Genomic DNA, 225,703 nt, shown 5'->3' with positions numbered 1-225,703 from the left:
ATGAAGCTTGCCCGGAAAGCTGCGAGAAAGCAGCGCGGGGACAGGCGGAAAGGGACGGACACATGGCAAGGATTTCACGCAAGGCGCTGGCTTTCGGCGCGGCTACGCTGGCGCTGGGCGGATGCATGACCGCGAGCGATGCGAAGATCCCCAGCAGCGCAACGCCGATCACGCCTGCCGAGGCCAAGCAGGGCGCCGAATATCACCCGCAGCTGCTCGCCGAGTTCGGCGGGGCGATGACGGGCACCCACGCGGCGTATGTCGAACAGGTCGGCAAGAACATCGCGGTGCAATCGGGCCTCGGCAATGCGCGCGAGAGCTTCACGGTCAGCCTCCTGAACTCGCCGGTCAACAACGCCTTCGCGATTCCCGGCGGCTATATCTACACCACCCGCCAGCTGGTCACGCTGATGAACAGCGAGGCGGAGCTGGCCGCGGTGCTCGGGCACGAGGTCGGCCATGTCGCCGCGCGCCATTCGCAGCGGCGCCAGGCGGCGGCACAGAAGAACACGCTGCTGGGGCTGGGGGGCGCGATCCTCTCGGGCCTGCTGCTGGGCGATTCGGGGATCGGGCAGACGCTGTCGCGCACCTTCCTGCAAGGCTCGCAGCTCTTGACGCTGAGGTTCAGCCGCAAGCAGGAGCTCGAGGCGGACGCGCTCGGCATCGAATATCTCGGGCGCGCGGGCTATGACCGGCGGGCGATGGGGACGGTGCTGGCGAGCCTTGCCGCGCAGAACGCGCTCGACGCGCGGCTTTCGGGGCAGAACGCCAGCGTTCCCGAATGGGCCTCGACCCACCCCGATCCGGCGAGCCGCGTCCAGAATGCACTGACCAAGGCGGGCGCTGCGGGGACGAACTCCGTCAGCAACCGCGACACCTTCCTCGCCCGGATCGACGGGTTGCGCTATGGCGATGACCCGGCGCAGGGCGTGATCGAGGGCAGCACCTTCACCCACCCCGACCTGCGCCTCGCCTTCACCGCGCCCCAAGGCTACTACATGGTCAACGGCACGCGCGCGGTCAGCATCCAGGGGCAGAGCGGCAAGGCGCAGATGACGACCGCCGCCTATAACGGCAATCTCGAGGCCTATGTGCGCAGCGCCTTTGCCGCGGCGGGCGGGCAGAACAGCACGCTGGCACCGCAGACGATCGAGCGCACGACGGTGAACGGGCTTCCCGCGGTCTACGGCATGGCGAGGGTCAACAATGGCAATTCGCAGGTCGATCTGGTGGTCTTCGCCTATGAATTCGCGCGCGATCAGGCCTTCCACTTCGTCGCGATCGCGCCCGCGGGGCGGGCCGGCGGTTTCAACGGGATGTTCCAGTCGATGCGGCGAATCACCGCGGCCGAGGCGGGCGCGGTGGTGCCGAGGAAGCTTCAGGTGGTGACCGTGGCGCGCGGCGACACGGTGGCGAGCCTTGCGCGGCGCATGGCCTATGACAGCGCGCAGGAAGAGCGCTTCCGGGTGCTCAACGCGCTCTCCGGCACGGCGACGGTGACGCCGGGCCAGAAGGTCAAGCTGGTGGTGCGCGGAAGGTAAGGGGAGGGAGGTCTGCATCGCGCGTCAGCGCGACCCCCAAACAAAAACGGCGGGGATCGCTCCCCGCCGTTCGTGTTTTCGCCAAGCGGCTCGCGCTTACGCGGTGCCCTTCGACATCTTGGTGTTGACGTTGCTGAAGGTGCCCGAGAGGGTCGAGCCGACGTTGGTCATCGCGGTGATCGCGGCGACGGCGATCAGGGCGGCGATCAGGCCGTATTCGATGGCGGTGGCACCTTGCTCGTCACGGACGAGGCTCTTGAAGAAGGTCATGTTCGGTCTCCTGGCTGGGCATTAAAACGTTCGAACCCGCCTGGTCAGTGGCGGACATCCGTAAAATTATCCGACATCAATTGATAAATACCTAAGAGTTCGGAAATTTTCGGGTAACCAAAGACGCTTGGCGGGAATTAACCCTGTCTCGCCCGATTTGCGCCCCTATTGGCGGGCGGCGCGCAAAGAAAAAACGGCGGGGATCGCTCCCCGCCGCAGTCGTTTTCCAGGAAACTTGTGCCGCGCAGGCGGCGCAGGCGTCAGGCGGTCGCGCCCGGCGCCATGCTGGTGTTGACGTTGCCGAAGGTGCCCGAGAGGGTCGAGCCGAGGTTCGTCATCGCGGTGATCGCGGCGACGGCGATCAGAGCTGCGATCAGGCCATATTCGATGGCGGTCGCGCCCTGTTCGTCGCGGACGAGGGTCTTGAAGAAGGACATTTTCCGGTCTCCTGCATCAGCGCCAGATTCCGCGAGGCCGGAAAATCCGGGAGCGGCTGGCTGTATGTCTGCGTAAACCGGCAGTGGTTTCGGGCGGCTACCGTCGCCCCCGGGGCAAATACGTAGGGTCGGACGGGCCGCGCACAAAGAAAAACGGCGGGGATTGCTCCCCGCCGTCGTTCTTTTTGCCTGAGGCCGTCGCTTACGCGGTGGTGCCCTTGGTCATGTTGGTGTTCACGTTGGTGAACGTGCCCGACAGGGTCGAGCCGAGGTTGGTCATGGCGGTGATCGCGGCGACGGCGATCAGAGCGGCGATCAGGCCGTATTCGATGGCGGTGGCGCCCTGTTCGTCGCGGACGAGGTTCTTGAAGAAGGTCATGTCTAGTCTCCTGGTTTGGTCTTCGGTACCCGTGCCCCCCTGTGTCGCGGCGGGCTGATGTCGTGTTAAACTGCCAGTTCTTGAGAAATTCCTAACTCGGCGGTTCATGTGGAATTTATTTCGACATGGCAGAGACACTCTTGCTCTCGACATTGCCCCACATGTTGATGGTCGTTGTGGCGACGCCCTGAAGTGCGGCGATCATGGCAATGACGATAAGCGAGAGGATCAGACCGTATTCGATCGCGGTTGCCCCGGACTGGTCGTCGACAAGCCTTTTCAAGAATGTCGACAGCATCGGGAAAACCTCTACTTCCTGCGTTCTGACGGGGCTGAAAATCGGGTCAATTCGTTAAGAAAGAGTTGATCGGGGGCGCCGCCTTGGAAAGAAAACCGACATGACGAAAACGTGGATCGCGGTGGTTGCCGGCGCCCTCGAGCGCGGGGACGACCGCTGGCTGATGCACCTCAGACCTCAAGGAAAGCACCACGGCGGACTATGGGAATTCCCCGGTGGCAAGGTGGAGGCGCAAGAGATGCCCGCCGCCGCGCTGGTGCGCGAACTGGCCGAGGAGCTGGGGATCGACTGCAAGGCCGATGACCTCGTCCCCTGCGGCTTTGCCGAGACCGGCGGGGAGGCGGGCGGCAGCGCGCTGGTGCTGCTGCTCTACCGCCTTGCTCGCTGGCAGGGCGAACCACAGGCGCTCGAGGGGGCGGGGGTGGGCTGGTTCACGCCTCAGGAGATCGCCGCGCTGCCCAAACCGCCGCTCGACGCGCAGCTGGCCGCGCAGCTCTTCCAATTTCGCTGATTTCCCTTCGAACCCACTTGCCAAGCCGGAATGACCCCCCTAAAGGGCCCCCCTCAGCGCGCACCCGTAGCTCAGCTGGATAGAGCATCAGACTACGAATCTGAGGGTCGGACGTTCGAATCGTTCCGGGTGCGCCAACAAGGCCCGTTGCCTCGCAAGAGGCGGCGGGCCTTGTTGGTTTTGAACGGCGGTTTCAATCCCCCACCGAATCCTCGAGTGCGTGCATGTCGTCGTCCGACAGGCCGAAATGGTGCCCCGCCTCGTGGATCACCACGTGCCGCACCAGCTCGGCAAAGCCGACGCCGGTCTCCTCCATCTCGGCCAGCAGGGGCTGGCGGAACAGGGTGATGACCGGCGGGAGCCCCTCGCTGTCCCACTGGCTTCTTTCGGTGAGCGCCACGCCTTCATAAAGCCCGGTCAGATCCCACGGGTCCTCGATCCCGAGCGAATCGAGCTGCTCGTCGGTGGCGAACTCCTCGATCCGCAGCACCACGCCCTCGAGCTCGCGCGCGAAGACCTCGGGGAGGCGCGCCAGGACGGCACGGGCAAGCGTCTCGAATTCGGCAGCACTGGGTTCGCGCACGCGATTTGCTCCTTTCCCTCCGGCAAGGGGATGCATTGTGCAAAACCCCTATTACATTTGCATAGGTGGGGATGGCATCCATCGGCCGCAATCGGCGTATCTTCGCGGAACGCCTCGGTTGCTCGATGGTTGACGTCACTCGGGATCGACAGGCGAGGGGGCTCGATGAAGAGCCGATGAGTGAAGAAAGACCAGTCAGCATGAACCATATCTCCGCCCACGATCACGACGATGTGTTCGATCCGGAAAATCCGCTCGGCAAGCCCGAGGTGCCCGAGAACGTGCAGGACGCGATTCGCACCCTGATCGCATGGGCGGGCGACGATCCGAATCGCGAAGGGCTGCTCGACACGCCCAAGCGGGTCGGGCGCGCGTGGCTGGAATATTGCGAGGGCTACCGCGAGGATCCGGCGATCCACCTCACCCGCCAGTTCACCGAAGTGGGCGGCTATGACGAGATCGTGCTCTTGAAGGACATCCCCTTCCAGTCGCACTGCGAACACCACATGGCGCCGATCACCGGCAAGGCGGCGATCGCCTATCTGCCGCGCAACAAGGTGGTGGGCATCTCCAAGCTCGCGCGCGTGCTGCATGGCTATGCCAACCGCCTCCAGATCCAGGAGCGCCTGACCGCCGAGGTCGCGCAGTGCATCTGGGACCATCTCGATCCGCACGGTGTGGCCGTGGTGATCGAGGCCGAGCATGGCTGCATGACCGGCCGTGGGGTCAAGACCCACGGCGTGGGCATGGTCACCAGCCGCATCCTCGGCTGCTTCCTCGAAGACCATCGCAGCCGCCGGGAAGTGATGAGCCTGATGGGCTACTGACCTTCAAGCTTGCAACGATCGGCAGATTGACGCCGCTCACGGTCAATTGAGAAAATTGCAACCAAGGTTGGTTGGAGCGCTCCTGTTGCGATGATATGACACATCATCGACGGCCATAAAGGCCGCGACAAGCAGGAGAGACCATCATGAAGAAGTTTGTGATGAGCGTTCTGGTGCTGGCTGCCAGCCTTGCCGCACCCGCCTATGCGCTCGAGCACGAGGTGGTGATCGATCACGCCGAAGGCCCGATCGCCGCCGACTACAAGGGCACGGTGAAGATCGAGACGCGCCAGGTCGGCGCGGCCGGTGTCGCCGGCCGGCCGAGCACGCTCAGCTGCCAGTGGACCGCGAGGCTCGACGTCGAGCGTGTCGCCAAGGTCGGCAGCACGATGAGCTCGCGGCGCACGCTGACCAGCGACGACGTCGCCAGCGGCGCGCGTCCGGGCTGGTGCCCGAGCAACCCCGAAGCCATCGCCAAGCTGGTCGATGCCCGGGGTGAGCGCGTGCGCAGCGCGCTGCTCGCGCTGGTCGAACAGGACCGCGCCGCGCTGGTGGCCGAGGCCGACACCGCCACGACGCTCGGTTAAACCGCGCGAAGGTTGCCATCGAAGCGGGGCGCTCTCCTGTGCGGGGGCGCCCCGTTTTCGCATTTGCGGTCAGCGGCAAAGCAGCATAGCTTCCTCGCCGGGATCAGATTGACGATCATCCGAGGAGACTGTCCGATGCTGCCTTTCACCGCCCGCCGTCTGGTCGCGCTTGCCGCTCCGCTTGCCCTGCTGGCCGCCTGCTCGGGCGGCGATGCCGGCGAACCGGCCGCCGAGGGCACGGACGCTGCTACCACGGCAGCGGGCGAAGCGCCGCCGATCATCAAGGAGCGCGAGGAGAATTTCGAGGCGATCGGCAAGGCCTTCAAGGCGATTCGCGGCCAGCTCGATGCCGATGCGCCCGATTTCGCCCTGATCGCGGCGAGCGCGACCGACATCAACACCCGCGCGCAGGCGATCCCGAACCACTTCCCCGCCGGCACCAGCACCGCCGACGGCTTCAAGACCGAGGCGCTCCCGGCGATCTGGGAGAAGCCCGAGGAGTTCAAGGCCGCCGCGCAGAAGCTGGTCGACGAAAGCGGCAAGCTTGCGAGCCTCGCGCCCGGCGGCGACAAGGCGGCGGTGGCCGCGCAGGCGATGGCGATGGGCGGCGCGTGCAAGGGCTGCCACGACAAGTTCCGGCAAGACGACGAGAAGAAATAGGTGAGTGACACTCCCCCGCCGCGCGCGGGCCTGCCACCTGACGTCAGCGTGTGGGACCCGCTGCTGCGGCTGACCCACTGGAGCTTTCCGCTGCTGATCCCCGCCATGTGGTGGACGGCGGAGAACGACAAGTGGGCGCTGCACAAGCGGTTGGGGCTCGCGCTGCTGGGCCTGCTGATGTTCCGCATCCTGTGGGGCTTCCTCGGCCCCGAGACCGCGCGCTTTACGCAATTCGTGAAGGGGCCGAAGGCCGTGCTCGCCTATCTGCGCGGGGACCGGAGTGCCGGGCCTGCCATCGGCCACTCGCCGCTGGGCGGGTGGAGCACGATGGTGCTGCTCGGCGCGATGCTTTTGCAGGTCAGCCTTGGGCTGTTTGCAGGCGATCCCTTCGACGGGACGACCGGGCCGCTCAACCAGCTGGTGGGCGTGGCGCTCGCCGACACGATTACCGAGCTGCACGAGACGCTGTTCTGGGGGATCGCCGGACTGATCGGCCTGCACCTCGCCGCGATCTGCTTTTATGCGGTCAAGGGCGATGATCTCTTGAGCCCGATGGTGGGCGGCACCCGCCCGCCGATGGAGGGCGTGGCGGGTATTGGTCCGGTGCCCTGGGTGAGGGGGCTGCTCGCCTGCGGCCTCGCAGCCGGGTTAGCGCTGTGGGTGGCTTACGGCGCACCGCCGCTGACCTGACGCAAAAGGGGCGCACCCCGCTGCCGGGACGCGCCCCCTTACCTGAGACGTTCCGAAGGGCTCAGAGCTGGCCGAGCATGTGCTCCGCGCTCGAGACCTTGAAGTCGCCCGGTTCCTCGACATTGAGCTGCTCGACCACGCCGTCGTTGATCACCATGGAAAAACGCTGGCCGCGCTTGCCGAGGCCGAAGCCCGAGCCGTCCATGGTGAGGCCGATCGCCTCGACGAATTCGGCATTGCCGTCGGCGAGCATGGTGATGTCGTCACTGCCGGCGGACTTGTTCCAGGCGCCCATCACGAAGGCATCATTGACCGCGGTGCCGACGATCTCGTCGACGCCCTTGGCCTTGAGGTCGGCGGCTTTCTCGACAAAGCCGGGCAGGTGCTTGGCCGAGCAGGTCGGGGTGAATGCGCCCGGCACGCTGAACAGCGCGACCTTCTTGCCCGCGAAATATTCGGAGGACTTGACTGCCTGCGGGCCTTCGGCGGTGGCCTTGATCAGGGTGACTTCGGGAAGCTTGTCGCCAACGGAGATGGTCATTGCGGGAGTATCCTCTCTTGCGGGGTGTATGCGCCGCGCTCTCTATCGTGGTGCGCGGCGAGGGGCAACAAATAGACATATAAAGATAAGTTTATATTTGCCTCGGAGCCCATGTGCCGCTAGGGGGCTGGACGCATCAACGGACAGTCCGCCCTCGCGTGTGCCTGTCTGTGCATAGGAGATAGAAAAGATGGCCACCCTCGCTGCCGCCCCCGCCACCGAATATGTGATCAAGGACATCGCGCTCGCCCAGTTCGGCCGCGACGAGATCATGATCGCCGAAACCGAGATGCCGGGCCTGATGGCCCTGCGCGCCGAGTATGGTGCCTCGCAGCCGCTCAAGGGCGCGCGCATCACCGGCTCGCTCCACATGACGATCCAGACTGCGGTGCTGATCGAGACCCTCGTCGCGCTGGGCGCGGAAGTGCGCTGGGCGACCTGCAACATCTTCTCGACCCAGGACCACGCCGCCGCCGCGATCGCCGCGCGGGGCATTCCGGTCTTCGCCATCAAGGGCGAGACGCTGGCGGACTACTGGGACTATGTGGGCCGCATCTTCGACTGGTCGAGCGAGGCTGATCCTGACCTGACCGCCAACATGATCCTCGACGATGGCGGCGACGCCACCATGTTCGCCTTGTGGGGCGCGCGCCTCGAAGCGGGCGAGGAAATGGGCGAGCCGACCAACGCCGAAGAGATCGAGTTCCAGCGCGCGCTCAAGGCCTTCGTCGCCGCCAAGCCCGGCTACCTCACCAAGACGGTGAAGGCGATCAAGGGCGTCTCGGAAGAGACCACCACGGGCGTGATGCGTCTCTACCAGATCGCCAAGCAGGGCAAGCTCCCGTTCCCGGCGATCAACGTGAACGATTCGGTCACCAAGTCGAAGTTCGACAACCTCTACGGCTGCAAGGAATCGCTGGTCGACGCGATCCGCCGCGCGACCGACGTGATGTTGGCCGGCAAGGTAGCCTGCGTTGCCGGTTACGGCGATGTCGGCAAGGGTTCGGCCGCAAGCTTGCGTGACGGCGGCGCCCGCGTGATGGTCACCGAGATCGACCCGATCTGCGCCCTCCAGGCCGCGATGGACGGCTTCGAGGTCGTCACCATGGAAGACGCCGTGAAGCGCGCCGACATCTTCGTCACCGCCACCGGCAACGAAGACGTCATCACCGCCGAACACATGCAGGCGATGAAGCCGATGGCGATCGTGTGCAACATCGGCCACTTCGACAGCGAGATCCAGATCGCAGCGCTCAGCAACTACGAGTGGAAGGAAATCAAGGAAGGCACCGACCTCGTCACCTTCCCCGATGGCAAGTCGATCATCGTGCTCGCCAAGGGCCGCCTCGTGAACCTCGGCTGCGCCACCGGCCACCCGAGCTTCGTGATGAGCGCGAGCTTCACCAACCAGACCCTCGCCCAGATCGAGCTGTTCACCAAGGCGGACGAATACGAGAACGACGTCTACGTCCTGCCCAAGCACCTCGACGAGAAGGTCGCCGCGCTCCACCTCGAAAAACTGGGCGTCAAGCTGACCCAGCTTTCGGACAAGCAGGCGAGCTACATCGGCGTGCCGCAGGCTGGCCCGTTCAAGCCGGACCACTACCGCTACTAAGATGCCGATAATCCGCCCGCTCCCACCCGTTTTTGCACGGGGTCGGGGGCGGGTGGGTTGTCTCCCGTTGCACTCGTGCGCCCACGCGCATAGCGGTTGAGCAATGGACCTCTCGCCCCTTTCGCTGGTGCTGATCGCGCTCGTTCTTGCCGCCTGGGCGGTGGGGGCGGGCGTTGTCGTGTTGCGGGCGAACCGCAGTTCGCGGCGGGCCAAGGCGCTGCGCACCAGCGTCAAGCGGATGCAGACCCTGCTCGACGTTGCCCCGGCGCTGCCGCTGCTGGTGCGGGTCGACGGGCGGATCGAAGCGCCCGAGCGGCTCGCGCGGATGCTGGGCCTTGGCGTTATGCCCAAATACCTCTCCGAACTGGCCGCGCCTGCCGGCAATGCCAAGGCGGGAGGGCTTTCGCAGGCGCAGATCGACCAGCTGTGGGGCAAGATCCAGACCACCCAGAAGTCCGCCGCGCCCTTCCGCATGGCGATCAATCTGCCCGGCTCGCAGCGCTCCCTCGCGCTCTATGGCACGCTCGCCGATCCGCAGGTCTCGCCGGGCGGGGCGGCGCTGGTGTGGGTATTCGACTTCACCGAGAGCCATGCCGAGATGGCCCGCCTGCGCGCCGCCGCCGCGCGCGCGACCGGCGACTTTGCCGCGCTCGTCGGGCTGATCGAGGCCGCGCCCATGCCGATGTGGTTCCGCGATGCCGAGTTGAAGCTCCAGCTCGTCAATCAGGCGTATGTCGATGCCGTCGGTGCCATGACGGCAGCCGAGGTGGTGCAGGGCCAGATCGAGCTGCTCGAGCCCGAGGATGGCCGCTCGCCCGCCGATATCGCCAAGGCGAGCCTGCAAAGCCAGAATGCCTCGGAACGCATCGTCGCCGCGACCATTCTCGGCGCGCGGCGCACCCTGCGCGTCTCGGACCTGCCGCTCGGGCAGGAGGGCGTCGCGGGCTATGCGATCGACATCGAGGAGCAGCAGCAGGTCGCGCGCGAGTTCCGCGCCTTCCGCGATGCCCAGCGCGCGCTGCTCGACCAGCTTTCGGTCGGCGTCGCGCTGTTCGACGCCGACGAGCGCCTGACCTTCGCCAACCGCCCGTTCCGCCGCCTGTTCAGCCTCACCGACGACGCGATCGAGGCGCACACCCCGTTCGAACGCTTCCTCGCCGAAGCGCGCGAGCGTGGCCGCACGCCGGAAGTGCGCGACTTTCCCGAATGGCGGCGCGAGCGCACCCAATGGTTCGGGATGCAGGATACGCTCGAGGAGGCCTGGCCGCTGCCCGGTGGCACACATCTGCGCGTCGTCGCCCAGCCGATGCCCGACGGCGGGCTGGTGCTGATCACCGAGGACCGCACCGAAAGCCTCGCGCTCTCTGCCGTGCGCGACACGCTGCTGCGCACCCGCACGGCGACGCTCGACAGCCTGTTCGAGGCGCTCGCGATCTTCGCGCCCGATGGCTCGGTCCAGCTCTGGAACCGCAGCTTTGCGGGCACCTGGGGCCTCACGACCGAGCTGCTCGACAAGCACCCGAGCGCCGATGAATTGCTGAGCGCGATCGGGCGCAACCTCGTCAACCCCGAGGAGGCGGCGATGATCGGCGCGGCGGTGCGCGCGGCAACGCTCGACCGGCGCGAGAAGGGCGGGCAGGTGGAGCTGGCTGACGGGCGCACGCTGCGCTTTGCCGGGATCCCGCTCCCCGACGGCAACGGGCTGCTGACCGTGCTCGACATCACCGCCTCGCAGAAGGCCGAGCAGGCCCTGCGCGAACGCGCCGAGGCTTTGGAAGAGGCCGATGCGGTCAAGGCCAAGTTCCTCGCCAACATGAGCTACGAATTCCGCACGCCGCTGACCACCATCGGCGGCTATGCTGAACTGCTGAAAAGCGGCGCGGCGGCGGACCCTGCTGCGGCGGGCGAATATGTCGACGCGATCCTCGCCGCGGTCGAGCGGCTGACCGAGCAGGTCGAGAACGTGCTCGATCTCTCGCAGTCCGAGGCCGGGCTGCTGCCGATCCGCAAGGAGCGCTTGGACGTGCTCGATTTCCTCACCACGCTGGTGCGCGAGCGCGAGCAGGCGATCATCGCGGCAGGGCTCAGCCTCGACCTCAAGGGCCGCCGGGGCCGCGTGATCGAGGCCGATCCGCGCCAGCTGGGGCGGGCGGTGGGCAATCTGCTCGACAATGCCATCGCCGGAACCCCCGACGGCGGCCGGATCGTGATCGAGATCCGCCGCGCGCCCGATCCCTCCGCCGGATGGGGGATCGAGATCAGCATCGCCGACAATGGCCGCGGGATGAGCGCGCAGGAACTCGCGCTCGCCCAGGGCGGGGTGAAGCCCGGCGGCGAGAGTGCGTCCGAACGCCGCACCGGGCTCGGCATCCCGCTCGCGCGGCAGCTGATCGCGGGCCATGACGGGACGCTCGAGATCGTCAGCCGCAAGGGCGCGGGGACGACGGCGACGATCCGCCTGCCGTGACCGAGGCGCGCGAGGCTCTCCCCGATCTGGCGGCGATGGCGGCCTATGGTGCGCGCATCGCGGCGCGGGTTCGGGCGGGGGATGTGGTGGCGCTGGAAGGCGGGCTTGGGGCGGGCAAGACGACGCTCGCCCGCGCGATTCTCGCGGCGCTGGGGCATGAAGGCGAGGTGCCTTCGCCGACCTTCACGATCATCGAGACCTACGCCGCGCCGCCCTTGCGCCTCGCGGTTGTCCATGCCGATTTCTATCGGCTCGACGACCCTTCCGAACTCGTCGAAATCGGCCTCGATGATTACCGCGAGGGCGCGGTGATGCTCGCCGAATGGCCCGATCACGCGGGCGGATTCGCGCATGAGCGAGGGTGCCTTGCGATCGCGCTCGAGCCGGTCGGAGAAAGCGGGGAAGGCGGTCGGATTGCGATTGCCCGCGGCGGGGCTGATTGGGTAGGGCGGATGCCATGAGCCAGCTGCCCGAAGGTCTTGCCGCATTTGTCGAAAACGCCGGTTGGGGCGGGGCCGAGGTGGCCCCGCTGCCCGGCGATGCCTCATTCCGGCGCTATTTCCGCCTGACGCGTGCCGGGGGCGAGAGCGCGATGCTGATGCACGCCCCCCCGCCGCACGAGGACCCCGCGCCTTTCCTCCATGTCGCGCACTGGCTGGGCGACCACGGGATGCGCGCGCCCGCGATCCTCGCCGAAGATGCGGGCGCAGGCTGGGTGCTGACCGAGGATTTCGGCAACGACCGGATGCGCGACTGGCTCGACGAAAACCCGGGCGAGGAGCGCGCGGCTTATGAGGCTGCTGTCGATGCGCTCGCCGCGCTCCACCGCCTGCCGCCGGGCCCCTTCGCGCCCTATGACATGGCGGTCTATGCCCGCGAGGCGGCGCTGCTCACCGAGTGGTGGTGCCCCGCACAGGGCCTCGAAGTCGACGTCGCAGGCTATGCCAAGGCGTGGGAAGCGGTGATGGCTCCCGTGCTCGCGCGGCAGACCCCCGGCGTCACGGTGCTGCGCGACTATCATGCCGAGAACATCATGTTGCTCGGCGGCAAGGCGAGCGCGCCGCAAGGGCTGATCGACTTTCAGGACGCGCTGGTCGGCCACCCGGCCTACGACCTCGTCTCGCTCCTCCAGGACGCGCGGCGCGATGTGCCGGTCGATCTCGAAACGGCGATGCTGGTCCATTATGTCGGCGCCGTGGGCGGCATCGACGACGATTTTCTCGCCGACTACGCGACCCTCGGCGCGCAGCGGAACGCCAAGATCGTGGGCATCTTCACCCGCCTAAATATCCGCGACGGCAAGCCGCGCTACCTCGCGATGATTCCGCGCGTCTGGGCGGCGCTGGAACGCGATCTGGCGCATCCCGCGCTGGAGCCTGTCGCCGCGTGGTTCGACGCCAATATCCCGGCCGAATTGCGCAGCCGGAACGGAGCCTTCGTCGCGTGAGCCAGCTCGCCTCCGACACCGCGATGATCCTTGCTGCAGGCTTCGGCAAGCGGATGCGGCCGCTCACCGCGAGCCAGCCCAAGCCGATGGTGCGCGTGGCGGGCAAGCCGCTGATCGACCACGCGCTTGATCGCTTGGCCGAAGCTGGTGTGGCTCAGGCGGTGGTCAATGTCCACTATCTGGCCGATGCGCTCGAGGCCCATTTGCTGGCGCGGCAGGCCCCGAAGGTGACGGTCTCGGACGAGCGCGCCCTGCTGCTCGAAACGGGGGGCGGGATGGTCAAGGCCCTGCCGCAGCTGCCCGATCCCTTCTTTGCCCTCAACGCCGACAATATCTGGCTCGACGGGCCCAAGAGCGCCTTCCACGATCTCTCGCGCCGCTGGAACCCTGACGAGATGGACGCGCTGCTGCTGGTCGTCCCCCACGCGCGGGCGATGAATTTCAGCGGGCCGGGCGACTTCCACATGGATCCGATGGGCCGCCTCTCGCGCCGCCGCGCAGGCCGGATCGCGCCCTTCATCTACACCGGCATCCAGCTCGTCAGCCACCGGTTGATGCGGGATGCGCCGGAGGGGCCCTTCTCGACCAACATCCTCTGGAACCGGGCGATGGAGGAGGGGCGGCTCTACGGCATCAGCTTCACCGGCCTGTGGTTCGAAGTCGGCACGCCGCAGATGATCCGCCCGACCGAGGAGGCGCTGACGGGTGGCTGAGCCGCGCGCGCCCGGCCCGCTCGTCTATTCGATCGCCGCGCATCGCGGGTTTGCCGATGCGCTGGTGGCGGGGCTGGTGCCGCGTTACCGCGAGGAGGGATTTGGCCTCGCGCGCCTCACCCTACTGGTGCCGAGCAGCCGCGCCGCGCGCACACTGTCGGAAGCCTTCATTCGCCACGCGGGCGAGAGCGGGGAGGGCGGCCTGTTGATGCCGCGAATGATCGCGGTGGGCGACCTCGATCTCGACGAGAAGCTGGGCGCCGCGCTCGATCCGCTGGGCGCGGCCGACATTCCCCCGGCCTGCGATCCGGTGCGCCGCTGGCTGACATTGGACCGCCTGATCGCCGAGGAACGCGCGGGCGAGGGCATGACCCCGCTCCCCGGCCGCGCCCGCCTCAACCTCGCGCGCGAGATGGCGCGGACGATGGACCGGCTGCTGGTCGAGGAGAAGGAAGTCACCGACCTGCTGGCCGACGCGGTGATCGACCAGATGGGCAATCTCGCCGAGCACTGGAAGCGCGCGATCCGGCTGTTTGCGCGGGTCGATGTGCGCTGGCAGGCCGAACTGGCGGAACGCGGTGAGGTCGATGCCGCGACGCGCCGCAACCTGCTGTTCGATCATGCCGCCAGGCGCTGGCGCGAGACGCCGCCGCCGCATCCGGTTATCGCGGCGGGCGTCACCAGCGCCTCGCCCGCATTGGCGCGGCTGCTGCGGGTCGTTGCGGAGCTGCCGCAAGGCGCGGTGGTGCTGCCTGATCTTGACCTCGCGATGGAGGCCGCCGCGTGGGACGAGCTCGGGCTGGCAGGCGCTTCCGAAGAGCCGGGCGGCCCGGTCTTCGGCGCGGAGGACGCCGTCACCCACCCGCAATACCACCTGAAGCTGCTCCTCAACCGCATGGGTGTGAACCGCGCCGAGGTGCAGCCCTGGCATCGCCGCGGGATTGCCGCCGCTGACCCCGCACGCAGCCGTGCGATCTCGGCGCTGTTTCTGCCTCCGCATGCGAGCCGGTCTTGGAGCACTCTGGAAGCCAAGGACCGGCGGCTTGACGGGGTGCGCCTCATCGCCAGCGCCACCATCGAGGAAGAAGCGCAGGCCATCGCGCTGATGGTGCGCGAGGCGCTCGAAGTGCCCGCAAAGCGCATCGCTGTCGTCACCGCCGACCGGGGGCTGGCGCGGCGCGTGGCGCAGCATCTGGAACGCTGGCACATCACCGCCGACGACTCCGCCGGCCGCCCGCTGGCGCTGACTCCGGCGGGGCGGCTGTTCGGGCTGCTCGCCGAGATCGCCGCCAACGGCCCCGATCCCGCCAATTTGGTCGCCGCTTTCGGCCACCCGCTGGTGCGCAGTTGGGACGGACTCGCGCGCGCCGACTGGCTGAAGGGCTTGCGCGCCTTCGACCGCGAGTTGCGAGGACCTTCGCCCGCCCCCGGCATGGAGCCGCTGCGCGCCGCTTCCGCCAAGGCCAAGATCGCCGAATGGTGGGAGGAGGCCGAGGCGCTCACCGCCCCGCTCGCCGATTGGCCGGAGACAATCGCGCTCGCCGAAGCGCTGACCCGCCTCTCCGCCGCCGCCGAAAGCTTCGCGCAAACCGCCATCTGGGAGCGCGAGGATGGCCGCGCACTTGGCCAGCTGGTCGAGGACCTGCGCGGGCAGGCCGAGGCTCTCGGCACGGTGATCGAGGTCGCCGACCTAGCGGGCGTCTTGCGCGATGCGATGGAGGCCGTGGCGGTGCGCCCCGGCTATGGCGGGCACCCGCGCGTGGCGATCTACGGCTTGCTCGAAGCCCGCATGGCGCGCGCCGATCTTGTCATCTGCGGCGGGCTCAACGAGGGGAGCTGGCCGCAGCCCCCCGGCGCCGATGCGCTGCTCGCGCCTGCGGTGCTGCGCGCGCTCGGCGTGCCGGGCCCCGAGTTCCGCATCGGGCTTGCCGCGCATGACCTCGCGGGCGCGATGGGCGCGCCGCAGGTGGTGCTCTCGCGGAGCCTGCGCGATGCCGAGGGGCCGGCGCTGCCCTCGCGCTTCCTGCTCAGGGTCGAGGCGCTGCTGGGCGATGATCTCGACAAGGAGCACCGCGAACGCACGATCCCGGCGATCCTCCCGCATCTCGACCGCGAGCGCCCGGCGGCGCCCGAATATCCCCGCCCGGCGCCCGATCCTGCCCCGCGTCTGCGCGATGTGGCGATCAAGGTCACCGCCTTGGACCGGCTGCTGGGCGATCCGTACCAGTTCTACGCGCAGGCTATCCTTGACCTCAGGCGGCTCGATCCGCTGGCCGCCGATCCCTTCAGCGATCCGGCGCTGCGCGGCACGCTGGTCCACGCGATCCTCGATGGCTGGCACAAGGCCAAGGCGGAGCAGCCCGGCCTCGCGCTCGCGCCCTATGCGGCGGCCCATTTCCGCGAGCAGCGCGTCCACCCGCTGTTCCGCGCCCTGTGGCAGCCGCGCCTGATCGCCGCGCTCGAGCGGTTCGAAGGCTGGATCGAAGCCGATGCCGCCGAAAGGGGCCGCACCGTGCTCGCCACCGAGATCTCCGGCGAGATGGAGGTCGACGGTGTCAAGGTGCAGGGCCGCGCCGACCGGATCGACCGGCTCGCTGACGGGACGCTGGGGATTGTCGATTACAAGACCGGGCGCGTGCCGACCAAAGAAGAGGTCAAGGCGGGGTTCGCGCTGCAACTCGGCCTGCTGGGCCTTGTCGCCGAGCATGGCCGCTTTGCCGACAAGGACAGTGGCAAGGTGGTGCAGGGCGCGGCCAGTGACTTCGAATATTGGTCGTTCAAGAAGGATGACGGCAGCTTCGGCAAGCGTGAAACGCCGATGAAAGTGGGGCAGGCCAAGAAGGGCCTCACGCCTGATGAATTCCTCCCGCATCACCTTGGCAAGCTGCGCTTCGCCATCAGCGAATACATCAAGGGCCGCACGCCATTCCGGGCGCGCGAGAATCCCGACTACAAGGGCTACACCGATTACGACCAACTGATGCGCCTCGAGGAATGGCTGGTGCGCCTGACCGAGACGGAGACCAGGTCGTGAGCGGCGGGAACGGTCTCGTCTTCCCCTTGAAGGACAACCAGCTCCTTGCGGCTGATCCTGAGGACAATGTCTGGCTCTCCGCCTCGGCGGGGACGGGCAAGACGCAGGTGCTTTCCGCGCGCGTGCTGCGGCTGCTGCTGCGCGAGGATGTGAGCCCGTCGCAGATCCTGTGCCTCACCTTCACCAAGGCGGGCGCGGCCGAGATGGCGAACCGCATCAACGCGGTGCTGGCGCGTTGGGTGCGGCTGCCTGATACCAAGCTGTTCGAAGAGCTTGGCCACCTCGGCGCGCCGAACACGCCAGAGGTGCGCGACCGTGCCCGCACCCTGTTCGCCAGCGTACTCGATTGCCCCGGCGGGGGCCTCCGGATCGACACCATCCACGCCTTCGCGCAGTTCCTGATCGGCAACTTCCCCGAGGAAGCGAACCTCGCCCCCGGCACCCGCGTGATGGACGACCGCAGCCGCGAACTGCTCGCGCGCGAAGTGCTAACCGACCTGTTCGAGGAGGCCGAGCGGACGCATGACGTGCGCATTCTGGACGGGCTCGAGACCTTCACCACCCGCAAGGACCCTGCCGCGCTCCACAAGTGGCTGATGCGCGCGGCCGACGCGCACGAGATGTGGGAGGGGCCCGGCAGCTGGCAATCGCCGATGGGCGCGCGGGTGCGCCAGACGCTGGGGATACCGGCCGATGCGGGGGAGGACTGGGCAGGTCAGCCGCTCGATCCCGACCTATTCCCTGATGGCACCCTGAAGTTCATTCTCGATGCGCTGCATCAATGGGGCAAGCCTGCCGGTGCTCCCGCCATCGCTGGGATAGAACGTTGGCTGAGGCTTGATCTTGCTGCACGAACGGGGGCGACCGACTGTTTGATCGGCACAGTCCTCAACGCCAAGTTGCTGCCAAATGGCAATCTGCGTCATGCCGCCAAATTTGACCCCGACTTCGTCCGACATCAGGAGGATGTCGCCGAAGCGCTGGCCGAGTACGAAACCCGCCGCTCGCTGCTCGCCTGCGCCGAGATCGTCACATCCGCGCTCGAGATCGGCCGCGCCTTCGCGGTGCGCTGGGAGGAGCGCAAAGGCCGCGAAGGCCTGCTCGACTTCGGCGACCTGATCCGCAAGGCCGCCGACCTCCTTGGCCAGTCCGACGCCGCCGACTGGATCCGCTACAAGCTCGACCGCCATTTCGACCATATCCTGATCGACGAGGCGCAGGACACCAACCGCAGCCAGTGGGACATCGTCGAGGCGCTGATCGACGACTTCTTCGCCGGCGAGGGCGCGCGCGGGGACAAGCTGCGGACCATCTTCACCGTGGGCGACTACAAGCAGGCGATCTTCGGCTTCCAGGGCACCAGCCCGGAGAACTTCGCCAAAGCCAAGACCCGCATCTTGGCCCGCATTGATGCGGCACGCACCGGCATCCGCCAGAGCCGCACCAACCGCCGCGAGCCGGGCTGGCAGGATTTGGACCTCGGCACCTCCTACCGCACCGCGCAGATCGTGCTCGGCTTCGTCAACCGGGTGATCGCGATGCTCGGGTTCGACGCCTTCGGCCTCGACAAGCCGCCCGCCGAGCACAAGGGCACCGAGCGTCCTGGCCTCGTCACCCTGTGGCCCCCGGTCGCGCCCGACAAGGCCGACACCGTCGAGGAGGAAGACGACAGCGAAGGCGGCGGCCAGGACTGGCTGCCCAAGCATGACACCTTGCTCGCCCAAAACATCGCCGACCAGGTGGCGCGCTGGGTTCGTGGCACCGAACCCTTCGTCCTCGCCAAGGGCACCCGCCGCCATGCCACGGCGGGCGACGTGATGGTGCTGGTCCGCCAGCGCAAGGAGCTGGCCGCGCAGATCGTCGCCAAGCTCCACGCGCGGGGTGTGCCGGTGGCGGGGGTTGACCGCCTGCGGCTCGGCGCGCCGCTGGCGGTGAAGGACGTGCTCGCCGCGCTGCGCTTTGCCGCGCAGCCGCAGGACGACCTCAGCCTTGCCAACCTGCTCGCCTCCCCGTTGATCGGTTGGACGCAAGACGACCTCCTTGCTTACGTGCCGCGCCTGCCGAAGCAGCGCTTGTGGAACCACCTCAACCGCGACGATCCGCCGCCCTTCGTTGCCGCCACCGTCGAGCGCCTCAAGGACCTGCTGCGCCGCGCCGACTACCAGACACCGCAGGCCCTGATCGCCTGGCTGCTCACCGGCCCCTGGGCTGGCCGCGCCCGGCTGGTGGAGCGGCTTGGCGCGGAGGCCAACGATCCGCTCGACGAGCTCCTCAACGCCGCCTTCGCCTACGAGGCCGAGCACTGGCCCAGCCTCGCGGGCTTCATCGCGTGGTTCGACGCCGGCACCGGCGACCTCAAGCGCGACTCCGACAGCGCGAGCGGGCAGGTCAGGGTGATGACCGTCCACGGCTCCAAGGGCTTGCAGGCCCCGATCGTCATCCTCGCCGACGCCACCGGCGCGCCGGGCGAGGCGGGGGACCTCGAACTCGAGGACGACCCGCTTGAAGCCAAGCCCGACCGCAAGCGCCTCGTCCCGCTCCCCCCGCTCGGCAAGGACGAGCGCAAGGGGCCCATCGCCGAGGCCGAAGCCGCCAAGGCAGCCGCAGCGATGCAGGAGCACTGGCGGCTGCTCTACGTCGCCATGACCCGCGCCGAGGAGGCGCTGTTCATCGGCGGCTCGCTCGGCAAGCGCGAGGCCAAGGCCGGCATGCCGCACGAGGACAGCTGGTACGCCCGCCTCAAGCCCTTGTTCGAGGCCGCGCCCGTCGACGACCCCGTCTGGGGCACCCGCCAGGAGTGGGGCGAGCGCGCCGAGCCGCTGGTGCCCGAGGACGCGGCCTCCTCCCTGAGCGCCGACATCGCCCTCCCGCGCTGGGCCACCACCCCGGTGGGCGAGGAGCCGCGTCCGCCGCGCCCGCTCGCCCCGTCAGCCGCGGGCGAGGAGGGTGGCGCCGCCCCGCCGCTCGATCCCGCCGCGACCCGCGATGCAGCAAGGCGCGGGAGCCTGATCCACGCCCTGCTCGAACGCCTGCCCGACGTGCCGCCCGTGGCCCGCGCCGCCGCCGCGCAGGGCTGGCTGGCGCGGCAGGCGGCTGACCTTCCGCAAGCCATGCACGCCGAGATGCTCGCCGCCGCGCTGGCGGTGCTCGATCACCCCGACTTCGCCCCGATCTTCTCCCCCCAGGCGCTCGCCGAGGTGCCGCTGGCCGCGACCGTTGACGGTGTCGTCGTCGCCGGCACCGCCGACCGCCTGCTGATCGAGCCCGCCCGCATCACCGTGGTCGACTTCAAGACCACCCGCCGCCCGCCCGCCAGCGCCGCCGACATCCCGCTCGCCACCCTCAGGCAGATGGCGGCCTATGCCGCCGCGCTCGAGGCCATCTACCCGGGCCGCGAGGTGCGTGCAGGCGTGCTCTACACCCACGCGCCCGTCCTGTTCGACCTGCCGCCCGCCACCCTCGCGTTACACAAGAACGCCTTGCAGGCCCCGCAGCAATCCTTGCCGCTTCCCCATATTGAGTGAAGAACCCGGCGCACTAGATTGCATTCGTGTGACCGGCGCCCCTATGCTCCGGCCAAAGGAGATACAGGATATGGCGACCGTCAATGTGACCGATGCGAGCTTCAAGGCCGATGTGCTGGACAGCGATACCCCCGTGCTGGTGGACTTCTGGGCCGACTGGTGCGGCCCCTGCAAGATGATCGCCCCGGCGCTCGAGGAGATCAGCGAGGAGCTCGCCGGCAAGGTCGTGATCGCCAAGATGGACATCATGGAGAACACCGACACCCCTTCCGCGATCGGCGTCCAGTCGATCCCGCTGATGGTGCTCTACAAGAACGGCCAGCCGGTCGCGCAGAAGCTCGGCGCGGCGCCCAAGGGTGCGCTGAAGGCGTGGCTCGAAGGCGAGCTGTGATCCCGTAAGTCCCTCCCCGTCCCGAACGGGATGGGGAGGTGGCAGCCCGCAGGGCTGACGGAGGGGGTCGGGCGTCACCCCCGACCTCTGCACTCGCCGCCGCGCGGGCGGGGGGACGCTCCGGCGCTCCGAGTTGGAGACACATGAGACACTGTCCTGAAGCGAAAAACCTGCCTTGTCCCGCAGCAGCGTGACATGGCCGGAAATGGCTTCGGGAAGGGCGGTGTCAAACCTCATGCGCGCATGGCTGGCACAGCGCGGGCGAGTAGGAAAATCCTTTCTATCCAACCACCCGGGCGACGAAGCTGTCCCAGATTTCGGGGCTTGAGGCTCCGACCAATCCGGGCGCATCGTGCTGATCGACCCGGTAGGCGCTGCCATCGAGCCTTGCGGCTTTCCCGCCCGCCTCGTTCAGCCAAAGCACCCCCGCCGCATGGTCCCACGCCAGCGTGCGCTTGAAGCTCGAGATGTCGTTTTCGCCGAGGGCAAGGCGCGGATATTGCTCGGCGGCGCAGCGCGGGATGTCGACCAGCGTGTAGTGCGGCGCCAGCTTGGCATCGACCATCGCCGATTGTTCGGGGGTGAGGAAGATGCGGCTCACCGCCGTCACGGGCGGCTGCTGGCCGGTGGTTCGGGCGGTGATCTTCTCGCCATTGACGAAGGCCCCTTCGCCGCGCCGCGCGTGGCAGAAGCGGTCCTTGTTGGGGTCGTAGATCCACCCCGCCACCGCCTCGCCCGCATCGGCCAGCGCGACGATGATTCCGAAAGGCTCCTTGCCTTCCGCGAAGTTGGCCGTGCCATCGAGCGGGTCGATGATCCAGCACTGGCCCTTGAGGTGTTCGAGCACCCCCTTGTCGGCATGGACGGCCTCCTCGCCCACCACCGCGACGCCGGGGGCGAGCTTTGTCAAAGCCTCGGTCAGGAACGCCTCGACCTCGCGGTCGACGATGGTGACGGGATCGTCCGCGCCCTTCATCTCGACTTCGTGCGCTGCCAGCTGGCGGAAGCGCGGCAGCATCGAGCGCTGCGCTGCGAAGCGCATCAGGTCGCGGATTTCCCCATCCAAAGCAGACAAGCCCAGCGCGCTCACGAACGATAATCCGCGTTGATCGCGATGTAGCCGTGGGTCAGGTCGCAGGTCCACACGGTCGCGCGGCCATCCGCGAGGCCGAGATCGACCGCGATGTCGATCTCCTCGCCCTTCAAGTGCGCGGCGACGGGGGCCTCGTCATAATCCTCGACCGGCACGCCGTTCCTCGCCGCCCACACCCCGCCGAAAGCGATCGAGAGCCTGTCGCGGTCGGCCGGTTCGCCCGCCTTGCCCACGGCCATGACCACGCGGCCCCAATTGGCGTCCTCGCCCGCGATGGCTGTCTTGACCAGCGGGGAGTTGGCGATGGCGAGGCCGATGCGGCGTGCGCTGTCGTCGCTCGCCGCGCCGCTCACGCGGATGGTGACGAACTTGCGCGCCCCTTCGCCATCGCGCACGACCAGTTGCGCCAGCTGGCGGCAGACATCGGCGAGGGCTGCGGCCAAGGCATCCGCGCCCGCGCTCTCCCAGCTCTCGATCCGCATATTGCCCGCCTTGCCGGTCGCAAAGACCATCACCGTGTCGCTCGTCGAGGTGTCGCCGTCGACCGTGATGCAGGAGAAGGTCGCGGCGTTGGCGCGTTCCAATGCCTCTTGCAGGAAGGCGGGGGCGATGTCGGCGTCCGTAAAAATGTAGCCGAGCATGGTCGCCATATCGGGGGCGATCATGCCCGAACCCTTGATGAACCCGGCGAGTTCGACGCGCACCCCGCCCAGCATGGCCGAAGCGCCTGCGCCCTTCGTAAAGGTGTCGGTGGTGCCGATGGCCTTGGCGGCATCCTCCCACCCGCAGGGCTCGGCGGTCAGCGCGGCGGCGATCCCGGCTTGCGCCTTGTCGACGGGCAGCGGCACGCCGATCACGCCGGTCGAGGAGACGAACACCTCGTCGAGCGAGCAGGCCAGCGCTTCGGACACCTGCGCCCGGATCGCCTCGACCGCCGCGCGCCCGCGCCAGCCGGTGAAGGCGTTGGAGTTCCCCGCATTGACGATCAGCGCCCGCGCGCGCCCGAGCTTCACCGCCTCCCGCCCGAGTTCCACCTCGGAAGAGGCGCAGGCGCTCCTGGTGAAGACGCCCGCGACGCTGGTGCCCTCGGCCAGCTCGGCGAAGGTCAGGTCGCAGCGGTCCCACGTCTTGTAGCGCGCCCGCGCCACACGCAGCGTGACGCCTGCGATCGGCGGCAATTCGGGGAAGGGGCGGGCGAGGGGCGAAGGGTCGATCTGCATGGGATGCGCCCGTAATGGGCAAAGCGCGGGGCTGCAATCGCGCGGTTAGCGCGGGCTGATTAAGCTCTCGCACAGCTTATCGCGCTATGGCGGTGGACGAATTGGCGCTTAGGCTCTATCTGAAGGCATCATGACCCGGCGTTTTCTTGCCCTGCTGGCCCTGCTTACAGGCCTTGTCGCTCTTGGCGGCACGGCGCAGGCGTCGCTGGCCGAGGCGCTGGCGTGCTCGGCGAGCGTCGCTGCGGCGAGCGGGGATGAGCGTGTCGCGAGCGAGAGCGTCGCGGCGCAACCCGCGCCCGCCACGATCAGCGCCACCCGCGCCGCGGAGTGCGAATGCCCGCCGCCGACGGTACCCGAAACGCTGCGCTTGCCGGTCCTGATGGGGATCGAGCGCGCCTTCGAATAGGCGCGCGCGCTCGCTCCACACCCGAATTCCGCGCGCCGCGCCCGAGGGCCGCGCGCCATCCTCGCACAGATCAGCACAGCGCCCGCGACATTCCGGGTGTCTGCACCCGAATCAAAGGCTTAGACCCATGTTCAATTCCGTCATCAAATCCGTCTTCGGCTCGGCCAACGAGCGTTACATCAAGGCCGCGCGCAAGATCGTCGCGCAGATCAATGCGCTGGAGCCGCAAATTCAGGCGCTCAGCGATGAAGAGCTGCAGGGCCAGACGAACAAGTTGCGCGGCCTTATCGACGGCGGCGCGAAGCTCGACGACATCCTCCCCGAAGCCTTCGCCACGGTGCGCGAGGCATCGGTGCGCGTGTTTGGGATGCGCCACTTCGATGTCCAGCTGATCGGCGGCCTCGTGCTCCACCGCGGCGAGATCGCCGAAATGCGCACGGGCGAGGGCAAGACCCTGATGGCGACGCTGGCGGTCTATCTCAACGCGCTCGAGGGCAAGGGCGTCCATGTCGTCACCGTCAACGACTACCTTGCCCGGCGCGACGCGGCGGAGATGGGGCGCCTGTACAACTGGCTCGGCCTGACGGTCGGCGTGATCGTCCCCGGCATGCCCGAGGAATACAAGCGCGACGCCTACAACGCCGACATCACCTACGGCACCAACAACGAATTCGGCTTCGATTACCTGCGCGACAACATGAAGCACTCGCGCGGGGAGATGGCGCAGCGGCCGTTCAACTTCGCGATCGTCGACGAGGTGGACTCGATCCTGATCGACGAGGCGCGCACCCCGCTGATCATCTCCGGGCCCACCGAAGACAAGTCCGAGCTCTACGTCCAGCTCGACCAGGTCGCGCGCGACATCCCGGTCGAATGGCTCGACATCGACGAGAAGGTGAAGCGCGTCCAGCTCACCGAAGAGGGCCTCGAGGAAGTCGAGAAGCTGCTGCTCGAAAAGGGCCTGCTCGCCTCGGAGAACCTCTATGACGCGCAGAACACCCAGGTCGTCCACCACCTCGATCAGGCGCTGGTCGCTAATTTCGCCCGCAAGCGCGACACCGACTACATCGTCAAGGACGGCAAGGTCATCATCATCGACGAGTTCACCGGTCGCATGATGGATGGCCGCCGCTGGTCGAACGGGTTGCACCAGGCGGTCGAGGCCAAGGAGGGCGTGCGGATCGAGCCGGAGAACCAGACGCTCGCCTCGATTACCTTCCAGAACTATTTCCGCATGTATCCCAAGCTGTCCGGCATGACCGGCACCGCGGCGACCGAAGCGGCGGAATTCTGGGACATCTACAAGGTCGGCGTGGTCGAGATCCCGACCAACCTGCCCGTCGCGCGCATCGATGAAGAAGACGAGTTCTACAAGAACACCGCCGACAAGTTCGGCGCCATCGCCAAGGCGATCAAGGAGAAGCAGCAGATCGGCCAGCCGGTGCTGGTCGGCACGGTCTCGATTGAAAAATCCGAACTGCTCAGCGAATATCTCGACAAGGAGGGCGTGAAGCACTCGGTGCTCAACGCCCGTTTCCATGAACAGGAAGCCCATATCGTGGCGCAGGCGGGCCGCTATGGCGCGGTCACCATCGCCACCAACATGGCCGGCCGCGGGACCGACATCCAGCTGGGCGGCAATATCGAATACCGCATCCGCGACGAGCTTGGCGAAATGCCCGAGGGGCCTGAGCGCGACGAAGCCGTCGCCCGCATCCGCGCCGAAGTCGCCGAGGAGAAGGAGCGCGTGAAGGCGGCGGGCGGGTTGTTCGTGCTCGGCACCGAGCGCCACGAAAGCCGACGCATCGACAACCAGCTGCGCGGGCGTTCGGGCCGTCAGGGCGACCCGGGCCTGTCGCGCTTCTACCTGTGCCTCGAGGACGATCTGCTGCGCATCTTCGGCCCCGACACGCTGTTCTCCAAGATGATGAAGTCGAACCTCGCCGATGGCGAGGCGATCGGCTCCAAGTGGCTTTCCAAGGCGATCGAGACCGCGCAGAAGAAGGTCGAGGCGCGCAACTACGACATGCGCAAGCAGGTCGTGCAGTACGACGACGTCATGAACGACCAGCGCAAGGTGGTCTACGAACAGCGCGCCGAGATCATGGATAGCGAGGCGGTCGACGACGTGGTCATCGACATGCGCCACGACACGATCAACGCCCTGATCGGCACCGCCTGCCCGCCGGGTTCCTACCCCGAACAGTGGGACGTCGAAGGCCTCAAGGCGCGCACCGAGGAAGTGTTCGGCTTCCAGCCGCCTTATGACGAATGGCTCGCCGAGGAAGAGGTCGAGCCCGAGCTGCTCGAGGAAAAGCTGCGCGAGCTCACCGACGAGATGATGAACGCCAAGATGGGCGAGAATGACGCCGGGATCTGGCGGATGGTCGAAAAGGACGTGCTGCTGCGCCAGCTCGACCACCACTGGAAGGAGCACCTTTCGACCCTCGACGCGTTGCGCCAGGTGATCTGGATGCGCGGCATGGCGCAGAAGCAGCCGATCAACGAATACAAGCAGGAAGCCTTCGTGCTGTTCGAGACGATGCTCGACACGCTGCGCGAGGAAGTCACCAAGATCCTGTTCCGCGCCGAATTGCGCTTCGAGCAGCCCCCGGTGCAGGCGCTGCCCGAGCTGCCCGATTTCCTTACGGGACACATCGACCCGCTGACGGGCCTCGACGATTCGGCGGATTTCGACGGCTCGGAAAGCCGCCCGCAGCTGTTCGGCTCGCTGGCGGGCTCGCCGGGGGCGGAGTTCGGACCGGGCGGGGCGGCGGCGGGGACCGACCCCTATGCCAATCTCGGCCTCAGCCGCAACGCGCCGTGCCCCTGCGGCAGCGGGCAGAAGTACAAGCACTGCCACGGCGCCCTGCCGTCGCGCGCGCTGGTCTAAGACTGACCCTAGGGGCTGAGCGATGATCGGCGCGGTGCCCGTGCTGCTCGCGCTCGCCTTTGCGGTGACGGCGCTGCTCTACGCCAGCGTCGGCTTTGGCGGCGGGTCTACCTATTCGGCGCTGCTGGCGATCTCGGGGCTGGACTACCGGCTGCTGCCGCTGGTGAGCCTCGCCTGCAACATCGTGGTGGTGACGGGCGGGAGCATCCGCTTTGCTCGTGCAGGCATCACGCCGTGGAAGAAGGCCGGGGTGATCGTGGCGCTCGGCGCGCCGATGAGCTTCCTCGGCGGGCTGACCCCGATCAAGGAGGCGACCTTCCTGACGCTGCTTGGCGCCAGCCTGGTGCTGACCGCGCTGATGATGTTTGTCCCGGTCAAGGAGGGGGCGGAGGGCGAGCCTACCAAAGCCGCCCGCTTCATGCCGCTCGCTGCCGCGCCGCTGGGCTATTTCGCGGGGCTGGTGGGGATCGGGGGAGGCATCTTCCTCGCGCCGCTGCTGCATCTTGCACGCTGGCACGAGGCGCGGGGGATCGCGGCGACCGCGAGCCTGTTTATCCTTGTCAACTCGCTGTTCGGGCTCGCCGGGCAGATGGTGAAGAACGGCCCCGACCTGCTTGGCGCGGCGCTCGGAGCCTCGCTGCCGCTGCTGATCGCGGTGGTGGTCGGCGGGCAGATCGGCAGCCTCTTCGCCGCGCGCCTGCTGTCGCCCAAGTGGATCCGCTGGCTGACCGCGCTGCTGGTCGGTGTGGTGGGGGTGCGGTTGCTGGCGGGGGTCTAGGCCCCCGGCGGCACGGCCTGCCGCCGGATCAGCAAGGCCAGCGCGAGGGTCGCGGCAAAGCTCGCATAGCCCGCCAAGAGGTTGGGGAGCAGCAGCGGCACGCCGGTGAACAGCATCGCGTCATTGCCCCCCGGCACCAGCGTCGCGCCCGCGCCCATCAGCAGGCCCCCCGCGACCGCGCGCAGCCATTGCTTCCCGCTCCCCGCGCGCCATGCGAAGGTGCGTCCGATGATCGTCGCCCCGGTCATCCCCGCGAGCAGCGCCGCGAGGCCGAGCAGCGCGCCGGGCGCCCAGCTTATACCATAGGCGATCTCGGCGATGCGGCTGGTGTAGACCCATTGCCGGTCAGCTGCGAAGAGCAGGCCCGAGGCGGTGCCGATCACCCCCATCGCGATCAGCGGCGACCAGCCGCCCTTCGGGCGCTTCCAGCCCAGACGCCGGTAGATGTAGGTCGCGGCCAGCGCGCCCACCGTGCCGCCGAGCGTCAGCGCCAGCCCGACATGGCCGGTGAGCGGCGAGGGCACGGGCGCGCGGGCCGACAGCATCAGCGCCGCGCTCGACATCTCGGGGCCGAGCAGCAGCGCGGCGACGAACATCGCCGCGATCGACCCGGCACGCCACAGCTCGCCCTGCGTCAGCCCCGACAGCAGCCCCATCGCGCAATTGCCGGCAAGCACCGAGCCGAGCCCGAACAGCACGCCGCCCGCTACGCTGAGCCCGTCGGGCGCGCTGCCCTGAAGAGTCATGAACGGCGCGGCCCCCAGCCACTCGGCCAGCCCCATCACCACCATCGCCGCCGCGGCCGCAAGCGCGAATCCCGCCAGCCGGTGCACGCGGCGCTTCTCGATCACCTCGCGCATCGCCCGCACCATGCACACGCCCGCGCGCTGGCTGGCATAGCCGATCAGGAACATCAGCGCGGTGGTGAGGACAAGGATCACGCGGCGCAGATGTAGCGGTTGCTGCAATCGGTGCAATCGGGTCGATAAATTATCATACATTAGTGTCTCGTGACGCGGACTGTGCCAGCGGCCCCGCTGGGGAGCGCTTGGGGGAGTGTCCGGATGGAGCGTCAGGAGCAGCCCGGCGGGGAACAGGCGGGCCCGGAGGGCGACGACGCTGCGGCCCGGGCGGATCGTCGCTGGGCCCTGCGCCGCGGCATCGAGCTGACCGCCGACGTCACCGATTCCACCGGCTTCGCCTTCGCGGCAAGGGTCATCGAGATCTCGGAGGAAGGGTGCAGGCTGCGCACCTCTGCCGTGCCCGAGCTGAACCGCGATCTGGTCCACCAGATCAAGGTCACCGGGCTCGAGCCGGTCGATGCCTATGTGGTCTGGACGAACGGGGACGATGTGGGCCTGACGTTCGGCGCGCCGCTCGATCCGGTGACGGTGCGCAGCCTGGTGACCAAGTCGCTCTACGCCCGCCTCAGCCGCCGCATGGCGCGCAGCGCGCAGGGCCTCGACGAACTGCCCCCGCTCCCGCCCTTTCCCTTCAGCGATTAGGCTCCCGGAGGCTCCGCCGCCTGCGGCTGATGTTCCTGCGATACCCCGATCCGGATCGTGCATTCGACGCCATCGGGGCCGAGCCGGTATTCGGTGCGCGCGCCGAGCTGGTGGGGCAGGGCCTTCTCGATGAGCTCGCGGCCCTGACCGCATCGCGCCGCATCCCCGGCTTTGATCGGGACGCCGCGTTCGATCCAGTCGATGCGCAGCCACGGTTCGCCCTCGCTGTGCTCGATCCGCCAGCTGATCGCGAGCCGCGCGCCCGCGTGCCGCAGCGCGCCGTATTTGAGCGCATTGGTCGCCAGCTCGTGCAGCGCCATCGCCAGCGTCTGCACCGCCGAGGAGCGTAAGCGGATCCCGGGCGGCCCCGACACGGCCACCCTGCCGCCGGGCTCGCCGCCGTCGATCGCGGCGAGCTCGGTCTGGACGAGCACGTCGAAGGTCACGCGGTCATGGGTCTCGAGCCGCGACAGCAGGCCCTGCGCGCGGGTCATGGCGGCGAGCCGGTCGTGGAATTTCTCGCTGAACTCCGCGAAATCGCGCGTGCTGCGTGCGGTCCTGTCGCACATCGCACCGATCACGCCGATGAGGTTGCGGGTGCGGTGCTGCAACTCGCCGACCAGCACGCGGTGGCGCTGCTGGAGCTCGAGCAGTTCGTGGATGTCGGTGCAGGTCCCGAGCCATTCGCCGATCGCGCCGCGCGCATCGAGCACCGGCAGGGCGCGGGTCTGGAACCAGCGGTATTCGCCGCTCGCCGCGTCCTGCAGCCGGCATTCGAATTGCAGCGGCGCTGCGGCCCCGGAGGCGGCCCATGCCGCGCGGGCGGCGGCGCGATCCTCGGGGTGCAGCGCTCCCAGCCAGCCGTCGCCGCAGCTCTCCTGCGAGGAGAGCCCCGTCATCGCCTCCCATTGCGGGCTCGCCCAGGTCCAGCCGCCACCCGGAGCCGCGCGCCAGACCAGCTGCGGGATGCCCTCCATCAGGGTTTGCAGCCGGCTTTCGCTCTCGCGCAGGGCGAGTTCGATCGCCTTGCTCTCGGAGATGTCGGTGACCGAGGTGACGAAGCCGGTGAGGCGGCCGCCGGGACCCCGCGTCGGGACATTGGCGATCCGGTACCAGCGCGCCGCGCCCGTATCGTCGGTGTAGACCATGTCCTGCCCCGGCACCACGAGCTCGCCGCGCAAAGCCCGCGCGCCGGGGAAAGCCTCGGGCGCCAGCGGATCGCCGTTCGCGTCATGCCCGCTCCAACGCGTCACCTGCGCCGCATCGCGCGAGGGGATCGTCTGCGAGGGAAACAGGTCGTGGAAGCGCGCGTTCGCGACCACCACCCGGCCATCGATGTCGATCGCGGCGATCGCGGAGGGCACGCCCTCGAACATGGCGGCAAGGCGCGCCTCGCTCGCCACGAGATTGCGCAGCGTCGTGCGCAGGAACAGCGAGACGGCGAAGATCGAGGCGCAGGTCGCGGTGAAGATCACGAGATTGACGATGTTCTGGGGCGAGAGCCCGAGCAGGATCCCCGGCTCCACCCAGAAGAGCCTGACCGCGACCAGTGCCATGACCAGCGCCAGCAATCCGGGGCCCAGCCCGCCGAGCAGCGTGCAGACGAGCACGATCGGGAAGAACAGCGCGAAGGGGACGACCGCCTCGCCCAGCAGCCCCAGCCACCACCGCAAGCCGACCGCCGCCAGAGTGAGCGCAGCGGCGAGGGCATAGGAGCGCCACGTGGCGATGCCGCCGACCAGCGCGGCAACCTTCGAACCTCCAGGCTGTGATCGGATCGCCGGCAACCGGGCCTCATTTGCGCTCGTGCAACGGCTTGACGGTAAACGCTCTGAAAAGCAGTTATCTATCACAGATTACCAAATGCCGGCTGCCAGCACGGTAGCAGGGGCCGGCGGCGGACACGGGATCGCGCGATGATTGCGAAAGTGGTGCTGGCCGGACTTGCCCTGTCAGGCGTCTTGCAGGGGAGCGGACCGATGGTGGGCAGGGGCAGCGTCGAGGAGCCGCCCCTGTCCGAGGTCCGGCCGCGGGGCGTCGTTCCCATGAAGCAGAGCGAATGGGCGCAGGCCATCCTCGCCAGCCTCGAACCGGTCTCGTGCAGCGGCGTGTTCGGCCAAGTGGGGGTGACGGTCACCGTAAGCCGCGCAGGCCGCGCCGAGGATTGCGTGGTCACGGCCTCGAGCGGTTATCCCGTCCTCGACGACGCCGTGTGCCGCGCCGTGCTGCGCCACGCCAGATTCATGCCCGCTCTCGACGAGAACGGCACTCCGGTCGCCGGGACATGGCGAACCAAGGTGACGACTTCGCCGGATTGAAGCTGGAAGAAAATGGCTCCCCGAGTAGAATCATAGGGCGCTTCCGCTTGCGTTCGGTCACTGTCTTCAAGATTGTAGAATCATTGAAAGTTTTTCATTGCCGTTACCATCAACGGCCATTGTCATTCACTCACAGCCGCCCTAAAGTGTGGGGAAGAAAGTGGGGAAAGATATGGGCAAGCTGACAGTCGCAAAGGTGAGAAATGCGAAACCGGGTATCGGCAAGGATGGCCAGCCGATCAAAGCGACGTTTCAGGACGGGGAGGGCCTTTTCCTGAATTGTGCCCCTACCGGCGCGAAATCGTGGATTTTGCGGGTGCAGGCCGATGGCAAGCGCCGCGATATTGGCTTGGGCTCTGCCGATGTGGACGGGGCAGGGCGCGAGGCGTTCGGGGCAGGGGATGATCGGCTGGGGGAAGCCTCGCTGATGCTCAAGCGCTCGCTCACGCTGGCAGAGGCCCGCGAAAAGGCAGCCGCCCTGCGCAAGCTGGCCAAGGCTGGGGCAAATCCCGTGCTGGAGCGTGACCGCAAGCGCAAGCGGGTGCCGACCTTTGCCGAGGCCATGAAAGCCGCCCATGAGGCCCTACAGGCGGGCTGGAGCGAAAAGACCGCCAAGGCGTTTGAAACCTCGCTCACAGACCATGCCTTGCCCAAGCTGGGGGCGCTTAAGGTGGATGCGATCGGCAGCGCCGAGGTTATCGGCGCGCTCGCCCCGATCTGGACCGACAAGCCGATGATGGCCCGCAAGGTGCGCAGCCGCATCGGGCAAGTGCTGGCCTATGCCAAGGCGCAAGGCTGGCGCGCCGAGGCGCTGCCCGATGTGCGGGAACTGCGCTCGGGCCTGTCCAAGCAAAAGGCGGGCAAGCACTTCGAAGCCGTGCCCTTTGCCGAGGTGCCCGCGTTCTTTGCGAGCGAGTATGCCAAGGGCAACGCGGCTGGCCGATCTGCGCTGCTGTTCGCTGTCCTGACAGCGGCCCGATCTGGTGAGGCGCGGCAAGCGACATGGGAACAGATTGATCTGGAGGCCCGCACATGGACCCTGCCAGCCGAACTGATGAAAATGAAACGCCCCCACGTCGTCACCCTGTCCGATGCGGCGATTGCGCTGCTGGAGGCCTACACCCCCGAGGACATGCGCGAGGGCCTGATATTCCGAGGCGCGCGGGGCAAGCCGCTAACCGACATGGCGCTTTCCACGACGATGCGCAGCGCGGGCCGGACCGAAACCGTCCACGGCTTCCGTTCATCCTTTCGCGATTGGGCAGCCGAGAAAATGCCGACAATCCCCGGGATGGTGGCGGAAATGGCGCTGGCGCACAAAGTCGGCACGGCAACCGAGCAGGCCTATCTGCGCAGCGATCTGCGCGACATGCGCCGCGCCCTGATGGAAGCATGGGGTCGCCACGTTGCCCCCCAGCTGTCCGGCGTGGCAGACAATATCACTGCGCTGAATTCGCTGTCAGTGAGGTAGCGTCTGAGCTGATGATCTGGGCAGGGCGGCCAAATTTAGCGAAAACCAACATTCAGAATCTAAGTGGGGGCATGGTAACCATTGAGCGTTCTATCGAAGCATCTATTTCGAAAATCTTCGATGTCTCCAGAAAAATTTGAACGAGCAAGTGCATATTCCCATACGAATTTGTCTAGATACGTCATTCGCTCAAACATTGCGGGGTCTATTCGTTGCACTTGGTCTCGGACGTCCAAATTTCTATCCGCGCTTCGAATGGTCGTCGCGTTGTCCCGTTCGAACTTCAAAGGCTGACCAATGAACGTCTCTAGCTTTTGTGAGAGATTCTGATCCTCCGTGAAACCGACAAAATGGATCGAGTCGAGGGCTTCCTTAAGCGAAACTTTGATCTTCCCAAACTCAGATTCATCAATCAATTGGCCTTCACGTATCGCTGGATGGGGTTGTAGTAGCAACCGTGCTGCAACATTGTCTGTCTGGCAAAACGCGCGGCGATCAGACACAAATTCATCGAAGTCTTGCCGCGAGCTTTTGATCCATTCGCCCCATGTTCCCCACGGAGCTAGAGCTTCGTCAGAGTTTGATCTCCAGTAAAGCCAATGTGACACAAGCCGAGAGCGGGGTTCGCGCATCAGCAACAAAAATCTGTGCGCAGGATATGCCTTTCTTGTGAATTGAAACTGTAGATGTCCGTAAACGAATTCAGGGCCTGAAGGAAGATCATCGGCATTCCATACAATAGTATTGCGACAAGCATCCGATATGGTGTCGAATTCTTCGAAACATCCAAAAGTTGAAATTGAAAGGCCAATATATTCAGACTTAGGACTCATCGCTCGACGGATTGCATTCGTCGTTGCTGTGCCTGCGCACTTAGGCAAGTGTACAAAAACTATGCCGTTCTGATCTGGTCGATAGGCTTGCATGATTGCTGCCACTTTCGAGACTGCTCTGTACCAGACCTAGGCTGTCGCGAGCTTGCTCTTGGAATCGCGAACACAGCGGGTCGGTCAGATTCGACGACGATTGGCACGGCCAATACCCGCCAGTGAATGTCCAGCCAAGGTCAATCAGTCACTTGGCGGCTGGCAGCGACGGGGTTATGCCTCTGGCCAGAGGGGCACTGCACCGGACATGACCGTATCGGAATTTATTGCCAAGTGGGGCGGCGTGACCGGCGGGGCCGAGCGCGCGAACCTGCCGCAATTCATCAATGACATGTGCCTTGCGCTCGAGCTCCCCGTTCCCGGCGTTGCCGTGGGCGGGGTACTGTCCGATTATCAATTTGAGGGGCCGGTGCAGGGCGGGGGCGCTGGCGGCAATACAGGCGCGATCGACCTTTATAAAAAGGGCTGTTTCGTTCTGGAGGGCAAGCAATCCCGCCTTAGCGAGGCCGACAAGGCGCAAGCGCAGCTGTTTGACACCCCCGATAGCGCCCCCGCCGCGCCCTCGGGGGCCCGCTATGACAAGCTGATGCGTGACGCGCTGGCGCAGGCCAAGCGCTATGCCGTCAACTTGCCAGCCGATCATCCTTGGCCCCCGTTCCTGATTGTCTGCGATGTGGGCCGCGCCTTCGAACTCTATTTCGATTGGTCCGGCAACGGGCGGGGCTATGGCTATTTCCCCGATCAAACGTCCTACCGGCTGGAACTGCATCGCTTTGCCGAGCCCGAGGTGCAAGCGACAATCCGCGCGATCTGGACCAACCCTGCCAGCATCGATCCCCGCGCCAAGTCTGCCGAGGTTTCGCGCGACATTGCGCGGCGGCTCGCTGCCGTGTCGCAATGGCTGGAAAAGGTGCAGCGCATCAAAACGGACGGGGCGACGGACAGCGCGCGCAGCCTTGCGATCGAGGAAACCGCCCTTTTCCTGATGCGGATAATTTTCTGCATGTTTGCCGAGGATGTGGGGCTGCTGCCCAAGGACAGCTTCACGAGGTTTCTGGAAAAGGCGGTGGAGAACGAAGCCGCGTTCGAGCCCGAATTGCGACAGCTGTGGACCGTCATGGGCAGGCCCGATGGCGAGCGCTACACCTCGGCGATTGGGGGCGAGGTTCGCTATTTCAATGGCGGGCTGTTCGCCTCGGCACAGACCTACAGCCTCTCCAATTCCGATCGGGGCGAATTGCTGGAGGCAGCGCGCAAGGATTGGCGCAAGGTTGAACCCGCCATTTTCGGAACCCTGCTGGAACAGGCCCTAACCCCCAGCGAGCGCGCCAAGCTGGGGGCGCACTACACCCCGCGCCCCTATGTGGAGCGGCTGGTGCAGGCGACCATCATGGACGTTCTGGAGGCCGAATGGGACGCGGTGCAGCACCCCGCCGAGGGCGCGCCCGATCTGGCAGCGGTGCAGGCCTTCCATGAACGGCTGTGCGCCCTGCGAATTCTGGACCCCGCATGCGGCACCGGCAATTTCCTTTATGTCGCGATGGAAAACCTGATGCGGCTGGAAAGCGACGTGCTGGAAACCATCAGCCAGTTGGGGGGCAGCGCCGAGCCCTGTGTGGGGCCGCAGCAATTCCTGGGGCTGGAATTGAACCCCCGCGCTGCCGTGATTGCCGAGCTGGTCCTGTGGATCGGCTGGCTGCGCTGGCGAATGAACAACAATCCCGATGCCGCGCCAAATCCGGTGCTCAAGCAATTCGGAAATATAAATTTCGGCGGGCATGCGGGCTATGACGCGGTGTTGCGCCGCACCCCTACGGGCGAGCCGGATACCGAAAACCCGATGATCCCCGATTGGCCCGAGGCTGATTTTATCATCGGGAACCCGCCATTTATCGGGGGCAAGGATATTCGCTCAAGCCTTGGCGGTGACTATGCCGAGGCACTTTGGAAAGCGAACCCGCGCGTTCCCAAATCGGCCGATTTCGTCATGCAATGGTGGGACCGCGCCGCGCATATTCTGGCGGCGAAAGGTAGTCCGCTCATCCGGTTCGGCTTTGTCACCACGAACAGCATTACCCAGACTTTCAGCCGCCGCGTGATCGAGAACTATCTGGAGACGGGCGACGTTTCGCTATTGCTGGCGATCCCCGATCATCCTTGGACCAAGGCCAGCCGCGATGCGGCAGCGGTGCGCATCGCTATGACTGTCGCGGCGCGAGGCCAAGCCGAGGGGCGGCTGGTGGAGATTGTGCGCGAATCCGCGTTGGATTCTGACAAGCCCCTGCTGGTGGAGGCGGGCACCAGCGGGAAAATCAATCCCACCCTGTCGCTCGGGGCCGATACGTCCAGCGTCCAGCCGCTTAGGGCGAATGAAGGTCTAGCTTCTCCCGGCGTGAAGCTTCACGGCTCTGGCTTCATTGTCACGCCCTCAGAGGCCGAACATTTGGGGCTCGGGAAGCGGGAAGGGCTGGAGGCCCATATTCGCCCCTACCGGCATGGACGCGACCTCTTGCAGCACCCTCGCGGGGTGATGGTGATTGACCTGTTTGGCTTGAGTGAGAAGGAGGCCCGCACCCGCTTCCCAGAGACCTACGAGCACCTGTTGCAAACGGTGAAGCCCGAGCGCGACCAGAACCGCCGTGAGACATACAAGCGGAATTGGTGGATTCATGGAGAACCGCGAAAGGATCTGAGGCCCGCGTTAGAAGGCCTTTCCCGATACATCGCGACGGTTGAGACGGCAAAGCACCGGATTTTTCAATTTGTCGAAGGCTCCATTCTGCCTGACAATAAAATCCTCGCGCTGTGTTTCGAAGATGGTTTCACCTTGGGCGTGCTGTGCTCGGATATTCACCAGCGCTGGGCATTTGCCACTTGCGGGCTCATCGGCATGGCGAATTTCGATGCGGGCCACGTTTACGTGAAGTCGCAGAGTTTCGATCCCTTCCCATTCCCAGATGCCACCCCAGCACAGCGCTCGGCAATTGGCGACCTTGCGGACGAACTGGACGAAACCCGCAAGCTGGCGCTCGCCGAGGTGCCGCGCCTCACCATGACCGAGATTTACAACCTTCGCGATCGGCAGCGCAGCGGGCAGCTTGCGGACCTCTTGGAAGTGGACCGCGCCAAGGCCGCGCGTGTCGGCATTATCGACCGGCTCCACCAGCAAATCGATGCCGAGGTGGCAGCCGCCTACGGCTGGCCAGCCGATCTGCCCCCCGCCGAAATTGTCGCGCGGCTGGTGGCATTGAACGCCGAGCGCGCGGCAGAGGAAAAAGCAGGCAAGGTCCGCTGGCTGCGCCCCGAGTATCAGGTGCCCCGCTTTGGCGCGAAGGGTGCTTGAAGGTATGACGAACGAGCCCGTCTTCTCGAGTGCGGATTGGATAACGTTCGAAGCCGCGGGCCGTTTGATCGATGGCCCAAATGGCTGGTATTTTGACCTCGGGAGCAGGTCGCGGCCAAGGGCCGAGGCCTTAGTTAGCTTCGCTTGCGAAGGCCTTGTGCAAACCCGAGCCGCAAAATGGACAATTCAGGTAGAAGACCAACCGGAGCAAGACGCACAAGAGCAATTTCGAACCGCCTTTCTCGTATTGTTGTCGCATAGGGTTAAGGCTCGAAAAGACAATTTCGATTTAAACTTTCCTAATCATCAGAGAATACGCGGGGCATTTTCCTTTGCTGATGATGTAAATGGGCATTATCAAGTCACAACTCTTGAAGTGAATTCACAAGGTGGGGTTCGTCGTCCTCATTCGCATCGAGTAACCGCCTTACGATTTAGTCTGGCAGACATCCAATCCCTGTTTCAATTGGCTGAAGCGGATGAAGTCAGGCCCAATGTCCCGAAGGCCTCCAAAGGTGGACGGCCTACCGCTACCGACTGGGAAGCCGCAGCGCTTGAAATGGCGCGCCGATACTATTTGGGCGATCTGAAACCCGAGACACCCGGGGACGTTCAAAAGCAGCTTACGGCATGGCTCGCGGCGCAGGATGTTCATCCGAGCCCCAGCACATTGCACGACCATGCGAAGCGCTACTTTAACGCGTTTGCCGCATGGGAAGCGGGATAACGGAAACCCCTTTTTCGCGGGTTTCCGAGGGTAATCGGACGACGGCGCGGCCGCAGCCGGTGCAAAACCTCTCTGTTCAATCCCGAACGGAGTTAATCACATGCACCCCGACCAATCCCCCGAACCCTTGGCCTACAGCGTGGCGGATGCCTGCCGCGTTTCCAGCATAGGCCGCACCCGCCTTTATCAGCTGATCGGCGAGGGCCGCTTGCAGGCCCGCAAAGTCGGCAAGCGCACGTTGATCCCCGCAGCCAGCCTGCGCGCCCTGATCGATGGGGAGGGCTAGGCCATGTCCAATTTCCGGACCCCGAAAAAGGAAACCCCGCTGGCTGGCACCGGCGGGGCTTCACGCGATAGCTTTGCAGGCCTGTCGCCCGAACTCTCTAGCCTTGCTCACCAGCGGGCGCAATTCCTGATGCTCGCCCATGCAATCCGGCCTGACATGGCGGTGATGCTCGGGGCGCTGATTTTCGACGGGAGCGCGCAATGAACGGCGCTCGCGAATTGACGCTGGCGCTCGGCGGGTGCTGGCATGGCCGCTACGGGGCCGCGCCCTGTCCTGTGTGCCAGCCGGACAAGCGGCGGGACCAAAACGCCCTCACGCTGTCCGATGGCCGAGCGGGGCTCTTGCTCCATTGCAAACGGGCTGGCTGCGACTTTCGCGACATTCTGGCGGCGGCTGGGGTGATGGCAGGCGACTATCGCGCGCCCGATCCGGCAGACTATGCCAAGCGGGATGCCGAGGCGAAGGCGAAAGCGGCGCGGCGGGCAGAGTCGGCGCATCAGCTGTGGTGCGAGGCTCTGCCGATCGATGGCACCCCAGCCGAGGCCTATTTGCGGGGGCGGGGCATTTCCTGCCCCTTGCCCGATCGGCTGCGCTTCCACCCGCAATGCTGGCATGGCCCCAGCGCTGCCCGCTTCCCCGCAATGGTGGCGCTGGTGGAGGGCGGCGAGGGCTTCGCGGTGCACCGCACGTTCTTGCTCCCCGATGGCAGAGGCAAGGCTGGCCTAGCGGGCGGTGACAAGCTGATGCTCGGCGCGACCGCTGGGGGCGCTGTAAGACTCTCTGGCGGCGCTGCGCGGCTGGCTATCACTGAGGGCATAGAAAGCGGCTTGTCGCTGCTGTGCGGGCTGCTGGCGGGGCCTGCAAGCGTGTGGGCCGCGCTCTCCACCAGCGGCATGCGCGCGCTGCGCTTGCCCGAGCGATCGGGGCAGCTGGTGATTGCAGGCGATGGCGACCAGCCGGGGCGCGAGGCTGCGCATGTGCTGGCCAATCGGGCGCATGCGCTCGGCTGGAGCGTGTCGCTGATCGATCCCGGCGAGGGGGCAGATTGCAATGACATTCTGACGGGAAAGGCGGTGGCAGCATGACTGTGCAACCGATCCCCGAAACCCCTTTCGAAGCCGAGGGGCCGCAACCGCTGGTGCGGGTAACACCCCCGAGCGCACCCTATCCCGTTGCCGCGCTGGGGCCGCTTCGCGATGCCGTGGAGGCGGTGCACGGCAAGACTCAGGCCCCCGCCGCAATCGCGGCGCAATCCGCCCTGGCGGTGGCCTCGCTGGCGGTGCAGGGCTTTGCCGATGTGGAAACGCTAGACGGTGCGCGCCCTGTAGGGATTTATTTCCTGACAGTGGCAAGGTCCGGCGAGCGCAAATCCGCCTGCGATCGGCCTTTTTTGACAGCAATGCGCGCGCGCGCGCGCGAGGACGAAATTGCCTATCGGGCCGACCGTGACGATTGGAAGCGGCGGCATGCGATCTGGAAAGCCCAAAGCGACGGCATAGTCGCAGCAAGCAAAAAGGGCGATTGGCTGGCTGGCGAGGCCAAGTTGCGCGAATTGGGGCCCGAGCCTCAGCCCCCTAGGCTGGTTGATCGCACTGTGACCGAGCCGACCTTCGAAGGCCTGACAAAGCTGTTTGCTGAGGGCCAGCCGAGCCTAGGCCTGTTTTCGGATGAAGGCGGGCAATTCCTCGGCGGGCATGCCATGAACAGCGACAACCGGCAAAAGACGCTCGCTGCCCTCAATGCCCTGTGGGATGGACACCCGATCAAACGGACCCGCGCGGGCGACGGGCATACATCGCTGCACAACCGGCGGCTCGCAATCCACCTGATGGTGCAGCCGACTGTCGCGCGCGCGTTCATGGCCGATCCGCTGGCTGCTGATACGGGTTTCCTGCCCCGTTTCCTGATCTGCGAGCCGCCGAGCACAATTGGAACCCGATTGCATGCCAATGCCAAGGAAAACCCTTCGGCGCTGGCCAGCTTTGAAAGGCGGCTGGGGGATATTCTCGCAACCCCCATGCCGATCGATTCCGAGACAGGCGGGCTCCAGCTGCGCTGCCTTCCCCTTAGTGCCGAGGCGCGGGGCTTGCTGGTGGCATATCATGACAAGGTGGAGCGCTCGCAATCCAGCGGGGGCGAAATGGCCAACCTGACGGGCACCGCGTCCAAGTCTGCTGAGCAGGCGGCGCGCCTAGCTGGGGTGCTGACACTCTGGCGCGATCTGGAGGCGGTAGAGGTGCAGGCCGCCGACATGGCCAACGCGATCGATCTGGCCCGCTTCTATCTGCTGGAGGCCGCGCGGCTCGCCGAGGTTGCCAGCGTCTCGGCTGAGATTGATCGCGCCGAACAGTTGCGGCGCTGGCTGCTGGAAAGCTGGCCCGAGCCCGAGGTTACGGTGCGCGATGTGGTGAACAGGGGGCCGAACGCCTTGCGGGATAGCCGCACGGCACGCGACGCCCTGTCGCAGCTGGAGGCGCACGGCTGGATTGTCCGGTTGGAAAAGGGGACCGTGGTGCGCGGCTCCCGCCGGAACGAGGCGTGGCGCGTGGTCCGATCGGGCGGCGCTGGCTGATGGAACCTCACCCCCTGCGACATTTGCGACTTTCGCGACACCGGCCAGCCGAGCCGATCGATTGTCGCAGTTGTCGCGATTGTCGCAGGGGGCTTGCTTGGAAGGTGATGAAATGACGGCAAAGGCGAACAAATCGAAGGCGGCGGCGAAGCCAGCCAAGGATAAGCTGACTGTAGAAGCCGACCCCACCAAGTGCGACGACCGCAACCGCGCTGACATTGCACTAGACCCAGCCGCGCACGGCATGGCTGCTACTCGCCTCTTTGGTAGCGGCAACTTCGGCAGTCTGGACATTTCATCCCTGTATCAGTCGCACAAGGACAAGGCGGACAAGGCCGCTGCTGGCGATCTGTCGCACCAGAGAAAAATGCTGGCTGCCCAAGCCGATGCGCTAAATTCGATATTCACGGAAATGGCACGGCGCGCCGCTGCCAATATGGGCGAATATCTCGGGGCGACCGAGACTTACTTGCGGCTCGGGCTCAAAGCGCAGGCGCAATGCAGGGCGACAATCGAAGCGCTGGACAGCCTCACCAGCGGGCGGGTGCAGACCGTGAAGCACGTTCATGTGAATGAGGGCGGACAAGCGATTGTCGCCGACCAATTCCACCAGCACCGCCACGTGCTCGAAAATGATGGGATGGAGGCGCTCGGTAAACCCGGAGTGGCAAGCCATTCGGAACAACCTCAGCGCCTCCGGGACCCTACTTAGGCCAGCATCCCTAACGCACGGTTAACCAAAGAGGGGGCAGAGAAAATGGCAAATCAAACGAACAACCCCATGCAACCGGAACGGCTGGCAAAAGCCCCGCGCTGTCTGGCCCGGACCCGCTCGGGCAACCCCTGCCAATCCCCGGCGGTGAAGGGCAAAGCCCGATGCCGCATGCACGGAGGCAAAGGCAGTGGCGCGCCGAGGGGCAACCGTAACGCCTACAAGCATGGTTCGCGATCGGCAGAGGCGCGGCGGCTTCAAGATCTGATCCGCATGATGCGCGGCAATTTGGAATTTTGATTATTTCGCGCGGTGCGGTTGCCCTTGTGCATCGAATGGATGTCATGTCACCAACGAGCGCAAGTTATTGCAGGGGGCGCGACATGATTCTGTCGATCATAGGATCTGCATTTTTGGTGTTGATCGGGCTGTTTGCCACTTTTCTCGGCTGGCTCGCTATCATGCGATTCAGGGTGGAACCCGAGACGACCACCCGTGAAGCTGCGAGGGGCGGGTGGGTCTGGCTTGTTGGCGGCATGGCCATTGTAATTTGGGGAATAGCGCGCTTGTTCTAAGGCCGAGCCTCGCCTCGCGAATGAAAGCGCCGTTAGGGCTGACCATCGGCGCAAAGTGGGGAAGATTGTGGGGAAGGGGCGGAAGCCAACCGCCCAAGCCTCGGAAATAAATACAAATTTTCTAGGAAAATGGCTCCCCGAGTAGGATTCGAACCTACGGCCAAGTGATTAACAGTCACCTACTCTACCGCTGAGCTATCGGGGAGCAACTCTTCCAAGCGGTCTAAGGAAGAGCGGAAGCGCGCCTATATGGGGCAGGGCGGGGGATTGCAAGGGGGTTTTGAATGGCCCGCGCATCATCCCAACACCGGTCGATGATGACCGCAAGGCGCGATAGCGAAAGCACCGGGATCGGTCGCATGGCGGCCGCAAGGCTGACCAGCCGCCCGCAGCGGGCGCAGCTTGCTGCGCGTCTAGCGAGAACCGCGCGCCGGAGGGCGCGCGGCACACATCACGCCGTTACGAACTGCTCGGCGACGATCCGCTCCTCGAGGCTCTGGCCGGGGTCGAACAGCAGCGTCAGGTCGCAGTCGCGCGCGATCTCGAGGCGCACCTCGGCGATGTCGCGCAGTTCCTTCTGGTCGGCGACCGCGGCGACCGGGCGCTTCACCGGCTCTAGCACCTTGAGGATGATCTTCATCCGATCGGGCAAAATCGCCCCGCGCCAGCGCCGCGGGCGGAAGGGGCTGATCGGGGTGAGCGCGAGCATCTTGCTGTCGAGCGGCAGGATCGGGCCCTGGGCAGACAGGTTATAGGCGGTCGAGCCCGCGGGCGTCGAGACCAGCACCCCGTCGCACACCAGCTCGCGGATTCGCACGCGGTCGCCCACGGTGACCTCGATCTTGGCGGTCTGGCGGGTCTCGCGCAGCAACGAGATCTCGTTGATCGCGGAGAGCACATGGGTCTCGCCGTCCTGCGTCAGCGCCTCGACCCGCAAGGGGGAGATCGTCCAGTGGCGCGCCTTGTTGACCTTGGCGAGGATCACCGCGCGCTTGTCATAGCGGTTCATAAGGAAGCCGACCGTGCCGAGGTTCATCCCGTAGGCCGGGATCACGCGGCCCGCGTCCATCATCGCGTGGAGCACCTGGAGCATGTAGCCATCGCCGCCCAGCACCACCGCGGCATCGGCCTCGGCCAGCGGCACCCAGTCGCATTGCGGCAGCAGCGCCTCGCGCGCTTCCTGCGCACGCTCGGTCTCCGAGGCCAGCAGCGCGAGCCGCTGATAGGTCATGCCATTGCTCGCCATTCTTCCCCCTCAGGCCCGGCAAAGCGCCACATATCCGCTTATCCCCGACGCTGTGCTAGGCGGTTGCCCTGATGTGCCATATCGGCTCGGATTGCAATTGATGCGAGGCAGCTTCGCGATCAATGGTTAAGGAGGGGCGGGGCAACGAGGAAGCTATGGAACAGGGTCCGACATCGCTGCGCAAGCCGAGCGTGCGCGGGCATTTGCCCGGCGTGCGTCCCGGCGTGCTCGAGGCGGACCTGCTGCGCGCGCTCGACCGGCGCGAGATCGAGGTGCTGTTCCAGCCGCAGTTCTCCTGTCTCACCGGCGCGCTGACCGGGGCGGAGGCGCTGGCGCGCTGGCGGCACCCCACGCTGGGCGCGATCGGCGCGCGCGACCTGTTCGCGGTGGCCGAGCGCGCGGCGCTGGTCGCGCCGCTTTCGCGCCACGTGGTCGCCCGTGCGCTGGAGGATGCGGCGACCTGGCCCGAGGGGCTGACTTTGTCGCTCAACATCACGCCGGAGGAACTGGGCGACCCGCGCTTCGCCGCCGATTTCGCGGCGCTGATCGGCCAGTCCGACATCGCCCCGCAGCGGCTGATGCTCGAGATCACCGAGGACCTGCTGCTCCGCAACCTCGCGCAGGCGGCGAGCGCGCTGAAGGCGCTGCGGGGCCTCGGCTTCCGCACCGCCTTGGACGATTTCGGCGCGGGGTTCTGCAATTTCCGCTATTTGCGCGAGTTGCCGCTGGACGCGTTGAAGCTCGACAAGGCGATGGTCGAGGGCGTTCCCGGCGATACCACCGCGCTCGCGGTGCTGCGCGCGATCGTCGCGCTGGCCAAGGCGCTGGGCCTTGCGGTCTATGCCGAAGGGATCGAGGACGAGATCCAGCGCGCCGCGATCACCGCGGAAGGCTGCGACTACTGGCAGGGCTTCCTGCGCGCCCAGCCGATGCCCAGCGCGCAGGTCGTCGCCCTGTCCCGCACCGCGCGGGGCATGGGGCACGGCTAGGCGCGGGCTGTCAGTCCCACCACAAGGTGAAGCGGCCGGTCGCGGCGAGTTCTGCGGCGAGTTGCGCCGGTTCGCCGACTTCCGGGCACAGCGCCGCCAGTCGCTGCGCCAGTCTCAGGGGATCGGCGGGCGCATCGCGCAGCGCGGCCCGGACGAAATCGAACCCGCAGCCATAGATGTCGAAAGGCGTATCGGCGGCAATCGCGGCCAGTCCCTCGAACACGTAGTCCGTGCCGCCGCGCGCATTGGCGTTTGTGCCGCAGGCGATGACCGGCGCGAGGCTGTCGGCGATCGGGAGCAGCACCAGCGGGAAGCGGCCCGAGGCAGCGGGGTCGCAATGGAACAGCACCGCGCCTTCGGCCCGCGCCCCGGCAGCGAGCCGGGCGAGAGCTGCGTCGTGGCGGCGCGCGTCATCGCCATGGGGCACCGCCTCGCCGAGGTGCGCGTGAATCCGCTCGGCCGCGACATCGTGGAAATAGAGCCCGCCCTTGCGCCGCTTCCATGCGGAAGGCTGGCGGCCCAAGGCGGCGCCGAGGCTTTGCGCATAGGCGGCGAAACCCGGTTCCTGCGCGCTTGGCGGGAGCTCCCTGAGGGCCGCGCGCAAGCCATCGGCCGGACGCGGCGGCAGGCCCATGTGCTCGGCGATCACCGCCCGCGCGCGGGAGTTGGACCTGGCGTAATGGTCGACGCCCCTGCCGGCATTGTCGCGCGCTTCGCAATCGGCCCCCGCGGCGAGCAGCGCGGCGATGATGGGGGCCTTGCCGGTCTGGCAGATGTCGAGGAACGCTGTTGCTCCGGTGTCCGGATGACGCAGGTCGGGATCGGCTCCGGCGGCGACTAGCACCTCGACCACCGCCACTTCCTCGGCAGCGAGGAGCGGGCACATCCCGGTCGGGGCCTGCGCGTTGACATCCGCGCCCGCCGCGACGAGCGCCCGCGCCACCTCGGCCGCGCGCTTGCCCGGGCCCAGCACCATCAGCGGGGTGAGGCCGTGGAGGCTCGGCACGTCGGCGGGTACGCCCGCGCCAAGCAGAAACTCCACCCCCTCGCGCCATGCAAGGTCGGCGGCGATGTGCAGCGGGGTCTGGCCTGTGAGCATTATCTGATTCGGGCCATCCTCGGGTTGATCGAGCGGCGTTCCCTGTGCGGCATGGGTGCGCAGGGCATCGAGCGAGCGGGCGCGCACCGCTTCGTGGACGGTCATGTCGGCCGCGCTCGCTCGGGCTGCCGCCGCCTTGGCGAGGAAGTCGGCGATCCGCTTACCGCCCGAGGCTTGTGCATAGGCGAGCGCGCTCGAGCCGCGGTCGTCGGTCCCCCCCGGGTCGGCCCCGGCTTCGACCAGCATGGCAATCAGCGGAAGCTTGCGGCTGTGGAGGGCGGCCATCAACACCGTCTGGCCGCTTTCGGCATTGTTCGGATTGCTGACCATCTTCGCATTGACGTCTGCGCCGCCCGCAATCAGCGCGCGCGGGGCGGTCTCGTGCCCTGCGCGGGAGGCAAGGTGGAGCGGGCGTTCGCCGAAGCGGTTGGGCACTTCGGGAGAGGCGCCCGCCGCGAGCAGCGCGCGGACCACCTCCTCGGCGCCGGTCGCCGACGCGGCGCAAAGCGGCGTCTCGCCCGCGGCGGCGTCACGCTCGTCGAGCCATGCGCCCGGGGCGATCATGCCGAGTGCGCGCTGGCTGTCGCCGGCCCGGATGGCTCTGGTGAGATCGTTGGTCGACGGCACGCGGCGCTCCCTGTTCAGCCGCATGCTGCCATGGCACAGCGGCCGTTACGGGAGCTTTAAGGCCGCCGCGAGAGGCGGGAAGGGCAGGCGGGCGACTTCCGCCGCCCGCCGCCACGCTGCATCAGAACGTCTGGCGCGCCGTCACGCCGAAGGTGCGCGGCTGGCCGATGTTGAACCCGAGCCGCGCCCGGCCACCGCGTTCGCGGTCGAAGGACAGCAGCGGGTTCTCGTCGAACAGGTTGGTGACATAGGCCGTCAGCGATAGGCCGCTCTCAAGCTCCACGCCCGCGCTGAGGTTGACCAGCTGGTAATCGGGCAGCTCCAGATCGACCGTGGTCGAAGCACTCGCCGGCGCCCCGCCGAAGGGCAGGTTGTGGACAAAGGTGCGCGGGTTGTTCTCCTGGTCGGCGGGCTGGGTGAAGCGCGAGCCGACGTGCTGGAACGAGCCGGTGACGAAGGCCGTGGTGCTGTCGTTCAGATCCCACTCGTAGCTGCCGGTGGCCGAGAGCTGGAATTCGGGCACCGAGGGCAGGCGGTTGCCGTCGCGGATCCCGGTGGCGCTGGCGAGCGCACCCGGGAGCGTGCTGTTGAACTCCGACTTGATGTAGCTGCCCGACAGGTCGAAATTCAGCCCCGGCGCGGGCTGGAATCCGAGCTCCGCCTCGATCCCCGCAGCGAAGGCCTCGGGCACGTTGAACACGATGCGCGAGGAGCAGCTTCCGGCATCGAGCGTCACCTGAAGGTTGCTGATGTCGTTGTAGAAGGCAGCCGCGTTGAAGGTGAAGCCGTCGCCTTGGGTCTTCACGCCCAGTTCGTAGTTCCACAGCTTTTCATCGCCATAGTCCTGGAAGCCGCCAAACAGCGCGAGGTCCTGCGCGTTGCACAGCGGGGTGTTGAGCGGATCGTTGACCCCGCCGAGGCGGAAGCCCTGCGCGGCCTGGGCGTTGATCGTCACGCTGTCGCTCGCCTTGTAGCTGACGAGGAAGCGCGGGGTGAAGCCGTCCGAGGCGGTGGTGTCGACCACCCCGCGGTCGCCATTGGCGAACAGGCCGCCGGTGGTGATGGTGCGGGTTTCCTCGAAGTCGTAGTAGCGCCCGCCCGCGGTGACGGTGAGCTTGTCGGTGAGCTCGTAGGTCGCCTCGCCGAACACCGCGAACTGCTTGATATCGAAGGGCAGGTCGGAGTTGAAGGGCGAGTTGGCCGGGAAGCCGTTGGCGGCGCCCGCCGAAGTGCCCGCGCCCAGCGTGGCATCGGTGAAGGCGTCATAGCCCGGGGTGGGCAGACGCTGGCGGTAGTCGCGGTTCACGTCGGAGTAGAAGGCGCCCAGCAGCCACTGGAACGGGCCGTCATAGTCCGAGGCAAGCCGCACTTCCTGCGTGAAGGTCGAAAGGTCGGTGGTGTCGCGCAGGTTCGAGGGCAAGAGCACGCCTGCTGCCGGGAAGCCGAGATCGACCGAGACCGAGCCGGTCAGCGCGCTGGCGTCGCGGCTGACGAGGATGTCGCGGTTGATGTAGGAGGTGACCGAGGTCAGATCCATCGAGCCCAGACCGATCTTGACGGTGAGGTCGGCGATGAAGGTCTCGTCCTCGAAACGCTCGGGCAGCAGCAGGAACTGCTCGCGCTCGCCCAGCTGCACCGCGGGGCGGGTGGTGGTGAAGCGGTTGGCGAAGAGGTTGTAGATCTCCTGCCGGTTGAAACCGTTGGCCTTGATCTTCTGGTAGATCACGCGCGGGGTGATCGAGAGCGTGTCGGTGGGCTCGAAGGTCAGCGCGATGCGGCCGCCGTAGCGCTCGCCGTCATTGACGTTCTCGCCGCCGCCCGGGCCCTGCGCATCGACGAAGCCGGCATAGCGGGTGTAGTAGCCGACCGCGCGGACGGCCGCGTTGTCGCCCAGCGGGACGTTGACCGCGCCCTTGATGTGTCCGCCGAAATTGCCGCCGTCGATGACATTGACGTTGGCCTCGGCCGAGCCTTCGGTCACGCCGAGGCGGGGCTGGTTGGTGATGTAGCGGATCGTCCCACCGACCGAACCCGAGCCGAACAGCGTGCCCTGCGGCCCGCGCAGGGTCTCGACGCGGTTCAGGTCGAACAGGTCGATATCGGGGGTGAAAAGCGACAGCGAGATCACCGATTCGTCGAGATAGACGCCGACCTGCTCCTTCACGCCGGGCTGGTCGCGCACGACCTGGCCGGCCGAGATGCCGCGCACCGAGACCTGGCTCTGGCCGGGCCCCAGGTTCTGGATGGTGAGGCCCGCGACATTGCGCGACAGGTCCTCGAGCGTCACCGCGCCCGAGCGCTGGATGTCTTCCTGGGTCTGCGCGTTGATCGAGAAGGGCACGTCCTGGATCGTGGTGTCGCGCTTGGTGGCGGACACGATGATGACGTTGCCGTCGTAATCGTCGCCTTCGGGCGGCGCGGCGGCGGTGTCCTGAGCGAGGGCCGGGTTGCTCCACAGCACGGCAGCGGCGCTGGCGAGCAGGATCGAGCGGCGCAGATTGCGCGCGGTGACGGTGTGCGTCATGGTTTTCCTCCTGTTCAGAGTTTAGTCTCTGATATTTCTAGGGTCGCAAGGGTGTCACAATGGCCGCGGGCCAGCAAGCGAGGCGGCGCGGCCGCGGCAATTGTGTCCGCCGCTTGTGGCCTTTGCGCATCACGCCGGGTGAGGCCGGAGCGCCGTTTTGCTCGGGATTGCTCCGGTGCGGCGCATTCCGGCGAGAAACCATGCGCGCACAAGTGCATTCCGCTCTAGAGCGCGATGACAAAAAGTGGGAACCGGTTTTTGTCGGAAATCGCGCGACAACAAGAACCTAGAGCATGATGACGTTTCAGCGAAACGTCATCATGCTCTAGGGGAGCTCATGCCCGAATCCTCTCGCCCCGCCGGAACCCAGCGCCCGTGAAGCTCCAGATCGACGTCCAGCTGGATTACTGGTTCGCCCGGCCCTGCGAGGTGCTGCTCCAGATCGAGGCGGCGGCGCTGGCGGGTCAGCGGGTCGAGGCCTCCACGCTCGGCAGCGACGCGGCGCTGACGCGGATTGCCGCGCAGGACGGCGTCGGCACGCGCGCATGGCTTGCGGCCGAAGGGCGGATGCTGGTCGATTACTCCGCGCGCGTCATCATCGACCGCCCCGGGCGCGATCTGGCGAGCTTGCCTGCTACCCCGCTCCGCCTGCTGCCTCCCGAGGCGGTGCAATATCTGCTGCCCTCGCGCTATTGCCCGTCCGAGCGCTTCTTCGATCTGGTCGAGGCGCGCTTTGTCGGGCTCGAAGGCGGCGCGCTGGTGGCGGCGATGGCCGGGTGGATCGCCGAACACATCACCTATGCGCGCGGGAGCAGCACCGCCGACACCACCGCGCTCGACACCTTCCACGACCGCAGAGGCGTGTGCCGCGACTACGCCCACCTGATGATCGCGCTCGCCCGCGCCGCCGACATCCCCGCACGCTATGCCAGCGTCTATGCCCTACGCGCCGACCCGCCCGATTTCCACGCGGTGGCCGAGGTGTTCCTCGGCGGGGCGTGGCACATCGTCGACCCCACCGGCATGGCGAGTGCGCAGGATGCCGCGGTGATCGGCGTCGGCCGCGATGCGGGCGACGTCGCCTTCCTCACCGCCTTCGGCCCGCTGGTGATGAACGGTCAGAGTGTGGCGGTGCGGGAGGTCTAGGCCGCCTTCTTCGCCTTGGCCGCCTTCTTGACGATCCCGCTCAGGCCCTTGGTCAGCTGGAACAGGCCGTTGAGCCGGCTCAGCGGATCGCCCCAGGCGCGGTTGATGACCAGCTTCATATCGGGGCGCAGCTTGGCGGTGTCCTTGCCGCCTTCGTTGAGGCGCGCGACATAGGCGATGAGGCCCGCCGGATCGGGGAAGTCGTCCTGGTGGAAGCCCACCAGCGTGCCCCGCGCTCCGACGTCGATCTTGGCGATGTTGGCGGCGATCGCCTGATGCTTGATCTCGATCAGGCGGATCAGGTTCTTGGTCGGCTGCGGCAGATCGCCGAAGCGGTCGATCATCTCGGCGGCGAGGCTTTCGATCTCGTGCTGACCCTCGGCCTGGTTCAAGCGGCGGTAGAGGGCCATCCTGACGGCGAGATCAGGGACGTAGTCCTCGGGGATCATGATCGGCGCGTCGACCGTGATTTGCGGGGTGAGCTTGTCGCGCGGACGCTCGAGGCCCATGTCGCCCGCCTTGGCGGCGAGGATCGCCTCCTCAAGCATCGCCTGATAGAGCTCGAAGCCGACCTCGCGGATGTGGCCGGACTGCTCGTCGCCCAAGAGGTTCCCCGCCCCGCGGATGTCGAGATCATGGCTTGCCAGCTGGAAGCCTGCGCCGAGCGTGTCGAGATCGCCGAGCACCGTCAGGCGCTTCTGCGCAATCTCGGACAAGGCGACACCCGCCTCGTGGGTCAGGTAGGCATAGGCGCGCAGCTTGGCGCGGCCCACGCGCCCGCGCAACTGGTAGAGCTGGGCCAGGCCGAAGCGGTCGGCGCGGTGGATGACGATCGTGTTGGCGCTCGGGATGTCCAAACCGCTCTCGACGATGGTGGTCGATAGCAGGACGTCATATTTGCGGTCGTAGAAGGCGCCCATGCGCTCCTCGACCTCGCCGGGGCTCATCTGGCCGTGGGCGGAGACGGGTTTGATCTCGGGCACGTTCTCGCGCAGCCATTCCTCGACATCGGCCATGTCCGAAATGCGCGGTACGACGATGAAGGACTGCCCGCCGCGGTGATGCTCGCGCAGCAGCGCCTCGCGGATCACCATGTCGTCCCACTCCATGACATAGGTGCGCACCGCGAGGCGGTCGACCGGGGGCGTCTGGATGGTGGAAAGCTCGCGCAACCCGCTCATCGCCATCTGGAGCGTGCGCGGGATCGGTGTGGCGGTGAGGGTGAGGACGTGGACGTCGGCGCGCAGCTGCTTCAGCTTCTCCTTGTGGGTCACCCCGAAGCGCTGCTCTTCGTCGACGATGACGAGGCCGAGGTTCTTGAACTTGGTCGATTTGGAGAGGATCGCGTGGGTGCCGACCACGAGGTCCATATCGCCGCTCTCCAGCCCCTCGCGGGTCTCGGCGGCTTCCTTGGCGGTGACGAGGCGCGAGAGGCGACCGACCTTCAGCGGGAAGCCCGCGAAACGCTCGGCGAAGTTCTGGTAGTGCTGGCGGGCGAGCAGGGTGGTGGGCGCGACAATCGCCACCTGCTGGCCGTGCATCGCCGCGACGAAGGCCGCGCGCAGGGCGACCTCGGTCTTGCCGAAGCCGACATCGCCGCACACCAGCCGGTCCATCGGACGGCCGCTTTCGAGATCCGACAGCACATCGGCGATGGCGCGTTCCTGATCCTCGGTTTCGCTCCACGGGAAGCGGTCGGTGAACTGGCCGAGCGTCGCGGGATCGGCGGGGAGGGCGGGGGCCTGCCTGAGCGCGCGCGCGGCGGCGACCTGCATCAGCTCGCCCGCGATGGCGGTGATCCGCTCCTTGAGCTTCGCCCGCCGCCGCTGCCACGCCTCGCCGCCCAGCTTGTCCAGAGCAACCGCCTGATCGGACGAGCCATAGCGGGTGAGGACGTCGATATTCTCGACCGGGATGAACAGCTTGTCCCCGCCCGCATATTCCAATGCGACGCAATCGTGCTGGCTCTTGCCGACCGGGATCGCCTCGAGCCCCAGATAGCGGCCGATCCCGTGCTCGATATGCACGACCAGATCGCCCTGCGAGAGCGCCTGAAGCTCGGCGAGGAAGGCGTCGGAATCCTTGCGCTTCTTCTTGCGCCGCACCAGCCGGTCGCCGAGAATGTCGGCCTCGGTCAGGATTTCGAGCGTGTCGGAGGCAAAGCCGGTTTCGAGCGGCAGGACGACCACCGCGGTGGTCTTCTTCGCCGCCAGCCCCAGCGCCTGCTGCCAGCTGTCGGCGAGCGCGGTAGGAGCTCCGGCCTCGTCGATGATCGCGGCAATGCGGCGCGCGCTGCCGGTGGAATAGGCGGCGACCAGCGACTTCCTCGCGGATTTGCCGACGCTCTTGAGATGCGCGGCGGCGGCCTCGTAGACATTCTCCCCGCGCCCTCGCTCCGGCGCGAAATCGCGGGCGGAGCGGAAGCCGAAATCGACCATGCCGGCGCTTTCCTCTGAGGCAAAGCCGGTTGCGCGGTGGACCGGCATGGCGGCGAGCGCGGCGTCGAATTCCTCGCGCGACAGATAGAGCGCGTCAGGCTTGAGTGGACGGTAGCTGCCCTTCTTCTCGCCCGCGATCCGGCCACGCTGTTCGTGGTAATCGGCGATGTCGGAGAGTCGCTCCTCGGCTGCTCCCAGCGCGCTCTGGTCGACCAGCACCACATCGTCCTTGCCAAGGTGCTCGAACAGGCTCGCCAACTTGGTTTCGAACAGCGGCAGCCAGTGCTCCATCCCTGCAAGCCGGCGCCCTTCCGAGACGGCCTCGTAGAGCGGGTCCTGCGTCGCATTGGCCCCGAACAGCTCGCGATAACGGGTACGGAAACGCTTGATGCTGTCGTCATCGAGCAGCGCCTCGGAGGCGGGGAGCAGCAGGTGGCTGTCGATCCGCTCCACCGTGCGCTGGGTGGCGGGATCGAACAGGCGCAGACTTTCCAGCTCGTCGCCGAAGAAATCGAGCCTGAGGCCGCTTTCCAGCGAGGAGGGGAAGATGTCGACGATCGAGCCGCGCACCGCGAATTCGCCGTGGTCGATCACTGTGTCGGTGCGGCCGTAGCCCTGGCGGCTGAGCAGCGCGGTGAGGCTCTCCTGCCCGATCTGCGTGCCGACGCGGAACTCGCGCACGGATTCGCGCACGCGGAAGGGGGTGAGCACGCGCTGGAGCGCGGCGTTGACGGTGGTGACCAGCAATTGCTGCGCGGCACCGGGCGCTTGCAGCCTGTGAAGCGCGGCAAGCCGCTCGGCGCTGATCGAGAGGGCGGGGCTGGCGCGGTCGTAGGGGAGGCAGTCCCACGCGGGGAAGGTCACCACCTCGATCTCGGGCGCGAAGAAGCGCGCCGCCTCGGCCGCGGCGCGCATGGCGGCATCGTCGGGCGCGATGAACACCGCGCGGCGTTTCGCGGCCCGCGCCAGATCGGCGAGCACCAGCGGCAGGCTCCCGCGCGGGAGCGAGGCGAGGGTCAGCGGTTCGCGGGCCGCAAGGATGCGGTTCAAATCGGGCATGGGTTCACTTCATTTGCGCCCAAGGGGCAACGCAGGAAGACCCCCAACTCGAATCGAGGTGGGGGTTACGAGAGGATCTCGAGCACCCCAGCCAAACCGCAGGGGTGGGTGATTTGTTCCGGGCCTTAGCCGCGCCCGCGCCGCTTGTCGAACGGGGCGCCGCTTAGCGCGGGATATCGACGTAATCGAGCTTCTGCATGGTCGCGAGCAGATCGCCCGCGATGTGCTCGGGCGGGCTTTGCGTGCCCAGCGCCCAGGCCATCACATCGACATCGTCCTCGTCGAGCAGGGCCTCGAACCACGCCAGCTCCGCTTGGCCCCAGCCGGCGTGGTAACGGTCGTAGAAGCCGCCGATCATGTAATCGGCCTCGCGCGTGCCGCGGTGCCAAGCACGGAACTTGGCGCGCGCAAGGCGGGTTGCGAAGGATGGGGCATCGGTCATGCGGATCACCTAGCCACAGCTTCGCAGAGCTTCAACTCGCAAAGACGCAAGGGCGGTGGTAGCCCTTGCAACCATGCGCCCCGAGGCTCTCAATCCGCTGTTCGCAGAGGTCGAAACGCTCGAAGGCGTCGGCCCCAAGCTGATGAAGCCGCTGGAGAAGCTCGGCCTGACGCGGGTCAAGGACCTCGCCTACCACCTGCCCGAACGCTTCGTCAGCCGCCGGGCGGTGGCCGATCTCGATTCGGCCTCCGAGGGCGAGCAGGTGATCATCGCATTGACCGCCATCGAACACCGTGCCCCGCGTGCGGGCAGCCGCGGGCCCTACCGCGTGCTGGCGCAGGACGTGAAGGGCAACGTCTGCTCCCTGAACTGGTTTGGAAAGGCCGCCTACACTGCGAAGAAGCTGGTGCCGGTGGGCGAGACGCGCTGGGTGGCCGGGCGGCTCGACCGCTATGGCGACATGCTCCAGATCGTCCACCCCGACCATATCGAGGAGGCGAGCGCGGCGCATATGGGGCGCATGTCCGAGCCGGTCTATCGCCTCTCGGAAGGCCTCACCCAGCCGCGCATCGCCGATTTCGCCGAACAGGCGCTGAAGCGGCTCCCGGACCTCCCCGAATGGATCGAGCCCGGCCAGATCGAGCGCTCCGGCTGGCCCTCGTGGGCCGCGGCGCTCCGGCTCGCGCACGAGAGCACCGATGCCAAGGCGCGCGACCGGCTGGCCTATGACGAACTGCTCGCGAACAGCCTCGCGCTGCTGCTGGTCAAGGCGGATGGCCGCAAACGCCGCGGTCAGGCGCTGGTAGGCGACGGCGCGCTGCGGGCCAAGCTGCAACTCCCCTTCGGCCTGACGGGTGCGCAGACGCGCTCGATCGCGGAGATTGCAGGCGACATGGCGCAGGAGGCGCCGATGCTGCGCCTGCTGCAGGGCGATGTCGGCGCGGGGAAGACCGTGGTGGCGCTGAACGCGATGCTGATCGCGGTCGAGGCGGGAAAGCAGGCCGCGCTGCTCGCGCCGACCGAAATCCTCGCCCGCCAGCATTTCGAGACTCTGCGCAAGATGCTCGGCCCCACCGGGGTGGAGATCGCGCTGCTGACCGGCCGCGCCAAGGGGCGCGAGCGCGAGAGCATCCTGATGGGGCTGCTCGACGGCTCGATCCAGCTCTTGGTGGGCACCCACGCGATCTTTCAGGACACGGTCAATTACCGCGACTTGGGGCTGGTGGTGATCGACGAGCAGCACCGCTTCGGCGTCGCCCAGCGGCTGGCGCTAGCGGGGAAGGGCCGCCGCGCGCCGCACACCCTCGCCATGACCGCGACCCCGATCCCGCGCTCGCTGACGCTGGCGCAATATGGCGAGATGGACGTGAGCCGCCTCGACGAACTCCCCCCCGGGCGGCAGGCGATCGAGACGCTGGTCTTCCCGCAGGCGCGCATGGAGGAGATGGTGGCGGGCGTCGAACGGCACCTCGCCAGCGGGCAACAGGCCTATTGGGTCTGCCCGATGGTGCGCGAGGTCGACGGCGTGCCCGACCTTGCCGATATTGCTGCCGCCGAGGCGCGCTATGCCGCCCTGCGCGAGCGGTTCGGCGATGCGGTCGTCATGGTCCACGGCCAGCTGCGCCCCGAGGTCAAGGACGCGGCGATGGAGCGCTTCGTCACCGGCGACGCCCGCCTGCTGATCGCGACCACGGTGATTGAAGTCGGGGTCGACGTGCCGACCGCCACCCTGATGGTGATCGAGCAGGCCGAACGTTTCGGCCTCGCGCAATTGCACCAGCTGCGCGGACGGGTGGGGCGGGGGTCGCAGAAGAGCCGCTGCGTGCTGCTGCGCGGCGACGAGCTCTCCGAGACCGGCAAGCGTCGCCTTGCCCTGATGCGCGAGACGCAGGACGGGTTCCGCATCGCCGAGGAAGACCTCGAGCTGCGCGGCGGGGGCGAACTTCTCGGCACGCGGCAATCGGGCGAGGCGGGGTTCCGGATCGCCGATCTCGAACAGACCCAGCGCCTGCTCCCCATCGCCCACGGCGACGCGCGCCTACTGATGGAGCGCGACGGCGGACTGACCTCCCCGCGGGGCGAGGCGGCGCGCATCCTGCTCTACCTGTTCGAGCGTGACTGGGGCGTCCAGCTGCTGCGCGGGGGGTAGCGGACCGTTGGAATTTTTCTGCGTTAAACAGATGTTTGGAACTTGCGGTCAGGCTGCCCGGCACGCCGATCGAAAGGGAATTCCAGCGTGACCGACGTCTGTTTTTCGCGGGTGAAGCTGGGCTTCGCGCTGATTGCCTGTCTCGGCATGTTTCCGCTCGGCGTAGCGCTGGTCCTCGGCGGAGGCCTCAAGACCACATTGGTCGGCGCGGCGATGGCCATAGCCGCTCCGTTCCTGTCCCTCTACGTAGCCCGCTACCTGCTCGATAACAGGATCCTGTCGATCGGGGCGACCGGGATCGAATATCACGGCATTGTCTCGACCCGTCGGCTGCGGATGGATCAGATCGGGTCTATCCGGATCGAGACCCAAACGAACAAGGGCGTCTCGATATCATCGCTGGTGATCGAACCGCGCGACGGGCATGGCAGGCGGATCAAGTTATCGGAGAGCCTGCTCGAAAAGCGCTTCGGCGGGTGCGAGGGCGTCGCCGATCTGATCACCAGAGGCGCGCCCGATCCCGAGCCTTTCCCCCTCCCGCGCCGCGCGCCGACGCCTCCTGCGGCGGCGCCTGCCGGTTGGCACGAGCGCGGGACTCAGCCGCCCGCCGCTCCGGCTCGGCAAGGCGGCTTCGGACGCAAGGGGCTGTAACGCCCCCGGCCAATGTCAGACGGATTGCTGGGTGGTTTCGCTGAGCAGCTTGTCGGCCCAGGCCTCGACCCCGCGGCTGATCACCTGCCAGGCCGCCTCGAAGGCGGCGGCATCGCCGTAATAGGGATCGGCCACCGGCTCGCCGCGCCGTCCCTCGACCGCATCGAGCAGCATCGCCAGCCGCGCCGTCGCATCGCGCGGGGCCTTGGTGCGCAGCCCTTCGAGATTGGCGCGGTCCATCGCGATGATGTGGGTGAAGCGGTAGAAATCGTCCCGCTCTATCTGGCGCGCGGCCTGATCGGCGATGTCGATGCCATGCTTGCGGGCGACCGTGATCGCGCGTGCGTCGGGCTCCTGCCCGAGGTGGTAGGAGGCGGTTCCGGCGGAATCGACCAGCACCGAAAGCCCGCGCGCCTCGGCCGCGACGCGGAACGCGCCCTCGGCCATCGGTGACCGGCAGATATTGCCGAGACACACGAACAGCACGCTCGCTTTGTGATCAATCCCCCCATGCATGGCTGGGGCGTTATTACATATGACGGGCGCTGTCTACCGCCTATCTCGTTGGTTTCATGTGAAACATCACGCGAGAGATGTGATGGCGATCACAGACAGGCCCCATGCGTGCCCCGGTCAGGCGGCGGCCTCGCCCAGCGGTGCGGTGCTCGCCAGCACCTCCTCGGTGATGCGGCGGATGTTGACCTTGGCCTTCAGCCGCGCGCCCAATAGCGCCGTGCCGCTCACCTTGCGCTGGACGAACAGCGTCTCGATCGGCGGGAAGGCCCAGGTGTCTTTGTCCTGCGCGATCGCCCAGCCTTCCTCGCGCAGCAGCGGGATAAAGGCGCGGTCGCCGAAATCGAAGGGCGCATCGGCGCGCATCTCGTTGATAACGATGTCGATCATGCGGTTCACGCGCTCGGGGTGCTTTTCGGCGACGATCGGCATCATGAACCCGGCCTCGATGGTGGCCTTGAGCACGTCCTGCGCATTCCCCTGCAATCCGGCGAGCAGCATCTTGCGATAGCCGTTCGCCACACCCGGATCGACTGGACGGCAGGCGCCGAAATCGAGCAGCACGATCTCGCCCGTCTCGCGCCGGTAACGGAAATTGGCGAAGTTGGGATCGGTCTGCATCACGCCGAGATCGAACAACTCGCGCGCGACGAGGCGGATGAGGCGGGCGAAGACTTCATCGCGGCGTTCGGGCGGCTCGTTGCCGAGTTCCTCGATGCTGACGCCCTCCTCGAAGCTCATCGCGAGGATCGAGCCGCGGGTCAGGCCTTCGTGCAGGCGCGGGACGACGAAGCCCGGCGTATCGGCCAGCATTTCGCGATACATCGCCATCTGCGCGCCCTCGCGCTGGTAGTCGGCCTCCTCGTGAAGTTGCTGCTTGGCGGCGGCCATCAGCTTGTCCATCTCGAGCTCCGGCGGGGCGAAGCCGGCGACCTTCAGCAGGGTCATGACGTTGTCGACATCGCTGTCGATCGACTTGGCGACGCCCGGGTATTGCACCTTGATCGCTAGCTCCTCGCCGTCGCGGGTCAGGGCCTTGTGGACTTGCCCGATGCTGGCGGCGGCTATTGGGCGTGGGTTGAACCAGCGGAACTGCTTGCGCCAGTCGGGCCCCCACTCGGCGCGCAGCACCTGATCCAGTTGCTTGGTGGGCATGAAATTGGCCTGATCGCGCAAGGTCGCGAGGATCTTCGAGAGCTCCTCGGGGAGGAAATCGCCCGCGTCGAGGCTGATCATCTGCCCCATCTTCATCGCCGCCCCGCGCAGGTGGCTGAGGCGGTCGGTCATGCGCTGGACATTGCCGGGGGTGAGGATCAGGTCACGCGGGTTGATGCCTTCGCCGCTCGCCAGCCTGCGCGCGCCCTCGGCCACCATGCCGCCCGCAACGCCGCCCACCAGCCGCCCGAAGGTCCCCAGCCGCGCGATGCGTCCGGCCGGGACCGCGCGCTGGCGGGCGCGGTCTTCCTTGCGGTCGGCGAATTCGGGGGTCTGTTCGTCGTCGGACACGGGGGAGGGTGGCTTTCCGAAGGGGGAGGGAGTTGATTGCTAACGGTCAGACAGGTTCGTCGTTCCCCCCTCAGGAGATGCACAGCCCCCCGTCGACCGGCAGACATTGCCCGGTGATGTAATCGCTGTGCGAGGAGGCGAAGAACACCGCCAGCCCCTCGAGCCCCGCGTGATCCCCCGGACGGCGCAGCGGGATGCGGCGGCTCATCCACTCGGCGAATTTCGGGTCGGCCTTGGCGGTGATGTCGGTCTCGTAAAAGCCGAAAAGCAGCGCATTGGCGGTGATCTTGTAGCGCGCAAGCTCGAAGGCGGCGGCGCGGGTGAGGCCGTTCAGGGCCGCCTTGGACGCGGCATAGTCGGACGAGCGGTTGACCCCCATGATCGACTGGCCCGAAGAGGTCGCGACCAGCTTGCCCCCGGGCTCGCCCTCCTTGGCGCGGTCGATCATGTGGCGGGTGACATGCTTGTAGACCAGCGCCGCGCCGCGGGCGTTGACCGCCATCGTGTGATCCCACCCCTCGGCAGTGATGTCGGGGATCGCCGTGCCTGCGCCCGAGATGCCGGCATTGGCGAAGCAGCTGTCGACCCGGCCGAAGGCGGCGAGGGTGGCATCCATCGCCGCGGCGATCTGCGGCTCGTCGGCGACATCGCAGGCGAGCGCCAGCACCTCGCCAATCCCAATTCCGCGCAACTCCTCGCGCGCGGCCGCGTTCTTGTCCGCATTGCGCGCCCAGATCGCGACATTGGCGCCCGCCTTGGCAAGCCCGCGCGCCATTGCGAGCCCGAGCCCGCCATTGCCGCCGGTGATGATGGCCGTGTGGCCGGTGAGATCGAACAGGTCCATGGCCGCTCAGGTGGCGCAAAGCCGCCGCGCCTGCAAGCTTTGGCGGGAACCGGCGAGGGGGCAGCGCGGTTACCCGCCGCATGGACGGACAAACTTCGCTTTCTCCCGCGGCCCGCGTGCTCGGCTATGCCGGGCTGCTGCCGCAGATCATCTGCATCGCCATGATCCTGACGGGCCACGAATGGCGCTATGCGGGGCTCGCGGGCGGCTTTGCCTATGCCGCGGCGATCTTCAGCTTTCTCGGCGGGGTGTGGTGGGGGCAGGCGCTTGCCAGCCAGCGCGCGACCACGGGCGCCTATGTCCTCGCCGTCCTGCCGAGCCTCATCGCGGTGGCGCTGTTCCTGCCGTGGACCTTCGGCTGGGAGTGGCCGGGCCCGGCGCTGCTCTATCTGGGCGCGCTGATCCTCGCCTCGCCGCTGGTGGACCGCGCGCTGGGCTTTGCCGCGCCCGATTTCCTGCGCCTGCGTTGGCACCTCTCGATCGGGCTCGGCCTGCTCACCATCGTGCTCGGCCTGCTCGCGCCGCAGGTCATCTAGCCTCGCCGCCCGCGGGTGGGCGGGAGTGCGTCGTTTGCAATGAATTAACCAACGCGGCCTAGAGTGAAGCCCGGGTTTCCCCACGGGATGGCGCGTTTGATGATCGCATCGCTGAAGTCTCTGGCCGACTGGACGCGGCGCATCTTCGGTTCGTCCGGGGGCGATGCGACCGTGCTCAAGGCCAGGCTGGACCGCCGCTCGGGCGCCGACCTGTTGCGCCGCAAGCGCATGAAGGTGGCGGTGATGGCGATCCTGTTCGGGGTCGTCTCGGGGGTGGTCGATCTGCCGCTGCCGGCCGAGGACGCCCTGCGCCTCGCCCGCGCCCAGCTGCGCACGCGCCCGGCGTCGCCGGACATCGTGATGATCGCGATTGACGATACGACACTCAATGAACTTGGTCAGCCGATGCCGAACAGGCATCAGGACAGCGAGGTCATCGAGCAGATCGTGCGGGCGGGAGCCAAGACTATCGTCTTTGACCGTGCTCACGCAGATCCGGAATTCTCGGAGAGCGACGCTGACTTCGCGCGTACGCTGGCTAAGCACCGCGGCAAGGTGTGGCTGGGCATGTCACCCGGAAATCAGATCGGATTTCAGAAAAGTGAGGCCATCTTCCCCGTTGAAGCCTTTCGATTGGCGGCACCGCAAGCTTCGATGGTGGGTTTTTTCAGCCCTTTCAGCCTCTCTTTGCAAATCCCCACCGAGGTTGAACACAAGGGTGTCACGTACCCCGCGATTTCGGCGGTCCTCGCAGGGTACGGTGGAACAGCGGTCCGATATCGCCCTGATTTGGCATTCAATCTGCATACGATCCGGACTTACCGGTACCTGGACGTGCTGCAAGGAAGGGTTAGCGCCAAGGAACTTGCCGGCAAATCCGTGATAATCGGCAACACCTTCATTGATTCACCCGATATGCACCGGCATCCAATTTACGGAAAGGTTTCGGGCACATACTACCAGATCATAGGTGCTAACACGCTTCAGCGCGGTCAGCCGCTCGATCTCATGTGGTTCCCGGCGATCCTGATCGCTGCTGCGGTTATCGTGGCACAGGCCCGCAGCCGCCGTCGATCAATGGGCCTGCTGTGGCTCCCGGTGGCCGTGTTGCCGATGGCTGCCCTCGTGCTCGACGAATTCACCATCAACATCGACATGATCTCGGCCTTCCTCGCGCTGCTGTTCGCGGGAATCGGTTTCAGCCGGATCAACAACAAATATTTCAGCGCCGACGTCGACGCGATGACGACCAGCGCGATCAGCTCCGAGAATGCCAATGCCGACTGGGACGTGTTCGCGCTCAAGATCGCCAATCTCTCCGAACTGTCCGAGGAGTGGAGCTCGCGCGACATCGGCGATTTCGTCAACACGCTCATCGGCTACGTGAAAGGCCCCGGCGAGATCGGCGACATCGCCTTCGAGCGCGATGTGCTGATCTGGCTCGCGCCGCGGATGGAGAATGTCGAGCTCGAACGCCACACCGATGGCCTCGCGCTGATGCTCAAGACCGCGATCAGCCACGACTGGCAATCCTCCAACGGCGCGCCCGCGATCGGGGTCGACACCAACCACGACCTGCCGGTGGCGGTGCGTATCAAGAAGGCGATGCAGGCGGCCGACGAGGCGGCCACCCGCGGGGTGCGCTTCATCATCAACGATGCCGCGCATCTCGAGGCGCGCAACCAGCGGCTCGAGCTGATCCGCGTGCTCGAGAAGGGCCTGCGCGATCGCGACATCGGAGTGGCCTACCAGCCCAAGATCGACCTTGCCTCGGGCCGGATCGTGGGCGCCGAATCGCTGATCCGCTGGCGGCCGGGCGGGGGCGAGCTCATCAACCCGCAGGATCTCGTGCTCGCCGCCGAAGCCGGCGACCGGATCAACGAACTGACCCTGGTGGTGATGGAAACCGCGCTGGTCGACGGCAAGCAGGCGATCGCGCTCGACCCGCGCTTCAAGCTGGCGGTCAACATGTCGGCCAAGAGCCTGTCGGACACCCACCTCATGTTCGACATCATGACCCTGCTCGGACGCTACAATTTCCCGCCGGAGAACCTGACGCTCGAACTGACCGAGACCGCCAAGCTCGAGGACCACCGCATCGCGCCGCAGATCGCTGCCTTGAAAGCGCGCGGGATCTGCCTGTCGATCGATGATTTCGGCACCGGCGAATCGAACCTCGAATATATCGAGAAACTTCCCAGCTCCGAGCTCAAGATCGACAGGAAGTTCGTCCAGCACATGGCGAAGTCGGAAGAGAGCCGCGCCGTGGTGCGCGCGACGATCGAGATCGCGCATTCGCTCGGCAAGGTGGTGGTCGCTGAAGGGGTGGAGGATCCCGAAGTAGCCGCAACACTGCGGGCGATGGGCTGCGATCAGGCGCAGGGCTTCCTGTTCTCGCAGGCGATCGGGATGCCCGAGCTGCTGGCGATGATGGGAGGCGGAAGGGCTGCGGTTAACGCTTGATTAGGGTTAATAATCTGTTAAAGCTCCCAGCATCGGGTTTAACCAATGCTATGGAGGCCTTTATGTGGGCTTGGTTTTTCGAGTTGATCGGCACCCGCTGATAGGCTGCCGCATGAAGTCAAGTAAAGCCCCGGGAAACCGGGGCTTTTTTCGTTTCCGGCGACCAAGCGGGAGCGATCCGAGGCCCAGCATTCAGCCCCCTAGCCAATCGCCAAAGTCTTGCGAATCAGGGTTAACGCTTATCGTGCTGGCCGGGCGCAGGGCTGAGGCCCGCGCCGCGCATTATCTGCAACAATGCACGAGGAAATTGGTCGGGGAGAGAGGATTCGAACCTCCGGCCCCTGCCTCCCGAAGACAGTGCTCTACCAGGCTGAGCTACTCCCCGACCGTGTCGTTCCCGCGCGGCCGGAAGGCCCTGCGGGTCGAGGCAAGGCGCGCCCTATAGGTGGGGATGGGCATGGTGGCAAGCGGGCAATTGCACGCTATGGTCGCCGACATGGCCAGCCTCGCGAATCCCCTTTCCATCCCGGCGAATCCGCATCCCGAGCAGCAATATCTCGATCTGATGCGCCAGATCTGGGAGACTGGCAGCGAGCGGATCGACCGCACCGGCATCGGCACGCGCTCGGTGTGCGGAAGCATGCTGCGATTCGACCTCGGCGGGGGCGCGATGCCGCTGCTCACCACCAAGCGCGTCTACTGGAAGACCGCGACGCGCGAGCTGCTGTGGTTCCTCACCGGGGAGACCAATATCCGCCCTCTGGTGCTGCAAGGGGTGAAGATTTGGAACGAATGGCCCCACGCGCGCTACGTCCGCGAGACGGGCGATGCGATCAGCCTCGAGGATTTCGTCCAACGAATCGCCGATGACGAGGCATTCGCCCACCGTTGGGGCGATCTCGGTCCGGTCTATGGCAAGCAGTGGGTCGACTGGCCGACCTATCGTTACCGCCCCGACGGCCTTTACGAGAAGGGCGAGGGGATCAACCAGGTCGCGCAGGTGATCGAATCGCTGCGCACCAGCCCCGGCAGCCGCCGCCACATCATCGAAGGCTGGAACGTTGCCGAGCTCGATCGCATGGCGCTGCCGCCGTGTCACAAGACCTACCAGTTCCATGTCGCGGGGGAGGGGAGTGCGGCGCGGCTCAACTGCCTCCTCTACCAGCGAAGCTGCGACGTTGCACTGGGGCTGCCGTTCAACCTGTGGTCGGCGGCGCTGCTCACCCGGATCATCGCGCAGCAGGTGGGGATGGAGCCGGGCGAGCTGGTGTGGATGGGCGGTGACGTCCACCTCTACCTCAACCACGCGCACCTGATCGAGGAGCAACTCTCGCGTCAGCCTCGGGGCCATCCGCGCCTCGAGATTACCCGCCAGCCCGAAACAATTTTCGGTTATGCCATCGAGGATTTCGTGGTGCATGATTACGCGCCGCTGCCGCCGATCAGCGCCCCTGTTGCGGTCTAGCAGCCGCGCGCGCGTCGCGCTTGACCGCACCCCGCGCTTGAAATAAAAATACGTATTCAAGCAAAGATCGAACCCGCTCGCCACGTGGTCGATCACCACGGGGAGAGCGCGAGAGATGGCCGATCCAAGGGCACCGTCAGAAAGCAACCGCCCGGCGCTGGCGCTGCATGTGCCCGAGCCGAAATACCGGCCCGGCGACAAGGCCGACTTCTCGCATATCGACATCGGCCAGCCCGGCGACCAGCCGCGCCCGGACGAGGGCATCCACCCCTCGCAGATGGCGGGGCTCGCCTATGGCCTCGTGCGCGTGCTGGGCGATGACAACCACGCCCACGGCCCGTGGAACCCGCGCCTCGATCCTGAAACCCTGCGCACCATGCTCGGCCATATGGCGCTGGTGCGCGCCTTCGATGAGCGGATGTTCCGAGGGCAAAGGCAGGGCAAGACCAGCTTCTACATGAAGTGCACCGGCGAGGAGGCGACCTCGATCGCGCCCGCGATGGCGCTCGCCAGCGACGACATGGTGTTCCCCTCCTACCGCCAGCAGGGCATCCTGCTGGTGCGCGGCTATCCGCTGATCGAGATGATCAACCAGATCTATTCGAACAAGGCCGACAAGCTGAAGGGCCGCCAGCTGCCGATCATGTATTCGAGCCGCGAGCACAGCTTCTTCTCGATCTCGGGCAATCTTGCGACGCAATGCCCGCAGGCCGTGGGCTGGGCGATGGCTTCGGCGATCAAGGGTGACAGCCGGATCGCGGCAAGCTGGGTGGGCGAGGGTTCGACTGCCGAGGGCGATTTCCACTCGGCCTGCACCTTCGCTGCGGTCTACAACGCGCCGGTGATCCTCAACGTGGTCAACAACCAGTGGGCGATCAGCAGCTTCAGCGGGTTCGCCGGGGCCGAGCGAACGACCTTTGCCGCGCGCGGCCTCGGCTATGGCATCGCGGCGCTGCGGGTCGACGGCAATGACGCGCTCGCCTGTTACGCGGCGACCGAATGGGCCGCCAACCGCGCGCGCGGCAACGACGGGCCGACGCTGATCGAATACTTCACCTACCGCGCGGAGGGCCATTCCACCTCGGACGACCCCTCGGGCTACCGCTCGGCGCAGGAGCGCGAGGAGTGGCCTCTGGGCGATCCCGTCACGCGCCTCAAGAACCATCTCATCGCAATTGGCGAATGGGACGAGCAGCGCCACGCGGCGATGGACCTCGAGTGCGCCGAGCGGGTGAAAGCCACCACCAAGGAGGCCGAGAAGAACGGCATCCTCGGCCACGGCCTCCACCACCCGTTCCACACCATGTTCGAGGACGTTTACGAAGATCTGCCCTGGCACCTCGAGGAGCAGGCCGAACAGGCCATCCGCGAACGCATCGCCAAGTTCGGCACGGAAAGGCCCTTCGGATGAGCGACCAACCTGCCACTCTGGGCGAGAACGTGCTTACCGACGCGCCGGAGCGCCGCCTCAACATGATCGAGGCGATCAACGAAGCGCTCGACATCATGCTCGCGCGCGATCCCGACGTGATCATCATGGGCGAGGATGTCGGCTATTTCGGCGGGGTGTTCCGCGCCACGGCCGGACTTCAGGCCAAGCACGGCAAGAACCGCGTGTTCGATACGCCGATCAGCGAATGCGGGATCATCGGCGTGGCGGTGGGGATGGGGGCCTACGGCCTCAGGCCCGTCCCCGAAATCCAGTTCGCCGACTATATCTATCCCGGTCTCGACCAGCTGATCTCGGAAGCCGCACGCCTGCGGTATCGTTCGGCGGGCGACTATATCGCGCCGATGACGGTGCGCTCGCCCTTCGGGGGCGGGATTTTCGGCGGGCAGACCCACAGCCAGTCGCCCGAGGCATTGTTCACCCATGTCGCGGGCCTCAAGACCGTGATCCCGGCGACCCCGCACGATGCCAAGGGGCTGCTGATTTCCGCCATCGAAGACAATGATCCGGTGATCTTCTTCGAGCCCAAGCGCATCTATAACGGGCCGTTCTCGGGCTATTATGACAAGCCCGTCGAGCCGTGGAAGAAGCACCCCGATTCGGTCGTGCCCGAGGGCTACTACAAGGTGCCGCTCGGTAAGGCGCGGGTGGTGCAGGAAGGCGAGGCGCTGACCGTGCTCGCCTATGGCACGATGGTCCACGTGGCCGAGGCGGTGTGCCGCGAGAAGGGCGTCGATGCCGAAATCCTCGACCTGCGCACGCTGGTGCCGCTCGACATCAAGGCCATCGAGGCCTCGGTGGAAAAGACCGGCCGCTGCCTGATCGTCCATGAGGCGACCCGCACCTCGGGTTTCGGCGCTGAGCTTTCCGCGCTCGTCACCGAACGCTGCTTCTACCACCTCGAAGCGCCCGTGGAACGGGTCACCGGCTTCGACACGCCCTATCCCCACAGCCTCGAATGGGCCTATTTCCCCGGCCCGGTCCGCATCGGCGAGGCAATCGACAAGCTTCTCAAGGACTGACCCGACAATGGCCAAGTTCATTTTCAAGATGCCCGACGTGGGCGAAGGCGTAGCCGAGGCGGAAGTCGTCGAATGGCACGTGAAGGTCGGCGACCGGGTCGAGGAAGACCAGCACATCGTCGACGTGATGACCGACAAGGCGACGATCGACATCGAAAGCCCGGTTGCGGGCGTGGTGACGACCCTCGCGGGCGAGGTCGGCGATGTGGTCGCGATCGGCGCGATGCTGCTGGTGATCGAGACCGAGGGCGAGGTCACCGAAGAGGAAGCCGAGGCCGCAGCCGAGCAGATCGAGGAAGACATGTCCGATGCGCCGACCTCCGAGGAGGTGGCCGAGCGGATCGAGGTCGAGACTCCGGATGCCTCGGACGCCGACGACGCGATGGCGGCAGCGCCCGCTCCTGCGCCTGAACACCGGGCCGAGGCCAAGGTCCTCGCCAGCCCCGCCGTGCGCCAGCGCGCCAAGGATCTCGGGATCGACCTCGCGCAGGTGAAGCCCGCCGCCGACGGCCGCGTGCGCCATGCCGATCTCGACGCCTTCCTCGCCTATAACGGCGGCTTCGGCGCGGCCGGCAAGGCCCGCGCGGACGAGACGATCAAGGTCATCGGCCTCAGGAAGCGCATCGCCCAGAACATGGCCGCGGCCAAGCGCCACATTCCGCACTTCACCTATGTCGAGGAGTGCGATGTCACCGATCTCGAGGACCTGCGCGCCCAGCTCAACGCCGCGCGCGGGGAGCGGCCCAAGCTCACCATGCTGCCGCTGCTGATCACCGCGATCTGCAAGGTGATCCCGCAATTCCCGATGATCAACGCCCGTTATGATGACGAGGCCAATGTCGTCACTCGCTACGGCGCGGTGCATCTCGGCATGGCGGCGCAGACCGATAGCGGCCTGATGGTCCCGGTGATTCGTGACGCGCAGGCCAAGAACCTGTGGCAGCTCGCCCGCGAGATCGGCCGCCTCGCCGAGGCCGCGCGCACGGGCAAGGCGACGTCGGAGGAACTCTCCGGCTCGACCCTCACTGTCACCTCCCTCGGCCCGCTTGGCGGCGTCGCCACCACCCCGGTCATCAACCGGCCCGAGGTGGCGATCATCGGCCCCAACCGCATCGTCGAGCGCCCGATGTTCGTCCCCGACGGGATGGGCGGGGAGCGCATCGCCAAGCGCAAGCTGATGAACATCTCCATCTCCTGCGACCACCGCGTGGTCGACGGGCACGATGCGGCGAGCTTCATCCAAGGCGTGAAGAAGCTGATCGAGACGCCCGCGCTGTTGCTCATCGACTGAATGGGGTAATGTCGGGGCCGGGAGGGCTCCGACATGACCCGTGATCCGCGCGTCGACGACTATATCGCCAAGGCCGCGCCCTTCGCGCAGCCGATCCTCAGCCATGTCCGCGCGCTGCTGCACGCGGCGCTTCCCGAGGCCGAGGAGACCATCAATTGGGGGATGCCGCACTTCATGGTCGGGGGTAAGAACGTTGTCGGCCTGGCCGCGTTCAAGGCGCATGCCTCGATCGTCATTCACCACGAGGGGCGCAGCGGCGCGGAGGATGGCAAGGGCGGGATGGGAACGCTCGGCAAACTCACCAGCCTTGCCGATCTCCCCGATGACGCCGGGCTGATTGCGCGTTTTCAAGCGGGGCACGCGAATCTCGCCAAGCCCAAGCCCAGGCGCGCGGCCAAGCCCGAACTGCCCGTCCCTGCCGCGTTTGCTGCCGCGCTCGATGCGGCGCCCGCCGCGCGCGCGACCTTCGACGCCTTTGCCCCCTCGCACCGCCGCGAATATGTCGAGTGGATCGCGGAGGCCAAGCGCGAGGAGACCCAAGCCAAGCGCGTAGCGCAGGCGGTGGAATGGCTCGCCGAGGGCCGAAAACGCAACTGGAAGTACGAGAACTGCTGAGCGGCTCGCACACCCTTCAAAATTTGCCGCAATGGCCGTTGACAGCCCCAAGCCGCAAGCCTAATGGCGCTGCTCCACGAGCGGGACGGCATCGCCTGAATGCTCGAATGGACAAGATGCGCGGGTGTAGCTCAGTCGGTTAGAGCGCCGGCCTGTCACGCCGGAGGTCGCGGGTTCGAGCCCCGTCACTCGCGCCACTTGTTCCTCGGGACGGCCCTTGAGGCCATGCGAAAGGCGGGCGTTCAGTCCGCCTTTTTTTTTTGCTCCGGCGGGCTCCAGCGACCCGTCTCCATCCAGATCAGGAAGCGCCGCAAGGGCAGCAGCCAGACGAGGCCGAGGATCACGTAGACCACGGTCTGCGCCGCGCCCGGCCAGCTGCCGATGATGTCGGGCGCATAGCGCGCGATAACGATGCCGTAGACCATCAGCGCGACAAACAGCGCGAAGATGCCGAGGGGGATTCGCCAGGTCGGGGTCTCGCGCATCAGGTCAGTCCATAAATGCGGGTGGGGGTGACGACCGCATCGAGCGGTTTGTCGTGGGGTTCGGTCGGCAGGGTCTCGCAGGCTTGCGCGTCCCAAGCGAGGCCAACGGCGAGCGCGGGGGTATGTTCCGCGAGCCAGCGGTCGAAATGCCCACCGCCCTGGCCGAGCCGCTCGAGATCGGGGGTGAAGCCGACCAGCGGCACGAACAGCACGTCCGGCACCAGCGGCTCGGCCTCGGCGGCAGGCTGGAGCATGCCGAAGGGACCGACCTCGAGGTCGCTCTCGGAATGGGGGTCGGTGTGGCGCGCAAAGGTCATCGCGGCGCCGCGCGCGGCGAAGCGGGGGAGGGCGATGGTGTGCCCTGCTTCGTGGAAGAAGCGGGCATAGCCGCTCGCGGGGGCTTCGTAGGGGGCGGCATGGTAGAGGCCGATCACCGCCTCGTCCCCGATCCGCGCGAGCAGCGGGGCAGGGGGGCGATGGAACAAGAGGCCGCGGATGGAATCAGGCAGCGCCGCGACATGGGCACGACGCGCGGCGCGAAGCTGTTGGCGGAGTTCGGATTTGGTGGGGTGGGTCATTGCTTCAGGCGGTAGCCCCCGCGCCGTTTACCGGCAAGGGCGCGTGAGGCTCGCTCCTCCACCACCTCCGGTGGTCCCCCTCCCCGAGCGAGCTCGGGGAGGATCAGCCGGGCCAAAGGCCCGCAAGCGCGAACGCGCGCCTGGAAGGGTGGCCCGCAGGGCCGGGCCCCTGGAGGAAAGCCAAGCGCGCGGACGCGCGCGCCGGCGCCTGAGGCGCAACAAAAAGAGTGACGGAACCACCATGGGTCGTTTGCGCTAGAAATCCTCTGACGCGTGGTACGTCAGGTGGGCGCCGTATGCCCGAGAGTTCCGGACGAACCGGCACGCAAGGGCAGGGACAACTCCCATTTGGATTACTTATAGCCTCAGGGATATTCAATCGGCTCGTGCCGGGCAGTCCCGCCGTCTTCTATCTAGGCGTTCGCGGCGGCGGCTTCAAGCGCGGCGGCACTGGCCTCGGCGGCAGCGGCAAGGGCTTCGAGGCGCGCGGCGAGGTCCGCGTCGCCGGCGGAGGCAGCAGGCGTACCGCCGAACAGGTCGAATTGCGGGACCGGAGCGGGGACAGGGGCCTCCGCAGCAGGCGTAGGGCTGGCCGCGGCCTCGCGCGCTTCGGCAAGCTCAGCCTCGAGCCGGGCGATGGTCTCGCGCGCGGCATCGAGTTCGGCGGTATCGGGTTCGGGCGCGGGTTCGGTGACCTCGGCGACGCGCTTCTTCGCCTGATCGAGCTCGTCGGCCATGAACAGCGCAGCAAACAGCAGATTCTGCGCCTCGAGCGGCGCGCGCGCGCTGCCCAGCTGCGCATATTTTTCGGCGATCATCGCACCGAGCGCGCGGATGTGGGCTTCCTGCCCGTCGGCGCAGGCGACGGTGTAGGTCTTGGGGCCGATGCTGAGAGTGACGGTGCTCATGGGGCTGGCCTATTCCTCGAGCGTTGCCAGAAGTGCGTCAAGTTCGCGAAGACTTTCCGCGACTTGCTCGCGCAGCTTCTCGTGGACATTGACCAGCTCGACCACCCGCGCGGAGCTGCCGGAGCCCCGCGCCTCGCTATCGCCGAGGCTCTCGCGCGCGGCATCGATGCGCGCCATCGCGGCCTCGATGCGGGTTACGGCGGATGCGATGCGGTCGGCGCTCATGGGCGTTACCGATACCAACAGAAGGTTGCCCGTGCAAAGGTTTGGGGCGGGCTGTTGATAAATGCCCTGCCCGCGCCAGACGGGGATTGGCAGCGGCAGAGGTTGACCTCCCCCGTGGGCTCGGCAATGGCAGCGCCGACCTTAACCGGGGCTCGAATCGCGCGCGGTTTGCGCGCCGGGCTCCCGCAGGAGAACAGCGTGCCGATGAGCCTCGATGCCGCCCGCCTTCAGCCCATGGCCAACGCCATCCGCGCCCTGTCGATGGACGCGGTCGAGGCGGCCAATTCCGGGCACCCGGGGATGCCGATGGGCATGGCCGACGCAGCGACGGTGCTGTTCACGCGCCATCTGAAGTTCGATCCGGCCGCGCCGCACTGGGCCGACCGTGACCGCTTCGTGCTGAGCGCGGGCCACGGCTCGATGCTGATCTACAGCCTGCTCTACCTCACCGGCTATGCCGCGCCGACGATCGACGACATCCGCAATTTCCGGAAGCTGAACTCGCCCTGCGCGGGCCACCCCGAGAACTTCCTGCTCGACGGCGTCGAGTGCACCACCGGCCCTCTGGGACAGGGCCTCGCGATGGCGGTCGGCATGGCGATGGCCGAGCGGCACCTCAATGCGGTCTATGGCGACGATCTGGTCGATCACCGCACCTGGGTGATCGCGGGTGACGGCTGCCTGATGGAGGGCATCAATCACGAGGCGATCGGGCTTGCGGGGCACCTCGGGCTGGGGCGCCTCAATGTGCTGTGGGACGACAACCGCATCACCATCGACGGGGCGACCGAGCTGTCGACCTCGGAGGACATCAAGGCGCGGTTCGCGGCCACGGGGTGGCATGTCACCACCTGCGACGGCCATGACTTCGCCGACATCGATCGCGCGCTGGCCGAAGCCAAGGCCGATCCGCGCCCCTCGCTGATCGCCTGCCACACGCTGATCGGCAAGGGCGCGCCCAACAAGCAGGGCACCAGCGGCGTCCACGGCGCTGCGCTGGGCGGGGCCGAGGTTGCCGCCGCGCGCACGGAATTGGGCTGGCCGCATGAGCCATTCGTGGTGCCGACCGACATCCTCGCCGACTGGCGCAGCGCGGGCGAGCCCGGTCGCAGCGCGCATGGCGCCTGGGCGGGGCGGCTCGAAGCGAGCCCCCACAAGGCCGAGTTCGAGCGCCGCATGGCGGGCGATCTGCCGCACGGCGATGCGGCAGGCGACTACATCGCCTCGCTGATCGCCAATCCGGTCAAGGTCGCCACCCGCAAGGCGAGCGAGATGGCGCTCGCCCAGATCAATCCGCGCCTGCCCGACACCATCGGCGGCAGCGCCGACCTCACCGGCTCGAACAACACGCTCGCGGGCGGGATCGGGACCTTCTCGAAGGACGACTATTCGGGCCGCTACGTCTATTGGGGCATCCGCGAATTCGGCATGGCCGCCGCGATGAACGGGATGGCGCTGCACGGGGGCGTGATCCCCTATGGCGGCACCTTCCTCGTCTTCACCGACTATGCGCGCGGCGCGATCCGTCTCTCGGCGCTCCAGCATGCCCGCGTCATCTACGTGATGACCCATGATTCGATCGGCCTCGGCGAGGACGGGCCCACGCACCAGCCGATCGAGCACCTCGCCAGCCTGCGCGCCATGCCCAACCTCCTCGTCATGCGCCCGGCCGATGTGGTCGAGACCGCCGAGTGCTGGCAGATCGCGCTGGCGCAGAAGGACCGGCCGAGCGTGCTGGCGCTGACCCGCCAGAACCTCCCCCAGCTGCGCCTGACGGCTGAGGCAGAGAACCTGAGCGCCAAGGGCGGCTACCGGATCAAATCCGCCGAAGCGGCCCGCAAGGTGGTGATCCTCGCGACCGGCTCGGAAGTCGAGCTGGCCGCCCGCTGCGCCGCGCAGCTCGAAGGGCAGGGCATCGGCACCGACGTCGTCTCGATGGTCTCGACCGAGCTGTTCGACGAGCAGCCCGCCGAATACCGCGCCGACCTCCTCCCCGCCGATGCGCTGATCGTCTCGGTCGAGGCGGCGAGCACCTTCGGGTGGCAGCGCTACACCGGCCTTGCGGGCCTCAACATCGGGATCGACAGCTTCGGCGCTTCGGCCCCGGCGGAAGACCTGTTTGCCCATTTCGGTCTCACGCCCGAGGCCATCGTTCCGCAAATCCTGAACAAACTGAACGCTTAAGCAGGAGTACCTCTCATGGCTACCAAAGTCGCCATCAACGGCTTCGGCCGCATCGGCCGTCTTGTCGCCCGCGCCATTCTCGAGCGCACGGACCACGATCTCGAACTGGTCGCGATCAACGACCTCGCCGATGCCAAGGCCAATGCGCTGCTGTTCGCCTTCGATTCGATCCACGGCCGGTTCAAGGGTGAAGTCACCGCCGATGGCGACGCGATCATCGTCAACGGCAAGCGCATCGCGGTGACCAAGGAGCGCGATCCGGCCAACCTTCCGCACGCCGCGATGGGTGTCGACATCGTGCTCGAATGCACCGGCTTCTTCCAGTCGGACGAAGCGAGCCGCCCGCATCTCGCCGCCGGGGCCAAGCGCGTCGTCATCTCGGCGCCTGCGACCGGCGTGTCGAAGACCATCGTCTACGGCGTCAACCACGAAACGCTGACCGCCGATGACGTGATCATCTCCAACGCCAGCTGCACCACCAACTGCCTCGCGCCGGTGGCCAAGGTGCTCAATGATGTCATCGGGATCGAGCGCGGGTTCATGACCACGATCCACTCCTACACCAATGACCAGCGGATGCTCGACCAGATCCACTCGGACCTGCGCCGTGCGCGCGCCGGTGCGCAGAACATGATCCCCACCACCACGGGCGCCGCGCGTGCGGTCGGCCTGGTGCTGCCGGAGCTGAAGGGCAAGCTCGACGGCTCGTCGGTGCGCGTCCCGACCCCCAACGTCTCGATGGTCGACCTCGTCTTCGTGCCGAGCCGCGACACCACCGCCGAGGAAATCAACGCCGCGCTGAAGGCCGCGGCCGAGGGCCCGATGAAGGGCGTGCTCGACTATACCGACCAGCCGCTGGTCTCGAGCGATTTCAACCACTACCCGGCGTCTTCTACCGTCGATTCGCTGGAAACCAGCGTGATGGAAGGCAAGCTCGCCCGCGTCGTCAGCTGGTACGACAACGAGTGGGGCTTCTCCAACCGCATGATCGACACCGCCGGGGTGGTGGCTAAGTTCTTGTAATCGAACGCCCCTCCCGCCTGCGGGAGGGGAGCGAGACTTGCCCCGGACTTGATCCGGGGCTTAGTCGCAGCGGGGTGGGCCTGCGCCACGCTCGTGCCCACCCCCGGCCCCTCCCGCGAGCGGGAGGGGAGAAGGAGTGAGCCAATGCCCAAGTTCAAGACCCTCGATGACCTCCCCGCCGACCTCACCGGCGAGGTCGCGCTCGTCCGCGTCGACCTCAACCTTCCCATGAAGGACGGCTCGGCAACCGACGTGACGCGGGTCGAGGCGGTCAAGCCGACCATCCTCGAGCTCGCGGGCCGCGGGGCCAAGGTGCTGCTGCTGGCGCATTTCGGCCGCCCGGGAGGGCAGCGCTCCTCGATGCTTTCGACCAGCATGGTGATCGGCGATGTCGAAGCGGTGCTGGGCAAGGAAGTCATGTTCATCCCCGAGATCGCCGGGCCTGTGGTCGATCAGGCGGTGAGCAGCATCCTGCGCAGCGGAGACATCGGCCTCCTCGACAACACCCGCTTCTGGCCGGGGGAGGAGAAGAACGACCCCAACCTTGCACAGGCGATCGCCGCGCACGGGACGCTCTACGTCAACGACGCCTTCAGCGCTGCCCACCGCGCACACGCGACCACAGAGGGCCTCGCGCACTGGCTTCCCGCCTATGCGGGCCGGTCGATGGAAGCCGAGCTCAAGGCCCTCGACGCAGCCCTCGGCACGCCCGAGCAGCCGGTCGCGGCGGTGGTCGGCGGGGCCAAGGTCTCGACCAAGCTTGCCGTGCTCGAGAACCTCGTCGGCAAGGTCCAGCACCTGATCATCGGCGGCGGCATGGCCAACACCTTTCTCGCCGCCCGCGGGGTGAATGTCGGCAAGAGCCTGTGCGAGCACGACCTTGCCCCCACGGTCGCCAAGATCATGGACGAGGCCGATGCGCGGGGCTGCACCGTGCACCTTCCCTATGACGTGGTCGTCGCCAAGGAATTCGCCGCCAACCCGGCCTCCTTGCGGGTCTGCAACGTCCACGAGGTCGCCGAGGACGAGATGATCCTCGACGTCGGCCCGACGGCGGTCGAGGCGCTGGCGGATGTGCTCAAGACCTGCCGCACGCTGGTGTGGAACGGGCCGATGGGTGCCTTCGAGACCGAGCCCTTCGACGCGGCGACGGTGGCGCTCGCGCGCACGGCGGCGGCGCTGACGCTCGAAGGCTCGCTCATCAGCGTGGCCGGGGGCGGGGACACGGTCGCCGCGCTCGCCCATGCCGGGGCCTCCGAGGATTTCACCTATATTTCAACTGCTGGCGGCGCATTTCTCGAATGGATGGAAGGCAACGTCCTGCCCGGCGTCGCCGCGCTCGAGGTCTGATCCGTGGCGGTCAGTGAAGCCGAGATCGAGGCGCTGGCGCTCGGCGCGATGCGCGCCTGGGTGGCGGGCGATGCCAAGGCGATGAAGAAGCTGACGGGCAAGGACTTCCTCATGCTCGTCGGCAGCACTCCGCCGCAACTGCTTGATCGCCCAAGTTTCCTTGCTGCGATGGAGCGCGGCTTTACCTGCAACCGCTTCGCCTTCCGCGAGGTGATCGCGCGCAAGCACCGCGATGCGGCGTGGTTCGTGGCGGGGGCCGATCTCGACCTTTCCCTCGGCGGGCGGGCGTGGACGGGGGCCTTCCTCGTCTCGGCGCTGTTCCGCAAGAGCGCTTGGTCGAGCAAGCTGCTGCTCGCCGACCTGAGCCTCGCGCGGCAGGACCCGGACCAAGGCCTCGCCTCGGCCGTCGCCAAGCTGCAATTGTGGAAGTGATCCGATGAGCGACGCCAACGAACAGAGCTTCGGCCAGTTGACCACCATGGAAGAGGGCGAATTCGCCGGGTGGCAATATTGGCTGGGCGACCCTTACGAGACCCGCTCGGGCCCGTTCTACCACCGGCGCGAGGCGGACGGCTCCTATGTGAGCGCCTTCCGCGCCGAGGCGCGCCACATGAACGGCGGCGGCTTCATGCATGGCGGCTGCATGATGACCTTCGCCGACTTCGCGCTGTTCGCGATCGCCACCGACGAGCTCCGGGGCGATCATGCGGTGACGCTCAACCTGTCGGGCGATTTCCTCGGCTCGATCAACGAAGGTGCGCTGGTCGAGGCGCGCGGGGAAGTGACCCGCGGCGGCGGCAAGACGATCTTCGTGCGCGGGCTCGTGACCGGCGACGGCAAGCCGGCGCTGAGCTTCACGGGGATCATCCGGCGGCTGTCGAAGCGCTGAATTCTTCGCGGTTGCAGCATCCCGAAGGCCTCGCTAATGGCCCGTAGAGCAGTTTGTGCATACCTATGCATTGACCTCAGGGGCCGCACGACACCACCTCTCGCGACTTGGAGACACGCTTGCCATGAACACCCTCGAAATGACGACCCGCATCGCCACCGGACAGGGGTTCATCGCCGCGCTCGACCAGTCGGGCGGCTCGACCCCCAAGGCGCTGCGGGGCTACGGGGTGGATGACAGCGAGTGGTCGGGCGACGAGGAGATGTTCGCCCAGATCCACGCGATGCGCGCCCGCGTCATCACCAGCCCCTGCTTTTCCAGCGGCAAGGTGATCGGCGCGATCCTGTTCGAGAAGACCATGGACGGCGAAGTGGATGGCAAGCCCACAGCCGAGGCGCTGAAGGCGCGCGGGATCGTCCCCTTCATCAAGGTCGACGAGGGCCTTGCCGACGAGGCGGGCGGGGTGCAGCTGATGAAGCCGATGGTGAAGCTCGACGCGCTGCTGGCGAAGTCGGTGGCGCAGGGGATGTTCGGCACCAAGATGCGTTCGGTCATCAAATCCGCGAACCCGGCAGGGATCGCTGCCGTCGTCGCCCAGCAGTTCGACATCGGCGCGAAGATCATCGCCGCGGGCCTGATGCCGATCATCGAGCCCGAATACGACATCACCGCCGAAGACCGCGAAGCGGGCGAGGCGCTGCTGCTGGCCGAGATCCTCAAGCACCTCGATGCGCTTCCGGAAGGCCAGCAGGTGATGCTCAAGCTCTCGATCCCCGCGACGCCCGGCCTTTACGATCCGCTGATCCAGCACCCCAAGGTGCTGCGCGTCGTCGCGCTCTCGGGCGGGTTCTCGACCGACGATGCCTGCGCGCGCCTCTCGCACAACCCCGGCATGATCGCGAGCTTCAGCCGCGGGCTCCTGCAGGACCTGCGCAAGGGCCAGTCGGACGAGGAGTTCAACACGGTGCTCGGCAAGGCGATCGACCAGATCGCCAGCGCGAGCGTGTGACGCTGCTCCGGGCGTGAGCGAGCCGGCGGAATTTGCCTATCACCGGGGGATGGCCCCGATCCTGTGGGTGTTCTTCGCGCTGGCACTGATCGAGCTGTTTGCGGTCCATCTGCTGGTGGCGACCCGCTGGCCCGCGGTGGGCTGGCCGCTGTCGATCCTGTCGGGTTGCGCGGTCTTGTGGACCCTACTCCTGATCCGCTCGCTCCCCCGCCGCCCGCACCGGATCGAGGGCAGGAAGCTGGTGCTCAACTTCGGCAGCCTGCACGACGTTACGCTTGAGCTGGCCAATATCGCTGCGGTCCAATCCGCATGGGAGGCGGGAGGCGACAAGGCTGCGGACGCGCTGAAGCTCTCCGGCATTGCCTATCCCAACCGCTGCCTGGTGCTCGCCAAGCCGCTGCCGCGCGGCAAGGCGCGGGTGTTCATCCGGCTCGATGACCCTGCCGCTTTCGATGCAGCGCTGGCCGCGCGCGGCGTGCCGGTGAGCCCTCAGCGCGCCTCGTAGGTGAAGCGGTAGGCCTCTTTCGGCGTCTCCTGCCCTTCGCCCGCCATCCGGCCCGGTTCGCCCGAGGTCAGCGCGAGGACGACATCGTGGGTGCTCCACGGCTCGCCCAGGGTGAGATCGGCGGTGTCGCGCCAGCCGGGGCCGTCGATGCGGGTCTTCACCACCAGCCGCCCGGCCCACACGCAGCGCGCGTTGATCGGGCAGCGGCTGTCCTCGACCACCTCCATCGGTGTGGCGACGACGGTGCCGACCGTCACCGCTTGCCCGAGCGCGACGGGGGTGCCCTGCGGCAGGGCGACGCTCTCCGGGCTCGGCGTGTCGGGAATCACCGCGCAGGCCGACAGGGCGGCGAGCAGCAGGGTAGGGCTTAGGTGGCGGAATAGCGTGTTCATGCCGTGCAAAAGCCCTGCAGTGCCTGAGTGCCGCCTGAACGAGGGCGAAGTGTTCGAATTTCCGCGACGGCGCGAAGGGTTCCGGGCTGCCGGACGTTGTGAACTTGTGCACACCCCTCAGCCTCGCCGGAGCCCCCCATGATCGCGCGCAGTCTTTCGAGAACGTCGGCTCTGGCGGCCTTTCTGGCGCTGACGGCGTGCGGCGGCGGCGGGAGCGCTCCCGCGCCTGCCCCGACGCCTACCCCGAGCCCCACTCCCACCCCGACACCATCGCCCACCTCGACCGAGCGCAATATCCTGCCCGCCGACACCAGCGCGGCGATCACGACCAATCTCCAGGCGCACTTCGTCATCAACCCCGATCCGCAGGTTCCTGCCAAGGGGCGCCTGTTCGTGATGCTGCCCGGCACCGGCGGCATCCCGGCGGTCTACCGCGACATCGTGCGCACCGGGGCGGCGCGCGGCTATCATGCGCTCGGGCTCACCTATCCCAATGACGAGGCGGTCGAGCGGTTGTGCGGCAGCTCGGTCGATCCCGATTGCACGGGCAAGGTCCGGCGCGAGATCATCACCGGCGAGGATACCAGCCCGCTGGTGGCGGTGAACGCCGCCAATGCGATCATCACCCGGTTGACCGTGCTGCTCCAGTTCCTCGAGCGGACTTACCCGGCGGAAGGCTGGGGGCAGTTCCTCAGCGGCGGGCGGCCCGATTGGAGCCGGATCACCATCGCGGGCCATTCGCAGGGTGGGGGCCATGCGGGCTATTTTGCCAAGCTGGTGGCGCTTGACAGGGCGGTGATGTTTGCCGCGCCCGCCGATTCTGGATTGGCTCCGGCCAGCACCGCCCCGTGGCTGTCGCTTCCCAATGTCACCCCGGCCGATCGGCAATATGGCTTCATCCATGTCGATGACCCGCTGGTCCCACTGGCGACGGCCAACCGGGCGTGGGAGGCGATCGGGATGGGCGCCTTCGGGCCGCTCACCAGCGTCGACGGCAGCGCGGCGCCTTTCGGCAATTCCCGGCGGTTGACGACCGCCGCCGCGCCCAATCCCAACCCCACCGGCCCCAGCGCCTCGCCCGCCCACGGCGCGCCGGTGCTCGACAGCGTGACCCCGCGCGACGCGCAGGGCCGGCCGGTGTTTGCGCCGGTGTGGAACTACCTCGCCTTTCCGTGACATCGCGGACGCAGGCTGACATTGCCGCGAAATCGGCTAATGCGCCTCGGATGACCCAGACACAGCTCTATCTCATTTCCCCCCTCGACGTCGGCGGCGAGTTTCCCGCGCGGCTCGAGCGGGCGCTGGCTGCCGGCGCGCGGCGGCATGGCGATCTTGTTACCGCCTTCCAGTTCCGGGTGAAGGGGGTGGACCAGCACGAGGCCGCGCGCCTCGCCGCGCCCCTGCAAGCCATCTGCGCCGCGCATGACGTGGCCTTCATCGTAAATGATTCGGTCGCGCTAGCCAAGCGGTTGAAGGCCGACGGGGTGCATCTCGGGCAGGACGACGGCTCGCCCAAGGAGGCGCGCGCCGAACTGGGCCGCGAGGCGCAGATCGGCGTCACCTGCCACGCCAGCCGCCACATGGCGATGGAAGCGGGCGAGGCGGGGGCGGATTACGTCGCCTTCGGGGCGTTCTTCCCCTCCGCCACCAAGGACAAGGGTGATGCGGAACGCCCGGAGCCCGAACTGCTGCAGTGGTGGACCCAGCTGTTCGAAATCCCCTGCGTCGCCATCGGCGGGATCACGCCCGACAACTGCCAGCCGCTGGTCGAGGCAGGGGCGGATTTCCTCGCGGTCTCCCACGCCGTGTGGGGCGGGGACGAGGTCGCCGCGATTGAGGCCTTCGCCAAGGTCATGCGGGGGTGAAGCGCCGCCTCGCCTTCGCGGCGGGGGCGATTGTCCTGTGGCTCGGCGCGGTTGCGGCGTGGATCGCGGTCGGCCCGGCTGTGACGGGCAAGGAGCGCGGCGAGACTGCCATCGTGATGGGCGCGGCGGTGATCGGGGACAAGCCGTCACCGGTCTTTGCCGCGAGGCTTGATCATGCGGCGCGGCTTTATCGCGAGGGACGGACGGCGCGGGTGCTGGTCACCGGAGGGCGTTCGCCCGAGGACGGAGTGTCCGAGGCGGCGGCAGGTTCAGTCTGGCTGCAAGCGCATGGCGTTCCCGCAGCGGCGATCCTGATCGAAGACCGCTCGCGCACCACACGCCAGAACCTCGCCAATGCCGCGCGGGTGCTGGGAACGAGGCGGGGCAAGCCGGTGCTGATCGTCTCCGACCCGCTCCACATGCGCCGCGCCATGGCGATGGCGGCTGCCGAGGGCTTCGACCCGCAGCCATCGCCCACGCCCACCACCCGCTACCGCAGCCTCGGCACGCAAGTCCCGTTCCTCGCGCGCGAGGTGTGGTTCATGCATGTCTTCTGGCTGACGGGGATGTAGCGCCCTCGCGTCAGCAGCCCAGCTGGTCGGCGAGGTCGATGAAGCTGGTCGCGGACCACTCCCACGCCTGTTCGTAATGCGCGTCGGGCGCGGGCGCGCCGCCGTATTCGTCCGGGCGGTCGACATAGGCGCAGAGCAATCCGGCTTTCCGCGCCCCCGCCAGATCGCCGTGATGCGCGGCGACGAGGCACAGCTCACCCGGTGCGATCCCCAGCACCTCGGCAGTATGGAGATAGGCGCGCGGGTCGGGCTTGTAGGCCCCGCTCACCTCCGCCCCGAGGATCGCGTCCCACGGCAGGCCCGCGCGGCGCGCCATGTTGAGGATCAGCGCGATATTGCCGTTCGAGCAGGTGACTATAGGAAAGCGGGTCTTCAGCCGCCTCAAGCCCTCGACCGTATCGGGCCACGGGTCGAGCCGGTGCCAGGCGCGGTTCCAGTCGGCGAGCAGGCCCTCGTCGAGCCCCGCCGGATCGACTCCCCGTTCACGCAGGGCGCTCTCCAGCATCTCACGGTGAAGCACATCGAGCGGCACGAAAGCGCGGCCTGATTTGCGCATCCCCACCATCGCCGCGATATATTGCGAGCGCCATGCATCGGCGAAGGCGGCAGCATCCTCCGGGTCCTCGCCGATCTGCGCCAGAAACCCGGCGGATTCGCGCGTCACGCTGGTGCGCCAGTCGACCACCGTGCCGAAGACGTCGAAGGCGAGGGCCTTGGGCAGGGACGGGGCGGTCATCGCAGGCGAGGCCCGGTCAGTTCCCGCTCGACACCCGGGTGCAGATCATCTTGCTGAGACTGCCATCGGCGGCCAGCTTCTGGAGCGTGTTCTCGCCCAGCACCTTGAAGCGCTGGTCCTTCTTGGGACCGCGGGTGAAGACCACTTCGGTGCCGCGCAAAAGGTAGATGCCGTTGCCGGCGGGGCTCTCGTAGCTCGAGGCGGTGCCGATGCGGAAGGCCTCGGCCGCGACGGGCTCGAAGGCATTGCCGCCCGCATCACCCGGCAGCGCGCATTCCCAGTTGCCGTGGCGCAGGATGCCGAGCATCCCGCCCGAGGGCGTGCCCGCCGAAGCCGCTGGGCGCGAGGCGGCGCGCAGCGTGGACTGGTCCTGCCCGTTCCCGCGGCTCGGCAGGAGGGCGGCGGCGGTGGCGGCGGCGCTGGCCACCAACAGGAACACGTAGCGGGTCTTCATGGGGGCGCTCTACCACCGGCTGCGGGGCTGCGCCATGTCATTAACCACGCGTGCGCCGCGGCGCCCGGCCCGCGCTTGCCGATCCGCCGCCGCTCGGCTATGGGCGCGCATCTTTCGCGGGCGCGGCGCCTTCCCGGCCGCCCGCCCGCACGCTCTTTCCACCTCGTAAAAAGGCCCACAGCCATGAAGATCAGCGGCGTCGATATCCGCCCCGGCAACATTCTCGAATATGAAGGCGGCATCTGGAAGGTCGCCAAGATCCAGCACACCCAGCCGGGCAAGGGCGGGGCCTATATGCAGGTCGAGATGAAGAACCTGCAGGATGGCCGCAAGACCAACGTCCGCTTCCGCAGCGCCGACACCGTTGAACGCGTGCGCCTCGATACGAAGGACTTCCAGTTCCTCTATGCCGAGGGCGACGATCTCGTCTTCATGGACAACGACACCTACGAGCAGATCACGCTCCCCGGCGACCTCTTGGGCGATGCGCGCCCCTTCCTGCAGGACGGGATGCAGGTCGCGCTCGAACTGTGGGACGAAAAGCCGATCTCGGTCGAACTGCCCGCGCAGGTCGAAGCCACCATCGTCGAGGCCGACGCCGTGGTGAAGGGCCAGACCGCCTCGTCGAGCTACAAGCCCGCGATCCTCGACAACGGCGTGCGCATCATGGTCCCGCCGCACATCGGCAGCGGCACGCGCATCATCGTCGATGTCTACGAGCAGGCCTACGTCGGCAAGGCGGGTTAAGCAGCACATGGCAGCTATTTCCGGCCTCATCCGCGTCATGGAACGCGCTGCGCGCAAGGCGGGCGGGCGTCTGCGGCGCGATTTCGGCGAAGTCGAGCACTTGCAGGTCTCCCGCAAGGGCCCGGCCGATTTCGTCAGCAAGGCCGACATGCGCTCCGAGCGCACGATCTATGACGAGCTGACCGCCGCGCGGCCCGGATGGGGCTTCGTGATGGAAGAGGCGGGCGTGATCGAGGGCGACCCCGGCATGCCGCGCTGGATCGTCGATCCGCTCGACGGCACCAGCAACTTCCTCCACGGCATCCCGCACTTCGCCATCTCCATCGCCGCGCAGGAACCGCGCCCCGACGGCAAGGGCTGGGGCGATGTGGTTGCGGGCGTGGTCTATCAGCCGATCACCGACCAGACCTTCTGGGCCGAGAAGTCGCGCGGCGCGTGGCTCCACGATGCGCGCCTGCGCGTCTCGGCCCGCTCGCGCCTGTCGGACGCGCTGGTGGCGACCGGCGTGCCCTTCTTCGGCCACGGCGACTTTGGCGAGTGGAGCAAGATCTTCGGCGCCATCGGCCCCGAGGTCGCCGGGATCCGCCGCTTCGGCGCCGCCAGTCTCGACCTCGCCTACGTGGCCCAAGGGCGCTTCGACGGGTTCTGGGAGAGCGGCCTGTCCGACTGGGACACCGCCGCCGGCTGCCTGCTGGTGCGCGAGGCGGGCGGCTTCGTGTCCGACTTCCGCGGGCGCAGCGAGGCGATCCATTCGGCGCAGGTGCTCGCCGCCAACGACGCGCTGCATTCGAAGCTGCACAAGCTTCTGGCCGGCGCACTGCGCTGACACTTCAGTCCCTCCCCGTTCCAACGGAATGGGGAGGTGGCAGACGCCAAAGGCGGCTGACGGAGGGGTGACCCCGTCAACACGAAAGACCCCTCCGTCACCGCTGCGCGGTGCCACCTCCCCATTCGCGGGGCGAACGGGGAGGGACTGTCGCGCAGCGCTTGCCAGCCGGATTTGCCCCCGCTAACAGCGCGAGGCATTCGCTCAGGCGCCCCTGTGGTGGAATTGGTAGACGCGACCGACTCAAAATCGGTTATCGAAAGATGTGCCAGTTCGAGTCTGGCCAGGGGCACCACGTTTTTCGCTTTTCCTCAGTGCTGATCCCTCCGCTTCGCTGCGGGGCACCTGCGGGCGGCCGGTTGGCCTTGCGGACCCTTGCGGGTCCGAGATCGCTCGCAGAGTGGCACCCCTAACATGGGTTAGCATGCTGAGCCGCAGGGCCGCCTAGCGTCGCGGCACCCTATGCTGGCCCCCCCGTCTTATCACGCGATTGCCGCGATGGCCGTCACCATCGCCATGTTCATCGCCTTCGCGCGCGGGAATTACCGCGAGGAGATCATCAGCCTCGTCACCATCGCGGTGATCGCGGTCGGGCTCTACTTCGCGCCGCTCCCCGATACCCGCCCGACCGACGGCCTCGCGCTCGCCTTCGGCGGGTTCGGCCATGCGGCGCTTATCACCATCTGCGCGCTGATGATCATGGGCCGCGGGCTGGTGGTGACCGGCGCGCTCGAACCCTTCGCGCGGATGCTCGAGCGCGTGTTCCGCTTCAGTCCGCAGACCGGGCTTCTGACCGCGCTGCTGCTCGCCTTCTTCCTCTCGATGTTCGTCAACGACACGCCCGTGATGGTGCTGCTGATCCCGATCATCGCTGCGATCGGCGCAAAGGGCCTGATGCCGTCCTCGAAGATCCTGATGCCGGTCAACACCGCGGTGCTGCTGGGCGGGATGGCGACCACCATCGGCACCTCGACCAATATCCTCGTGGTGAGTATCGCCGACGATCTCGGGATGGCGCCCATCAGCGTGTTCCAGTTCACGCCAATCGTGCTGGTCGCGGGGCTCGCCGCGATTCCTTACCTGTGGCTGGTGATGCCGCGGATGCTCCGCGACAACACCGCCGCGCCCGATCAGGCCGAGCGCGTCTTCCACACCCGGCTGCGGCTTGCCGGAGCAGGGACGATGGCCGACATCGGCACCCGTCTGCCCGAAGGTCTGACGGTCCACGAAGGCCGGTCCGGGCCGCTCGCGGCCGGACACCGTCTGGCAATCTCGGGCACCCACAATGCCCTTGCCGATGCGGCACGCACGCTCAAGGGCGCGCTGGCGCCCGAGTGGATCATCGACCGCATCCGCCGCAACTCCGCAGCGCGCGGGGAGGATGTCGTCGCGGTCGAGATGACCGTCACCGCGGATTCGCGGCTTGTCGGCCGCTCGCTCGAGGGTTCGGCCATCGCCGACCTTTACGGCGTGGCGGTGCTGGGCATCCACCACCCGGGGCGCGACAGCAATACCCCGCGCGGCGATACCGCGATCCGCGAGGGCGATGTGCTGCTGGCGATCGGCCTTGCCGAGGATCTCGCCGCCTTCGCCCGCAGCGACGCGCTGCTGCGGCTCGAGGGTGCGCGCGAGCTGCCGCGCCGCTCCAAGGCGGTGCTGGCGGGCGCGATCATGCTCGGCGCGATCGCCACCGCCTCGCTCGGCCTGCCCTGGTTCGATGCAAGCGGTGCCTATGCGCCGATCAAGCTGCCGATCGCCATTTCCGCGCTGGCGGGGGCAATCGCGATGTTCGTCACCGGCTGCGTCCAGTTCGACCGGGTCGGGCGGGCGCTGTCGGCCAAGGTGATCGTGCTGATCGCCGCGAGCCTCGCCATCGGCCGGGTGATCGACGAAAGCGGCGCGGCCGCGTGGCTGGGCGAGGCGCTTTCGCTGGGCCTTGCCTATCTTCCTCCCGCGCTGGTGCTGGCAGCGATCATGCTGTTCGTGACGCTGCTCACCAACTTCGCCTCCAACGCGACCGCGGCGACCATCGGCACCCCGATTGCCTTCAGCATCGCGCGCCAGCTCGGCCTGCCGCCCGAACCGCTGGTGCTCGCGGTGCTGTTCGGCTGCAACCTGTGCTACGCGACCCCGATCGCCTATCAGACCAACCTCCTCATCATGTCCGAGGGTGGCTATGATTTCCGCGACTATGTGCGCGCGGGCACGCCGCTGGTGGGGATCATGGTGGCGGTGCTCTCGGTGCTGCTGGTGCTGTGGTACGGGATGTGAGCGCGCGCGCAGGCGGCGCTTTCCTACAGGGGGCGGCTTGTGTCATGGTGCGGCCATGATCGCCCGCCCGCCTCTGTTTCGTGCACTCCGGGGCCTCAATGGACGGGCTGCAAGCGGGCAGGGTTTTCCGGCCGAGGACAGTGTCTCATGTGTCTCCAACACGGGGGCGCGGGACGAAGGCTCAACAAGGGGACAAGCGATGCGGATGGTGGCGATGCTGGCGGGGGCGAGCGTGCTGGCTTTGGGGGCGGTGCCGGCTGAGGCCGACGAGTTGCGCGATGCGGTGGCGGCGGACCTCCCCGCGCTGGTCGAGCTCTACAAGGACCTCCACGCCAATCCCGAACTGAGCATGCAGGAGGTCGAGACCCCGAAGAAGCTCGCCGCCCGCGCCCGCGCCTTGGGCTTCAAGGTGACCGAGGGGGTCGGCAAGACCGGCGTGGTCGCGGTGATGGAGAACGGCCCCGGCCCGGTGGTGATGCTGCGCGCCGACATGGACGGGCTGCCGGTGGTCGAGCAGACCGGGCTCCCCTTCGCCTCGAAGAGGCGCGCGGTGGCGCAGAACGGCACCGAGACCGGGGTGATGCACGCCTGCGGGCATGACACCCATATGACCGCTTGGATCGGCACGGCGCAGCTGCTGGCAGCGCGCAAGGCCGAGTGGTCGGGCACGCTGGTGATGATCCTCCAGCCCGGCGAAGAGACCGGGCAGGGCGCCAAGGCGATGCTCGACGATGGCCTGTTCACGCGCTTCCCCAAGCCCGACTATGTGCTCGCCTTCCACGATGCCGCGCAGTTTCCGGCAGGCATGATCGGCTATTCCAAGGGCTTTGCGCTGGCCAATGTCGATTCGGTCGATGTCGTGGTGCCCGGCGTCGGCGGGCACGGGGCCTATCCGCACACCACCAAGGACCCGATCGTCATCGCCTCAAGCATCGTCATGCGCTTGCAGACGCTGGTGAGCCGCGAGCAGAACCCGTCCGATCCTGCGGTGGTGACGGTGGGGAGCTTCCAGGCGGGGGCCAAGCACAACATCATCCCCGATCAGGCACGGCTCCAGCTGACGGTGCGCAGCTATTCTGACGAGACGAGGAAGCACCTGCTCGACGGCATCGCCCGCATCGCGCGCGGCGAGGCGATTGCGGCCGGCATGCCCGAGGACAAGATGCCCAAGGTCACCGTGCAGGATCCCTATACGCCCGCGACCTACAACACGCCGGAATTCACCGAACAGGTGATCGCGGGCCTCAAGCCCCGGTTCGGGGAGCGGATCATGGAAACCCCGGCGGTGATGGGCGGCGAGGACTTCAGCCGCTACTACCGCGCCGACCGCGAGAATGTCGAAAGCCTGATCTTCTGGGTCGGCGGGGTGCCCAAGGACCAGTGGGAGAAGGCGCAGAAGGGCGAGGTGGAACTCCCCTCGCTGCACTCGCCGTTCTGGGCGCCCGACGCGCCGGTGGTGATCGCGACCGCAACCGAGGCGCTTACGGCGGCGACGCTGAAGATCATGGAGAAGAAGTAGGCGCCGCGCTCGCCCCCTAAAAAAATTCGGCCGCCGGAGCGCTGCCCCTGTGGGGGCGCTCCGACGGCCGTTTCTCCTCCCCAGGAGAACTGTGGTGCCGGGCTTACTCGCCCGACGGAACGTAGGTGCCCAGGCGATGGTGCAGGGCGTTGATCTTGGCCAGCTCCTCGCGGTCTTCGGTGGCGCGGGCGTGGCTTTCGAGCGCGCGGCGCAGCAGCTTCATGTCGGCGGTCGAGAGCAGCGCGCGGGCGCGGGCGGGCTCGGTCTTGGGGGTGTCGGTATCGGTCATGTCACTCTCCGCTGGGTGATGTCACCCGGCCAGCCTTAGGCGGTTCAAGGGCATCCCGGAAGGCCGGATTCTCCGATCCTCCCGGGATTCTCTCCCACCCTTACGAAGCTTACGCAGCCTCGAACTGGTTCATGGTATTGTGGACGCCGCCGGCCTTGAGCGCGGCTTCACCGGCGAAGTACTCCTTGTGATCGTCACCGATGTCGGAGCCCGACATGTTCTGGTGCTTCACACAGGCGATGCCCTGACGGATCTCCTCGCGCTGCACGCCCTTGACGTAGCCGAGCATGCCCGCCTCGCCGAAGTATTCGCGGGCGAGATTGTCGGTCGAGAGCGCGGCGGTGTGGTAGGTCGGCAGGGTGATGAGGTGGTGGAAGATGCCCGCCCGCGCAGCGGCGTCGCGCTGGAAGGTGCGGATCTTCTCGTCGGCTTCGTCCGACAGCTCGGTGCCGTCGTAGTCGACGCTCATCAGACGGCTACGGTCATAGGCCGACACGTCCTTGCCGGCCGCTTCCCAGGCGTCGAACACCTGCTGGCGGAAGTTGAGCGTCCAGTTGAAGCTGGGCGAGTTGTTGTAGACCAGCTTGGCGTTCGGCACGACTTCGCGGATGCGGTCGACCATGCCCGCGATCTGTTCCACGTGGGGCTTCTCGGTCTCGATCCACAGCAGGTCGGCGCCGTTCTGGAGCGAGGTGATGCAGTCGAGCACCACCCGGTCCTCGCCCGTGCCGGCGCGGAACTGGTAGAGGTTCGAGGGCAGGCGCTTGGGCGCAAGCAGCTTGCCGTCACGGCTGATGAAGACCTGACCGTTGGTGATGTTGGCCGGATCGACCTCATCGGCATCGAGGAAGCTGTTGTACTGGTCACCCAGATCGCCCGGCTCCTTCGAGAAGGCGATCTGCTTGGTCAGGCCGGCGCCGAGCGAGTCGGTGCGGGCGACGATGATCCCGTCTTCCACGCCCATTTCGAGGAAGGCGTGGCGGCAGGCGCGGATCTTCTGGAGGAAGTCCTCGTGCGGCACGGTGACCTTGCCGTCCTGGTGGCCGCACTGCTTTTCGTCCGAGACCTGGTTCTCGATCTGGAGCGCGCAGGCGCCCGCCTCGATCATCTTCTTGGCGAGGAGGTAGGTCGCTTCCGCATTGCCGAAGCCGGCGTCGATGTCGGCGATGATCGGCACGACGTGGGTTTCGTAGTTGTCGATCGCGTTCTCGATGCGCTTGGCTTCGACCGCGTCACCGGCCTTGCGGGCGGCGTCTAGGGCACGGAACATCATGCCCAGCTCGCGGGCGTCGGCCTGCTTGAGGAAGGTGTAGAGCTCCTCGATCAGCGCGGGAACGCTCGTCTTCTCGTGCATCGACTGATCGGGCAGCGGGCCGAACTCGCTGCGCAGCGCGGCAATCATCCAGCCCGAGAGGTAGAGGTAGCGGCGCTTGGTCGAGCCGAAGTGCTTCTTGATCGCGATCAGCTTTTGCTGCGCGATGAAGCCGTGCCAGCAGCCGAGCGACTGGGTGTATTGCGCCGGGTCGGCGTCATAGGCGGCCATGTCGGCGCGCATGATCTTGGCGGTGTACTTGGCGATGTCGAGGCCGGTGCGGAAGCGGTTCTGGATCACCATGCGCGCGGCGCTTTCGGGATCGATTGCGGCCCAGCTCGGCCCGTTTGCGGCGACGACATCGCGCATCTGGGTGATGGTGTTCTGGTAGGTCATGTGCATCTCCTGTCCGTCCTCTGGAGAGGGCGAGGGCCTTTGAGGACTCGCGCCGCCGGGATGGGCAGCCTTTGCGCTTGTGCGGCGCAGCATGACAGGGAAAATTACAGAAAATCGTGTCGCTATGCGGACAATTGCCCGCGATCTTGTGTCAATCGGTAAATAAGTTTACAAAGGCACATGACCGACACCCTCCTCGCCGGACCCGCCCTGCGCCGCCTGCGCAAGCGCGAGGGCCTGACCCAAGCGAACATGGCGAGCCTGCTCGGCATCTCGCCCTCTTATCTCAATTTGATCGAGAGGAACCAGCGCCCGCTCTCGGCGCGCGTGCTGGTGCAGGTGATCGAGCGTTTCGACTTCGACCCGCGCTCCCTGCGCGAGGATGACGCCATCGGCGGGCTTGACGGTATGGCGCGGCGCATGGCCGACAAGCGCTTCGCCGACCTTGGGATCGACCGCGAGGAGTTGCAGGAATTCCTCGCCGCCGCCCCGCAGGTCGCCGCCGCCTTCGCGCGGCTCTACGATAGCGGGGGAGGGGGCGAGCGCGTGGTCGCCGAGGATGCCGCCACCGCTGTCCGCCGCGCGATCGAGCGCTGGCAGAACCATTTTTCCGACCTCGACCACGCCGCCGAAGACCTTGCCGACGAACTACGCCTCAGCCGCGGAGAAATCAGCGCTGCCCTGTCGGAGCGCCTGCGCGAGAAGCACCAGCTGCAAGTGCGCATCCTGCCCGCCGAGGTGATGCCGGGGCAGGTCCACCGGCTCGATCTGCATGCCCGCCAGTTGCAGCTCTCCGAAATGCTCCCCGGCGCCGCGCGCCGCTTCCAGATCGCGCGGCAGGTGGGGCAGCTCGAAATGCGCGAAGGGATCGAGACCATCGTCGCAGGCGCGAACCTCGCCAGCCCCGAGGCGCGCGATGCCTTGCGCGAGCACATCGCCGACTACCTCGCGGGCGCGCTGCTGCTGCCCTACCGCCGCTTCCTGCGCGCCTGCGAGGCGACCGGATATGACCTCGCGGTGCTGCAACGCCGCTTTGCCGTCAGCTTCGATCAGGTCGCCGAGCGCCTCACCACATTGGGCCGCGTCGGCGAGCGCGGGCTGCCGTTCTTCATGGCGGTGATCGACCGCACCGGGCGCATGACCCGCTTCACCGCCGGGGGGAGCGGGGCGCTCTATCCGCTCGAGGGCGCGCGCTGGCCCGCATGGGTGCCCTATGCCGCCTTCGAGCGGCCCGGCACCGTCCTCACCCAGGCCGCCACCTTCGGCGAGGGCGAGGGGGCGGGCTCTGGCCGTCACTGGTTCACCATCACCCGCACCGTCGATGGCGACGGGGTGATGTGCGCCGGCCGGCGCGCGGTGGTGCTGGGGATCGAGGCGCGCTTTGCCGGGGACCTTGCCCATGCGCGCGGCATCTCGCTCGACCGGCTCGACGCCGTGCCGCTCGGCAGCCCCTGCGGGCGTTGCGGGAAAGCCGAGTGCCTCAACCCAGCCCCGGCACGTCTGGCCAGCACCCTGCCGCGTCCGCGCGTCTGATCGGAAATCCTGCGTTAACCCTCGCACCCCGCAGAAATGCGCGCGCTTTACAGTGGGGTGTAAAATTTACCGACACTTAAGGTCTGGGTCGTAGAAGTCTCGGGGCATGCTCCAGAGGCCCCGTCCGCAATGATCCGCCTGTTCAAGCACTACATTCCCCACGCCGTGCTGCTGCTCGGACTGCTCGACCTTGCGCTGCTGGTGCTGGCGAGCGAGATCGCCTGGCAATGGCGCGCGGCGCAGATCGGGATGGATCTGGGTGAGCTGGGCGGGCGCAGCTGGGCGCTGATCGGCACATCGATGGTGATCTGGCTCGCGATGATCGCTGTCGGGGTCTACGGGCCCTATGCGCTGCGCTCCCTGCGCTTTGCCGGGGCGCGCGTGCTGGTGGCGATCAGCCTCGGCATCATCGCGCTCGCCGTGATCGATTTCGTCATCCGCAGCGACATGTTCTGGCGCTCGACCCTGCTCTACACGATGGGCCTCGCGATCCTGGTGCTGGTCGCCGACCGGCTGCTGCTCAACTCTTTCCTCGGCTCCTCGGCTTTCCGCCGCCGCGTCATGGTGCTCGGCGCAGGCGACCGCGCGCAGCGGCTGCGCGAGCTGGGCGAGAAGCCCGAGACCGGCTTTGCCATCGTCGCCTATATCGCCATGAGCGACCAGAACCGCGTGGTCGAGGAAGCCATCCCGCGCGCCGCGATCCACGATCTCGGCCGCTTCGTCGAGAACCTCGGCGTCTCCGAGGTGGTGCTGGCCCTTCAGGAGCGCCGCAATGCGCTGCCGCTGAAGGACCTGCTGCGGATCAAGACCAAGGGCGTCCACGTCAACGATTTCTCGAGCTTCATCGAGCGCGAAACCGGCCGGGTCGACTTGGAAACCATCAACCCCAGCTGGCTGATCTTCTCCGACGGCTTTTCGAGCAGCCGGATGTTCTCGAGCGCGGTCAAGCGCATCTTCGACATCACCGCGAGCCTGATCCTGCTGGCGCTTACGCTGCCGGTCATCATCCTCTTCGCCGGCCTCGTGAAGCTCGACAGCAAGGGCCCGGCCTTCTTTCGCCAGAAGCGCGTCGGCCTCTACGGCGAGCCTTTCACGCTGATCAAGCTGCGCTCGATGCGCACCGATGCCGAGAAGGACGGGGCCAAGTGGGCCGAGGAAAACGATCCGCGCATCACCCGCCTCGGCCGCTTCATCCGCAAGGTCCGCATCGACGAGCTGCCCCAGACCTGGAGCGTCCTCAAGGGCGAGATGAGCTTCGTCGGCCCGCGCCCGGAAGTGCCGTCCTTCGTCGAGAGCCTCGAGGAGGAGATCCCCTTCTATGGCGAGCGGCACATGGTAAAGCCCGGCATCACCGGGTGGGCGCAGATCAACTATCCCTATGGCGCCTCGGTCGAGGACAGCCGCTGCAAGCTCGAGTATGACCTCTACTACGCCAAGAATTATACGCCCTTCCTCGATTTCGTGATCCTCTTGCAGACCCTGCGCGTGATCCTGTGGCCGGAGGGCGCGCGGTGATCTGGCCCGAGGCCATGCTGCCGCTCGCGGGCCTGCTCGCGTGGATCGCGGGGGCGGTGCTGAGCGCGGGCGCCCTGCTGTGGATCTGGCGCAACGGCGAGCGTGCGCGCCCCGACCGTATCGGGTTGATGGCGGCAGCGGCGGCGAGCGCCGTGTGGTGCTCGCTCGCCGCGACGCTCGGCCCCGATCACGGCGCGGCGATCATCGCAGGCATGGCGCGCAACCTTGCGCTGATCGCGACGATCTTCAGCCTCTTTGCCGCCGACGGCCGCTCGAACAGCCTCAAGCCCGTGCGCCCGGTGATCCTCGCGCTGGTGCTGGTGCAACTGCTGCAGCTGGTGGTGCTGTGGATGGGGCTGTCGCTCGGCAGCAGTGAGGAGGTCGCCAAGGCCGCCTTCGATGCGCGCGTGCTGATCGACATGCTTGTGGCGATCGGCGCGCTGATGCTGCTCCACAACCTCTATGCGGGCGCGGCGGCGGGGATGCGCCCGGTGCTGCGCTGGACCGGCATGGCGCTGACCGGGATCTTTGCCTACGATCTGAACCTCCACACGCTCGCCTATCTGGGCGGGGCGATGCCGGCGGTGCTCAATGACGTGCGCGGGCTGGTCGCGGGCGGGATGGCGGTGATCTTCGCGCTCGGCATGAACGCGGCCGGGCCGCGGGTGCAGTTCAGCCCCTCGCGCGCGGTCACCTTCCGCACCCTCTCGCTGCTGCTGATCGGCGGGTATCTGGCGGGCATGGTGCTGATCGCCAAGTCGCTCGCGCTGCTCGGCGGGGATGTCGCGCGGGCGAGCCAGGCGGTGTTCGTGGTCGCCGCGCTGGTCGCCGCCGGCCTTGCGCTGCCCTCGCCGCGGCTGCGCGGATGGCTGCGCGTCACTGCCACCAAGCACCTCTTCCAGCACCGCTACGACTACCGCCAGGAATGGCTGCGCTTCACCCGCACCATAGGCCGCGGCGGGACCGGCGGCGCGAGCCTCGAGGAGCGCGTGGTCAAAGCGCTCGCCGACATCACCGAAAGCCCCGCAGGCCTGCTGCTGATGCCCAACGAACAGGCCCAGCTCGAGCTTACCGCGCGCTGGAACTGGCCGACCATCGCCGTCCCTGCCGTCGCGGGCGAGTTCGGCCTCTCGGCCCTTCTGGAACAGCACAACATGGTGCTCGCCTTGGACGAGGCGCGCGGCGGGATCGACCACCACGGCGAGGGCGCGCAGGTGCCCGAATGGCTGATGGAGGCCGAGGACGCCTGGGCGCTGGTGCCGCTGATCCACTTCGACCGCCTCGTCGGCGTGATCGTCCTCGCCCGCCCGCGCAACCCGCGCCAGCTCGACTGGGAGGACTTCGACCTCCTGCGCGTCGCAGGCCAGCAGCTGGCGAGCTACCTTGCCGAACAGGCCGGCCAGCAGGCGCTGATGGACGCGACCCGCTTCGACGAATTCAACCGCCGCATGGCCTTCGTCATGCACGACATCAAGAACCTCGTCAGCCAGCTCTCGCTGCTGGCGGCGAATGCCGAGAAGCACGCCGACAATCCCGCCTTCCGCGCCGACATGCTGGTGACCTTGCGCAACTCCGCCGACAAGCTCTCCGCGCTGCTAGCCCGCCTCGGGCGCTACGGGGCAGGGCAGGCCTCGGCGAGCGGCGAGATCGAGCTGGTGGCGCTCGCCAAGGGGATCGCGGCGCGCTTTGCCGGGGTCCATCCCGTGCACCTCACCCGCGAGGAGTCGGTGCGCGTGATGGGCAACCGCGAGGCGCTGGAGCAGGCGCTGATCCACCTTGTCCAGAACGCGATCGACGCGAGCGAGAACGGCGCGCCGGTCTTCCTTGACGTCAGCGCCGAGGGGCTTTCGGGCCACATCGAGGTGGTCGATTCGGGCCACGGCATGAGCCCCGAATTCGTTCGCACCGGCCTGTTCAAACCCTTCGTCTCGTCCAAGTCCGGCGGCTTCGGCATCGGCGCCTTCGAGGCGCGCGAGCTCGTCAAGGCGATGGGCGGGCGGGTCTCGGTCGAAAGCCGCGAGGGACTGGGCACGCGCTTCGCGGTCGCCCTCCCGCTCGCCGAGGCGGTGCGCTTGCTGGAAGCTGGCGGAGAAGCTGCAATCAAGGAGGCCATGTGATGGCAGACAAGAAGCCCGTGCTGCTGGTGATCGAAGACGATCCGGGCCTGCAGGCGCAGCTCAAGTGGGCCTATGACGATTTCGAGGTGGTGATCGCGGGCGACCGCGACAGCGCGATTACTGCGCTGCGCCACGAGATGCCGGGCGTGGTGACGCTCGATCTCGGCCTGCCGCCCGATCCCGACGGGACGACCGAGGGCTTCGCGGTGCTCGATGCGATCATGGCGCTGAAGCCCGACACCAAGGTGATCGTCGCCAGCGGCCACGGCGCGCGCGAGAGCGCTCTGGCGGCCATCGCGCGCGGGGCCTACGATTTCTACCAGAAGCCGATCGACATCGACGCCCTCGGCCTGATCGTGCGCCGCGCCTTCAATCTGCGCACCATCGAGGAGGAGAACCGCCGCCTCGTCGCGTCGGCCAGCGCCGACAAGACCGTGCTCGGCCGGATGATCACCGGCGCGCCCGAAATGGTGAAAGTCGCGCGCACCATCGAGCGCGTGGCGCGCACCTCGGTCTCGGTGATGCTGCTCGGCGCGAGCGGGACGGGCAAGGAACTGCTGGCGAAAGGCCTCCACGATGCGAGCGACCGCGCGGGCGGGCCTTTCGTTGCCATCAACTGTGCCGCGATCCCCGAGAACCTCCTCGAAAGCGAGCTCTTCGGCCACGAGAAGGGCGCCTTCACCGGCGCGGTCAAGACCACCGAGGGCAAGATCGAAAGCGCCGATGGGGGCACGCTGTTCCTCGACGAGGTTGGCGACATCCCGCTGCCGCTCCAGGTCAAGCTGCTGCGCTTCCTGCAGGAGCGCACCATCGAGCGCGTCGGCGGGCGCAAGGCGATTTCCGTCAACACCCGGATCGTGTGCGCCACGCACCAGAATCTCGAAGGCATGATCGCCGAAGGGTCGTTCCGTGAAGACCTGTTCTACCGCCTCGCCGAAATCGTCGTGCGCATCCCCGGCCTTGCCGAAAGGCACGGCGATCCGGTGCTGCTGGCGAAGGCCTTCCTCAAGCGCTTTGCCGCCGAGATGAACCCCGCCGTCACCGGCTTTGCCCCCGACGCGCTCGCCGCGATCGACGCGCATGACTGGCCGGGCAATGTCCGCGAGCTCGAGAACCGCGTGAAGCGCGCGGTGATCATGGCCGATGGCAAGCTGGTCAATGCCGAGGACCTCGACCTTGCCGACCGCGAGGACGAGGATGCGCAGCTGCTCAACCTCAAGGCCGCGCGCGAGGCGACGGACCGCCGCGTGATCCGCCATGCGCTGTCGCGGAGCGAGGGCAATATCTCGAGCACCGCCAAGCTGCTCGGGATCAGCCGCCCGACGCTTTACGACCTCCTCAAGCAGTATGACCTTCAGGTCTAGCACCTTTGCCGCGCTTGCGGCGGTGCTGGCGCTGGCGTCCTGTTCGCAGGCGCCTCCGCATCGCCCGCATCGCGGGATCGGGGAGGGCAGCCCGGCCTTCCTCCAGCTTCTGGGCGATGCCGACAAGGCGATGGCCGACGGCAAGCTCGCCGATGCCGGGCGGCTGCTCGACGAAGCGCGCGGGCTCGCGCCCGAGAGCCCCGACCTGTGGCTTGCCATCGCCCGGCTGCGGCTGCGCGGCGGGGAGCATCTGACCGCTCTGGAGGCCGCCGACCGCGCGCTCGCCTTCGGCCCCGCCCACGCCCCCGCGCTGCGGCTGCGGGCGCTGATGGTGCGTGACGCGCACGGGGCGGCGGATTCGCTTCCGTGGTTCGAGGCCGCATTGAAGGCCGATCCCGAGGACCCCGATACCCTCGCCGACTATGCCGCAACCCTTGGCGATGCAGGCGAAGCGCGCGCGAGCCTCAAGGCGGCGCGCGCGCTCGCCGAGGTGGCGTCTGAGGATACCCGCGCGCTCTATCTGCAAGCCGTCATCGCCGCGAGGGGGCGGCAGTTTACCATCGCCCGCAGCCTGCTCGGCAAGAGCGGCATGGCGGCGCGCGGGGTTCCGGCGGCGCTGCTGCTCGATGCGGCGATCAGCCTCGAGGAAGGCAATGCAGACAGCGCAGCGGCGACCCTCGAAGGACTTGTGGCGCGTCAGCCCGCCAATGCCCGTGCGCGCGAGCTGCTGGCGCGGGCGATGTTTGATGGTGGGCGCGATGCCGATCTGGTGCGGCGTTTCGGCCCCGAGGCGAGCCTGCCCGAGGCCTCGCCCTATCTTCTCATGCTGGTCGCCCGCGCGCATGAGCGCCTCGGCGACCGAGTCGCGGCGGCCCCGCTGTTGGCGCGCGCCTATGCGCCCGTCCGCACGAGCCCCGTGCTGCTGGGCCTTCGCGACGACCTGCCGCCGCCGACCAATGCCATCCGCAAGCTGTTGTGGAGCGGCAATCCCGCAGGCGCGCGGGCCGAGGCGACAGCGCTGCGCACGCGCTTCCCCGCCTCGGCGGACGCTGCCGCGCTGGCGGGAGACGCACTGCTGGGCGCGGGCGATCCGCGCGCGGCGCTCACCGTCTATGCGCTCGCCTCCGAAGCCCGGCGGCCCTGGCCGCTCACGCGCAAGGCCGTGTGGACCTTCGCGCGCCACGGCAATCCTGCGGCGGCCGAGATGCTGCTCGCGCGGCAGGTGGCGGGGGAGACCGAGAATGCGAGCGCACTCACGGCGCTGGCCGATCGCGAGGCGGCGCGCGGTGACTGGCGGCGCACGGTTCTGCTGCTCGACCATGCGCTGGCGCTGGGTGCTGGCCATGATCCCGCGCTGCTTGCCCTGCGCGAGCGCGCGGCGCGCAAATCGGGCGATGATGGCGCTGGGGAGCGCTTCGCCGCCTTGCTCGCCGAATTGCGCCCGCGCCGCCTGACGGCGAAATAGCGCGCTCGACAAGGACGCGCGGGGAGGGCAGGGACGCCCGCACCAATGCGCCGCGTCCTGCAAATCTTCCCCTTCCTGCGTGACCCGATGATCGCCGTGCTGGTGATCGCGACCGCGCTCGCGCTGGTGCTGCCGGCGGCGGGCGAGGCGCGCAGCGCCGCCACGACGGTCTCGAATGTCGGCATCTTCGTGCTGTTCCTCGTCAACGGGATGCGCATCCGCCGCAGCGAGATCGCGCGGGGCATTGCCAACTGGCGCTATTTCGGGCCGCTGATGCTGTTCGTGTTCGGCGCGATGGCGCTGCTCGGCCTCGGCTTCGGATGGCTGGCGGGCAGCGTGCTGCCGCCGCTGGTGGCGCTGGGCTTCGTGTTCCTCGGCTGCCTGCCCTCGACCGTGCAATCGGCGACCTCCTACACCAGCCTTGCCGAGGGCAATGTCGCGCTCGCGGTGGTCGGCGCGGCGCTGATCAACATTGCGGGCGTAGCGGTGAGCGCGCCGCTCTTTGCTCTGGTGGGCGGGGTGGGAGCGGCGGACGTGGGGCTGGAGGCGATCGGCCGCATTTTCCTGATCCTCGTCCTGCCCTTCGCGATCGGGCAGGCGGTGCAGGACCGCTTCATCGACCATCTGATCGCGCACAAATCTACTGCCGCCTGGCTCGACCGTTCGGTGATCGGGATCGCGGTCTTTGTCGCCTTCTCGGGTGCGGTGGAGCAGGGGCTGGCGACGATGTTCTCGCCCACCGACTGGGCCGCGCTGGTGGTGCTGGTGCTGGCGATGCTGGGGCTGGCGCTGGGCGCGGCGTGGGGCACGGGCGGCCTGATGGGCCTGCCGCGCGGCGACCGGATCGCCTTCCTCTTCGCCGGATCGCAAAAGAGCGTCGCGGTCGGCGCGCCGCTCGCCGCGATCCTGTTCCCGCCCGCGAGCGCCGGTTTCGTGATCGCGCCGTTGCTCCTCTATCACCTTGCGCAACTGGTGCTGGCGGCACCGTTGGCGATGCGGCTTGCGAAGAACGCCTAGGCCTTGGGCTGATAGGTCTGGTCTGCCGTCGGGAAGCTGCGGGCGCGCACTTCCTCGGCATATTTCGCCACGGTGCGATCGATCACGCCCGCGATGTCCTCGTAGCGCTTCACGAAGCGCGGCACCCGCTCGAACATGCCGAGCATGTCCTCGGTCACGAGCACCTGCCCGTCGCACTGCGCCGTGGCGCCGATGCCGATGGTGGGGCAGGAGACGGCCTTGGTGGCGGCAATGGCGATAGGTTCGACCACGCCCTCGATCACCATGGCGAAGGCCCCGGCCTCGTCCAGCGCCTTGGCGTCGCTGACGATCTTCTCGGCCTCGGCATCCGAGCGGCCCCGCGCGCCATAGCCGCCGAGCACGTTGACGGCCTGCGGGGTGAGGCCCACGTGCCCCATCACCGGAATGCCGCGCTGGCTGAGGAAGGCGACCGTGGGCGCCATCGCCGCTCCGCCTTCAAGCTTCACCGCCGCCGCGCCCGTGGCTTTGAGCAGATAGGCCGCGCTCTCGAAGGCCTGCTCGGGCGAGGCCTCATACGATCCGAACGGCATGTCGACGACCACCACCGAATGGTACGACCCGCGCACCACAGCCGCACCGTGGTTGGCCATCATCTCGAGCGTCACCGGCACGGTCGAGGGCAGGCCGTAGATCACCTGGCCGAGGGAATCGCCCACCAGCAGCAGGTCGCAATGCGCATCCAGCAGCTGCGCCTGCCGCGCGGTGTAGGCGGTGAGCATCACCAGCGGTTCGCCCGTCACCCCGTCGGTCTTGCGCGCCCGGATCGCGGGCACGGTAAGTCGCCGCATCGGGGCGGGCGTGGGGTTGGCGCGGCTCGTGCTCGTGTCGAGCTGGAAGGTCGTGGACATGGCCGCGGGGTCTAGCGCCTGCGCGCCCCGGGGGAAAGCCCATGCATTGGCGCTTGTCTTGTGTGCCTGTTGCGCTAGCGTTGCGGCCTGACGATCGCGCGGGGGGGATCCCTCGCGATCAGTGGGAGACCTAATCCTGATGTGTCTTGATCCGGTAGAGCCGCGCGCCGCGCTGGCGTGCAGGGGGAACTGCTAATGGCCACCAAACCCAACCGCTCCTTTATCGAGCGGATGTTCGCAAGAAAATCGATCGCCCAGGTCCAGCGCGAAACCGCGGCGAGCGAGCTCAAGCGCTCGCTCGGCAAGTGGAACCTGCTGCTGCTGGGCGTGGGCTGTATCATCGGGGCGGGCATCTTTGTGCGCACCGGCAGCGCCGCGGCGCTGCACGCGGGGCCGGCGGTGCTGCTGAGCTTCGTCGTCGCGGGTATCGTCTGCGCCTTTGCAGGCCTGTGCTATGCCGAATTGTCCTCGACCCTGCCGGTCTCGGGCTCGGCCTACACCTATGGCTACACCACATTGGGCGAGTTCGTCGCCTGGACGATGGGCGTGCTGCTGCTTCTCGAATACGGGATCGCCGCGGCGGTGGTCGCGGTGGGCTGGGCGGGCTATGTCGTCAGCCTGCTCGCCGACTTCGGGATCACCATACCGCCAGCGCTGACCGGCCCGACCGGGCATCTGCTGGTGCGCGACGGGGTGCCGGTGCTGGTCGATGGCCAGCAGGTGGTGACGATCTTCAACCTCCCCGCCTTCCTCATCTGCATCGCGCTCTCGCTGCTGCTGGTGCTGGGCGTGTCGGAATCGGCCAAGGTCAACAACATCATCGTCGCGATCAAGGTGAGCGTTCTGACCGCCTTCATCGTGGTCGGCGGGCTGATCGTGCTGTCGAACCTGCCCGATCTGGTCGCGACCAACTGGACCCCTTTCATCCCCGAGAACGAGGGTGACGGCAAGTTCGGGGTCGACGGGATCATGCGTGCGGCCTCGATCGTGTTCTTCGCCTATATCGGCTTCGAGGCAGTCTCGACCGCCGGGCAGGAAGCCAAGGATCCGGCCAAGGACATGCCCTTCGGGATCATCGGCAGCCTCGTTGTCTGCACCGTGATCTACATGCTGGTCGCCGCGATCATGACGCTGCTGGTGCCCTACAACACCCTCAACGTCCCCGATCCGGTGGCGGTGGTTGTCGACGCCTTCGGGCCCCAGTGGGGCTGGCTCGCCAAGACCATCAAGGTCGGCGCGATCATCGGCCTCACCTCGGTGGTGCTGGTGCTGATGTACGGCCAGACCCGCATCTTCTACACCATGGCGCGCGACGGCCTGCTGCCGCACGTCTTTGCGAAGGTGCACCCCAAGTACCAGACGCCGTGGATCAACACGCTGCTGGTGGGTCTGATCACGGCCTGCGCGGCCGGGTTCATCGACATCAACACCCTGGGCGATGCGACCTCGGTCGGCACGCTGGCGGCCTTTGCCATCGTCTGCCTCTCGGTGATCTACCTGCGCCGCGCCGCGCCGGAGCTGCCGCGCGGGTTCAAGGTGCCGTTCTACCCGGTGCTGCCGCTGCTCGGCATCGCGTCCTGCGGCTACCTCATCACCACCGTGCCGGGCAACGTGCTGCTGCTGTTCCTCGGCTATCTGGCGGTGGGGCTGGTGATCTACTTCCTCTACGGCATCCATTTCTCGAACCTCCAGACGGGCAAGGACATGGATGAGGGGCCGGACATGGGCGAGTTCCCGGGGCCGGTGGTCGACTGACCCTCCGCCTTGCGGATGCGCTTCGAGGGGCGCGGGGAGCATGTCGCTTCCCGCGCCCTTTGCATTTGCCAGCGGGTCAATGTTGGAACATAATGCGAACATATGAGTCGTTCCAGCATGTCCTCCAAGCCTTCGCCCGCCCGCGTCCTGCCCCGCACCGCGCCCGATCCGCGCTGGCGGCCGGGTTCGCCCGTGCAGCCGTTCCACTCGGAAATCTTCGCCCCTGCGGGTGAGGCGAGCGGGGCGGGGCTGGCGCTCGCCCTGGCGCGGGACGCCATGACGTCACTTGCTGCGGGGGAGGGCGAGGACACGCGCCAGGTCCTGTGGGTGCAGGACCGCGCGGCGATCAGGAAGGGCGGGCGGCCGTGCCTTGCGGGGCTCCCGCAGGACTTGCGGCACCGCCTGATCCACGTCGCCGCCGCCACGCCCGAGGATGCGCTCTTCGCGCTAGAGGAGGGCTTGAAGTGCCGCGACCTTGCCTGCGTGATCGGGGAGATCGCGGGGAACCCCAAGGCGCTGTCCTTCACCGCCTCGCGCCGGTTGAGCCTTACCGCCGAGAAGCATGGCGTGCGGCTGTGGCTGGTGCGCCTCGACGCCGCACCCGACCTGTCCTCGGCGCGGATGCGCTGGCAGGCGCGCGCCGCCCCGTCCGCGCCCGCTCGCTGGGACGCGGCCGCGCCCGGTCCTGCCACCTGGCAGGCAGAACTGTTCCGCGCGCGCACCCACGCGCCCGGCCAATGGAGCCTCAGCGATGACGCCGGAACCCTGCGCCTCGCCCGCGAGCCCGACCTCGACACGCTTGCCGCGCCGGATCCTGTCCATCTGGCTCGCCCGACTGTCGGTCGATCGCTGGCGGCGCGCATCCACGCCTGAAGCCGATAGCGCCCCCACCGCGCTGATCCTCGAAACCGCGCACGGGCCGCGCATCACCGCCGCCAACGACGCCGGGCTCGCGGCAGGCGCGCGCGCAGGAATGCTGCTCGCCGACGCGCGTGCGCTGTGCCCCGATCTCGTCGCGGTCCCCGGCGATCCGGCGGGCGATCTCGCGGAGTTGGAAAAACTCGCCCTGTGGGCGCAGCGCTGGGGGCCGTGGAGCGCGCTCGACCCGCCCGATGGTCTGCTGGTCGACGTCACAGGCGCCGCGCATCTCTTCGGGGGCGAGGAGCGGCTGCTGAAGGACGTCGCCGCCGCCTTCGCCGCGCGCGGGCTGACGGCACGCGCCGCGCTCGCGCCCACGGCCGGCGCGGCCTGGGCGCTGGCGCATTACGCCCGCCCTGGAGCGATCCTCGCGTCCGGGGACGACCTACTGCGCCTGCTCGCTGACGTCCCCGTCGCGGCGCTGCGGCTCGACGACGACGTGCTCACCGCGCTGCGCCGCCTCGGGATCAAGCGCCTCGGCGAGCTGGCCGGGGTGAGCGGGGCGGGGGAGGAGGACCTCGCGCGCGAGGCCGCCGCGCGCGATGCGCTGCGCCGCCGCTTCCGCAACCGCCATTCGCCCGCCGCCAATCCGCTGCTGCGCCTCGACCAGCTGCTCGGCAAGGTGCCCGAGCCGCTGCTGCCGGTCATCGCCCGCCCCATGCCGCTGGTCCAGCGCCGCTTGATGGAGCCGATACGCCACCGCACCCCGCTCGACACCGTGCTCGCCGATCTCGCCGCCGAAATGGTCCGCGCGCTCGAGGCGCGGGGGGAGGGCGCGCGGCGGCTCGAACTGGCGCTGTGGCGGGTCGATGGCGAGGTGCTCCAGCGCCGCATCGAACTCGCCGCCGCGACCCGCGAGGCCGGCCACATCACCCGGCTGTTCGCCGCGCGGCTCGACGATGTCGATGCCGGGTTCGGGATCGAGATGGTGCAGCTGCGCGCCAGCTGGAGCGAGCCGCTCGCCCTTGCCCAGGCCGATCTCGATGCGGCGGCCGAGGACCACGGCACCTCGCTTGCCGCCTGCATCGACCGGCTGAGCGTGCGGCTCGGGCCCCGCGCCGTCACCCGCCCGGTCGCGCGCGCCAGCCACATCCCCGAACGCGCGCAGAGCTGGCAGCCGCCGCTCGCGCCCGTTCCCCCCAGCCAGCACCCGCTCGCCTTCCACAGCCGCCCCTTGAAGCTGCTCGACCGCCCGGAGCCGATCGCGGTGCTCCATGCCGCGCCCGATGGCGTGCCCCAGCGTTTCCGCTGGCGCGGCGAGGTGCGCGAGGTGGCGCGCGCGCAGGGCCCCGAGCGGATCGCACCCGAATGGTGGCGCGAGCGCTCGACCGCGCGGCTGCGCGACTATTACCGGATCGAGGACGAGGCCGGGCGGCGCTACTGGATCTACCGCGCAGGGCTGGCGGGCGACGGGCGCGGGGGCGTGCCCGAGTGGTTCCTGCAAGGCCTATGTGCCTGAGCCAGAGACGTTAATTCCGATTTACCGGCCCGCTTAGCATTCCTTTACCGCCTTGTGCGACTATGCTCGCATGAGCCTTGATTCGATCCCTCGTTCTTCCGAGCGCAAGCCGATGAGCCTCACGGTGAAAAGCCGTGTGCGCTCGCGGGTGGTGTTTGTCGACCTTGTCGATCTGTCCGAAGGCGGGTGCAAGATCCGCGCGAAACCCGGCTTTGCCGAGGTGGGCGATCGGGTGACCATGAAGGTCAACGGCATCAACGCGCCGCTCGGGGTCGTCGCCTGGGTCGAAGGGGGAATGGCCGGGGTCGCCTTCGAGGGTGCGATGCATCCCGCGGTGATCGACTTCCTGTGCGAAGGCGGCGCCCTGCGCGGCGGGCCGCAATTGCGCCGCATCTACTGATCGCAGGCAGCGACCGCTTGCAAGCTTTGCATTTGGCAGGCGCGCCATAGGAACATATAAGGAACACACGAAAGGTGTTCCCGCGTTCCCATGGCCCAGCAATCCCTACGCCAACGTCTCGAAATCCTCGCCGATGCGGCGAAATATGATGCCTCCTGCGCGTCCTCCGGCACGGCGAAGAAGAATTCGCTCGGCGGGAAAGGCGTGGGCTCGACCGAGGGGATGGGCATCTGCCACGCCTATGCGCCTGACGGGCGCTGCATCTCGCTGCTCAAGATCCTGCTGACCAATCACTGCATCTTCGATTGCCACTACTGCATCAACCGCAAGAGCGCGAACACCCCGCGCGCACGCTTCACCCCGCAGGAGGTGGTCGACCTCACGCTCAACTTCTACCGCCGCAACTATATCGAGGGGCTGTTCCTGTCCTCGGGGATCGTGAAGAGCGCCAACCACACGATGGAGCAGCTGGTCGAGGTCGCGCGGATATTGCGCGAGGAGCACGATTTTCGCGGCTATATCCACCTCAAGACCATCCCCGAGGCCGATGCCGAGATCATCCACGCCGCGGGCCTCTATGCCGACCGGGTCTCGATCAATGTCGAGCTGCCGACCACCGCCGGCCTCACCCGCCTTGCCCCCGACAAGAATGCGGGCCAGATCGAGGGCGCGATGGGCCGCACCAAGGCGCGCATCATCGAGGCCAAGGACGAGCGCAAGCGCTTCCGCCACGCCCCCCGCTTTGCGCCCGCAGGCCAGTCGACCCAGATGATCGTCGGCGCGGACGGGGCCAATGACGCGGCGATCATCGGCAAGGCGAGCCGGCTTTATGGCACCTTCGGGCTGCGGCGCGTCTATTACAGCGCCTTCTCGCCAATCCCCGATGCCTCTGCCGTGTTGCCGCTGAAGCGCCCGCCCTTGCTGCGCGAACACCGGCTCTACCAGTCCGACTGGCTGATGCGCTTCTACGGCTTTGCCCCGCAGGAGGTGGCGGACGCGGCCGAGGCGGATGGCAATCTGCCGCTCGATATCGACCCCAAGCTGGCCTGGGCGCTGAAGTTCCGCGAGAGCTTCCCGGTCGACGTCAACCGCGCGCCCAGGGAGCTGCTGCTGCGGGTGCCGGGGCTGGGCACCAAGGCGGTCGCGCGCATCCTCACCGTGCGGCGGCACCGGACGCTGCGATTGGAGGATGTCGCGCGGCTCACGGCTTCGGTGGCCAAGGTGCGGCCCTTCATCTGCACGGTGGACTGGCGGCCGACTTTCCTCACGGATCGTGCCGATCTGAGGGGGCTGCTGGTGCGCAAGTCCGAGCAGCTGGAGCTGTTCTGATGGTGCGGGCGCTCTCATCTCCCCTCCCGCTCGCGGGAGGGGCAGCGAGACTTGCGAGCTTGCTCGCTAGTCGCAGCGGGGTGGGCCTTCCGGCCCAGCGCTTCGCGCACCCACCCCCAATCCCTCCCGTGAACGGGAGGGGAGCAAAATGACAGCGATGCAGCACGTCAGCCTCGGCGCGCACTACGCCATCCACCTGCCCGCGCCCGACAATTTCGCCTTCTGGCGCGAGCGGGCGCGGGGGTTGGTGCAGTGTGATGTGCCGCCCGACCGCGTCTCGTGGATCGAGCCGGGCGGCACGGGCGACCTGTTCGCCAGCGAAGGCCCTGCGCGCGGCGAGAAGCGCCTACCCCCGCTACCCGCCGATCCGCGTGCCGTGCGCGCCAGCCAGCGCTTCATCACCATCGCCCGCAGCGCCGCGCTGCACTCCGATCCGGCGCGTTTCGGGCTGCTCTACCGCCTGCTCTGGCGGCTCCAGAGCAATCCGCGTCTGATGGAGGACAAGGCCGATCCCGAGGTGCGCCGCCTTGAGGAACTCGCCAAGTCGGTGCAGCGCGATGCCCACAAGATGCACGCCTTCGTCCGTTTCCGCGAGGTGGAAGAGGAGGACGGCACCCCGCATTTCGTCGCCTGGTTCGAACCCGATCACCACATCGTGCGCGCCGAAGCGGCCTTCTTCATGCGCCGCTTCGCCAACATGCGCTGGTCGATCCTTACCCCGCGCGGGAGCATCCACTGGGATGGCGAAACCATGCGCGAAGGCCCGCCCGCGCGCCGCGAGGATGCGCCGCAGGGCGATCCGGTCGAGGCGCTGTGGCGCTCCTACTATGCCTCGATCTTCAACCCCGCGCGGCTGAAGGTGGGGGCGATGCTCTCGGAGATGCCCAAGAAATACTGGAAGAACCTGCCCGAAGCCGAGCTGATCCCGCAGCTGATCGCCGGGGCTCAGGCGCGCGAGGCGGCGATGGTGACAGCGGGCGCACGGGCGGAACGGGCGCGGCCCGTCAGCCTCGCCGAGGTTGCGCAAGGGGCGGCGGCTTGCCGCGATTGCCCGATTGCCGACTGCGGCACCCGCGCCGTGGCGGGGGAGGGGCCGCCGCAAGCCCCACTGATGATCGTCGGCGAACAGCCCGGCGATCAGGAGGACCTCGCCGGACGGCCCTTCGTCGGCCCCGCCGGGCAATTGCTGGACGAGCATCTGCAAGCCGCCGGGATCGACCGCGCGGGCGCCTATGTCACCAACGCGGTCAAGCACTTCAAGTTCGCGTGGAAGGGCAAGCACCGCCTCCACCAGTCGCCGGGCGCGAAGGAGATCGACACCTGCCGCTGGTGGCTCGAGGCGGAGCGCGCCATCGTCCAGCCTCGCCTCGTGCTGGCGCTGGGGGCGAGCGCGGCGCGCGGGTTGCTCGGCAAGACGGTCAGCGTCACCCGCGAGCGGGGGCGGGCGATCCGGCTCGATGACGGGGCGGAGCTGTGGGTGACGGTCCACCCCTCCTACCTGCTGCGCCTCGACGGGCCCGCGCGCGACGAACAGGCGGCGCTGTTCGCGGCCGATCTGGCGCGCTTGCGTGAGCGGCTCGGCGAAATGGCGGGCTGACATGCCCGAGGGCCCGCTCACCCCCGACAAACGCACGCTTCAGCTCGATCCCGAGGGCATCGCGGCCCCGCCGCGCGCGGACTTCGTCGAGCTGGGGCTGGCGAGCTGCTTCAGCTTCCTGCGCGGGGCGTCCGATGCGGTCGATCTGGTGCTCGCCGCGCACGCGCTGGGCTACGACGCGCTCGGGATCGCCGACGTCAATTCGATGGCGGGCGTGGTGCGCATCCACACCGAGGCCAAGACGCTGAAACTCAGGCCCGTGATCGGCTGCCGGATCGAGACGGTCGAGGGCCTCGCCTTCCTCGCCTACCCCGAGGACCGCGCTGCCTATGGCCGCTTGTGCCGGTTGATCAGCGCCGGACGGATGCAGACGCTCGCCGGGGAGTGGCAGGACAAGGGCGTGTGCGAGATCGACCTCGCGCTGCTCGCCGCCCATTCGGAAGGCGTGCAGCTAATCCTGTTGCCGCCGGATGATCTGGAGGCCGAACTCACCATCGCGGTGCCGAGCAATGTGATTCCCCTCCCGCTTGCGGGAGGGGTTAGGGGTGGGAGCGAGCGTAGCGAGCTTGGTGACGGGCCCACCCGTTTCGGCCCTATGGACTTCACCTCCCCATTCCCCGACCTCCTCCCCCACCTCGTCCGCCAGCTCCCCACCCTCAGGCACCTCGTCGCGAGCTACCTCTACCGCGGCGACGACATTGCCCGGATCGAGCGATTGGACAGCCTCGCCCGCGCGAATGGCCTCGGCCTGCTGGCGACCAATGACGTCCACTACCACGCCCCCGAGCGCCGCGCGTTGCAGGACGTGATGACCGCGATCCGCCACAAGACCACCGTGGCGAAGGCCGGGCACCTGCTCCACCCCAACGCCGAGCGGCACCTCAAGAGCCCCGCACAGATGCAGCGCCTCTTCGCCCGCTGGCCCCACGCGATTGCCGCCGCGCGCGAGGTGGCGGACCGCTGCCGGTTCAGCTTGGACGAACTGCGCTACGAATACCCCGAGGAAATCTACCCCGACGGCCAGACCCCGCAGTCCTTTCTGGAAAGCGAGGTCTGGGCAGGGGCAGGGCGGCGCTACCCCTCGGGCGTGCCCGATAGCGTGCGCCAGACGCTCGAACGCGAGCTTGCCCTCATCGCCAAGCTCGATCTCGCGTGCTACTTCCTCACCATCAAGGACATCGTCGATTTCGCGCGGGGGTGCGATCCGCCGATATTGTGTCAGGGGCGGGGGAGCGCGGCCAATTCGGCGGTGTGCTACGTCCTCGGCATCACCTCGGTCGACCCCGCCAAGCACCAGCTCCTCTTCGACCGCTTCATCTCCGAGGAGCGCAAGGAGCCGCCCGATATCGACGTCGATTTCGAGCACGAGCGGCGCGAGGAGGTGATCCAGTATATCTACCGCAAATATGGCCGCCACCGCGCGGGGCTGTGCGCGACGGTGATCCACTACCGCCCGCGCATGGCGATCCGCGAGGTGGGCAAGGCGATGGGCCTCTCGGAGGACGTCACCAGCGCCTTGGCGCGCACCGTATGGGGCGGGTGGGGGCGCGAGATCTCCGAAAAACACGCGGCCGAAACCGGGCTCGACGTGACCGACCCGCACTTGCGGCGCGTGCTGAAACTCACCGAGCAGATGATCGGCATGCCGCGCCATCTCGGCCAGCATGTCGGCGGCTTCATCCTCACCGAAGGCGCGCTGACCGAGACCGTGCCGATCGGCAACGGCGCCATGCCGGAACGCTCCTTCATCGAGTGGGACAAGGACGACATCGACGCATTGGGCATCCTCAAGGTCGACGTGCTCGCGCTGGGGATGCTGACCTGCATCCGCAAATGCCTCGATCTGCTCGGGGCACATCATGACCGCCCGCTCACGCTCGCCACGGTCCCGCGCGAGGACCCCGAGACCTACGCCATGCTGCGCCGGGGCGACTCGCTCGGCGTGTTTCAGGTCGAAAGCCGGGCGCAGATGAACATGCTGCCGCGCCTGCGCCCGCGCGAGTTCTACGATCTCGTCATCCAGGTCGCGATCGTCCGCCCCGGGCCGATCCAGGGCGACATGGTGCACCCCTACCTCAAGCGCCGCCGCGGGGCGGAGCCGGTCCGCATTCCTGCCCCCGCGCCCGAACACGGGCCCCCCGACGAGCTCACCAGCATCCTCGGGCGCACATTGGGCGTGCCGATCTTTCAGGAACAGGCGATGAAGATCGCGCTCGACGCGGCGAAGTTCAACAGCCTCGAGGCCAACCGGCTCAGGAAGGCGATGGCGACCTTCCGCAGCCGCGGGATGGTGGACGAGCTGCAGGACATGATGGTCGAACGCATGGTCGCGCGCGGCTATGACCGCGACTTTGCGCAGCGCTGCTTCAACCAGATCAGGGGCTTCGGCGAATATGGCTTCCCCGAAAGCCACGCGGCGAGTTTCGCGCAGCTGGTCTATGTCTCGAGCTGGCTCAAGTGCCACTACCCCGCCGCCTTCGCCGCGGCGCTGCTCAATTCGCAGCCGATGGGTTTCTATGCGCCCGCCCAGATCGTGCGCGATGCGCGCGAGCACGGGGTGGCGGTGCTGCCGGTGGATGTGAATCACTCCGCGTGGGATTGCACGCTGGAGGGGGAGGGCGAGCCCTTCGCCCTGCGCCTCGGCCTGCGCCAGATCGACGGCCTGCTCGAACACGTCGCCGCCGCGCTCGTCTCGGCGCGCGAGGCGGGGGGGGCTTTCCGCGACATTGCCGATGTGCGCGCGCGCGGTGGGTTGTCGCCTGCCCATATCGAGCGGCTCGCCAGCGCGGATGCCTTCACCTCATTGGGCCTTACCCGCAGGCAAGCGCTGTGGGACGCCCGCAGCCTCATCCCCGCGCCCGATCTCCCGCTGTTCCGCGCTGCCGGGGTGCGCGAGGAGGGGGGCGAGCGCGCCGCGATCCGTCTGCCCGCCATGCCGCTGTCCGAGGAGGTGGTCGCCGATTACCAGACCACCCGCCTCAGCCTCAAGGCGCACCCCATGGCCTTCCTGCGCGCCGATCTCGCCGCGCGGGGCTTTGTGCGCGCGGCCGATCTGCGCTCGCGCAAATTCCGCTCGATGGTGCAGGTCGCCGGCGTGGTGCTGATCCGCCAGCGGCCCGGCAGCGCCAAGGGGGTGACCTTCATCACGCTCGAGGACGAGACGGGGGTGATCAATCTCGTCGTCTGGCCCGATTTGAAGGAGAAGCAGCGCAAGGTGGTGATGGGCGCGCGGCTGATGGAGGTGCGCGGGCGGGTGGAGTATGATGACGAGGTGATCCATGTGATTGCCGCGCACATGACTGATGCGACTGTGCGGCTCCATGCCCTGTCCGACGACCTGCTCGACGCTCCGCTCGCCCGTGCGGACGAGGTCAACAAGCCGATGCCCGAGCGCGGACCGCGCCCGCGCGACATGATCGACGAGCTGGCGCCGCTCCCGAATGTGACCGGGCACCCGCGCGACCATAGAATCCTGCCCAAGTCGCGGGATTTCCACTAGGATCGCCGCAATGCCCCGCAAGAAGCCCAACCGCCACTACCGCGCCGCGCGCCTGGCACTCGCCGCGCTGGTACCGCTCGCGCTGGGTATCGCCGGGTGGCAGTGGCTTCAGGATCATCCCGAGCACAACCCCTGGGCGCCGCTGAACCTGAGCGACCCGCCGGGCTGGGCGACGCGTGCCAAGCTCGCCCGGCTCAAGGGCGATGTGAGCGAATGCCGCGCGGTGCTCGAGCGCAGCGACATCGCCTTCACCACGCTGCAGCCGACCGGCGAGGCCCCCTGCGCGCGGACCGACCGCACGCGGCTCGGCGACTACCCGCTCGCCCCCGACACGCCGCCCGTCACCTGCCCCGTCGCCGCCGCGCTGGAAATCTGGCGCCGCGACAGCGTCGCTCCGGCGGCGCGCCAAATCATGGGGAGCGAAATCCAGCGAATGGAGCACCTTGGCGCTTATTCCTGCCGCCGGATGTACGGCGACAGCGAAGGCCCGTGGAGCGAGCACGCCACCGCCAACGCGATCGACATCGCGGGCTTCGTGCTCGAAGACGGCACGCGGATCAGCGTGCTCAAGGACTGGAAGGGCGATGGCCCGAAGGCGCGCTTCCTGCGCGCGGTGCGCGAAGGCGCCTGCGGGAGCTTCGCCACCGTGCTCTCGCCCGATTACAACGCGGCCCACGCGGACCACTTCCACCTCGATCAGGACGACCGCTGGGCGGGGGTGTGCCGCTAGGGACTAGACGGCTTCGAGCGCGTAACCGGCCGAGCGGACGGTGCGGATCGGGTCCTTGGCGCCGTCGACGGTGATCGCCTTCCTCAGTCGGCGGATGTGGACGTCGACCGTGCGCAGCTCGATGTCGGAGCCCGTGCCCCACACGCCGTCGAGCAGCTGGCCGCGGCTGAACACCCGGCCGGGGCTCTCCATGAAGAACTTGAGCAGGCGATATTCGGTCGGCCCCAGCTGCAGCGCGCGGCCGCGGCGCTGGACCTTGTGGGCGACGGGGTCGAGCTTGAGATCGCCGACCTCGATCGTCTCACCGGCTAGCGCGGGGCGGATGCGGCGCATCACCGCCGCAACCCGGGCGAGCAGCTCGCGGGGGGAGAAGGGTTTCGTCAGGTAGTCGTCCGCACCGGTTTCGAGGCCCCGTACGCGGTCGTCCTCGGCCTCGCGGGCGGTGAGCATGATGATGGGGACGTGCGCCGTCTCCTTGTCGCGGCGCAGGCGGCGGCACACCTCGATCCCGCTGGTGCCCTCGATCATCCAGTCGAGAATGATCAGATCGGGGGTCTCTTCTGCAGCCAAAACAAGGGCTTCGTCACCATCGCCGGTGCAGCGCACGGCATAGCCCTCGTTCTGGAAACGGTATTCGAGCAGTTCGGACAGCGCCGGATCGTCTTCGACCAGCAGAAGTTTGGCAGCGGACATGCCCCATGTCTCCCAAAGCCCGCGGGTGCAGGCGTTCACCGGCCTATGTGTCACTTGCGCGACAGTTTGATGAAACGCGGAGCGATTGCAATCGTCGTTGCGGCCCTAGCAATGTTCCACGTGAAACATTTCGGGAACAAACGGAGCGTTATTGCCGGTCAGCGGTCGCCTTCGGGCGGGTAGACGCCGGTCGCGGCGAAGTGGACCATCTCGGCGACGTTGGTCGCATGGTCGCCGATCCGTTCGATATTGCGGGCGACGAACAGCAGTTGCGCCGCGCTCGAAATGGTCGAAGGATTCTCGACCATGTAGCTGACGAGATTGCGGAAGATCGAATTGTAGAAGCCGTCGACCTTGGCGTCGGTGGCGATCACTTCGCGGGCGAGGTCGGGATCGCGCGCGGCATAGGCGGTGAGCACGTCGTGCACCATCTCGCCCGCGAGTTCGCCCATGGTGGGCAGCAGGGTGAGCGGCTCGAACCGGGCGCGGCCCTCGATCATGCCGACCCGCTTGGCGATGCCCTTGGAATAGTCGCCGATGCGTTCGAGCACCCCGCCGATCTTCAGCGCGGCGATCACTTCGCGCAGGTCGTCCGCCATCGGCGCGCGCAGGGCGATGATGCGGACCGCGAGCTTGTCGACCTCGGTCTCGAGCGCGTCTATGCGCTTGTCGCGCGCCACCACCTGCTCCGCCAGCACCTCGTCACCGCGCACCAGCGCATCAAGGCTCTCCGCAATGGCGACCTCGGCGAGGCCCCCCATCTCCGCGATCAGACCGCGCAGGCGGGTGATGTCTTCGTCGAATGCCTTGACGGTATGTTCAGCCATCAGCCGTAACGTCCTGTAATATAATCCTTCGTCCGCTCCTCGATGGGATTGGTGAAGATTTCGGAGGTGGGACCATACTCGACCATCTTGCCGAGGTGGAAGAATGCGGTGCGCTGGCTGACGCGTGCGGCCTGCTGCATCGAGTGGGTGACGATGACGATCGCGTAGCGGCCCGAAAGCTCGTCGATCAGCTCCTCGATCTTGGCGGTGGCGATAGGATCGAGCGCCGAGGCCGGTTCGTCCATAAGGATAACTTCGGGGTCCACGGCAATCGCGCGCGCGATGCACAGGCGCTGCTGCTGGCCGCCCGAAAGCGCGGTGCCCGAATCGTCGAGCCGGTCCTTGACCTCGTCCCACAGCCCCGCGCGGGTCAGCGAGCGTTCGACGATCACATCGAGATCGGCCTTCTTTTCAGCGAGGCCGTGGATCCTGGGGCCGTAGGCGATGTTCTCGTAGATCGACTTGGGGAAGGGGTTGGGCTTCTGGAACACCATGCCCACCCGCGCGCGCAGCTGGACGACGTCCATGCGGCTGCCGTGGATGTCCTCACCGTCGAGCTCGATCAGGCCCGTTACCTTGGCTGCGCTGATCGTGTCGTTCATGCGGTTGAAGCACCGCAGGAAGGTCGACTTGCCGCAGCCCGAAGGGCCGATGAAGGCGGTGACGTAGTTCGGCGAGATGTCGATCGACACCTCGTCGATCGCCTTCTTCTCGCCGTAGTAGACGCAGACGTCCCGCGCGCGGATCTTCGCGCTTTCGTCGGCCATGTTGGGATGGATTACAGTCACCAGCGTTTCTCGAACTTGTTGCGGAGGTAGATTGCAAGGCCGTTCATGGCGAGCAGGAACACCAGCAGCACGATGATAGCCGCGCTGGTGCGCTCGACAAAGCCGCGATCGATCTCGTCCGACCACAGGAAGATCTGCATCGGCAGGACCGTGGCGGGCGAGGTGAAGCTTTCGGGCGGGGTGGCAACGAAGATGCGCATCCCGATGAGCAGCAGCGGCGCGGTCTCGCCCAGAGCGCGGGCCATGCCGATGATCGTGCCGGTGAGCATCCCGGGCAGGGCCAGCGGCAGCACGTGGTGGAACACCACTTGCACCGGCGAGGCGCCGATCGCCAGCGCGCCGTCACGGATCGAGGGCGGTACGGCCTTGATCGCGTTGCGCCCCGAGATGACGATCACGGGCATGGTCATCAGCGCGAGGGTCATGCCGCCGATGATCGGGGCCGAACGCAGGCTCGGGAAGGCAGTGAGGAACAGCGACAGGCCGAGCAGGCCGAAGATGATCGAGGGCACCGCGGCAAGGTTGCTGATCGAGACCTCGATGATGTCGGTCCAGCGGCCGCGCGGCGCATATTCCTCGAGGTAGAGCGCCGAGAGCACCCCGATCGGGAAGGCCAGCACCAGCGTCACCAGCATGGTCAGCATCGAGCCCTTGAGCGCGCCCCAGATGCCGACCGATTGCGGCGTGGTGGCATCGGAGCGGGCGAGGAAGCCCCAGTCCCAGTTGCGCGCCAGCTTGCCCTCGGCGGAAAGCTTCTTGGCGAGCGCCTGCATCTCGGGCGTGCCTTCGCCCTGCAAGGCGCTGCCCAGCGCGGAGTTGGTCGGCAGATTGAAGGTCTCGCTGCGGGTGATCAGCGACGGGTCCTCGGCCAGCGCCGCGGCAACGTCGCGCCAGGCATCCGGGGCGATGGCCTGCGCGGCCTCGGCACCGAGCTGCGCTTCGGCGAAGCTCGTCACGATCTTCGGCAGCCCCTGCATCTCGAGCGTCTGCCCGGCGGTCGGCGCGGTCAGCGAGGTGGCGTCACCGGTGATGCCGCTGTCGGGGAAGTTGATCGTCACCGCGAGCTCGGGACGCTGGAAGCCGGCGATGCCGTTCAGCAGCATGTTGCCGAGCAGGAACACCAGCACTGCGACCGAGAAGGCGACCGCGCCAAGGCCGAGCAGGCGGAAGTTGCGCTCGGCGCGGTAGCGCTTGGCAAGACGTGCCTCGAAGGCCGGGGTGCGGGTCGGGCCGAGGGGCTGCGCCTCGGGCGCTGAGGCTGCGATGCTGTCCATGGGGATGCTGCTCATTCGTAGGCCTCCCGGAAGCGCTTGACGACGCGCAGGGCGATGAAGTTGAGCCCGAGCGTCACCATGAACAGCACGAAGCCCAGCGCATAGGCGCTGAGGGTCGCGGGGTGGTCGGTGCTCTGCTCGCCGGTCAGGAGGTTGACGATCTGGACCGTCACGGTCGAGATCGGCTCCAGCGGGTTGGCGGTGAGATTGGCGGCCTGCGAGGCGGCCATGACGACGATCATCGTTTCGCCGATTGCGCGGCTGACCGCGAGCATGATGCCCGCGACAATGCCCGGCAGGGCGGCGGGGAACAGCACACGGCGGATCGTCTCGGACTTGGTCGCCCCCATCGCGAGGCTGCCGTCACGCATCGCGCCGGGAACCGCGGCCATCGAATCGTCGGCCATCGAGGAGACGAAGGGGATGATCATCACCCCCATCACGATCCCGGCCGCCAGCGCGCTCTCGGTCGAGGCGTTGGTTGCGCCCAGCGCCACGGCGGCGTTGCGGATCATCGGGGCGAGGGTGAGCGCGGCGAAATAGCCGTAGACCACGGTGGGGACGCCCGCGAGCAGCTCGAGCAGCGGCTTGATCCACGCGCGCACCCGCGGATCGGCATATTGGGTGAGGTAGATCGCGCTCATCAGCCCGAGCGGGATCGCCACCACCATCGCGATGATCGCGCCGATGAAGATCGTCCCCCAGAACAGCGGCACGGCGCCATACCGCGAGGGATCGACCGCATCGGGCGAGCCCATCGTGTCGGGCCCCCACATGGTGCCGAACAGGAAATCGATCGGCGAGACCATGCCGAAGAAGCGCACGGTCTCGAACACGAGGCTGGCAAAGATGCCGAGCGTGGTCAGGATCGCGACCAGCGAGGCGAGCAGCAGGATCGTCAGCACCGTCCGCTCGACCCGGGTGCGCGCGCCGAATTGCGGGGCGAGCCGCAGGAAGGCGAAGGCGCCGCCGACAAGGGCGATCAGCACGGTGACGATGATGCCGATGGTGTTGTAACGGGCAAAGGCCTCGCGGAACGGCGCGATCAGCGGCTCGGCCTCGTTGTTGAAGACGCCGGGCGCCTGCCCCAGCGCCACTGCGCGGGCCTCGCCGAGGAAGGCGTCACGCTCGAAGCCGAAACCGGAGAGGTTCTGCGCCTCGGGCGAGGCGAGCACGGTCTGCATCACCAGATTCGGCGCGATCACCGACCAGGCGGCCACGAAGGCGAGCACCGGCAGCACCACCCACAGAGCGACATACCAGGCGTGATAGATCGGACGCGATGCGGGGCGCTCTGCCGCGTCACTCGACTGGAAGCCCCACGCCTTGGCACGGCCCGCCAGCCAGCCGACGAGGCCCAGGCCCAAAGCAATCAGGATCAGCGTGATCGGCGACATGAACAGCCTTTGTTATCCCTCTGGGAGCGCGCGTTGGTCGATCGGGCCGAGAAATGGGAGGCGCGGTCCCCTCCGCGCCAACCGGCCCCAACGCCATGGCCGCGCCATGTTGAAAAAATAAGACAGGTTTATGACAACTGTTCGGTTTGCTCGGCGACGGGGCCCTCGGCTTCGCCTTCGGGCAGGGGTGCAGGTTCGGGCGGATCGGCTTCGGCAAGGGGCAGACGCACCACCACGCGGGTGCCCTTGCCCAGTTCGCTGGTGATGTCGAGCCGCCCGCGGTGGCGTTCCACAATGTGCTTCACGATCGCAAGGCCGAGCCCCGTTCCCCCCGAGGCGCGGCTGCGGCCCGGATCGGTGCGGTAGAAGCGGCGGGTGAGATGCGGGATCTGCTCGGGCGCGATGCCTTCGCCCTCGTCGGTCACCGCGATCCGCGCCAGATCGCCCTGCGCCAGATCGAGCATCACCTGCACCGTCCCCTCGGCCGCGCCGTATTTGAGCGCATTGTCGACGAGGTTGCGCACCACCTGCTCGAGCTGCTGGAGATCGCCGAGCACCACCGGTTCGGCATCGAGAGCGATCGCGAGTCGGTCGCCGCGCTGGGGCCCGGCCGCATCGCGCGCCGCGCGCTCGACCAGCGAGGCGAGATCGATGCGCGTCGTGGGCAGGTCGTGCTTTTCGGCCTCGACCCGGCTGAGGCTCATGAGGTCGCTCACCAGCGCCTGCATCCGCTTGGCCTCGCGCTCGATGATGCCGAGGAACTTCTTGGCGACCGGCGTGTCGATCGACCCGTCGTCTTCCTGCAAGGTCTCGACATAGCCGAGGATCGCGGCGAGCGGGGTGCGCAATTCGTGGCTGGCATTGGCGACGAAATCGGTGTGCGCGCGGCTAATGTCGGCCTCGGCGGTCTGGTTGATGAATTCGAGCATCGCGAGGCGCTCGTCGATCGTCTGGCGGCTGATCTGCCAGATGTCCCCGCGCCGCACGAGGCCGCGCACGATCGCCTCGCCCTGATGGCTCTCGCCCAGCAGGCTGATCGCCTCGGGCTGGCGCAGCGCGACGCGGGCGTCCTGGCCGACGACATGCGGCCCGAGCATCTTTCGCGCCGCACGGTTGGCGAGCGCGATGGTGTTGCGATCGGTGATGAGGAGGGGAATCGAGGAATGCTCGACCAGATCGCTGATCGATTCGAGCGTGAGGCGGGGCCGGGTCTTGGGCTTGGCCGGCTCGGGCGGACGGCCGGCGGCGACAAGCAGCGATCCCACCCACACCGTCAGCACCGCGGCGGCGATGACGAGATCGGTGCCCAGCATCAGCAGCGCCACGAAGGTCACCGCCGCAAGCAGGATACCGGCGACGGGAATGTTCTGGCTGCTGCCCATGCGGGCCGCCTTACAGGCTGGCGGCGGGCGAGGGAAGGGTGCGCGGAGCGGGGCTGAGCGCGGCGCGTGCAAATGGAAAGGGCGGCAAGGCCTGAAGCCTGCCGCCCCGTCTGCCATTCTCTCGGGAGAGAGATGGTGACCCCTACGGGAATCGAACCCGTGTTTCAGCCGTGAAAGGGCCGCGTCCTAACCGCTAGACGAAGGGGCCGTCGCGATTGCGAGAGCGCGCCTTTAGGGGGGTGTTTCGGGACGGTCAAGCCTCGTTTGCGAGAAAAAATCGCTTGCGCCTCTCAATCGGCGAAGGCGGCGTCTTCCAGCTGCAATTCGGCCGCAGGGCGGTTGCCCCAGTCGTCGATCTTCGCGCGTCCGGCGAGGTGGAAGCGGCGGCCCTGATGGCGGTGGAGGAGGGTCTGGCCCATCTCGCTTTCCGCCGCGCGGAAGGCGATCGCCTTGAAGCTCCGGCCGTCATTGCCCGCCGCGATCAGGCGGACGTGATCCTTGCCGACGATATCCGCCTTGACGATCCGCACCGGCCCCACGGCGATGCGCGGCGCGGGCCAGCCGACGCCGTAGGGGCCGCCGGCCTCGAGCGTCTCGACCAGCTCGGGGACCAGCCCGCCCGGCGCGAGGGCGAGGTCGAGCAGCATCGCCGCCCCGGCCCGCGCGCGCTCGACATCGCGGGCGAGGCGTTCGTCGAGAAAGCCCGCGAAATCCGCCAGCCGTGCGGGATCGATGGTGAGCCCCGCCGCCATCGCGTGCCCGCCGCCTGCCACCAGCAGCCCGGCCTCGCGGGCGGCGATGATCGCGGCGCCGAGGTCGACCCCGCTGATCGAGCGGCCCGAGCCCTTGCCCTGCGCCTCGTCGAGCGCGATCACCACAGCGGGCTTCCCGGTCTTCTCCTTGATCCGCCCCGCGACGATCCCGATCACCCCGGGATGCCAACCATGCCCGCTGAGCACCTGCACCGCCATGTTGTGCTGGCCCGCAAGTTGCGCCTCGGCGGCCTCCTGCACCATGGCCTCGATCGCGCGGCGCTCCTCGTTCAGCTGCGAGAGCTGCGCGGCAATGGCGCGGGCTTCCTCGGGGTCGGTGGTGGTGAGCAGGCGCACGCCCAAAGTCGATTCGCCAATCCGCCCGCCGGCATTGATGCGCGGGCCGAGCGCGAAGCCGAGGTCGCTGCATTGCGGCGCGCGATTAAGCCGGCTCGCGTCCATCAGCGCCGCCATTCCGATCCGCTCGCGCCGGGCGAGCACCTTCAAACCCTGCGCCACGAAGGCGCGGTTGAGGCCGTGGAGCGCGGCGACATCGGCAACCGTGCCGAGCGCGACGAGATCGAGCAGGCCCATCAGATCGGGCTCGCGGCGGCCGCCCGCAAACCACCCGCGCGCCCGCAGCTCGCGCACCAGCGCGACGCCGAGCAGGAAGGCGACGCCCACCGCTGCCAGATGGCCGTGGGCCGCGCCAAGGTCGCTCTCGTCGAGGCGGTTGGGGTTGACCAGCGCGTGGGCAGGAGGGAGCTCGGGCGAGCACTTGTGGTGGTCGACCACGATCACGTCGACGCCCGCAGCCCTCGTCATGCCGAGCGCCTCGTGCGCCATCGCGCCGCAATCGACGGTGACGATCAGCTGCGAGCCGCTTGTCGCAAGTTTCACCAGCGCCTCTCCCGAGGGGCCGTAGCCTTCGAGCAGGCGGTCGGGGATGTAGTAGTCCGCCGCCAGTCCCAACTGCCGCAGCAGCTCGACCAGCAGCGCGGCGCTGGTCGCGCCGTCGACATCGTAGTCGCCGTAGATCGTCACCCGCTCCTGCGCGGTGACCGCATCGGCAAGGCGCGCGGCGGCCGCGTCCATGTCGCGGAAGGTGGAAGGGTCGGGCAGGAATGCGCGCAAGGTGGGTGCGGCGTGGCGGGCGAGGTCGTCCTCGGCGACGCCGCGGGTCAGCAGCAGCTGGTCGAGGATCGAATGGTCGAGGCCGCCGATATCCTCGCCTAGCTCCATGTTCCCCCCGCGCCAGCGCCACGCCTTGCCCGAAAGCGAGGTGGCAACGCCGAGCACCGGGGCGCCGAGACCGGACGAAGGGGGGGTGAGCGGGCGGGTGGCCATGGTCTGGCGATAGCGCAAAGGCTTCTCCACCGACAGGTGGGCGCGGTTGACAATCGACAGGTGCGCGCGGAAGCCTTTGCGGCGATGGCCCCGGAACCCCGCCTCATGATCCTGTGGCACAGCCGCACCGGCGCGAGCGCGGCGCTGGCGCGCGCGGCGGCCGAGGGGGCGGGGCCGGCCGCATGGCTGGTCGGCGCAGGGGAAGCCGAGCCCGCGATGCTGCTCGCCGCCGATGGCTACATCTTCGTCTGCCCCGAGAACCTCGGCAGCATGAGCGGGCTGATGAAGGAGGCCTTCGACCGCGCCTATTATCCGCTGCTCGGGCAGGTCGAGGGGCGGGCCTATGCGACGCTGATCGCGGCGGGATCGGACGGGGAGGGGGCCCAGCGCCAGATCGACCGGATTGCCACCGGATGGCGGCTGAAGCGGGTGGCGCCGCCCGTCATCGTCAACCTTGCCGCGCAGACCCCCGAGGCGATCGCCGCGCCCAAGACCGTGCCCCATGCCGCGCTCGTTCAGGCGCGCGAAACCGGCGCGGCTCTAGCGGAAGGGCTGCGGCTCGGACTGTTCTAGGGATTGCTCCAAAACGGGACGGGTGTGCCGTTTGGGGACTCGACGAGTTTCCGCAAACGCGCCAAATGGATCGCAGGGGTAATGGCATCTTCCGGGCCGCATGTGAGGGGAGCCTGACAATTTCACAGTCGCAGCGCGCTCATCACGCCGAGCTGCACCTGCTGTTTGCCAAGGGCAAACGGCCGGACCGGCACGCGGTCAAGGCCCTTGCCGGCCGGCTGCCGGCGGTCAGCGTGAGCCATGATCCGGCCGCGGGCCACGCCGCCGAGACCCCGCCGGCCGGTGACGAAGCGGTCTGGCCGGGGCAGCTTGCATGGATCGAGCTGCTGCGCGAGGGGCTGACCTTCGATCTCAGCGGCCTTGCTCCCGGGCCCGCCAGCGCCTTTCCCGGCCTCGCGCACCGCTTCGATCTGCCCGCGCTGCCCACGCCCGGCGAATACGAGGCGATGGTGCTGCGCCCCGGCCCGCATCTCGCCGAGGGGGCCGCCAGCCTGCCGCTGATGCGCGAGCTGCTGGCGCTGGGCTGCGACATCGTGCGCCAGTTCGAAGACGTGCTCGCGGTGGCCTGGGGCCCCGCGGCGACCGCGATCGGGCGGCGATACTTCGAATCCGTCACCAGCGCCTGGCTCGACGGCGGGCCGTTCCCCGCGCTCGGCCTCACCGCCTTCACCGCCACCGCCGACGCCGCGCTCGAGAGCGTGGGCCTCGCCTTCTGGATCGGGCAGGAGCTCCGGATCGAGCCCCCGCTCAGCGCCGACCGCGTGGCCGCCACCCGGCTCGGCATCCGCCTCGTCAACCACCTCGTGCTCGCCGGTGGGCTCAACGAGGATGACCGCATCATCGCCCCCGACGGTTCGCGTCTAGTGCTGCGCCCCTCACGCAGCCGGGCCCTGATCAGCGTGTGGCGTGAGTAGGGATGGGGAACTGGGGTCAATCGCATAGCCTGACCATCATCGCCTTCCGCTCGGTCAACGCGCGGGGCTCGCCGGAGTACAACCCCGGTCTCCAGCGCCACCACCTGCTCCCCCACCAGCTTCTCTCGCAGCGCTGCTTCGGCCGGATGTTCGCCGAGGTGGGCCGCGTCAACGTCGGCTTCGACGACTTCCGCCGCAACGGGCTGCTGCTCCCCGCCACCGAAGCTGCCTCGGTCCGCAGCGGGATGCCGCTCCACCGCGGGCCCCACCCGCGCTACAACGAGGTGGTGATCGCCCGCGTCGGCCGGATCGAGGCGCGCTGGGCCCACCTCCGGCTTCACGACGACGAGGCGGCGCTGATGGAGGCGCTGATGCGGCTCCACCTGCTTCAGTCCGCGCTGCGCCGCCAGCTTCTTGCCGAACGGCGCCGCGTGGTGCTCAATCGCAACGACCCGCTCGGCACCGGCTTCGACTTCGCCGAGCTCGATGCCATGGCCGAGGCCCTGTGGGCGGCCGAGTAAGCTACTCCGCCGCCTCGGCCATCGCCGCCCAAGAAGTGTAGCCCGAATTGCCCGCGAGCCGCGCCTTGGCTTCGTGATACTCGCGCTCGAAGCGGGCGACGAGATCCTCGACCGTGCCGACCTCCTTGATCGTCCCGATCCCCTGGCCCGAGCCCCAGATGTCCTTCCACGCCTTGGCCTTGGTGTTGCCGCCGCTGCCGAAGTTCATCTTGCTCGGATCGCTCTCGGGAAGGTTGTCGGGGTCCATCCCCGCCGCCTCGATCGAGGAGCGCAGGTAGTTGCCGTGCACCCCGGTGAAGAGGTTGGTGTAGACGATCCCTTCCGACGAACCCTCGACGATGCCGTTCTTGTAGCCGTCGGTCGCATTCGCCTCCCTGGTGGCGATGAAGGCGCTGCCGGCATAGGCGAAGTCGGCGCGCAGGGCCTGAGCTGCCAGGATCGTTGCCCCGTGCCCGACCGCGCCCGAGAGCGCCACGAGCCCGTCGAACCACTCGCGGATTTCCTGCATCAAGGCGAAGGGCGAGAGCGCGCCAGCGTGCCCGCCAGCGCCCGCCGCCACCGGGATGAGGCCCGTCGCGCCCTTCTCGATCGCCTTGTGGGCGAAGCGGTTGTTGATGACGTCGTGCATCGTCACGCCGCCCCAGTTGCGCACGGCGGTGTAGATGTCCTCGCGCGCGCCGAGCGAGGTAATGATCATCGGCACCTGCCACTTCTCGCAAGTGGCCATGTCGGCATCGACGCGGTCGTTGGTCTTGTGGACGATCTGGTTGACCGCGAAGGGTGCGGCGGGACGATCGGGGTTGGCGCGGTTGTGCGCGGCCAGCTCCTCGGTGATCTGGTGGAGCCACTCGTCGAGCTGCGACTGCGGCCGCGCGTTCAGCGCCGGAAAGCTGCCGATGATCCCCGCCTTGCACTGCGCGATCACCAGCTCGGGGCCCGAGACGATGAACAGCGGCGATCCGATCAGCGGCAGGCGCAGGCGATCGAAGGGGGCGGGAAGGGGCATCGGTTTCTCCTTAAAACTCTTGTCCAAACACGCGTCTCTAGCGGCGGTTCCGGGTGTGCCAAGTGTCTTTTCTATCGGGCCGGGGGAGGGGCGAAGTTTACAAAGTTGACACTGTAAACTTCGCATTCCTACAGGAATTATCGATGAAAATCATATGGATGTGAGTGGAAATCGAAGTTGACACTGTGCGCGGCGTTTTCTTTCCTCGCCGCCCACCAGGCACGGAAAGCGTGCAAGCGCATTCATATCTCGTGTCGGGCGCTGTAGGAAAGTGCCCTAAGCCAGCACGTCCTCGATCTCGTAGAACCGCGCCGCCGTGCCTGCGAAGAGCGCCGCCTTTTCCTCGGCGCTGGCGCTGCGGGCGAGGCGCTTGAAGGCGTTCCACAGCACCGCATAGTCCGCGCCCCAGTAGTCGACCGGGTAATTGCTCTCGAACATCGCGCGGGTGGGCCCGAAGGCCTCGATGCAGGTCTCGATATAGGGGCGCCACAGGGCGGCGAGGTGTTCGGAGGAGTGTCCGGCGCAAGGGCCGTCCTCGGGCAGGGCGCAGAAGGCCATGGCGAGCCCGCCGAGTTTGACGACGACATTCTCGCACTTGGCGAGTTCGCGGATATTGCGGCGCCATTCGTCGAAGCGTTCGTGCAAGGTGCCCTTGTAGCTGCCGAGCCCCACGGGCGTGCCGACATGGTCGAGGCAGATCGGCTGATCGGGAAAGGCGCGCGCGAGATCGATCACGTCGGGCAGCTGCGGCTCGAGCAGCCAGGCATCGAAGGTGAGGCCGCGCTTGCCGAGCTCGGCAAAGCCCTCGCGGAAGGTCGCGTCGCGGTAAAGGCCTTCAGGATGGTGGAACGGCGCGCCGAGCACGCTCGCGTCCTTGTCCCACGCGGCGGCGTGGCGGATGCCCCGGAAGCGCGGCGAGGCGGCTGCCAGCGCATCGAGCACCTCGCCCGCAGCGGCCCCGCGCGACAGGTCTGCGTGGCCCACGATTGCGGCGCAATAACGCGCCGGGCCATAGAGCCCGCTCGCCGATTGCGCCGCGACGCCGTTCACATATTCGACCTCGCCGACCACCTTGAGCGCATCGCCATAGGCGGCGTTGTAGAAGGCGCCGCACTCCATGAAGACCGTGGCGACGATGTTGTGGCCGCTCGTCATGTGGGCGTGGAGCTGGTCGAAGGTGTAATGCGCGTGCGGCGCGATGGCGGCGATGAAGGGGTGATGCGGCTCGGGGAACATCCCCACCAGCGCGCGCAGGTCCCACAGGTGGTGGTGGGGATCGATGATCGGCAGATCGGGTTCCAGAATTTCTTCGGTCATGTCTCTCTCCCTTGCGCCGCCGGGCCGTTGTTCAGCCTCGGGAAATGCGCGGCGTCGATTGTGTCGCGGGTCAAGGTGTAGCGGCACGGGCGATGGGCGTCATTGCCGAATTAGGGGGGCATCGGGGATGAAGCGGATCGCGCAAACGGCATTGCTGGCGGCGGCGATGCTGGGGCTGAGCGGCTGCGCGGTGCGGCAATATATGGGCATTTCCACCCGCACGCCCGTGTCGGCCGAGGAACAGGCGCGGCTCGATGCGGCGCTGGCTTCGCCCCTGTCGGTTGCGGGGGGATGCCCGTGGAGCGCGGGCGGCGCAAAGCCGGTCAATGTGCCCTGCGCGAGCCTCCCTCTGCCGCACCTCGCCAGGCTGTCGGGGATGGACCACAAACCGGCGCTGCTCGAACTCGGCATCCGCTTCGAGGAAGGGCGCGGGGTGGCGCAGGACTGGGGCAAGGCCGAGCAGGCCTATCGTCTGGCAGCCTGGCAGAATTCCTACATCGCGGGCCAGCAGGTGGCAGGGGTCGGCAGCCTCCAGAAGCCTTTCGAGCCGATCCTCGTGCCCGGCGCACCGGGGCTGGAGAGCGCGGAAAAACGGCTCGCCAGCCTGCGCGCGCGCAAGAAGGCGAAGTAGGCGCTAGGCCACCGCGCGCACATATAGGTGCCAGGTCGCATGGCCCAGCACCGGCAGCGCCACCATCAGCCCGAGAAAGCCTGGCAGCATCGCGACGAACAGCAGCCCGGCGATGATCGCCGCCCAGCCCGCCATTACCGCGAAATTGCGCCGCACTACGGCAAGGCTGGCGATGATCGCGGTGAGGAAATCGTGGCGCCGGTCGACCAGCAGCGGCAGGCTGATGACGGTCATGGCATAGAAGGCGAAGGCCATCGCCCCGCCGACCGCGCTGCCCACGGCGAGCATCGCCAGCCCCTCGCGCGTCATCAGGGCGGCGAGCGGGTCGCGGCCCATCCCGCTCTCGCCCACGAAGATTGCGAAGATCGCGTGGGCGACGATCATCCAGAACGAGAAGGCGACGAAGACGATCACGCCCATCGACAGGATCTGGTCGTCGCCGTGGCCCTTCAGCGCCCCGAGCACCGCGCGCCATGTCAGCGGCGCACCCGCGGCGCGGCAGCGGCTTGCCTCGTAGAGGCCGACGGCGACGAAAGGCGCGACCAGCGGGAAGCCGGCGATGGCGGGGATCAGCCAGGTCGGGCTGCCCCCGGCGAGCGTCGCCCACCCGATGGCAAGGCCCGTGAGCACATAGACCCCGCCGAAGAACAGTCCGAAGCGCGGCATGGCGAGAAAGTCGCGCCAGCCCGCCACGAGCGCCGCGCGAAGGTCGGCCCAGCCGAGATCGCCGCGCGCCTGCGGTCGCGGTAGCGGCGCGGCGGCGAGCGGCGGGGCGCTGTCCAGTCCGGTCATTTGCCCGCTTGCGGCTTGAGGTAGCGATCGAACCATTCGACCGTGCGCTTCAACGAATCGAGCTGGTTCTCGCGCTTCCTGAAGCCGTGGCCCTCGAGCGGATAGAACACCGTCTCGACCGTGCGCCCCTTGGCCTTGAGGATGTCCTCGACCTCCTGCGCCTGGCCGCGCGGGACGCGGATGTCGTTTTCGCCCTGGAGGCTGAGCAGCGGCGCCGTGGCGTTGGCGATGTATGTGAGCGGCGAGGCGCGGTCGTAGCCCTCGGGGTTCTCCTCGGGCGTGCCCATCAGGCTGCGGAGGTAGGCTTTGAGCACCTCGTCCATGTCGCGGTACATGGTGCGCCAGTTGATGATCCCGAACCACTGGACACCCGCGGCGAACTCGTCGGGCGTCTTGCCGAGCGCCATCAGCGTCATGAACCCGCCGTAGGAGCCGCCGAAGATGCCGACGCGCTTGGGGTCGACATAGCCGCTGGCGACGAGGAACTGCTTGGCCGCGATGGTGTCCTTGAGGTCGCCGCCGCCGAGGTCGTTGTAGTTGGCGGCCTGGAAGTCCTTGCCGTAGCCGGTCGATCCGCGGAAGTTGGGGGCGATGATGATGTAGCCCCGGCTCGCGAGCGCGGCGGCGATGTCGTCGAAATAGTCGTCGGTCTTGCCCGTGGGCCCGCCGTGGGGGATGACAATCGCGGGGTTGCTCCCGTCGCGCGCGAGGTTGGCGGGCATGGTGACGAGAGCGCTGATCAGCGTGCCATCGAAGCTCTTGTAGGTCACCTGCTGCGAGGTCGCGAGCACTTCGGGCCGGACACTGGCCAGCGCGAGCCGGGTGACCGGCGTGACGGTGTCGGTGGCAAGGTCATAGCGGTTCAATTCGCCTGTCACGTTGGCGGCCATGTTGACCACCAGCAGCGACGTGCCGTCAGGCGAACGCGGTTCGGCGGCCGAGGTGTAGTTGATCCCCTGCGGCAGCTTGAGCGGCGTCTCCGCGCCGGTGGCCAGATCGACCTTGACCAGTCGGCTGCGCAGATCGTCGCTGCTCTCGACCAGCAGCGCCTTGCCGTCGCGGGTGAAGCGCAGCGCGGACTGGTCCCAGACGATCGGCTTCAGCCATTTCCACTCGCCCGAGGCCGGCGCGTAGAGCCCGGCCTGCATGCGGCCCGTGCGCTCGTTGGTGGTGACCGCGAGCCACTTCCCGTCGGCGCTGACGTCGGCGATGGCGTAGATCGTGTCGTCCTTGCCCAGCACGCGGGTCGCCTTGCCGGTGGCGACATCGACGCGCCAGATTTCGCTCGCGGTCGAATCGATGTTCTCGCGGTTGGCGAAGATGGTCTTGCCGCCGTCCGCCCAGACCCGCGGGCTCCAGCCGAAATTGGGGTCAGCCTCGGCGGTCAGCACGCGCACCGTGCCGTCGGGCGCGAGCACGGCGAGGTTGGCCTGCGCCTCGCTCTTCTTCTTGACTGACAGCGCGATCAGCCCGTCCGCGCCGCCGGGCACCAAAGCGGCCTCGCTCAAATCGGGAGTGCGCGTCACCTGCTCCACCGCGCCGCCTCCCGTGGGCACGCGGAAGATGTCGTAATACTCGTCGCCCCCCGCGTCCTGCCGGAAATAGAGCCACTTGCCGTCACGCGAGGCGGCGAGCCCGGTCTGGGTCTCGTCCGACTGGGTCATCTGCAGCGGCCAGCTGCCGTCCGCGTCAGTGCGCCAGATGTTGTAGCGCCCGGTCAAGTTGGTCGAAACGAAGATGTGCTTGCCGTCGACGCTCCACGTCACCCCGGCGATCCCGCGCGAATTGCCGATATCCTCGAGCGGCACTTCGCGCGCCTCGGGGTTGGCGGGGGATTCGAGGCTCCTGGGATCGGTCACCGGCCGCTGCGGCGTGGCGATTTGCGCTGCGAGCGGCGAGGCGCTCAGCAACAGGACAACGGCAATCATCGAACGCATCTGTTTCCCTCCCCCAAGGCCGCGCGGCAAGCCGCGAGGGGCAGAGTGATACCACCTTGCCCCGCGCGTGCCAGAGGGAATCGGGGTCAGGCGCTGCGGGCGACGGCCGAATTGGCGGCGGAGAGCACTGCGCGCACGCTCGCGGTGGCGATGTCCTCGTCGATCCCGCAGCCCCAGATGGTGCGGCCATCAGCGGCGCGGCATTCGAGATAGGCCGCCGCGCGCGCATCGGTGCCAGCACCCAGCGCGTGTTCGGTGTAGTCGACCACCTCGAGATCGACCCCGAAAGCCTCGCGCAGCGTGCCCATCACCGAAGAGATGAGGCCATTGCCCCGGCCCGAGACCGATTGCTCGGCCCCCTCGACCGCGATGGTGCCCGCGAAGATCCGCGTGCCATCGGCGGCGCGGCTTTCCTCGTAGCGGACAAGCTGGAAGTGCTTGGGGTGGATCTTGACGTGGTAAGCCTTGCGGAAGGCGTCCCAGATGTCGCCGGCATTGAGTTCGCGGCCGAGTTCGTCGGCCATATGCTGGACATGGCGGGAGAAATCGGCCTGCATTTTCTTGGGGAGCTTCAGGCCCTGATCCTTCTCCAGCACCCAGGCGAAGCCGCCCTTGCCCGACTGCGAATTGACCCGGATCACCGCCTCGTAGCTGCGCCCGAGATCGGCCGGGTCGATGGGGAGATAGGGCACGCGCCACAGCTCGTCGTTCTGGGTTTCGCGCGCTTCGAAGCCCTTCTTGATCGCATCCTGATGGCTACCGCTGAAGGCGGTGTAGACCAGCTCCCCGCCATAGGGGTGGCGCTGGTGGACGGGGAGGTCGTTGCAATAGGTGACGGTCTCGATCACCCGGTCGATGTCCGAGAAATCGAGCTCCGGGTCGACGCCCTGCGTATAGAGGTTGAGCGCCATCGTCACGAGGCAGCAATTGCCGGTGCGCTCGCCATTGCCGAACAGGCAGCCCTCGACGCGGTCGGCACCGGCCATGAGCCCCAGTTCTGCCGCCGCGACGCCGGTGCCGCGGTCATTGTGGGTGTGCAAGGACAGGACCGCGCTTTCGCGGTTCGGCAGGTGGCGGCCGAAATACTCGATCTGGTCGGCGTAGATATTGGCCGTCGCCGCTTCGACCGTGGCGGGGAGGTTGAGGATGATCGGGTGCTCGGGCGTGGGCTGGAGCACCTCCATCACCGCGGCGCAGACCTCGATGCTGAAATCGAGTTCGGCGGTCGAGAAGGTCTCCGGCGAATACTGGAAGTGCCAGTCGGTGCCGGGATACTTGGCGGCTTCATCGCGCATCACCTTGGCGCCCGCGACGGCGATGGCTTTCACCTCGTCCTTGCTCATGCGGAACACGATGTCGCGCCAGGCGGGGCTCACGGCGTTGTAGAGATGGACGATGGCCGCGCGCGCGCCTTCGAGGCTGGCGAAGCTGGTCCGGATCAGGTCCTCGCGGCTTTGGGTGAGCACCTGCACGATCACGTCATCAGGGATCGCATCGGATTTCACCAGCCCCGAGATGAAATCGAACTCGGTCGCGCCTGCGCTGGGGAAGCCGACCTCGATTTCCTTGAGGCCCACCTCGACCAGCAGGTCGAAGAAGCGGCGCTTCTTCACCGCGTCCATCGGGTCGATGATCGATTGGTTGCCGTCGCGCAGATCGGTCGAGAGCCAGCGCGGGGCCTTCTCGATCAGCTTCGAGGGCCACTGGCGGTTCGGCAGGTCGATCTGGCCGAAGGGGCGATACTTGGCGGAAGGATGCTTGAGCATGGGCATGATGGGAAGCTCGTCGTCAGAACGAATAGGTCAGGCTGCGGCAGTTACCCTTGGGAGCGGTGCCGCAGGCGTCTGACGCGCGGCTACCTACGCCCAAGGGCGCATAAGTCGAAGCAGCGCAAGTCCGTGTCCGATCATGCCCAAGCCTTTGTGCGATTATTGCGCCGAGCGCAAGCCGGGATTGGCTCTTGTGCTATCCGCAGCGCGCGTCGCGGATGATGTTCTGCGCATCGAGCATGATCGAGAGGCGCGGATTGGTCGGATCGGGGTTGACGTTGGCGGTGCTGCCGAAGGTCACGAAGCGCAGATTGTCGGTGCGGCCCAGCATCTTGGCGATCTCGGCGCGGGTGGCCTGATCGGCGAGCTTGCCGATGAAGGGCCCCATCAGCGGCGCGCCGCAGGTCTTCGAGGCCGGGTCGGTGAGCGTGCCGGGGGCATAGGCACCGGGCGCCGCGCCGGGCAAGGGCTGGGCGACGGTCGGCGCGACCGTGCCGTTGGCCACGGGGACGCCGCCCGCTCCCGGCGTCGCCTCGCCCTTGCCGATGCGCGCGGCAAAGCTGTCGGCGTCATTGCCGGGCTCGTCCTGCTCGCTCCCGCAGGCGGTGAGCAGGAGGACCAGAGCGGGCAGAGTAAAAGCGAAGGCGCGCGCGGTGGTCATTGTGTCGGATCCCCTGATTTCGAGCGTGCCCGCCCAAACGCCCCTTGCGTTACCGGTTTATGACACGCGTGCCTATTAGTGCCGCTGGCGGATGCGATCGGGGGTGAGCTGGTCGATACTGGTGACCCCCATCAGCCGCATCCCGCGCTCGATCTCGTCCTTGAGGATGCCGAGCGCGCGCTCGACCCCGGCCTGCCCGGCGGCGGCCAGCGCATAGAGATAGAGCCGCCCGCCCGAGGCGGCAGTGGCGCCGCTGCACAGGGCCTTGAGGACATGGGTGCCGCGCCGGATGCCGCCGTCGCAGATAATCTCGATCTTGCCGCCGACCGCATCGACGATCTCGGGCAGTTGGTCGAAGGGTGCGCGGCTGCCGTCCAGCTGGCGTCCGCCGTGGTTCGAGATCATGATCGCATCCGCCCCGATCTCGACCGCCCGCCGCGCGTCGCCCGCGCTCATGATGCCCTTCAATACGAAGGTGCCGCCCCAGTCCTGCCGGATCCGCGCGGCGGTGTCCCAGTCCATCGCGGTGTCGAGCATGGTGTTGAAATATTCGGCGATGCTGACGGCCTTGCCCGATCCCTCGGTCACGTGGGTGTCGAGGTTGGGGAGTCGGAATTTCTCGCGCAGCACGTAGTCGAGCGTCCACTTGGGGCGGGTGGCGTAGCTCCACACCGCGCGCGGAGTGAAGCGCGGCGGTGTGGTGAAGCCGGAGCGCAGGCACCGCTCGCGCTTGCCCGAAACGATGGTGTCGACCGTCAGCGCCAGCGCATCGAATTTCGCCGCCTGACAGCGCTCGATCATGTGGGCGTTGAGGCCCTTGTCCTTGTGGACATAGAGCTGGAACAGCTTGGGGCCGCTGGTGAGCGCGGCGATCTCTTCGATGCTGCGCGTGGCGAGGCTCGAGATGCCGAACCACAGCCCGTATTTCTCCGCCGCGCGGGCAACGGCGCGCTCGCCCTCCCAGTGGAAGGCGCGCTGCACCGCGGTGGGCGAGAGCATCAGAGGGAGGGCCGACTTGCGCCCGAGGATGGTGCAGGAGGTGTCGATCTCGGCCACGCCTGCCAGCACGTCGGGCACCAGATCGACCCCGGCAAAGGCGGCGGTGTTGCGCGCCTTGGTCAGCTCGTCATCGGCCGCGCCGTCGATATAGTCGAACACCGGGAAGGGCAGTCTTGCCTTCGCCAGCCTGCGGAAATCGTCGATGTTGTGACAGTCGGAAAGGCGCATGACGGGGTGCAGCATTGAAGCACTCGCTTCGGCAAGTCGACGATTTTTGTGCGGCCCTGTCACCAATGAGGGTGAGCGCGCGAAAGACGCTGCGACCGGCCTGCGGCATGGATGCGCGCGGCCCAGCACAAGGATGGAACCGATGAAACCTGCCCGCCTGCTTCTCGCCCTCGCGGCGCTCGCCGCCCCGCTCGGCCTCGCCGCACCCGTTCCCGCGCTCGCCGATGGCGGGATCTATGCCGCGAGCGCCAATGTCGCGGTGGGGGGCTATGACACGGTCAGCTACTTCCGCGGACAGGGCAAGCCGGTGAAGGGCAGCGCGCAGTTCAAGGTGAGCTGGAAGGGCACCGAATGGCGCTTCGCATCGGCCGAAAACGCCGCCGCCTTCAAGGCCAATCCCGCCGCCTACGCCCCGCAATATGGCGGGCATTGCGCTTGGGCGATCGCGCAGGGCTATCTCGCGCCGGGCGATCCGACCGCCTACGACATCGTCGGCGGCAAGCTCTACTTGAACTACGATCAGGGCATCCGCGCCAAGTGGCGCAAGGACATTTCGGGCTTCATCGCCAAGGGCGGGCCCAATTGGGCGAAGATTCCGGCGGGCAAGACTTACACCGGATCGGGCTGGTTCGGTCTCTGACCGGCCCGATGATGGGTGGCTGGCGGGCTCCTCCCCTTTGCGGCCCGCCAGTCGCCTTGGGGTTTACTGTTTCTCGAACGCCACGCTGATATCGAGTTCAACCTCGTCGCTGACGAAGGGGATGTAGGCATCGATCCCGAAGTCCGAGCGCTTGATCTCGGTCTCCGCCTCGAAGCCGATGGTCGCCTTCTTGCTGAAGGGGTTGTTGCCCGCGCCGGTGAATTCGGCCTCGAAGGTGACGGGCTTGGTGATGCCGTTCAGCGTCAGATCGCCGGTGATGGTGGCCTTCATTCCGTCCGCCTTGACCGAGGTCGAGACGAAGCGGGCAGGGGCCGGGGCGGGGCCGAAGAAGTCGGGCTTGCCGCCGTCCTTGCCGGGGCGCAGCAGGTGATCGGTCAGGCCCTTGCTCGCGGTGGTGACATTGGTGACCGGGATCGTCACATCGACCTTGGCGGCGTTGGGGTTGGCCGGATCGATGGTGAGATTGCCCGCGACATCGCCGAACAGGCCGTAATAATCGTTGAAGCCGAAGTGGTTGACCTCCCACCCGATCAGCGAGTGGTTGGGATCGGCGGCATAGGACCCGGCGGTGACGCGCGCGGGGTCCTTCGCGCCCGGCACCTGCGGCGCGCCTTGCGCGGTGAGAGCCGGGGCAAAGGCGGTGAGGCCGACAGCGGCGAGCGCGAGGGCGGGGATGATGTGACGCTTCATGGGTGTCTCCTTGGGTTGCGTTTCAAATCCACGGGCGACCGCAGGGTTCCTGCGCCCCCGCGAAGGCTCAGCACTCCAGGACAGGACGACGGCTGCGCGCGGCGAGTTCCGCGCCGGAGTAGCTCGCCGCGACCGTATCGTCGGGGCAGGCACGGTAGGCGGGGTCCTGCGCCAGACAGCCCGCGCCGCACACCAGCACGACGCGCTCGCGCTCCCAGTCGACCCGCCACAGCCGCCCGCCCGGCGTTGCCACATAGCCGTCCATCTGGTCCGCGACGTCGCCTTCAAGGTCGATCACCGAGGGCACCTCGCTGTCGTAATCTTCATCGAAAGCGCCGTGGGTATGGATGCTGGCGAGCGGGGCCATGCCGGGCGCGTCGAAATATTCGAGGTCGCAGGTCGCCTCGTCGCCGGGGCGCACTTCGGAGGACTGGAGCTTGCCCTCGCTGTCCTCGAAGATGATCGCGCACAGCTCGAGCCGCTCCGCGAAAGATCGCGCCTGCATCGCCCCGAGCCTTTCGCGGGCGAAGGCCTGCACTTGCGACTGCGAGACCGTGACGACGAAATCCTCGGGCCCCTTGCGGGTGCTCGCCAGATGCACGACGATCGCCACCCACAGGATGGCGATCGCCGCGTAAACCAGTTTCATGCGCGGGCCTTCGAACATCAGGCCCTTGCTTTGGCGTCAGTTCTTGGCCTTGTCGACCAGCTTGTTGGCAGCGATCCACGGCATCATGGCGCGCAAGCGCTCGCCGGTCTGTTCGATCGGGTGCGCGGCGGCCTGCTTGCGGGCGGCCTTGAGTTCGGGCTGGCCGGCGCGGTTGTCGAGCACGAAGTTCTTCACGAAGCGGCCCGACTGGATGTCGGCCAGCACGCGCTTCATTTCGGCCTTGGTTTCATCGGTGATGATGCGCGGGCCGGTGGTGATGTCGCCATATTCGGCGGTGTTCGAGATCGAATAGCGCATGTTGGCGATGCCGCCTTCATAGAGCAGGTCGACGATCAGCTTGGTTTCGTGGAGGCACTCGAAATAGGCCATTTCGGGGGCGTAACCGGCCTCGACCAGCGTCTCGAACCCGGCCTGGATAAGGTGGGTGATCCCGCCGCACAGCACCGCCTGCTCGCCGAACAGGTCGGTTTCGCATTCCTCGCGGAAGTTGGTCTCGATGATCCCGCTGCGACCGCCGCCGACGGCCGAGGCATAGGCGAGGGCCACGTCATGCGCCGCGCCGCTCGCGTCCTGGTGGACGGCAATGAGGCACGGCACGCCGCCGCCCTTCACATATTCGCTGCGCACGGTGTGGCCCGGGCCCTTGGGGGCGATCATGATGACGTCGATATCGGCGGGCGCCTCGATCAGGCCGAAGTGGATGTTGAGCCCGTGGGCGAAGGCGAGCGCGCTGCCGGGCTTCATGTGGCCCTTGAGGTCATTCTCCCAGATCGCGGCCTGATGCTCGTCGGGCGCGAGGATCATGATGATGTCGGCCCACTGCGCGGCGGCGGTGTTGGAGAGCACCTTGAAGCCTGCGCCTTCCGCCTTCTTGGCGGTCGCCGATCCTTCGCGCAGGGCGATGGCGACTTCGGCGACGCCGCTGTCGCGCAGGTTCTGGGCGTGGGCGTGGCCCTGCGAGCCGTAGCCGACGATCGCGACCTTCTTGGGCTTGATCAGGTTGAGATCGGCATCGGCGTCGTAATAGACTTTCATCAGTGTTCTCTCTTGCAGATTGTATTCGTTGGATTCGGTTAGACGGCCTGAGCCCCGCGCATCATGCCCACGATCCCGGTGCGGCCGACCTCGACGAGCCCCAGCTCGCGCATCAGGGCGATGAAGCTGTCGACCTTGTCGGGCGGGCCGGTGATTTCGAAGATGAAGCTTTCGGTGGTGGTATCGACCGGCCGCGCGCGGAAGATGTCCGCAAGGCGCAGCGCCTCGACCCGCTTTTCGCCAGTGCCGGTGACCTTGATCAGCGCCAACTCGCGCTCGACGTGCGGGCCGGCGGTGGTGAGGTCGGTGACCTTGTGGACCGGCACCAGCCGCTCGAGCTGCGCCTCGATCTGGTCGATCACTTGCGGCGGGCCGTTGGTGACGATGGTGATGCGGCTGATCGCGTGGTCTTCGCTGATGTCAGCCACGGTCAGGCTGTCGATATTGTAGCCGCGCGCGGTGAACAGCCCGGTGATCTTGGCGAGGATCCCAGGCTCATTATCGACGGTGACGGCGAGCACGTGGCGCTCGGAGGCCGCTTCGGCAATCTTCATTGGCATGAGCTTTTCCTACACCAGCGCCTTGGCTTCGTCGTCCATCGTGCCGTCGACCTTGTCGCCATAGAGAAGCATCTCGGTGTGCGCCGCGCCGCTCGGGATCATCGGCAGGCAGTTGGCATCCTGCGCGACGAGGCAGTCGACAATCACCGGACCATTGTGGTCGAGCATCCGCATGATGCCATCGTCCAGTTCGCGTTCCTCGGTGATGCGGATGCCCTTCCAGCCATAGGCTTCGGCGAGCTTCACGAAATCGGGGAGGCTGTCGGAGTAGCTGTTCGAATAGCGGCTCTCATAGGTCAGTTCCTGCCACTGGCGGACCATGCCCATGTATTCGTTGTTAAGGATGAAAATCTTGACCGGCAGGCGGTATTGCGACGCGGTGCCGAGTTCCTGGATGTTCATCTGGATGCTCGCCTCGCCCGCGATGTCGATCACCAGCGCATCAGGATGGCCGAGCTGCGCGCCGATGGCCGCGGGGAGGCCATAGCCCATCGTCCCGAGCCCGCCCGAGGTGAGCCACTTGTTGGGGTCCTCGAAGCCGAAATATTGCGCCGCCCACATCTGGTGCTGGCCGACTTCGGTGGTGATGATCGGCTTGCGGGCGTGGGTGAGCGCGTGCAGCCGCTCGACCGCCTTTTGCGGCATGATCATGCCGGGGTTCTTGGTCGAGCGCTCGGGATAGGCAAGGCACTCGCGCGCGCGCCAGCCCGCGATCCGCGCCTTCCATTCGCCAAGGTCCTGCGCCTGGCGGCTGCCCCAAGCCTCGACCAGCTGCGCCAGCACCGTCCCGCAATCGCCGAGGATGCCGAGATCGACTGGCACCACCTTGTTGATCGAGGAGCGGTCGATATCGATGTGGATCTTCTTCGAATTGGGCGAGAAAGCGTCCAGTCGCCCGGTCACGCGGTCGTCGAAGCGCGCGCCGATGCAGACCATCACGTCGCACTGGTTCATCGCCATGTTGGCTTCGTAGGTGCCGTGCATCCCCAGCATCCCGAGCCAGTCGGGATGCGCGGAGGGGAAGGCGCCGAGGCCCATCAGGGTCGAGGTGACGGGCGCGCCGGTCAGGTCCTGGAACTGGCGCAGCAGCGCGCTCGCTGCGGGGCCGGAATTGATGATGCCGCCGCCGGTGTAGAGGATCGGGCGCTCGGCCGCGGCGATCATCTCCACCGCCTCGACGATCTGCTCGGCCGGGGCGACGGTCTGGGGGGCGTAGCGATGCGATCCGGCCCGCACCAAGGCGCGGCGCTCGGAGGGGATCGCGATCTGGACGTTCTTGGGAATGTCGATCACGACCGGGCCGGGGCGGCCGGTGGTGGCGATCAGGAAGGCCTCCTTGATCGTCGCGGCGAGATCAGCCGGGTCCTTCACGAGGTAATTGTGTTTGGTGCAGTGGCGGGTGATGCCGATGGTGTCGGCTTCCTGGAAGGCGTCGGTCCCGATCAGCGCGGTCGGCACCTGGCCGGTGATGACCACCATCGGGATCGAGTCCATCCACGCATCGGCAATGCCGGTGATGGCATTGGTCGCGCCCGGGCCGCTGGTGACGAGCACCACGCCCGGCTTGCCGGTGGCGCGGGCATAGCCTTCGGCCGCGTGGGCCGCGCCCGCTTCGTGGCGGACGAGGATGTGGCGGATGCGCTCGTCGCCGAACAGCTCGTCATAAATGGGAAGCACCGCGCCGCCGGGATAGCCGAAGACGAACTCGACCCCCTGTTCGATCAGCCCTTCGACGAGGATCGCCGCGCCGCTCATCGCGGGGGGATTGTCCGGGGCGGGGCTGGTCGGGGCAGGCACGGGGCACTCCATCGAAGGCTGTCGTCAATAAGAAAACCGGCCCGACGCAGGGGGGTGCGCATCGGGCCGAGTAACACCGCCGCTAAAGGTCATAATCTGATAAGTCAAGCCCTATTTGCGCAATAAAGATGCGAATGCGGTGTCAATGTCGATATTTTCGGATTCCCAATCGGGATGGACCCGCGGCCATTCGGGCGGAGGCTGGCGCCGAAACCAGGTGAACTGGCGCTTGGCGTAATTGCGGGTGGCCTGGCTCCCGGCCGCGACCACGTCGTCCGCCTCGATCTCGCCTGCGAGCCAGGCGGCGATTTCGGGCACGCCGATGGCGCGCATCACCGGAAGGTCAGGATCGAGTTCGCGCGCCAGCAGCGCCTCCACCTCGGCGATCGCGCCCTGATCCAGCATCCCCTCGAAGCGCAGATCGCAGCGGTCGTAGACCCATTGGCGCTCGGGCTCGACGATCAGGGGGTGGAGCGTCACCTCCTCGGCGATCCCGCCCGCCTTGGCGAGCTGCCAGTCGCCGAGCGTCACCCCGGTCGAGCGCTTGACCTCGAGCGCGCGGGCGATGCGCTGGCTGTCACCGGGATCGAGCATCGCCGCGCGTTCGGGGTCCTCGATCTGGAGGAGCTTCCACGCGTCGCCCTCGTCCATCGCGCGCACCGTCGCGCGCACCGCGGGATCGATCTCGGGGATGGGGGCGATGCCTTCGAGCAGCACCTTCAGATAAAGCCCCGTGCCGCCGACGAGGATCGGCACCGCATCATTCGCATGGCAATCGGCGATCTCTTCCTTGGCGCGCGCGGCCCACTTGGCAGCCGAGCAGGCCTCCGCCCCGTCCCACGCGCCGAACAGGCGGTGTTCGATCCCTTCCATCTCTTCCTCGGAGGGGCGGGCGGAGAGGATCTGCAAGTCGGCATAGACCTGCGCAGAATCGGCATTGATGATCACCGCGCGGCGGCCATCGGCGGCGAGGCGATGGGCGAGGGCGAGCGCAACCGCGCTCTTGCCGCTGGCGGTCGGCCCTGCAATGAGCGCGAGCGGATTTTCAGGAGTGGTCGGAATGCTCATTGCGCGGCTGATAGCAGAGACAGGTAAATGTGAAACGCGTCTCGATGCGCTTGTCGCTGCGCTGGCCGAAGCGGGGTTGCAGGTGACGGCGGCCGCCATGCCTGAGGGCGATGCTGGCGTGCTCGAACTTCACATGGACGGCAGCGACGCGGCCGCGGTGCTGGCGGCGATCGACGGGACGTTCGAAGCGCCCGCGATGCTGGTCGCGCGCGGGAGCATCGAAGTCCCCCGCCTGTTCGTCTCCGACATGGATTCGACCATGATCGGGCAGGAATGCATCGACGAGCTGGCCGACTATGCCGGGATCAAGGCGCAGATCGCAGACATCACCGAGCGCGCGATGCAGGGCGAACTCGATTTCGAGGCGGCCTTGCGCGAACGCGTGGCGCTGCTGGCGGGGCTGGACGAGGGCGCGATTGCGCAGTGCCTTGCCGAAAGGATCACCGCGACCCCGGGTGCCAAGACGCTGGTGGCAACGCTCGCGGCGCTCGGCACTCGCACCGTGCTTGTGACGGGGGGCTTCCACCACTTTGCCGATCCGGTCGCCGAGATGCTCGGGTTCCAGCGTGTGGTGGGCAACCGTCTGGCGGTCGAGGGCGGCAAGCTCACCGGCGGGTTGATCGGCTCGATCACCGATTCCGCGGTCAAGGCGGCGGTGCTGCGCGAGGAACTCGGCGGGCTGGGGGAGGGTGCACACAGCCTCGCCACGGGAGACGGTGCCAACGATATCCCGATGATCGAGGCGGCGACCTACGGCTTTGCCTACCGCGCCAAGCCCAAGGCGCGCGCTGCCGCCAATGGCCGGGTTGATTCGGAGGATCTGACGTCCGTGCTGATCCTGCTCGGTGTTCCGAAGGCCGACTGGCGCGAGGGCTGATCGCCCCGCTCGCACGCCTCGTCGCAAAAAGGGTTTCACATCGCGAACCGAATCGGCTATTAACATTCATGTAAGCAAGCCGTGGTTACACCAGCACCACAGCACAGGAATTGCCCGCATGACCCAGACCGCTCGTGACCAGTACACCCGGATGTTCGCCGCCGACGGCACGGTGCTGCTGCACCCCGACCGTCCGCAGGCGAAGTACCGCCCGCTGCGCGCGGTCCAGAACTTCCGGATGCTGATGCAGGACAAGGAGGACACCGCGGCGGTGTTCCGCATCTTCGAAGCGCTGCCCTCGAAGGATTTCCTGCCGCGCATCGCCGAGCTCGCCCTGTCCGAGCGCGGGGCCTATCTGCGCCAGACCGAGCCGCGCCTGCCGGAGATCCTCGACGATCACGCGATGCTGCGTCGCACGCCCAAGGGCAGCCTCGCTCACGCCTATTGCGATTTCATGGAAGCCGAGGGCCTGACCGCCGCCGGTCTCGTCGCCGAAAGCGACCGTGCGGGACGTCCGCGCTTCCCCGATCTGGTCGAGTGGTACATCAACCGCTCGCGCGACACGCATGACATGTTCCACGTGCTCACCGGCTATGGCCGCGACGCACTGGGCGAGGCGAGCGTGCTGCTGTTCACCCACGGCCAGATGCCCAGCCAGGGCCATCTGCTGATCGGCTATGCGGGCGCGGCCAACATCAAGAAGATGGCCAAGGGCACCAAGGCCCCCGTCTTCGGTGCCGTGCGCGAGGCGCATCGCATCGGCAAGGGCGCGCCGCCGCTGATCGACCAGCCGATCCGCCAGCTGCTCGAACGCCCGCTCGAGGAAGTGCGCGCGGCGCTGCGCATCCCTCAGCCGGTCATGTACCGCGAATGCCACCGCGTGTGGCAGGCCGAAGGTGTGGACCCCTACAACCTCCTCGCCAGCCGCACCCCGGCCGAGCCGGAGCTGCTCGCCGCGTAAAGGCCGCTAGAGCCAGCTGGCGATCTGCGTCAGCGGCTTTTTACGCAGCGCGTGGGCGGGGACGGTCGCATCGGTAGCGGGACGACCGGCGACGACGATCATCACCGGCTTCTCCCACTCGGGCCGCCCGCAGACGCGGCGCAGGAACCCCATCGGCGAGGGCGTGTGGGTGAGCGTCGCCACCCCCGCCTCGTGCAGAGTCGCGATCAGCATCCCGCAGGCGATGCCGACGCTTTCATTGACGTAGTAGTTCTGTGTCTCGCCGTCCTCGTCGATCCCGCCCTTGCGTTGGGCGAAGACCACGATCAGCCACGGCGCAGTCTCGAGGAAGGGTTTATCGGCATCGGTCCCGAGCGGGCCGAGCGCGGCGAGCCATTCCTCGCCCGCCTTGGGCGCGTCTCCTTCCGTCCCGTAGAAGCGCCGCTCCTCGGCCTCGGCAGCTTCGCGGATCGCGCGCTTGGTTGCGGGCGAGGACACCACGGCGAAGTGCCAAGGCTGGTGGTTCGCCCCCGACGGCGCGCTGCCTGCGGCATCGATCGCTGCTTCGATCACCTCGCGCGGGACAGGCTCGTCAGAGAACCAGCGGCAGGTGCGCCGCTCGCGCAGCCGGGAGGCAAGTGCGCGGGCGCGGGCGATCGCTTCGGCATCGCCGAGCGGCTCGAGGGCGTAGGGCAGGGCGTCGGATGCGTTCATCGGTTTTCGTAGAGCCTCGGTCGGCAGTGACATGGACTATTAACTGACACTCTTGTAAGTAGCATCGCACGAACCCCATTCGCGATTCGCGCCGAGGACGTTACACGATGGCCGTCACCGATCTTCCCCTGGTTGCTCCCGACCGCAAGACCGCAGGCTTCCGCCCGCTGAAGGTGCTCCACCACTTCGGCAAGCTGGTCGAGGACAAGGAGGACACCGAGCAGGTGTTCCACATCATCGAGGCGACCAAGGGCCGCAAGAGCCATGCCCAGGCGCGCGCTTTCGTCACCTCGCCTGAAGGCCGCCGGATGATGGCCGAAGGCGTCGATATCCCCGCGATGCTCGACGATCACGGCCGCTGGGCCGATTGCGGTCCGGAGACGGTCGCGGCGCATTACATCGCCTTCATGAAGCGCGAGGGGTTGTCGGCTGCCGGGCTGGTGGCGGAAAGCCACAAGTGGGCCCCGCCCGAAAGCCTGCCGCAGGACCAGACCCAGTGGTATTTCGACCGGTTGCGCGACACGCATGACCTGTTCCACGTGCTCACCGGCTATGGCCGCGATGCGCTGGGCGAGGCGAGCCTGCTGGGCTTCACCTACGAGCAGAACCACAACGCGGGCATCCTGTTCATCGCCTATGCCGGCGCGCGCCAGATCAGGAAGGTGAGCGGCACGAAGGCGCCGCTTTATGCCGCGATCAAGGAAGGCCGCGCACTCGGCCGCGCCGCCGCCAAGATCGCGCATCAGGACATTGCCGCGCTGATGCGCGAGGATATCGGCGCGGCGCGGGCGCGGATGAATATCGGCAAGCCGGAGGTCTACCGCCAGTGCCTCGCGATCCTCGAGAGCGAGGGCACCGCGCGCGAGCAGCTGACGCTGGGCGGGGCGCAAGCGGCCTGAGGGTTTCTCAGCGCAGTTCCTTGCGGATCACCAGCTTGAGGCCCGACCAGGTCTCGTCGATGGCGCAGACCTTGGTGTCGACGAGGCCCATCGGCAGGCAGATGTCGCGGATCGTGTCCTCGGTGATGTCGGTCGGAACCTTGGAGGCCTTCTTCGGCCAGCTGACCCAGATTTGACCGTCGGGCGCGATTCTGTGGCGTAACGCGGTGAGGTGCGCTTCCAGCGCTGCCTTCTCGGTGACGAAAACATGCGCGGCATCGATCCCTTGCGCGGGGTCGGCCACGAAGGTCAGTTCAAGCGCATATTCGTCGATCTCGTCGATCACGTGTTCGGGCATGGCATCGAACCACACCCGCATCCCGTCGCGCAGAGTGAGCTTTTTCGCCAGCGGCGTGCCGGAATAGCCCGAGGCGGCCATCAGCCCTCCATCCACTCCTGGAAGAAGCGCTGGTTGGCGGCGCGCAGCTCGGCGAGGGGGACGCCGAGCACCGAATCGCCGCCGACCGTGCCGATCCGCTGGAAGCCGATCTGCGCGGTCTCGTCATTGCGGGTGCCCTTGGAGAGCGCATCGTTCAAGGCCGCGACGTCGGGCACGGTGACGAGATAGCGCCCCTGATCCTCGCCGAACCACCACTGGGCAGGGGTGTAGGCGGGGTTGCCCGCTTCGGTCTCGGCGCCGATGCCGCCCGCCAGCGCCATCTCTGCAAGCGCGACCGCAAGGCCGCCGTCGCTTAGGTCATGCACCGCGTTGACGAGGCCGTCGGCGATCAGCTCGTGGATGATTTCGCCGGCGTTCTTTTCGACCGTGAGGTCGGTCGGCGGGGTGCGGCCGCCCTCGACACCCTTGACCACCCGCAGCCACAGCGACTGGCCAAGGTGCGAGCGGGTCGGATCGGGCTTGGCCCAGAACTCGGGGCCGACGAGGTAGATCGCGTCGCCCGCATTCTTGAAGTGCATGGTCATCATCTTGGCGAGGTCGGTGATGATGCCGACGCCGCCGATGGCCGGGGTGGGGAGGATCGCCGAGCCGCCGCCGGTGGCCTTCGATTCGTTGTAGAGGCTGACGTTGCCGCTCACGATCGGGAAATCGAGCGCGCGGCAGGCGTCGCCCATGCCGTCCAAGGCGTGGACGATCTGCGCCATGATCTCGGGGCGCTGGGGGTTGGCGAAGTTCAAGCAGTTGGTCACCGCCAAGGGTCGCGCGCCCACGGCGCACAGGTTGCGATAAGCCTCGGCAATCGCCTGCTTGCCGCCTTCATAGGGGTCGGCAAAGACATAGCGCGGGGTGCAATCGGTGGTTATGGCAAGCGCCTTTTCGGTGCCGTGGACCCGCACCACGCCCGCATCGCCCCCGGTCTGGAGCGTGTCGGCGCCGACCTGCGAATCGTACTGCTCGGCAATCCAGCGGCGCGAGGCGAGGTCGGGGGAGGCCATCAGGGTCAACAGGTCTGCCGCCACGTCATCGGTCGCAGGCACTTCGCCGAGCGGCTTCACGCCCGCCCATGCGGCATATTCCTCCTTGGAGAGATAGGGCCGGTCATAGAGCGGGGCTTCGTCGGCCAGCGGGGCGAGCGGGATGTCGCACACCACCTCGCCGTTGAATTCCAAGACCATGTGGCCGGTGTCGGTGACTTCGCCGATCACCGCGAAATCCAGCTCCCACTTGCGGAAGATCGCCTCGGCCATCGCCTCCTTGCCTGGTTGCAATACCATGAGCATCCGCTCCTGGCTTTCCGAGAGCATCATCTCGTAGGGCGTCATGCCGGTCTCGCGGCAGGGGACCTTGTTCATGTCGAGCCGGATGCCCGCGCCGCCCTTCGACGCCATCTCGACGCTGGAGCTGGTCAGACCCGCCGCGCCCATGTCCTGAATGGCGACGATCGCGTCGGTCGCCATCAGCTCGAGGCAGGCTTCGATCAGCAGCTTTTCGGTGAAAGGGTCGCCCACCTGCACGGTCGGCCTCTTCGCGTCCGCATCCTCGCCGAAATCGGCGCTCGCCATGGTCGCGCCGTGGATCCCGTCGCGCCCGGTCTTGGAGCCGACATAGACGATCGGGTTCCCGAGGCCGGTGGCGGCGGAATAGAAGATCTTGTCCTGATCGGCGACGCCCACGGTCATCGCGTTGACGAGGATGTTGCCATCGTAAGCGGGGTGGAAATTGGTCTCGCCCGCCACAGTCGGCACGCCGACGCAATTGCCGTAGCCGCCGATCCCGGCGACCACCCCCTGCACCAGATGCTTCATCTTTGGATGCTCGGGTCGGCCAAAGCGCAGCGCGTTGGCGTTCGCCATCGGGCGCGCACCCATCGTGAAGACGTCGCGCAGGATGCCGCCCACTCCCGTCGCCGCGCCCTGATAGGGTTCGATATAGGAGGGGTGGTTGTGGCTCTCCATCTTGAAGATCGCCGCCTGCCCGTCGCCGATGTCGATCACGCCGGCGTTCTCGCCAGGACCGCAGATCACCCAGGGCGCCTCGGTCGGCAGCTTCTTCAGATGGATGCGCGAGGACTTGTAGGAGCAATGCTCCGACCACATCACCGAGAAGATGCCGAGTTCCACAAGGTTCGGCTCGCGGCCCAGCGCGGCAAGGACGCGCTCGTATTCCTCGGGAGAAAGGCCGTGCTGTTCGACGATTTCGGGGGTGATGGCGGTCATGAGAGGGACTCCTTGGCGCGCCCCCTAGATCACCGGGCCGAAGTCGCCAAGCCGCCGCGTCGCCGGAACCAGCGATTCTCCCCCACCCACGCGGCAAGCATCGTCAGCACGGCGAAGGCGAACAGCGCCTGAAGGTAGAGAAACGGCCCGGCGCTCTCGGGGTGCGGGGCGAACCAGTTGGCGAGCTGGAACAGCAGCATCACGCCCGCCAGCACCAGCGGCGGCCCCGCAGGGCCCCGGGTGCGGCGCAGGTAGAAGGCGAGCGCCCCGAAGGCCAGCGCCAGCTCCAGCGGGATCGCCACCCATGGCATGTTCCACAGCCCGAGGCCGAGCGTGGGCGGCGTGCCGTCGAGCGTCAGATCGGGGACGTGGACGATCAGATCACACAGCCAGTGCGACAACACGACCACGCCCGCCAGCAAGCCGATGCGCCAGCTGCGCTGCCAGATCGCGACGATGCCGAAGAACGCCGCCGCCCAGATCGCTGTCCCGAGCAGCGAGTGGGTATAGGGCATGTCATAGAGGTCGAAGGGCACCATCACGCTCGCCGCCGGATCGACCCGCATGTTCTCGACCCCCAACAGCGCGAGGCTGAAGAAGCCCCAGTCGACCAGCTGCCCCGCCACGAACATCGTCCCCAGCCGCGGCCGCTCCGGGCTGACCGCGGCGGCGACGAAGGCCGGAGCGAAGTGGCCGATGAACATGCTAGCCTAGGGGCGGGACAGCCGGTGCAGCGGGTGCGAACTTCAGCACCGCACAGCAGGCGATCGCGCTCGCCGAACCGGTCACGAAGGCGCCCCACAGGATGTCGAGCACGGAGATGTGGGTCGCCCACACCTTCATCACCGCCTGCGAAGTGAGGTCGAAGGTCGCATAGCACAGCGCGCCCAGCAGGATGCCGTTGAGCATCGCCTCGCGCACCCCGCCGCCTTCGAGGCCCGGACGGATCGCGAACCAGCAGATGCCGGCGATGTAGATGAGGTAGAAGGCCACCGCCGCACCGGCATTGAACTTCTCGGCAATGATCTCGCCGATCACCGGCTTGTAGAGATTGCCCGCCGCCCAGCGCAGCCAGACGATGTCGAAGGCCAGAAACGACACGGCGGCAACGCCGTAGGCGATGAACCACTTGAGCAGCATGAAGGTGATATTCCTGTGTTGGTTGGTCCCCGCCCCGTCCGCGCAGCCTTGACCGCACCGCCGCGCCCCGTCAATGCTCGCGGGCATGGACGAGGGCACTTCATCACCGACGCCGGGCGCGCCGGACATTTCCGCCATGAGCTTCGAACAGGCGCTCGCTGCGCTCGAGGCCATCGTGCAACAGCTCGAACGCGGCGACGTGCCGCTCGACCAGTCGATCGGTCTCTATGAACGCGGCGAGGCGCTGCGGGCGGCGTGCCAGCAGCGGCTCGATGCGGCGCAGGCGCGGATCGAGCGGATCGTCACCGCTGCCGACGGCCGGGCGACCGGCACGCGGCCCTTCGACGCGGAAGGATAGGGCGATGCTGGCGGAGGCAAGCGGCAACGCGCTCGCGGGCGAGATCAAGCGCGTCCAGTCCGAAATCGATTCGCTGTTCGACGCGCTGCTCCCGGTGCCGGACGATACCAGCGCGCGTCTGGTCGAGGCGATGCGCTATGCCGCGATCGGCGGGGGCAAGCGGGTGCGCCCGTTGCTGGTGTGCAGCACCGCCGCGCTTTTCGGCGTCTCACGCGATGCTGCCTTGCGCGCGGGCGCGGCGATCGAGGCGATCCATGTCTATTCGCTGATCCACGATGATCTGCCCTGCATGGACAATGACGATCTGCGCCACGGCAAGCCCACCCTGCACAAGGCCTATGACGAGGCCACCGCCGTGCTGGCGGGCGATGCGCTCCATGCGCTCGCCTTCGAGATTCTCGCCGATGATGCCACCAGCGAAGACCCCTTCACCCGCTCCGAACTGATCCTGACCCTCGGCCAGGCGAGCGGCATGAGCGGGATGGCGGGCGGCCAGATGATGGACATGGTCGCCGACGAGGAGGGCGTGGTCTACGATCTCCAGGCGATCACCCGGCTCCAGCAGCTGAAAACCGGCGCGCTGCTGGCCGCTGCGGTCGAGATGGGCGCGATCCTTGGCAAGGTGCCGCCGCAGGGGCGCGCGCACCTCAGGGCCTATGCCCGCGACATCGGCCTTGCCTTCCAGATTGCCGACGACCTGCTCGATGTCGAAGGCGATATCGACAAGGCTGGCAAGGCGCTGCGCAAGGACGATGAACAGGGCAAGCAGACCTTCGTCACCCTGATGGGGGTCGAGCAGGCGCGCGATCAGGCCCGTGCGCTGGTCGATCAGGCGGTTCTGCGTCTCGCCTCCTATGGCAGCGAGGCCGATATCCTGCGCGCGCTTGCCCGCTTCATCGTCGAACGCGACCGGTAAACATCACAGGAGACAAGCGCGATGGCGTTCCGTCAGTGCATCCAGGAAGAGAGCCGCGGCGGCGTGACGATGCGGGTGCATCGCTATGTCGAGAAGAAGATGGTTGCCCGCGGCCTGCCGACCGGGGTCGAGGGCCAGCTCCACTACATCGCCGAGCCCACCGAGGTGCACCAGCTCGAGATCGAGCTCAACAACGGCTCGGTGCTGATCCAGCCCGGCGCATTGCAATATTCCTACGGCAATCTCACCGTCGATATGATCCAGCACGAGGCGAACAAGGGCTTCTTTGCCCGCGCCGCCGCTGCCGCCGCGACCGGCGAGAGCGCCCATGCGACACGCTACAGCGGCACCGGCACGATCTGGTGCGAACCGGTGCGTCGCCACTTCATCCTCGCCACGATGGACGGGCCGCAGGACGCGCTGCTGCTCGACGACAAGGCCTTCTATGCCTGCGCGGCGGAGATTTCGCTCTCCACCCACATGCATGCCTCGATCCAGGGGCTGTTCTCGGGCAATGGTCTCGCCCAGCCCAAGATCACCGGGGCAGGGGTGTTCGCGGTCGAGAGCCCGGTGCCGGTCTACGAGATCGACGAGGTCGCGGTGAAGCCCGGGCAGGAAGTCGTGGTCGATGGCGATTTCATGCTGATGTATTCGGCCAGCCTCGATGTCAGCATCGGCCCGCTGGTCTCGGGCCTGCGCAATGCGCTGCGCTCGGGCGAGGGCTTCGTCTACAAGCTGCGCGGGTCCGGCAACGTGTGGGTCACGCCCTCGGCGCGGATCGCCTGAGGCCTGCGCGGACAGGGTAGGGGAGAGAACAGACAATGACACGCCGCGTCGGGATCTATCCCGGGACCTTCGATCCCATCACGCTGGGCCATGCCGACATCATCCGGCGCGGCTCCAAGCTGGTCGATCACCTCATCATCGGGGTCACCACCAACCCTTCGAAGAACCCGATGTTCTCCACCGATGAGCGCTTCCGCATGGTCGAGCGCGAGGTGGCGAACATGGGCCTTACCAATGTCGAGGTGGTGGGGTTCAACGCCCTCCTGGTGAAGTTCGCGCAAAAGCAGGGCGCGAGCGTCATCATCCGGGGCCTGCGCGCCGTTGCCGACTTCGAGTACGAATACCAGATGGCCGGCATGAACCAGCAGCTCGACCACAATATCGAAACCGTGTTCCTGATGGCGGACGTCTCGCTCCAGCCGATCGCCTCCAAGCTGGTCAAGGAAATCGCGGTCTATGGCGGCGACATCGCGAAGTTCGTCAGCCCGCCGGTGTGCGAGGAAGTGATCGCCCGGGTGCGCGAACAGGGGCTGAAGGGGGACTACTGAGCGCCAGCGCTCGCCGACGCCGTCCCCACCTCGATATCCTTCATTCATTGCAGTGTCAGACCGGCGGGGCTACACGGCCCCCGCAATCCGGATGGAACCATGATCAAAGCCAAGCTTGCCACTGCCCTTGCCGCCATCGCGCTTCTGGCCGCCCCCGGGGCTGCCCACGCGCAGAAGCAGAAGGACGACACCCCGCCGGTGGCCTTCGGCGACGACAAGTCCAAGGAAGAACAGAAGGCGCTGGAGCAGCAGCCGCTCGCCCGCGTCTATGCCCCCATCAATTACGATCCCGCGGTCGATCCCGAGAACGTCTGGGTGCTCGACCTGTCGAACGGCCAGCGCGTCAAGGCGCGGCTGATGGCCGACTGGGCGCCCGAGCACGTCAAGCGGATCAAGGAACTGACCCGCGCGGGCTTCTACGATGGCGTGGTGTTCCACCGCGTGATCGAGGGCTTCATGGCGCAGGGCGGCGATCCCACCGGCACGGGGCAGGGCGGCAGCGAGCTTCCCGATCTCAAGGCCGAGTTCACCCCCATGCCCCACGTGCGCGGCACGCTCTCGATGGCCCGCGCCGCGAGCGAGGACAGCGCCAACAGCCAGTTCTTCATCGTCTTCTACCCGCGCTTCAGCCTCGACAAGAAATACACCAATTTCGGCCGGGTGATCGAGAATATGGAAGCGGTGGACGCGATCGTTCGGGGCGAGCCGCCGCAGAACCCGACCTATATCGTTCAGGCCTCGATCGAAGCCGACGGCAAGGCCCCGCCGCCGCCCCCGGCCCCCGCTGCGGCCGAAGACGAGCCGGTTACGCTCGACATGCTGAACGCGGCGAAGGGCAACTAAGCCCCTTCCTTCGCGGGCACCTTGCCGCTAGGCGCGCGGCCCATGAAGGTTGACCTGTTCGATTTCGACTTGCCGCCCGAGCGTATCGCGCTGCGCCCGGTGCGACCGCGCGATGCGGCGCGGATGCTGGTGGTGCGTGGGCAAGATGCGCCGTTCGAGGATCGCGGCGTGCGCGATCTGCCCGCGCTGCTGAACCCCGGCGACGTGCTCGTCTTCAACGACACCCGCGTCATCCCCGCCCAGCTCGAAGGCCGCCGCGCCGACGGGGAGGCCCGGATCGGCGCGACGCTCCACAAGCGTATCGACCTGCGCCGCTGGCAGGCCTTCCTCAAGAACGCCAAGCGGGTGATGATCGGCGACCAGCTGGTCTTCGGCGGGGGCGTCACGGCAATCGCCGAGGAGCGCCACGCCGACGGCTCGCTCACCCTGTTCTTCGAGGGCGAGGAGCCGGTCGAAGTCCTGCTCGACCGCGCGGGCACCATGCCGCTGCCGCCTTACATTGCCAGCAAGCGCGGGGTCGATGAGCAGGATCTCGAGGACTACCAGACCATGTTCGCGCGCGAGGAAGGCGCGGTCGCCGCACCCACCGCCTCGCTTCATTTCACGCAGAGGTTGGTCGATGCGATCGATGCTGCCGGGATCGGGCGCGCGACGCTCACGCTGCACGTCGGCGCGGGCACGTTCCTCCCCGTGAAGGCCGAGGATACCGACCACCACCAGATGCACGCCGAATTCGGCCGCATCCCGGCCGAGACCGCCGACCGATTGAACGCCGCGCGCGCTGCGGGCGGCCGGATCATCGCGGTCGGCACCACGGTCCTGCGCCTGCTGGAAAGCGCGGTGGACGAGCAGGGCATCATCCGGCCTTTCGCGGGCGACACCGCGATCTTCATTACGCCGGGCTACAAACTGCGCGCGGTCGATGGCCTGATGACCAATTTCCACCTGCCCAAGTCGACCCTGATGATGCTGGTCAGCGCGCTGATGGGCCGCGAGCGGATGATGGCGGCCTATGCCCATGCCATCGCGAGCGAATATCGTTTCTATTCCTATGGTGACTCCTCGCTCCTGCTCCCGTAATCGGTAGCTATGAGTGAACCTATTCTCTCCATTCGCGGCCTTACCAAGACCTACGCGAACGGCCCGCGTGCGCTCGACAATGTCGATCTCGATATCCGCGCGGGCGAGATTTTCGCGCTGCTCGGGCCCAACGGCGCGGGCAAGACCACGTTGATCGGTGCGGTGTGCGGGCTGGTGCGGCCCACCGGCGGGACGATCACGGCCTTCGGCCACGACCTCGCGCGCGACTGGCGGGCGGCGCGCGCGCGGATCGGGCTGGTGCCGCAGGAACTCGCCACCGACATGTTCGAGACCGTGTGGCGCGCCGTCTCCTATTCGCAAGGGTTGTTCGGCAAGCCCCGCAATCCTGCCCGCATCGAGGAAATCCTGCGCAGCCTTTCGCTGTGGGACAAGAAGGACGCGCAGATCCGCGCATTGAGCGGCGGGATGAAGCGCCGCGTGCTGATCGCCAAGGCGCTGGCGCACGAGCCCGAGCTGCTGTTCCTCGACGAGCCCACCGCGGGCGTCGACGTCGAGCTGCGCAAGGACATGTGGGAGCAGATCGCCGCATTGAAGCAGCGCGGCGTCACCATCATCCTCACCACCCACTACATCGAGGAGGCCGAGGAAATGGCCGACCGCGTCGGCATCATCCAGCGCGGGCGCATCCGCATGGTCGACGAAAAGCGCGCGATGATGGAGCGGCTCGGCACTACCGAGGCGGTGATCGAGCTGGCCGCACCGCTCGCGGCCGTGCCCGAGGCGCTGGCGGGCTTCGGCGCGGTGCTGTCCGAAGGCGGCACCCGGCTCACCTATCGCGGCGGGAACGGGCAGGGCAGGGGCCGCGCCGAGGTGGCGCAGCTCGCCCAGGCGCTGACCCGCGCCGGGATCGGCTTCACTAGCCTCGACATCCACGACAGCTCGCTCGAGGACATCTTCGTCGGCCTGCTGGGCCAAGAGCAGGAGGCCGCGTGATGCATTTCAGCCCCCGCAGCGCGCTTGCGATCTACCAGCGCGAGATGGCGCGCGCCTTCCGCACCGCCTTCCAGTCGATCCTCTCGCCGGTGCTGACCACCTCGCTCTATTTCGTGGTGTTCGGCTCTGTCATCGGCGCGCGGATGGAGCCCGTCGGCGGGGTGCCCTACGGTGCCTTCATCATCCCCGGCCTCCTGATGCTGACCCTGCTGGGCGAGACCACCAGCAATGCGAGCTTCGGCATCTACATGCCGCGCTTCACCGGCACGATCTACGAGCTGCTCTCCGCCCCAGTGGGCGTGGCCGAGACGCTGGCCGGCTTCGTCGGCGCGGCGGCGACCAAGGGGCTTATTCTGGCCGCGATCATCCTCGGCACCGCGCGGCTTTTCGTCGACTACGAGATCGCGCACCCCTTGCTCGCGGCGGTCTACATCATGCTGGTCGCGGCGAGTTTCGCGCTGTTCGGATTCATCCTCGGCATCTGGGCCGATTCGTTCGAGAAACTGGGCATCATCCCCATGCTGATCCTGACCCCGCTGACCTTCCTCGGCGGCACCTTCTATTCGGTTCGCGACTTGCCTGCGCCGTGGGACGCGATCGCGCTCGCCAACCCGATCGCCTTTCTGGTGAGCGGGCTGCGCTATTCCTTCTATGGTGTGGCCGATGTGCCGATCGCGGTCTCGCTGTGGCTGACGCTCGGCTTCCTCGGGGTCTGCACGATCATCATCGCGGTGATTTTCCGCACCGGATGGCGCCTCAGAGAGTAACACAGGTTAGTCTATTATTTCATTCGCCTGCCATTTTGCACCATCAATCGGACATTAACAGCCTCACTTACCTTTGTTCATTTCACAGACAAGCCGGGCTCCCTAGCTGCCGTCCGACGTCGCACCTCCCGCGACGGTTCGACAAAGGACGGATCATAATATGAAGAAGCTCGTCTTCACCTCGCTGGTCGCCGCTGGCGCCATCGCCCTTCCGGCAGCCGCGCAGGCGCAGGATACCACCAAGCCCGACGTCACCATCGGGGCCTCGGTCGGCTTGCATGACCTTGGCGTCGACCTCGGCGATCTCGACGCCGACGACGGCGAATTCGACGATTTCAACATCGACGACACCGGCGAGATCTATGGCGGTTTTGCCGCCGTCGACTTCCCCGTCGGCGAGAGCCTGTTCGCGGGCGTCGAGGGCAATTTCCACTTCGGCAGCGGCCCGATCGAATCCGAATATGGCGCGGCCGCGCGTCTCGGCTTCCGCACCGAGGGCGGCACCAAGATCTATGCCCGCGGGGGCTACCAGTGGGTCGATCTCGACCTCGGCAACCTGACCGGCGTGGACGAGGACTTCCTCGACGACAACGACATCGAAGTCAGCGATGTCGGCGGTGACTACCTCGTCGGCGTGGGCCTCGAAGTGCCGGTGAGTTCGGTGGTGCTGCGCGCCAATGTCGACACCATCGCCTTCGACACGCTGCGCGGAACCGTGGGCGTCGGCTTCAAGTTCTGACGCATACTGCTGGACCGGAGGGCTGTTGCGGCGGCCCTCCGATCCTCTTCACTAGTCGATACCGAACGGATGTTGGTCGATGCCAATATGCCGGTGAGCGGACATGAACGAATAATTGGCTGTTCGTTCATTGCGCAGCAATTCTGCGCTTCCTAATTGCTTGCCCGACCCACCGCACCCCCTGCGGCCGGTTCAAGCAAAGGAAAAACAGGATGAAAAAGATCGCATACGCGACGATCGCAGCGTTCGGCGCGATCGCTCTGCCGGCTGCCGCGCAGGCGCAGGACGCGGGCAAGCCCGAAGTCACCATCGGTGCCCAGGTCGGCCTCCACGACCTCGCCGTCGATGATGCCGACCTCGACGAATTCAACATCGACGACAGCGGCGAAATCTACGGCGGCTTCGTTGCTGTCGACTTCCCCGTGGGCGAGACCCTGTTCATCGGTGCGGAAGGCAACGCCAACTTCGGTTCGGGCCCGATCGATGCCGAATACGGCCTCTCGGCGCGCCTCGGTCTGAAGACCCAGGGCGGCAGCAAGATCTACGCCCGCGGCGGTTACCAGTGGGTCGACGTCGACGCCGGCAACCTGATCGGCGATCCGGACTTCGACGAGGACGATTTCGGCCTCGACACCACCATCGGTGACTACCTCGTCGGCGTCGGCGTCGAAGTTCCGGTGAGCAAGGTCGTGCTGCGCGCCAACGTCGACACCATCGCGTTCGACACCCTGCGTGGCACCGTGGGCGTCGGCTTCAAGTTCTGAAGCCACCGCCGCACAGGCTGACTAGCGAAGGGGCAGGGGATACGAGGCACGTTCCCCTGCCCCTTTTGCTTTGGCGTGACAGCGCCGCGCCGCGCGGCTAGGGCGCGAGCCGCAATGACGCCCCCCCGTTTCCAGTTCACGCTTCAGGCGACCTCCGGCAAGGCGCGCACCGGCATCATTCGGATGCAGCGTGGCGAAATCCGCACGCCTGCCTTTATGCCGGTCGGCACCGCCGCCACGGTGAAGGCGATGAAGCCCGAGGCCGTGCGCCAGACCGGTGCCGACATCATCCTCGGCAACACCTACCACCTGATGCTGCGCCCGGGCGCCGAGCGCGTCGCGCGTCTGGGGGGCCTCCACAAGTTCATGAACTGGCAGCGCCCGATCCTGACCGACAGCGGCGGCTATCAGGTCATGAGCCTATCCGAGTTGCGCAAGCTGACCGAGCAGGGCGTCGAGTTCCGCAGCCACCTCGACGGGTCGAAGCACATGCTCACCCCCGAGCGCAGCATGGAAATCCAGCGCCTGCTGGGCAGCGACATCGTCATGGCGTTCGACGAATGCCCCCGCGCAGACCGCCCGCGTGACGAGATCGCCTCCTCCATGGAGCTCTCGATGCGCTGGGCCAGGCGCAGCCGCGAAGGCTTTGACAGCGGCGAGGATCACGCTGCCTGCGCGGCGCTGTTCGGCATCCAGCAGGGCGCGCTGCATGAAGACCTGCGCCGGATCAGCGCCGACAAGCTCATCGACATCGGCTTCGATGGCTATGCCGTCGGCGGGCTTGCCGTGGGCGAGGGGCAGGAAGCGATGTTCGGCGTGCTCGATTATGCCCCCGACATGCTTCCTGTCGACAGGCCCCGATACCTTATGGGCGTGGGCAAGCCCGATGACCTCGTCGGCGCGGTCGAGCGGGGGATCGACATGTTCGATTGCGTCCTGCCCACCCGCTCGGGGCGCAACGGGCAGGCCTTCACGTGGAACGGCCCCCTCAACCTCAGGAACGCCCGCTTTGCCGAGGACACCGCGCCATTGGACGCGCGCTGCCACTGTCCGGTCTGCACCACTTACAGCCGCGCCTATATCCACCACCTCGTCAAGTCGGGCGAGATGCTGGGCGCCATGCTGGTCACCGAGCACAACCTCAGCTTCTATCAGGCGCTGATGCAGGCGATGCGCGATGCCATCCATGCCGACGTCTTTGCCCGCTTTGTCGCTGATTTTCGCAGAAATTATTTGCGGACACATGACTGATCGGATTACAGCTTCGCGTACGCACGTCGCTTACGGGGGGTCTGATCATCATGAAAAAATCCAACATGGTGGCACTCCTCGGCGCGGGTGCAGCAACGGCGCTGGCAATCCTTGCGGCAGGAGCGCTGCACGCGCAGGAAACGCCTGCCGGCCCTGACGAGGATCTTGCGCGCACGGCGCAGCTGTTCGGCGCGCGCGAATCGATCATCGACATCAGCCTCTCGCCGCAGGGCACCAAGCTTGCCTATGTCACGGCAGGCCCAGCGCATACCGATGTACTGATGGTCATCGACCTCGCCGGCGATGCAAAACCGCACAAGGTCATCGCCAATACCGAGACCAACGCCGATATCGACTGGTGCGAGTGGGCCACCGAGGTGCGGATCTTGTGCCAGGTATCAGGGGTGGTCGACGCGGATGGCGTGCTGCTGCCATTCGATCGGATGTTCGCCATCAGCGACGATGGTTCGAATATGGCGATGATCAGCCGCCGGCAATCCGACAGGGCGCTGCGCGGAATGCAGTTCGGTGGCGATCTGCTCGCGCTCGATGTGGGCGGCGATCCGGGCAAGATCGTCATGTCGCGCTTCTACATTCCCGAGGTGACGACCGGCACGCGGCTTGCCAATGATGACAGCGGCATGGGAGCGGAGATCATCGATGTGGTCACCGGCAAGCGTTCCGTGATCGAACGCGCCGACCCCGACACTGCGCGCTATGTCGCCGATGAGCTCGGACGCGTGCGGGTCAAGACGCGGACGCTCTATGACGGGGATGGCAATCTCACGGGCCAGACCGACTACTATTTCCGCACACCGGACAGCAAGACCTGGAACAAGTTTGCCGATCTGACGATCGACGACAAGCCGGCGGGTGTCTTCTACCCCACGGCGGTCGAGAGCGCCCGCAACATGGCCTACGGGTTTGTCCGAAGGGACGGTTACTCGGCGATGGCGGAATTTCCCCTGGACGGGACCGGCAAGGGCCGCGTCCTTGTCTCCCGCGGAGATGTCGACGTGGATTCGGTGATCCGCATCGGGCGCAAGCGTCGGGTTGTCGGGGCAAGCTATGCCACCGAAAAGCGCGAGGTCGCCTATTTCGACAAGGAACTTGCGGGGATCGCCCGCAGTCTTGGCAAGGCCTTGCCCGATCAGCCGATCATCAACTTCATCGGGGCAAGCGCCGATGAACGGCAATTGCTGCTGATCGCGGCGAGCGACACCCAACCGGGCATGGTGTACCTGTTCGACAAGTCGACCAGTGCGCTCGAACCGCTGCTTCCGGTGCGCGGCAACCTCGAAGGGCGCAAGATGGGCTCCATGCGTTCGGTGACCTATCCCGCCGCCGACGGCACGCAGATTCCTGCCTATCTCACCTTGCCGCCCGGGTCCGACGGCAAGGGGCTTCCCGCTGTCGTGCTGCCTCACGGCGGTCCTGCGGCGCGCGACGAATGGGGCTTCGACTGGATCGTCCAGTTTCTGACCGCACGCGGCTATGCGGTGCTCCAGCCCAATTACCGCGGTTCTTCCGGGTATGGTCAGGCATGGTACGGCCGCAACGGTTTCAAGGCGTGGGACGTGGCGATCGGCGACGTCAATGATGCTGGCCGGTGGCTGGTGAGCAGCGGCATTGCGAAGCCCGACCAGCTTGCCATCGCGGGATGGTCGTACGGGGGTTATGCCGCGCTGCAATCGCAGGTGCTCGATCCGGCGCTGTTCAAGGCCGTTGTGGCGATCGCGCCGGTGACCGATCTGGGCTACCTCGTTGAGGACGCGTCCGCCTATACCAACGCACGTCTCGTCAAGGCCTTCGTGGGGGAGGGCGACCACGTCGCGAGCGGCAGCCCGCGCCGCTTCGCCGCACGTTTCGCCGCGCCGGTCGCGCTGTTTCACGGGACGCTCGATCTCAATGTCGCGGTGCGCCATTCGCGGGGGATGGAGAACGCACTGAAGGCGGCAGGCAAACAGGTGCTGTATCGCGAATACCCCGATCTCCAGCACGATCTGGGCGACAGCGCGGTGCGCGCGGCGATGCTGACCGAAATCGGCCAATTCCTCGACACCGCGCTCGGGCGCAAGTGAGGGCTCGCGCGAAGGCCCTCGACAAGCCCGGCCTGCACCGCCTAGGGCGAGCGGCATGACGGATACGCCTTTGAAGCCTGAAGACTGCCAGACCATGCCCGAAGTGCGCGCCGGGGTCGATGCGCTCGACCGCGAACTGGTGGCGCTGCTGGCGAAGCGCTTCGGCTACATGCGCGCCGCCGCCCGGATCAAGCCGGGCCGCGATGCGGTGCGTGACGAGGTGCGCAAGGCCAGCGTCATCGCCGCCGCCGTCGCCGAGGCCGAGGCGCACGGCATTCCCGGCGATGTGGTGGGCGATCTCTGGGAGCGGCTCGTCGAAGGCTCGATCGCCTACGAATTTGCCGAGTGGGACCGGATCCGCAGCTAGGCCTTTGTCCGGCTTAGGAACCGCGCCAGCCGCGGCTCCTTCTTCGCAGGTTCTGCCTGCCGGATCGACCGCGCGAGGGCGCGGACCTTCGCCTCCCACGCCGCGCCCTTCTTCTCCGCGCCGCCGAACTTGACCTGTCCGAGCGGCAGGATGCGCACCGGCTTGAACCCGGCAAAGCCGAGGATCTGCTTCTTCCAGCGGTGGATCAGCGAATTGCCATAGGCGAGCCGCAGGAAGACCGGCGGTGTGTCCATCGTCACGATCACGTCGGCCGAGCGGCCCGCCATGTTGCGGTCCCACCATGTGTCGTTGTCGTGATAGGCGAAGGTGAAGCCGGGGAGGAACAACCGGTCGAGCAGCCCCTTGAGCATCGCCGGCTCCGCGCCCCACCACATCGGGAAGGCGAAGGCGATGTGGTCGCAGGCATCGAGCAGTTCGGCGAGCCGGGCGATGTCGGGCTCCCAGTCGGTGCGTTTGCGATAGCCGTGGGCGAGGTTGGGGTTGAAGGCGAGGTCGCGCAGCGGCACCAGCGTCACCTCGACGCCCGGGGGCAGAGCCTCGCGATAGACGCATAGCAGGTGCGAGCAATAGCGCCCCTCGTCCGGGTGCGCATCGATCAGCAGCACGTTCATTGCACGGTTCCCCTCGCTTGCCCCGGGGTGAGCCTACCGGGCCTCGCACAAAAGAAAAGGGCGACCCCGCAGGATCGCCCTCTTGCTTTGCCGTGCGGCGCGAAGCCGGATCAGCGCGAGTAGAACTCGACCACCAGGTTCGGTTCCATCGTCACCGGATAGGGCACTTCGTCGAGCTTCGGCACGCGGGTGAAGGTCACCTTGTCGGTGCCGTCGGGCATGACGTAGTCGGGGATGTCACGCTCGGCGAGGCTCTGGGCTTCGATCACCAGCGCCATTTCCTTGGCCTTGGCGCCGAGGCTCACCACGTCGCCCACGTTCACGCGGCGCGAGGCGATGTTGCACTTCTGGCCGTTCACATAGATGTGGCCGTGGCTGACGATCTGGCGCGCGGCGAAGATGGTCGGCGCGAACTTGGCGCGGTAGACCACCATGTCGAGACGCTGCTCGAGCAGGCCGATCAGGTTCTGGCTGGTGTCGCCCCTCATGCGCGAGGCTTCGAGATAGTTGCGCTTGAACTGCTTCTCGGTGACGTCGCCGTAGTAGCCCTTGAGCTTCTGCTTGGCGCGCAGCTGCAGGCCATAGTCGCTCATCTTGCCCTTGCGGCGCTGGCCGTGCTGGCCGGGGCCGTAGGAACGCTTGTTCACCGGGGAATTCGGGCGGCCCCAGATGTTCTCGCCCATGCGGCGGTCAAGCTTGTGCTTGGCGCTCTTGCGCTTCGACATAAGTCGTATCCTTCAATGTGCTGACCCGCCACTGCGGCGGGCTTCAACCCGGTATCGCTCCATCACGGCGATATCCGTGATGCGGCGCCTGCTTCACCGGGGTGCAGGGCCCATTTGCGAAGGCGCGCGCATAGCAGGAACGCCGGCTGCGTCAAGGGGCAAGCAGCCCGTGCGGGCATCAATTGCGCGGATCGTCCCGGTCGCGTTCGAGATAGCTCAGAACCCCGCGCAAGGTGCGCACCTCGAGATGGTTCCAGCCCGGCTTGGTCAGCAGGCCGCGCAGCGTCCGCCGCGTCGCCTCCGCGCGCGTGGCGGGACGGAAATAGCCGCGCGGGGTCAGCAGGCTTTCGAGATGCGCGATCATCGCCTCGAGCTCTTCCTGCGGGACGGGGGGGAGCGTCTCTTCCAGCGTCGGCTGCACCAGCACCTCGCCCGCATCCGCGATCTCGCGTCCGATCCGCGACCATTCATAGGCGACGAGGATCACCGCCTGCGCGAGGTTCAGCGAACCGAACTCGGGATTGATCGGGATGGTGAGGATGTTGCGGGCGAGCGCCACGTCCTCGGTTTCGAGCCCCGAGCGTTCGGGCCCGAAGATGATCGCGTGGCGGCCGGGGAGGGTGTGCACCTGCCGCCCGGCTTCGTCCGCGCCAATCACCGGCTTGGTGACGCCGCGCTTGCGGACGGTGGTGGCGTGGACATGCGCACAGTCGGCAACCGCCTCGGCGGTGGTGGCGAAGACCTTGGCCTGCTCGAGCACGATATCCGCGCCCGCCGCCGCCGGTCCCGCCGAGGGGTTGGGCCAGCCATCGCGGGGGGCCACGAGCCGCATCTCGGTCAGCCCGAAATTGAGCATCGCGCGCGCCGCCTTGCCGATATTCTCGCCCAGCTGCGGGCGCACGAGCACGATCACCGGCTTGTTGAGGTCGGCCATGTTCCGCTTATTCCTTCGCGGCTTGCTGGACGGTGCTGGCAAATTCCTCGAAGTCACGCGCCTCGGAGAAATCGCGGTAGACGCTGGCGAAGCGGATATAGGCCACGCTGTCGATCTGCCTGAGCCCTTCCATCACCAGCTCGCCGATATGCGAGGAGGGCACCTCGGCCTCGCCCGAGGTTTCGACTTGGCGCTGGATGCCGCTGATCAGCTGGTCGATCCGTTCTTGGTCGATCGAACGCTTGCGCGTGGCGAGCGAGATCGACTGTTCGAGCTTGGAACGCTCGAACGGCTCGCGCCGGTCTCCGCTCTTCACCACCACGACCTCGCGCAGCTGCACGCGCTCGAAGGTGGTGAAGCGCGCCCCGCACGACGAGCACTGGCGACGGCGCCGGATCGAGGCATTGTCCTCGGTCGGGCGGCTGTCCTTTACCTGGGTATCGTCATGGGCGCAGAAGGGGCAGCGCATTCAGGGGGTTACTTCTTGACCCTCTGGTAGAGTGCGAAGCCGACCCCGGCGACCAGGCCGAGCGGCCAGGAAATCACCGGAAGGATCGCCCCTGCCACCGCGCCGATCGCCGCGCCGGTCAGCACCGGGGCGGTCGAGGGGTGATTGAGCCCTTCCTTGGCCATGCCGGTAACCTCGGTCTTCACGTCCTCGACCCAGTCCTGACGCCCGTTCGGTTCGTTCATCGCAAATGCTCCCTTACATGCCGGGATAGACGGGGAAAGCGGCGCACAGGGCGCTGACCCGAGCGCGCACGCTCTCTTCGATCTGGGCGTCGCCCTCGGGTCCGTTTTTCGACAGGCCGTCAACCACTTCGGCGATGAGCTTGCCGACGGTGCGGAACTCTTCGGGACCGAAGCCGCGGGTGGTGCCGGCGGGCGTGCCGAGGCGGATGCCGCTGGTCACGAAGGGCGAGCGGGTGTCGTAGGGGATGCCGTTCTTGTTGCAGGTGAGGAAGGCTCGGTCGAGGCCCTTCTCGGCGTCCTTGCCGGTCACGTCCTTGGCCGTCAGGTCGACCAGCATCGAGTGGTTGTCGGTGCCGCCGCTGACGATGCGCAGGCCGTTCTCCTCGAGACTTGCGGCGAGCGCGCGGGCATTTTCGACGATCCGGTGCGCGTAGTCGCGGAAGGACGGGTCGAGCGCTTCCTTGAAGGCCACCGCCTTGGCCGCGACGATGTGCATCAGCGGGCCGCCCTGCAGGCCGGGGAACACGGCCATGTTCAGGGGCTTGGTGTACTTCTCGTCATTCCACAGGATGATGCCCGAGCGGGGGCCGCGCAGGCTCTTGTGGGTGGTCGAGGTGACGATGTCGCAATGCGGGAAGGGCGAGGGGTGCGCGCCGCCCGCGACCAGCCCTGAGATGTGGCTCATGTCGCACAGCAGCACCGCGCCCACTTCGTCGGCGATGGCACGGAATGCGGGGAAGTCCCAGGTGCGCGAATAGGCGGTGCCGCCGCAGATGATGATCTTGGGCTTGGCCTCGCGCGCCTTGGCGGCGACCTCTTCCATGTCGATGGTCTCGGTCTCGCGGCTCACACCGTAGGAGACGACGTTGAACCACTTGCCGCTCATGTTGACCGGCGAGCCGTGGGTGAGGTGGCCGCCCGAATTGAGGTCGAGCCCCATGAAGGTGTCGCCCGGATTGAGCAGGGCGAGGAACACCGCCTGGTTCATCTGCGAGCCGCTGTTGGGCTGCACGTTCGCAAAGTTGCACCCGAACAGCTGCTTGGCGCGCTCGATGGCGAGGGTCTCGACGACGTCGGCATAGTCGCAGCCGCCGTAGTAGCGCTTGCCCGGATAGCCCTCGGCATATTTGTTGGTGAAGACGCTGCCGGCGGCTTCAAGAACGGCGCGCGACGCGATGTTCTCGGAGGCGATCAGCTCGATCTTGTCGCGCTGGCGGGCGAGCTCCTTGCCGATGGCCGCGGCGATCTCGGGATCGGCGTGGGCGAGGTCATTGTGCCAGAAGCCGTCCATCGGGTTTTGGGTGCGGCTAGCGAAGTCGAGAGGGGCGGTGCTCATTGATGGGTCTCGATGTGATCGGGCTGGAAGGGCGGCTTGCCGAGCTTGCCGACCCGGCGCTGGTGGCGCCCGGCCGGATCGCCGGCATCGGCGAATTCTGTGTCGAGGAAGGTCGCAACGCAGGATTTCGCCATCTCGATCCCTACGAGACGCGCGCCCATTGCGATGCAATTGGCATCATTATGTTCGCGCGCGAGCGCGGCCGAGAGCGGCTCGCTGACGAGGGCGCAGCGCACCTGCGGGTGGCGGTTGACGCTGATCGAGATGCCGATGCCGCTGCCGCACAGCGCGATCCCGAATTCGACCGTCCCTTCCGCGATGATCTCGGCGAGACGGTAGCCGTAATCGGGGTAATCGACGCTCTGCCCGGGCTCCGGGCCGAGGTCGGCGACCTCGTGGCCCTCCTCGACGAGCCATTCGGCAAGGTCGGCCTTCAGTTCGACGGCCGCGTGATCGGAGGCGATGGCGATGCGCATGGGGGGCCTATAGGCGTTGGCGGCGGGATTCTCCACCCCGTCGCGGCGCTTTTTCGACCGGCAGCCTGACTAGGGCGTGGCGACAGGCGCGCTGCCGGCTTCCTGCTTAAAGCTCTCGATCAGCTCGGGGTTGCAAATGCTCGCGTCGAGCGTGGGCTCGAGGGCGCCAAGGGTAACCCCGTGGAGCAGGCCGACATAGGCGAGCTGCTTGTCCGAATAGCGTGCGCTTTCCCGGATGGCGCGCATGTAGGGCAGATAGCTCAGCTCGTCGGAATCAAGGCCGCAGACATTCATCGCCGCACTGAGCAGGGCGCGGTCGATGGTCTGCACCTCCAGCGCGCGCGGCACGATCGGCTGCGCGCGCTCTTCGGCCGTCTCGGCCGGGACCTGCGAGCCATCCTTCAACCGCGCGAGAGGCAGATTCTCGCGCGCCACGGCGGTCAGCTGGTCGACCAAGGCGGGCGGCGGGCCGACCTTTTCCTGTGCCAGAACCGGGGCCGCCATGCCGAGCAAGGCGGCCGCAGTACCGGCGGAAGCGAGCCTATTGATCAAGGAAAGAGCGCATCTTGCGCGACCGCGACGGGTGCTTGAGCTTGCGCAGCGCCTTCGCCTCGATCTGGCGGATACGTTCGCGCGTCACCGAGAACTGCTGGCCGACTTCTTCCAGCGTGTGATCGGTGTTCATGCCGATCCCGAAGCGCATCCGCAGCACGCGCTCCTCGCGGGGAGTCAGCGAAGCCAGCACGCGGGTGACGGTTTCCTTGAGGTTCGCCTGAATCGCGGCATCGACCGGGATGATCGCGTTCTTGTCCTCGATGAAATCGCCGAGGTGGCTGTCTTCCTCGTCCCCGATGGGGGTTTCGAGGGAGATCGGCTCCTTGGCGATCTTCATCACCTTGCGGACCTTCTCGAGCGGCATCGAGAGGCGTGCAGCCATTTCCTCGGGCGTCGGCTCGCGGCCTTCCTCGTGGAGGAACTGGCGGCTCGTGCGCACCAGCTTGTTGATCGTCTCGATCATGTGCACCGGAATGCGGATGGTGCGGGCTTGGTCCGCAATCGAACGCGTGATCGCCTGCCGGATCCACCACGTGGCGTAAGTGCTGAACTTGTAGCCGCGGCGGTATTCGAACTTGTCGACCGCCTTCATCAGCCCGATATTGCCTTCCTGAATGAGATCAAGGAATTGCAGGCCCCGGTTGGTGTATTTCTTGGCGATCGAGATCACCAGGCGCAGGTTCGCCTCGACCATTTCCTTCTTGGCGATGCGCGCCTCGCGCTCGCCCTTCTGGACCATGTTGACGATGCGGCGGAATTCCTGAAGGCTCATGCCGGTCTGCGCGGCGATGTCGGCGATTTCGGAGCGGATGCGCTCGATCGCGTCTTCCTCGCGCTCGAGGAAGGCGGCCCACTTCTTGTCCTTCTTCGCGCGCTCCCTGATCCACGCATCGTCCATCTCGTTGCCGACATAGGCGGTGAGGAAGTCGGCACGCTTGACCTTGTGACGCTCGGCAAGGCGCAGCATCTGGCCGCCGAGCGTGGTGAGGCGGCGGTTGAAGGCGTAGAGGTTGTCGACCAGGAATTCGATCTTGGTCGCGTGGAACTGCACGGACTCGACTTCGGCGGTGAGGTCTTCGCGCAGCTGTTCGTACTTGGCTTCCTTGGCCGCGGGGAAGGCATTGCCGGCCGCGAGGGTATCGACGCGTTCGCCCTGGAGCTTCTCGAAAGCGTTGAACAGCGTGGTGATGCGGGCGAAGCGCTCCAATGCCTCGGGCTTCAGCGCGGCTTCCATCTGGGCGAGAGAGAGGGTGTTGTCCTCCTCCTCTTCCTCTTCGCGCTTCGGGCGGGGCTCGCCGTCCTCGTCCTCGTCCGAATCGGCCTCGGGCTCGTCCTCGACCTCGTCATCCTCACGGATGGTCGGGCCGGCGGTGGCTTCGGAGATTTCGTCGTCGTCGTCATCCTCGGCGCCTTCGGCCATCTTCTCGGCCGGGGGTTCCTTGGAGAGCATCGCGTCGAGATCGAGGATCTCGCGCAGCTGCATGTCGCCGTTGTTGAGCGCTTCGGACCACTGGATGATCGCGTGGAAGGTGATCGGGCTTTCGCACAGCCCCATGATCATCATGTCGCGGCCGGCCTCGATGCGCTTGGCGATGGCGATCTCGCCCTCGCGGCTGAGGAGTTCCACCGCGCCCATTTCGCGCAGGTACATGCGCACCGGATCGTCGGTGCGCTCGCCGGTGGCGAGCTTCTTGTTGCCCGCGCGCGCGTCCTTGGCCGGGCCCTTGCGCTCGCCGTCGTCGTCCTCGTCATCGTCCTCGGCGACGACGTCCTCGGTCTCGCCGTCCTCGCGGTCCTCGGCCTCGGCCTCGGCGTCCTCATCACTCTCGACGATCTGCACGCCCATTTCAGACAGCGCTGTCTGGATGTCCTCGATCTGGTCGGGGCTCATCTCGCCCGAGGGCAGCGCCTCGTTGAGCTCGTCATAGGTGACGTAGCCGCGCTTCTTCGCCTTGCTGATCAGCTTCTTGATCGAAGCCTCGTTGAGGTCGATCAGCGGGGCATCTTCCTTCTCGGCCATATGTATCCGTGTCTATCCGTTGCCGGGCGCCCTGCCGTGTGGCGGGGCGCCTGTTGGTCCCATGTGTGCCCGGTCAGGGCGTATCGTCCGTGCCGGCCTCGAGCTTGACCGGCGCGGAGGCCTTGCGGCGTCCGAAGGCCTTCAATCTTTCTTCGGTTGCGATGAGCTGTGCACGCAAACGGGTCTGCTCCGCAAACGATCCTTCCGGATCGCTGTCGAAACGCGCGATCGTGGCCGCAAGCGCAGCCTCAAGCGCCGGTCTTTCGACCAGCAGCGACACAGCTTCAGCCAGTTCCTCGCACGCAGCGTCGGGATCGGTGCCTTCTTCGAGAAAGGCGTAGCGGATATCTGCCGACGGGGCGGGTTGGCCTTGCGTGGTTAGCCATATGGCGGTTGCGTCGCGCGAATCAAGCGTTTCCGCAAGCGCGATGAGCGATTCGATCGCGGGAGCCGCTGCGGGGAGCAGCCGGGCGAGGCTGATGAGCGCCTCGGTATGGCGGGCGATCTGCCCGGGATGGCGCGCAAGGCCCGCCAGCACGGCCTGCAGCAGGCCCTGCCGCTGGCCGCCCGCCATCATCCCCGAAAGCTGCACCCGCGCTTCTTCCGAAAGGCCCGGCGGCGGGACATTGGCGCCCCGCCATGTGGTGCGCTGGCCCGGGGCGGGGCGGGCCTGCGGGGGCGGGCGCTGAGGCCGTGGAGGATAGGCGAAGGCCGAGAAGCGGTCGGAGAGCTCGCGGCGGTAGAGGCTCTTGATCTCGGGGTCGGCGATGGTCTCGACATGCGCCATCAGCCGCGCCTTGAGCCCCGCCTTGGCCTCGGGCGTGGCGAGGGGCTGGGCATCGCGCTCGAACTCCCACAGGGTGTCGATCAGCGGGGCGGGCTGGGCAAGCAGCTGTTCCATCGCCGCCGCCCCTTGCGCCTTGATGAGGTCGTCGGGATCAAGGCCCGCGGGCAGGCGCACGATCCCGAGCGAGCGCATCGGCGCGAGCATCGGCAGCGCCCGCGCAATCGCCCGCATCGCCGCGCGCTGGCCTGCCACGTCGCCATCGAAGCACAGCACCGGCACCTCGACCATGCGCCACAGCAGTTCGAGCTGCATCTCTGTGAGCGCCGTGCCGAGCGGGGCGACCGCGTCCCTGATGCCCGCATTTGCGAGCGCGATCACGTCCATGTAGCCCTCGACCACCACCACCCGCCCGCTCTGGCGCGCGGCGGGGGCGGCGCGGTGGAGGTTGTAGAGCGTGCGGCCCTTGTCGAAGAGGTCGGTGTCGGGGGAGTTGAGGTATTTCGCCACCCCGTCGCGCTTGTCGAGGATGCGGCCCCCGAAGGCGATCACCCGCCCCCGCGCGTCCTGAATGGGCAGCATCACGCGGCCACGGAAGCGGTCATAGCGCTCGCCCTGCTCGTTGCTGGCGCGCATCCCGGCGCCCTCGAGCATATCCTCGCCGAAGCCCGACAGGGCACGGGGGAGGGCCTGTCTGTCGTCCGGGGCCCAACCGAAGCCGAATTCGGCCATCACCTGCGGCGAGAAACCGCGCCTCTGGAGATATTCGCGCGCCGCGCTGCCTGACGGGCCCCCAAGTGCCTCGACAAAAAACTTCTGCGCCGCTTCGGTCACATCGATCAGACTGGCGCGCGCCTCGGCCTTCTTGGCCATGACGGGATCGGGGGCGGGGACCTCCATCCCGGCCATCGCGGCCAATTCCTTGACCGCGTCCATGAACTGGAGGCCCTGCTGGTCCACCATCCAGCTGATCGCATCGCCATGCGCCCCGCAACCGAAGCAGTGGTAGAACTGCTTCTGGTCGTTGACGTAGAAGCTCGGTGTCTTCTCGTCATGGAACGGGCAGCACCCCTTCCACTCGCGCCCCGCCCGCGTCAGCTTCACCGAGCGCTGGACAAGCGTCGAGAGCGTGATCCGCGCACGCAGCTCGTCCTTCCATTGCGGGGTGATGGCCATGGGTCTTAGGTGCGCCCGAAAGCCCGAGGGTTCAAGCGCGGGCTGTGGACGGGTCTGTGGCTTAGCTCAAAGCAGCTTTCACCAGCCCGCTTGCGAGCTTGCCATCCAGCACCGCACCGTGGCGATTGCGCAGTTCGGTCATCACCGCGCCCATGTCCTTCATGGAGCTCGCGCCGAGTTCCGCCTTGATCGCCTCGATCGCGGCCTTGGTCGCGGCCTCGTCCATCATCTGCGGCAGGAACTCCTCGATCACGGCGAGTTCCGCACGCTCGACCGCAGCCAGTTCGGTGCGGCCGCCGGCATCATACATCTCGATCGATTCGCGGCGCTGCTTGGCCATCTTCTGGAGCACGCTCGTCACCAGCACATCGTCATCGCTCACCGGTGCGGCGGCGGTGCGTTCCTCGATGTCACGGTCCTTGATCTTGGCGCTGATCTGGCGGAGCGCGGCGGTGCGGTCCTTCTCGCCTGCCTTCATCGCGGCAATGGTGGCGGCCTTGATATCGTCACGGATCATTTTTCTGATGTTTCCTGTGGAAGGGGTCTCTGGCCCGCGCCCCTAACGCAAATTCAGCGCCAAGCCTAGGTTGACGCGGGGGGGCGAGGGGCCTAGCGGGCAAAACTTAGCACCATCGCTGGAACCCCTGTAACGGAGCGCCCCATGGCCGACCCCGCATCTTTCCGCGCGCAACCCTCAGGCGCAACCGGCGTTCTGGTTCTGGCCGATGGCACGGTGGTCTGGGGCCGGGGCTTCGGGGCGACGGGAAGCGCCGTGGGCGAGGTGTGCTTCAACACCGCGATGACCGGCTATCAGGAGGTGATGACCGATCCCTCCTACGCCGCGCAGATCGTCACATTCACCTTCCCGCATATCGGCAATGTCGGCGCGAATGGCGAGGATATCGAGAGCAAGGTCGAAGGCGCGGTCGGCTGCGTGGTGCGCGAGGACGTGACCGAGCCCAGCAATTTCCGCTCGATCGAGCGTTTCACCGAATGGATGGTGAGGAACGGCAAGATCGGTCTTTCCGGCATCGACACCCGCGCGCTCACCCGCCGCATCCGCCAGAGCGGCGCGCCCAACGCAGTGATCGCCCATGCGCCCGACGGCAAGTTCGACATCCCCGCGCTGGTGAAACGCGCCGCCGAGTGGCCGGGCCTCGAAGGCATGGACCTCGCCATCCGCGTCACCCGCGAGGGCGGCGAGCAGTGGGCGGGTGGCTCGTGGAGCCTCGGCAAGGGCTACGGCCGCGCGGCCTTCGACGCCAAGCCGCACGTGGTCGCGATCGATTACGGCGCGAAGGACAATATTTTTCGCAATCTCGTGAAGGCGGGCGCGCGGGTGACGGTGGTGCCCGCCAAGACCGGGTTCGACGAGATCATGGCCCTCGCACCCGACGGCGTGTTCCTCTCCAACGGCCCGGGCGATCCGGCGGCGACCGGCGAATATGCCGTGCCGGTGATCAAGGCGCTTCTGGACGCCGATGTGCCGCTGTTCGGCATCTGCCTGGGCCACCAGATGCTCGGGCTGGCGGCGGGGGCGAAGACGATCAAGATGCACCAGGGCCACCGCGGCGCGAACCATCCGGTGCAGCGTGTGGGCGAGGGCTGGGGCGAGACCACGGGTCTGGTCGAGATCACCTCTATGAACCACGGCTTTGCGGTCGATGCCGCAACCCTGCCCGAGAATGTCGAGCAGACCCATGTCTCGCTGTTCGACGGGACGAATTGCGGGATTTCTATTCGCGGCAAGCGGGCGTTTGCCGTGCAGTATCACCCTGAGGCGAGCCCGGGGCCGCAGGATAGTTTCTACCTGTTCGAGAAGTTTGTTGGGGGGCTGGGGTGAACAGCATGGTCACTCAAGACGAGCTGGAGCAATTGGTCCTTAACGCCTTCTACGATCATGCACAGAAGGGAGATCAAAAGCTCTATGTTTCTGAAGTATTTGATCTTCTGAATGGTCAGTTCGGAAGGCAACGTGTGGAATTAGCGGTGCGTGCGCTTGCTAATCGCGAGTTGCTGGATGGAAGCTATTCAATGAATAGACCCTCGTCCTATTCTATATCACAGGCGGGATATAGGCTAGTTGAGCAAACCTACTTGGAGCGGCTGACTGCTACTGAGGCAGCGCAAGCAGCAAGCGACCCGTTGTTATTGTTGGATCAGCAACTTGCTCCTGCTTCAAGTCGCATGGTGTCATTTGGTGACAACCAAGACGATTATGAGCAAGCGATCTCGTCAGTATCGGATGCTGAAGAAGTTCTGCGGGCGAGCAACTCACTTGACCCAATCATCCGCGACGAAACACTCGCTAGTCTCAGCGCTTGGAAAAGCCTGATATCGGCAGGCAAAAGGTTTGCTGTAGGAGCATTCAATTATCTCGTTTGGGATCGGCTTAAGGCTGTAATGGAAGGGGGAATTGAGGACACTTACCGTTTTGTAATCGCCGGTATCTTGATGGCTCTCGGTAGCCTAATCGTGGGACTTCTGTGATGCCTCATGGAGAGAGCTCGGTCTTGGAGATGTCGGCTCTTCGTATTCTCAGAGCCGGTCTGAGTAAGGCAGATCGGCTGTGAGGAGACCTAAATGCGACTACGGCATGGCCCGACCACATTTGGTCTACATCCCAATTTGGGTTCAGCTTACTGCACTCGCCGCTACGTTCGCAACAATTTCAACCGGTTCGCTCGCCCAGAACCCCGCGCCCGTCTCCGAGTGGCCCGGCGCGGAGATCGCCGAGGGCGTGGCGTTTCAGGGCGATGGCTCGGTGACGCTCGATGCCTCGCCGGAGACAGGCCTGCCGGTCATCACCTTCTGGCGCCCCGTGCTCCATGACGAAGCAACCCGCTACCCCGTCGCAGGCCGCATGGACTGCCGCATCGCCGCCTCGCAGGGCCCGTTCAACGAGGAAGACTTCGACCCCGCCGCGCGCCACAAGGCAGTGGCCGCAGAGCGCCGCGAACAGGGCTTCATCGATGGCGAGCGCCTCGCCAGCGGCACCGATACGGTGAAAAAGCTCGACGTCGTCGGCCGCAGCAATGCCCCGCGCTCCTATTATGTGCTGAGCTACATCATGGCGCGCGACGGGGACCGGCTGATCGACATCCGCCGCAACTGCACCTTCGTCTTCGGCGCCGCCGCCTCCAAGCCCGACGTGCTGCCCTACGTGAACCGCTACACCAAGCTGATCTTCGCCTTTTCCGAGCAGGAATCCTGATGCCCAAAAGAACCGACATTTCCTCGATCCTCGTCATCGGCGCCGGTCCGATCATCATCGGCCAGGCCTGCGAGTTCGACTATTCCGGCACCCAGGCGATCAAGGCGCTGAAGGAGGAGGGTTACCGGGTTATCCTCGTCAACTCCAACCCCGCGACGATCATGACCGATCCGGAATTCGCTGACGCCACCTATATCGAGCCGATCACGCCCGAGATCGTCGCCAAGATCATCGCCAAGGAGCGCCCCGATGCGCTGCTGCCGACGATGGGCGGGCAGACCGCATTGAACTGCGCGCTCAAGCTCGACGAGATGGGCGTGCTCGCCGAATACGGGGTCGAGATGATCGGGGCCAAGGCCGACGCCATCGACAAGGCCGAGAACCGCCAGCGTTTTCGCGAGGCAATGGATGCGATCGGGCTGGAATCGGCGCGCTCCGGGGTCGCCAACACGCTCGAACAAGCCCGCGCGGTGCTGGAACGCACCGGGCTGCCCTCGATCATCCGCCCCTCCTTCACCCTCGGCGGCACCGGGGGCGGGATTGCCTACAACAAGGCCGAATTCGACCAGATCGTGCGCGAGGGTCTCGATGCGTCCCCCACCACCGAAGTCCTGATCGAGGAATCGCTCCTCGGGTGGAAGGAGTTCGAGATGGAGGTGGTCCGCGATCGCAAGGACAACGCGATCATCATCTGCTCGATCGAGAACGTCGATCCGATGGGGGTGCACACCGGGGACTCGATCACCGTCGCGCCGGCGCTGACGCTGACCGACAAGGAATACCAGATCATGCGCTCGGCCAGCATCGCCGTGCTGCGCGAGATCGGGGTGGAGACGGGCGGGTCCAACGTCCAGTTCGCGGTCAATCCCAAGGACGGGCGGTTGATCGTGATCGAGATGAACCCGCGCGTCTCGCGTTCTTCCGCGCTGGCATCGAAGGCCACAGGCTTCCCCATCGCCCGCGTCGCGGCGAAGCTCGCGGTGGGCTACACCCTCGACGAACTTACCAACGAGATCACCGGCGCGACCCCTGCGAGTTTCGAGCCGACCATTGACTACGTGGTGACCAAGATCCCGCGCTTTGCCTTCGAGAAGTTCAAGGGCGCGGCCAATGACCTCTCGACCGCGATGAAGAGCGTCGGCGAAGTCATGGCGATCGGGCGCAATTTTCAGGAGAGCGTGCAGAAGGCGCTGCGGGGCCTCGAGACGGGCCTCGATGGCTTCAACCGCTTCCCCGAGCTCGAAGGCGCGGGCCGAGAGGTCATCACCGCTGCATTGTCGCGCCGCACACCCGACCGGCTGCTCAAGGTCGGCCAGGCCTTCCGCGAGGGGATGACGGTGGAGGAAGTGGCCGCCGTCACCCATTACGACCCGTGGTTCCTGCGTCAGATCGAGGGGATCATCGCCGCCGAGAAGGACTTGCAGGCCAACGGCTTGCCGCGCGATGCGGCGGGCCTCAGGCGGTTGAAGGCGATGGGCTTCTCCGACAAGCGCCTTGCGACGCTTGCGGTGCGCTCGGTGGGCGTCGCGGGCGGGCTGGGCGAGACCCAGGCCAAGCGCTCGGGGCTGCTGCATGACGCGCTCGTCGCGATGGCGGGGGCCACCAGCGCCGAGGAAGTGCGCGCTCTGCGCCACAAGCTCGGCGTGCTCCCCGTATTCAAGCGCATCGACAGCTGCGCCGCCGAGTTCGAGGCAATCACGCCCTACATGTATTCGACCTACGAGGCCCCGAGCTTCGGCGCGCCCGAATGCGAGGCTGATCCCTCCGACCGCAAGAAGATCGTCATCCTCGGCGGCGGGCCCAACCGGATCGGGCAGGGCATCGAGTTCGACTACTGCTGCGTCCACGCCTGTTTTGCACTGGCCGAGCAGGGCTTCGAGACGATCATGGTCAACTGCAACCCGGAGACCGTCTCGACCGATTACGACACCTCCGACCGCCTCTATTTCGAACCGCTGACCGACGAGGACGTGCTGGAAATCCTGCGGGTCGAGCAGTCGAAGGGCGAGCTCCTCGGCGTGATCGTGCAGTTCGGCGGGCAGACCCCGCTGAAGCTGGCGCAGGCGCTGGAGGATGCGGGCATCCCGATCCTCGGCACCTCGCCCGACGCGATTGACTTGGCCGAGGACCGCGAGCGCTTCGCCAAGCTGGTGAGCAAGCTGAAGCTCAAGCAGCCCGAGAACGGCATCGCCCGCAGCCGCGACGAGGCCGCCGCGGTTGCCGCGCGCATCGGCTATCCGGTGCTGTTGCGTCCCTCCTACGTCCTCGGCGGGCGGGCGATGGAGATCGTCGACAGCGAAGCCCAGCTCGACAGCTACATCGCCACCGCGGTGAACGTCAGCGGGGATTCGCCGGTGCTGATCGACCAGTATCTGCGCGATGCGATCGAATGCGATGTCGATGCCCTGTGCGACGGCACCGAGGTGCGGATTGCCGGGGTAATGCAGCATATCGAGGAGGCGGGCGTCCATTCGGGCGATTCTGCCTGCACCCTGCCGCCCTACTCGCTGCCTCCCGAGATCATCGCCGAGATGGAGCGCCAGGCCGAGGCGCTCGCCTTTGCGCTGCGTGTGAAGGGCCTGATGAACATCCAGTTCGCGGTGAAGGACGGCACGGTCTACCTTATCGAGGTAAACCCGCGCGCGTCGCGCACCGTGCCCTTCGTGGCGAAAGCCATCGGCCAGCCGGTCGCCAAGATCGCAGCGCGCGTGATGGCGGGCGAGCCGCTCAGCAACTTCGAGCCCTTCAAGCGTGACCTGCCCTACATGGCGGTCAAGGAAGCGGTCTTCCCCTTCGCGCGCTTCCCCGGCTCCGACCCGGTGCTCAGCCCCGAAATGAAGTCGACCGGCGAGGTGATGGGGATCGACGCCACCTTCGAGGCCGCCTTCCTCAAGTCGCAGATCGGCGCAGGCTCGCACCTGCCGCAGGGCGGGACCGTGTTCGTCAGCGTCAAGAACACCGACAAGGCGGTGATCGTCCCGGCGGTGAAGCGCCTGCTCGACCACGGCTTCCGCGTGATCGCCACCGGGGGCACGCAGTCCTACCTCGCCGAACAGGGCCTCGCCGTCGAGCGGGTCAACAAGGTGGCCGAGGGCCAGCCGCATATCGTCGACAAGATCATCGACGGCGATATCGCGCTCATCTTCAACACCACGGAAGGATGGCAATCGCTGATGGATTCGAAATCGATCCGTCAGGCAGCCCTCGCCGGCAAGGTGCCCTACTACACCACGGCGGCCGCTTCGGTGGCGGCGGCGGCGGCGATTTCGGCGATCCGGCCGGACCAGCTTGAAGTCCGCAGCTTGCAGGACTATTATGGCAGCTGACTGACACCTCCCCCGACAAACGAGAGTGCCTGACGTCGAGCCAATTGGACGGCGTTGAAAGCTCTCTTTTCCCTCGGGGGCAGGGGCCAAGAAAAACAAGCGGAAAGACGAAAGCTATGGCGACGATGGAAAAGGTCCCGATGCTGGCCGAGGGTTACGAGCGGCTCACCGCCGACCTCAAGGTCCTGCGCGAGGAGCGCCCGAAGATCGTCGAGGCGATCGAGGAAGCGCGCGCCCACGGCGACCTTTCGGAAAACGCCGAGTATCACGCCGCCAAGGAACGCCAGGGCCAGGTCGAGGCGCAGATCGCCGAGATCGAGGACCGGGTGAGCCGTGCGCAGATCATCGATCCGACCACGCTGTCGGGCGACAAGATCGTGTTCGGCGCGACCGTCACCCTGCTTGACGAGAACGACAAGCCGATCCGTTACCAGATCGTCGGCCAGACCGAGGCGGACGCCAACAAGGGCCGGATCAGCTACAACTCGCCGCTCGCGCGCGCGCTGATCGGCAAGCAGGTTGGCGACGAGATCGAGGTTACCGTGCCTTCGGGCGAGAAGTTCTACCTCGTCGACAAGATCGAGTTCATTTGACGCGGAGTTAAAGGGGGGCGCGATATGGCTGTGGTTCCGGTAAGGCCGCTGGCCGAACGCAAGGTCGCCGCCCATTTCATCGAAGCGGGCGCGGTCAGCATGGCCGATGCCATCCCCTATGCCCCTGCCAGACCCAGCCGCCAGCGCGCTTTCGAGCGGCTGAAGGGCGCGGACGTGCTCAAGACCGACGGGCAGGGCAAGTGGTGGCTCGACGAGGAGCTGTGGCAGGGCCGCCGCTCGGGCCGCCGGACCCGCGCCTTGCTGGCGCTGATCGCGGTCGGTGCAGCTGCGGCGGCCGCCGCTCTGCGGTAACACAGCGCCTCAGGCGAGGCGCTTTTCCATCGCGTAATTGTGGATCGCGACCTCGCGCCCCTCGTGGGGGATCGTGAAGTTGCGCCGGTGAAGCAGCGTGTATCCCGCGCGCGCGAAAACCGGCCGGGCGAGCTCGCTCGCCTCGGTGAGCAGGCGGGTGAGATCGAGCGCGCGCGCTGCCAGTTCGGCTTCGGCCAGCAACCGCCGCCCGAGCCCGCGACCGCCGTGATCGGGGTGACAATAGAGCATGTCGAGATGCCCGTCCGCCTCGAGCACGAAATAGGCGACAGGGCTATCCGCCTGATCGACCGCAACCCGGACGAAATCGCCAGCAAACGCCCCCGCGATCCGCGCGGATTGTGCCACCCGCGCCGACCACGCCTCGACCTGCTCGGGGCTGTAGGCAGCGCGCGCCGTTTCGCGGATCGCGGCGAGCGTGATGGCGGTCAGCGCGGGGCCGTCTTCGGGCCGGGCAGGGCGGGTGGCGTAGTCCATCCGGCAGCCGGGCCCTTGGGGCCTCAGTCCTCGGGCGTCAGCAGCTTGTGGATATGAACGACGACATATTTCATCTCCGCATCGTCGACCGTGCGCTGTGCCTGCGCGCGCCATGCGTCGACTGCGGCATCATACGAGCTGTAGACGCCGACGACATGGATGCTCTCCGGGTCCTGGAATTCAAGCCCGCGCGGGTCCTTGACGCGGCCGCCCATCACGAGGTGGAGCCGCTGGGTGGGGGTGGTTTCTGCCATTGTTATGCGCCCTTGGGGAGGAAGGATGCGCGCCCCTTAGCGCGCTTCTCGCCAAGGGCAAGCCTCCTCCCGTGCGGGGCGGGTCAGTCTTTGGTCTGACGCCGGATATCGCGCACCACGCCAAGCGCCGCATCGCGGGTCTTGCGCGCAAGGGTGCGGGTGCTGTCCGCCGCCGAACCGGCTGCGTCCGAAGCGCTCGCCGTCAGCTTCTTCGCCTGCGTACCGGCCGCCTCGCCGAGATCCCCGGCGCGCTCCTTGCCCTCGCGCGCGGCGTCGAGCAGGTCGTCGATCACGGTCATGGCATAGGCCATCGCCGCCTCGCCGATCATGGCGCCGAGCCGCGATCCGCTGCGCGAAGTGATGCTCTTGACGCCCGAAGTTGCGCTCGAAGCCGCGCCCGAGATCGCGTCGCCCGCCGAATGGAGCGCGCGGCCCGCGACCCGGCGGCCCGGGCGGGTGAGAAGGCCGATCACCAGCCCGAAGGCGACCGCGCCGCCGATCACGGTCAGCGGGTTGGCGCGGGTGTAGTCGATCGCGGCATCGGCGGCGGCGCGGGCCTGGTCGGCGAGGCTCTTCTCGGCATTGCGGCGCTCGGCCGCTTCGATGCGGGCACGCAGCGCGTCGCGTTGATCATTCGCGGGGGTAGTGGTCATTGGGTCTCTCCTGCGGATGCCGCCTCGGGGTCGGCGGGTGCATCCGTGATGGCTTCGTCGTCGTCTTGGAAATCGCTTTCGAGCAGTTCCTCGATCCAGTCGAGGATCGGCCCGCGCGCGAGGAACAGCACGATGGCCGCGATGATCCCGGCAATCAGGCCCTTGCGCTCGCCCGCCTGCGCGCGGACTTCGGCCAGAACGTCACGCGCGCCCGAGCGGATGCGCTCGGAGATGGTCGAGGAGACGCCGGTCGACACGCGGCTTGCAATGCCCTGTTCGGCCAGGCTCCCGCGCAGCCGGTCGATGTCCTCGGTCAGCACCGCGCGCGCCGCATCGCGCAAGGTGCGATCCTCGATGAAGCGGTCGGGCAGGCGGGTCATGGTGCCTCGTCCCCGCCGAACATCGCCCCGATCATCTTGCCGTCCTTGACCGCGCCCATCACCAGCAGCGCGACGCCGAACAGCAGCACGCCGACGACGATCGCGATCGCGCCCCAGATCGTCACCAGCGGGGCGAGCGCGATCACCGCGCCCACCGCCAGCGCGATCAGCGCGAGGTTGAGCAACACTAGCGCCAGCACCAGCAGCACCAGCGCCCGCGCGCCATGCTTGCCGGCGAGCGCGGCGCGGGTCTTCTGGAAGGCGAGTTCGGCCTCGGCATAGTTGCGCGCGTCCTCGACCAGCGCGGTCACATCCTCGCGCAGGCCCGACAGGGTGGTGTCGGGCGCTTCGGGCGCAGCGGCCGATTCCGCCGGAGCGCCCTCCGGCGGCGGCGTCAGGCCGGGATCGATGTCAGCCATGAAAGTGCCTTCCCGCAGGCGGCCTCAGCGCTTCCGGCCGCCCAGCAGCCGCGCAAGGAAGAAGCCGAACACCGCCGCCACGCCAACCGCGACGCCGGGGCTCTTGCGCACCATCTCGCGGGCATCCTCGCCCAGTTCCTCGACGCTCTTGGAATCGAGCTTGGCCGAGGTTTCCTGCAACGTGCGCGAAGCCTTGCGGGCATAGTCGCCATATTGCTCGCCGAGCTTCTCGTCGATCTGCGGGGCGGTATCGCCGACCACCTTGCCGAGCGAGGCGATGGCGTCGCTCGCCACCTGCTTGCCTTCGACCGCGAGTTCGCCCGCCTTGCCCTTGGCGGTTTCGGCATAGGTCTTGGCCTCGGCGACGAGGTCGGTGCCCTTGCCCTTGGCCTGCCCGCCGACCGCGGTGAGACGGTTCTCTGCCTCGGCGCGCAGTGCGGCGGCGCCCGCCTTGGCTTCTTCCAGAGCGGCGTTGAAGCGGCTCTTGGCCTCGATCACCTGGGTCGAGGCAGGAGCAGCCTCGGCGGGAGCGGCATCGGGGGCCTTGGCGGTCGCAGCGGTCTTGCGCGAGGCAGCCTTGGTGGGGCCACCGGACTTGGCGGCTCCGCCCTTGGCAGGCTTGGCGGGGGTCTTCTTCGCCGCAGCGGTGTCGTTCGGGGTGGTATCAGCCATCGCAGGTCTCCATTGCTTCGGGGCGATCCTTGAGCCTTCGTTCCGCCGCTTGCGCAAGGCCAGCCTCGCGCATAGGGACGTCACGCGCGCGGCCCCTTGCAGGGCCGCACCAAGCCAGAATCATGCCCAGTCCATCGTCTCGCCCAATACCATAGGGGCCGAGTGTCTTAACACCCTAAACCACATTACAGCCGGAGCCAAACATGACCGCGATCATCGACATCCACGGCCGCGAAATCCTCGACAGCCGCGGCAATCCGACCGTCGAGGTCGACGTGCTGCTCGAGGATGGCAGCTTCGGCCGCGCCGCAGTGCCCTCGGGTGCGTCGACCGGTGCCCACGAAGCGGTGGAACTGCGCGACGGGGATGCTGCGCGTTACCTCGGCAAGGGCGTGCTGAAGGCGGTCGAGGCGGTCAACACCGAGATCCGCGACCTGCTGATCGCCAATTTCGACGCCGAGGACCAGCGCGACATCGACCTCTCGCTGATCGCGCTGGACGATACGCCCAACAAGTCGCGTCTGGGTGCGAACGCGATCCTCGGCACCTCGCTGGCGGTCGCCAAGGCGGCGGCGAACGCGCGCGGGCTGCCGCTCTATTCCTACCTCGGCGGGGTCTCGGCGCACATGCTGCCCGTTCCGATGATGAACATCATCAACGGCGGCGAGCATGCCGACAATCCGATCGACATTCAGGAATTCATGATCATGCCGGTCGGCGCAGGCTCGATCGCCGAGGCCGTGCGCTGGGGGGCGGAGGTGTTCCACACCCTGAAGAAGGGCCTCGCGCAGAAGGGCCTTGCCACCAGCGTCGGCGACGAGGGCGGCTTCGCGCCAGACCTCGCCAGCACCCGCGCTGCGCTCGACTTCATCATGGAATCGGTCGCCAAGGCCGGGTTCACGCCGGGCGAGGACATCGTGCTCGCATTGGACTGCGCGGCGACCGAGTTCTTCAAGAACGGCAAGTATGAAATCAGCGGCGAGGGCCTCAGCCTCTCGCCCGCCGAGATGGCCGACTACCTCGGCAAGCTCTGCGCCGATTACCCGATCCGCTCGATCGAGGACGGCATGAGCGAGGACGATTTCGAGGGCTGGGCGGCGCTCACCGGCCTGCTCGGCGACAAGGTGCAGCTGGTGGGCGATGACCTCTTCGTCACTAACCCCGCGCGTCTCAGCGACGGGATCGCCCGCGGCCTCGCCAATTCGCTGCTGGTCAAGGTCAACCAGATCGGCACGCTGACCGAGACGCTGGCGGCGGTCGATATGGCGCACCGCGCGCGCTACACCTGCGTCATGAGCCACCGTTCGGGCGAGACCGAGGATGCGACCATCGCCGACCTCGCGGTTGCGACCAATTGCGGGCAGATCAAGACCGGCAGCCTCGCGCGCAGCGACCGGCTCGCCAAGTACAACCAGCTGATCCGTATCGAGGAAGAGCTGGGCGACAGCGCCGGCTACGCGGGCCGCGCCTGCTTCGGCGCCAGAGCCTGACGGTTCGCCTAATCGACCGCGTCGAAGAAACGATCCATCGCCGCCTGCCCCGAAGGCGTCAGCCTGACGAGCACGCGGCGGTGATCCTCCGCGTCGGCCTCGCGCACCACGAGGCCCTCGTCCGCCAGCACCCCGAGCCAGCGCAGCCCCGTGGTCGCGGGCGCGGCCGAGCCGATGCAGGCGCTCGAGACCGAGACGGGCTTGCCCTCTCCGGCCGCGATGTAGAGATCGAGGAGGATGTCCCACGCGGGCTCTCCGAACAGGTCGGGATTGCCGAAGATGGCCGCGCGCTTGCGCCTCAGGGCATAGGTCTTGCGGGCGAGGGCGAGGTGGCCGCGCGCCGGGCGGGCGGGGCGGGGGGAGGGCGCTTCGGCAAGCTCACCCCCGGCGCTCCCTTCCGCCGCTTCGCGGAGACGCACCGCGATCGCCATCAGCTCGTCGGCGAGCGGGTGGAACAGCAGGGCGGCATCGCCGTGCCCTATGCCGTGGCCCACGCCCGCATTCGCGATAATCTGGCCGGTGTCGTGCCGCATCTCGCCCATCCATCCGCCTTCCGAAGCCCCGGACCAGCGTCCGCAGCAGAATGCCTATGGATCCCGATGTAAGAACATCCGTTCTGGTTGGCTTTAAGGGCGAATACGCAGTCGGTTATTTTCCCTAGGAAAATCGATCGCTTGCGCAGGCCTCAGCGGCGCGCCTGCTCGCGCCGGAGCTGATCGATCGCCGCATCGAGATAGGCCCCCGCGATGTGTGCACCGATTTGATCGAGAATGGCCAGTTCCCGCTCAAGCGCAGCGATCACGGCAGGCACGCGGGCATCGCCCGGCGCGGTCGGAGTGAGGTTTTCCACGGTCAGATCCCAAGCAAGCGCGAACCCTGCTGCCGCTTGAGCCTGCACATGAAGTGCGCGGCCCCGGCGGCGGGTCCGGTATCGCGTTAATGCCCTATGGAAATCTACAGAGGGAAACTACGTAGCGGGAGCCCCGCACCAGAGCGGGACGGGCGCGGGCGCAATCGTCAACCGAAGCGGTCCTGAAGGGCGAGCAGCGCCAGCGCCGCCTTGGCTGCTTCGCCGCCCTTGTCCTTCTGCGCGGGGTCGGCGCGGACCAGCGCCTGCGCCTCGTTCTCGACCGTGAGGATGCCGTTGCCGATGGCGATGCCGTCCATCGTCAGCGCCATGATCGCGCGCGCGCTTTCGCCCGCCACGATCTCGAAATGGTAGGTCTCGCCGCGGATCACCACGCCGATGGCAACGAAGGCGTCATAGCGATCGGCCTCGGCCGCGAGCGCGATGGCGCCGGGGATCTCGAGAGCGCCGGGCACGGTCAGCACCTCGACCTTGTGGCCCTTGGCCTCGAGAGCGGCGCGGGCACCGGCGATCAGCATGTCGTTCAAGTGGCCGTAGAAGCGCGCTTCGACGATGAGGATGTCGGCCATGGGTGTTTACTCCGGAATGGGATGGAAGTCGGTGATGGTCAGGCCATAGCCTTCGAGCGCGACAAGGTCAGGACGGCTGTTCGACAGCAGCACCATGTCCGTCACGCCGAGGTCGGCGAGGATCTGCGAGCCGATGCCGATATTGCGCTGCTCTTCGCCCGGTTGCCATTCGCCGGTGCCCACGCGCCCCGTGAGGATCACGATCACGCCCGAACCATGCGCGCCCACCGCCTGCATCGCGCGCTGGAGCGTGCGCTTGCGCGGGCCGGGCTGGCCCAGAACGTCGTCGAACACCGAAATCGGGTGGACGCGGGCAAGGGTGGGCTCGCCGGGGATGACGTGGCCCTTCTGGAGCACATAGGCCTCCGAGCCCGCCACGCGGTCACGGTAGGTGATCATCCGCCACTGGCCGCCGTAATCCGAGGTGAAGGCGCGCTCGGAGAGGCGCTCGACCAGATGGTCGTTGCGCATCCGGTAGGCGATGAGGTCGCGGATCGTGCCGATCTTGAGATCGTGCCGCCTCGCAAAGGTGATGAGGTCGTCGAGCCGGGCCATGGTCCCGTCCTCGTTCATGATCTCGCAGATCACGCCGGAGGGGTTGAGGCCTGCGAGCCGCGAGATGTCGACCGCCGCCTCGGTGTGCCCGGCGCGCACGAGTGTGCCGCCGTCGCGCGCCATCAGCGGGAAGACGTGTCCCGGGGTGACGAGATCGTCCGCGCCCTTGGCTGCATCGATCGCAACCGAGATGGTCCGCGCCCGGTCCGCCGCCGAAATGCCGGTGGTGACGCCTTCCTTCGCCTCGATCGAGATGGTGAAGGCGGTCTGCATCGATTCCTTGTTGTTGCGGCTCATCGGGGTGAGGCCGAGGTGGTCGACGCGGTCCTTGGTGAGCGCGAGGCAGATCAGCCCGCGGCCGTGGGTGGCCATGAAGTTGATCGCCTGCGGGGTCGCCATCTGCGCGGGGATGATGAGATCGCCCTCGTTCTCGCGGTCTTCGTCATCGACGAGGATATACATCCGGCCGTTGCGCGCCTCGTCGATGATTTCCTCGATCGTGGCGAGCACAGGGCGGTCGGCGTTCGCGTCAAGGAAGGCTTCAAGCTTGGCGAGGGTTTCGGCAGTGGGGTTCCACGTGTCCTCGCCGCATTCGCGCAAGGTGTTGGCATGAAGCCCCGCCGCGCGGGCGAGGCCGGCGCGGGTCATGGTGCCCGATGTGACTAGATCGCGAACGCGTGTGATGGTCGATGTGCTCATGTCGAACACATATCACACCACGATGTGATAGCAAGACTCTATCCCGTGAGCGCCAAATCGACAGGCGAGGAGCAAGGAGCACGCAACCGCAGCGTGTCAAAAAGTTCATTGAAGGGGAGGATGGTGGACGCACTAGGGCTCGAACCTAGGACCCGCTGATTAAGAGTTTGATCAGGGGGCCATTTTTGGGATGTTCAGAGCTGTTCAAATTTGTCTAGAAACGTTCGGAGATATGCCGACTAATATGATGATATAATATTGATATTAGTCATCGCGTCCTGTCAAATTTTGTTCGCCGGGGTGCGATCTTGACGAGCGTTGTCCTTCCGCAAAGTGGAGCCTATATGGAGCCTATAGCGAAAAGGCATTGGCGCGAATTATGGTGAAACCGCTCAACAGGCAGGCAATCGAGACACTGATCACACGGGCTCGAACGGTCAAGGGCAAGCAGTTGGAGCTCGCTGATGACCGCGTTGCCGGGTTGCGCATCCGGGCCGGTGAGCGTTCGGCCACATGGCTCCTTTGTACGCGGCTGCGCAACGGAAAGCGCACCCGGATCAAATTGGGAGCCTGGCCGGGCATGGGCCTGTCGGATGCGCGAGAGGCAGCACGGGTCAAGCACATTGAAGTTGTCGAAGGCGTTGATCCCAATGAGGAGAAGCGAGAGGCAAAGCGCGAAGCGATCCGGGCGGCGCGAATGCAGCGCAAACTCTCTGATGTGCTTGACGATTACGAACGCATGAAGCTCTCGCAACTGCGGCGGGGGTCGCAATGCCGCCGCGCCCTCGACGGAAAGTCCGGGGTGCTGAAGCAATTCAGTTCGAAAGACATCACATCGATCACACGGTCTGACATCGTCGATGCCGTGCGCAAACATGCGGAGAAGGCCCCCATGGCTGCGAACCGCAACCTGGCATACGTAAAGGCCTTCATGAACTGGTGTGTCGATCAGGAAATTGTGGAGGCCAATCCGGCGGCGAATATCAAGAAGCCCGCCAAGGAGCGCACCCGCGACCGTTTCCATTCGCTCGATGAGCTGATGGAAATCTGGGATGCCATGGGAGAGCTCGGATATCCCTTTGGCCAGCTGTATCGCTTGCTGATCGTGGTACCCATGCGCCGCGAGGAAGTGGCCGCGATGCCTGTTACCGAACTTGATCTCGCGGCCGATGGTAATCCCGATAACGCCGTCTGGACCTTGCCGGGTCACAGAACAAAGAGCGGGAACTCACTTCGGGTCCCGCTATCGCCGCTTGCCGTGTCGCTGATCAAGGATGCGCTGGCCGCGTCAGATCGTCCGAAGAACAGCCCGTTCGTTTTCAGCATGACCGGCGACACCTCGGTGTCCGGATATGCAAAGGCCAAGCGGCGGCTTGACCGGATCATCCGCGAAAGGCGGATTGCGGCTGCAAAGAAGGCTGGGCGGGAGCCGGTCGACATGGAGCACTGGACCATCCATGATCTTCGTACCACATTCAGCACATTGGCATGTGAGGTTCTCGGCGCGGACATTGCAGTGGTGGATCGCGTCCTGAACCATGTTGCCACCGCCACGACCTCAAAGATCATGCGGGTTTACAACAAGTCCGAGCTGTTCGACCGGCGCAAGCAGGTGATGCACGACTGGGCCGCAATGATTGAACGTGAGGCGGCGGCGAGGGCTGGTTGATGCCGCCTCCAATAGGATATGCCGCTTTTGCTTCGTCGGCTGCTTGGCTTGATCGAAGTTAGAGAGCGCTTGACAGCTTCCGGTTTTTCTTCCACATATGAGGATCGAAAACCGGAAGTGAGGTCGAAGGTGCTAGTTCTCAGGGCAAAGGAATGGGAGGTTTCTCAGCGCCTCCGTGAACTCGGGCTGGACCTCGAAGGGATGCAGTCGGTTTCCCGAGCTGGGTACAGGGCGCGAGTGGGTTGTTCACCACTCCATCCTCCGACTTTTCCCGGAACCTCGGCTTGGGCAGCCTGCGTTCACGGGCTTCGTAGTCAGTATATTCCTGCGGGCTGGCGGTTCGCCGATCCCGGCAATTTCTCCATGACGATCAACGACGCGCTCAAGATTTACATCGTTTGCGCCACTGGCGATGAGGCGTCGGGAAAGCTGATTGGTCGGACTCCGACCACGAAAACGCCGAAGGGTCAGCGGACTGAAATTGCAGTCAAACGTCAAGGTGAACTCTGGCCTGAAGCTGTACCCGAAGATGCCGCAGTTGCAGGAGGCGTCGGTGGCTACACTGCCTTCTGGTTCCTGCTGAATATTGAGGGACGGCGAATTTTTTCGGAGCTTTCGTCTCCGTCGGAAATTCAACGAGGCAAGATCACGTCGTGGAGCGAGAGGAACATCCTCCCGGTCATTGATCTGGACGACAGCCCAATCGTTGGCACTCGTGGTCCGCGCGATGGCTTTACAGGCGAATTCGATATCCCCGTTCAGCGCATCGCATAGGTTTACCTATGTTCAATGGAGAAAAACTGGCGCTTGCGCGTCGCCGAGTAGGACTCACGAAAGTAGCATTAGCGCAAAAGGCAGGTATCACTACCCGCGCCCTTAATGCTTTCGAGAATGGCGAATATACGCCGAGTGAGGCGACTGAACAGCTACTTGCACAGGCACTCGGGTTTCCAGCATCTTTCTTCTATGGGGAGTCTCTGGAGGAGCTGGACGAGCACGGTGTTAGCTTTAGATCGTTGAAGCGTATGACCGCTAGCCAAAAGCATGCCGCGTTGGCGGCAGGCTCTTTTGCTTATGAGATCAACAAGTGGATCGACCAGCGCTTTTCGCTTCCCTTACCCAATGTGCCGAACCTTCACGGTGAGTCCCCAAGCAACGCCGCTCGTATCGTTCGGGACGAGTGGGGGATCGGCAAGTTGTCGATCAGCAATATGATCCATTTGGTCGAGGCTAACGGAGTCCGGGTCTATTCGCTTTTCGAGAACGCCAAAGAGGTCGATGCTTTTTCGGTTTGGAATGGCAACACCCCTTTTATTTTCAGCAACCGCCTCAAATCATCGGCCCATCGCAGGTTCGATATCGCCCATGAGTTGGGGCATCTTGTCCTCCACCGGCATGGGGCACCATCCGGTCCTGTGGCTGAGAAAGAGGCTGATCAGTTTGCGTCGGCATTTCTGATGCCGTCCGACACCATCAAGGCGATTGGATTTAGCATCGAGTCGCTTGATGCCGTGCTGCGGCTGAAAGAACGGTGGATGGTTTCACCAGGCGCTCTTACCCGGCGCCTTAAAGATACCGGGATGATTAGCGAATGGACCTACAGGTCGATTTGTATTGAAATCAGCCAACGAGGCTACCGCACGTCCGAACCCAATGATTATCCCCACGAGACCTCAAAGGTATGGCAGAAAATCACGGAATCCCTGAGGGCTAGTGGTCAAACCTTGCAATCCGTCTCGGATGAAATTGGAATTCCCTATGACGAGTTGCAGAAGTTGGTCTGGGGGCTGGTCACTGTTGGCATTCCTTCGGACAGCAAGGCCATCCAATCGACAAGACGCGGTAGTCTCAAGCTCGTGAATTGATCTCGAATGCTGTTCTGGATGAGTCGTTCGCCGCGGTTACGCGGCATCGCCGGGCGCTAAGCGCCCGGCTGCACTTCCTTGGTCTCATCATCGAGCGGCGTCCGCAGCACGATCCGGCCATTGATCGGCACGACCTCGAGCTGGAGCGACAGGCCCTTGTGGTCGCGGTGAAACCATGCGGCTCCGACCTTGGTCCAGAAGGCTTTGTCGCCGCGATTGCTGACATGCCAGGCGATTAAATCAGGGGCCTTGGGCTCGGGCGCGGTGGCGGGTGCGGGGGCTTGGGACGTGCGGGCCATGAGATGTTCCTTTCGTGTTGGTGGCTCGTTGCACCAGACAGAAAGGCCGCGCAGCAAAGGGCGCGGGGTCATGTCCAACACGGGTGACTGCAAGGAACCGGCGCGGGCCGGACATTGACCCTCGCCCGCGTGCGGCCAGTCCGGGTGCTCAAAACGAAGCCGCCACACCGAAGGGAAGGGTGGGGCATTGCCGCCTCTCAGCCCTGCTATAAGCATCAACTCCGTATTGCAAAATGCGATACATTGCGCTAAATCAGCTTCAAGGAGATTGACCATGGCTCACGCGACACAGCGCAAGGATCATCCGCTTTCGATGCGGCTTGCCGATGCCGACATTGCGATCATCGACCGCGCGGCGAGCCTGCGCGGGCGGTCACGCACGGAATTCATGCGCGATGCGGCGGTGCGGACGGCAGAAGAGGTGATCATGGAGAACACGCTCATTCGCTTGTCGCCCGAAGGTTTCGCCGCCTTCGTCGACATGCTCGACCGTCCAGCCAAGCCCGTGCCGGAAATGGTCGAGTTGCTGAAGCGGCCTGCTCCCTGGGAATCAAAGCCTGCTGCCGAATAGGCCGCCGCCGTGCCAATTTCCGCACCCGAGCCGCTCAGCGAAGCGCATGATCTTGCGTCATTCTCGTGCGAGAAGCCGTCGCTCGACAACTGGCTGCGCACCCGTGCGCTCTCGAACCAGAAGAAGGGTTTCACCGCGGTCATGGTGGTCCATGACGCGGGGAAGGTGATCGGCTTCTATGGCCTCGCGCCAACCGCCGTTGTCCCCGTCAGCCTGCCGCGTGCGATCCGCACCGGTCAATCGCCAGATCCTCTGCCCTGCCTGCTGCTTGGCCAACTGGCGACCGATGCGCAATGGCGGGGCAAAGGCATCGGCACCGGCCTGCTCAAACATGCTTTGCAGCGCTGCGTCGAAGGCGCAGCGCTGATCGGTGGCCGGGCGCTGATCGTCAACGCGGTCGATGAGGAGGCCGCGCAATTCTGGAAGCGGCGCGGGTTCTTGCCATCGAAAGACGATCCGATGGTTCTCGCGCGCTCGATTCTCGACATTGCCGCATCGCTCGAAGCCAGCGCCGCGAAGGGTTAGCCCGGCAACAATACCGCAGCTTCAGAACAGCGACAGCTGCGCCTCCTCGCCCGCCACGAAGGTAACGGGCGGACCGGCCATCACAAGTTCCCGTCCGGCATAACGCACGATAATGCCGTCATAGAAGCCCGCCTGATCACCGCGCGCACGATCGCCATCGCGGCACCGATCATGATAGTTGCGCGCCACGCCGCCATACAGCGATGGATGGACGAGCCGGTAGGCCTCAGCTCCCGCAGGACCTGCGCCAACACAGACCCAAAGCTCTCCGCCATGTCGGAACGGCTTGCGGATGGGCTGACCCATGCCGATGTGGTCAGCACTGTAGCTGGCGCGGATATCGCCTTCGCCGATTTGCTTTTCGCTGGCGTGGCACCACGCGCCGAAAGCAAGGCGTGACGGTTCCACCGTGTGGGAGCGGGCCGCCATATCAATACTCGCTCGCCAACATGATGGTCAGCACCCGCCGGGTCACGGCGGGATCGGCGGGGTCCTCGCTGCCAAAGCGCAACGCGCGGTCATAGGCATCGATCTTCCAGAACGCGGTGACAGCAACATCAAGGGGCCGCGAGGTCGACCAGACACCGTCCACCCCCTGAAAGATCGCCCCGAAATCGCGCTCGCCATAGGGATCATTGTCCGACGTGAAGGCATCGAAGGTCTCGACCAACTCGCGCAACTGCGACTGGTCGGCCTCGGACAAAGCACGAATGCCCTCGGTTGCCACCACGACACCAGCAATGCCCATGGCGCGGCGCGCCAGATCATTGAGCCGCGCAATCCGTTCGGCCCGCGTCAGCACTGCGCCGGTCATGACACGGTGCTCCCGCCGCACTCGCACAGGCGGACCAGCTCGCCAAAATCCTCGCGCTCGCCCAGCTCGTCCGCCAGCTGCTGCACCGCCACCAGCGGCAAGCCATTGTCATGCGCCAGCATGCGCAGCCAGTCCTCCCGGCACTCGGCCCCGCATGCACGGTAATTCAAGATCAGATCACCCATGGCCAATTCTCCATCCGGCAAAGCCGCATCCGTCACGCGGCATGCGGCTCTGCCTTCCGGCGAGGATGGGAGGGGGAGGGAAAACCTCAATCGATGCCCTGGTGCGGGCCAGCGGGCAAAGCCCGCCACACGGGGGTGACGATTGGGGTTTGGGAACGAGAGGGCAAAGCCCTTGGCGTTCCCCTATAGGGATCGAACACGATCCCACCAACAACGGCGCCCTTGCACGGCGCGAAGCCGCCGGACGCCCTGCGCGCGGGCCAAGTGGGCCAGCGGGCGTCCGGCAATGAGAGAGGCAAGAGCGCCTGCGGGTCAGCTCAGGAACACCGCGCCCTCAGGAGCATGGCCGAGGGCCATGCGGGACAGAGCGCGTCCGCCAGAACCTCCCGCTCCGCTTGCACCCGCTCCTGATCGTCACCCGGATGGGCCGGGACTACAGGCCCGGTCCGCGCCAGCGGATAGAGCAGGTTGCCCGGCAGGGTAGCGCATCAGACGAGCAAATTCAGAATTAACGCACTTTATCGAAACGGCCGGCAAAAAAAGCGCCGATCCAGATAAATTGGATTCGTTTAGGGCAACAAGGGCAACCCCAATTCTTTAAGGAATACGTTGTGATCGCTGGTGGCTGAGGCAATTTTTCTCTCCGCCTTTGTCAGCCTGTCATGGACCGCGCCCAAGTCGATTTCCTCATCCGCTGTCGCCGTGCTTATGTAGCGGGAAATGTTGAGATTGAAATCGTTCCCTTCAATCTCTTCCATCGGCACGCAGCGGGAATACCGCGTTTCCTCTGTGCGGAATTGATAGGTCGAGACAATTTTCTCGATATGCTCGTCGGTCAGATTGTTCTGCCGTTTGCCCTTCTCGAAATGCTCCGCCGCGTTGATGAACAGCACGTCATCAGGCTTCTTGCACTTCTTCAGCACCAGGATGCACACAGGGATGCCGGTGGAATAGAACAGGTTGGCGGGCAGGCCGATGACGGTGTCGATATGGCCGTCCTTGAGCAGTTTCCTGCGGATTTCAGCTTCCTTACCGCCTCGGAACAGCACACCGTGCGGCAGGATGATGGCCATCACCCCATCGTCCTTGAGGTAGTGGAAGCCATGCAACAGAAAAGCGAAGTCGGCGGCGGACTTTGGCGCAAGGCCGTGGTTCTTGAAACGCACGTCCTCACCCAGCGCGTCCGTAGGCTCCCAGCGATAGCTGAACGGCGGGTTGGCGACCACGGCGTCAAAACGCGGCATTTTGGCCGGGTTCGTTTCGCGCAGAATGTCCCAGTCGTTGGTCAGCGTGTCGCCGTGAAATATCTCGAACTCGGTATCCTTCACCCCGTGCAGCAGCATGTTCATGCGTGCCAGGTTGTAGGTGGTAATGTTCTTTTCCTGCCCGAAAATCTTGCCGATCCCGTGCGTACCCATGCGGTGACGCACGTTGAGCAACAGCGACCCGGAGCCGCAGGCGAAATCCATCAGGCTGTCCATGTGGATGCGTGGGCCGGTGGCTGGCTCCTGCCCGTCTAGAGTGACGATCTGCGAGAGGATGTCAGACACGAACTGCGGGGTGTAGAATTCCCCCGCCTTCTTGCCGGACCCTGCGGCAAACTGGCCGATCAAATATTCATAGGCATCGCCAAGCGTATCGCTGTCGGTTGAGAACTCCCTCAATCCCTTGGCGATCTCGGAGATGATCTTGCAAAGGGTGGCATTGCGCTCGGCATAGACTTTGCCGAGCTTGTCAGACGCCAGATTGATTTCCGAAAACAGGCCGCGGAACGTGCTGGCGAACGATTCTGTCTCGATATACTCTAGGCCCTTCTGAAGGGTGTCGAGCAGCTCAACGTCCTGCTTGCGCGCCAGCTCCGCGATGCTGGTCCAAAGATATTCCGGGCGGATAACGTAGTGCACCTTGCGGCGCATCTGCTTTTCAAAGGCTCCGGTGTCCTCGGGATTTTCCGCGTACCAGACTGACAACGGCGCACGCTTGTCCTCAAGCTTCAGCTTGGGATAGTCCGACCCCAACTCCTTGGCGGCAGCCGCTTCGTAGTTGTCCGACAGATAGCGCAGAAACAGGAATGCCAGCATGTAATCGCGGAAGTCGTCCGCGTTCATTGCGCCGCGCAAAGTGTCGGCGATGGCCCATAGGGTCTTGCCTAGTTGCTTTTGGTCGTGGTCGGTCATTGGGCCTCTGCCTGGGCGGGCGCTTGGGGGAGAAGTGCGGAATTGAAGGGGTAAAATGCCAGAAAATCTGCAAGTATTTTCTCGAAGTGCTCCCGGTTTTCAGGGAGCATCGCGACCGGATCATAGAATGAGTAATTTCCATGGCTCAGGAAGTTGACCAGTCGGCCATACAACGTGCTGTCCGGGTCATCCTCTTCCTGCTTAATGCAGGTGGCAAAATCCTTGTAGCCGTGAAAAATCGAGGATTTTTCGAGCAGGCTGCGCAGCGAATGGAAATGGTGCGTGAAGACCTGACCGGTTTCCTTCGCGTGGTGAAGATCTTGCAACAGGGCCAGGTGGTGAAAGAAAGGCGTGTCGCCGGTGTAGGCCAACTGGAACTCGCCCGTCTGCCGTGACTTGGAAAGCAGGCACGGCACGAACTTGCGGTCGATCCGTTTGATCTCATTCCACATCACATTGTAGAAAAGCGAGTGGTGCGATGAAATCACCGTTCTGATCGCGTGATCTTTCCGCTCCAGAAATCTGGCGAGGTGGTTGCCGACGGTAATGGCGTTATGCTCGTCGAGCGAGGATATCGGATCGTCGATGTAGATGAACTTGACCCACTGATAGGCTTCGGCTCCGTCCATCGCCAATTGGACGATGGCGAGGAAGAAACACCAGATAAAGATGTTTTCCTCCCCGCGCGAAACCTTGATGTTCTGATCGGGATCGTCGTCACGGAAAAAACGGACGAACCAATCGTCCGTGTCGATGCGGAAATCGAAATCGACGTAGCGCCGCAATAACGGACGGATGCGGTTGTCCATTTCCAGCTCCGCGAGGCCGTCGAAAAAATGGGATGCGGAATTGATTTTCAGCTTGCGGTCAGTGTCGCCTTCAAGGTCATTGTCCCACGAAAACAGGTCTTCGGTGAAGGCATTGTAATAGAGGGTATCGCGGCCACCTGCCTGCTTGCCGATGTCCTTGAACTCCATGGAAAGCCGAGTCTTACCAGTCCCATTATAGGCATAGAGCAGGACGAATTTCTTGTCCGCCAACACGCCGCGAATGTGTGCAGCGAGTGTCGGCAGGTCGGCGAAAACCTGACTTGCGCTCATGCCTGCACCTGATCTGCCACCGGGAAAAGCTGCTGTATCAGGCCCTGCTTGTGGGCCTTGAGCGCGTCAATTTTGCTCCCCTTCGCCGCGATAAGTACGTCGATAGACGAAAGGCAATCGGCGATGCGTTCTTGTTCGCGCAAGGCCGGAGGGCATGGCACTTCGAAAGAGCGAATCTGTTCGAAATTCAGACCCTGCCTGTTCCCACCCGCTTGAAAACTGTCGATTTGTGATTGCCCGAATGGAGAAAGAAGGAATTGATTGAGATAGCTCGGAATCATTTCGTGTTCTTTTAAGCGAATGATGCAAACATGCTGGTTGACGTTGCCGCCGGATATTCGGCCGTCAGCAATTGCGCTTCGGCCTATTGATGCCCCTGTTATGTTCAACAGAACATCGCCCGCATGAATCTCAGTTGCGGGAAAAGTCGCATGCAACTCTTCGGCTATGAAAGCCACGTTCTCAAGGAGCAATTCACCCCAGCCGACGTTCTGACTTCGCATGAATGGACGGCCAGAAAGTGAGTATGCGGAATTCCCACCTTTTGGGGTTATGCCGCTGCCCACTTTTTTCGCACTTGAGCCAAGCCTCTTGGCGTCCCAATCTCTCGCCCCCCCAAACTCCGGAAAGCGGAGGCGGGGGGTGGTTTCGCCGGGGGCGGGGAAAAGCTGTTGCATCAGGCCCTTTTTGTGGTCCTTCAGCGCCTCCAGCTTCTCCGCCTCGGCGGCAATCAGCGTATCGATGGACAACAGGCAATCGGCGATTTTCTGCTGCTCACCGGGGGTCGGCGGAATTGGGATGTTGACGCTGTAAAAGGCGTCTGGGCGGATATTCAGCAGGCCGTCGCTTCTCGCGCCGCTGGTAATGTACTTCGACAACTGTCTGCCATGCAGATTCTGATCAAAGGCAGCCTGAAAAAATGCCGGTTCGTGCTCCGGATTTAATCGGAAACAAATAAATGCACTCGATGCAGCAGCCTCCTCGAACTCCTTGAGTTGGCACACATAGCCCTGTGGGTACTTCTTTGAATTTCCTTTATTGTACGCGAAATCGCCAAAGCGCAGGTAAGTGTAGTTTTTGTATTGATCGCCTGAAATGTCCCGCCCGAATTTTGATGCTTGCGAAACAAAACCAAGCCCAGCGGTAATGCTCACGGGCGTGAGATTCACGCCACCCACTTTCTCGTTTATCGGTCGACATGTCTGGCTCAAAGGCACAGGATTCCATCCCTCGGCTTCCCGAAAGTCCGGAAAACGCAACTTCGGCATAAGCCCGCCCATCTGATCCTGCCCGCCCGCGACAGCGCTCGTAGCCTTACTGCTCATATGCGCTCAGCCCCGAAATCTCGCGGCCCTGGGCCAGCTTGTGGAGTAATGGGGCAAGGTCTTCCATCAACGCCAGTTCGGCTTCCGTGCGCGCCTTCCATCCCAGTTCCAGCGGAGCCATCAGGTCGCTGAGGCCGTCGCCATCGAAAATCCGGCGGCGCAGCACGACATCGACAAAGGTTTGCAGCACAGCCGCGTCCACCCGGTGCTTGTCGGCTATCGCGGTCAGCGCCTGCACCTTCTTCGCGGACTTGAACCGTTCGTAACCGGCGCGGATTTCCTTTTCGTCCAGCGGCTGATCGGTGGACAGGCCGCGAATATACTCGGCAATATCCTCGCGCTCGTCGATGAACTTGGCATCGGACTGGATTAGGCCAATCAGCTGCTCGCGGCTCATTTTCAGCTTGCCGGGCAGGTTCTGCGTGTAGCGGGCAATCAGCCCCATGATGTAATCATAATCGATCACGGCTGAGTGGAAGAGCACAAACTCAAAGTCGAGCTGGTCCACTACCGGATCGTCGGCACCGCCGGGCTTGTCCTGCTTTTCCTTCAGCCGCTTTGCGGTCTCCAGATACATGCTGCGGAAACCCTGCAAGGCATCGGTCGGCACGGCCTGGCCAATCGCTTCCGCCTGCTCTTCGCTCAGATCGGTGTATTGATCGAGCTGGGTCTTCAGGCGCTGCACCTCCTTGAACAGGGTAATGAACTGCCCGCGCGCGGCATCACCCTTCAGGTTGGGCACGTCTTCGGGCGCGTTGGATAGCCCCTGCGATTCCATGAACGCGCCCAGCGTCTGCATTGCGTTTTGCAAATTTTCGATCACCTTCGGTGCGGGATCGACCAACCAGATTTGCTTGGGATTATCGATCTTCTCGCCGGAAAAGAGGGCAATCGCCTCTTCAACCGCTGCCTGCTGCTGCCGGAAATCGAGAATGTTGCCATAAGGCTTGGTGTCATTCAGCACGCGGTTGGTGCGCGAAAATGCCTGAATCAGCCCGTGGTGCTTCAGGTTCTTGTCCACGTAGAGCGTGTTCAGGAACTTTGAATCGAAGCCTGTGAGCAACATGTCCACCACAATGACGATGTCGATCTTCTCCGCGCCCTTATGTGGCAAATCGGCATTGGGGAACTGCTGATCCTTGATGCGCTTTTGCACGTCCTGATAATACAGGTCGAACTCGCCAATCTTGTGGTTGGTGCCGTAATGGTCGTTGTAATCGCTGATGATCGCCTTCAGCGCGGCCTTCTTGGCTTCCGGGTCCTGCGCGTTGTCAGCCTTTTCCTGCGGCAGATCTTCCTGAATCTGCTGCACGTCCTTGTTGCCTTCGGCGGGCGGTGAAAAGACGCAGGCAATTTTCAGGGGCTGAAACTCGGGATCGGCAGCTTGGCGCTGCGCCTGAATCTTCGCGAACTTTTCATAGTAATCGATGGCATCGTTGATTGAGCTGGTCGCCAGCACGGCATTGAACTTGCGGCTGGCGGTGGCAGCGTTGTGCTTGGCCAGGATCGTTTCGATGACCTTCTCTTTTTTCAACGCCTCGCCGGGCTTGGGCAGCTTTTCCCCTTCAGGCTTATAGTAGTCGATGTGGAACCGCAGGACGTTGCGGTCCTCAATGGCGTGGGTAATCGTGTATTGGTGCAGGCTGCGCTGGAACAGGTCGTCCGTGGTCCGATAGCTGCCCTGTTCGCCCTCAACCTGCTGATAGCTGGCGTTCTGCTCAAAAATGGGCGTGCCGGTGAACCCGAAAAGCTGGGCTTTGGGGAAGAACTCCTTGATGGCCTTGTGATTGTCCCCGAACTGCGAGCGGTGGCATTCGTCGAAAATGATCGCGATGCGCTCGTCACGCAGCGGCTCCAACCGTTCCTTGTAGGTCTGGGTCTTATTGAACTGGCGGCGATTGGTATCGTCGAGCGCCAAGCCCAGCTTCTGGATGGTGGTGACAATGACCTTGTCGGCCCGGTCGTCCGATAACAGGCGGCGCACCAAAGTTTCGGTGTTCGTGTTTTCCTCAACGCAGCCTTCCTGAAAGCGGTTGAATTCCTCCCGCGTCTGCCGGTCAAGGTCCTTCCGGTCTACGACGAACAGGCATTTGGCGATGTCATCGTTATCCTTGAGCAAGGTAGAGGCCTTGAAGGATGTCAGCGTCTTCCCGCTGCCGGTGGTGTGCCAGACATAGCCGTTACCGCAGTTCTGGTGGATACACTCCACAATCGCCTTTACGGCATAGATTTGGTAGGGCCGCATCATCATCAGCTTCTGCTCGCTGGCGACCAGCACCATGTAGCGGCTGACCATCTGGCCAAGCGTGCACTTCGCCAGGAATTTCTCGGCAAAGCTGTCGAGATGCGTGACCTTCTTGTTATCCTCGCTGGCGAACTGATAGATCGGCAGGAACCGCTCATCGGCATTGAAGCTGAACTGGCGCGCGTTGTTGTTGGCGAAATACCAGGTGTCGGTGCGGTTGCTGACGACGAAAATCTGGATGAAGCAAAGCAGGGTTTTGCCATATCCATTGCCCGGATCGGTCTTGTAATCGACGATCTGCTGCATGGCGCGGCGGGGGCTGACGGCCATCGTCTTCAGCTCGATCTGCACGGCTGGGACGCCGTTGATGAGCAAGATCACGTCATAGCGATGGTGACTGTTATCCGTGTTGATGCGGAGCTGGTTGACCACCTCGAACGTGTTTTTGCACCAATCCTTGATGTTGACCAAGGTGTAGTTGAGCGGCGTGCCATCATCGCGCTCAAAGCTGCTGTACCCGCGCAGGATGTTGGCGGCGGCGAACACGTCGGGTGTGGTGATGCTTTCCAGCAGACGCTGAAATTCGGTATCGGTGAGGCGGACGCGGTTGAGGGCTTCGAACTTCTGGCGAAAGTTTTGCTCCAGCGCTGCTCGGTCACGGATATCTGGGCGATATTCGTATTTGAGCTCTTCAAGCTTGGAAATCAGTTCCCGTTCAATGGTGCTTTCGGCTGTCGTCATCGGTCCAATCCGAGATACTCGTTCACGTGCGACTTTCTATTCGGAGACAGTACACGGCTTAACGTCTTTCGATATGTCAGCCCGCTTGATCGCTCAAAGGCAGTTCAGCCTATAAGCGAAGGGGAAACACGTCACGATACTGGTGCAAGAGTCGCAATTTGTCGCGGCCTTTTACCTGAAGCGTTCAAGGTTGGTCACCCCTCAAGCCGCAAACACAGAGCGACAAATTGCTCTTGCGAGATCGGCCTTAAGCCATTCGGATGTCTTTGCAAGTTGCCTCCTTTGTTCGTTTTCAGTGGTTTGGGGAGTTTACGCCATGAACCGCCTATGCCTCCCCCAACCACTCCGCCGCCTTCGTCGCCGCGCTGGCGGCAGTGAAGATCGCCCGGTTGTCGCCTTTGAGTACCTTCAGCCAGCTGGCGAGGTAGCAGGCATGGTCGGGACGCGGGGTCACCGACAGGCCGAGGTCACCGCACAGGAAGGCTGAGCCAAGTTCGGCGACCAGCTCTTCCATGGCATAGGCCTCGTCGCCGAAGCGCTTGCCGAAGGTGCGGGCGAGCCGATGATCGGCCCCTGTCCAGTGGACCAGCTCGTGGAGCAGAATGGCATACCAGTTCTGCGCCGCGCTGGCGGTGTCGGTGGTAAAGAACCGCTCGCGATCAGGCATGGTGATCGTGTCGATGGAAAGGGTGTAGTGGGCGCTGTCGCCCTGGATGCGGATGGCAGCGCCGGTGGCGGCGATGAAGGCCTCGACATCAGGGACGGGATCAAAGGCCGCGGCTTCCGGCACCTCGGGCAAGGCGTAGCCCTCGACCTGGGCGATGTTGAACACATGCGAGCCCTGCGCGAAGATCCGGCCTGCGCTCTCGCGCGCCTCGTCGTCACTGGCGTCTGCCTTGTCCAGCACCTTGTAGAACACGATCGGCGAGGCCTTCTCGCCCTTGCGGACCTGTGCACCCAGCGACTGCCACTGCCGATAGGTTGCCCAGAGACCATGCCCGAAGTCCTGCGCCTCGGCGCTGGCCCAGAGGGCGAGGACATTGACCCCGCGATAGGCCTTGCGGGTGACCGCATTGATGGGCCGGGTCAGCGGGGCACTGCTGCGATGCCAGGGAAGGGTGTAGTCGCCGGTGCCGCGGTCGAGCGCGGCGATAATCTGGTTGGTGATGGTGTCGTAGATGCTGGCGGTTGCGGTGCTGGCCATGGGAGTAATCCTTCGTCCTGTCGTTGGGAACGCGGATGAAGGGACGGGCCGGATGGCCGGGCGGGTCAGCGGTACGCGGAACAGCCAACACGGGAGGGCAAGGCCCGAATGGAGCGGGCAGGCTGTTGATCCCGCCCGGCACGGGCCGTCACTCAGGGAGCAGTTCATTCCAATGGCAGGGCGAAGGATGCCATGGCCCGGCATTCACGCATCACACGATCAGCCGAGACCAGCCCCCAGAGATTTCGTCTTGGCGGCCTCGGGCGCACTGACCTCCATAGCGGTCTGCTTCTCGCCCGCGCGTTCATGGATGGCGCTGATCAGCCGCGCCTTGTCGTCGGTGACGACAATGGCTTCGGACTTCGCGCGCGAGAGCGCGACATAGAGCATCTTCTGATCGACCAGATTGGCAGAGCGACTGTCGGCGTGGATCAGCACCCGCTCGGCGGTCTGGCCCTGCGCAGCGTGTGCGGTCTGGACATAGGCATGACGCAAATGGGCGTCGCGGGGGTCGGCAAGATCGAGCCGCTGCTCGCGGCCATTGGCCAACGCGATGCTCGCCTGCTGCCGCTCGGGATCAATGCCGGTCACCGTGCCGCGTAGCCCGTTGATGCGCCCGGCCTCACGGTCGTTGCGGGTGAACTGCACACGGTCGCCCGCCTGCAACTCCATCGCCTTCGGCTCGAACACCTCGACCTTACCTGCGCCCCACTGGCGCAGGCGCCAGTCGATGGATGAGCCGTCTGCGGATTTGAGCGATATTGCAGCCTTCTCCCCATCGATACGCTCGACCAGGTAGGCAGCGCCGCGCGTCACGCCCTTGTCGGCATAGTCGCGCAAGAAGCGGACAGTATCGCCCGGCGCATAGCTGGCCGGATCGCGGGCCTCGATGCGCGACAGGTTTTTGGCGACCAGACTCTCCATGGTGACGGCGGGGCCGGATAGGACTCCAGCAGCTGCAAGCTCGCGGCGGACATCGGCGGTAAGCGCATCTCGCCCCTCTCGCGATGGCTCAATCACCAAGGTGCGCCCCCGCTCACTGGCATCGAGTGCGGCATAGGCCTTGGCCATGACAGCGAATCGCTCACCCTGACTGCCATGAGCAATGATCTTCCCACCACCGCGATCTAGCGCGTCGAGCGCCCTGCGGGCATCACCTTCGATGGATGCCTGCACGGCTTCGCGGGTGGCGGTGTTGGTCTGGCGCACCACACTATCGAGCCGTGCGGTGGCCATGCCGGCGGATTGCAGCTGGGTAAAGGCCGCGCCTGCGCCAACGGAGCCCAATTGCTTCACATCGCCGACCAGCACCACGCGGGCCTTGCTGTCAGCGGCAAGGCCAAGCAGCGCCGCCATGTCTCGGGCCGAGAGCAGCGATGCTTCATCAACAATCCACACGCCGCCCGACAGCGCAGCGCCATTGCGCGCAAGCTGACGGGCGACGGTCTCGCCGCGCTGGCCGAGGGCATCGCCCAATGTCTGCGCAGCGGACGCGGTCGGCGCAAGCGCGGTCACGGGAACCCCGCGCGCTTGCGCTTCGCGGGCAAAGGTCGCCAGCACGGTGGTGGTCTTGGCGGTCCCGGCATAGCCTTGAAGGCCGGTCACGCGGTGCGGGCTGGTAAGCAGTGCGCGGGTGGCCGCGCGCTGGCCCTCGTTCCAGGGGTGATCGGAGCGCAGCTCGGCGCGGGCCACCGCGCTCGCCGCTTGCTTGGCGGATAGGATCGGAGCAGCAGCCCCGCGCCCTTCGGCCTCCAGACGCAGCAACTGCCGCTCCTGGGCAATGTTCTCGGCAGTTGTAAACCCGGCAAATTCCGCGCCGCGCTTGTCGAGGAAGGTGCGCGGCACGAGCGCGCCGTGACCTTGTGCTCGCGCGACGGCTGCGCCGATCTGGGCGGCAGTCACCCGGCCCAAACCGTAGCGCCCGGCCTCCTTCTCCAGCTCGGCAGCGGCGAACACCGACTGGCGCTCACCAAGATTGGCGGCGGCAAGCGCAACGGCCTGATGCGCCGCGATCTGCCCCTGCGCGGTAAGTGCGCTGCCATGCTCCAAACTGGCCGCCACCTCCTTGCTGGCCGCGACCAAAGCTTCCCTTACGTCCTTCCCGAACCCTGCCGCATCCGCCTCCGCGCGCCAGTTCGCTACCAACTCGCCCCGCTCCAGGCTCTGCTTCGCCTCGCGGGTGTCGAGCGCGGCAATCTGCTTTTCTTCGGCGGATGCGGTCGCGCGGGTCTGGCCGCGCTCGGCGAGCCGGGCTTCAACCTGAGCGGCGCGCTCGCTGAAGGCGCGGATGACGGCGGCGGGGACACCCTTGATCTCGAACAGGGAATCCTTCCCCTGCTCGATGCCGTAGCCGAGCGCGCGCACGCCCACGGCCAGCTCCTGCCGGTACACCGCGCCGATCGCCTTCTGCAGCTGGTACAGCGCGCGCGGCTCAAGACTGCGCCAGTTGCCCTCGGCGTCCTGCGTCATGTTCATGATGACATTGTGGGTGTGAAGCTGTGGGTCCTGAGCCCGGCTCGTATCATGGCGAAAGCTCGCGATCACGAGATTGTCTGTGGTCTGTCGCTGCTCAACCCCGCCGTCGGCGCGGATACGAGTGGCAGCGGTATGGCGCTCGACATAGGCGAGCGCGGCCTTCACGGCATTGTTATGCGCCACCACCAACCGCCGGTCACCGGCCACCTCGGCCATGATCGAGACCGACTTGGGCGCGCTCATGGTGACGTCCCAACCGGGCCGGTGCTGGAGCTTGCCCTCGCGTATGGTGCCAAGCTGCTGGCCATGGGGCAGCGTGCCATCAAGGATGGCGCGGAAGGTCTCGCGATTCACTTCGCCTGTCAAACCAAGCGCCTTGGCACCTTCGCCATGCCATTCGCTGGGCGAGATGTCACCATCGGCGTAGTAGTCGTCGGCCTCATAGTAGCTTGAGGCGGCTGCCGAACTGCCGATTGCGCCGATGGTGGCAACCATCAGACCGGCCCTTTCAGAGTGGTCGCGGGATCATCCTTGCCAGCACTGCTGTCGGCCTTCTTCGGCATACGGTTCCACAGCATCTGGCTGATATGGGCCGGGACAAAGGCCGGATGGCGGGCAGGACCCCGCGCATCGATGTGCGCCCGTGTCAGCTTGATCCGCCCAACCGGCAAGGCATCGGGCAATTGCAGGAAGCCGTGATGGGGCTGCAAACGAAGATCGCTCTCGATTACGGCAGGCCGGACCACGCGGGTGCTGCCCACCGATGTGCGCCCGCTATGCGGCCCGGTCTCGAAGCTGTCGGAGGCGCTGCGCACTTCCACCTCGACATCGCCGATATTCCGCGATGCCCATTCCCGCGTGTCGCGGTCGATCAGCTGCAGATACAATTTCGAATTGCAGCAGCCGAGCAGCGCCTCGGCGCTGTCACGGCCATAGCGGCGGTGCATCTGGCCGATGGCCTGAAAGGTCAGCACCACGCTCGCCCCGAACTTGCGGCCCTCTGGGAGCAACCGGGTGAGATTGTCGACGCGGGGCAGGTCGGCCAGCTCGTCCAGGAAGAACCACATGCGGCGCCTGTCGGACGGCGGAAGCCCCAGCATGGCGCTGGCTGCGCATTCCAGCCAGCAGGCCAAGAGCGGCTTCATCGCCTCGAAATAGTCTTCCTTGCGCGGGACGAAGAGCCAGGGCTTGGGCCCCTGATGTGCGTCGAGCCCGGCAATGAACTCGCGGAAGGCAAAGCTGCCGCGATCTCCCGGCTCGCGCCACAGGAACTGCAGCAGGGTGGCAGCCTTGGCGAGCATGAAGAGCACGCTGCCTGTCGCCCGGTCAGCATCATCGGCAAAGGTGCGCGCCGATGAGGTGCCCGCCAGCCAGACCTTCATTTCCTCCTTGCCCTTGACCTGAAGCGCATCGAGCAAGTCGGGAAGCGTGGTGCGCCCCTCGGCGCTAAGCACCCGCAGGACGTTGGCGACAAGTATGCGAGACGTTTCCAGCCAGACATCGTCATCCCTTTCTCCGGTCTCGGACACCAGCTGGCGGGCGATGCGGTCGGCGTCTGCCGGATGGGCAATCTCGGAGAAAGGCGACCAAAAGGCCGAGCGCTCGTCAAAGGGATTGAGGATGATGTCGCCGCGCTCGGGCCGGTAGTAATGGGTGATGAACTCGCCCGAGGTGTCGTAGACCAAAGCCGGTTCGCCGCGCGCTTCGACCTGGTCGAGCATCTGGCGCATGACGGTGGTCTTGCCCGCGCCGGTCGTGCCGAGCAGGGCAAAATGGCGGCACTCCAGCCATGCCGGAATGCCGACCGAAGCAATGCGGATCGACCGTGCATTGCTGGCCTTGCGCGTCTTCCTGGCCAAGACGCGTTCGGCGACGATCTGCGTGCCAGTAATGAAACGATCGCGGGTGGATTCCTTGCCCTCGCTGCGTATCCAGATAGCAAAGCCAAAGCACAGCAGCATGCCGACCAGCGCGCCCAATGTGCCGCCGAGCAGCGCCCTGCCGAAAAGATCATCCCAGCACCAAAGCCATATCCGGTCATTGGCCAGCACGCTGGCCGGCACCCGCGCGGTCCGGTCGTGAAGGTGAACCGTGATCGCAGGATCGCTGCGCCCGCTGGCAAACCAGCTGACCGCCACACCCTGCCAGTGCTGATAGGCACAGGTCCATTGTTCGGACGGGGTGTTACGGGACGACAGCAAAAAGGCTCCGAGCCCGGCGCTGCCCGCAACGGTCCAGGCATAGCCGCGCCAGCGCGCGGCGAGCCCGGCGATGGTCTGCTTCAAGAGGCCTTGGCCCCTCAGAAGATTGTCGCGGTCGCGGCTCATGACAGCGCCTCCGCTGCCAGAGCGCGCTGGCGGCGATAGGCCGAGTGCGCCGCTTCGCCGATCATGCTGTCGGTGCGGTCGGCATCGCCATCACCGCGCAGGGCCGCGCGGCGGGCATAGGCATAGGCCGCACTGGCGGTGAACAAGCTGCGATCGAGCAGGGCTTCGATCACGCCAAGCCGCGCATCGAATGCCGCCATGACGTCATCGCCAGCGTTGCTGCCGCCTGCCATTGGCGCATCGGCAACCGCGCCAAGACCGGCCTCGATCACCCGCGACAGGGCCTGATAGCGGGTCAATCCGCGCGCCTCGGCATAGCGCCGGATCATCACTTCCTGCCCCATCGGCACGCGGACGGAGAGCTTGACCCGGTTCATGGCTGTGCCTCCCGGAGCGCGCGATGCGCGCGCTCCCGAAATGGCGGAAATCCGTGGGTTCTGACCGCGCCGCCGAAAGAGCGCGCGCATCGCCCCCCAAGAAAATGGCGGAATCCTGCCCTGCGAGGGCGCGTGCGGTGTGATCTAGAAGACTTGGCTCGATGCGTAGCATCGCAGCCTTTCTCCGGTTCCTGCTTGAACCCTGCTTTGCTCATTGATCGTCTCCTGTTCTGGAATTCCGGGAGGCGACGAAGTCGCGGATCACTGCGTGATCCGCTGCGTCCACGGCAGCACGATCCTTGAAAGGCTTCTGGGCAATCGAAGGCAGGTACTGCATCGGTCGTCCGCCGATCCAATCGTCCACGATGCCGTCGACGGCTCCGCGCAGGCGCTGGCGCAATTCGCGGGCGTCGAGGGGATCGAGCTTAGCCCATTCGAGCTGCCGCTCGATGTACCCGCCAAGGGGGTATTCGCGCTGGTCGATGATCAACGGCGGGCCTTCGAACTGGACGTTGTAGCGCACCCCCTTGAAGCGGTCGAAGAGCGGTCGCTGAAGATAGAGCCAGTCCTCGATGAAGCCGCGATAGGTCGCGCCATCGGCCCCAGGCCGCTTCATCTTCTGAACAAAATCATCGATCATCGGGCCGACCATTGCGGCCTGAAAATCAGCGGAGGCGACGATCTCGTAAAATAGGTCGCGGCGATAGGTCATGATAATCTCCGACTGGAATGGGGATGAGGCGAGGCGCTGATCACGGCCTCGTCGATGGCCGAGCGGACACGGTCCGCGAGGTTGCTGGCGTGCTCGGCATTGAGCCACAGGCGGGTGGTGCCGACCGTGAGGTAGCCGCCGCAGCAGGTCCCCTGCGGACCGCCGACTGGCCAGTTCAGCAATTCGATGGCGACCGCGTGGCCCGCAATCCGTTCAAAGCCGGGCGCAAGCTCGGCGATGGCGCGGGGGCGATTCAGAGGCTCGCTGCTCATGACGGCTTGCCTTGAGAGCGTTCGGCACCTTCGCTGGCGCGCTCCAACGATTGTGCACCCCCGGCAGCAGGAAGGCCAGCGATCCAGTTGCTGATATCACTTTCGCGCCAACGCAAACCACGCCGGTTTATTATGCAGGGCGGGGGCAGGGCATTGCGTGCCACCATTTTATAGATGGTCGAACGCGAGCGGATGTTGAGGGCAGCCTGGAGCTGCCGCATATTGAGGAGAGTAATTGTCGTTTCACGCATGGGAACCTCCGTTGAAGAGGTCCCTCATCATGCATATCGCGAGCTGCCGGTCGCTGCGTTGGTCACCAATTGGCGAGAAAATCTATGCGATGAAGCGTGGCGACAAACTCAGCTCAGCCTGAACGGTGTTGGACAAGGGGCCGATCACCGCCACGTACCGGCCGCCCTTCAGCTCAGCAAACCAACTGTGCGGCTTCTTGTCATGTTTCTTGCCGTCTTCAGCTGGATCGATTGAGGGGGCTTCGCCAGATATGTTGACCCTGCACAGCTGCCGTTCCTCAAGGTCGTTGATCTCGCCAGCACGCAGAAGGCGTGCGGCTTCCATCTTCAGGGTGTTCTCGAACTTCTTGACCACTTTCCCCTCAACCAGGTTTTCCTTGGACGGGGCCTCCACATTACCGGTCACCACGTCGATGATGACCTGCAACGCGATCCTCACCTTCAGCCGCTTGATCCGTTCATCGGGGTAGATGTCGGGCGTCTTGTCGAAAAGGTGCAGCAGCTCCTGTGCTACGGGAGGATGCCAAAGGTAGAAATTGAACCAATCGCCGGTGGGTTCTGGCGTGACGACGATGAAGCGCTGATCCGGGTTCTTGGTGCCAAACAATGTGGCCGCGATCCACGGATCAGAAAGCACATTCTGGCTCAGGATGAGGTCGACCGGCTTGTTGCTCACAGGGCTGGCGAACGCACCCACTCCAGAGGTCGCCAGGCGCATGATCGAATGGTTGCCTGCGTTCACCTCATGGAGCACGGCATCAATGTTGCTCTGCTGGCGGCACTTCACAGCACGTGGCCAACCCCACCAGGGAAGGCTGTACTTCCATGTCTTCGGTCGCATCCCCGCAAGGAAACAGATAAAACCGAGTGCTCCGAAAAGGGCAATGGATGACGCTTGTCCAGCAGAAAACTCGGGAGTGCTGGCGATCGTGTAGAGAATGAAGCCGAAGCATATTGCGGCGATCCACAGCAGGGCAATCGCCTGACCCTCGAGGTACTCAATTACCGTCTCGAACTGGGTCGCCGCATTCCGGATTTCGGTGACTGTGGTCGCCAGCCCCAATTCGCTGATGCGCCGGGTCACATACTCATCAAAGTCAGTCTCAGCAGATTTGCTGGAGCGCGGCTTTCCCATTGACCAATCGTAGCAATTTGGGACCGCGAGGACAACGTGGGGTAGGGGACCTGGGCGCTTCAGCGCCCTCCATTAATGCCTCCACGGTTCTTACTGGCGGTTATCGACCAACATCTGTGGATAGCGTGATGCGAATCGCGCCAGCAGAGGGGGTGGAGCCTATATGGAGCCTATAGTGAAAATTAGGCTCCAAAGAGCACGACTTGGCCGTCGTCGCCCCACTATCTAATTGAATTTATTGGGAAGTTTTGGTGGACGCACTAGGGCTCGAACCTAGGACCCGCTGATTAAGAGTCAGCTGCTCTACCAACTGAGCTATGCGTCCATTCCGAAGTCTTCGGAAATCCCGCGAGAGGGGCGGCAAGGCCGTGTCCCGATTCGCGTGAGGCGCTGCATTTAGCGGGTCTCGCCCTGATGGCAAGAGGCTTTTCGCACCTGCGGGAAATCAGGCCGCGAGACCCCGGCGCGGGGCCATGCGGTTCCAGCGATTGACCATCATGAGCAGGCCAATGCAGATCATGTTGGTCATCATTGAGGAGCCCCCGTGGCTCATCCACGGCAGCGGAATGCCCTTGGCCGGGGCCATGCCCATCACCATCAGCAGGTTGATGGCGATGTAGAAGAAGATCGTCGCGGTCGCCCCGGCGGCGAGCAGGGCGCTGAAGCGGTCCTGCGCCTCGGCCGCGACCTTCCAGCCCCATTTGAGGATCAGCGCATACATGGCGAGCACGAACAGCCCGCCCATCAACCCCCATTCTTCGGCCATGGTGGCGAAGACGAAATCGGTATGGGGCTCGGGCAGGTAGTCGAGGTGGCTCTGGGTGCCGTTGTTGAAGCCTTTTCCGAAGATGCCGCCCGAACCGATTGCAATCTTTGACTGCGCGATGTGGTAGCCCGCGCCCAGCGGGTCGCTCTCGGGATCGAGGAAGGTGGTCACCCGCGCGCGCTGGTAATCGTGAAGCGCGAAGAAATAGATCAGCGGCATCGCGGCAATCCCGAGGCCGCCCGCGGTCAGGAACCACCACAGGGGCAGCCCGGCGAGGAACATCACCACCACGCCCCCGAAGGCGATCGCGACCGAGGTGCCGAGGTCGGGTTGCAGCAGCACCAGCCCGATCGGCAGCACGATCAGCATCCCCGAGGGCAGCACCGAACGCCACGATCCGATCATCCCCGAAGGCAGCGAGGAATAGAAGCGCGCCATCGCCAGCACCACGGCGGGCTTCATCAGCTCGGAAGGCTGGATGCGGATCGGTCCGAACTCGAGCCAGCGCTGGCTCCCCCCGCCGACCTGACCGACGATTTCGACCGCGAGCAGCAGCAGCAGGACGACGAGATAGGCGGGATAGGTCAGGAGGTCGACCGCATCGCGCGGGAGCGAGGCGATGATCGCGGTCATCACAGCAAACACGGCAAAGCGGATGAAATGCGAGAGCGCGAAGGGCTCCATCGCCCCGCCGCCGGCCGAATAGAGCACCAGCCCGCCGAATGAGGTGAGCAGCACCAGCGGGATCAGCATTTCCCAGGGCTGGCGGGCGATCGGCTCGGGGATGATCCCGGTGCGCTGGGTGAGCGTGCTCATCGGGCGGTCTCGGCGGGAGGGGCGGGGGAAGCGGGAGCGGGCGAGGGGCTGGCGGCAGGCGCGGCAGGAGCGCCCGGCGGGGTGCCCGAGGGGTTGGCCTCGGGGCGCGGGGCGATCACTTCGCCGGCGATGGCGTCGGTTTGGGTGGCGGCGCGGCGCGCCTCGGCGTCGACCCGGTCGAGGATTTCCTCGTCGCGGCGCGGCGGGCGGCTGACGCTCGCGCCGCGCTCGGCGGCATAGGCGGCGTAGCGCGCCTCGAGCCGCTGCTGCGCGGTGCCGCCCCACCCGGCCTCGAGTGCAGCGAGGGCCTCGAGCCCCTTGGCCGGGTCGAACAGGAAGGTCATCACGTCGCGCGCGATCGGGTAAGCCGCGCCCGAACCACCGCCGTGCTCGATCACCACGGCCCCGGCGTAGCGCGGGTTGTCATAGGGGGCGAAGAAGATGAACAGCCCGTGGTCGCGGTATTTCCACGGCCCCGACTTGCCGTTCGAAATCGACAGCGAGACGACCTGCGCCGTCCCGGTCTTGCCCGCCATCAGCGTGTTCTCGATCGGCAGCCGCGCGCGGCCGGCGGTGCCGGGGCCGTTGACGACGTCGCTCATCGCCTTGCGGACATAGCTGACCTGCTCGGTCGAGAAATCGGCTTTGTCGAAGCCCTGCGGCCTGGTGTCGAGCGTCAGGCGCGGCATGACGTGCTTGCCGGTCGCAAGGCGCGAGGCCATCACCGCCAGCTGCAAGGGGCTCGACAGCATGTAGCCCTGGCCGATGGTGGCGTTGACCGTGTCGAAGGTCTGCCACTCGCGGCCCCACTTCTTCATTTTCCACGCCGGGTCGGGCACGGTGCCGAAGAACTGGCTGGTGACGGGGAGGGGGAATTCCTGCCCCATCCCGCAGCGCCGCGCCATGTCGGCGATCGGCTGCATGCCGATGCGCTGGGCCATCGAGTAGAAATAGACGTCGCAGCTCTGGTAGATGGCCTTCGCCATGTTGGTCGCGCCGTGGCCGCGGCGGTTCCAGCAGCCGAACACGCGGTTGCCGACCCTGAGGCCGCCGCCGCAATTGACCGTCTCCTCGGGGTCGATCCCGGCCTGCATCAGCGCCATCGAGACCATCGGCTTGACGGTGGAGCCGGGGGGATAGAGCCCCTTCAGCACCTTGTTGCGCAGCGGCACGCGCTCGTCGTCGCGCAGCATCGCATATTCGACCCCGCCGATCCCGTCGGAGAAGGAATTGGGATCGAAGCTCGGCATCGAGGCCATGCACAGCAGGTCGCCCGTGCGACAGTCCATCACCACCACCGAGCCGCTTTCGAGCCCGATGCGGCGCGCCGCGTAGTCCTGCAAGGGCCCGTCGATGGTGAGCTTGATCGGCGCGCCCTGCACGTCCTCGCGGGTCTCGAGATCGCGCACGATGCGGCCGCCCGCGGTCACCTCGACCCGGCGCGCACCGGGGACACCGCGCAGCTCCTTTTCGAACTGCTTTTCAAGCCCGTCCTTGCCGATCTTGTAGCCGGGTGTGATGAGCAGCGGGTTGGGGTCCTTCTCGTATTCCTCGGCCGAGGCCGGGCCGACATAGCCGATCAGGTGGCCGACGCTCGAAGCGGTCGGGTAAAGCCGCGAGAAGCCGCGCTGGGGGACGACGCCGGGAAATTCGGGCAGGCGGACGCTCAGCGCGGCGAAGTCCTCGTAGGCAAGGCCGCTCGCGACCTCGACGGGCTGGAACCCGCGCGACGTGTTCACCTTGTCCTTGATGTCCGCGATCCGCGCCGGCTCGAGGCTGAGGAGTTCGCCCAGCCGGTCGATCGTCGCGTCGGCATCGACCAGGCGTTCGGGGATCAGGTCGACGCGGAAATCGGCGCGGTTGGACGCGAGCGGTGCGCCGTCGCGGTCGAGGATCCATCCCCGGCGCGGCGGAATGAGTGTGAGGTTGACGCGGTTACTCTCGGATTCGAGCCGATATTTCTCGTTTTCCGCGACCGAGAGATAGCCCAGCCGCAGCGCCAGCAACACGCCCACGCCGCCTTGCACCGCGCCGATCAGCACCGCCCGCCGCTCGAAGGAGGCGCGCAGCAGCGAGGCGTTGATCATCTTCGCTGGCTTGCCGGGCCCGCGCTGGAGGAAGGGGATCTTCATCAGTCGATCTTCAGCGAACGCGACAGGCGGAAGCGGTCGAGCCCGGCCACCATCCGCGCGATCATCGGATAGAGCAGCACGCTGGCGAGCGCCTGCGGGGCGGCCACCATCAGCATTTCGGGCGTCACGCTCGCGCCCGAGACGACGAGGCTCGCCAGCCAGTAGATCACCGCAATCACCCCGGCGGTGAACCAGTCCTGCCAGAAACCGCGCCAGGGAAAGCGCGTCTCGATTACTTCGATCGCGATCATGGCGAGCGACCACAGCAGGATGGCGCTGCCGAAAGGCTGGCCGCTGAACAGGTCGTCGAACGCCCCGAGCGGCGCGCCCGCCCACAGCGGCAGCAGGCCGGGGCGCACCATGCGCCAGGCGAGCAGCAGCAGCAGCCCGAAGGAAGGCAGCAAGGGCATGGTGTCGGCGATCAGCAGCACCGGCAGGGCCGAGGCGAGCATGATCGAGCCATAGGGCACGATCCGCACGCGCCACGGATCGGGCGCGCGGTTGATCCGCAACCCGTAGATGTCCGAGCGGGCGCGGGGGTCGAGCCGCTCCATCACTCCTCCGCAGCCGCGCCGCCGGTCGGGGCGGAGGTGGGCGACGGGGAGGGCGAGGGCGCTGCGGCGCTTGCGGGGCCTTCCAGTTCGGCCACCGCCGCGGCCTCATGGATCGGCACGACCGACACGAAATTGGTCGCCGAGGGCTCTGCCACCAGCCGCCCGATGCCGCCGTCGGGCGTGATCTTGGCGATGATCGCGACCGCGACGCCGGGGCGGTAGTATCCGCCCGCACCGCTCGTCACCATCATGTCGCCGACCTTGAGCGGATTGACCCCGAGATTGACGAGGCGGATGCGGAGGAGGCCGTCGCCACGCCCTTCGGCGAAGGCGATGACATTGTCCTTGGCGCGGCGCACCGGCAGCACGCTTTCGCTGTCGGTCAGCAGCAGCACCCGCGACGAGTAGCGCCCGGTCTCCAGCACGCGGCCGATCACCCCGCGTTCGGACAGCACCGGCATCCCGGGCTTCACGCCGCTCGACGATCCCGCGCCCAGATATGCATGGCGCCGCCCGCTGGTGGCCGTGGAGCCGACAAGGCGCGCGGTGGCGACCGGCTTGCTCTCGCCATCGCGCAGGCCCAGCAGGCCCTTGAGGCGCTGGTTCTCGGCCTTGACCGCCTCGGCCTCGGCCAAGCGGATGCGGGCGAGTTCGTTCTCGCGGCGCAGCTCGGCGTTCTGGCTGCCGGCGTTGAAATAGCCCGCGATGCCAGCGAAGAACCCCTGCGAGGTGGACCGCGCGGCCGCCGTGCCGGTGCCCGCGGGGGTGACGACATCGCCCGCCAGCCCGCGCAAGGGCGCGAAGGCATCGGGCTGCCACAGCGACAGCACCAGCAGGCCTGCGCCCACCACGGCTCCCGCACCCGCCAGCAGGTAGCCGGTGAACGCCGAGAGCTGCGCTTTCTTCGAGAAGCCCGTCCGGCGCGAAGAGGGGGGCGCCATGGCTTAGAGACCTTTCCTGGCCGCGCGCGTCACGCGGTCATCAGCACGCCGCGATAGACCGGATCCTCCATCGCCCGGCCGGTGCCGATGGCGACGCAGGTCAGCGGATCTTCGGCGACCGAGACGGGGAGGCCCGTTTCCTCGCGCAGGTGCTCGTCGAGGCGGCGGATCAGCGCGCCGCCGCCGGTGAGCACGATGCCCTGGTCGACGATGTCGGCGGCGAGTTCCGGGGCGGTGTTCTCGAGCGCGATGCGCACGCCTTCCACGATCGCGCCGATCGGTTCGGAGAGCGCCTCGGCGACATGCGCCTGGTTGATGGTGATTTCCTTGGGAACCCCGTTGACGAGGTCGCGGCCCTTCAAGGTGATGGTCTCGCCCACGCCGTCTTCCGGGATCATGGCGATGCCGTAATCCTTCTTGATGCGCTCGGCGGTGGCGTCACCGATCAACAGGTTGTGGTGGCGGCGCACGTAGGAGACGATGGCCTCGTCCATCTTGTCGCCCCCGGTGCGCACCGAGGTGGTGTAGGCGAGGCCGCGAAGCGAGAGCACCGCGACTTCGGTGGTGCCGCCGCCGATGTCGACCACCATCGAGCCGACCGGCTCGGTCACGGGCATGTCGGCACCGATCGCGGCGGCCATCGGCTCGAGGATCAGGTGGACGTCCGAGGCGCCCGCGTTCGATGCCGCATCGCGGATCGCGCGGCGCTCGACCGAAGTGGAGCCCGAGGGGACGCAGATCACGATTTCCGGATAGCGGAACATCGACTTCTTGCCGTGCACCTTCTGGATGAAGTGCTTGATCATCTGCTCGGCCACTTCGATGTCGGCGATCACGCCGTCACGCAGCGGACGGATCGCCTCGATCGTGTCCGGGGTCTTGCCCATCATCATCTTGGCATCATTGCCGACCGCCTTGACGCGGCGGATGCCGTTGATCGTCTCGATCGCCACCACCGAAGGCTCGTTGAGAACGATGCCCTGATCCTGCACGTAGACCAGCGTGTTCGCGGTCCCGAGGTCGATGGCCATGTTCTGCGAGCGGAATTTGAAGAGATCGGACAGGAAGCTCATGTTGGGTGTGTTTTCCGGTAATGACGGGCGTCTTGTCGCGAACCGCTTTTCGAGGTGCGGCCGCGAGAGGTTACGGACCCGTTTATGACATGACAGCGCGCGCCTAGCGAATCCGCGGGCAAAAGGCCAAAATATTTGTCCACTGTGGCGGTGATTTTGGCGCGGCTGCCCTCGAAATTGCGGCGGCTCGTCGCTAGCCTTGCGGGAAATGCCCGAAATTCGCCGCCTCCCCTCCGATCTGGTCAACCGCATCGCCGCCGGCGAGGTGGTCGAACGCCCGGCTGCGGCCTTGAAAGAGCTGGTCGAGAACGCGGTCGACGCGGGCGCCCGGCGAATCGGCGTGGTGCTGGCCGAGGGGGGCCTCGCGCGGATCGAGGTGGTGGATGACGGCTGCGGGATGGGCGCGGGCGCGATGGCGCTGGCGCTCGAGCGGCACGCGACCTCGAAACTCCCCGATTCGCTGATCGGCCCGGACGGCGCGATCGAGCTGGTCACCACGCTCGGCTTCCGCGGCGAGGCGCTGCCGAGCATCGCCAGTGTCGCGCGCCTGACCATCGAAAGCCGCGAGCTTGGCGCGGCGGAAGGCTGGCGGCGGGTGGTCGATCACGGCGCGCTCGTCGCCGACGAGCCCGCCGCGCTCCCGCCGGGCACCCGCGTGCGGGTCGAGGAGCTGTTCGCCAAGGTGCCTGCACGGCGCAAGTTCCTGCGCTCGGCGCGCAGCGAATATGCCGCGTGCCTCGATGTGGTGCGGCGTCTGGCGATGGCGCGGCCGGATATTGCCTTCACGCTCGAAACGCTGGGGGAGGGGAGCAAACGCACCGTCCTCAACCTGCAAGGCGGCGAGGAACTGGCGACCCGCGTCGCGCGGATCATCGCGCATGAGCTGAAGGACAACTCCGTCCCCATCGAATTGGAGCGCGACACGCCGCACGGGGTGATGCGCCTGACCGGCGTGGCGGGCCTGCCGACCTGGAACCGGGGCGTCGCCGATCACCAGTATCTCTTCGTCAACGGACGTCCGGTGAAGGACCGCCTGCTGGTGGGCGCGGTGCGCGGGGCCTATGCCGACATGCTCGCGCGCGATCGCCATGCGGTGCTGGCGCTGTTCCTCGAACTGCCGCCGCAGGATGTCGACGTGAACGTCCACCCGGCCAAGACCGAGGTGCGGTTCCGGGATTCGGCGGGGGTGCGCGGGTTCATCGTCTCGGGGCTGCGGCAGGCATTGGCGACCGGCGACCGGCGCTCTGCGCAAGGGCCGGATCGGGCAGCGATGGCGCGGTGGCAGGCGGAGCCCCTTTCTTCTCCCTTCCCCTCGGGGGAAGGGTCGGGGATGGGGGGACTGCCCTATCCCGCATGGACCGGAGCACCCCTCCCCAACCCCTCCCCTCGAGGGGAGGGGCTTTTGTTGAGGGAGATGGCTCAGACCTTTGCCATGCCCCAGGGCCGCGCCGAAGAAGCCGCACCCGTCCCTGCCGAAGCACAATCCTACCCCCTCGGCATCGCGCGGGGCCAAGTCGCCAACACCTATATCGTCGCGGAGGCCGCCGATGGCCTCGTGCTCGTCGACCAGCACGCCGCACACGAACGCCTCGTGCTCGAACGCCTGCGCGCGGCGGGGGCGGCCGATGGCATCAAGCGCTCGCAGGCGCTGCTGGTCCCCGACGTGGTCGAGATGGACGAGGTCGATTGCGACCGGTTGGAAGACGCCGCCGAGGGCCTCGCGCGCTACGGCCTCGTGATCGAGCGCTTTGGCCCTGCCGCGATGCTCGTCCGCGCGCTCCCCGCCGCGCTCCCCAAAGCCGACAGCGCGGCGCTGCTGCGCGATCTGGCCGACGATATCGCCAAGCATGGGCGGCAGGAGGACTCGGGCGCGCTGCTGCTGGCCGAACGCCTCGAACTGGTGCTCGCCACCATGGCCTGCCACGGATCGGTGCGCGCCGGACGCACGCTCTCGGTCGCCGAAATGAATGCCCTGCTGCGCGAGATGGAAGCCACCCCGCGCTCGGGCCAGTGCAACCACGGGCGGCCGACCTGGGTGAAGCTCTCCATGGAGGACGTCGAGAAGCTGTTCGGGCGGCACTGATCACGCGGGCAGAAGTCCCAGAAACCGCTTGGCAATTGCGCTCCCCCGATTAAGCTGCTCCTCGGGGATCAATCAGGGGGTCGATCATGCGTTTCGTTGCAGCTGTGCTCGCGGTGCTGGCCGCGTTTGTCGTCGTGCCCGCTCTGGCACAAGCGCCGGACAAGGGCGACATGCCGCCCGAGATCGTCAAGCTGCTCGACAGCCTGAAGCCGGTCAGCGGCAAGGTCGGCCTGCCCGAAGCCCGCGCGAGCCTCGATCTGGGCGAGGAATACATCTTCTACGGCAAGGAGGACGCCGCCAAGATCCTCGTCGACCTGTGGGGCAATCCGCCGCAGGCGGCCGAGGGCGTGCTCGGGCTGGTGATGCCCAAGGGCAGCACGCCTGCGAGCGATTCCTGGGGCGCGGTCGTGACCTTCGAGGACACGGGCTACATCTCCGACGAGGACGCCGCCACCACTGACTATGACGACCTCCTCACCCAGATGCAGGAGGGCACCAACGAGGCCAACACCGCGCGCACCGAGGCGGGCTATCCGGCGATCACGCTGGTGGGCTGGGCCGAGCGTCCGGCCTATGACAAGGCGACCCATTCGGTGGTCTGGGCGCAGAACCTGCGCTTCAGCGACAGCAACACCAACGGCCTCAACTACGACGTGCGCACATTGGGGCGCTACGGCGTGCTGAGCCTCAACTTCATCTCGAGCATGGACAAGCTCGGCGAGATCCGCGGGGCGGCCAAGCAGTTCGCGCAGCACGCCAGCTTCGATACCGGCGCGCGCTATGCCGATTTCGACCCGGCGACCGACAAGGCGGCCGAATATGGCATCGGCGGGCTGATCGCGGCCGGCGCGGGCGTGGCGGTGGCCAAGAAGCTCGGCCTGTTCGGCACGATCGGGGTGTTCATCCTCAAGTTCCTGAAGCCGATCCTCGTCGGCGCGGCACTGCTGTTCGGCGGGCTGTGGCAGGCCCTCAAGGGCCGCGTCTTCGGCCGCAAGGAGGAAGAGCCGGCCTACGAAGACCAGGCTTACGAGGACACCGGGCCCGAGGCTGGCGCGCAAGAGCAGGCCGATACGGGGCAGGGCGGGTTCAGTCTTGCGAAGTCGGAGGACGAAGGCGGCGGGCAGAACGCAGCGGGCTAGCGCCGCAGCGCCGCCTTTACGTCCGCCAGCTTCCCGTCGGCATTCGCGTCCTCGGGCAGCCCCAGCACCGCGCGCAGCAGGGCGGCGACCGCGACATTGTCGAACACCGGCAGGCTCGCGCCCCTCGCGAAGGCGGGGCCGTGCGCGATGAACAGCGCAAGCATCTCGGGATCGGCATTGTCGTAGCCGTGCGCGCCGCCGGTCACCGGGTAGGCGGGCGGGCCCGAGAGGATCGTCCAGCCCGGTTCGGCAATGCAGATGATCGCCGCGACGCGCGGGTTGCGGCCGTAGTGGAGCCGCTCGGGGAGGTCTTCCTTCTTCGCGCAGGTCATGTGGTCGTGGGGCCTCAGCAGCGCCTCGGCGACGCGGTTGTCGGTGCCGAGGGCAGGCTCGATCGCGGCATAGGGCCCGGTCTCGACCGCGACGATGCTCGCCCGGTCAATCAGATCGTCGAGCTGGATCACGCGGCCCTCGTCGGTCGCGCGCATGCCGTGGTCGGCGACGATCACCCAGTTGACCGGCACGCCCAAGGCCTTCGCGCCGTCGACCATCTCGCCCACACGCGCATCGACTTCGGCGAGCGCCGCGTTCACTTCGGCGCTGTCGGGGCCGAAGCGGTGTCCGGCGGTGTCGACAGTGTCGAAATAGACCGTGGCGAAGGCGGGGCGGATCGCGGCGGGGCGGCGCAGCCAGTCGATGAGGGTGTTGACGCGCTGCACATTGGTGACGTTCTGGTCGAAGCGCATCCAGTCCGACGGGCGGCGGCCTTGAATGGCGACCTCGCTGCCCGGCCAGAACATCGTCGCCGCGCGCAGGCCCGCCTTTTCGGCGGTGATCCAGACCGGCTCGGCCTCGTCCCACCAGAAGGGGTCGAGGGCTTGGGCGGCATTGCCGAGGCTGAACATCACCCCCGGGCGGCGCGGGTCGATCATCGAATTGCCGACGATCCCGTTGCGGTCGGGCCGGTAGCCGGTGACCAGCGCATAGTGATTGGGGAATGTCTTGGTGGGAAAGCTCGGGCGCATCGGGCCGGCCGCCCCCGCCTTGGCAAGCGCGGCGAGGCGCGGGGTGTGGCCGCGTTCGAGATAATCGGCGCGGAAGCCGTCGATGCCGACGAGGACGGTCACGGGGCGGGGGGCCTCCTTGGCGGCGAGGCCGGCGGGGAGGAACAGGAGGGCGATCAGGACAAGGAGCGTGCGCATGGCGCGCCCCTAATCACACCTCGCGACAAATGCGAGACGCCGCGTGCTCACACGTTGAATTTGAACAGCAGCACGTCGCCGTCCTGCACCACATATTCCTTGCCTTCCTGCCGCAGCTTGCCCGCTTCCTTCGCGCCCGCCTCGCCGCCGAGCGTGACGTAGTCCTCGTAGGCGATGGTCTCAGCCCGGATGAAGCCGCGTTCGAAGTCCGAGTGGATCTCGCCCGCAGCTTGGGGTGCCTTGGCGCCGTCGGGGAAGGTCCAGGCGCGCGCTTCCTTGGGGCCGGCGGTGAAGAAGGTCTTGAGGCCGAGGAGCTTGTATCCGGCGCGGATCACCCGGGCGAGACCGCTTTCGGTAAGGCCGAGGGCTTCGAGGAACTCGCCCCGGTCTTCCTCGGGCATGGCGACGAGTTCGGCTTCGATGGCGGCAGAGACGACCACGGCCTGCGCCCCTTCCGCGGCGGCCTTGGCAAAGACCTTCTCGGAGAGGGCATTGCCGGTCGCGGCGTCCTCTTCGGCGACGTTGCAGACATACAGGACCGGCTTTGCGGTGAGCAGCTGGGCCTGCTTGAACAGGCGCGCTTCCTCGTCGTCATTGGGGACGGTGAGGCGGGCGGGCTTGCCTTCCCTGAGGAGCTCCAATGCCTGGCCGAGCACGCTCGCCATCGCCTTGGCCTCCTTGTCGCCCGCCGCGCCGCGCTTGGCGGCGGCGGGCACGCGCTTTTCGAGGCTTTCGAGGTCGGAGAGCATCAGCTCGGTCTCGACCACTTCGGCGTCGGCGATGGGATCGACCTTGTTGGCGACGTGCTGGATGTCGTCATCCTCGAAGCACCTGAGGACGTGGACGATCGCGTCAACCTCGCGGATATTGCCGAGGAACTGGTTGCCGAGGCCCTCGCCCTTGCTCGCGCCCTTCACGAGCCCGGCGATGTCGACGAAACCGAGCTGGGTTTCGATGATCTTGGCGCTCTTGGCGATGGCGGCGATCTTTTGCAGGCGTTCATCCGGGACGGCGACCTGGCCGACATTGGGCTCGATTGTGCAGAAGGGATAGTTCGCCGCCTGCGCCGCCTGCGTCTCGGTCAGCGCATTGAACAGAGTGGACTTGCCCACGTTGGGCAGGCCGACGATCCCGCAACGGAAACCCATGATGAAAGTGCCTTGGCTAGCTGGAAAGCGCCGCCCTTAGCGGGGAGGGGGGCCTATGGCTAGAGGCGCGCGATGGACTTGCATGGGCTGTCGGGATAGCTTGGGCAGGGATGGGAGACGGGAATGGGCAGGCATCGCTGGATTGTCGCAGGAGCAATCTTGGGCGCGCTCGCTGCCCGTTCCGCCTGCGCGGAAGAGGCCCGCGTGCCTGACCCCGATACCGTCGCCGCGCTCGCCCGCGAGACGATGGAGGCGACAGGGGCCAAGGGCCTCGCCATCGCGATGATCGACGGTGGCGAAGTGCGCTCGGTGCAGGCATTCGGCCTTCGCAATGCCAATGGCGAGCCGCTGACGCCGCAAACCATCATGTACGGCGCCTCTCTCACCAAGGCGGTGTTCGGGTATTGGACCGCGATGCAGGCCGACCGGGGCCGGATCGATCTCGACGCGCCGCTGGCTGCGCGGCTTGCCAAGCCCTTGCCGGAATACGGCAATCTCGACGCTTACGGCAATTGGGGCGACCTTGCGGGCGACGAGCGCTGGCGCGTGATCACGCCTCGCCATGTGCTGAACCACGCGACCGGGTTCGCCAATTTCTCGTTCCTCGAGCCGGACGGAAGGCTGCGCTTTCACTTCGATCCGGGCAGCAGATACGGCTATTCGGGCGAAGGGATCATGCTGCTGCAATTCGCCTTCGAGGCCGATGGCGGAGCGCGTGTGGGCGAGGGTGTCGCCGCCGATCTGTTCGCGCCGTTGGGCCTCAAGGACCTCGGCCTGATGTGGCGACCCGAATTCGCCGCCAACCTTGCCGACGGGTGGACCGAGAGCGGCGAAATCGAGCCGCATGACGAGCGCAGCCGAGTGCGGATGGCGGGCTCGATGGACGTCTCGCCTGAAGCGATGGCAGCGCTGGCGGCGGCGATGGTGCGCGGTTTCGGCCTTTCGCCCGCGATGCGTGCCCAATTCGCGCACCCCGGCATGGCGATCACCACCCGCTCGCAGTTTCCGAGCCTCCAGGACGAGGCTCCCGAGGCCGAACGCTTTCCGATCCGCGCAGGGCTCGGCGTGGTCACCTTTGACGGGCCACAGGGGCCGGGGTGGTTCAAGGGGGGCCACAATGATTCGACCGCGAACATGATGGTGTGCCTCGAGATGGGGCAGCGCTGCGTGGTGGTGCTCTCCAACGACGTGCGGGCCGAACGGCGCTTTCCGAAGCTCATCGACGCGCTGCTGGGAGGGACCGGAATGCCGTGGCGCTGGGAATATCCCGAGGCCGATTACTGAGCGGCAAGGCCCTGCGCGCGCAGCCATGCGGCCAGAGCGGCGGGATTGCGCAGGCGCACCAGCGTGCCGGTGTAACCCGCGAGCTTCGCCTCGGTGCGGGGGCGGGGGCCCGCGTTCCACGTCATCACATACCAGAAGAAGGCCGCATCGAAGCGTTCGGGGCAGCCCTCGGGCATGTCGGGGCGCGAGCGGCCGCGGTGGGTGATGATGCGCTTTGCCAGCCGCCACAGGCATAGGCGGATCGGGAAATCGAGGTAGATCACCGTGTCGGCGCGCGCGAGGCGGGGGGCGAGGGTGCTGCCGTAATTGCCCTCGATCAACCAGCGATCGCCCGCAACGACCTCGGCAAGGCGGGCGTTGAGTTCGGCCTTCCCGGTCTCGACCCAGCCCGCCTGCCAGCCGAGCTGGTCCATGTGGACGAGCGGCAGGCCCATGCACGGCGCGAGTTCGCGGGCGAGGGTGCTCTTGCCCGAACCGCAGGGGCCGATGATGAGGACGCGGTTCATGCCGGCGACCCTTCGCGCTTCAGCGCCTCGCTGCGCTTGCGCTTGAGATAGGCGGCGAGTTCGCGCGGGCCCTTTTCCATCGCGGTGGGGATCATGTAGCCGAGCGACCACAGTCCGCTCCAGTGGCGGCGCGGAAGGTTGGAGCCGTCGACCTCGATATGGACGTGGTAGCCGATGCCCCTGAGGTTGATACGCCGTCTGATCGCGGTGATCTCCGACCAGCGCAGGGAAATAGTCCAGAAATTGCCGATCAACCGCAGACCCGACGGATCGACCTCGAGCCGGTAGGTGAGGAGGCCGTTGAGCAGCAGCATCACGACAAACAGCATCAAACCCGCGCTGGCGAGCATTAAGGGGCCCTTCCACCACCCGCCCGCCTCGTTCAGAAGGTCGAGGCCGGCGAAACCCATCGCCGCTGCAAGCCCGGTGAAGACCGGCAGGCAGACAAGCAGCAGCAGATGCCCCCACCAGCGCATCCTGATGATGGTGGCGGCGTGGCCCACGCCTCAGCCCTGCATCCTCAGCGCCACGTCGTTCATGAAGCGCACGTCATCACCCTTGGCGAGCCACTCCGCCTCCGCGCCGATCGCGCCGAGCATGGCGGCGAGGTCGTCCTCCTCGGCCTTGGCGAAATTCCCGAGGACGTAGCCGTTGACCCGGTCCTTGTGCCCCGGATGCCCGATGCCGAGGCGGATGCGGCGGAAATCGGGCCCAAGATACTGGTCGATCGAGCGAAGGCCATTGTGCCCCGCGTGCCCGCCGCCCTGCTTCACCTTGACCTTGAAGGGGGCCAGGTCGAGCTCGTCGTGGAACACGGTGAGGGCATCGGTGCCCAGCTTGTAGAAGCGCAGCGCCTCGCCCACCGCGCGGCCGCTCTCGTTCATGAAGGTCGCGGGCTTCAGCAGCAGCACCTTCTGCGAGCCGATCCGCCCCTCCTGCGCCCAGCCTGCAAACTTCTTCTGCACCGGGCCGAAGTCATGCATGTCGGCGATCACGTCCACGGCCATGAAGCCGACATTGTGCCGGTGGAGCGCATAGCGCGGTCCGGGATTTCCGAGGCCGACCCAGATCTGCATTACGTTCCCCTAAAGCCCTCTCGCAAAAAACGAAACGCCGGACTTCCCGCGAAGGAAGCCCGGCGTTGTCGTTCCGTTGCCGGCGCGTGGCTTACGCCACGTCGGCCTGGGTCGTGTCGCCTTCGCTGCTCTTGAGGCCCGACGGGGCGATCAGGGTCGCGATGGTGAAGTCGCGGTCGGTGATCACGCTGGTCACGCCCTTGGGCAGGGTCACGCTGCTGATGTGGATCGAATCGCCGATTTCGCGGCCGGTGACATCGATCTGGATCTCTTCCGGGATGTCCGCGTTGGGGCACAGCAGGTCGAGTTCGTGACGCACGATGTTGAGCACGCCGCCCTTCTTGAGGCCGGGCGAGGCGTCTTCGTTGACGAACACCACCGGCACCGAGACCTCGACCTTGCTGTCACCGGTCAGGCGCAGGAAATCGACATGGGTCGGACGGTCGGTCACCGGGTGGAAAGCGACATCCTTGGGGAGCGTGCGGACGGTCTTGCCACCGATCTCGATAAGGACGATCGAGTTCATGAAGTGGCCGGTGCCCAGCTGGCGCACCAGTTCCTTCTGCTCGACGTGGATCATGGTGGGTTCTTCCTTGCCGCCATAGATGACAGCAGGGGTCCGACCTTCGCGGCGAAGTGCTCGGGAGGCTCCCTTGCCAGCCCGTTCGCGCGCTTCGGCCGGCAGGGTAAGAGTCTCGCTCATACGGATGCCTTTCGAATGCGTGTTTGATTGATACAGTCACACGGCGCGACCGCCTCCAGGGATGACCGGAAGCGCCGAAGCGCGGGCCCTTAGAGAGAGATGCCCCGAAAGGCAACCTCTTTAGGAGACACGCCGCACGCGGTAGCCCTGCGCCTCCAGCAAGACGGCGAGCCCCTCTGGCCCGACCAGATGCGCGGTGCCGACCGCGATCAGCGGCTTGGGGGCCTCGGCCAACAGCGGGCCGAGCGCGGCTGCCCAGCGGCGGTTGCGCGCCACCAGCAGCGCCTCGCGCACCGCCGGATCGGCGAGCACGCCCTCGCGGGTCGCGGCCTCGATGGCTTTCGCATCGCCGGCAAGCCAGGCGCGCTGCAAGCGTTCGGGGTCCTTGGCGGCAGCCACGCTATCCTTCACCACGGCGGCCAGCATGGCGCGCTGCTGCGCCTCGGGCAGGCGGTCGAAGATGGCGAGCTGTGCGGGCGCTCCCTCGAGCTCGCGCACCCGGCGATCCTTGAACTCGGCTATCAGCGCGCGGTCGACCCCGTTGGCCGGATCGCCCGCCGCATCGACGCGCGCGAGCGTCAGCGCGGCGGCCCAGGTCTCGGTCGCGGCAAAGTCCTCCGCGTCGAAATTGCCGCGCAGCAGGAGGGCGGCAAGGCGCGGGCGCAGCTCTGCGGGGAGGCGCTGGTCGAGCGGCGGCAGGCCGGGGGAATTGGCAAGGCTGGCGAAGGTGCGGGCGATGGCGGTGCTGTCATAGAGCGCTGCGATCTCGACCACCAGCAGGTCGGCGCTCTTGGCGGCCGTGTCGATGGCAGGCGTGCGCCAGCGCGCAAAAGCGGGGAGGGCATGGATGGTGCCGACCATCCAGCCCTCCACCGACCCATCGGCCGAAGCGATTTCGTAGAGCAGGGGGGCGGGCGGGGCCGCATCCCTTGCGGGCTCACCGGGGGCATTGCTGCACCCGGCAGCCAGAAGGAGGAGGAGGGGGGCGATGATCCCCGCGGCGCACCGCAAGACCATCGCCCCGAAGCCTTGCGTCATTACTTGACGCGGCTCACCTTGATGCCCTTCTGGGCAAGGTAGTCCTGCACGCTCTTGGCGCCCGCAAGATGCCCCGCGCCAACCGCGATGAACACGGTGCCGGGGGTGTCGAGGCGGGTGTCGATCCACTCGGCCCAGTTGCGGTTGCGGGCATAGAGCAGCGCGTCGGCGACCTTGGGATCGCTCATGCCCTCGTTCATCACCGCAGCCAGCGCCTCGGGATCGCCCTTCGACCATTCGGCCACCATGCGGTCGAGCATCGGCTTGGTCTCGTCGAGGTTGTTGGCGGCCTCCATCAGGAAGGCGATCTGCGCCTCCTGCGGCATGCCATCGAAGATGCCGAGCTGGAATTCGGCGGTCTCCAGCGCGCCGGTCTTCTTGCCAGGGACCTTGGAGAGCAGCACCTTCTCGACACCGCTGTTGGGGTCATAGCCCTCGAAGGTGAGCGGCAGGATCGACATGGTGAGGCCCACCATCCACGGCTTCATCCCGTCGAACTGGCCCGCGAGCATCTCGCCCGGAGGCGGCACGAGGCCCTTGGCCTTGGCGTCCTCGTACTGGGCGCGGGCTTCGGCGGGGACCTGGGCGAGCTGCGCGGCTTCGATCTTGCCGCCAAGCTGGGTGAGGGCGGCGGTGTACTGGGTCTTCTGCTCGTCGTTCAGCAGCGAGCGCAGGGTGGTGCCGGCCGGCAGCGCGCCCTTCTGCAAGGCAAGCTGCTGCATCGCAGCCTCGCTCGCGGGGTCCATCGGGATCTCGGTGACGAGGATGTCCGACCCGTCGAGCGCCTTGGCGATGGTGGCATCGTACCAGTCGAGGCCCTGCGGCAACACGTGGACCGTGCCGAACAGGTAGATGGTGGTGTCGGCATCGGCGACCTTCCACAGCGCCGGGCCCTTGGCAGCGGCGGTTTCGCCGGCAGCGTGACCGGCGTGGTCGTCGGCCAGCACCGGGCTCGCCGCGAACAGGGCGAAGGGCGCGGCGGTCAGGGCGAGCAGGGCAGAGAGTTTCATTGTCAGTGATTCCTTTTGGTTCAGGTGGTTGGGTTTGAGCGAATTACTTGAGGTAAACAAGGATGCTGGCACGACAGGGACGGGGTCAGAGCCGCCAGCGGGCATAAAGGAAGGAGGCGATCATCGAGACGTAAGCGATCGCGAAGATCCCGAAGGCATGGGGCGGCGGGGTAAAGCCCCCGGCATAGAGCACCGCCCAGATCGGATAGCCGCCGAGCACCGACACGCAGCCGCCGGTGAAGGCGATGTAATTGTGCTCGCGCTTGTAATCGTCGATCATGCGGAACCCCCACAAGGGCAGCACCACAAAGCCGCCGATCAGCAGCACGACGAGGCCGAGCGCCAGCATCGGGGGGAGCTTGAGGCTCTCCCAATCGCCGCCGAACAGACTGCCGTCGCCCTGGTCGAAGATGCCGGTGATCAGGCCGATCAATCCGCCGAGCACGCCGGCGAGCGCGATGTAGCCCATCTGGCGGCGCTGGCGCTGGAGGGTGCGACGTTCGCCCGGGCCGCCGGAAGCCGGCTCGGCCAGCGCGCCGCGCAGGGCAAACCGCCAGACCCCGTAACCGATCCCGGCGAAGCCCAGCGCAACCGCGCCGAGTATGGCTGCATCGCGCGGGGCGGCGCTGCCTTCCTCGATCATGGCGCCGACATAGCCGGCGGCCGTCCCTGCGAGGAACACCAGCACAAGCCCGCCAAGGACCCCGATGGCAACGCGGCCGAACATCGGCAGGCCTTCGGTCATTCCGGCCTCGGCACGGCGCTCATCAATGTTCGTCATGAAAAATCTCCTCGATCGGCAGATCGAACAGCCGCGCGATGCGGAAGGCGAGGGGGAGGGAGGGGTCGTGCTTGCCGGTCTCGATGGCGTTGACGGCCTGGCGCGAGACATCGAGCCGCCCGGCGAGCTCCGCCTGGCTCCAATCCCGCTCGGCGCGCAGCACCTTGAGGCGGTTTTTCACCGTTCAGATCCCGAGCGCATTGGCCAGCTTGGCGACGATCGCGCCGGTGGCATAGCCGCTCAGCAGGATCATCGCGAAGAACAGCCACTGCTTCACACAGACGCTCTTTTCGAAAAATTCCATGGTCAGTCTCCGTCAGGTCAACCCGACTTGGTGTCAGGTAATGCTGACTATATGTCGCGATTCGTTGACCATGTCAAGATGACCTGACTTTGTGTCGTATCTTCGTGACTGCCACGATTGGCAGGAAGGGCATTTGCCGAGGGGAATCGCGCGCTCCCGCAGCCTTTCACCCGCCCATGCTGCGGCGCGGCATTGACGCTGGCAGGGCGTTCGGCCATGGCGAGCCGCCATGAGCGCTACGCCCCTCTTCACGCCTCCCGCACGCGATCCCGCGCGCTCGTTTCAGGACATGATCCTGACGCTTCACGACTTCTGGAGCGCGCACGCGGGCTGCATCATTCTCCAGCCCTACGACATGCGCATGGGCGCGGGGACGTTCCACACCGCGACCACCCTGCGCGCGCTGGGCCCCGAGCCGTGGAACGCCGCTTTCGTCCAGCCCTGCCGCCGCCCCACCGACGGGCGCTATGGCGAGAACCCCAACCGGCTCCAGCATTACTACCAGTATCAGGTGATCCTGAAGCCATCGCCGAGCGACATTCAGGAGCTTTACCTCAAGAGCCTCGCCGCGATCGGGATCGACCCGCTGGCGCACGACATCCGCTTCGTCGAGGACGACTGGGAATCGCCGACGCTGGGCGCATGGGGCCTCGGGTGGGAAGTGTGGTGCGACGGGATGGAAGTCACCCAGTTCACCTATTTCCAGCAGATGGGCGGCTTCGACTGCAAGCCGGTCGCGGGCGAGCTGACCTACGGGCTCGAACGCCTCGCGATGTATATCCAGGGCGTCGACAACGTCTATGACCTCGCCTTCAACTCCGCGGGCGTTTCGTATGGCGAAGTGTTCCTCGAGAACGAGCGCCAGATGTCCAAGTGGAACTTCGAAGTCGCCAACACCGAAGCGCTGTTCGACCTCTTCGCCAAGGCCGAGGCCGAGTGCCGCAACGCACTCGCCGCCGATGTGCCCATCGCCGCCTACGAGCAGGCGGTCGAGGCGAGCCACGTGTTCAACCTTCTGCAGGCGCGCGGCGTGATCTCGGTGCAGGAACGCGCCAGCTACATGGGCCGCGTCCGCGACCTCGCGCGATCCTCTTGCGAGGCATATGCCGAGAAGATGACGCCCGAGTGGCAGGCCAAATACCCCGGGTGGAGTCTCGTCTGATGGCCGACTTCCTGCTCGAACTGCGCTGCGAGGAAATCCCTGCCCGAATGCAGGCGGGGGCGCGTGCGGAACTGGAAAAGCTGTTCCGGCGCGAGCTGGAAGCCGCCGGGGTCAAGCACGACAACCTGCGCATCTGGTCGACCCCGCGCCGCTTGGCGCTGATCGCCTACGACTTGCCCGCCGCCACCGAGGCGGTCAGCGAGGAAGCCAAGGGCCCGCCCGAAGGCGCCCCCGACGCCGCCATCGACGGCTTCTGCAAGAAGGCAGGCGTGACGCGCGACCAGCTCGAGCTGCGCGACGTCAAGGGCCGCATGACCTACTTCGCGGTCGTCGCCACCCCCGGCCGCCCGATGGCCGAGGTGCTCGCGGCGGCAATCCCCGCAATCATCCGCGATTTCAGCTGGCCCAAGTCGATGCGCTGGGGCGCGGCCTCGATCACCACCGACAGCCTTCGCTGGGTGCGCCCGCTCTCGGGGATCGTCGCGCTGCTCGATGGCGCGGTGCTCGACGTCGAGGTCGGCGGCATCCGCTCGGGCCGCGAGACGATGGGGCACCGCTTCCATCACTCCGGCTCCATCGCCATCGAGAGCGCGCATACCTACGAAGGGCAATTGCTGAACGCGCGTGTGATCGTGAAGCACACCAAGCGCGAGGCGCTGATCCGTCAGGGCGCAGAAGAGGTCGCTGCGGCTGCTGGCCTCAAGCTGGTCGCCGACGAGGGCCTGGTGATCGAGAACGCAGGCCTCACCGAAAACCCTGTCCCGCTGCTCGGCCGCTTCGACGAGGCGTTCCTCGACGTGCCCCCCGAAGTGATCCAGCTCACGGCGCGGGTGAACCAGAAGTATTTCGTGTGCGAAGACTCGCAGGGCAAGCTCGCCAACGCCTTCGTCTGCACCGCGAATATCGCGCCGCTCGACCCCGCCGTGGTGGTTGACGGCAACCGCAAGGTGCTGGCGGCACGCCTGTCCGATGCGCGTTTCTTCTGGGAGCAGGACCAGAAGACCCCGCTCGCGGTCCATGCGGAAAAGCTCTCGCGCATCACCTTCCACGAGAAGCTCGGCACCGTGGCCGACAAGGTCGAACGCGTGGCAAAGCTGGCGCGGTGGTTGGTTGAGTCCGATATCGTCACCCCAGCGAAAGCTGGGGCCTCGGGCGGCAGTGACCATACGCCCAAGGTGCCAGCTTCCGCTGGCATGACGAAGGAAAAGTTGGCGGATATGGCCGAACAGGCCGCACGCCTGTGCAAGGCCGATCTCGTCACCGAGATGGTCGGCGAGTTCCCCGAATTGCAGGGCCTGATGGGCGGATATTACGCCGCGAAGGAAGGCCTGCCGCAGGAGGTCGCCGAGGCGATCCGCGATCACTACAAGCCGGTCGGGCAGGGGGACGATGTGCCGACTGCGCCGGTGACGGTGGCGGTGTCGCTGGCGGACAAGCTGGACACGCTGATGTGCTTCTTTGCCATCAACGAGAAGCCCACGGGGTCAAAGGATCCGTTTGCCCTTCGCCGTGCGGCGCTCGCAGTCATCAGGCTTGTTCTAGAAAACGGCCTGCGTTTCTCGGTGGATGCGACCTTTGAAACCATGACCGACGTGATTGCGATGGGGCGCCGTGACGATGAGGGTCAGGCTCGTCGTGACGAGCTCGACGCGCTCTTGCTAAACGAGATCGCGTCAGGTTCGGCAGGACTGCACTGGTTCATTCTCGACCGCCTTAAAGTGCAACAGCGTGACGCCGGTGTTCGCCATGATCTAATCGACGCCGTTGTTACAAAGGACGACGATCTCGTCCGCCTGCTCGCCCGCGTCCATGCGCTGCAAGCCTTCGTCACCACCGAGGACGGCGCCAACCTCCTCGCGGGTTACAAGCGCGCGGCGAATATCCTCAAGAAAGAGGGCTACGAAGGCCCCGCCGGCACGCCTGATCCCGAGGTCCTCTCAAGCCTCAAGGAAGGCAACGACACCATCCCCGACACTGGCGAGGAAGACCCGCTCGCAATGGTCGACGATCCCGACGTGGGCGACATCCTCGCGGCAGAAGCCCGCGACAATCCATCGCTCTCCTACACGCCCGAGCCCGCCGAGCAGGCGCTGATCGACGCGCTCGATTCTGCCGCCCCGCGCGCGGCGCAGGCGGTGAGGGAAGAGCGGTTCGCCGATGCCATGGCCGCGCTCGCCACCTTGCGCGCGCCCATCGACCGGTTCTTTGAAGAGGTGACCGTCAACGCCGAGGAAGCGGACAAGCGCGCCGCGCGCCTTGCCCTGCTTGCGCGGTTCCGCGATGCGGTGCACCGGGTCGCCGATTTCAGCCGGATCGAGGGATAGGTGAAACAGCCCTGTTCCTGAGACGCAATAGCACCACTATGTAATTGAATTTACAGTAAGTTGATTTTCCGACTGCACCCGCACCGTATGAACTATGTCAACTAGCGAGGAACCGGCATGACACTCCAGACGGTCTATGTTTTCGGAGGCTCCGCCGATCACTCCGATCCGCGCCAGAAGGACAAGACCGTCGCGGGCGGGAAGGGCGCGAACCTGGCAGAGATGGCGAGCATCGGCCTGCCGGTGCCCCCGGGCTTCACCATCACCACCGAGGAATGCGTGGCCTATCTGCGCGATGGCGCGGGCTTCTCGGAAGGCTTGAAGGCGGCGGTCGCCGATGCGCTCGCCCATGTCGAAGCCTCGGTGGGCAAGCGCTTCGGCGATGCGGCGGACCCGCTGCTGGTCTCGGTCCGCTCGGGCGCGCGGGTGTCGATGCCGGGGATGATGGACACGGTGCTCAACCTCGGCCTGAACGACGCGACCGTCGAGGGTCTCGCGGCCTCGAGCGGGGACGCGCGCTTTGCCTGGGACAGCTACCGGCGGTTCATCCAGATGTACTCGGACGTGGTGCTCGGGATCGATCACGGGCTGTTCGAGGAAGCTCTCGAGATCGCCAAGGAAGACAAGGGTTTTTACAACGACACCGAGATGGCGGCTGAAGACTGGCAGGCGCTGGTGGGCGAGTACAAGGGCATCGTCGCCGAGGAACTGGGCCGCGACTTCCCGCAGGATGTCCACGAGCAGCTGTGGGGCGCGATCCGCGCGGTGTTCGACAGCTGGGACAGTGACCGCGCCAAGGTCTACCGGCGGCTCAATGACATCCCGGGCGACTGGGGCACAGCGGTCAACGTGCAGGCGATGGTGTTCGGCAACATGGGCGAGACCAGCGCCACCGGGGTTGCCTTCACCCGCGACCCCGCAACCGGCGCGCGCGCCTACTATGGCGAGTATCTGATCAACGCGCAGGGCGAGGACGTGGTGGCGGGCATCCGCACGCCGCAGTACCTGACGAAGGCTGCGAGGGAAGCGGCGGGGGCCAAGCCGCTCTCGATGGAAGAGGCGCTGCCGGAGGCCTATGCCGAGCTCGCCCGCGTGTTCGACCTGCTCGAGCTCCACTACAAGGACATGCAGGACATCGAGTTCACCGTCGAGCGGGGCAAGCTCTGGATGCTCCAGACCCGCTCGGGCAAGCGCACCGCCAAGGCCGCGCTCAAGATGGCGGTCGACATGGTGGCCGAGGGCCTGATCGACGAGCGCGAGGCGGTGCGGCGGGTCGATCCGATGGCACTGGACCAGCTGCTCCACCCGACGCTCGATCCCAAGGCCGAGCGCCATGTGCTGACCACGGGCCTCCCTGCCTCGCCGGGCGCTGCGGCGGGCCGGATCGTGCTCGACGCCGACACCGCCGAGCAATGGGCGGGGCGCGGCGAGAAGGTGATCCTCGTTCGCGTCGAGACGTCCCCGGAGGACATCCACGGCATGCACGCGGCGCAGGGCATCCTCACCGCGCGCGGCGGGATGACCAGCCACGCGGCGGTGGTCGCCCGCGGCATGGGGCGGCCCTGCGTCTCGGGCGCGGGGGCGGTGTCGATCGACCGTGCCTCGCGTACCCTGCGCATCGGTTCGACCGAACTGAAGGAGGGCGATGCCATCACCCTCGACGGGGCGACGGGGCAGGTGATGCTCGGCATCGTGCCGACAGTCGAGCCCGAGCTGGCGGGCGACTTCGGCACGCTGATGGTGTGGGCCGACAAGCTGCGGCGCATGAAGGTGCGCACCAATGCCGAGACGCCCGACGACTGCCGCATGGCGCGCCAGTTCGGGGCCGAGGGCATTGGCCTCTGCCGCACCGAACACATGTTCTTCGAAGCCTCGCGCATCAGCCTTGTGCGCCAGATGATCCTCGCCGAGGACGAGGCGGGGCGCCGGCGGGCTTTGGAAAAACTGCTGCCCGAACAGCGCGCCGATTTCACCGCGATCTTCGAGGTGATGGCAGGGCTGCCCTGCACGATCCGCCTGCTCGATCCGCCGCTGCACGAGTTCCTGCCCCACGCCGACGAGGAATTCGCCGAGCTGGCGGATGCGACCGGGCTGGGCGTGGATCACCTCAAGCGCCGCGCGGGCGAGCTGCATGAATTCAACCCGATGCTCGGCCACCGCGGTTGCCGTCTCGGGATCACCTTCCCCGAGATCTACGCGATGCAGGCGCGCGCGATCTTCGAGGCGGTGTGCGCGGTCAAGACCGCCAGCGGCGAGGCGCCGCTGCCCGAGATCATGATCCCGCTGGTGGCGACCAGGCGCGAACTCGCGATCCTCAAGGCGCTGGTCGACAAGGAGGCCGAGGCCGTGTTCGCCGAGACCGGCACGCGGGTCGACTACCTCGTGGGCACCATGATCGAACTCCCGCGCGCCGCGCTTATGGCGGGCGAGATTGCGGAAGAAGGCGCGTTCTTCTCCTTCGGTACCAATGACCTCACCCAGACGACGCTGGGCGTCAGCCGCGACGATGCAGCGCGGTTCCTCAGCGTCTATGTCGACAAGGGCATCTTCCCGCGTGATCCCTTCGTCAGCCTGGATATCGAGGGTGTCGGCCAGCTGGTCGAGCTGGCGGCCGAGCGCGGGCGCAAGACCCGGCCCGACATCAAGCTCGGCATCTGCGGCGAGCATGGCGGCGACCCGGCGAGCATCGCATTCTGCGAGGGCGTCGGCCTCGATTACGTCAGCGCCTCGCCCTACCGCGTGCCGATCGCGCGGCTCGCGGCGGCGCAGGCGGCGCTGAAGAAGGCCTAGGTCCCGGCGAGGGATCGCCGCCCGGTGAGGGTGACGATCTCGAAAGTCTCGGTGGTCTTTCCGTCCGCCTCGGCGCGCGCGGCGAAGGCGGCGCGGGCGCGGGCGAGGGCTGCCTTGCCGAGCGGGGCAGCGGGCTTGGCGAGGGCATTGCCGAGGCCCTGATCGCGCAGGTCGCCCACCAGACGGTCAAGCGAGGAATAGCGCACGCCCAGCGTGTGGGTGTCGACCACCGGGTCCTTCCACCCGGCTCGCTGGAGGAGCGAGGGCGCCGCGCGGGCATCGACCATGGGGTGGAGCCGTGCCGCCGGGCGATCGGGCTCGGCCGC

At 66.5% G+C, this 225,703-nt stretch carries 213 protein-coding genes, 7 tRNA genes and 1 other RNA gene (1 of these 221 only partly in view); 109 read left to right on the top strand and 112 right to left on the bottom strand.

Annotation, left to right across the window (positions count from 1 at the left end; all coding sequences use genetic code 11):
* Positions 1-62 precede the first annotated feature (62 nt).
* Entirely contained in the window at positions 63-1,541 is a 1,479-nt protein-coding gene (locus PFX90_RS03315; RefSeq protein WP_419180075.1) for a M48 family metalloprotease, read from the top strand.
* Between the two features lie 96 nt (positions 1,542-1,637).
* On the opposite strand, the gene PFX90_RS03310 is transcribed toward PFX90_RS03315, so the two are convergent.
* From PFX90_RS03310 to PFX90_RS03295, 4 genes are all read right to left on the bottom strand, one after another.
* Positions 1,638-1,811 carry a Flp family type IVb pilin gene (locus PFX90_RS03310; protein WP_285710553.1) on the bottom strand — a complete coding sequence of 58 codons (174 nt, stop codon included), beginning with the start codon at positions 1,809-1,811 and terminating at the stop codon, positions 1,638-1,640.
* A gap of 260 nt (positions 1,812-2,071) precedes the next feature.
* A complete protein-coding gene (locus PFX90_RS03305; protein WP_285710551.1) occupies positions 2,072-2,248 on the bottom strand; it encodes a Flp family type IVb pilin in 177 nt (58 codons plus the stop codon).
* Positions 2,249-2,450: 202 nt separating this feature from the next.
* Positions 2,451-2,627 (bottom strand): Flp family type IVb pilin, encoded by a 177-nt coding sequence (locus tag PFX90_RS03300; protein ID WP_017665207.1) that lies wholly within the window; start codon positions 2,625-2,627, stop codon positions 2,451-2,453.
* 115 nt (positions 2,628-2,742) lie between these two features.
* Entirely contained in the window at positions 2,743-2,910 is a 168-nt protein-coding gene (locus PFX90_RS03295; RefSeq protein WP_419180074.1) for a Flp family type IVb pilin, read from the bottom strand.
* A gap of 115 nt (positions 2,911-3,025) precedes the next feature.
* Between PFX90_RS03295 and PFX90_RS03290 the strand changes: the two genes are divergently transcribed.
* Positions 3,026-3,436 carry a (deoxy)nucleoside triphosphate pyrophosphohydrolase gene (locus PFX90_RS03290; RefSeq protein ID WP_285710545.1) on the top strand — a complete coding sequence of 137 codons (411 nt, stop codon included), beginning with the start codon at positions 3,026-3,028 and terminating at the stop codon, positions 3,434-3,436.
* 60 nt (positions 3,437-3,496) lie between these two features.
* Positions 3,497-3,573 (top strand) — tRNA-Arg (locus PFX90_RS03285).
* Between the two features lie 56 nt (positions 3,574-3,629).
* On the opposite strand, the gene PFX90_RS03280 is transcribed toward PFX90_RS03285, so the two are convergent.
* Positions 3,630-4,019, bottom strand: a complete 390-nt coding sequence (locus tag PFX90_RS03280; protein ID WP_285710542.1) for a metallopeptidase family protein — start codon at positions 4,017-4,019, stop codon at positions 3,630-3,632.
* A 200-nt stretch (positions 4,020-4,219) separates the two neighbouring features.
* On the opposite strand from PFX90_RS03280, the gene folE reads away from it, so the two are divergent.
* From folE to PFX90_RS03260, 4 genes are all read left to right on the top strand, one after another.
* Positions 4,220-4,846 (top strand): GTP cyclohydrolase I FolE, encoded by a 627-nt coding sequence (gene folE, locus PFX90_RS03275; protein WP_285710539.1) that lies wholly within the window; start codon positions 4,220-4,222, stop codon positions 4,844-4,846.
* Between the two features lie 146 nt (positions 4,847-4,992).
* A complete protein-coding gene (locus PFX90_RS03270) occupies positions 4,993-5,433 on the top strand; it encodes a hypothetical protein (RefSeq protein ID WP_285710537.1) in 441 nt (146 codons plus the stop codon).
* 135 nt (positions 5,434-5,568) lie between these two features.
* Complete coding sequence (locus PFX90_RS03265) at positions 5,569-6,093, top strand: c-type cytochrome (protein WP_285710535.1); 525 nt, start codon at positions 5,569-5,571, stop codon at positions 6,091-6,093.
* Positions 6,094-6,783, top strand: coding sequence for a cytochrome b/b6 domain-containing protein (locus tag PFX90_RS03260; RefSeq protein WP_285710532.1), 690 nt, complete (start codon positions 6,094-6,096; stop codon positions 6,781-6,783). It begins immediately after the preceding gene.
* Between the two features lie 61 nt (positions 6,784-6,844).
* On the opposite strand, the gene PFX90_RS03255 is transcribed toward PFX90_RS03260, so the two are convergent.
* Positions 6,845-7,324 carry a peroxiredoxin gene (locus PFX90_RS03255; RefSeq protein ID WP_285710530.1) on the bottom strand — a complete coding sequence of 160 codons (480 nt, stop codon included), beginning with the start codon at positions 7,322-7,324 and terminating at the stop codon, positions 6,845-6,847.
* 190 nt (positions 7,325-7,514) lie between these two features.
* Here PFX90_RS03255 and ahcY point away from each other — a divergent pair, with 190 nt between their 5' ends.
* The 8 genes from ahcY (at position 7,515) to trxA (ending at position 20,515) form a co-directional block, all read left to right on the top strand.
* A complete protein-coding gene (gene ahcY / locus PFX90_RS03250) occupies positions 7,515-8,939 on the top strand; it encodes an adenosylhomocysteinase (protein WP_285710528.1) in 1,425 nt (474 codons plus the stop codon).
* A 103-nt stretch (positions 8,940-9,042) separates the two neighbouring features.
* A complete protein-coding gene (locus PFX90_RS03245; RefSeq protein WP_285710525.1) occupies positions 9,043-11,406 on the top strand; it encodes a PAS domain-containing sensor histidine kinase in 2,364 nt (787 codons plus the stop codon).
* On the top strand, positions 11,403-11,867 hold the full coding sequence (gene tsaE, locus PFX90_RS03240) for a tRNA (adenosine(37)-N6)-threonylcarbamoyltransferase complex ATPase subunit type 1 TsaE (RefSeq protein WP_285710523.1): 465 nt from the start codon (positions 11,403-11,405) through the stop codon (positions 11,865-11,867). Before PFX90_RS03245 ends, tsaE begins: the two co-directional genes overlap by 4 nt.
* Complete coding sequence (locus PFX90_RS03235; protein ID WP_285710521.1) at positions 11,864-12,853, top strand: aminoglycoside phosphotransferase family protein; 990 nt, start codon at positions 11,864-11,866, stop codon at positions 12,851-12,853. The genes tsaE and PFX90_RS03235 overlap by 4 nt, the downstream gene beginning before the upstream one ends.
* Complete coding sequence (locus PFX90_RS03230) at positions 12,850-13,566, top strand: nucleotidyltransferase family protein (protein WP_285710519.1); 717 nt, start codon at positions 12,850-12,852, stop codon at positions 13,564-13,566. The genes PFX90_RS03235 and PFX90_RS03230 overlap by 4 nt, the downstream gene beginning before the upstream one ends.
* Entirely contained in the window at positions 13,559-16,600 is a 3,042-nt protein-coding gene (addB, locus tag PFX90_RS03225) for a double-strand break repair protein AddB (RefSeq protein ID WP_285710516.1), read from the top strand. The genes PFX90_RS03230 and addB overlap by 8 nt, the downstream gene beginning before the upstream one ends.
* On the top strand, positions 16,597-20,124 hold the full coding sequence (addA, locus tag PFX90_RS03220) for a double-strand break repair helicase AddA (protein ID WP_285710512.1): 3,528 nt from the start codon (positions 16,597-16,599) through the stop codon (positions 20,122-20,124). Before addB ends, addA begins: the two co-directional genes overlap by 4 nt.
* Before the next feature lie 70 nt (positions 20,125-20,194).
* Positions 20,195-20,515 (top strand): thioredoxin, encoded by a 321-nt coding sequence (gene trxA, locus PFX90_RS03215; protein ID WP_285710509.1) that lies wholly within the window; start codon positions 20,195-20,197, stop codon positions 20,513-20,515.
* Positions 20,516-20,795: 280 nt separating this feature from the next.
* Here the strand turns inward: trxA and PFX90_RS03210 are convergent, their stop codons facing one another.
* Entirely contained in the window at positions 20,796-21,557 is a 762-nt protein-coding gene (locus PFX90_RS03210) for an inositol monophosphatase family protein (RefSeq protein WP_285710507.1), read from the bottom strand.
* A 44-nt stretch (positions 21,558-21,601) separates the two neighbouring features.
* The gene (argJ, locus tag PFX90_RS03205) at positions 21,602-22,828 is read right to left on the bottom strand and encodes a bifunctional glutamate N-acetyltransferase/amino-acid acetyltransferase ArgJ (protein ID WP_285710504.1); all 1,227 of its coding nucleotides are present in this window, start codon (positions 22,826-22,828) and stop codon (positions 21,602-21,604) included.
* Between the two features lie 130 nt (positions 22,829-22,958).
* Here argJ and PFX90_RS03200 point away from each other — a divergent pair, with 130 nt between their 5' ends.
* The 3 genes from PFX90_RS03200 to PFX90_RS03190 all read left to right on the top strand — a co-directional run bounded on the left by PFX90_RS03200 (position 22,959) and on the right by PFX90_RS03190 (position 26,905).
* A complete protein-coding gene (locus PFX90_RS03200) occupies positions 22,959-23,234 on the top strand; it encodes a hypothetical protein (protein ID WP_285710501.1) in 276 nt (91 codons plus the stop codon).
* Positions 23,235-23,361: 127 nt separating this feature from the next.
* A complete protein-coding gene (gene secA, locus PFX90_RS03195) occupies positions 23,362-26,127 on the top strand; it encodes a preprotein translocase subunit SecA (protein ID WP_285710499.1) in 2,766 nt (921 codons plus the stop codon).
* Between the two features lie 22 nt (positions 26,128-26,149).
* Positions 26,150-26,905 (top strand): sulfite exporter TauE/SafE family protein, encoded by a 756-nt coding sequence (locus PFX90_RS03190; protein ID WP_285710497.1) that lies wholly within the window; start codon positions 26,150-26,152, stop codon positions 26,903-26,905.
* Here PFX90_RS03190 and PFX90_RS03185 read toward each other — a convergent pair.
* Complete coding sequence (locus PFX90_RS03185; protein ID WP_285710495.1) at positions 26,902-27,846, bottom strand: YeeE/YedE thiosulfate transporter family protein; 945 nt, start codon at positions 27,844-27,846, stop codon at positions 26,902-26,904. The two genes, PFX90_RS03190 and PFX90_RS03185, sit on opposite strands and share 4 nt — an antisense overlap.
* A gap of 123 nt (positions 27,847-27,969) precedes the next feature.
* On the opposite strand from PFX90_RS03185, the gene PFX90_RS03180 reads away from it, so the two are divergent.
* Entirely contained in the window at positions 27,970-28,410 is a 441-nt protein-coding gene (locus PFX90_RS03180; RefSeq protein ID WP_285710492.1) for a PilZ domain-containing protein, read from the top strand.
* On the opposite strand, the gene PFX90_RS03175 is transcribed toward PFX90_RS03180, so the two are convergent.
* Positions 28,407-30,197 (bottom strand): sensor histidine kinase, encoded by a 1,791-nt coding sequence (locus PFX90_RS03175; protein ID WP_285710490.1) that lies wholly within the window; start codon positions 30,195-30,197, stop codon positions 28,407-28,409. The two genes, PFX90_RS03180 and PFX90_RS03175, sit on opposite strands and share 4 nt — an antisense overlap.
* 129 nt (positions 30,198-30,326) lie before the next feature.
* On the opposite strand from PFX90_RS03175, the gene PFX90_RS03170 reads away from it, so the two are divergent.
* Both PFX90_RS03170 and PFX90_RS03165 read left to right on the top strand, forming a co-directional pair.
* A complete protein-coding gene (locus tag PFX90_RS03170) occupies positions 30,327-30,728 on the top strand; it encodes an energy transducer TonB (protein WP_285710485.1) in 402 nt (133 codons plus the stop codon).
* A gap of 172 nt (positions 30,729-30,900) precedes the next feature.
* Positions 30,901-32,199, top strand: a complete 1,299-nt coding sequence (locus tag PFX90_RS03165) for a tyrosine-type recombinase/integrase (RefSeq protein WP_285710482.1) — start codon at positions 30,901-30,903, stop codon at positions 32,197-32,199.
* 59 nt (positions 32,200-32,258) lie between these two features.
* Here PFX90_RS03165 and PFX90_RS03160 read toward each other — a convergent pair whose 3' ends face one another.
* A complete protein-coding gene (locus tag PFX90_RS03160) occupies positions 32,259-33,137 on the bottom strand; it encodes a sulfotransferase family 2 domain-containing protein (protein WP_285710480.1) in 879 nt (292 codons plus the stop codon).
* 196 nt (positions 33,138-33,333) lie between these two features.
* On the opposite strand from PFX90_RS03160, the gene PFX90_RS03155 reads away from it, so the two are divergent.
* The 8 genes from PFX90_RS03155 (at position 33,334) to PFX90_RS17130 (ending at position 41,026) form a co-directional block, all read left to right on the top strand.
* Complete coding sequence (locus PFX90_RS03155; RefSeq protein WP_285710477.1) at positions 33,334-36,429, top strand: class I SAM-dependent DNA methyltransferase; 3,096 nt, start codon at positions 33,334-33,336, stop codon at positions 36,427-36,429.
* 4 nt (positions 36,430-36,433) lie between these two features.
* On the top strand, positions 36,434-37,156 hold the full coding sequence (locus PFX90_RS03150) for a hypothetical protein (RefSeq protein ID WP_285710474.1): 723 nt from the start codon (positions 36,434-36,436) through the stop codon (positions 37,154-37,156).
* A 100-nt stretch (positions 37,157-37,256) separates the two neighbouring features.
* Positions 37,257-37,442 carry a helix-turn-helix domain-containing protein gene (locus PFX90_RS03145; protein ID WP_285710471.1) on the top strand — a complete coding sequence of 62 codons (186 nt, stop codon included), beginning with the start codon at positions 37,257-37,259 and terminating at the stop codon, positions 37,440-37,442.
* A 3-nt stretch (positions 37,443-37,445) separates the two neighbouring features.
* Positions 37,446-37,646 (top strand): hypothetical protein, encoded by a 201-nt coding sequence (locus PFX90_RS03140; protein ID WP_285710467.1) that lies wholly within the window; start codon positions 37,446-37,448, stop codon positions 37,644-37,646.
* Positions 37,643-38,527 carry a DUF7146 domain-containing protein gene (locus PFX90_RS03135; RefSeq protein ID WP_285710464.1) on the top strand — a complete coding sequence of 295 codons (885 nt, stop codon included), beginning with the start codon at positions 37,643-37,645 and terminating at the stop codon, positions 38,525-38,527. Before PFX90_RS03140 ends, PFX90_RS03135 begins: the two co-directional genes overlap by 4 nt.
* Positions 38,524-40,014, top strand: a complete 1,491-nt coding sequence (locus PFX90_RS03130) for a YfjI family protein (protein WP_285710462.1) — start codon at positions 38,524-38,526, stop codon at positions 40,012-40,014. Before PFX90_RS03135 ends, PFX90_RS03130 begins: the two co-directional genes overlap by 4 nt.
* 97 nt (positions 40,015-40,111) lie before the next feature.
* Positions 40,112-40,726: a hypothetical protein gene (locus PFX90_RS03125; protein WP_285710460.1), complete on the top strand. Its 615-nt coding sequence runs from the start codon at positions 40,112-40,114 to the stop codon at positions 40,724-40,726.
* Positions 40,727-40,771: 45 nt separating this feature from the next.
* On the top strand, positions 40,772-41,026 hold the full coding sequence (locus PFX90_RS17130; RefSeq protein ID WP_419180073.1) for an HGGxSTG domain-containing protein: 255 nt from the start codon (positions 40,772-40,774) through the stop codon (positions 41,024-41,026).
* A 405-nt stretch (positions 41,027-41,431) separates the two neighbouring features.
* Here PFX90_RS17130 and PFX90_RS03120 read toward each other — a convergent pair.
* Positions 41,432-41,506 (bottom strand) — tRNA-Asn (locus PFX90_RS03120).
* A gap of 246 nt (positions 41,507-41,752) precedes the next feature.
* Entirely contained in the window at positions 41,753-42,547 is a 795-nt protein-coding gene (locus tag PFX90_RS03115) for an NAD kinase (protein ID WP_285710458.1), read from the bottom strand.
* A gap of 155 nt (positions 42,548-42,702) precedes the next feature.
* Here PFX90_RS03115 and PFX90_RS03110 point away from each other — a divergent pair, with 155 nt between their 5' ends.
* Positions 42,703-43,536 carry an EAL domain-containing protein gene (locus PFX90_RS03110; protein ID WP_285710456.1) on the top strand — a complete coding sequence of 278 codons (834 nt, stop codon included), beginning with the start codon at positions 42,703-42,705 and terminating at the stop codon, positions 43,534-43,536.
* 10 nt (positions 43,537-43,546) lie between these two features.
* Here PFX90_RS03110 and PFX90_RS03105 read toward each other — a convergent pair whose 3' ends face one another.
* Together PFX90_RS03105 and PFX90_RS03100 are read right to left on the bottom strand one after the other, a co-directional pair.
* Entirely contained in the window at positions 43,547-45,286 is a 1,740-nt protein-coding gene (locus PFX90_RS03105) for an ankyrin repeat domain-containing protein (protein ID WP_285710453.1), read from the bottom strand.
* Between the two features lie 97 nt (positions 45,287-45,383).
* The gene (locus PFX90_RS03100; RefSeq protein WP_285710449.1) at positions 45,384-47,786 is read right to left on the bottom strand and encodes a TonB-dependent receptor; all 2,403 of its coding nucleotides are present in this window, start codon (positions 47,784-47,786) and stop codon (positions 45,384-45,386) included.
* A 375-nt stretch (positions 47,787-48,161) separates the two neighbouring features.
* Here PFX90_RS03100 and PFX90_RS03095 point away from each other — a divergent pair, with 375 nt between their 5' ends.
* The gene (locus PFX90_RS03095) at positions 48,162-48,932 is read left to right on the top strand and encodes a transglutaminase-like domain-containing protein (RefSeq protein WP_285710446.1); all 771 of its coding nucleotides are present in this window, start codon (positions 48,162-48,164) and stop codon (positions 48,930-48,932) included.
* Here the strand turns inward: PFX90_RS03095 and mfd are convergent.
* Both mfd and PFX90_RS03085 read right to left on the bottom strand, forming a co-directional pair.
* Positions 48,929-52,429, bottom strand: a complete 3,501-nt coding sequence (mfd, locus tag PFX90_RS03090) for a transcription-repair coupling factor (RefSeq protein WP_285710443.1) — start codon at positions 52,427-52,429, stop codon at positions 48,929-48,931. The genes PFX90_RS03095 and mfd overlap by 4 nt on opposite strands.
* Positions 52,430-52,592: 163 nt before the next feature.
* Complete coding sequence (locus tag PFX90_RS03085; RefSeq protein ID WP_285710440.1) at positions 52,593-52,871, bottom strand: FAD assembly factor SdhE; 279 nt, start codon at positions 52,869-52,871, stop codon at positions 52,593-52,595.
* A 73-nt stretch (positions 52,872-52,944) separates the two neighbouring features.
* On the opposite strand from PFX90_RS03085, the gene recG reads away from it, so the two are divergent.
* Together recG and PFX90_RS03075 are read left to right on the top strand one after the other, a co-directional pair.
* The gene (gene recG / locus PFX90_RS03080) at positions 52,945-55,020 is read left to right on the top strand and encodes an ATP-dependent DNA helicase RecG (RefSeq protein WP_285711233.1); all 2,076 of its coding nucleotides are present in this window, start codon (positions 52,945-52,947) and stop codon (positions 55,018-55,020) included.
* A gap of 87 nt (positions 55,021-55,107) precedes the next feature.
* Positions 55,108-55,671: a hypothetical protein gene (locus PFX90_RS03075; RefSeq protein WP_285710437.1), complete on the top strand. Its 564-nt coding sequence runs from the start codon at positions 55,108-55,110 to the stop codon at positions 55,669-55,671.
* 15 nt (positions 55,672-55,686) lie between these two features.
* Here PFX90_RS03075 and PFX90_RS03070 read toward each other — a convergent pair whose 3' ends face one another.
* The 3 genes from PFX90_RS03070 to PFX90_RS03060 all read right to left on the bottom strand — a co-directional run bounded on the left by PFX90_RS03070 (position 55,687) and on the right by PFX90_RS03060 (position 58,534).
* Positions 55,687-56,187, bottom strand: a complete 501-nt coding sequence (locus tag PFX90_RS03070) for a low molecular weight protein-tyrosine-phosphatase (RefSeq protein ID WP_285710434.1) — start codon at positions 56,185-56,187, stop codon at positions 55,687-55,689.
* A gap of 117 nt (positions 56,188-56,304) precedes the next feature.
* The gene (locus PFX90_RS03065) at positions 56,305-57,690 is read right to left on the bottom strand and encodes an ABC1 kinase family protein (RefSeq protein ID WP_285710432.1); all 1,386 of its coding nucleotides are present in this window, start codon (positions 57,688-57,690) and stop codon (positions 56,305-56,307) included.
* Between the two features lie 70 nt (positions 57,691-57,760).
* A complete protein-coding gene (locus PFX90_RS03060; protein WP_285710430.1) occupies positions 57,761-58,534 on the bottom strand; it encodes an SDR family NAD(P)-dependent oxidoreductase in 774 nt (257 codons plus the stop codon).
* An 80-nt stretch (positions 58,535-58,614) separates the two neighbouring features.
* Between PFX90_RS03060 and PFX90_RS03055 the strand changes: the two genes are divergently transcribed.
* Both PFX90_RS03055 and PFX90_RS03050 read left to right on the top strand, forming a co-directional pair.
* A complete protein-coding gene (locus PFX90_RS03055) occupies positions 58,615-59,070 on the top strand; it encodes a DUF3429 domain-containing protein (RefSeq protein ID WP_285710428.1) in 456 nt (151 codons plus the stop codon).
* 99 nt (positions 59,071-59,169) lie between these two features.
* Positions 59,170-61,533, top strand: coding sequence for an EAL domain-containing protein (locus tag PFX90_RS03050; protein WP_285710426.1), 2,364 nt, complete (start codon positions 59,170-59,172; stop codon positions 61,531-61,533).
* Positions 61,534-61,841: 308 nt separating this feature from the next.
* Here the strand turns inward: PFX90_RS03050 and PFX90_RS03045 are convergent.
* Positions 61,842-61,918 (bottom strand) — tRNA-Pro (locus PFX90_RS03045).
* A 111-nt stretch (positions 61,919-62,029) separates the two neighbouring features.
* Between PFX90_RS03045 and thyA the strand changes: the two genes are divergently transcribed.
* The 6 genes from thyA to PFX90_RS03015 all read left to right on the top strand — a co-directional run bounded on the left by thyA (position 62,030) and on the right by PFX90_RS03015 (position 67,573).
* Positions 62,030-62,998 carry a thymidylate synthase gene (gene thyA, locus PFX90_RS03040; protein ID WP_285710423.1) on the top strand — a complete coding sequence of 323 codons (969 nt, stop codon included), beginning with the start codon at positions 62,030-62,032 and terminating at the stop codon, positions 62,996-62,998.
* 115 nt (positions 62,999-63,113) lie between these two features.
* Positions 63,114-64,409, top strand: coding sequence for a thiamine pyrophosphate-dependent enzyme (locus PFX90_RS03035; protein WP_285710421.1), 1,296 nt, complete (start codon positions 63,114-63,116; stop codon positions 64,407-64,409).
* A complete protein-coding gene (locus tag PFX90_RS03030) occupies positions 64,406-65,470 on the top strand; it encodes an alpha-ketoacid dehydrogenase subunit beta (RefSeq protein WP_285710418.1) in 1,065 nt (354 codons plus the stop codon). The genes PFX90_RS03035 and PFX90_RS03030 overlap by 4 nt, the downstream gene beginning before the upstream one ends.
* A gap of 7 nt (positions 65,471-65,477) precedes the next feature.
* Positions 65,478-66,761 (top strand): dihydrolipoamide acetyltransferase family protein, encoded by a 1,284-nt coding sequence (locus PFX90_RS03025; protein ID WP_285710416.1) that lies wholly within the window; start codon positions 65,478-65,480, stop codon positions 66,759-66,761.
* A 33-nt stretch (positions 66,762-66,794) separates the two neighbouring features.
* Complete coding sequence (locus PFX90_RS03020) at positions 66,795-67,376, top strand: YdeI/OmpD-associated family protein (RefSeq protein WP_285710414.1); 582 nt, start codon at positions 66,795-66,797, stop codon at positions 67,374-67,376.
* A gap of 120 nt (positions 67,377-67,496) precedes the next feature.
* Positions 67,497-67,573, top strand: a tRNA-Asp gene (locus PFX90_RS03015).
* Between the two features lie 45 nt (positions 67,574-67,618).
* Here PFX90_RS03015 and PFX90_RS03010 read toward each other — a convergent pair.
* The 5 genes from PFX90_RS03010 to PFX90_RS02990 form a co-directional block, all read right to left on the bottom strand.
* On the bottom strand, positions 67,619-67,861 hold the full coding sequence (locus tag PFX90_RS03010) for a DUF2842 domain-containing protein (protein ID WP_285710412.1): 243 nt from the start codon (positions 67,859-67,861) through the stop codon (positions 67,619-67,621).
* Positions 67,861-68,439 carry a 5-formyltetrahydrofolate cyclo-ligase gene (locus tag PFX90_RS03005; protein WP_285710409.1) on the bottom strand — a complete coding sequence of 193 codons (579 nt, stop codon included), beginning with the start codon at positions 68,437-68,439 and terminating at the stop codon, positions 67,861-67,863. The genes PFX90_RS03010 and PFX90_RS03005 overlap by 1 nt, the downstream gene beginning before the upstream one ends.
* Before the next feature lie 229 nt (positions 68,440-68,668).
* A non-coding RNA gene (ssrS, locus tag PFX90_RS03000) (6S RNA) lies at positions 68,669-68,842 on the bottom strand.
* A gap of 10 nt (positions 68,843-68,852) precedes the next feature.
* A complete protein-coding gene (locus PFX90_RS02995; protein ID WP_285710407.1) occupies positions 68,853-69,347 on the bottom strand; it encodes a cell division protein ZapA in 495 nt (164 codons plus the stop codon).
* A 9-nt stretch (positions 69,348-69,356) separates the two neighbouring features.
* Positions 69,357-69,572, bottom strand: a complete 216-nt coding sequence (locus PFX90_RS02990; protein WP_285710405.1) for a hypothetical protein — start codon at positions 69,570-69,572, stop codon at positions 69,357-69,359.
* A gap of 204 nt (positions 69,573-69,776) precedes the next feature.
* Between PFX90_RS02990 and tkt the strand changes: the two genes are divergently transcribed.
* The 7 genes from tkt (at position 69,777) to PFX90_RS02955 (ending at position 76,532) form a co-directional block, all read left to right on the top strand.
* Entirely contained in the window at positions 69,777-71,756 is a 1,980-nt protein-coding gene (gene tkt / locus PFX90_RS02985) for a transketolase (RefSeq protein WP_285710403.1), read from the top strand.
* Between the two features lie 15 nt (positions 71,757-71,771).
* Positions 71,772-72,779: a type I glyceraldehyde-3-phosphate dehydrogenase gene (gene gap / locus PFX90_RS02980; RefSeq protein ID WP_285710401.1), complete on the top strand. Its 1,008-nt coding sequence runs from the start codon at positions 71,772-71,774 to the stop codon at positions 72,777-72,779.
* 144 nt (positions 72,780-72,923) lie between these two features.
* Positions 72,924-74,129: a phosphoglycerate kinase gene (locus PFX90_RS02975; RefSeq protein ID WP_285710399.1), complete on the top strand. Its 1,206-nt coding sequence runs from the start codon at positions 72,924-72,926 to the stop codon at positions 74,127-74,129.
* Positions 74,130-74,132: 3 nt separating this feature from the next.
* On the top strand, positions 74,133-74,561 hold the full coding sequence (locus PFX90_RS02970) for a nuclear transport factor 2 family protein (RefSeq protein WP_285710397.1): 429 nt from the start codon (positions 74,133-74,135) through the stop codon (positions 74,559-74,561).
* A 4-nt stretch (positions 74,562-74,565) separates the two neighbouring features.
* Positions 74,566-75,018 carry a PaaI family thioesterase gene (locus PFX90_RS02965; protein WP_285710395.1) on the top strand — a complete coding sequence of 151 codons (453 nt, stop codon included), beginning with the start codon at positions 74,566-74,568 and terminating at the stop codon, positions 75,016-75,018.
* A gap of 124 nt (positions 75,019-75,142) precedes the next feature.
* Positions 75,143-76,027, top strand: coding sequence for a fructose bisphosphate aldolase (locus tag PFX90_RS02960; RefSeq protein WP_285710393.1), 885 nt, complete (start codon positions 75,143-75,145; stop codon positions 76,025-76,027).
* A 49-nt stretch (positions 76,028-76,076) separates the two neighbouring features.
* The gene (locus tag PFX90_RS02955) at positions 76,077-76,532 is read left to right on the top strand and encodes a hypothetical protein (protein WP_285710391.1); all 456 of its coding nucleotides are present in this window, start codon (positions 76,077-76,079) and stop codon (positions 76,530-76,532) included.
* Here the strand turns inward: PFX90_RS02955 and PFX90_RS02950 are convergent.
* Positions 76,517-76,924, bottom strand: a complete 408-nt coding sequence (locus PFX90_RS02950; RefSeq protein WP_285710388.1) for a hypothetical protein — start codon at positions 76,922-76,924, stop codon at positions 76,517-76,519. The genes PFX90_RS02955 and PFX90_RS02950 overlap by 16 nt on opposite strands.
* 138 nt (positions 76,925-77,062) lie before the next feature.
* Between PFX90_RS02950 and PFX90_RS02945 the strand changes: the two genes are divergently transcribed.
* The 3 genes from PFX90_RS02945 to PFX90_RS02935 are packed head-to-tail and all read left to right on the top strand — an operon-like array spanning position 77,063 to position 79,361.
* Positions 77,063-78,100 carry a BPSS1187 family protein gene (locus PFX90_RS02945; RefSeq protein WP_285710385.1) on the top strand — a complete coding sequence of 346 codons (1,038 nt, stop codon included), beginning with the start codon at positions 77,063-77,065 and terminating at the stop codon, positions 78,098-78,100.
* Positions 78,101-78,150: 50 nt separating this feature from the next.
* Complete coding sequence (gene thiE, locus PFX90_RS02940) at positions 78,151-78,789, top strand: thiamine phosphate synthase (protein ID WP_285710382.1); 639 nt, start codon at positions 78,151-78,153, stop codon at positions 78,787-78,789.
* Positions 78,786-79,361 carry a YdcF family protein gene (locus PFX90_RS02935; protein ID WP_285710380.1) on the top strand — a complete coding sequence of 192 codons (576 nt, stop codon included), beginning with the start codon at positions 78,786-78,788 and terminating at the stop codon, positions 79,359-79,361. Before thiE ends, PFX90_RS02935 begins: the two co-directional genes overlap by 4 nt.
* Positions 79,362-79,371: 10 nt before the next feature.
* Here PFX90_RS02935 and PFX90_RS02930 read toward each other — a convergent pair whose 3' ends face one another.
* Both PFX90_RS02930 and PFX90_RS02925 read right to left on the bottom strand, forming a co-directional pair.
* A complete protein-coding gene (locus PFX90_RS02930; protein WP_285710378.1) occupies positions 79,372-80,097 on the bottom strand; it encodes a haloacid dehalogenase type II in 726 nt (241 codons plus the stop codon).
* Positions 80,098-80,113: 16 nt separating this feature from the next.
* Complete coding sequence (locus PFX90_RS02925; RefSeq protein ID WP_285710376.1) at positions 80,114-80,551, bottom strand: elongation factor P; 438 nt, start codon at positions 80,549-80,551, stop codon at positions 80,114-80,116.
* 183 nt (positions 80,552-80,734) lie between these two features.
* On the opposite strand from PFX90_RS02925, the gene efp reads away from it, so the two are divergent.
* The 5 genes from efp (at position 80,735) to PFX90_RS02900 (ending at position 85,914) form a co-directional block, all read left to right on the top strand.
* On the top strand, positions 80,735-81,298 hold the full coding sequence (efp, locus tag PFX90_RS02920) for an elongation factor P (protein ID WP_066527865.1): 564 nt from the start codon (positions 80,735-80,737) through the stop codon (positions 81,296-81,298).
* Positions 81,299-81,305: 7 nt separating this feature from the next.
* On the top strand, positions 81,306-82,124 hold the full coding sequence (locus tag PFX90_RS02915) for an inositol monophosphatase family protein (protein WP_285710369.1): 819 nt from the start codon (positions 81,306-81,308) through the stop codon (positions 82,122-82,124).
* A 210-nt stretch (positions 82,125-82,334) separates the two neighbouring features.
* Positions 82,335-82,419, top strand: a tRNA-Leu gene (locus tag PFX90_RS02910).
* 167 nt (positions 82,420-82,586) lie between these two features.
* Positions 82,587-84,395: an SLC13 family permease gene (locus PFX90_RS02905; RefSeq protein ID WP_285710367.1), complete on the top strand. Its 1,809-nt coding sequence runs from the start codon at positions 82,587-82,589 to the stop codon at positions 84,393-84,395.
* Positions 84,396-84,594: 199 nt separating this feature from the next.
* Positions 84,595-85,914 (top strand): amidohydrolase, encoded by a 1,320-nt coding sequence (locus PFX90_RS02900; protein WP_285710363.1) that lies wholly within the window; start codon positions 84,595-84,597, stop codon positions 85,912-85,914.
* A gap of 103 nt (positions 85,915-86,017) precedes the next feature.
* Here PFX90_RS02900 and PFX90_RS02895 read toward each other — a convergent pair whose 3' ends face one another.
* The gene (locus PFX90_RS02895) at positions 86,018-86,203 is read right to left on the bottom strand and encodes a hypothetical protein (RefSeq protein ID WP_285710361.1); all 186 of its coding nucleotides are present in this window, start codon (positions 86,201-86,203) and stop codon (positions 86,018-86,020) included.
* 109 nt (positions 86,204-86,312) lie between these two features.
* On the bottom strand, positions 86,313-87,911 hold the full coding sequence (locus tag PFX90_RS02890) for an isocitrate lyase (protein ID WP_285710358.1): 1,599 nt from the start codon (positions 87,909-87,911) through the stop codon (positions 86,313-86,315).
* 180 nt (positions 87,912-88,091) lie between these two features.
* On the opposite strand from PFX90_RS02890, the gene PFX90_RS02885 reads away from it, so the two are divergent.
* The 6 genes from PFX90_RS02885 (at position 88,092) to PFX90_RS02860 (ending at position 96,922) form a co-directional block, all read left to right on the top strand.
* Positions 88,092-89,444, top strand: coding sequence for a helix-turn-helix domain-containing protein (locus PFX90_RS02885; protein ID WP_285710356.1), 1,353 nt, complete (start codon positions 88,092-88,094; stop codon positions 89,442-89,444).
* Between the two features lie 129 nt (positions 89,445-89,573).
* The gene (locus PFX90_RS02880) at positions 89,574-90,959 is read left to right on the top strand and encodes a TIGR03013 family XrtA/PEP-CTERM system glycosyltransferase (protein ID WP_285710354.1); all 1,386 of its coding nucleotides are present in this window, start codon (positions 89,574-89,576) and stop codon (positions 90,957-90,959) included.
* Positions 90,956-93,076, top strand: a complete 2,121-nt coding sequence (gene prsK / locus PFX90_RS02875) for an XrtA/PEP-CTERM system histidine kinase PrsK (protein ID WP_336426480.1) — start codon at positions 90,956-90,958, stop codon at positions 93,074-93,076. Before PFX90_RS02880 ends, prsK begins: the two co-directional genes overlap by 4 nt.
* The gene (prsR, locus tag PFX90_RS02870) at positions 93,076-94,440 is read left to right on the top strand and encodes a PEP-CTERM-box response regulator transcription factor (RefSeq protein WP_285710352.1); all 1,365 of its coding nucleotides are present in this window, start codon (positions 93,076-93,078) and stop codon (positions 94,438-94,440) included. Before prsK ends, prsR begins: the two co-directional genes overlap by 1 nt.
* The gene (locus PFX90_RS02865) at positions 94,424-95,905 is read left to right on the top strand and encodes a tetratricopeptide repeat protein (protein WP_285710350.1); all 1,482 of its coding nucleotides are present in this window, start codon (positions 94,424-94,426) and stop codon (positions 95,903-95,905) included. The genes prsR and PFX90_RS02865 overlap by 17 nt, the downstream gene beginning before the upstream one ends.
* A gap of 45 nt (positions 95,906-95,950) precedes the next feature.
* The gene (locus tag PFX90_RS02860) at positions 95,951-96,922 is read left to right on the top strand and encodes a bile acid:sodium symporter family protein (protein WP_285710348.1); all 972 of its coding nucleotides are present in this window, start codon (positions 95,951-95,953) and stop codon (positions 96,920-96,922) included.
* On the opposite strand, the gene panB is transcribed toward PFX90_RS02860, so the two are convergent.
* On the bottom strand, positions 96,919-97,791 hold the full coding sequence (gene panB / locus PFX90_RS02855) for a 3-methyl-2-oxobutanoate hydroxymethyltransferase (RefSeq protein WP_285710345.1): 873 nt from the start codon (positions 97,789-97,791) through the stop codon (positions 96,919-96,921). The two genes, PFX90_RS02860 and panB, sit on opposite strands and share 4 nt — an antisense overlap.
* 195 nt (positions 97,792-97,986) lie before the next feature.
* On the opposite strand from panB, the gene PFX90_RS02850 reads away from it, so the two are divergent.
* The 8 genes from PFX90_RS02850 (at position 97,987) to PFX90_RS02815 (ending at position 109,478) form a co-directional block, all read left to right on the top strand.
* On the top strand, positions 97,987-99,546 hold the full coding sequence (locus PFX90_RS02850; protein ID WP_285710342.1) for an amino acid permease: 1,560 nt from the start codon (positions 97,987-97,989) through the stop codon (positions 99,544-99,546).
* Between the two features lie 102 nt (positions 99,547-99,648).
* Positions 99,649-100,419, top strand: coding sequence for a recA-like protein (locus PFX90_RS02845; RefSeq protein WP_285710338.1), 771 nt, complete (start codon positions 99,649-99,651; stop codon positions 100,417-100,419).
* Positions 100,361-101,923 carry a DUF6504 family protein gene (locus PFX90_RS02840; RefSeq protein WP_285711231.1) on the top strand — a complete coding sequence of 521 codons (1,563 nt, stop codon included), beginning with the start codon at positions 100,361-100,363 and terminating at the stop codon, positions 101,921-101,923. Before PFX90_RS02845 ends, PFX90_RS02840 begins: the two co-directional genes overlap by 59 nt.
* Before the next feature lie 70 nt (positions 101,924-101,993).
* Positions 101,994-102,323 carry a PilZ domain-containing protein gene (locus PFX90_RS02835; RefSeq protein WP_285710336.1) on the top strand — a complete coding sequence of 110 codons (330 nt, stop codon included), beginning with the start codon at positions 101,994-101,996 and terminating at the stop codon, positions 102,321-102,323.
* A gap of 90 nt (positions 102,324-102,413) precedes the next feature.
* Positions 102,414-103,652, top strand: a complete 1,239-nt coding sequence (locus PFX90_RS02830; RefSeq protein WP_285710332.1) for a putative DNA modification/repair radical SAM protein — start codon at positions 102,414-102,416, stop codon at positions 103,650-103,652.
* Positions 103,653-103,800: 148 nt separating this feature from the next.
* A complete protein-coding gene (locus tag PFX90_RS02825) occupies positions 103,801-105,249 on the top strand; it encodes a UdgX family uracil-DNA binding protein (RefSeq protein ID WP_285710329.1) in 1,449 nt (482 codons plus the stop codon).
* 1 nt (position 105,250) lies between these two features.
* Complete coding sequence (locus PFX90_RS02820) at positions 105,251-108,748, top strand: error-prone DNA polymerase (RefSeq protein ID WP_285710326.1); 3,498 nt, start codon at positions 105,251-105,253, stop codon at positions 108,746-108,748.
* 10 nt (positions 108,749-108,758) lie between these two features.
* Complete coding sequence (locus PFX90_RS02815; protein WP_285710322.1) at positions 108,759-109,478, top strand: extensin-like domain-containing protein; 720 nt, start codon at positions 108,759-108,761, stop codon at positions 109,476-109,478.
* A 3-nt stretch (positions 109,479-109,481) separates the two neighbouring features.
* Here PFX90_RS02815 and phoB read toward each other — a convergent pair whose 3' ends face one another.
* The 8 genes from phoB to recJ form a co-directional block, all read right to left on the bottom strand.
* The gene (phoB, locus tag PFX90_RS02810) at positions 109,482-110,171 is read right to left on the bottom strand and encodes a phosphate regulon transcriptional regulator PhoB (RefSeq protein ID WP_285710319.1); all 690 of its coding nucleotides are present in this window, start codon (positions 110,169-110,171) and stop codon (positions 109,482-109,484) included.
* A gap of 158 nt (positions 110,172-110,329) precedes the next feature.
* Positions 110,330-110,998 carry a phosphate signaling complex protein PhoU gene (gene phoU, locus PFX90_RS02805; RefSeq protein WP_196490006.1) on the bottom strand — a complete coding sequence of 223 codons (669 nt, stop codon included), beginning with the start codon at positions 110,996-110,998 and terminating at the stop codon, positions 110,330-110,332.
* Positions 110,998-111,765, bottom strand: a complete 768-nt coding sequence (pstB, locus tag PFX90_RS02800; protein ID WP_285710313.1) for a phosphate ABC transporter ATP-binding protein PstB — start codon at positions 111,763-111,765, stop codon at positions 110,998-111,000. Before pstB ends, phoU begins: the two co-directional genes overlap by 1 nt.
* 17 nt (positions 111,766-111,782) lie before the next feature.
* On the bottom strand, positions 111,783-113,075 hold the full coding sequence (pstA, locus tag PFX90_RS02795) for a phosphate ABC transporter permease PstA (RefSeq protein ID WP_285710310.1): 1,293 nt from the start codon (positions 113,073-113,075) through the stop codon (positions 111,783-111,785).
* Positions 113,072-114,457: a phosphate ABC transporter permease subunit PstC gene (gene pstC / locus PFX90_RS02790; RefSeq protein WP_285710307.1), complete on the bottom strand. Its 1,386-nt coding sequence runs from the start codon at positions 114,455-114,457 to the stop codon at positions 113,072-113,074. The genes pstA and pstC overlap by 4 nt, the downstream gene beginning before the upstream one ends.
* Before the next feature lie 128 nt (positions 114,458-114,585).
* Complete coding sequence (locus tag PFX90_RS02785; protein ID WP_285710305.1) at positions 114,586-115,839, bottom strand: sensor histidine kinase; 1,254 nt, start codon at positions 115,837-115,839, stop codon at positions 114,586-114,588.
* A 133-nt stretch (positions 115,840-115,972) separates the two neighbouring features.
* Positions 115,973-116,047 (bottom strand) — tRNA-Glu (locus PFX90_RS02780).
* Positions 116,048-116,129: 82 nt separating this feature from the next.
* Positions 116,130-117,938 (bottom strand): single-stranded-DNA-specific exonuclease RecJ, encoded by a 1,809-nt coding sequence (gene recJ, locus PFX90_RS02775; protein ID WP_285710302.1) that lies wholly within the window; start codon positions 117,936-117,938, stop codon positions 116,130-116,132.
* An 84-nt stretch (positions 117,939-118,022) separates the two neighbouring features.
* Between recJ and PFX90_RS02770 the strand changes: the two genes are divergently transcribed.
* The 3 genes from PFX90_RS02770 (at position 118,023) to PFX90_RS02760 (ending at position 119,946) form a co-directional block, all read left to right on the top strand.
* Positions 118,023-118,511 (top strand): flavodoxin family protein, encoded by a 489-nt coding sequence (locus PFX90_RS02770; protein WP_285710300.1) that lies wholly within the window; start codon positions 118,023-118,025, stop codon positions 118,509-118,511.
* Between the two features lie 233 nt (positions 118,512-118,744).
* Complete coding sequence (locus tag PFX90_RS02765) at positions 118,745-119,425, top strand: hypothetical protein (protein ID WP_285710298.1); 681 nt, start codon at positions 118,745-118,747, stop codon at positions 119,423-119,425.
* Between the two features lie 2 nt (positions 119,426-119,427).
* Positions 119,428-119,946, top strand: coding sequence for an AHH domain-containing protein (locus PFX90_RS02760; protein WP_285710296.1), 519 nt, complete (start codon positions 119,428-119,430; stop codon positions 119,944-119,946).
* A 1-nt stretch (position 119,947) separates the two neighbouring features.
* Here the strand turns inward: PFX90_RS02760 and PFX90_RS02755 are convergent, their stop codons facing one another.
* Entirely contained in the window at positions 119,948-120,952 is a 1,005-nt protein-coding gene (locus tag PFX90_RS02755) for an NAD(P)H-dependent flavin oxidoreductase (protein ID WP_285710294.1), read from the bottom strand.
* Between the two features lie 276 nt (positions 120,953-121,228).
* Positions 121,229-122,269, bottom strand: coding sequence for an amidohydrolase family protein (locus tag PFX90_RS02750; RefSeq protein WP_285710292.1), 1,041 nt, complete (start codon positions 122,267-122,269; stop codon positions 121,229-121,231).
* A gap of 127 nt (positions 122,270-122,396) precedes the next feature.
* Between PFX90_RS02750 and PFX90_RS02745 the strand changes: the two genes are divergently transcribed.
* A complete protein-coding gene (locus PFX90_RS02745) occupies positions 122,397-122,900 on the top strand; it encodes a hypothetical protein (protein ID WP_285710290.1) in 504 nt (167 codons plus the stop codon).
* A 3-nt stretch (positions 122,901-122,903) separates the two neighbouring features.
* Here PFX90_RS02745 and PFX90_RS02740 read toward each other — a convergent pair whose 3' ends face one another.
* The 5 genes from PFX90_RS02740 to PFX90_RS02720 form a co-directional block, all read right to left on the bottom strand.
* Positions 122,904-123,692 (bottom strand): DUF2189 domain-containing protein, encoded by a 789-nt coding sequence (locus PFX90_RS02740; RefSeq protein ID WP_285710288.1) that lies wholly within the window; start codon positions 123,690-123,692, stop codon positions 122,904-122,906.
* Entirely contained in the window at positions 123,689-125,620 is a 1,932-nt protein-coding gene (locus PFX90_RS02735; protein ID WP_285710286.1) for a S9 family peptidase, read from the bottom strand. The genes PFX90_RS02740 and PFX90_RS02735 overlap by 4 nt, the downstream gene beginning before the upstream one ends.
* 95 nt (positions 125,621-125,715) lie before the next feature.
* Entirely contained in the window at positions 125,716-127,401 is a 1,686-nt protein-coding gene (gene leuA, locus PFX90_RS02730) for a 2-isopropylmalate synthase (protein WP_285710285.1), read from the bottom strand.
* Between the two features lie 193 nt (positions 127,402-127,594).
* Positions 127,595-128,059, bottom strand: coding sequence for a hypothetical protein (locus PFX90_RS02725; RefSeq protein WP_285710282.1), 465 nt, complete (start codon positions 128,057-128,059; stop codon positions 127,595-127,597).
* 75 nt (positions 128,060-128,134) lie between these two features.
* The gene (locus PFX90_RS02720; protein WP_285711230.1) at positions 128,135-129,286 is read right to left on the bottom strand and encodes an alpha-hydroxy acid oxidase; all 1,152 of its coding nucleotides are present in this window, start codon (positions 129,284-129,286) and stop codon (positions 128,135-128,137) included.
* Between the two features lie 142 nt (positions 129,287-129,428).
* Here PFX90_RS02720 and PFX90_RS02715 point away from each other — a divergent pair, with 142 nt between their 5' ends.
* Positions 129,429-129,926: a YHS domain-containing (seleno)protein gene (locus PFX90_RS02715; RefSeq protein ID WP_285710280.1), complete on the top strand. Its 498-nt coding sequence runs from the start codon at positions 129,429-129,431 to the stop codon at positions 129,924-129,926.
* Between the two features lie 63 nt (positions 129,927-129,989).
* Here PFX90_RS02715 and PFX90_RS02710 read toward each other — a convergent pair whose 3' ends face one another.
* From PFX90_RS02710 to miaA, 6 genes are all read right to left on the bottom strand, one after another.
* Positions 129,990-130,637, bottom strand: a complete 648-nt coding sequence (locus PFX90_RS02710) for a YceI family protein (RefSeq protein WP_285710277.1) — start codon at positions 130,635-130,637, stop codon at positions 129,990-129,992.
* Between the two features lie 67 nt (positions 130,638-130,704).
* Positions 130,705-131,286, bottom strand: coding sequence for a DUF4329 domain-containing protein (locus PFX90_RS02705; RefSeq protein WP_285710275.1), 582 nt, complete (start codon positions 131,284-131,286; stop codon positions 130,705-130,707).
* 36 nt (positions 131,287-131,322) lie between these two features.
* Positions 131,323-132,342 carry a ketol-acid reductoisomerase gene (ilvC, locus tag PFX90_RS02700; RefSeq protein WP_285710273.1) on the bottom strand — a complete coding sequence of 340 codons (1,020 nt, stop codon included), beginning with the start codon at positions 132,340-132,342 and terminating at the stop codon, positions 131,323-131,325.
* A 38-nt stretch (positions 132,343-132,380) separates the two neighbouring features.
* On the bottom strand, positions 132,381-132,896 hold the full coding sequence (ilvN, locus tag PFX90_RS02695; RefSeq protein WP_285710270.1) for an acetolactate synthase small subunit: 516 nt from the start codon (positions 132,894-132,896) through the stop codon (positions 132,381-132,383).
* 15 nt (positions 132,897-132,911) lie between these two features.
* Positions 132,912-134,657, bottom strand: coding sequence for a biosynthetic-type acetolactate synthase large subunit (gene ilvB / locus PFX90_RS02690; protein ID WP_285711229.1), 1,746 nt, complete (start codon positions 134,655-134,657; stop codon positions 132,912-132,914).
* 153 nt (positions 134,658-134,810) lie between these two features.
* On the bottom strand, positions 134,811-135,767 hold the full coding sequence (miaA, locus tag PFX90_RS02685; protein ID WP_285710268.1) for a tRNA (adenosine(37)-N6)-dimethylallyltransferase MiaA: 957 nt from the start codon (positions 135,765-135,767) through the stop codon (positions 134,811-134,813).
* Between miaA and serB the strand changes: the two genes are divergently transcribed.
* A complete protein-coding gene (gene serB / locus PFX90_RS02680; protein WP_285710267.1) occupies positions 135,760-136,644 on the top strand; it encodes a phosphoserine phosphatase SerB in 885 nt (294 codons plus the stop codon). The genes miaA and serB overlap by 8 nt on opposite strands.
* Before the next feature lie 118 nt (positions 136,645-136,762).
* Positions 136,763-137,605, top strand: coding sequence for a Coq4 family protein (locus PFX90_RS02675; RefSeq protein WP_285710263.1), 843 nt, complete (start codon positions 136,763-136,765; stop codon positions 137,603-137,605).
* A gap of 6 nt (positions 137,606-137,611) precedes the next feature.
* On the opposite strand, the gene PFX90_RS02670 is transcribed toward PFX90_RS02675, so the two are convergent.
* Complete coding sequence (locus tag PFX90_RS02670; protein WP_285710261.1) at positions 137,612-138,298, bottom strand: nitroreductase family protein; 687 nt, start codon at positions 138,296-138,298, stop codon at positions 137,612-137,614.
* 107 nt (positions 138,299-138,405) lie between these two features.
* On the opposite strand from PFX90_RS02670, the gene PFX90_RS02665 reads away from it, so the two are divergent.
* Positions 138,406-139,197, top strand: coding sequence for a Coq4 family protein (locus PFX90_RS02665; protein ID WP_285710258.1), 792 nt, complete (start codon positions 138,406-138,408; stop codon positions 139,195-139,197).
* A gap of 7 nt (positions 139,198-139,204) precedes the next feature.
* Here PFX90_RS02665 and PFX90_RS02660 read toward each other — a convergent pair whose 3' ends face one another.
* From PFX90_RS02660 to PFX90_RS02645, 4 genes are read right to left on the bottom strand one after another with little or no spacing between them, the layout of a single operon-like run.
* Positions 139,205-139,615, bottom strand: coding sequence for a DUF3052 family protein (locus PFX90_RS02660; RefSeq protein WP_285710256.1), 411 nt, complete (start codon positions 139,613-139,615; stop codon positions 139,205-139,207).
* The gene (gene purL / locus PFX90_RS02655) at positions 139,615-141,852 is read right to left on the bottom strand and encodes a phosphoribosylformylglycinamidine synthase subunit PurL (RefSeq protein ID WP_285710253.1); all 2,238 of its coding nucleotides are present in this window, start codon (positions 141,850-141,852) and stop codon (positions 139,615-139,617) included. Before purL ends, PFX90_RS02660 begins: the two co-directional genes overlap by 1 nt.
* A gap of 29 nt (positions 141,853-141,881) precedes the next feature.
* Positions 141,882-142,556, bottom strand: a complete 675-nt coding sequence (locus PFX90_RS02650) for a hypothetical protein (protein WP_285710251.1) — start codon at positions 142,554-142,556, stop codon at positions 141,882-141,884.
* Between the two features lies 1 nt (position 142,557).
* A complete protein-coding gene (locus PFX90_RS02645; protein WP_285710248.1) occupies positions 142,558-142,992 on the bottom strand; it encodes a DUF2177 family protein in 435 nt (144 codons plus the stop codon).
* A gap of 85 nt (positions 142,993-143,077) precedes the next feature.
* Between PFX90_RS02645 and PFX90_RS02640 the strand changes: the two genes are divergently transcribed.
* The 13 genes from PFX90_RS02640 (at position 143,078) to PFX90_RS02580 (ending at position 154,446) form a co-directional block, all read left to right on the top strand.
* Entirely contained in the window at positions 143,078-143,350 is a 273-nt protein-coding gene (locus PFX90_RS02640) for an exodeoxyribonuclease VII small subunit (protein ID WP_285710245.1), read from the top strand.
* A gap of 4 nt (positions 143,351-143,354) precedes the next feature.
* On the top strand, positions 143,355-144,266 hold the full coding sequence (locus tag PFX90_RS02635; RefSeq protein WP_285710242.1) for a polyprenyl synthetase family protein: 912 nt from the start codon (positions 143,355-143,357) through the stop codon (positions 144,264-144,266).
* A 21-nt stretch (positions 144,267-144,287) separates the two neighbouring features.
* The gene (locus tag PFX90_RS02630; RefSeq protein ID WP_285710240.1) at positions 144,288-145,052 is read left to right on the top strand and encodes an AIM24 family protein; all 765 of its coding nucleotides are present in this window, start codon (positions 144,288-144,290) and stop codon (positions 145,050-145,052) included.
* Between the two features lie 35 nt (positions 145,053-145,087).
* Positions 145,088-145,600: a pantetheine-phosphate adenylyltransferase gene (coaD, locus tag PFX90_RS02625; RefSeq protein WP_285710238.1), complete on the top strand. Its 513-nt coding sequence runs from the start codon at positions 145,088-145,090 to the stop codon at positions 145,598-145,600.
* A 99-nt stretch (positions 145,601-145,699) separates the two neighbouring features.
* Positions 145,700-146,443: a peptidylprolyl isomerase gene (locus PFX90_RS02620; protein WP_285710235.1), complete on the top strand. Its 744-nt coding sequence runs from the start codon at positions 145,700-145,702 to the stop codon at positions 146,441-146,443.
* 42 nt (positions 146,444-146,485) lie between these two features.
* Positions 146,486-147,523 (top strand): tRNA preQ1(34) S-adenosylmethionine ribosyltransferase-isomerase QueA, encoded by a 1,038-nt coding sequence (gene queA / locus PFX90_RS02615; RefSeq protein ID WP_285710231.1) that lies wholly within the window; start codon positions 146,486-146,488, stop codon positions 147,521-147,523.
* Between the two features lie 9 nt (positions 147,524-147,532).
* Entirely contained in the window at positions 147,533-148,477 is a 945-nt protein-coding gene (locus PFX90_RS02610) for an ABC transporter ATP-binding protein (RefSeq protein ID WP_285710228.1), read from the top strand.
* Entirely contained in the window at positions 148,477-149,244 is a 768-nt protein-coding gene (locus tag PFX90_RS02605; protein ID WP_285710226.1) for an ABC transporter permease, read from the top strand. The genes PFX90_RS02610 and PFX90_RS02605 overlap by 1 nt, the downstream gene beginning before the upstream one ends.
* Positions 149,245-149,404: 160 nt before the next feature.
* Complete coding sequence (locus PFX90_RS02600) at positions 149,405-149,983, top strand: outer membrane beta-barrel protein (protein WP_285710224.1); 579 nt, start codon at positions 149,405-149,407, stop codon at positions 149,981-149,983.
* Positions 149,984-150,195: 212 nt separating this feature from the next.
* The gene (locus tag PFX90_RS02595; protein ID WP_285710221.1) at positions 150,196-150,747 is read left to right on the top strand and encodes a hypothetical protein; all 552 of its coding nucleotides are present in this window, start codon (positions 150,196-150,198) and stop codon (positions 150,745-150,747) included.
* A 114-nt stretch (positions 150,748-150,861) separates the two neighbouring features.
* Positions 150,862-151,998, top strand: coding sequence for a tRNA guanosine(34) transglycosylase Tgt (gene tgt, locus PFX90_RS02590; protein WP_285710218.1), 1,137 nt, complete (start codon positions 150,862-150,864; stop codon positions 151,996-151,998).
* 50 nt (positions 151,999-152,048) lie between these two features.
* Complete coding sequence (locus tag PFX90_RS02585) at positions 152,049-154,079, top strand: alpha/beta hydrolase family protein (RefSeq protein WP_285710216.1); 2,031 nt, start codon at positions 152,049-152,051, stop codon at positions 154,077-154,079.
* A 55-nt stretch (positions 154,080-154,134) separates the two neighbouring features.
* A complete protein-coding gene (locus PFX90_RS02580; RefSeq protein WP_285710213.1) occupies positions 154,135-154,446 on the top strand; it encodes a chorismate mutase in 312 nt (103 codons plus the stop codon).
* On the opposite strand, the gene PFX90_RS02575 is transcribed toward PFX90_RS02580, so the two are convergent.
* The 11 genes from PFX90_RS02575 to PFX90_RS02525 form a co-directional block, all read right to left on the bottom strand.
* Positions 154,443-155,078, bottom strand: coding sequence for an NAD(P)H-dependent oxidoreductase (locus PFX90_RS02575; RefSeq protein ID WP_285710210.1), 636 nt, complete (start codon positions 155,076-155,078; stop codon positions 154,443-154,445). The two genes, PFX90_RS02580 and PFX90_RS02575, sit on opposite strands and share 4 nt — an antisense overlap.
* 110 nt (positions 155,079-155,188) lie before the next feature.
* On the bottom strand, positions 155,189-155,803 hold the full coding sequence (gene rpsD / locus PFX90_RS02570; protein ID WP_285710207.1) for a 30S ribosomal protein S4: 615 nt from the start codon (positions 155,801-155,803) through the stop codon (positions 155,189-155,191).
* 178 nt (positions 155,804-155,981) lie between these two features.
* Positions 155,982-156,737 (bottom strand): RNA methyltransferase, encoded by a 756-nt coding sequence (locus PFX90_RS02565; RefSeq protein WP_285710205.1) that lies wholly within the window; start codon positions 156,735-156,737, stop codon positions 155,982-155,984.
* A gap of 7 nt (positions 156,738-156,744) precedes the next feature.
* Entirely contained in the window at positions 156,745-157,206 is a 462-nt protein-coding gene (gene nrdR, locus PFX90_RS02560) for a transcriptional regulator NrdR (RefSeq protein ID WP_285710202.1), read from the bottom strand.
* 8 nt (positions 157,207-157,214) lie between these two features.
* Entirely contained in the window at positions 157,215-157,430 is a 216-nt protein-coding gene (locus tag PFX90_RS02555; RefSeq protein WP_285710200.1) for a hypothetical protein, read from the bottom strand.
* Between the two features lie 13 nt (positions 157,431-157,443).
* A complete protein-coding gene (glyA, locus tag PFX90_RS02550; RefSeq protein ID WP_419180079.1) occupies positions 157,444-158,721 on the bottom strand; it encodes a serine hydroxymethyltransferase in 1,278 nt (425 codons plus the stop codon).
* Positions 158,722-158,762: 41 nt separating this feature from the next.
* Entirely contained in the window at positions 158,763-159,242 is a 480-nt protein-coding gene (locus PFX90_RS02545) for an RpiB/LacA/LacB family sugar-phosphate isomerase (RefSeq protein WP_285710196.1), read from the bottom strand.
* Positions 159,243-159,311: 69 nt separating this feature from the next.
* Positions 159,312-159,794: a hypothetical protein gene (locus tag PFX90_RS02540; protein WP_285710194.1), complete on the bottom strand. Its 483-nt coding sequence runs from the start codon at positions 159,792-159,794 to the stop codon at positions 159,312-159,314.
* Positions 159,784-161,817, bottom strand: coding sequence for an RNA polymerase sigma factor RpoD (gene rpoD / locus PFX90_RS02535; RefSeq protein WP_285710192.1), 2,034 nt, complete (start codon positions 161,815-161,817; stop codon positions 159,784-159,786). Before rpoD ends, PFX90_RS02540 begins: the two co-directional genes overlap by 11 nt.
* Positions 161,818-161,890: 73 nt before the next feature.
* The gene (dnaG, locus tag PFX90_RS02530) at positions 161,891-163,777 is read right to left on the bottom strand and encodes a DNA primase (protein ID WP_285710189.1); all 1,887 of its coding nucleotides are present in this window, start codon (positions 163,775-163,777) and stop codon (positions 161,891-161,893) included.
* Between the two features lie 61 nt (positions 163,778-163,838).
* Positions 163,839-164,294: a GatB/YqeY domain-containing protein gene (locus PFX90_RS02525; protein ID WP_285710186.1), complete on the bottom strand. Its 456-nt coding sequence runs from the start codon at positions 164,292-164,294 to the stop codon at positions 163,839-163,841.
* A gap of 144 nt (positions 164,295-164,438) precedes the next feature.
* On the opposite strand from PFX90_RS02525, the gene carA reads away from it, so the two are divergent.
* The 6 genes from carA to PFX90_RS02495 all read left to right on the top strand — a co-directional run bounded on the left by carA (position 164,439) and on the right by PFX90_RS02495 (position 171,222).
* On the top strand, positions 164,439-165,620 hold the full coding sequence (carA, locus tag PFX90_RS02520; RefSeq protein WP_285710183.1) for a glutamine-hydrolyzing carbamoyl-phosphate synthase small subunit: 1,182 nt from the start codon (positions 164,439-164,441) through the stop codon (positions 165,618-165,620).
* The gene (locus PFX90_RS02515) at positions 165,617-166,267 is read left to right on the top strand and encodes a hypothetical protein (RefSeq protein ID WP_285710181.1); all 651 of its coding nucleotides are present in this window, start codon (positions 165,617-165,619) and stop codon (positions 166,265-166,267) included. Before carA ends, PFX90_RS02515 begins: the two co-directional genes overlap by 4 nt.
* A 106-nt stretch (positions 166,268-166,373) precedes the next feature.
* On the top strand, positions 166,374-166,991 hold the full coding sequence (locus tag PFX90_RS02510; RefSeq protein WP_285710179.1) for a carbamoyl-phosphate synthase large subunit: 618 nt from the start codon (positions 166,374-166,376) through the stop codon (positions 166,989-166,991).
* Positions 166,991-170,317 carry a carbamoyl-phosphate synthase large subunit gene (gene carB, locus PFX90_RS02505; RefSeq protein WP_285710178.1) on the top strand — a complete coding sequence of 1,109 codons (3,327 nt, stop codon included), beginning with the start codon at positions 166,991-166,993 and terminating at the stop codon, positions 170,315-170,317. Before PFX90_RS02510 ends, carB begins: the two co-directional genes overlap by 1 nt.
* Positions 170,318-170,433: 116 nt before the next feature.
* The gene (gene greA, locus PFX90_RS02500; protein ID WP_285710177.1) at positions 170,434-170,910 is read left to right on the top strand and encodes a transcription elongation factor GreA; all 477 of its coding nucleotides are present in this window, start codon (positions 170,434-170,436) and stop codon (positions 170,908-170,910) included.
* A 24-nt stretch (positions 170,911-170,934) separates the two neighbouring features.
* Entirely contained in the window at positions 170,935-171,222 is a 288-nt protein-coding gene (locus PFX90_RS02495; RefSeq protein ID WP_285710176.1) for a hypothetical protein, read from the top strand.
* 9 nt (positions 171,223-171,231) lie between these two features.
* Here PFX90_RS02495 and PFX90_RS02490 read toward each other — a convergent pair whose 3' ends face one another.
* From PFX90_RS02490 to PFX90_RS02465, 6 genes are all read right to left on the bottom strand, one after another.
* Positions 171,232-171,717, bottom strand: a complete 486-nt coding sequence (locus PFX90_RS02490; protein ID WP_285710175.1) for a GNAT family N-acetyltransferase — start codon at positions 171,715-171,717, stop codon at positions 171,232-171,234.
* A 23-nt stretch (positions 171,718-171,740) separates the two neighbouring features.
* Positions 171,741-171,971: a DUF4170 domain-containing protein gene (locus PFX90_RS02485; RefSeq protein ID WP_068863246.1), complete on the bottom strand. Its 231-nt coding sequence runs from the start codon at positions 171,969-171,971 to the stop codon at positions 171,741-171,743.
* An 83-nt stretch (positions 171,972-172,054) separates the two neighbouring features.
* Positions 172,055-172,624: a hypothetical protein gene (locus PFX90_RS02480; RefSeq protein ID WP_285710173.1), complete on the bottom strand. Its 570-nt coding sequence runs from the start codon at positions 172,622-172,624 to the stop codon at positions 172,055-172,057.
* Positions 172,621-173,004: a hypothetical protein gene (locus tag PFX90_RS02475; protein ID WP_285710170.1), complete on the bottom strand. Its 384-nt coding sequence runs from the start codon at positions 173,002-173,004 to the stop codon at positions 172,621-172,623. Before PFX90_RS02475 ends, PFX90_RS02480 begins: the two co-directional genes overlap by 4 nt.
* Positions 173,001-173,423, bottom strand: coding sequence for a phage holin family protein (locus tag PFX90_RS02470; RefSeq protein ID WP_285710168.1), 423 nt, complete (start codon positions 173,421-173,423; stop codon positions 173,001-173,003). Before PFX90_RS02470 ends, PFX90_RS02475 begins: the two co-directional genes overlap by 4 nt.
* Before the next feature lie 24 nt (positions 173,424-173,447).
* Complete coding sequence (locus tag PFX90_RS02465) at positions 173,448-174,095, bottom strand: hypothetical protein (RefSeq protein ID WP_285710167.1); 648 nt, start codon at positions 174,093-174,095, stop codon at positions 173,448-173,450.
* A 203-nt stretch (positions 174,096-174,298) separates the two neighbouring features.
* On the opposite strand from PFX90_RS02465, the gene eno reads away from it, so the two are divergent.
* Complete coding sequence (gene eno, locus PFX90_RS02460) at positions 174,299-175,585, top strand: phosphopyruvate hydratase (RefSeq protein ID WP_285710166.1); 1,287 nt, start codon at positions 174,299-174,301, stop codon at positions 175,583-175,585.
* A gap of 8 nt (positions 175,586-175,593) precedes the next feature.
* Here the strand turns inward: eno and PFX90_RS02455 are convergent, their stop codons facing one another.
* The 4 genes from PFX90_RS02455 to ribB all read right to left on the bottom strand — a co-directional run bounded on the left by PFX90_RS02455 (position 175,594) and on the right by ribB (position 178,276).
* Positions 175,594-176,127 (bottom strand): MarR family winged helix-turn-helix transcriptional regulator, encoded by a 534-nt coding sequence (locus PFX90_RS02455; protein ID WP_285710164.1) that lies wholly within the window; start codon positions 176,125-176,127, stop codon positions 175,594-175,596.
* A 143-nt stretch (positions 176,128-176,270) separates the two neighbouring features.
* Positions 176,271-176,435: a hypothetical protein gene (locus PFX90_RS02450; RefSeq protein WP_285710161.1), complete on the bottom strand. Its 165-nt coding sequence runs from the start codon at positions 176,433-176,435 to the stop codon at positions 176,271-176,273.
* Between the two features lie 167 nt (positions 176,436-176,602).
* Positions 176,603-177,022: a 6,7-dimethyl-8-ribityllumazine synthase gene (ribH, locus tag PFX90_RS02445; RefSeq protein WP_285710158.1), complete on the bottom strand. Its 420-nt coding sequence runs from the start codon at positions 177,020-177,022 to the stop codon at positions 176,603-176,605.
* 6 nt (positions 177,023-177,028) lie between these two features.
* On the bottom strand, positions 177,029-178,276 hold the full coding sequence (gene ribB, locus PFX90_RS02440; protein WP_285710155.1) for a 3,4-dihydroxy-2-butanone-4-phosphate synthase: 1,248 nt from the start codon (positions 178,274-178,276) through the stop codon (positions 177,029-177,031).
* 379 nt (positions 178,277-178,655) lie between these two features.
* Between ribB and PFX90_RS02435 the strand changes: the two genes are divergently transcribed.
* From PFX90_RS02435 to PFX90_RS02425, 3 genes are all read left to right on the top strand, one after another.
* The gene (locus tag PFX90_RS02435) at positions 178,656-179,945 is read left to right on the top strand and encodes a tyrosine-type recombinase/integrase (RefSeq protein WP_285710154.1); all 1,290 of its coding nucleotides are present in this window, start codon (positions 178,656-178,658) and stop codon (positions 179,943-179,945) included.
* 363 nt (positions 179,946-180,308) lie between these two features.
* Positions 180,309-180,719, top strand: a complete 411-nt coding sequence (locus PFX90_RS02430) for a hypothetical protein (RefSeq protein ID WP_285710151.1) — start codon at positions 180,309-180,311, stop codon at positions 180,717-180,719.
* An 8-nt stretch (positions 180,720-180,727) separates the two neighbouring features.
* Positions 180,728-181,810, top strand: coding sequence for a helix-turn-helix domain-containing protein (locus PFX90_RS02425; protein ID WP_285710149.1), 1,083 nt, complete (start codon positions 180,728-180,730; stop codon positions 181,808-181,810).
* Positions 181,811-181,866: 56 nt separating this feature from the next.
* Here the strand turns inward: PFX90_RS02425 and PFX90_RS02420 are convergent, their stop codons facing one another.
* The gene (locus PFX90_RS02420; protein WP_285710147.1) at positions 181,867-182,109 is read right to left on the bottom strand and encodes a hypothetical protein; all 243 of its coding nucleotides are present in this window, start codon (positions 182,107-182,109) and stop codon (positions 181,867-181,869) included.
* A gap of 274 nt (positions 182,110-182,383) precedes the next feature.
* Here PFX90_RS02420 and PFX90_RS02415 point away from each other — a divergent pair, with 274 nt between their 5' ends.
* Complete coding sequence (locus PFX90_RS02415; RefSeq protein WP_285710145.1) at positions 182,384-182,680, top strand: type II toxin-antitoxin system TacA family antitoxin; 297 nt, start codon at positions 182,384-182,386, stop codon at positions 182,678-182,680.
* 9 nt (positions 182,681-182,689) lie between these two features.
* Entirely contained in the window at positions 182,690-183,205 is a 516-nt protein-coding gene (locus tag PFX90_RS02410; RefSeq protein WP_285710142.1) for a GNAT family N-acetyltransferase, read from the top strand.
* A gap of 21 nt (positions 183,206-183,226) precedes the next feature.
* Here PFX90_RS02410 and PFX90_RS02405 read toward each other — a convergent pair whose 3' ends face one another.
* From PFX90_RS02405 to PFX90_RS02305, 21 genes are all read right to left on the bottom strand, one after another.
* A complete protein-coding gene (locus PFX90_RS02405) occupies positions 183,227-183,634 on the bottom strand; it encodes a hypothetical protein (protein WP_285710139.1) in 408 nt (135 codons plus the stop codon).
* Position 183,635: 1 nt separating this feature from the next.
* A complete protein-coding gene (locus PFX90_RS02400) occupies positions 183,636-184,019 on the bottom strand; it encodes a DUF3768 domain-containing protein (RefSeq protein WP_285710137.1) in 384 nt (127 codons plus the stop codon).
* Positions 184,016-184,204, bottom strand: coding sequence for a hypothetical protein (locus tag PFX90_RS02395; protein ID WP_285710135.1), 189 nt, complete (start codon positions 184,202-184,204; stop codon positions 184,016-184,018). Before PFX90_RS02395 ends, PFX90_RS02400 begins: the two co-directional genes overlap by 4 nt.
* A gap of 569 nt (positions 184,205-184,773) precedes the next feature.
* Positions 184,774-186,381: a type I restriction-modification system subunit M gene (locus tag PFX90_RS02390; RefSeq protein WP_285710132.1), complete on the bottom strand. Its 1,608-nt coding sequence runs from the start codon at positions 186,379-186,381 to the stop codon at positions 184,774-184,776.
* Positions 186,378-187,481: an AAA family ATPase gene (locus PFX90_RS02385; RefSeq protein WP_285710129.1), complete on the bottom strand. Its 1,104-nt coding sequence runs from the start codon at positions 187,479-187,481 to the stop codon at positions 186,378-186,380. Before PFX90_RS02385 ends, PFX90_RS02390 begins: the two co-directional genes overlap by 4 nt.
* The gene (locus PFX90_RS02380; RefSeq protein WP_285710127.1) at positions 187,478-188,806 is read right to left on the bottom strand and encodes a restriction endonuclease subunit S; all 1,329 of its coding nucleotides are present in this window, start codon (positions 188,804-188,806) and stop codon (positions 187,478-187,480) included. The genes PFX90_RS02385 and PFX90_RS02380 overlap by 4 nt, the downstream gene beginning before the upstream one ends.
* Entirely contained in the window at positions 188,796-191,792 is a 2,997-nt protein-coding gene (locus PFX90_RS02375; RefSeq protein ID WP_285710125.1) for a type I restriction endonuclease subunit R, read from the bottom strand. Before PFX90_RS02375 ends, PFX90_RS02380 begins: the two co-directional genes overlap by 11 nt.
* A gap of 325 nt (positions 191,793-192,117) precedes the next feature.
* Positions 192,118-192,996 (bottom strand): ArdC family protein, encoded by an 879-nt coding sequence (locus PFX90_RS02370; protein ID WP_285710123.1) that lies wholly within the window; start codon positions 192,994-192,996, stop codon positions 192,118-192,120.
* Between the two features lie 219 nt (positions 192,997-193,215).
* Positions 193,216-195,966 (bottom strand): MobF family relaxase, encoded by a 2,751-nt coding sequence (gene mobF, locus PFX90_RS02365; RefSeq protein WP_285710120.1) that lies wholly within the window; start codon positions 195,964-195,966, stop codon positions 193,216-193,218.
* Positions 195,966-197,756: a type IV secretion system DNA-binding domain-containing protein gene (locus tag PFX90_RS02360; protein ID WP_285710118.1), complete on the bottom strand. Its 1,791-nt coding sequence runs from the start codon at positions 197,754-197,756 to the stop codon at positions 195,966-195,968. The genes mobF and PFX90_RS02360 overlap by 1 nt, the downstream gene beginning before the upstream one ends.
* A gap of 38 nt (positions 197,757-197,794) precedes the next feature.
* Positions 197,795-198,175: a hypothetical protein gene (locus PFX90_RS02355; RefSeq protein WP_285710115.1), complete on the bottom strand. Its 381-nt coding sequence runs from the start codon at positions 198,173-198,175 to the stop codon at positions 197,795-197,797.
* 211 nt (positions 198,176-198,386) lie between these two features.
* A complete protein-coding gene (locus PFX90_RS02350; RefSeq protein WP_285710112.1) occupies positions 198,387-198,887 on the bottom strand; it encodes a hypothetical protein in 501 nt (166 codons plus the stop codon).
* Positions 198,884-199,159, bottom strand: coding sequence for a hypothetical protein (locus tag PFX90_RS02345; protein WP_285710109.1), 276 nt, complete (start codon positions 199,157-199,159; stop codon positions 198,884-198,886). The genes PFX90_RS02350 and PFX90_RS02345 overlap by 4 nt, the downstream gene beginning before the upstream one ends.
* Positions 199,156-199,410 (bottom strand): helix-turn-helix transcriptional regulator, encoded by a 255-nt coding sequence (locus PFX90_RS02340; RefSeq protein WP_285710107.1) that lies wholly within the window; start codon positions 199,408-199,410, stop codon positions 199,156-199,158. The genes PFX90_RS02345 and PFX90_RS02340 overlap by 4 nt, the downstream gene beginning before the upstream one ends.
* Before the next feature lie 82 nt (positions 199,411-199,492).
* Complete coding sequence (locus PFX90_RS02335; protein WP_285710105.1) at positions 199,493-200,545, bottom strand: hypothetical protein; 1,053 nt, start codon at positions 200,543-200,545, stop codon at positions 199,493-199,495.
* Positions 200,546-200,794: 249 nt separating this feature from the next.
* A tRNA-Lys gene (locus PFX90_RS02330) sits at positions 200,795-200,870 on the bottom strand.
* A gap of 120 nt (positions 200,871-200,990) precedes the next feature.
* Positions 200,991-202,127, bottom strand: a complete 1,137-nt coding sequence (rodA, locus tag PFX90_RS02325) for a rod shape-determining protein RodA (RefSeq protein ID WP_285710103.1) — start codon at positions 202,125-202,127, stop codon at positions 200,991-200,993.
* Complete coding sequence (gene mrdA, locus PFX90_RS02320) at positions 202,124-204,259, bottom strand: penicillin-binding protein 2 (protein ID WP_285710101.1); 2,136 nt, start codon at positions 204,257-204,259, stop codon at positions 202,124-202,126. The genes rodA and mrdA overlap by 4 nt, the downstream gene beginning before the upstream one ends.
* A complete protein-coding gene (locus tag PFX90_RS02315) occupies positions 204,259-204,813 on the bottom strand; it encodes a rod shape-determining protein MreD (RefSeq protein ID WP_285710099.1) in 555 nt (184 codons plus the stop codon). The genes mrdA and PFX90_RS02315 overlap by 1 nt, the downstream gene beginning before the upstream one ends.
* Positions 204,813-205,754: a rod shape-determining protein MreC gene (locus PFX90_RS02310; RefSeq protein ID WP_285710097.1), complete on the bottom strand. Its 942-nt coding sequence runs from the start codon at positions 205,752-205,754 to the stop codon at positions 204,813-204,815. The genes PFX90_RS02315 and PFX90_RS02310 overlap by 1 nt, the downstream gene beginning before the upstream one ends.
* Before the next feature lie 29 nt (positions 205,755-205,783).
* Positions 205,784-206,827, bottom strand: coding sequence for a rod shape-determining protein (locus tag PFX90_RS02305; RefSeq protein WP_285710094.1), 1,044 nt, complete (start codon positions 206,825-206,827; stop codon positions 205,784-205,786).
* Positions 206,828-207,035: 208 nt separating this feature from the next.
* Here PFX90_RS02305 and mutL point away from each other — a divergent pair, with 208 nt between their 5' ends.
* Positions 207,036-208,910: a DNA mismatch repair endonuclease MutL gene (gene mutL, locus PFX90_RS02300; RefSeq protein ID WP_285710091.1), complete on the top strand. Its 1,875-nt coding sequence runs from the start codon at positions 207,036-207,038 to the stop codon at positions 208,908-208,910.
* Positions 208,911-208,996: 86 nt separating this feature from the next.
* A complete protein-coding gene (locus tag PFX90_RS02295; RefSeq protein WP_285710088.1) occupies positions 208,997-210,049 on the top strand; it encodes a DUF2167 domain-containing protein in 1,053 nt (350 codons plus the stop codon).
* Here PFX90_RS02295 and PFX90_RS02290 read toward each other — a convergent pair.
* Together PFX90_RS02290 and ychF are read right to left on the bottom strand one after the other, a co-directional pair.
* The gene (locus PFX90_RS02290) at positions 210,046-211,251 is read right to left on the bottom strand and encodes an alkaline phosphatase family protein (RefSeq protein WP_285710086.1); all 1,206 of its coding nucleotides are present in this window, start codon (positions 211,249-211,251) and stop codon (positions 210,046-210,048) included. The genes PFX90_RS02295 and PFX90_RS02290 overlap by 4 nt on opposite strands.
* A 47-nt stretch (positions 211,252-211,298) precedes the next feature.
* Entirely contained in the window at positions 211,299-212,399 is a 1,101-nt protein-coding gene (gene ychF, locus PFX90_RS02285) for a redox-regulated ATPase YchF (RefSeq protein ID WP_285710083.1), read from the bottom strand.
* Between the two features lie 204 nt (positions 212,400-212,603).
* On the opposite strand from ychF, the gene PFX90_RS02280 reads away from it, so the two are divergent.
* Positions 212,604-213,683, top strand: a complete 1,080-nt coding sequence (locus PFX90_RS02280) for a serine hydrolase domain-containing protein (RefSeq protein ID WP_285710081.1) — start codon at positions 212,604-212,606, stop codon at positions 213,681-213,683.
* On the opposite strand, the gene PFX90_RS02275 is transcribed toward PFX90_RS02280, so the two are convergent.
* The 8 genes from PFX90_RS02275 to PFX90_RS02240 all read right to left on the bottom strand — a co-directional run bounded on the left by PFX90_RS02275 (position 213,677) and on the right by PFX90_RS02240 (position 218,978).
* On the bottom strand, positions 213,677-214,189 hold the full coding sequence (locus tag PFX90_RS02275) for an AAA family ATPase (RefSeq protein WP_285710079.1): 513 nt from the start codon (positions 214,187-214,189) through the stop codon (positions 213,677-213,679). The genes PFX90_RS02280 and PFX90_RS02275 overlap by 7 nt on opposite strands.
* On the bottom strand, positions 214,186-214,692 hold the full coding sequence (locus PFX90_RS02270) for a hypothetical protein (RefSeq protein WP_285710077.1): 507 nt from the start codon (positions 214,690-214,692) through the stop codon (positions 214,186-214,188). Before PFX90_RS02270 ends, PFX90_RS02275 begins: the two co-directional genes overlap by 4 nt.
* A gap of 3 nt (positions 214,693-214,695) precedes the next feature.
* A complete protein-coding gene (gene pth / locus PFX90_RS02265; protein WP_285710074.1) occupies positions 214,696-215,265 on the bottom strand; it encodes an aminoacyl-tRNA hydrolase in 570 nt (189 codons plus the stop codon).
* 91 nt (positions 215,266-215,356) lie between these two features.
* Positions 215,357-215,968, bottom strand: coding sequence for a 50S ribosomal protein L25/general stress protein Ctc (locus PFX90_RS02260; protein ID WP_285710071.1), 612 nt, complete (start codon positions 215,966-215,968; stop codon positions 215,357-215,359).
* 120 nt (positions 215,969-216,088) lie between these two features.
* On the bottom strand, positions 216,089-216,985 hold the full coding sequence (locus tag PFX90_RS02255) for a TraB/GumN family protein (protein ID WP_285710068.1): 897 nt from the start codon (positions 216,983-216,985) through the stop codon (positions 216,089-216,091).
* Positions 216,986-217,005: 20 nt separating this feature from the next.
* Positions 217,006-218,016, bottom strand: a complete 1,011-nt coding sequence (locus tag PFX90_RS02250; protein WP_285710066.1) for a TraB/GumN family protein — start codon at positions 218,014-218,016, stop codon at positions 217,006-217,008.
* Positions 218,017-218,101: 85 nt separating this feature from the next.
* On the bottom strand, positions 218,102-218,797 hold the full coding sequence (locus tag PFX90_RS02245; RefSeq protein ID WP_285710065.1) for a hypothetical protein: 696 nt from the start codon (positions 218,795-218,797) through the stop codon (positions 218,102-218,104).
* Entirely contained in the window at positions 218,784-218,978 is a 195-nt protein-coding gene (locus PFX90_RS02240; RefSeq protein WP_285710062.1) for a helix-turn-helix transcriptional regulator, read from the bottom strand. Before PFX90_RS02240 ends, PFX90_RS02245 begins: the two co-directional genes overlap by 14 nt.
* 352 nt (positions 218,979-219,330) lie before the next feature.
* Between PFX90_RS02240 and PFX90_RS02235 the strand changes: the two genes are divergently transcribed.
* The 3 genes from PFX90_RS02235 (at position 219,331) to ppdK (ending at position 225,377) form a co-directional block, all read left to right on the top strand.
* Positions 219,331-220,263 (top strand): glycine--tRNA ligase subunit alpha, encoded by a 933-nt coding sequence (locus PFX90_RS02235; RefSeq protein ID WP_285710060.1) that lies wholly within the window; start codon positions 219,331-219,333, stop codon positions 220,261-220,263.
* Positions 220,263-222,587 carry a glycine--tRNA ligase subunit beta gene (gene glyS / locus PFX90_RS02230; protein ID WP_285710058.1) on the top strand — a complete coding sequence of 775 codons (2,325 nt, stop codon included), beginning with the start codon at positions 220,263-220,265 and terminating at the stop codon, positions 222,585-222,587. The genes PFX90_RS02235 and glyS overlap by 1 nt, the downstream gene beginning before the upstream one ends.
* A gap of 117 nt (positions 222,588-222,704) precedes the next feature.
* Positions 222,705-225,377 carry a pyruvate, phosphate dikinase gene (ppdK, locus tag PFX90_RS02225; protein WP_285710055.1) on the top strand — a complete coding sequence of 891 codons (2,673 nt, stop codon included), beginning with the start codon at positions 222,705-222,707 and terminating at the stop codon, positions 225,375-225,377.
* Here ppdK and PFX90_RS02220 read toward each other — a convergent pair.
* Positions 225,374-225,703: the 3' end of a class I SAM-dependent methyltransferase gene (locus tag PFX90_RS02220; protein WP_285710053.1), read on the bottom strand. Its footprint extends 438 nt past the window's final position; the window shows 330 of its 768 coding nt (coding positions 439-768); the start codon falls outside the window, past its right edge; its stop codon occupies positions 225,374-225,376. The two genes, ppdK and PFX90_RS02220, sit on opposite strands and share 4 nt — an antisense overlap.

Origin of the sequence: Erythrobacter oryzae, from assembly GCF_030271515.1 — a bacterium.
GTDB classification, from domain to species: Bacteria; Pseudomonadota; Alphaproteobacteria; order Sphingomonadales; family Sphingomonadaceae; genus Erythrobacter; species Erythrobacter oryzae.
The sequence above is the reverse complement of the archived record's forward strand: the minus strand, read 5'-3'. Positions and strand labels throughout refer to the sequence as shown.

Coding starts and splice junctions, on each gene's coding strand:
- PFX90_RS03315 (WP_419180075.1), top strand. CDS start 63: ATGGCAAGGATTTCACGCAAGGCGCTGGCTTTCGGCGCGGCTACGCTG.
- PFX90_RS03310 (WP_285710553.1), bottom strand. CDS start 1,811: ATGACCTTCTTCAAGAGCCTCGTCCGTGACGAGCAAGGTGCCACCGCC.
- PFX90_RS03305 (WP_285710551.1), bottom strand. CDS start 2,248: ATGTCCTTCTTCAAGACCCTCGTCCGCGACGAACAGGGCGCGACCGCC.
- PFX90_RS03300 (WP_017665207.1), bottom strand. CDS start 2,627: ATGACCTTCTTCAAGAACCTCGTCCGCGACGAACAGGGCGCCACCGCC.
- PFX90_RS03290 (WP_285710545.1), top strand. CDS start 3,026: ATGACGAAAACGTGGATCGCGGTGGTTGCCGGCGCCCTCGAGCGCGGG.
- folE (WP_285710539.1), top strand. CDS start 4,220: ATGAACCATATCTCCGCCCACGATCACGACGATGTGTTCGATCCGGAA.
- PFX90_RS03270 (WP_285710537.1), top strand. CDS start 4,993: ATGAAGAAGTTTGTGATGAGCGTTCTGGTGCTGGCTGCCAGCCTTGCC.
- PFX90_RS03265 (WP_285710535.1), top strand. CDS start 5,569: ATGCTGCCTTTCACCGCCCGCCGTCTGGTCGCGCTTGCCGCTCCGCTT.
- PFX90_RS03255 (WP_285710530.1), bottom strand. CDS start 7,324: ATGACCATCTCCGTTGGCGACAAGCTTCCCGAAGTCACCCTGATCAAG.
- ahcY (WP_285710528.1), top strand. CDS start 7,515: ATGGCCACCCTCGCTGCCGCCCCCGCCACCGAATATGTGATCAAGGAC.
- PFX90_RS03245 (WP_285710525.1), top strand. CDS start 9,043: ATGGACCTCTCGCCCCTTTCGCTGGTGCTGATCGCGCTCGTTCTTGCC.
- PFX90_RS03235 (WP_285710521.1), top strand. CDS start 11,864: ATGAGCCAGCTGCCCGAAGGTCTTGCCGCATTTGTCGAAAACGCCGGT.
- trxA (WP_285710509.1), top strand. CDS start 20,195: ATGGCGACCGTCAATGTGACCGATGCGAGCTTCAAGGCCGATGTGCTG.
- PFX90_RS03210 (WP_285710507.1), bottom strand. CDS start 21,557: ATGCGCTTCGCAGCGCAGCGCTCGATGCTGCCGCGCTTCCGCCAGCTG.
- argJ (WP_285710504.1), bottom strand. CDS start 22,828: ATGCAGATCGACCCTTCGCCCCTCGCCCGCCCCTTCCCCGAATTGCCG.
- PFX90_RS03200 (WP_285710501.1), top strand. CDS start 22,959: ATGACCCGGCGTTTTCTTGCCCTGCTGGCCCTGCTTACAGGCCTTGTC.
- secA (WP_285710499.1), top strand. CDS start 23,362: ATGTTCAATTCCGTCATCAAATCCGTCTTCGGCTCGGCCAACGAGCGT.
- PFX90_RS03190 (WP_285710497.1), top strand. CDS start 26,150: ATGATCGGCGCGGTGCCCGTGCTGCTCGCGCTCGCCTTTGCGGTGACG.
- PFX90_RS03180 (WP_285710492.1), top strand. CDS start 27,970: ATGGAGCGTCAGGAGCAGCCCGGCGGGGAACAGGCGGGCCCGGAGGGC.
- PFX90_RS03170 (WP_285710485.1), top strand. CDS start 30,327: ATGATTGCGAAAGTGGTGCTGGCCGGACTTGCCCTGTCAGGCGTCTTG.
- PFX90_RS03165 (WP_285710482.1), top strand. CDS start 30,901: ATGGGCAAGCTGACAGTCGCAAAGGTGAGAAATGCGAAACCGGGTATC.
- PFX90_RS03155 (WP_285710477.1), top strand. CDS start 33,334: ATGACCGTATCGGAATTTATTGCCAAGTGGGGCGGCGTGACCGGCGGG.
- PFX90_RS03150 (WP_285710474.1), top strand. CDS start 36,434: ATGACGAACGAGCCCGTCTTCTCGAGTGCGGATTGGATAACGTTCGAA.
- PFX90_RS03145 (WP_285710471.1), top strand. CDS start 37,257: ATGCACCCCGACCAATCCCCCGAACCCTTGGCCTACAGCGTGGCGGAT.
- PFX90_RS03140 (WP_285710467.1), top strand. CDS start 37,446: ATGTCCAATTTCCGGACCCCGAAAAAGGAAACCCCGCTGGCTGGCACC.
- PFX90_RS03135 (WP_285710464.1), top strand. CDS start 37,643: ATGAACGGCGCTCGCGAATTGACGCTGGCGCTCGGCGGGTGCTGGCAT.
- PFX90_RS03130 (WP_285710462.1), top strand. CDS start 38,524: ATGACTGTGCAACCGATCCCCGAAACCCCTTTCGAAGCCGAGGGGCCG.
- PFX90_RS17130 (WP_419180073.1), top strand. CDS start 40,772: ATGGCAAATCAAACGAACAACCCCATGCAACCGGAACGGCTGGCAAAA.
- PFX90_RS03115 (WP_285710458.1), bottom strand. CDS start 42,547: ATGGCGAGCAATGGCATGACCTATCAGCGGCTCGCGCTGCTGGCCTCG.
- PFX90_RS03110 (WP_285710456.1), top strand. CDS start 42,703: ATGGAACAGGGTCCGACATCGCTGCGCAAGCCGAGCGTGCGCGGGCAT.
- PFX90_RS03105 (WP_285710453.1), bottom strand. CDS start 45,286: ATGCGGCTGAACAGGGAGCGCCGCGTGCCGTCGACCAACGATCTCACC.
- PFX90_RS03100 (WP_285710449.1), bottom strand. CDS start 47,786: ATGACGCACACCGTCACCGCGCGCAATCTGCGCCGCTCGATCCTGCTC.
- mfd (WP_285710443.1), bottom strand. CDS start 52,429: ATGCCCGATTTGAACCGCATCCTTGCGGCCCGCGAACCGCTGACCCTC.
- PFX90_RS03085 (WP_285710440.1), bottom strand. CDS start 52,871: ATGACCGATGCCCCATCCTTCGCAACCCGCCTTGCGCGCGCCAAGTTC.
- recG (WP_285711233.1), top strand. CDS start 52,945: ATGCGCCCCGAGGCTCTCAATCCGCTGTTCGCAGAGGTCGAAACGCTC.
- PFX90_RS03070 (WP_285710434.1), bottom strand. CDS start 56,187: ATGCATGGGGGGATTGATCACAAAGCGAGCGTGCTGTTCGTGTGTCTC.
- PFX90_RS03060 (WP_285710430.1), bottom strand. CDS start 58,534: ATGGACCTGTTCGATCTCACCGGCCACACGGCCATCATCACCGGCGGC.
- PFX90_RS03055 (WP_285710428.1), top strand. CDS start 58,615: ATGGACGGACAAACTTCGCTTTCTCCCGCGGCCCGCGTGCTCGGCTAT.
- PFX90_RS03050 (WP_285710426.1), top strand. CDS start 59,170: ATGATCGCATCGCTGAAGTCTCTGGCCGACTGGACGCGGCGCATCTTC.
- thyA (WP_285710423.1), top strand. CDS start 62,030: ATGGCCAGCCTCGCGAATCCCCTTTCCATCCCGGCGAATCCGCATCCC.
- PFX90_RS03035 (WP_285710421.1), top strand. CDS start 63,114: ATGGCCGATCCAAGGGCACCGTCAGAAAGCAACCGCCCGGCGCTGGCG.
- PFX90_RS03030 (WP_285710418.1), top strand. CDS start 64,406: ATGAGCGACCAACCTGCCACTCTGGGCGAGAACGTGCTTACCGACGCG.
- PFX90_RS03025 (WP_285710416.1), top strand. CDS start 65,478: ATGGCCAAGTTCATTTTCAAGATGCCCGACGTGGGCGAAGGCGTAGCC.
- PFX90_RS03020 (WP_285710414.1), top strand. CDS start 66,795: ATGACCCGTGATCCGCGCGTCGACGACTATATCGCCAAGGCCGCGCCC.
- PFX90_RS03010 (WP_285710412.1), bottom strand. CDS start 67,861: ATGCGCGAGACCCCGACCTGGCGAATCCCCCTCGGCATCTTCGCGCTG.
- PFX90_RS03005 (WP_285710409.1), bottom strand. CDS start 68,439: ATGACCCACCCCACCAAATCCGAACTCCGCCAACAGCTTCGCGCCGCG.
- PFX90_RS02995 (WP_285710407.1), bottom strand. CDS start 69,347: ATGAGCACCGTCACTCTCAGCATCGGCCCCAAGACCTACACCGTCGCC.
- PFX90_RS02990 (WP_285710405.1), bottom strand. CDS start 69,572: ATGAGCGCCGACCGCATCGCATCCGCCGTAACCCGCATCGAGGCCGCG.
- tkt (WP_285710403.1), top strand. CDS start 69,777: ATGAGCCTCGATGCCGCCCGCCTTCAGCCCATGGCCAACGCCATCCGC.
- gap (WP_285710401.1), top strand. CDS start 71,772: ATGGCTACCAAAGTCGCCATCAACGGCTTCGGCCGCATCGGCCGTCTT.
- PFX90_RS02975 (WP_285710399.1), top strand. CDS start 72,924: ATGCCCAAGTTCAAGACCCTCGATGACCTCCCCGCCGACCTCACCGGC.
- PFX90_RS02965 (WP_285710395.1), top strand. CDS start 74,566: ATGAGCGACGCCAACGAACAGAGCTTCGGCCAGTTGACCACCATGGAA.
- PFX90_RS02960 (WP_285710393.1), top strand. CDS start 75,143: ATGAACACCCTCGAAATGACGACCCGCATCGCCACCGGACAGGGGTTC.
- PFX90_RS02955 (WP_285710391.1), top strand. CDS start 76,077: ATGGCCCCGATCCTGTGGGTGTTCTTCGCGCTGGCACTGATCGAGCTG.
- PFX90_RS02950 (WP_285710388.1), bottom strand. CDS start 76,924: ATGAACACGCTATTCCGCCACCTAAGCCCTACCCTGCTGCTCGCCGCC.
- PFX90_RS02945 (WP_285710385.1), top strand. CDS start 77,063: ATGATCGCGCGCAGTCTTTCGAGAACGTCGGCTCTGGCGGCCTTTCTG.
- thiE (WP_285710382.1), top strand. CDS start 78,151: ATGACCCAGACACAGCTCTATCTCATTTCCCCCCTCGACGTCGGCGGC.
- PFX90_RS02930 (WP_285710378.1), bottom strand. CDS start 80,097: ATGACCGCCCCGTCCCTGCCCAAGGCCCTCGCCTTCGACGTCTTCGGC.
- PFX90_RS02925 (WP_285710376.1), bottom strand. CDS start 80,551: ATGAAGACCCGCTACGTGTTCCTGTTGGTGGCCAGCGCCGCCGCCACC.
- efp (WP_066527865.1), top strand. CDS start 80,735: ATGAAGATCAGCGGCGTCGATATCCGCCCCGGCAACATTCTCGAATAT.
- PFX90_RS02915 (WP_285710369.1), top strand. CDS start 81,306: ATGGCAGCTATTTCCGGCCTCATCCGCGTCATGGAACGCGCTGCGCGC.
- PFX90_RS02905 (WP_285710367.1), top strand. CDS start 82,587: ATGCTGGCCCCCCCGTCTTATCACGCGATTGCCGCGATGGCCGTCACC.
- PFX90_RS02900 (WP_285710363.1), top strand. CDS start 84,595: ATGCGGATGGTGGCGATGCTGGCGGGGGCGAGCGTGCTGGCTTTGGGG.
- PFX90_RS02895 (WP_285710361.1), bottom strand. CDS start 86,203: ATGACCGATACCGACACCCCCAAGACCGAGCCCGCCCGCGCCCGCGCG.
- PFX90_RS02890 (WP_285710358.1), bottom strand. CDS start 87,911: ATGACCTACCAGAACACCATCACCCAGATGCGCGATGTCGTCGCCGCA.
- PFX90_RS02885 (WP_285710356.1), top strand. CDS start 88,092: ATGACCGACACCCTCCTCGCCGGACCCGCCCTGCGCCGCCTGCGCAAG.
- PFX90_RS02880 (WP_285710354.1), top strand. CDS start 89,574: ATGATCCGCCTGTTCAAGCACTACATTCCCCACGCCGTGCTGCTGCTC.
- prsR (WP_285710352.1), top strand. CDS start 93,076: ATGGCAGACAAGAAGCCCGTGCTGCTGGTGATCGAAGACGATCCGGGC.
- PFX90_RS02865 (WP_285710350.1), top strand. CDS start 94,424: ATGACCTTCAGGTCTAGCACCTTTGCCGCGCTTGCGGCGGTGCTGGCG.
- PFX90_RS02860 (WP_285710348.1), top strand. CDS start 95,951: ATGCGCCGCGTCCTGCAAATCTTCCCCTTCCTGCGTGACCCGATGATC.
- panB (WP_285710345.1), bottom strand. CDS start 97,791: ATGTCCACGACCTTCCAGCTCGACACGAGCACGAGCCGCGCCAACCCC.
- PFX90_RS02850 (WP_285710342.1), top strand. CDS start 97,987: ATGGCCACCAAACCCAACCGCTCCTTTATCGAGCGGATGTTCGCAAGA.
- PFX90_RS02845 (WP_285710338.1), top strand. CDS start 99,649: ATGAGTCGTTCCAGCATGTCCTCCAAGCCTTCGCCCGCCCGCGTCCTG.
- PFX90_RS02835 (WP_285710336.1), top strand. CDS start 101,994: ATGAGCCTTGATTCGATCCCTCGTTCTTCCGAGCGCAAGCCGATGAGC.
- PFX90_RS02830 (WP_285710332.1), top strand. CDS start 102,414: ATGGCCCAGCAATCCCTACGCCAACGTCTCGAAATCCTCGCCGATGCG.
- PFX90_RS02825 (WP_285710329.1), top strand. CDS start 103,801: ATGACAGCGATGCAGCACGTCAGCCTCGGCGCGCACTACGCCATCCAC.
- PFX90_RS02820 (WP_285710326.1), top strand. CDS start 105,251: ATGCCCGAGGGCCCGCTCACCCCCGACAAACGCACGCTTCAGCTCGAT.
- PFX90_RS02815 (WP_285710322.1), top strand. CDS start 108,759: ATGCCCCGCAAGAAGCCCAACCGCCACTACCGCGCCGCGCGCCTGGCA.
- phoB (WP_285710319.1), bottom strand. CDS start 110,171: ATGTCCGCTGCCAAACTTCTGCTGGTCGAAGACGATCCGGCGCTGTCC.
- phoU (WP_196490006.1), bottom strand. CDS start 110,998: ATGGCTGAACATACCGTCAAGGCATTCGACGAAGACATCACCCGCCTG.
- pstB (WP_285710313.1), bottom strand. CDS start 111,765: ATGGCCGACGAAAGCGCGAAGATCCGCGCGCGGGACGTCTGCGTCTAC.
- pstA (WP_285710310.1), bottom strand. CDS start 113,075: ATGAGCAGCATCCCCATGGACAGCATCGCAGCCTCAGCGCCCGAGGCG.
- pstC (WP_285710307.1), bottom strand. CDS start 114,457: ATGTCGCCGATCACGCTGATCCTGATTGCTTTGGGCCTGGGCCTCGTC.
- PFX90_RS02785 (WP_285710305.1), bottom strand. CDS start 115,839: ATGGGCAGCAGCCAGAACATTCCCGTCGCCGGTATCCTGCTTGCGGCG.
- recJ (WP_285710302.1), bottom strand. CDS start 117,938: ATGGCCACCCGCCCGCTCACCCCCCCTTCGTCCGGTCTCGGCGCCCCG.
- PFX90_RS02770 (WP_285710300.1), top strand. CDS start 118,023: ATGGCCCCGGAACCCCGCCTCATGATCCTGTGGCACAGCCGCACCGGC.
- PFX90_RS02760 (WP_285710296.1), top strand. CDS start 119,428: ATGGGGAACTGGGGTCAATCGCATAGCCTGACCATCATCGCCTTCCGC.
- PFX90_RS02755 (WP_285710294.1), bottom strand. CDS start 120,952: ATGCCCCTTCCCGCCCCCTTCGATCGCCTGCGCCTGCCGCTGATCGGA.
- PFX90_RS02750 (WP_285710292.1), bottom strand. CDS start 122,269: ATGACCGAAGAAATTCTGGAACCCGATCTGCCGATCATCGATCCCCAC.
- PFX90_RS02745 (WP_285710290.1), top strand. CDS start 122,397: ATGAAGCGGATCGCGCAAACGGCATTGCTGGCGGCGGCGATGCTGGGG.
- PFX90_RS02740 (WP_285710288.1), bottom strand. CDS start 123,692: ATGACCGGACTGGACAGCGCCCCGCCGCTCGCCGCCGCGCCGCTACCG.
- PFX90_RS02735 (WP_285710286.1), bottom strand. CDS start 125,620: ATGATTGCCGTTGTCCTGTTGCTGAGCGCCTCGCCGCTCGCAGCGCAA.
- leuA (WP_285710285.1), bottom strand. CDS start 127,401: ATGCCCATGCTCAAGCATCCTTCCGCCAAGTATCGCCCCTTCGGCCAG.
- PFX90_RS02725 (WP_285710282.1), bottom strand. CDS start 128,059: ATGACCACCGCGCGCGCCTTCGCTTTTACTCTGCCCGCTCTGGTCCTC.
- PFX90_RS02720 (WP_285711230.1), bottom strand. CDS start 129,286: ATGCGCCTTTCCGACTGTCACAACATCGACGATTTCCGCAGGCTGGCG.
- PFX90_RS02715 (WP_285710280.1), top strand. CDS start 129,429: ATGAAACCTGCCCGCCTGCTTCTCGCCCTCGCGGCGCTCGCCGCCCCG.
- PFX90_RS02710 (WP_285710277.1), bottom strand. CDS start 130,637: ATGAAGCGTCACATCATCCCCGCCCTCGCGCTCGCCGCTGTCGGCCTC.
- PFX90_RS02705 (WP_285710275.1), bottom strand. CDS start 131,286: ATGAAACTGGTTTACGCGGCGATCGCCATCCTGTGGGTGGCGATCGTC.
- ilvC (WP_285710273.1), bottom strand. CDS start 132,342: ATGAAAGTCTATTACGACGCCGATGCCGATCTCAACCTGATCAAGCCC.
- ilvN (WP_285710270.1), bottom strand. CDS start 132,896: ATGAAGATTGCCGAAGCGGCCTCCGAGCGCCACGTGCTCGCCGTCACC.
- ilvB (WP_285711229.1), bottom strand. CDS start 134,657: ATGAGCGGCGCGGCGATCCTCGTCGAAGGGCTGATCGAACAGGGGGTC.
- serB (WP_285710267.1), top strand. CDS start 135,760: ATGCTCATTGCGCGGCTGATAGCAGAGACAGGTAAATGTGAAACGCGT.
- miaA (WP_285710268.1), bottom strand. CDS start 135,767: ATGAGCATTCCGACCACTCCTGAAAATCCGCTCGCGCTCATTGCAGGG.
- PFX90_RS02675 (WP_285710263.1), top strand. CDS start 136,763: ATGACCCAGACCGCTCGTGACCAGTACACCCGGATGTTCGCCGCCGAC.
- PFX90_RS02670 (WP_285710261.1), bottom strand. CDS start 138,298: ATGAACGCATCCGACGCCCTGCCCTACGCCCTCGAGCCGCTCGGCGAT.
- PFX90_RS02665 (WP_285710258.1), top strand. CDS start 138,406: ATGGCCGTCACCGATCTTCCCCTGGTTGCTCCCGACCGCAAGACCGCA.
- PFX90_RS02660 (WP_285710256.1), bottom strand. CDS start 139,615: ATGGCCGCCTCGGGCTATTCCGGCACGCCGCTGGCGAAAAAGCTCACT.
- purL (WP_285710253.1), bottom strand. CDS start 141,852: ATGACCGCCATCACCCCCGAAATCGTCGAACAGCACGGCCTTTCTCCC.
- PFX90_RS02650 (WP_285710251.1), bottom strand. CDS start 142,556: ATGTTCATCGGCCACTTCGCTCCGGCCTTCGTCGCCGCCGCGGTCAGC.
- PFX90_RS02645 (WP_285710248.1), bottom strand. CDS start 142,992: ATGCTGCTCAAGTGGTTCATCGCCTACGGCGTTGCCGCCGTGTCGTTT.
- PFX90_RS02640 (WP_285710245.1), top strand. CDS start 143,078: ATGGACGAGGGCACTTCATCACCGACGCCGGGCGCGCCGGACATTTCC.
- PFX90_RS02635 (WP_285710242.1), top strand. CDS start 143,355: ATGCTGGCGGAGGCAAGCGGCAACGCGCTCGCGGGCGAGATCAAGCGC.
- PFX90_RS02630 (WP_285710240.1), top strand. CDS start 144,288: ATGGCGTTCCGTCAGTGCATCCAGGAAGAGAGCCGCGGCGGCGTGACG.
- coaD (WP_285710238.1), top strand. CDS start 145,088: ATGACACGCCGCGTCGGGATCTATCCCGGGACCTTCGATCCCATCACG.
- PFX90_RS02620 (WP_285710235.1), top strand. CDS start 145,700: ATGATCAAAGCCAAGCTTGCCACTGCCCTTGCCGCCATCGCGCTTCTG.
- queA (WP_285710231.1), top strand. CDS start 146,486: ATGAAGGTTGACCTGTTCGATTTCGACTTGCCGCCCGAGCGTATCGCG.
- PFX90_RS02610 (WP_285710228.1), top strand. CDS start 147,533: ATGAGTGAACCTATTCTCTCCATTCGCGGCCTTACCAAGACCTACGCG.
- PFX90_RS02605 (WP_285710226.1), top strand. CDS start 148,477: ATGCATTTCAGCCCCCGCAGCGCGCTTGCGATCTACCAGCGCGAGATG.
- PFX90_RS02600 (WP_285710224.1), top strand. CDS start 149,405: ATGAAGAAGCTCGTCTTCACCTCGCTGGTCGCCGCTGGCGCCATCGCC.
- PFX90_RS02595 (WP_285710221.1), top strand. CDS start 150,196: ATGAAAAAGATCGCATACGCGACGATCGCAGCGTTCGGCGCGATCGCT.
- tgt (WP_285710218.1), top strand. CDS start 150,862: ATGACGCCCCCCCGTTTCCAGTTCACGCTTCAGGCGACCTCCGGCAAG.
- PFX90_RS02585 (WP_285710216.1), top strand. CDS start 152,049: ATGAAAAAATCCAACATGGTGGCACTCCTCGGCGCGGGTGCAGCAACG.
- PFX90_RS02580 (WP_285710213.1), top strand. CDS start 154,135: ATGACGGATACGCCTTTGAAGCCTGAAGACTGCCAGACCATGCCCGAA.
- PFX90_RS02575 (WP_285710210.1), bottom strand. CDS start 155,078: ATGAACGTGCTGCTGATCGATGCGCACCCGGACGAGGGGCGCTATTGC.
- rpsD (WP_285710207.1), bottom strand. CDS start 155,803: ATGTCGAAGCGCAAGAGCGCCAAGCACAAGCTTGACCGCCGCATGGGC.
- PFX90_RS02565 (WP_285710205.1), bottom strand. CDS start 156,737: ATGGCCGACCTCAACAAGCCGGTGATCGTGCTCGTGCGCCCGCAGCTG.
- nrdR (WP_285710202.1), bottom strand. CDS start 157,206: ATGCGCTGCCCCTTCTGCGCCCATGACGATACCCAGGTAAAGGACAGC.
- PFX90_RS02555 (WP_285710200.1), bottom strand. CDS start 157,430: ATGAACGAACCGAACGGGCGTCAGGACTGGGTCGAGGACGTGAAGACC.
- glyA (WP_419180079.1), bottom strand. CDS start 158,721: ATGGACGGCTTCTGGCACAATGACCTCGCCCACGCCGATCCCGAGATC.
- PFX90_RS02545 (WP_285710196.1), bottom strand. CDS start 159,242: ATGCGCATCGCCATCGCCTCCGATCACGCGGCCGTCGAACTGAAGGCC.
- rpoD (WP_285710192.1), bottom strand. CDS start 161,817: ATGGCCGAGAAGGAAGATGCCCCGCTGATCGACCTCAACGAGGCTTCG.
- dnaG (WP_285710189.1), bottom strand. CDS start 163,777: ATGGCCATCACCCCGCAATGGAAGGACGAGCTGCGTGCGCGGATCACG.
- PFX90_RS02525 (WP_285710186.1), bottom strand. CDS start 164,294: ATGATCCGTGACGATATCAAGGCCGCCACCATTGCCGCGATGAAGGCA.
- carA (WP_285710183.1), top strand. CDS start 164,439: ATGGCCGACCCCGCATCTTTCCGCGCGCAACCCTCAGGCGCAACCGGC.
- PFX90_RS02510 (WP_285710179.1), top strand. CDS start 166,374: ATGGCCCGACCACATTTGGTCTACATCCCAATTTGGGTTCAGCTTACT.
- carB (WP_285710178.1), top strand. CDS start 166,991: ATGCCCAAAAGAACCGACATTTCCTCGATCCTCGTCATCGGCGCCGGT.
- greA (WP_285710177.1), top strand. CDS start 170,434: ATGGCGACGATGGAAAAGGTCCCGATGCTGGCCGAGGGTTACGAGCGG.
- PFX90_RS02495 (WP_285710176.1), top strand. CDS start 170,935: ATGGCTGTGGTTCCGGTAAGGCCGCTGGCCGAACGCAAGGTCGCCGCC.
- PFX90_RS02490 (WP_285710175.1), bottom strand. CDS start 171,717: ATGGACTACGCCACCCGCCCTGCCCGGCCCGAAGACGGCCCCGCGCTG.
- PFX90_RS02485 (WP_068863246.1), bottom strand. CDS start 171,971: ATGGCAGAAACCACCCCCACCCAGCGGCTCCACCTCGTGATGGGCGGC.
- PFX90_RS02480 (WP_285710173.1), bottom strand. CDS start 172,624: ATGACCACTACCCCCGCGAATGATCAACGCGACGCGCTGCGTGCCCGC.
- PFX90_RS02475 (WP_285710170.1), bottom strand. CDS start 173,004: ATGACCCGCCTGCCCGACCGCTTCATCGAGGATCGCACCTTGCGCGAT.
- PFX90_RS02470 (WP_285710168.1), bottom strand. CDS start 173,423: ATGGCTGACATCGATCCCGGCCTGACGCCGCCGCCGGAGGGCGCTCCG.
- PFX90_RS02465 (WP_285710167.1), bottom strand. CDS start 174,095: ATGGCTGATACCACCCCGAACGACACCGCTGCGGCGAAGAAGACCCCC.
- eno (WP_285710166.1), top strand. CDS start 174,299: ATGACCGCGATCATCGACATCCACGGCCGCGAAATCCTCGACAGCCGC.
- PFX90_RS02455 (WP_285710164.1), bottom strand. CDS start 176,127: ATGGGCGAGATGCGGCACGACACCGGCCAGATTATCGCGAATGCGGGC.
- ribH (WP_285710158.1), bottom strand. CDS start 177,022: ATGGCCGACATCCTCATCGTCGAAGCGCGCTTCTACGGCCACTTGAAC.
- ribB (WP_285710155.1), bottom strand. CDS start 178,276: ATGAGCACATCGACCATCACACGCGTTCGCGATCTAGTCACATCGGGC.
- PFX90_RS02435 (WP_285710154.1), top strand. CDS start 178,656: ATGGTGAAACCGCTCAACAGGCAGGCAATCGAGACACTGATCACACGG.
- PFX90_RS02430 (WP_285710151.1), top strand. CDS start 180,309: ATGACGATCAACGACGCGCTCAAGATTTACATCGTTTGCGCCACTGGC.
- PFX90_RS02425 (WP_285710149.1), top strand. CDS start 180,728: ATGTTCAATGGAGAAAAACTGGCGCTTGCGCGTCGCCGAGTAGGACTC.
- PFX90_RS02420 (WP_285710147.1), bottom strand. CDS start 182,109: ATGGCCCGCACGTCCCAAGCCCCCGCACCCGCCACCGCGCCCGAGCCC.
- PFX90_RS02415 (WP_285710145.1), top strand. CDS start 182,384: ATGGCTCACGCGACACAGCGCAAGGATCATCCGCTTTCGATGCGGCTT.
- PFX90_RS02405 (WP_285710139.1), bottom strand. CDS start 183,634: ATGGCGGCCCGCTCCCACACGGTGGAACCGTCACGCCTTGCTTTCGGC.
- PFX90_RS02400 (WP_285710137.1), bottom strand. CDS start 184,019: ATGACCGGCGCAGTGCTGACGCGGGCCGAACGGATTGCGCGGCTCAAT.
- PFX90_RS02395 (WP_285710135.1), bottom strand. CDS start 184,204: ATGGGTGATCTGATCTTGAATTACCGTGCATGCGGGGCCGAGTGCCGG.
- PFX90_RS02390 (WP_285710132.1), bottom strand. CDS start 186,381: ATGACCGACCACGACCAAAAGCAACTAGGCAAGACCCTATGGGCCATC.
- PFX90_RS02385 (WP_285710129.1), bottom strand. CDS start 187,481: ATGAGCGCAAGTCAGGTTTTCGCCGACCTGCCGACACTCGCTGCACAC.
- PFX90_RS02380 (WP_285710127.1), bottom strand. CDS start 188,806: ATGAGCAGTAAGGCTACGAGCGCTGTCGCGGGCGGGCAGGATCAGATG.
- PFX90_RS02375 (WP_285710125.1), bottom strand. CDS start 191,792: ATGACGACAGCCGAAAGCACCATTGAACGGGAACTGATTTCCAAGCTT.
- PFX90_RS02370 (WP_285710123.1), bottom strand. CDS start 192,996: ATGGCCAGCACCGCAACCGCCAGCATCTACGACACCATCACCAACCAG.
- mobF (WP_285710120.1), bottom strand. CDS start 195,966: ATGGTTGCCACCATCGGCGCAATCGGCAGTTCGGCAGCCGCCTCAAGC.
- PFX90_RS02355 (WP_285710115.1), bottom strand. CDS start 198,175: ATGAACCGGGTCAAGCTCTCCGTCCGCGTGCCGATGGGGCAGGAAGTG.
- PFX90_RS02350 (WP_285710112.1), bottom strand. CDS start 198,887: ATGACCTATCGCCGCGACCTATTTTACGAGATCGTCGCCTCCGCTGAT.
- PFX90_RS02345 (WP_285710109.1), bottom strand. CDS start 199,159: ATGAGCAGCGAGCCTCTGAATCGCCCCCGCGCCATCGCCGAGCTTGCG.
- PFX90_RS02340 (WP_285710107.1), bottom strand. CDS start 199,410: ATGCGTGAAACGACAATTACTCTCCTCAATATGCGGCAGCTCCAGGCT.
- PFX90_RS02335 (WP_285710105.1), bottom strand. CDS start 200,545: ATGGGAAAGCCGCGCTCCAGCAAATCTGCTGAGACTGACTTTGATGAG.
- rodA (WP_285710103.1), bottom strand. CDS start 202,127: ATGAGCACGCTCACCCAGCGCACCGGGATCATCCCCGAGCCGATCGCC.
- mrdA (WP_285710101.1), bottom strand. CDS start 204,259: ATGAAGATCCCCTTCCTCCAGCGCGGGCCCGGCAAGCCAGCGAAGATG.
- PFX90_RS02315 (WP_285710099.1), bottom strand. CDS start 204,813: ATGGAGCGGCTCGACCCCCGCGCCCGCTCGGACATCTACGGGTTGCGG.
- PFX90_RS02310 (WP_285710097.1), bottom strand. CDS start 205,754: ATGGCGCCCCCCTCTTCGCGCCGGACGGGCTTCTCGAAGAAAGCGCAG.
- PFX90_RS02305 (WP_285710094.1), bottom strand. CDS start 206,827: ATGAGCTTCCTGTCCGATCTCTTCAAATTCCGCTCGCAGAACATGGCC.
- mutL (WP_285710091.1), top strand. CDS start 207,036: ATGCCCGAAATTCGCCGCCTCCCCTCCGATCTGGTCAACCGCATCGCC.
- PFX90_RS02295 (WP_285710088.1), top strand. CDS start 208,997: ATGCGTTTCGTTGCAGCTGTGCTCGCGGTGCTGGCCGCGTTTGTCGTC.
- PFX90_RS02290 (WP_285710086.1), bottom strand. CDS start 211,251: ATGCGCACGCTCCTTGTCCTGATCGCCCTCCTGTTCCTCCCCGCCGGC.
- ychF (WP_285710083.1), bottom strand. CDS start 212,399: ATGGGTTTCCGTTGCGGGATCGTCGGCCTGCCCAACGTGGGCAAGTCC.
- PFX90_RS02275 (WP_285710079.1), bottom strand. CDS start 214,189: ATGAACCGCGTCCTCATCATCGGCCCCTGCGGTTCGGGCAAGAGCACC.
- pth (WP_285710074.1), bottom strand. CDS start 215,265: ATGCAGATCTGGGTCGGCCTCGGAAATCCCGGACCGCGCTATGCGCTC.
- PFX90_RS02260 (WP_285710071.1), bottom strand. CDS start 215,968: ATGAGCGAGACTCTTACCCTGCCGGCCGAAGCGCGCGAACGGGCTGGC.
- PFX90_RS02255 (WP_285710068.1), bottom strand. CDS start 216,985: ATGGTCTTGCGGTGCGCCGCGGGGATCATCGCCCCCCTCCTCCTCCTT.
- PFX90_RS02250 (WP_285710066.1), bottom strand. CDS start 218,016: ATGAAACTCTCTGCCCTGCTCGCCCTGACCGCCGCGCCCTTCGCCCTG.
- PFX90_RS02245 (WP_285710065.1), bottom strand. CDS start 218,797: ATGACGAACATTGATGAGCGCCGTGCCGAGGCCGGAATGACCGAAGGC.
- PFX90_RS02235 (WP_285710060.1), top strand. CDS start 219,331: ATGAGCGCTACGCCCCTCTTCACGCCTCCCGCACGCGATCCCGCGCGC.
- glyS (WP_285710058.1), top strand. CDS start 220,263: ATGGCCGACTTCCTGCTCGAACTGCGCTGCGAGGAAATCCCTGCCCGA.
- ppdK (WP_285710055.1), top strand. CDS start 222,705: ATGACACTCCAGACGGTCTATGTTTTCGGAGGCTCCGCCGATCACTCC.